The 226,227-nt window shown below is 66.0% G+C and carries 212 protein-coding genes, 5 tRNA genes and 2 other RNA genes (2 of these 219 running past the window's edge); 84 read left to right on the top strand and 135 right to left on the bottom strand.

Annotated elements, in window-relative coordinates:
* From NYR58_RS01405 to NYR58_RS01385, 5 genes are all read left to right on the top strand, one after another.
* Positions 1-3, top strand: partial view of an acyl carrier protein gene (locus NYR58_RS01405; RefSeq protein WP_261518608.1) — the end only. It extends 279 nt beyond the left edge of the window; only the last 3 of its 282 coding nucleotides appear in the window; its start codon lies off the left edge, out of view; it ends in the stop codon at positions 1-3.
* 33 nt (positions 4-36) lie between these two features.
* The gene (locus NYR58_RS01400; protein WP_261518607.1) at positions 37-1,221 is read left to right on the top strand and encodes a beta-ketoacyl-ACP synthase; all 1,185 of its coding nucleotides are present in this window, start codon (positions 37-39) and stop codon (positions 1,219-1,221) included.
* Between the two features lie 11 nt (positions 1,222-1,232).
* Positions 1,233-2,513 carry a beta-ketoacyl-ACP synthase gene (locus tag NYR58_RS01395; RefSeq protein WP_261518606.1) on the top strand — a complete coding sequence of 427 codons (1,281 nt, stop codon included), beginning with the start codon at positions 1,233-1,235 and terminating at the stop codon, positions 2,511-2,513.
* Between the two features lie 113 nt (positions 2,514-2,626).
* Positions 2,627-3,655: a zinc-binding dehydrogenase gene (locus tag NYR58_RS01390; protein ID WP_261518605.1), complete on the top strand. Its 1,029-nt coding sequence runs from the start codon at positions 2,627-2,629 to the stop codon at positions 3,653-3,655.
* Between the two features lie 6 nt (positions 3,656-3,661).
* Positions 3,662-4,594, top strand: a complete 933-nt coding sequence (locus tag NYR58_RS01385) for a lipid A biosynthesis lauroyl acyltransferase (protein ID WP_261518604.1) — start codon at positions 3,662-3,664, stop codon at positions 4,592-4,594.
* A 6-nt stretch (positions 4,595-4,600) separates the two neighbouring features.
* Here the strand turns inward: NYR58_RS01385 and NYR58_RS01380 are convergent, their stop codons facing one another.
* A complete protein-coding gene (locus NYR58_RS01380) occupies positions 4,601-5,032 on the bottom strand; it encodes a L,D-transpeptidase (RefSeq protein WP_261518603.1) in 432 nt (143 codons plus the stop codon).
* Between the two features lie 146 nt (positions 5,033-5,178).
* Here NYR58_RS01380 and NYR58_RS01375 point away from each other — a divergent pair, with 146 nt between their 5' ends.
* The 5 genes from NYR58_RS01375 to NYR58_RS01355 all read left to right on the top strand — a co-directional run bounded on the left by NYR58_RS01375 (position 5,179) and on the right by NYR58_RS01355 (position 11,578).
* The gene (locus tag NYR58_RS01375) at positions 5,179-6,453 is read left to right on the top strand and encodes an acetylornithine deacetylase/succinyl-diaminopimelate desuccinylase family protein (RefSeq protein ID WP_261518602.1); all 1,275 of its coding nucleotides are present in this window, start codon (positions 5,179-5,181) and stop codon (positions 6,451-6,453) included.
* Between the two features lie 61 nt (positions 6,454-6,514).
* Positions 6,515-7,996, top strand: a complete 1,482-nt coding sequence (locus NYR58_RS01370) for an ABC transporter substrate-binding protein (RefSeq protein ID WP_261518601.1) — start codon at positions 6,515-6,517, stop codon at positions 7,994-7,996.
* A 134-nt stretch (positions 7,997-8,130) separates the two neighbouring features.
* A complete protein-coding gene (locus NYR58_RS01365; RefSeq protein ID WP_261518600.1) occupies positions 8,131-9,087 on the top strand; it encodes an ABC transporter permease in 957 nt (318 codons plus the stop codon).
* Entirely contained in the window at positions 9,084-9,953 is an 870-nt protein-coding gene (locus tag NYR58_RS01360) for an ABC transporter permease (RefSeq protein ID WP_261518598.1), read from the top strand. The genes NYR58_RS01365 and NYR58_RS01360 overlap by 4 nt, the downstream gene beginning before the upstream one ends.
* Complete coding sequence (locus NYR58_RS01355; RefSeq protein ID WP_261518597.1) at positions 9,950-11,578, top strand: ABC transporter ATP-binding protein; 1,629 nt, start codon at positions 9,950-9,952, stop codon at positions 11,576-11,578. The genes NYR58_RS01360 and NYR58_RS01355 overlap by 4 nt, the downstream gene beginning before the upstream one ends.
* Before the next feature lie 216 nt (positions 11,579-11,794).
* Here the strand turns inward: NYR58_RS01355 and NYR58_RS01350 are convergent, their stop codons facing one another.
* Positions 11,795-12,187: a hypothetical protein gene (locus tag NYR58_RS01350; RefSeq protein ID WP_261518596.1), complete on the bottom strand. Its 393-nt coding sequence runs from the start codon at positions 12,185-12,187 to the stop codon at positions 11,795-11,797.
* A 212-nt stretch (positions 12,188-12,399) separates the two neighbouring features.
* Here NYR58_RS01350 and NYR58_RS01345 point away from each other — a divergent pair, with 212 nt between their 5' ends.
* From NYR58_RS01345 to NYR58_RS01330, 4 genes are all read left to right on the top strand, one after another.
* Positions 12,400-13,563 carry an isobutyryl-CoA dehydrogenase gene (locus tag NYR58_RS01345; RefSeq protein WP_261518595.1) on the top strand — a complete coding sequence of 388 codons (1,164 nt, stop codon included), beginning with the start codon at positions 12,400-12,402 and terminating at the stop codon, positions 13,561-13,563.
* A 21-nt stretch (positions 13,564-13,584) separates the two neighbouring features.
* Positions 13,585-14,472 carry a 3-hydroxyisobutyrate dehydrogenase gene (gene mmsB / locus NYR58_RS01340; RefSeq protein WP_261518594.1) on the top strand — a complete coding sequence of 296 codons (888 nt, stop codon included), beginning with the start codon at positions 13,585-13,587 and terminating at the stop codon, positions 14,470-14,472.
* 336 nt (positions 14,473-14,808) lie between these two features.
* The gene (locus NYR58_RS01335; protein WP_261518593.1) at positions 14,809-16,392 is read left to right on the top strand and encodes a trimethylamine methyltransferase family protein; all 1,584 of its coding nucleotides are present in this window, start codon (positions 14,809-14,811) and stop codon (positions 16,390-16,392) included.
* 82 nt (positions 16,393-16,474) lie between these two features.
* On the top strand, positions 16,475-19,030 hold the full coding sequence (locus NYR58_RS01330; protein ID WP_261518592.1) for a GcvT family protein: 2,556 nt from the start codon (positions 16,475-16,477) through the stop codon (positions 19,028-19,030).
* Positions 19,031-19,036: 6 nt separating this feature from the next.
* On the opposite strand, the gene NYR58_RS01325 is transcribed toward NYR58_RS01330, so the two are convergent.
* Both NYR58_RS01325 and NYR58_RS01320 read right to left on the bottom strand, forming a co-directional pair.
* Positions 19,037-19,843 (bottom strand): phosphate/phosphite/phosphonate ABC transporter substrate-binding protein, encoded by an 807-nt coding sequence (locus NYR58_RS01325; protein WP_261518591.1) that lies wholly within the window; start codon positions 19,841-19,843, stop codon positions 19,037-19,039.
* 38 nt (positions 19,844-19,881) lie between these two features.
* A complete protein-coding gene (locus NYR58_RS01320; RefSeq protein WP_261518590.1) occupies positions 19,882-20,892 on the bottom strand; it encodes a fatty acid desaturase in 1,011 nt (336 codons plus the stop codon).
* Positions 20,893-21,067: 175 nt separating this feature from the next.
* On the opposite strand from NYR58_RS01320, the gene NYR58_RS01315 reads away from it, so the two are divergent.
* Together NYR58_RS01315 and bmt are read left to right on the top strand one after the other, a co-directional pair.
* Positions 21,068-21,916, top strand: a complete 849-nt coding sequence (locus tag NYR58_RS01315) for a helix-turn-helix domain-containing protein (RefSeq protein ID WP_261518589.1) — start codon at positions 21,068-21,070, stop codon at positions 21,914-21,916.
* Positions 21,917-22,030: 114 nt separating this feature from the next.
* Positions 22,031-23,050, top strand: coding sequence for a betaine--homocysteine S-methyltransferase (gene bmt, locus NYR58_RS01310; RefSeq protein ID WP_261518588.1), 1,020 nt, complete (start codon positions 22,031-22,033; stop codon positions 23,048-23,050).
* Here bmt and NYR58_RS01305 read toward each other — a convergent pair.
* Positions 23,047-24,636: a trimethylamine methyltransferase family protein gene (locus tag NYR58_RS01305; protein WP_261518587.1), complete on the bottom strand. Its 1,590-nt coding sequence runs from the start codon at positions 24,634-24,636 to the stop codon at positions 23,047-23,049. The two genes, bmt and NYR58_RS01305, sit on opposite strands and share 4 nt — an antisense overlap.
* A 298-nt stretch (positions 24,637-24,934) precedes the next feature.
* Here NYR58_RS01305 and NYR58_RS01300 point away from each other — a divergent pair, with 298 nt between their 5' ends.
* A complete protein-coding gene (locus NYR58_RS01300; protein ID WP_261518586.1) occupies positions 24,935-25,633 on the top strand; it encodes a corrinoid protein in 699 nt (232 codons plus the stop codon).
* Positions 25,634-25,641: 8 nt separating this feature from the next.
* On the opposite strand, the gene NYR58_RS01295 is transcribed toward NYR58_RS01300, so the two are convergent.
* Positions 25,642-25,767, bottom strand: coding sequence for an entericidin domain-containing protein (locus tag NYR58_RS01295; protein WP_446681809.1), 126 nt, complete (start codon positions 25,765-25,767; stop codon positions 25,642-25,644).
* 90 nt (positions 25,768-25,857) lie between these two features.
* On the opposite strand from NYR58_RS01295, the gene NYR58_RS01290 reads away from it, so the two are divergent.
* The 7 genes from NYR58_RS01290 to NYR58_RS01260 all read left to right on the top strand — a co-directional run bounded on the left by NYR58_RS01290 (position 25,858) and on the right by NYR58_RS01260 (position 32,673).
* Positions 25,858-26,493, top strand: a complete 636-nt coding sequence (locus NYR58_RS01290) for a DUF1638 domain-containing protein (protein WP_261518585.1) — start codon at positions 25,858-25,860, stop codon at positions 26,491-26,493.
* A 128-nt stretch (positions 26,494-26,621) separates the two neighbouring features.
* Positions 26,622-27,272 (top strand): exopolysaccharide biosynthesis protein, encoded by a 651-nt coding sequence (locus NYR58_RS01285; RefSeq protein ID WP_261518584.1) that lies wholly within the window; start codon positions 26,622-26,624, stop codon positions 27,270-27,272.
* 108 nt (positions 27,273-27,380) lie between these two features.
* Positions 27,381-27,683: a virulence factor gene (locus NYR58_RS01280; RefSeq protein ID WP_261518582.1), complete on the top strand. Its 303-nt coding sequence runs from the start codon at positions 27,381-27,383 to the stop codon at positions 27,681-27,683.
* Positions 27,670-28,269, top strand: a complete 600-nt coding sequence (locus tag NYR58_RS01275; protein ID WP_261518581.1) for a methylenetetrahydrofolate reductase C-terminal domain-containing protein — start codon at positions 27,670-27,672, stop codon at positions 28,267-28,269. The genes NYR58_RS01280 and NYR58_RS01275 overlap by 14 nt, the downstream gene beginning before the upstream one ends.
* A complete protein-coding gene (locus tag NYR58_RS01270; protein WP_261518580.1) occupies positions 28,266-29,360 on the top strand; it encodes a methylenetetrahydrofolate reductase in 1,095 nt (364 codons plus the stop codon). The genes NYR58_RS01275 and NYR58_RS01270 overlap by 4 nt, the downstream gene beginning before the upstream one ends.
* Positions 29,361-29,565: 205 nt before the next feature.
* Entirely contained in the window at positions 29,566-30,546 is a 981-nt protein-coding gene (locus NYR58_RS01265) for a methyltetrahydrofolate cobalamin methyltransferase (RefSeq protein ID WP_261518579.1), read from the top strand.
* 63 nt (positions 30,547-30,609) lie between these two features.
* Entirely contained in the window at positions 30,610-32,673 is a 2,064-nt protein-coding gene (locus NYR58_RS01260) for an ASKHA domain-containing protein (protein ID WP_261518578.1), read from the top strand.
* 18 nt (positions 32,674-32,691) lie between these two features.
* Here the strand turns inward: NYR58_RS01260 and NYR58_RS01255 are convergent, their stop codons facing one another.
* Positions 32,692-33,597, bottom strand: a complete 906-nt coding sequence (locus NYR58_RS01255) for a LysR substrate-binding domain-containing protein (RefSeq protein ID WP_261518577.1) — start codon at positions 33,595-33,597, stop codon at positions 32,692-32,694.
* 117 nt (positions 33,598-33,714) lie between these two features.
* Here NYR58_RS01255 and NYR58_RS01250 point away from each other — a divergent pair, with 117 nt between their 5' ends.
* From NYR58_RS01250 to NYR58_RS01240, 3 genes are all read left to right on the top strand, one after another.
* The gene (locus NYR58_RS01250) at positions 33,715-33,888 is read left to right on the top strand and encodes a hypothetical protein (protein WP_261518576.1); all 174 of its coding nucleotides are present in this window, start codon (positions 33,715-33,717) and stop codon (positions 33,886-33,888) included.
* A gap of 319 nt (positions 33,889-34,207) precedes the next feature.
* The gene (locus NYR58_RS01245; RefSeq protein WP_261518575.1) at positions 34,208-34,339 is read left to right on the top strand and encodes a hypothetical protein; all 132 of its coding nucleotides are present in this window, start codon (positions 34,208-34,210) and stop codon (positions 34,337-34,339) included.
* 142 nt (positions 34,340-34,481) lie between these two features.
* Positions 34,482-35,480, top strand: a complete 999-nt coding sequence (locus tag NYR58_RS01240; RefSeq protein WP_261518574.1) for a GlxA family transcriptional regulator — start codon at positions 34,482-34,484, stop codon at positions 35,478-35,480.
* Between the two features lie 6 nt (positions 35,481-35,486).
* Here NYR58_RS01240 and NYR58_RS01235 read toward each other — a convergent pair whose 3' ends face one another.
* The 8 genes from NYR58_RS01235 to NYR58_RS01200 all read right to left on the bottom strand — a co-directional run bounded on the left by NYR58_RS01235 (position 35,487) and on the right by NYR58_RS01200 (position 46,126).
* On the bottom strand, positions 35,487-36,317 hold the full coding sequence (locus NYR58_RS01235; protein WP_261518573.1) for a DUF1194 domain-containing protein: 831 nt from the start codon (positions 36,315-36,317) through the stop codon (positions 35,487-35,489).
* Positions 36,318-36,439: 122 nt separating this feature from the next.
* Positions 36,440-39,001, bottom strand: coding sequence for a GcvT family protein (locus NYR58_RS01230; protein ID WP_261518572.1), 2,562 nt, complete (start codon positions 38,999-39,001; stop codon positions 36,440-36,442).
* 127 nt (positions 39,002-39,128) lie between these two features.
* Positions 39,129-40,316: a hypothetical protein gene (locus NYR58_RS01225; RefSeq protein ID WP_261518571.1), complete on the bottom strand. Its 1,188-nt coding sequence runs from the start codon at positions 40,314-40,316 to the stop codon at positions 39,129-39,131.
* A gap of 25 nt (positions 40,317-40,341) precedes the next feature.
* A complete protein-coding gene (locus tag NYR58_RS01220; RefSeq protein WP_261518570.1) occupies positions 40,342-41,778 on the bottom strand; it encodes an aspartate aminotransferase family protein in 1,437 nt (478 codons plus the stop codon).
* Positions 41,779-41,787: 9 nt separating this feature from the next.
* The gene (locus NYR58_RS01215) at positions 41,788-42,795 is read right to left on the bottom strand and encodes an NAD-dependent epimerase/dehydratase family protein (RefSeq protein ID WP_261518568.1); all 1,008 of its coding nucleotides are present in this window, start codon (positions 42,793-42,795) and stop codon (positions 41,788-41,790) included.
* Entirely contained in the window at positions 42,792-43,223 is a 432-nt protein-coding gene (locus NYR58_RS01210; protein WP_261518567.1) for an EamA family transporter, read from the bottom strand. The genes NYR58_RS01215 and NYR58_RS01210 overlap by 4 nt, the downstream gene beginning before the upstream one ends.
* A 120-nt stretch (positions 43,224-43,343) precedes the next feature.
* Complete coding sequence (locus NYR58_RS01205; protein ID WP_261518566.1) at positions 43,344-44,690, bottom strand: FAD-binding oxidoreductase; 1,347 nt, start codon at positions 44,688-44,690, stop codon at positions 43,344-43,346.
* Between the two features lie 2 nt (positions 44,691-44,692).
* Positions 44,693-46,126, bottom strand: a complete 1,434-nt coding sequence (locus NYR58_RS01200) for a UbiA family prenyltransferase (protein WP_261518565.1) — start codon at positions 46,124-46,126, stop codon at positions 44,693-44,695.
* Positions 46,127-46,425: 299 nt separating this feature from the next.
* Here NYR58_RS01200 and NYR58_RS01195 point away from each other — a divergent pair, with 299 nt between their 5' ends.
* The 4 genes from NYR58_RS01195 to NYR58_RS01180 are packed head-to-tail and all read left to right on the top strand — an operon-like array spanning position 46,426 to position 51,542.
* Positions 46,426-47,685 (top strand): sarcosine oxidase subunit beta family protein, encoded by a 1,260-nt coding sequence (locus tag NYR58_RS01195; protein ID WP_261518564.1) that lies wholly within the window; start codon positions 46,426-46,428, stop codon positions 47,683-47,685.
* An 8-nt stretch (positions 47,686-47,693) separates the two neighbouring features.
* Positions 47,694-47,975, top strand: a complete 282-nt coding sequence (locus NYR58_RS01190; protein ID WP_261518563.1) for a sarcosine oxidase subunit delta — start codon at positions 47,694-47,696, stop codon at positions 47,973-47,975.
* A complete protein-coding gene (locus NYR58_RS01185; RefSeq protein WP_261518562.1) occupies positions 47,972-50,962 on the top strand; it encodes a sarcosine oxidase subunit alpha family protein in 2,991 nt (996 codons plus the stop codon). The genes NYR58_RS01190 and NYR58_RS01185 overlap by 4 nt, the downstream gene beginning before the upstream one ends.
* Positions 50,955-51,542, top strand: coding sequence for a sarcosine oxidase subunit gamma family protein (locus NYR58_RS01180; protein ID WP_261518561.1), 588 nt, complete (start codon positions 50,955-50,957; stop codon positions 51,540-51,542). Before NYR58_RS01185 ends, NYR58_RS01180 begins: the two co-directional genes overlap by 8 nt.
* Positions 51,543-51,603: 61 nt before the next feature.
* Here the strand turns inward: NYR58_RS01180 and NYR58_RS01175 are convergent, their stop codons facing one another.
* The 3 genes from NYR58_RS01175 to NYR58_RS01165 form a co-directional block, all read right to left on the bottom strand.
* Complete coding sequence (locus NYR58_RS01175; RefSeq protein WP_261518560.1) at positions 51,604-52,173, bottom strand: EF-hand domain-containing protein; 570 nt, start codon at positions 52,171-52,173, stop codon at positions 51,604-51,606.
* Between the two features lie 110 nt (positions 52,174-52,283).
* A complete protein-coding gene (locus NYR58_RS01170) occupies positions 52,284-53,000 on the bottom strand; it encodes a nitroreductase (protein WP_261518559.1) in 717 nt (238 codons plus the stop codon).
* A gap of 139 nt (positions 53,001-53,139) precedes the next feature.
* The gene (locus NYR58_RS01165; protein WP_261518558.1) at positions 53,140-53,472 is read right to left on the bottom strand and encodes a hypothetical protein; all 333 of its coding nucleotides are present in this window, start codon (positions 53,470-53,472) and stop codon (positions 53,140-53,142) included.
* A gap of 137 nt (positions 53,473-53,609) precedes the next feature.
* Between NYR58_RS01165 and otsB the strand changes: the two genes are divergently transcribed.
* The 3 genes from otsB to otsA are packed head-to-tail and all read left to right on the top strand — an operon-like array spanning position 53,610 to position 57,624.
* The gene (gene otsB / locus NYR58_RS01160) at positions 53,610-54,446 is read left to right on the top strand and encodes a trehalose-phosphatase (protein ID WP_261518557.1); all 837 of its coding nucleotides are present in this window, start codon (positions 53,610-53,612) and stop codon (positions 54,444-54,446) included.
* A gap of 11 nt (positions 54,447-54,457) precedes the next feature.
* Entirely contained in the window at positions 54,458-56,239 is a 1,782-nt protein-coding gene (locus tag NYR58_RS01155; protein ID WP_261518555.1) for a glycoside hydrolase family 15 protein, read from the top strand.
* A complete protein-coding gene (gene otsA / locus NYR58_RS01150; RefSeq protein WP_261518554.1) occupies positions 56,236-57,624 on the top strand; it encodes an alpha,alpha-trehalose-phosphate synthase (UDP-forming) in 1,389 nt (462 codons plus the stop codon). Before NYR58_RS01155 ends, otsA begins: the two co-directional genes overlap by 4 nt.
* Before the next feature lie 5 nt (positions 57,625-57,629).
* On the opposite strand, the gene NYR58_RS01145 is transcribed toward otsA, so the two are convergent.
* Together NYR58_RS01145 and NYR58_RS01140 are read right to left on the bottom strand one after the other, a co-directional pair.
* Entirely contained in the window at positions 57,630-59,747 is a 2,118-nt protein-coding gene (locus NYR58_RS01145) for a 3-hydroxyacyl-CoA dehydrogenase NAD-binding domain-containing protein (RefSeq protein WP_261518553.1), read from the bottom strand.
* A complete protein-coding gene (locus tag NYR58_RS01140) occupies positions 59,747-61,141 on the bottom strand; it encodes an acetyl-CoA C-acetyltransferase (protein WP_261518552.1) in 1,395 nt (464 codons plus the stop codon). Before NYR58_RS01140 ends, NYR58_RS01145 begins: the two co-directional genes overlap by 1 nt.
* A gap of 234 nt (positions 61,142-61,375) precedes the next feature.
* On the opposite strand from NYR58_RS01140, the gene NYR58_RS01135 reads away from it, so the two are divergent.
* From NYR58_RS01135 to NYR58_RS01120, 4 genes are all read left to right on the top strand, one after another.
* Positions 61,376-63,307 (top strand): autotransporter assembly complex protein TamA, encoded by a 1,932-nt coding sequence (locus NYR58_RS01135; protein WP_315903312.1) that lies wholly within the window; start codon positions 61,376-61,378, stop codon positions 63,305-63,307.
* Positions 63,304-67,911 carry a translocation/assembly module TamB domain-containing protein gene (locus NYR58_RS01130; protein ID WP_261518551.1) on the top strand — a complete coding sequence of 1,536 codons (4,608 nt, stop codon included), beginning with the start codon at positions 63,304-63,306 and terminating at the stop codon, positions 67,909-67,911. The genes NYR58_RS01135 and NYR58_RS01130 overlap by 4 nt, the downstream gene beginning before the upstream one ends.
* Positions 67,912-68,116: 205 nt before the next feature.
* Positions 68,117-68,467 carry a hypothetical protein gene (locus NYR58_RS01125; protein WP_261518550.1) on the top strand — a complete coding sequence of 117 codons (351 nt, stop codon included), beginning with the start codon at positions 68,117-68,119 and terminating at the stop codon, positions 68,465-68,467.
* Positions 68,468-68,703: 236 nt separating this feature from the next.
* Positions 68,704-68,913 (top strand): cold-shock protein, encoded by a 210-nt coding sequence (locus NYR58_RS01120; RefSeq protein ID WP_261518549.1) that lies wholly within the window; start codon positions 68,704-68,706, stop codon positions 68,911-68,913.
* Between the two features lie 396 nt (positions 68,914-69,309).
* Here NYR58_RS01120 and NYR58_RS01115 read toward each other — a convergent pair.
* From NYR58_RS01115 to NYR58_RS01105, 3 genes are all read right to left on the bottom strand, one after another.
* Positions 69,310-69,385: transfer RNA gene (locus NYR58_RS01115), tRNA-Lys, on the bottom strand.
* 167 nt (positions 69,386-69,552) lie between these two features.
* Positions 69,553-70,464, bottom strand: coding sequence for a PhzF family phenazine biosynthesis protein (locus NYR58_RS01110; RefSeq protein WP_261518830.1), 912 nt, complete (start codon positions 70,462-70,464; stop codon positions 69,553-69,555).
* Positions 70,465-70,556: 92 nt separating this feature from the next.
* The gene (locus NYR58_RS01105; protein WP_261518548.1) at positions 70,557-71,669 is read right to left on the bottom strand and encodes an endonuclease/exonuclease/phosphatase family protein; all 1,113 of its coding nucleotides are present in this window, start codon (positions 71,667-71,669) and stop codon (positions 70,557-70,559) included.
* A 155-nt stretch (positions 71,670-71,824) separates the two neighbouring features.
* Between NYR58_RS01105 and NYR58_RS01100 the strand changes: the two genes are divergently transcribed.
* On the top strand, positions 71,825-72,283 hold the full coding sequence (locus NYR58_RS01100; protein ID WP_261518547.1) for a BA14K family protein: 459 nt from the start codon (positions 71,825-71,827) through the stop codon (positions 72,281-72,283).
* A gap of 81 nt (positions 72,284-72,364) precedes the next feature.
* Here the strand turns inward: NYR58_RS01100 and ilvC are convergent, their stop codons facing one another.
* From ilvC to NYR58_RS01085, 3 genes are all read right to left on the bottom strand, one after another.
* Positions 72,365-73,384 (bottom strand): ketol-acid reductoisomerase, encoded by a 1,020-nt coding sequence (gene ilvC / locus NYR58_RS01095; protein ID WP_261518546.1) that lies wholly within the window; start codon positions 73,382-73,384, stop codon positions 72,365-72,367.
* Between the two features lie 135 nt (positions 73,385-73,519).
* A complete protein-coding gene (locus tag NYR58_RS01090) occupies positions 73,520-74,164 on the bottom strand; it encodes a TetR/AcrR family transcriptional regulator (RefSeq protein ID WP_261518545.1) in 645 nt (214 codons plus the stop codon).
* Between the two features lie 127 nt (positions 74,165-74,291).
* Complete coding sequence (locus NYR58_RS01085; RefSeq protein ID WP_261518544.1) at positions 74,292-76,589, bottom strand: ComEC/Rec2 family competence protein; 2,298 nt, start codon at positions 76,587-76,589, stop codon at positions 74,292-74,294.
* A 121-nt stretch (positions 76,590-76,710) separates the two neighbouring features.
* Here NYR58_RS01085 and gltX point away from each other — a divergent pair, with 121 nt between their 5' ends.
* Together gltX and gltA are read left to right on the top strand one after the other, a co-directional pair.
* The gene (gene gltX, locus NYR58_RS01080) at positions 76,711-78,144 is read left to right on the top strand and encodes a glutamate--tRNA ligase (RefSeq protein ID WP_261518543.1); all 1,434 of its coding nucleotides are present in this window, start codon (positions 76,711-76,713) and stop codon (positions 78,142-78,144) included.
* A gap of 154 nt (positions 78,145-78,298) precedes the next feature.
* Positions 78,299-79,588: a citrate synthase gene (gene gltA, locus NYR58_RS01075; protein ID WP_261518541.1), complete on the top strand. Its 1,290-nt coding sequence runs from the start codon at positions 78,299-78,301 to the stop codon at positions 79,586-79,588.
* A 26-nt stretch (positions 79,589-79,614) separates the two neighbouring features.
* Here the strand turns inward: gltA and NYR58_RS01070 are convergent, their stop codons facing one another.
* Entirely contained in the window at positions 79,615-80,346 is a 732-nt protein-coding gene (locus tag NYR58_RS01070; protein WP_261518540.1) for a hypothetical protein, read from the bottom strand.
* Positions 80,347-80,473: 127 nt separating this feature from the next.
* Between NYR58_RS01070 and NYR58_RS01065 the strand changes: the two genes are divergently transcribed.
* From NYR58_RS01065 to NYR58_RS01055, 3 genes are all read left to right on the top strand, one after another.
* Complete coding sequence (locus NYR58_RS01065) at positions 80,474-80,740, top strand: DUF4212 domain-containing protein (protein WP_261518539.1); 267 nt, start codon at positions 80,474-80,476, stop codon at positions 80,738-80,740.
* 12 nt (positions 80,741-80,752) lie between these two features.
* Positions 80,753-82,564 carry a sodium:solute symporter family protein gene (locus NYR58_RS01060; RefSeq protein ID WP_261518538.1) on the top strand — a complete coding sequence of 604 codons (1,812 nt, stop codon included), beginning with the start codon at positions 80,753-80,755 and terminating at the stop codon, positions 82,562-82,564.
* A gap of 73 nt (positions 82,565-82,637) precedes the next feature.
* Positions 82,638-82,994 carry a hypothetical protein gene (locus NYR58_RS01055; protein ID WP_261518537.1) on the top strand — a complete coding sequence of 119 codons (357 nt, stop codon included), beginning with the start codon at positions 82,638-82,640 and terminating at the stop codon, positions 82,992-82,994.
* Between the two features lie 168 nt (positions 82,995-83,162).
* On the opposite strand, the gene NYR58_RS01050 is transcribed toward NYR58_RS01055, so the two are convergent.
* The 38 genes from NYR58_RS01050 to rpsL all read right to left on the bottom strand — a co-directional run bounded on the left by NYR58_RS01050 (position 83,163) and on the right by rpsL (position 108,048).
* Positions 83,163-83,981 (bottom strand): ATP12 family chaperone protein, encoded by an 819-nt coding sequence (locus tag NYR58_RS01050; RefSeq protein WP_261518536.1) that lies wholly within the window; start codon positions 83,979-83,981, stop codon positions 83,163-83,165.
* A gap of 58 nt (positions 83,982-84,039) precedes the next feature.
* A complete protein-coding gene (locus NYR58_RS01045) occupies positions 84,040-85,023 on the bottom strand; it encodes an RluA family pseudouridine synthase (protein WP_261518535.1) in 984 nt (327 codons plus the stop codon).
* Positions 85,024-85,080: 57 nt separating this feature from the next.
* Entirely contained in the window at positions 85,081-85,419 is a 339-nt protein-coding gene (locus NYR58_RS01040) for a DUF190 domain-containing protein (protein WP_261518534.1), read from the bottom strand.
* 3 nt (positions 85,420-85,422) lie between these two features.
* Positions 85,423-85,905, bottom strand: a complete 483-nt coding sequence (crcB, locus tag NYR58_RS01035) for a fluoride efflux transporter CrcB (RefSeq protein WP_261518533.1) — start codon at positions 85,903-85,905, stop codon at positions 85,423-85,425.
* On the bottom strand, positions 85,902-86,297 hold the full coding sequence (gene crcB / locus NYR58_RS01030) for a fluoride efflux transporter CrcB (RefSeq protein WP_261518532.1): 396 nt from the start codon (positions 86,295-86,297) through the stop codon (positions 85,902-85,904). The genes crcB (NYR58_RS01035) and crcB (NYR58_RS01030) overlap by 4 nt, the downstream gene beginning before the upstream one ends.
* Before the next feature lie 98 nt (positions 86,298-86,395).
* The gene (locus tag NYR58_RS01025; protein WP_261518531.1) at positions 86,396-87,712 is read right to left on the bottom strand and encodes a replication-associated recombination protein A; all 1,317 of its coding nucleotides are present in this window, start codon (positions 87,710-87,712) and stop codon (positions 86,396-86,398) included.
* Positions 87,713-87,714: 2 nt separating this feature from the next.
* A complete protein-coding gene (locus NYR58_RS01020) occupies positions 87,715-89,181 on the bottom strand; it encodes a DegQ family serine endoprotease (protein ID WP_261518530.1) in 1,467 nt (488 codons plus the stop codon).
* Between the two features lie 147 nt (positions 89,182-89,328).
* On the bottom strand, positions 89,329-89,760 hold the full coding sequence (gene rplQ / locus NYR58_RS01015) for a 50S ribosomal protein L17 (protein WP_261518529.1): 432 nt from the start codon (positions 89,758-89,760) through the stop codon (positions 89,329-89,331).
* A gap of 38 nt (positions 89,761-89,798) precedes the next feature.
* Positions 89,799-90,809 carry a DNA-directed RNA polymerase subunit alpha gene (locus tag NYR58_RS01010; RefSeq protein ID WP_261518528.1) on the bottom strand — a complete coding sequence of 337 codons (1,011 nt, stop codon included), beginning with the start codon at positions 90,807-90,809 and terminating at the stop codon, positions 89,799-89,801.
* 107 nt (positions 90,810-90,916) lie between these two features.
* Positions 90,917-91,306 (bottom strand): 30S ribosomal protein S11, encoded by a 390-nt coding sequence (gene rpsK, locus NYR58_RS01005; RefSeq protein WP_011580993.1) that lies wholly within the window; start codon positions 91,304-91,306, stop codon positions 90,917-90,919.
* Positions 91,307-91,433: 127 nt separating this feature from the next.
* The gene (gene rpsM / locus NYR58_RS01000; RefSeq protein WP_261518527.1) at positions 91,434-91,802 is read right to left on the bottom strand and encodes a 30S ribosomal protein S13; all 369 of its coding nucleotides are present in this window, start codon (positions 91,800-91,802) and stop codon (positions 91,434-91,436) included.
* Positions 91,803-92,046: 244 nt separating this feature from the next.
* On the bottom strand, positions 92,047-92,646 hold the full coding sequence (locus NYR58_RS00995; RefSeq protein WP_261518526.1) for an adenylate kinase: 600 nt from the start codon (positions 92,644-92,646) through the stop codon (positions 92,047-92,049).
* Positions 92,643-93,983, bottom strand: a complete 1,341-nt coding sequence (gene secY / locus NYR58_RS00990) for a preprotein translocase subunit SecY (protein ID WP_261518525.1) — start codon at positions 93,981-93,983, stop codon at positions 92,643-92,645. Before secY ends, NYR58_RS00995 begins: the two co-directional genes overlap by 4 nt.
* 203 nt (positions 93,984-94,186) lie before the next feature.
* Positions 94,187-94,657 (bottom strand): 50S ribosomal protein L15, encoded by a 471-nt coding sequence (gene rplO / locus NYR58_RS00985; RefSeq protein WP_261518524.1) that lies wholly within the window; start codon positions 94,655-94,657, stop codon positions 94,187-94,189.
* Between the two features lie 19 nt (positions 94,658-94,676).
* A complete protein-coding gene (gene rpmD / locus NYR58_RS00980; RefSeq protein WP_261518523.1) occupies positions 94,677-94,877 on the bottom strand; it encodes a 50S ribosomal protein L30 in 201 nt (66 codons plus the stop codon).
* Between the two features lie 33 nt (positions 94,878-94,910).
* Complete coding sequence (gene rpsE / locus NYR58_RS00975) at positions 94,911-95,471, bottom strand: 30S ribosomal protein S5 (RefSeq protein WP_261518522.1); 561 nt, start codon at positions 95,469-95,471, stop codon at positions 94,911-94,913.
* Between the two features lie 86 nt (positions 95,472-95,557).
* Positions 95,558-95,917 carry a 50S ribosomal protein L18 gene (gene rplR, locus NYR58_RS00970; protein WP_261518520.1) on the bottom strand — a complete coding sequence of 120 codons (360 nt, stop codon included), beginning with the start codon at positions 95,915-95,917 and terminating at the stop codon, positions 95,558-95,560.
* A 12-nt stretch (positions 95,918-95,929) separates the two neighbouring features.
* Positions 95,930-96,463 carry a 50S ribosomal protein L6 gene (gene rplF, locus NYR58_RS00965; protein ID WP_261518519.1) on the bottom strand — a complete coding sequence of 178 codons (534 nt, stop codon included), beginning with the start codon at positions 96,461-96,463 and terminating at the stop codon, positions 95,930-95,932.
* 38 nt (positions 96,464-96,501) lie between these two features.
* Positions 96,502-96,900 carry a 30S ribosomal protein S8 gene (rpsH, locus tag NYR58_RS00960; RefSeq protein WP_261518518.1) on the bottom strand — a complete coding sequence of 133 codons (399 nt, stop codon included), beginning with the start codon at positions 96,898-96,900 and terminating at the stop codon, positions 96,502-96,504.
* Between the two features lie 13 nt (positions 96,901-96,913).
* Positions 96,914-97,219, bottom strand: coding sequence for a 30S ribosomal protein S14 (rpsN, locus tag NYR58_RS00955; RefSeq protein WP_261518517.1), 306 nt, complete (start codon positions 97,217-97,219; stop codon positions 96,914-96,916).
* A 27-nt stretch (positions 97,220-97,246) separates the two neighbouring features.
* Positions 97,247-97,807 carry a 50S ribosomal protein L5 gene (gene rplE, locus NYR58_RS00950; RefSeq protein ID WP_261518516.1) on the bottom strand — a complete coding sequence of 187 codons (561 nt, stop codon included), beginning with the start codon at positions 97,805-97,807 and terminating at the stop codon, positions 97,247-97,249.
* The gene (gene rplX, locus NYR58_RS00945) at positions 97,800-98,114 is read right to left on the bottom strand and encodes a 50S ribosomal protein L24 (RefSeq protein ID WP_261518515.1); all 315 of its coding nucleotides are present in this window, start codon (positions 98,112-98,114) and stop codon (positions 97,800-97,802) included. Before rplX ends, rplE begins: the two co-directional genes overlap by 8 nt.
* A gap of 12 nt (positions 98,115-98,126) precedes the next feature.
* Positions 98,127-98,495, bottom strand: a complete 369-nt coding sequence (gene rplN / locus NYR58_RS00940) for a 50S ribosomal protein L14 (RefSeq protein WP_261518514.1) — start codon at positions 98,493-98,495, stop codon at positions 98,127-98,129.
* Positions 98,496-98,552: 57 nt separating this feature from the next.
* A complete protein-coding gene (gene rpsQ, locus NYR58_RS00935) occupies positions 98,553-98,795 on the bottom strand; it encodes a 30S ribosomal protein S17 (protein WP_261518513.1) in 243 nt (80 codons plus the stop codon).
* Between the two features lie 11 nt (positions 98,796-98,806).
* Positions 98,807-99,007, bottom strand: coding sequence for a 50S ribosomal protein L29 (gene rpmC, locus NYR58_RS00930; RefSeq protein ID WP_261518512.1), 201 nt, complete (start codon positions 99,005-99,007; stop codon positions 98,807-98,809).
* 11 nt (positions 99,008-99,018) lie between these two features.
* A complete protein-coding gene (gene rplP / locus NYR58_RS00925; RefSeq protein ID WP_261518511.1) occupies positions 99,019-99,432 on the bottom strand; it encodes a 50S ribosomal protein L16 in 414 nt (137 codons plus the stop codon).
* 24 nt (positions 99,433-99,456) lie between these two features.
* Positions 99,457-100,158 carry a 30S ribosomal protein S3 gene (gene rpsC, locus NYR58_RS00920; RefSeq protein WP_261518509.1) on the bottom strand — a complete coding sequence of 234 codons (702 nt, stop codon included), beginning with the start codon at positions 100,156-100,158 and terminating at the stop codon, positions 99,457-99,459.
* Positions 100,158-100,547: a 50S ribosomal protein L22 gene (gene rplV, locus NYR58_RS00915; RefSeq protein WP_261518508.1), complete on the bottom strand. Its 390-nt coding sequence runs from the start codon at positions 100,545-100,547 to the stop codon at positions 100,158-100,160. The genes rpsC and rplV overlap by 1 nt, the downstream gene beginning before the upstream one ends.
* Positions 100,548-100,549: 2 nt before the next feature.
* Positions 100,550-100,828, bottom strand: a complete 279-nt coding sequence (gene rpsS / locus NYR58_RS00910; RefSeq protein ID WP_261518507.1) for a 30S ribosomal protein S19 — start codon at positions 100,826-100,828, stop codon at positions 100,550-100,552.
* A 17-nt stretch (positions 100,829-100,845) separates the two neighbouring features.
* On the bottom strand, positions 100,846-101,682 hold the full coding sequence (rplB, locus tag NYR58_RS00905) for a 50S ribosomal protein L2 (RefSeq protein WP_261518506.1): 837 nt from the start codon (positions 101,680-101,682) through the stop codon (positions 100,846-100,848).
* Positions 101,683-101,702: 20 nt separating this feature from the next.
* The gene (locus NYR58_RS00900) at positions 101,703-101,996 is read right to left on the bottom strand and encodes a 50S ribosomal protein L23 (protein ID WP_261518505.1); all 294 of its coding nucleotides are present in this window, start codon (positions 101,994-101,996) and stop codon (positions 101,703-101,705) included.
* The gene (gene rplD, locus NYR58_RS00895; RefSeq protein WP_261518504.1) at positions 101,993-102,613 is read right to left on the bottom strand and encodes a 50S ribosomal protein L4; all 621 of its coding nucleotides are present in this window, start codon (positions 102,611-102,613) and stop codon (positions 101,993-101,995) included. Before rplD ends, NYR58_RS00900 begins: the two co-directional genes overlap by 4 nt.
* Positions 102,613-103,341, bottom strand: coding sequence for a 50S ribosomal protein L3 (gene rplC, locus NYR58_RS00890; RefSeq protein ID WP_261518503.1), 729 nt, complete (start codon positions 103,339-103,341; stop codon positions 102,613-102,615). The genes rplD and rplC overlap by 1 nt, the downstream gene beginning before the upstream one ends.
* Before the next feature lie 76 nt (positions 103,342-103,417).
* The gene (gene rpsJ, locus NYR58_RS00885) at positions 103,418-103,726 is read right to left on the bottom strand and encodes a 30S ribosomal protein S10 (protein WP_007066362.1); all 309 of its coding nucleotides are present in this window, start codon (positions 103,724-103,726) and stop codon (positions 103,418-103,420) included.
* Positions 103,727-103,787: 61 nt separating this feature from the next.
* The gene (gene tuf, locus NYR58_RS00880) at positions 103,788-104,963 is read right to left on the bottom strand and encodes an elongation factor Tu (protein ID WP_261518490.1); all 1,176 of its coding nucleotides are present in this window, start codon (positions 104,961-104,963) and stop codon (positions 103,788-103,790) included.
* 60 nt (positions 104,964-105,023) lie between these two features.
* On the bottom strand, positions 105,024-107,114 hold the full coding sequence (gene fusA / locus NYR58_RS00875; RefSeq protein WP_261518502.1) for an elongation factor G: 2,091 nt from the start codon (positions 107,112-107,114) through the stop codon (positions 105,024-105,026).
* A 27-nt stretch (positions 107,115-107,141) separates the two neighbouring features.
* Positions 107,142-107,612, bottom strand: a complete 471-nt coding sequence (gene rpsG / locus NYR58_RS00870; RefSeq protein WP_261518501.1) for a 30S ribosomal protein S7 — start codon at positions 107,610-107,612, stop codon at positions 107,142-107,144.
* 64 nt (positions 107,613-107,676) lie between these two features.
* Positions 107,677-108,048 carry a 30S ribosomal protein S12 gene (rpsL, locus tag NYR58_RS00865; protein WP_159593254.1) on the bottom strand — a complete coding sequence of 124 codons (372 nt, stop codon included), beginning with the start codon at positions 108,046-108,048 and terminating at the stop codon, positions 107,677-107,679.
* A 458-nt stretch (positions 108,049-108,506) separates the two neighbouring features.
* Here rpsL and NYR58_RS00860 point away from each other — a divergent pair, with 458 nt between their 5' ends.
* Entirely contained in the window at positions 108,507-108,788 is a 282-nt protein-coding gene (locus NYR58_RS00860; protein ID WP_261518500.1) for a transcriptional regulator, read from the top strand.
* Between the two features lie 89 nt (positions 108,789-108,877).
* Here the strand turns inward: NYR58_RS00860 and rpoC are convergent, their stop codons facing one another.
* The 12 genes from rpoC to NYR58_RS00800 all read right to left on the bottom strand — a co-directional run bounded on the left by rpoC (position 108,878) and on the right by NYR58_RS00800 (position 122,951).
* A complete protein-coding gene (gene rpoC / locus NYR58_RS00855) occupies positions 108,878-113,077 on the bottom strand; it encodes a DNA-directed RNA polymerase subunit beta' (protein ID WP_261518499.1) in 4,200 nt (1,399 codons plus the stop codon).
* A 151-nt stretch (positions 113,078-113,228) separates the two neighbouring features.
* Positions 113,229-117,368 carry a DNA-directed RNA polymerase subunit beta gene (gene rpoB, locus NYR58_RS00850; protein WP_261518498.1) on the bottom strand — a complete coding sequence of 1,380 codons (4,140 nt, stop codon included), beginning with the start codon at positions 117,366-117,368 and terminating at the stop codon, positions 113,229-113,231.
* Between the two features lie 169 nt (positions 117,369-117,537).
* Positions 117,538-117,915, bottom strand: a complete 378-nt coding sequence (gene rplL, locus NYR58_RS00845) for a 50S ribosomal protein L7/L12 (protein ID WP_261518497.1) — start codon at positions 117,913-117,915, stop codon at positions 117,538-117,540.
* A gap of 45 nt (positions 117,916-117,960) precedes the next feature.
* A complete protein-coding gene (rplJ, locus tag NYR58_RS00840; protein WP_261518496.1) occupies positions 117,961-118,479 on the bottom strand; it encodes a 50S ribosomal protein L10 in 519 nt (172 codons plus the stop codon).
* Positions 118,480-118,824: 345 nt separating this feature from the next.
* A complete protein-coding gene (gene rplA / locus NYR58_RS00835; RefSeq protein ID WP_261518495.1) occupies positions 118,825-119,526 on the bottom strand; it encodes a 50S ribosomal protein L1 in 702 nt (233 codons plus the stop codon).
* Between the two features lie 4 nt (positions 119,527-119,530).
* Entirely contained in the window at positions 119,531-119,959 is a 429-nt protein-coding gene (gene rplK, locus NYR58_RS00830) for a 50S ribosomal protein L11 (RefSeq protein ID WP_261518494.1), read from the bottom strand.
* 123 nt (positions 119,960-120,082) lie between these two features.
* Entirely contained in the window at positions 120,083-120,610 is a 528-nt protein-coding gene (gene nusG / locus NYR58_RS00825) for a transcription termination/antitermination protein NusG (RefSeq protein ID WP_261518493.1), read from the bottom strand.
* Positions 120,611-120,640: 30 nt separating this feature from the next.
* On the bottom strand, positions 120,641-120,844 hold the full coding sequence (gene secE / locus NYR58_RS00820; protein ID WP_261518491.1) for a preprotein translocase subunit SecE: 204 nt from the start codon (positions 120,842-120,844) through the stop codon (positions 120,641-120,643).
* A 229-nt stretch (positions 120,845-121,073) separates the two neighbouring features.
* Positions 121,074-121,149 (bottom strand) — tRNA-Trp (locus NYR58_RS00815).
* 208 nt (positions 121,150-121,357) lie between these two features.
* Complete coding sequence (tuf, locus tag NYR58_RS00810) at positions 121,358-122,533, bottom strand: elongation factor Tu (protein WP_261518490.1); 1,176 nt, start codon at positions 122,531-122,533, stop codon at positions 121,358-121,360.
* 150 nt (positions 122,534-122,683) lie between these two features.
* A tRNA-Gly gene (locus NYR58_RS00805) sits at positions 122,684-122,757 on the bottom strand.
* A 109-nt stretch (positions 122,758-122,866) separates the two neighbouring features.
* Positions 122,867-122,951, bottom strand: a tRNA-Tyr gene (locus NYR58_RS00800).
* A 198-nt stretch (positions 122,952-123,149) separates the two neighbouring features.
* Between NYR58_RS00800 and NYR58_RS00795 the strand changes: the two genes are divergently transcribed.
* The 4 genes from NYR58_RS00795 (at position 123,150) to NYR58_RS00780 (ending at position 127,276) form a co-directional block, all read left to right on the top strand.
* Entirely contained in the window at positions 123,150-124,049 is a 900-nt protein-coding gene (locus NYR58_RS00795) for a TrmH family RNA methyltransferase (protein WP_261518489.1), read from the top strand.
* Positions 124,050-124,210: 161 nt separating this feature from the next.
* The gene (locus tag NYR58_RS00790; protein ID WP_261518488.1) at positions 124,211-125,389 is read left to right on the top strand and encodes a COG1470 family protein; all 1,179 of its coding nucleotides are present in this window, start codon (positions 124,211-124,213) and stop codon (positions 125,387-125,389) included.
* Positions 125,386-126,333, top strand: coding sequence for an ABC transporter ATP-binding protein (locus NYR58_RS00785; protein ID WP_261518487.1), 948 nt, complete (start codon positions 125,386-125,388; stop codon positions 126,331-126,333). The genes NYR58_RS00790 and NYR58_RS00785 overlap by 4 nt, the downstream gene beginning before the upstream one ends.
* Positions 126,320-127,276, top strand: coding sequence for an ABC transporter permease (locus NYR58_RS00780; protein ID WP_261518485.1), 957 nt, complete (start codon positions 126,320-126,322; stop codon positions 127,274-127,276). Before NYR58_RS00785 ends, NYR58_RS00780 begins: the two co-directional genes overlap by 14 nt.
* A gap of 64 nt (positions 127,277-127,340) precedes the next feature.
* Here NYR58_RS00780 and NYR58_RS00775 read toward each other — a convergent pair.
* Positions 127,341-127,416, bottom strand: a tRNA-Thr gene (locus NYR58_RS00775).
* A 163-nt stretch (positions 127,417-127,579) separates the two neighbouring features.
* Between NYR58_RS00775 and NYR58_RS00770 the strand changes: the two genes are divergently transcribed.
* Together NYR58_RS00770 and NYR58_RS00765 are read left to right on the top strand one after the other, a co-directional pair.
* Positions 127,580-128,353, top strand: a complete 774-nt coding sequence (locus tag NYR58_RS00770; protein ID WP_261518484.1) for an NAD kinase — start codon at positions 127,580-127,582, stop codon at positions 128,351-128,353.
* Positions 128,354-128,506: 153 nt separating this feature from the next.
* Entirely contained in the window at positions 128,507-129,901 is a 1,395-nt protein-coding gene (locus NYR58_RS00765; RefSeq protein WP_261518483.1) for a DEAD/DEAH box helicase, read from the top strand.
* 15 nt (positions 129,902-129,916) lie between these two features.
* Here NYR58_RS00765 and NYR58_RS00760 read toward each other — a convergent pair whose 3' ends face one another.
* Positions 129,917-130,240 (bottom strand): TfoX/Sxy family protein, encoded by a 324-nt coding sequence (locus NYR58_RS00760; RefSeq protein WP_261518482.1) that lies wholly within the window; start codon positions 130,238-130,240, stop codon positions 129,917-129,919.
* On the opposite strand from NYR58_RS00760, the gene NYR58_RS00755 reads away from it, so the two are divergent.
* Positions 130,239-130,916 carry a cytochrome P460 family protein gene (locus NYR58_RS00755; RefSeq protein WP_261518481.1) on the top strand — a complete coding sequence of 226 codons (678 nt, stop codon included), beginning with the start codon at positions 130,239-130,241 and terminating at the stop codon, positions 130,914-130,916. The genes NYR58_RS00760 and NYR58_RS00755 overlap by 2 nt on opposite strands.
* Positions 130,917-130,949: 33 nt before the next feature.
* On the opposite strand, the gene sufA is transcribed toward NYR58_RS00755, so the two are convergent.
* The 7 genes from sufA to NYR58_RS00720 all read right to left on the bottom strand — a co-directional run bounded on the left by sufA (position 130,950) and on the right by NYR58_RS00720 (position 138,064).
* A complete protein-coding gene (gene sufA, locus NYR58_RS00750; RefSeq protein WP_261518480.1) occupies positions 130,950-131,336 on the bottom strand; it encodes a Fe-S cluster assembly scaffold SufA in 387 nt (128 codons plus the stop codon).
* Between the two features lie 140 nt (positions 131,337-131,476).
* Complete coding sequence (locus NYR58_RS00745; protein ID WP_378074551.1) at positions 131,477-131,872, bottom strand: SUF system Fe-S cluster assembly protein; 396 nt, start codon at positions 131,870-131,872, stop codon at positions 131,477-131,479.
* A gap of 4 nt (positions 131,873-131,876) precedes the next feature.
* A complete protein-coding gene (locus NYR58_RS00740; protein ID WP_378074550.1) occupies positions 131,877-133,151 on the bottom strand; it encodes a cysteine desulfurase in 1,275 nt (424 codons plus the stop codon).
* Positions 133,148-134,413, bottom strand: a complete 1,266-nt coding sequence (gene sufD / locus NYR58_RS00735) for a Fe-S cluster assembly protein SufD (protein WP_261518478.1) — start codon at positions 134,411-134,413, stop codon at positions 133,148-133,150. Before sufD ends, NYR58_RS00740 begins: the two co-directional genes overlap by 4 nt.
* Before the next feature lie 10 nt (positions 134,414-134,423).
* Positions 134,424-135,179, bottom strand: coding sequence for a Fe-S cluster assembly ATPase SufC (sufC, locus tag NYR58_RS00730; protein WP_261518477.1), 756 nt, complete (start codon positions 135,177-135,179; stop codon positions 134,424-134,426).
* A 29-nt stretch (positions 135,180-135,208) separates the two neighbouring features.
* Positions 135,209-136,735, bottom strand: coding sequence for a Fe-S cluster assembly protein SufB (gene sufB, locus NYR58_RS00725; RefSeq protein WP_261518476.1), 1,527 nt, complete (start codon positions 136,733-136,735; stop codon positions 135,209-135,211).
* Positions 136,736-136,903: 168 nt separating this feature from the next.
* Positions 136,904-138,064, bottom strand: coding sequence for a cysteine desulfurase family protein (locus NYR58_RS00720; protein WP_261518475.1), 1,161 nt, complete (start codon positions 138,062-138,064; stop codon positions 136,904-136,906).
* 220 nt (positions 138,065-138,284) lie between these two features.
* Between NYR58_RS00720 and NYR58_RS00715 the strand changes: the two genes are divergently transcribed.
* Entirely contained in the window at positions 138,285-138,959 is a 675-nt protein-coding gene (locus NYR58_RS00715) for an alpha/beta hydrolase (protein ID WP_261518474.1), read from the top strand.
* Between the two features lie 101 nt (positions 138,960-139,060).
* Positions 139,061-140,314, top strand: coding sequence for a tyrosine--tRNA ligase (tyrS, locus tag NYR58_RS00710; RefSeq protein ID WP_261518473.1), 1,254 nt, complete (start codon positions 139,061-139,063; stop codon positions 140,312-140,314).
* 15 nt (positions 140,315-140,329) lie between these two features.
* Here the strand turns inward: tyrS and NYR58_RS00705 are convergent, their stop codons facing one another.
* Together NYR58_RS00705 and miaA are read right to left on the bottom strand one after the other, a co-directional pair.
* Positions 140,330-141,115 carry a GGDEF domain-containing protein gene (locus NYR58_RS00705; protein ID WP_261518472.1) on the bottom strand — a complete coding sequence of 262 codons (786 nt, stop codon included), beginning with the start codon at positions 141,113-141,115 and terminating at the stop codon, positions 140,330-140,332.
* 109 nt (positions 141,116-141,224) lie between these two features.
* The gene (gene miaA, locus NYR58_RS00700; protein ID WP_261518471.1) at positions 141,225-142,157 is read right to left on the bottom strand and encodes a tRNA (adenosine(37)-N6)-dimethylallyltransferase MiaA; all 933 of its coding nucleotides are present in this window, start codon (positions 142,155-142,157) and stop codon (positions 141,225-141,227) included.
* Between miaA and serB the strand changes: the two genes are divergently transcribed.
* Complete coding sequence (gene serB, locus NYR58_RS00695; RefSeq protein ID WP_261518470.1) at positions 142,135-143,055, top strand: phosphoserine phosphatase SerB; 921 nt, start codon at positions 142,135-142,137, stop codon at positions 143,053-143,055. The two genes, miaA and serB, sit on opposite strands and share 23 nt — an antisense overlap.
* A gap of 22 nt (positions 143,056-143,077) precedes the next feature.
* Here the strand turns inward: serB and NYR58_RS00690 are convergent, their stop codons facing one another.
* The 6 genes from NYR58_RS00690 to NYR58_RS00665 all read right to left on the bottom strand — a co-directional run bounded on the left by NYR58_RS00690 (position 143,078) and on the right by NYR58_RS00665 (position 148,559).
* Positions 143,078-144,637 carry a Do family serine endopeptidase gene (locus NYR58_RS00690; protein ID WP_378074549.1) on the bottom strand — a complete coding sequence of 520 codons (1,560 nt, stop codon included), beginning with the start codon at positions 144,635-144,637 and terminating at the stop codon, positions 143,078-143,080.
* A 130-nt stretch (positions 144,638-144,767) separates the two neighbouring features.
* Positions 144,768-144,953, bottom strand: coding sequence for a DUF2065 domain-containing protein (locus NYR58_RS00685; RefSeq protein WP_261518469.1), 186 nt, complete (start codon positions 144,951-144,953; stop codon positions 144,768-144,770).
* 50 nt (positions 144,954-145,003) lie between these two features.
* Positions 145,004-145,978 (bottom strand): protease modulator HflC, encoded by a 975-nt coding sequence (gene hflC / locus NYR58_RS00680; protein WP_261518468.1) that lies wholly within the window; start codon positions 145,976-145,978, stop codon positions 145,004-145,006.
* Positions 145,978-147,105, bottom strand: coding sequence for an FtsH protease activity modulator HflK (gene hflK / locus NYR58_RS00675; protein ID WP_261518467.1), 1,128 nt, complete (start codon positions 147,103-147,105; stop codon positions 145,978-145,980). The genes hflC and hflK overlap by 1 nt, the downstream gene beginning before the upstream one ends.
* A gap of 81 nt (positions 147,106-147,186) precedes the next feature.
* Positions 147,187-147,726: a dihydrofolate reductase gene (locus NYR58_RS00670; RefSeq protein ID WP_261518466.1), complete on the bottom strand. Its 540-nt coding sequence runs from the start codon at positions 147,724-147,726 to the stop codon at positions 147,187-147,189.
* Positions 147,727-147,764: 38 nt separating this feature from the next.
* The gene (locus tag NYR58_RS00665; RefSeq protein ID WP_261518465.1) at positions 147,765-148,559 is read right to left on the bottom strand and encodes a thymidylate synthase; all 795 of its coding nucleotides are present in this window, start codon (positions 148,557-148,559) and stop codon (positions 147,765-147,767) included.
* Positions 148,560-148,710: 151 nt separating this feature from the next.
* On the opposite strand from NYR58_RS00665, the gene ssrA reads away from it, so the two are divergent.
* Positions 148,711-149,078: a transfer-messenger RNA gene (ssrA, locus tag NYR58_RS00660) on the top strand.
* Positions 149,079-149,166: 88 nt separating this feature from the next.
* Here ssrA and NYR58_RS00655 read toward each other — a convergent pair.
* A complete protein-coding gene (locus tag NYR58_RS00655; RefSeq protein WP_261518464.1) occupies positions 149,167-150,372 on the bottom strand; it encodes a multidrug effflux MFS transporter in 1,206 nt (401 codons plus the stop codon).
* 149 nt (positions 150,373-150,521) lie between these two features.
* Here NYR58_RS00655 and NYR58_RS00650 point away from each other — a divergent pair, with 149 nt between their 5' ends.
* The 3 genes from NYR58_RS00650 to NYR58_RS00640 all read left to right on the top strand — a co-directional run bounded on the left by NYR58_RS00650 (position 150,522) and on the right by NYR58_RS00640 (position 152,095).
* Entirely contained in the window at positions 150,522-151,208 is a 687-nt protein-coding gene (locus tag NYR58_RS00650; RefSeq protein WP_261518463.1) for a TetR/AcrR family transcriptional regulator, read from the top strand.
* 113 nt (positions 151,209-151,321) lie between these two features.
* Entirely contained in the window at positions 151,322-151,858 is a 537-nt protein-coding gene (locus NYR58_RS00645; RefSeq protein WP_261518462.1) for an SspB family protein, read from the top strand.
* Positions 151,859-151,864: 6 nt separating this feature from the next.
* A complete protein-coding gene (locus NYR58_RS00640) occupies positions 151,865-152,095 on the top strand; it encodes a ribbon-helix-helix domain-containing protein (RefSeq protein WP_261518461.1) in 231 nt (76 codons plus the stop codon).
* Between the two features lie 116 nt (positions 152,096-152,211).
* Here the strand turns inward: NYR58_RS00640 and NYR58_RS00635 are convergent, their stop codons facing one another.
* Positions 152,212-155,940, bottom strand: coding sequence for an AsmA family protein (locus tag NYR58_RS00635; protein ID WP_261518460.1), 3,729 nt, complete (start codon positions 155,938-155,940; stop codon positions 152,212-152,214).
* A gap of 128 nt (positions 155,941-156,068) precedes the next feature.
* Positions 156,069-157,490 carry an FAD-binding oxidoreductase gene (locus tag NYR58_RS00630; protein WP_261518459.1) on the bottom strand — a complete coding sequence of 474 codons (1,422 nt, stop codon included), beginning with the start codon at positions 157,488-157,490 and terminating at the stop codon, positions 156,069-156,071.
* A gap of 128 nt (positions 157,491-157,618) precedes the next feature.
* On the opposite strand from NYR58_RS00630, the gene NYR58_RS00625 reads away from it, so the two are divergent.
* The 3 genes from NYR58_RS00625 (at position 157,619) to NYR58_RS00615 (ending at position 160,052) form a co-directional block, all read left to right on the top strand.
* The gene (locus NYR58_RS00625) at positions 157,619-158,095 is read left to right on the top strand and encodes a thioesterase family protein (RefSeq protein WP_261518458.1); all 477 of its coding nucleotides are present in this window, start codon (positions 157,619-157,621) and stop codon (positions 158,093-158,095) included.
* A 6-nt stretch (positions 158,096-158,101) separates the two neighbouring features.
* On the top strand, positions 158,102-159,736 hold the full coding sequence (locus tag NYR58_RS00620; RefSeq protein ID WP_261518457.1) for a chloride channel protein: 1,635 nt from the start codon (positions 158,102-158,104) through the stop codon (positions 159,734-159,736).
* Between the two features lie 118 nt (positions 159,737-159,854).
* The gene (locus NYR58_RS00615; RefSeq protein ID WP_261518456.1) at positions 159,855-160,052 is read left to right on the top strand and encodes a hypothetical protein; all 198 of its coding nucleotides are present in this window, start codon (positions 159,855-159,857) and stop codon (positions 160,050-160,052) included.
* Between the two features lie 6 nt (positions 160,053-160,058).
* Here the strand turns inward: NYR58_RS00615 and NYR58_RS00610 are convergent, their stop codons facing one another.
* Positions 160,059-160,934 (bottom strand): dienelactone hydrolase family protein, encoded by an 876-nt coding sequence (locus NYR58_RS00610; RefSeq protein ID WP_261518455.1) that lies wholly within the window; start codon positions 160,932-160,934, stop codon positions 160,059-160,061.
* A gap of 179 nt (positions 160,935-161,113) precedes the next feature.
* Between NYR58_RS00610 and NYR58_RS00605 the strand changes: the two genes are divergently transcribed.
* Positions 161,114-163,600: an ATP-dependent helicase gene (locus NYR58_RS00605; RefSeq protein ID WP_261518454.1), complete on the top strand. Its 2,487-nt coding sequence runs from the start codon at positions 161,114-161,116 to the stop codon at positions 163,598-163,600.
* 209 nt (positions 163,601-163,809) lie between these two features.
* On the opposite strand, the gene NYR58_RS00600 is transcribed toward NYR58_RS00605, so the two are convergent.
* Positions 163,810-164,244 (bottom strand): hypothetical protein, encoded by a 435-nt coding sequence (locus tag NYR58_RS00600; protein WP_261518453.1) that lies wholly within the window; start codon positions 164,242-164,244, stop codon positions 163,810-163,812.
* A 387-nt stretch (positions 164,245-164,631) separates the two neighbouring features.
* Between NYR58_RS00600 and NYR58_RS00595 the strand changes: the two genes are divergently transcribed.
* From NYR58_RS00595 to NYR58_RS00585, 3 genes are read left to right on the top strand one after another with little or no spacing between them, the layout of a single operon-like run.
* Positions 164,632-164,790 carry a hypothetical protein gene (locus tag NYR58_RS00595; protein ID WP_261518452.1) on the top strand — a complete coding sequence of 53 codons (159 nt, stop codon included), beginning with the start codon at positions 164,632-164,634 and terminating at the stop codon, positions 164,788-164,790.
* A gap of 21 nt (positions 164,791-164,811) precedes the next feature.
* The gene (locus NYR58_RS00590; RefSeq protein WP_315903311.1) at positions 164,812-165,390 is read left to right on the top strand and encodes an SCO family protein; all 579 of its coding nucleotides are present in this window, start codon (positions 164,812-164,814) and stop codon (positions 165,388-165,390) included.
* 25 nt (positions 165,391-165,415) lie between these two features.
* Positions 165,416-166,288, top strand: a complete 873-nt coding sequence (locus NYR58_RS00585) for a 50S ribosomal protein L11 methyltransferase (protein WP_261518451.1) — start codon at positions 165,416-165,418, stop codon at positions 166,286-166,288.
* Positions 166,289-166,351: 63 nt separating this feature from the next.
* Here NYR58_RS00585 and NYR58_RS00580 read toward each other — a convergent pair whose 3' ends face one another.
* A complete protein-coding gene (locus NYR58_RS00580; protein WP_261518450.1) occupies positions 166,352-166,531 on the bottom strand; it encodes a hypothetical protein in 180 nt (59 codons plus the stop codon).
* Positions 166,532-166,762: 231 nt separating this feature from the next.
* Between NYR58_RS00580 and NYR58_RS00575 the strand changes: the two genes are divergently transcribed.
* Positions 166,763-168,589: an aminopeptidase P family protein gene (locus NYR58_RS00575; RefSeq protein ID WP_261518449.1), complete on the top strand. Its 1,827-nt coding sequence runs from the start codon at positions 166,763-166,765 to the stop codon at positions 168,587-168,589.
* A gap of 1 nt (position 168,590) precedes the next feature.
* Here NYR58_RS00575 and NYR58_RS00570 read toward each other — a convergent pair whose 3' ends face one another.
* The 28 genes from NYR58_RS00570 to NYR58_RS00435 all read right to left on the bottom strand — a co-directional run bounded on the left by NYR58_RS00570 (position 168,591) and on the right by NYR58_RS00435 (position 199,205).
* Positions 168,591-168,890: an AzlD family protein gene (locus tag NYR58_RS00570; protein ID WP_261518448.1), complete on the bottom strand. Its 300-nt coding sequence runs from the start codon at positions 168,888-168,890 to the stop codon at positions 168,591-168,593.
* Positions 168,890-169,603: an AzlC family ABC transporter permease gene (locus NYR58_RS00565; RefSeq protein WP_261518446.1), complete on the bottom strand. Its 714-nt coding sequence runs from the start codon at positions 169,601-169,603 to the stop codon at positions 168,890-168,892. The genes NYR58_RS00570 and NYR58_RS00565 overlap by 1 nt, the downstream gene beginning before the upstream one ends.
* A gap of 128 nt (positions 169,604-169,731) precedes the next feature.
* Positions 169,732-171,843, bottom strand: a complete 2,112-nt coding sequence (gene ligA / locus NYR58_RS00560) for an NAD-dependent DNA ligase LigA (RefSeq protein WP_261518445.1) — start codon at positions 171,841-171,843, stop codon at positions 169,732-169,734.
* Positions 171,844-172,381: 538 nt separating this feature from the next.
* Positions 172,382-174,058, bottom strand: coding sequence for a DNA repair protein RecN (gene recN / locus NYR58_RS00555; RefSeq protein ID WP_261518444.1), 1,677 nt, complete (start codon positions 174,056-174,058; stop codon positions 172,382-172,384).
* Positions 174,059-174,071: 13 nt separating this feature from the next.
* Entirely contained in the window at positions 174,072-174,938 is an 867-nt protein-coding gene (locus NYR58_RS00550) for an outer membrane protein assembly factor BamD (RefSeq protein ID WP_261518443.1), read from the bottom strand.
* A 137-nt stretch (positions 174,939-175,075) separates the two neighbouring features.
* Positions 175,076-176,026 (bottom strand): UDP-3-O-acyl-N-acetylglucosamine deacetylase, encoded by a 951-nt coding sequence (gene lpxC / locus NYR58_RS00545; protein ID WP_261518441.1) that lies wholly within the window; start codon positions 176,024-176,026, stop codon positions 175,076-175,078.
* A gap of 290 nt (positions 176,027-176,316) precedes the next feature.
* A complete protein-coding gene (ftsZ, locus tag NYR58_RS00540) occupies positions 176,317-177,963 on the bottom strand; it encodes a cell division protein FtsZ (protein ID WP_261518440.1) in 1,647 nt (548 codons plus the stop codon).
* A 64-nt stretch (positions 177,964-178,027) separates the two neighbouring features.
* Positions 178,028-179,335, bottom strand: a complete 1,308-nt coding sequence (ftsA, locus tag NYR58_RS00535; protein ID WP_261518438.1) for a cell division protein FtsA — start codon at positions 179,333-179,335, stop codon at positions 178,028-178,030.
* Positions 179,332-180,231, bottom strand: coding sequence for a cell division protein FtsQ/DivIB (locus NYR58_RS00530; RefSeq protein WP_261518437.1), 900 nt, complete (start codon positions 180,229-180,231; stop codon positions 179,332-179,334). The genes ftsA and NYR58_RS00530 overlap by 4 nt, the downstream gene beginning before the upstream one ends.
* Positions 180,219-181,145, bottom strand: a complete 927-nt coding sequence (locus NYR58_RS00525; RefSeq protein ID WP_261518436.1) for a D-alanine--D-alanine ligase — start codon at positions 181,143-181,145, stop codon at positions 180,219-180,221. Before NYR58_RS00525 ends, NYR58_RS00530 begins: the two co-directional genes overlap by 13 nt.
* 217 nt (positions 181,146-181,362) lie before the next feature.
* Entirely contained in the window at positions 181,363-182,325 is a 963-nt protein-coding gene (gene murB, locus NYR58_RS00520; protein ID WP_261518435.1) for a UDP-N-acetylmuramate dehydrogenase, read from the bottom strand.
* Positions 182,322-183,719, bottom strand: a complete 1,398-nt coding sequence (gene murC, locus NYR58_RS00515) for a UDP-N-acetylmuramate--L-alanine ligase (RefSeq protein WP_261518434.1) — start codon at positions 183,717-183,719, stop codon at positions 182,322-182,324. Before murC ends, murB begins: the two co-directional genes overlap by 4 nt.
* The gene (gene murG, locus NYR58_RS00510; protein WP_261518433.1) at positions 183,716-184,846 is read right to left on the bottom strand and encodes an undecaprenyldiphospho-muramoylpentapeptide beta-N-acetylglucosaminyltransferase; all 1,131 of its coding nucleotides are present in this window, start codon (positions 184,844-184,846) and stop codon (positions 183,716-183,718) included. The genes murC and murG overlap by 4 nt, the downstream gene beginning before the upstream one ends.
* Before the next feature lies 1 nt (position 184,847).
* A complete protein-coding gene (ftsW, locus tag NYR58_RS00505; RefSeq protein WP_261518432.1) occupies positions 184,848-186,002 on the bottom strand; it encodes a putative lipid II flippase FtsW in 1,155 nt (384 codons plus the stop codon).
* A complete protein-coding gene (gene murD, locus NYR58_RS00500; protein WP_261518825.1) occupies positions 185,999-187,402 on the bottom strand; it encodes a UDP-N-acetylmuramoyl-L-alanine--D-glutamate ligase in 1,404 nt (467 codons plus the stop codon). Before murD ends, ftsW begins: the two co-directional genes overlap by 4 nt.
* A gap of 29 nt (positions 187,403-187,431) precedes the next feature.
* Positions 187,432-188,514, bottom strand: coding sequence for a phospho-N-acetylmuramoyl-pentapeptide-transferase (gene mraY, locus NYR58_RS00495; RefSeq protein WP_261518431.1), 1,083 nt, complete (start codon positions 188,512-188,514; stop codon positions 187,432-187,434).
* Positions 188,515-188,548: 34 nt separating this feature from the next.
* Positions 188,549-189,976, bottom strand: a complete 1,428-nt coding sequence (locus NYR58_RS00490) for a UDP-N-acetylmuramoyl-tripeptide--D-alanyl-D-alanine ligase (protein WP_261518430.1) — start codon at positions 189,974-189,976, stop codon at positions 188,549-188,551.
* A complete protein-coding gene (locus tag NYR58_RS00485; RefSeq protein WP_261518428.1) occupies positions 189,973-191,427 on the bottom strand; it encodes a UDP-N-acetylmuramoyl-L-alanyl-D-glutamate--2,6-diaminopimelate ligase in 1,455 nt (484 codons plus the stop codon). Before NYR58_RS00485 ends, NYR58_RS00490 begins: the two co-directional genes overlap by 4 nt.
* 54 nt (positions 191,428-191,481) lie before the next feature.
* On the bottom strand, positions 191,482-193,188 hold the full coding sequence (locus tag NYR58_RS00480) for a peptidoglycan D,D-transpeptidase FtsI family protein (RefSeq protein ID WP_261518427.1): 1,707 nt from the start codon (positions 193,186-193,188) through the stop codon (positions 191,482-191,484).
* Positions 193,185-193,547: a cell division protein FtsL gene (gene ftsL, locus NYR58_RS00475; RefSeq protein WP_261518426.1), complete on the bottom strand. Its 363-nt coding sequence runs from the start codon at positions 193,545-193,547 to the stop codon at positions 193,185-193,187. The genes NYR58_RS00480 and ftsL overlap by 4 nt, the downstream gene beginning before the upstream one ends.
* 10 nt (positions 193,548-193,557) lie before the next feature.
* Complete coding sequence (gene rsmH / locus NYR58_RS00470; RefSeq protein WP_261518425.1) at positions 193,558-194,580, bottom strand: 16S rRNA (cytosine(1402)-N(4))-methyltransferase RsmH; 1,023 nt, start codon at positions 194,578-194,580, stop codon at positions 193,558-193,560.
* The gene (gene mraZ / locus NYR58_RS00465; protein WP_261518424.1) at positions 194,580-195,044 is read right to left on the bottom strand and encodes a division/cell wall cluster transcriptional repressor MraZ; all 465 of its coding nucleotides are present in this window, start codon (positions 195,042-195,044) and stop codon (positions 194,580-194,582) included. The genes rsmH and mraZ overlap by 1 nt, the downstream gene beginning before the upstream one ends.
* Positions 195,045-195,424: 380 nt before the next feature.
* An RNA gene (rnpB, locus tag NYR58_RS00460) (RNase P RNA component class A) lies at positions 195,425-195,821 on the bottom strand.
* A gap of 47 nt (positions 195,822-195,868) precedes the next feature.
* Positions 195,869-196,504: a lytic transglycosylase domain-containing protein gene (locus tag NYR58_RS00455; protein ID WP_261518423.1), complete on the bottom strand. Its 636-nt coding sequence runs from the start codon at positions 196,502-196,504 to the stop codon at positions 195,869-195,871.
* Positions 196,505-196,664: 160 nt separating this feature from the next.
* Positions 196,665-197,435 (bottom strand): N-acetylmuramoyl-L-alanine amidase, encoded by a 771-nt coding sequence (locus NYR58_RS00450; protein WP_261518422.1) that lies wholly within the window; start codon positions 197,433-197,435, stop codon positions 196,665-196,667.
* Positions 197,432-198,139: a J domain-containing protein gene (locus NYR58_RS00445; protein WP_261518421.1), complete on the bottom strand. Its 708-nt coding sequence runs from the start codon at positions 198,137-198,139 to the stop codon at positions 197,432-197,434. The genes NYR58_RS00450 and NYR58_RS00445 overlap by 4 nt, the downstream gene beginning before the upstream one ends.
* A 192-nt stretch (positions 198,140-198,331) precedes the next feature.
* On the bottom strand, positions 198,332-198,553 hold the full coding sequence (locus tag NYR58_RS00440; RefSeq protein WP_261518420.1) for a hypothetical protein: 222 nt from the start codon (positions 198,551-198,553) through the stop codon (positions 198,332-198,334).
* Positions 198,554-198,683: 130 nt separating this feature from the next.
* Positions 198,684-199,205 carry a winged helix DNA-binding protein gene (locus tag NYR58_RS00435; protein WP_261518419.1) on the bottom strand — a complete coding sequence of 174 codons (522 nt, stop codon included), beginning with the start codon at positions 199,203-199,205 and terminating at the stop codon, positions 198,684-198,686.
* Positions 199,206-199,342: 137 nt separating this feature from the next.
* Here NYR58_RS00435 and NYR58_RS00430 point away from each other — a divergent pair, with 137 nt between their 5' ends.
* The 4 genes from NYR58_RS00430 to NYR58_RS00415 all read left to right on the top strand — a co-directional run bounded on the left by NYR58_RS00430 (position 199,343) and on the right by NYR58_RS00415 (position 205,221).
* Complete coding sequence (locus NYR58_RS00430; protein WP_261518418.1) at positions 199,343-202,975, top strand: hydantoinase B/oxoprolinase family protein; 3,633 nt, start codon at positions 199,343-199,345, stop codon at positions 202,973-202,975.
* 68 nt (positions 202,976-203,043) lie between these two features.
* The gene (locus NYR58_RS00425) at positions 203,044-203,181 is read left to right on the top strand and encodes a BrnA antitoxin family protein (protein ID WP_261518417.1); all 138 of its coding nucleotides are present in this window, start codon (positions 203,044-203,046) and stop codon (positions 203,179-203,181) included.
* 124 nt (positions 203,182-203,305) lie between these two features.
* Positions 203,306-204,550, top strand: coding sequence for a DUF3419 family protein (locus NYR58_RS00420; RefSeq protein ID WP_261518416.1), 1,245 nt, complete (start codon positions 203,306-203,308; stop codon positions 204,548-204,550).
* Entirely contained in the window at positions 204,550-205,221 is a 672-nt protein-coding gene (locus NYR58_RS00415; RefSeq protein WP_261518415.1) for a class I SAM-dependent methyltransferase, read from the top strand. The genes NYR58_RS00420 and NYR58_RS00415 overlap by 1 nt, the downstream gene beginning before the upstream one ends.
* 9 nt (positions 205,222-205,230) lie before the next feature.
* Here the strand turns inward: NYR58_RS00415 and NYR58_RS00410 are convergent, their stop codons facing one another.
* Positions 205,231-206,628, bottom strand: coding sequence for a serine hydrolase domain-containing protein (locus NYR58_RS00410; protein ID WP_261518414.1), 1,398 nt, complete (start codon positions 206,626-206,628; stop codon positions 205,231-205,233).
* Positions 206,629-206,689: 61 nt separating this feature from the next.
* On the opposite strand from NYR58_RS00410, the gene NYR58_RS00405 reads away from it, so the two are divergent.
* Complete coding sequence (locus NYR58_RS00405; RefSeq protein ID WP_261518413.1) at positions 206,690-207,478, top strand: glycoside hydrolase family 25 protein; 789 nt, start codon at positions 206,690-206,692, stop codon at positions 207,476-207,478.
* Between the two features lie 40 nt (positions 207,479-207,518).
* Complete coding sequence (locus NYR58_RS00400; protein WP_261518412.1) at positions 207,519-208,706, top strand: lytic murein transglycosylase; 1,188 nt, start codon at positions 207,519-207,521, stop codon at positions 208,704-208,706.
* Between the two features lie 364 nt (positions 208,707-209,070).
* On the opposite strand, the gene metF is transcribed toward NYR58_RS00400, so the two are convergent.
* Both metF and NYR58_RS00390 read right to left on the bottom strand, forming a co-directional pair.
* A complete protein-coding gene (gene metF, locus NYR58_RS00395) occupies positions 209,071-209,991 on the bottom strand; it encodes a methylenetetrahydrofolate reductase [NAD(P)H] (protein ID WP_261518411.1) in 921 nt (306 codons plus the stop codon).
* A complete protein-coding gene (locus tag NYR58_RS00390; RefSeq protein ID WP_261518410.1) occupies positions 209,991-211,010 on the bottom strand; it encodes an ArsR/SmtB family transcription factor in 1,020 nt (339 codons plus the stop codon). The genes metF and NYR58_RS00390 overlap by 1 nt, the downstream gene beginning before the upstream one ends.
* A 126-nt stretch (positions 211,011-211,136) precedes the next feature.
* On the opposite strand from NYR58_RS00390, the gene NYR58_RS00385 reads away from it, so the two are divergent.
* Positions 211,137-211,448 (top strand): DUF2293 domain-containing protein, encoded by a 312-nt coding sequence (locus NYR58_RS00385; RefSeq protein WP_261518409.1) that lies wholly within the window; start codon positions 211,137-211,139, stop codon positions 211,446-211,448.
* 4 nt (positions 211,449-211,452) lie between these two features.
* On the opposite strand, the gene NYR58_RS00380 is transcribed toward NYR58_RS00385, so the two are convergent.
* Positions 211,453-212,028 carry an MOSC domain-containing protein gene (locus NYR58_RS00380; RefSeq protein ID WP_261518408.1) on the bottom strand — a complete coding sequence of 192 codons (576 nt, stop codon included), beginning with the start codon at positions 212,026-212,028 and terminating at the stop codon, positions 211,453-211,455.
* A 71-nt stretch (positions 212,029-212,099) separates the two neighbouring features.
* Positions 212,100-213,239 carry a beta-ketoacyl-ACP synthase III gene (locus tag NYR58_RS00375; protein WP_261518824.1) on the bottom strand — a complete coding sequence of 380 codons (1,140 nt, stop codon included), beginning with the start codon at positions 213,237-213,239 and terminating at the stop codon, positions 212,100-212,102.
* A 137-nt stretch (positions 213,240-213,376) separates the two neighbouring features.
* Here NYR58_RS00375 and NYR58_RS20550 point away from each other — a divergent pair, with 137 nt between their 5' ends.
* On the top strand, positions 213,377-213,577 hold the full coding sequence (locus tag NYR58_RS20550) for a hypothetical protein (RefSeq protein ID WP_378074652.1): 201 nt from the start codon (positions 213,377-213,379) through the stop codon (positions 213,575-213,577).
* Positions 213,578-213,579: 2 nt separating this feature from the next.
* Here NYR58_RS20550 and ettA read toward each other — a convergent pair whose 3' ends face one another.
* On the bottom strand, positions 213,580-215,229 hold the full coding sequence (gene ettA, locus NYR58_RS00370) for an energy-dependent translational throttle protein EttA (protein WP_261518407.1): 1,650 nt from the start codon (positions 215,227-215,229) through the stop codon (positions 213,580-213,582).
* Positions 215,230-215,394: 165 nt separating this feature from the next.
* Between ettA and NYR58_RS00365 the strand changes: the two genes are divergently transcribed.
* The 3 genes from NYR58_RS00365 (at position 215,395) to NYR58_RS00355 (ending at position 219,225) form a co-directional block, all read left to right on the top strand.
* Positions 215,395-216,324 carry an alpha/beta fold hydrolase gene (locus NYR58_RS00365; protein WP_261518406.1) on the top strand — a complete coding sequence of 310 codons (930 nt, stop codon included), beginning with the start codon at positions 215,395-215,397 and terminating at the stop codon, positions 216,322-216,324.
* A gap of 79 nt (positions 216,325-216,403) precedes the next feature.
* Entirely contained in the window at positions 216,404-217,579 is a 1,176-nt protein-coding gene (locus tag NYR58_RS00360) for a CaiB/BaiF CoA transferase family protein (RefSeq protein ID WP_261518405.1), read from the top strand.
* Positions 217,576-219,225, top strand: coding sequence for a thiamine pyrophosphate-binding protein (locus NYR58_RS00355; protein ID WP_261518404.1), 1,650 nt, complete (start codon positions 217,576-217,578; stop codon positions 219,223-219,225). The genes NYR58_RS00360 and NYR58_RS00355 overlap by 4 nt, the downstream gene beginning before the upstream one ends.
* A 50-nt stretch (positions 219,226-219,275) precedes the next feature.
* On the opposite strand, the gene NYR58_RS00350 is transcribed toward NYR58_RS00355, so the two are convergent.
* Entirely contained in the window at positions 219,276-219,890 is a 615-nt protein-coding gene (locus NYR58_RS00350) for a TetR family transcriptional regulator C-terminal domain-containing protein (protein WP_261518403.1), read from the bottom strand.
* A 218-nt stretch (positions 219,891-220,108) separates the two neighbouring features.
* Here NYR58_RS00350 and NYR58_RS00345 point away from each other — a divergent pair, with 218 nt between their 5' ends.
* Positions 220,109-221,437 (top strand): aspartate aminotransferase family protein, encoded by a 1,329-nt coding sequence (locus NYR58_RS00345; protein ID WP_261518402.1) that lies wholly within the window; start codon positions 220,109-220,111, stop codon positions 221,435-221,437.
* Between the two features lie 10 nt (positions 221,438-221,447).
* Positions 221,448-222,698, top strand: coding sequence for a Zn-dependent hydrolase (locus NYR58_RS00340; protein WP_261518401.1), 1,251 nt, complete (start codon positions 221,448-221,450; stop codon positions 222,696-222,698).
* A gap of 48 nt (positions 222,699-222,746) precedes the next feature.
* Positions 222,747-224,198, top strand: coding sequence for a dihydropyrimidinase (hydA, locus tag NYR58_RS00335; RefSeq protein ID WP_261518400.1), 1,452 nt, complete (start codon positions 222,747-222,749; stop codon positions 224,196-224,198).
* A gap of 280 nt (positions 224,199-224,478) precedes the next feature.
* Positions 224,479-225,261, top strand: a complete 783-nt coding sequence (locus tag NYR58_RS00330) for an ABC transporter ATP-binding protein (protein WP_261518823.1) — start codon at positions 224,479-224,481, stop codon at positions 225,259-225,261.
* Between the two features lie 33 nt (positions 225,262-225,294).
* Positions 225,295-226,227: an ABC transporter permease gene (locus NYR58_RS00325; RefSeq protein WP_261518399.1), complete on the top strand. Its 933-nt coding sequence runs from the start codon at positions 225,295-225,297 to the stop codon at positions 226,225-226,227.
* Positions 226,224-226,227, top strand: the 5' portion of a protein-coding gene (locus NYR58_RS00320; protein ID WP_261518398.1) for an ABC transporter permease. The gene runs 857 nt beyond the window's last position; only the first 4 of its 861 coding nucleotides appear in the window; its start codon is at positions 226,224-226,226; the stop codon falls past the right edge of the window. Before NYR58_RS00325 ends, NYR58_RS00320 begins: the two co-directional genes overlap by 4 nt.

Genomic DNA, 226,227 nt, shown 5'->3' with positions numbered 1-226,227 from the left:
TGAGCAGGCCGCCACTCGAATCAGCAGCGAGGCGACATGAACCCGAAGGACGTTGTCATCACCGGGATCGGCGTTGTTTCCTCGCTGGGCCTTGGTGCCGAGGCGCATTGGCAGGCGCTGACGGCGAAGGCGCCGCAGCCGGTGGTCGATGACGCACGCTTCGCTCCCTATACCGTGCATCCCTTGCCGGACATCGACTGGAGCACCCAGATCCCCCGGCGCGGAGACCAGCGCCAGATGGAGACCTGGCAGCGGCTGGGCACCTTTACGGCGGGGCTGGCGCTGGACGATGCCGGACTGAAGGAAGACGAGGCGCTGTGCGCCGCCACCGACATGGTGGTGGCCGCCGGCGGCGGCGAGCGCGACATCGAGGTGGATCAGGGCATCCTCGACGCTTCGCTCGCCCGCAACGATCATGACGTGCTCCTCAACGAGAAGCTGACCACAGAGCTGCGGCCCACCCTCTTCCTGGCCCAGCTTTCCAACCTGCTGGCCGGCAACATCTCCATCGTTCACAAGGTCACGGGCTCCTCGCGCACCTTCATGGGCGAGGAAGGTGCCGGCGTGGCCGCCGTGGAGACGGCCGCCGCGCGCATCCGCGCCGGCCAGTCGAGCCTGGTTCTTGTGGGAGGCGCCTTCCAGACCGAGCACCCCGACATGCTGCTGGCCTACGAGCTCGGCCGCTATCTGCAGCGGGGTGGCTGGTCGCCCGTCTGGCAGCGCCGGCCCGAGGATGGCGGCGGGGTGATCACCGGCTCGGGCGCGGCCTTTCTGGTGCTGGAATCGCGCGAACACGCGGAGAAGCGCGGGCGCCCCCCCTATGCGGCCCTGGGGCCGGTCGTCTCTGGCCGGGCAAGGCGGAGCGGCAACGGCCTGCAGGACGCCCTGGGAGAGATGGTGGACCAGCTTGCCCGCAGCGACGCGCCGCTGCTCGCCCTTTCCGGCGCCTCCGGCGCGCATGAGGCGACGCGGGCCGAGAAGGCGGCGCTCGGTGCGCGCAGGACCATCGCCCTGCGCGGCTTCTCCTCCCTCACCGGGCACATGAAGGAGGCGCAGTTTCCCTTCGCGGTTGCGCTCGCGGCACTCGCCATACACCATGGAGCGGCCTATCCGCCATTCGCGGAAGGCGAGCCACCTGTCGAAGCCGCCCCTTCGGCCGCGCTGGCGACGGCCGTTGGCTACAACTGCTTCGAAGGCATCGGGCTCGTGGTGCAGGCCTGAGGAAGAGAGCCATGAAGACAACTGACAGCTTCGGAAGGCCCCTCGTCGCCGTCACCGGCATGGGCGTGATCACCTCGCTCGGCCAGGGCAAGGCGGAGAACTGGATGGCGCTGACCAGCGGGCGCTCGGGCATCCATCCCATCACGCGTTTTCCCACCGACCATCTGGCCACAAGGATTGCCGGAACGGTCGACTTCCTGCCCGAAAGCCGGCGCGGCGCCAGCGCCCTCACCTTCGCACTGGCCGATCTCGCGGCCAGCGAGGCGGTGGGCGAGGCCGGCCTGCCGAAGACCGACTTTCGCGGCCCGCTGTTCCTGGCCGCCCCGCCCGTCGAGCTTGATTGGCATCACCGCCTGCGCCTTTATGCGCAATCGCGACGCGGCGGCGACTGGCGCAGCCTCATCGAGGCGGCGCGCGAGGCCGGCGACCGGGAGCTCTTCGACGAGAGCCAGTTTGCCACCATCGCCGACCGGCTGGCGGAAAAATATGGCACGCGCGGCCTGCCCATCACATTGTCCACGGCCTGCGCCTCCGGCGCCACGGCCATCCAGCTCGGCATGGAGGCGATCCGTCGCGGCGAATGCGAGCGAGCGCTGGCCATCGGCGCCGACGGTTCGGCCACGGCCGAGGCGCTGATCCGCTTCTCCTTGCTTTCGGCACTGACCACGCAGAACGACATCCCGGAAAAGGCCTCAAAGCCCTTCTCCAAGGACCGCAGCGGCTTTGTGCTGGCCGAAGGCGCGGGCGCGATGGTGCTCGAATCGCTGGAAAGCGCGCTGTCGCGCGGTGCCGAGGTCCTGGGCATCATGCTGGGATGCGGCGAGCGGGCGGACGACTTTCACCGCACCCGCTCCAAGCCCGACGGCTCGCCCGCCATCGCCGCCGTGCGCGCGGCCCTTGCCGACGCCGGCCTGGCGGAGGACGAGATCGACTACATCAATGCCCACGGCACCTCGACGCCGGAAAACGACAAGATGGAGCACCTGTCGCTGTCAACCGTCTTCGGCGAGCGCATGCCGACCATTCCCATATCCTCCAACAAATCCATGATCGGGCACACGCTCTCGGCCGCCGGCGCGGTGGAGGCGGTGTTCTCCATCCTCACCATGCGCGAGGGGGTCATTCCCCCCACCATCAACTACGAGATTCCCGATCCCGCCATCGAACTCGACGTCGTGCCGAATGTGAAGCGCGAGGCGGAGGTGGCAACGGTCCTTTCCAACTCCTTCGGCTTCGGCGGACAGAACACCTGCCTGGTGATGGCGAGGGAGGCCGGACAAAGAAGCCAATAGCGAATAAGAGGTGGCGAATGGTGGATTCGACGCCTGCAGGTTTGCCGATCGCAGAGCTTTCTCCTATTCGCTATTCGCTACTCCCTATTCGCTACTTGCCGAGAACCTGATCCATGCGCGCATTGCAGCTCATCGCCGACCGCAAGCTCGAAATCGCCGACATTCCGCCGCCGCCGCCGCCCGGCCATGGCGAGGTGACGGTGCGCATTGCGGCGGTGGCGCTGAACCACATCGATGTGTGGGGCTGGCGCGGCATGGCCTTTGCCAAGCGCCAACTGCCGCTGGTGGTGGGGGCCGAGGCATCGGGCGAGGTTGACGCGGTAGGACCCGGCGTGGCGGGGCTCGCGCCCGGCCAGCTTGTCTCCATCTATGGCGCGCGCACCTGCGGCCTGTGCCGCCCCTGCCGGGAGGGGCGCGACAATCTGTGCGAGCATGTGGGCGGCGTGCACGGCTTTCATCTGGACGGCTTCGCGCAGGAGAGGATCAACATGCCGGCGCGGCTTCTGGTGCCCGCACCGCCCGGTGTGGACGCGATCGGCGCGGCGGTCGCCCCTGTCACCTTCGGCACGGTGGAGCACATGCTCTTCGACAATGCGCGGCTGGAGCCGGGCGAGACGATCCTTGTCCATGCCGGCGGTTCCGGCATCGGATCGGCCGCAATCCAGCTTGCAAAACGCATCGGCTGCACCGTCATCACCACCGTCGGCTCGCCGGACAAGGCGGAAAAGGCCCGCGCGCTGGGCGCCGACCACGTCATCAACTACCGCGAGGAGCGCTTCGAGGGCGCGGTGCGCAAGATCACCAGGAAGCGCGGCGTGGACGTGGTCTTCGAGCATGTGGGCGCGGATACCTGGGCGGGCTCGATGCTGTCGCTGCGGCGCGGCGGCCGGCTCGTGACCTGCGGCTCCACCTCCGGCGTATCGACGAACATGAACCTGATGCAGCTCTTCCAGCAGCAGTTGAAGATCTTCGGCTCCTTCGGCTGCCGGATGCAGAACATGGCCGACGCCATGCAGAAAATGGCTGCCGGACTGGTCACCCCGGTCATCGACACGGAAGTGGGTTTTGAGGAGATCGGCACGGCGCTCAGCCGCATGGAAGGCCGCGACGTCTTCGGCAAGATCATCCTGCGCGTTCGGTAACGCGGCATGAAAAGGCTTCTCGCGACATTCGGCCGCCGGCTGAAGACTGTCGAGCACTGGCTGACGGCGCAGGTTTCGCTCGCCCTCCTGGCGCTTCTGCGCCGCCTGCCGCCCGACCGCGCGCTGAACTTCGCTGAGCGCGTTGCCCGCCGCATCGGCCCGCTGGTCGGCCGCCACCGCGTGGCGCTCGACAATCTGCGCCGGGCCTATCCCGAAAAATCGGAAGAAGAGATCGAGGCCATCGCCTCCGACATGTGGGCCAACATGGCGCGGCTTTCGGTCGAATACGTCTTTCTCGACAGGCTGTTCGACTTCGATCCCGAGGCGCCGGAGCCCGGCCGCGTCGAGGTCTGCGGCATCGAGATCTTCAAGCGCGTGCGCGCGGAGGACAAGCCGCACATCTTCTTCACTGCCCATATCGGCAATTTCGAGTTCCTGCCGATCGCGGCGGCGACCTTCGGGCTCGATGTGACCGCCCTCTTCCGCCCGCCAAACAATCCCTATATCGCCGACTACATCCATCGCACGCGCAGCGCCACCATGGGCGGGCTTCTGCCCTCACGCGCCGGCGCCGCACTGCAGCTTGCCCGCGTGCTGGAGGAAGGCGGCAACATCGGCGCGCTGGTCGACCAAAAATTCCGGCGCGGTGTGCGCACCCGCTTCTTCGACCGGCTCTGCGAAACGAGCCCGCTGGTGCCGAAGCTTGCCCGCCAGTATGACTGCGATGTCTACCCTGCCCATTGCATCCGCCTGCCCGGAGGCCGCTTTCGCCTCGAAGTGGGCGAGAAGCTCGACCTGCCGCGCGACGGGACCGGCGCGGTGGACGTGGAGAAAATGGCCCAGCAGCTCAACGACGTGGTGGAGGAATGGGTGCGCGCCAATCCCGGCCAGTGGATGTGGTTCCACCGCCGCTGGGAGCTCAGCAATCCCAGGCGCTGAAGCGCCTCAATCCACCACGACGATGCGCGTGGCGGCGGGCCCCACCTGCCTGACGAGCGAGAACAGCCTGGCCGCGTTGTCGGGATGCAGCCTCACGCAGCCATGCGAGGCGGGCCGGCCAAGCTTGCCGACCGCATCGGTGCCGTGGATGGCGTAGCCGCGGTAGTAGAAGATGGAATGGGGCATCGGCGCCATGTCGTATTTGCGCGAGTGCCACATGCGGTGCATGCGCGTCGGCCGCCAGCGCCCGCGCGGCGTGACGTAGCCCTTGCGCGCGGTGGAAACGGGCCAGCGGTGGAGCACGCGGCCGCGATGTGTCACCGTCATCTCCTGCCGCGATATGCTGACCCTGGCTTCAAGCGTCGCCGCCCGGCCTTCGCCGGCAAGCGCCCACGTGATCACGGCCATCGCCGCGACGGCCAGAAACACCCGTTTCATGATATTCCCCCCTGTCTTCGAGCCTCCTCCCCAGAGCACCCAGGGGAAAGTACACGCGAAAACGGCGGGATTTGCAAACCTCAGCGGGAAAAGACGGGAATGCGGGCATCTTGCCAAGCCAGGCATTTCCCGGCTCAATGGCCGCCATGGATGAAAGACTGCTGCGCGCCGTGGACGAGCGCATCGAGGAACTCGCAGCCCTCACCGTCGATCTGATCCGCTTTCCGACGGTGAACCCGCCGGGCGAAGCCTATACGCCATGCGCGGAATATATTGCCAGGCGGCTTGCCGCCCGCGGCTTCGAGACCCGGCTCATTCGCGGCGAGGGCGCGCCCGGAGACTGCGACCGCTATCCGCGCACCAATGTGGTGGCACGCCGCGAGGGCGGACGACCCGGCCCCACCGTGCATTTCAACTCGCATATCGACGTGGTGGAGGCCGGAGACGGCTGGACGCTCGATCCCTTTGCCGGCGTCGTCCGCGACGGCAAGGTGTTCGGCCGCGGCGCCTGCGACATGAAGGGCGGCCTGGCCGCCTCCATCATCGCGGTGGAGGCGTTTCTGGCCGTCCACCCCACCTTCCCCGGCGCCGTCGAGATCTCCGGCACGGCCGACGAGGAATCGGGCGGCTATGGGGGCGTTGCGCATCTGGCCAGGCAGGGCTTCTTCTCCCGGCCGCGCGTCGACCATGTCATCATTCCCGAGCCGCTCAACAAGGACCGCATATGCCTCGGCCATCGCGGCGTGTGGTGGGCGCAGATCGAGACGCGGGGAACGATCGCCCATGGTTCCATGCCGTTCCTGGGCGACTCGGCGATCCGCCACATGGGTGCGGTCCTCGCCGCCTTCGAGGAAGAGCTTTTTCCCGCCCTCGACAGGAAGCAGACGCGCATGCCGGTGGTGCCGGAGGAGGCGCGCCGCTCCACCCTGAACATCAACTCCATCCATGGCGGCCAGACGGAGGATTTCTTCCCCGGGCTGCCCTCCCCCAATGTCGCCCATTCCTGCCGGCTCGTGATCGACCGCCGCTTCCTCATCGAGGAAGACATTGCCGAGGTGAAGAGCGAGGTGATCGCCATCCTGGAGCGGCTGAAGCGCAGGCGCCCGCGCTTCGACTACGAAATCCGTGACCTGATGGAGGTGCTGCCCCTGATGACCGAGCGCGACGCACCGGTGCCGACCGCGCTTGCCGGCGCCATCCGCGCCGTCTTCGGCAGGGAGCCGGAATATGTGATCTCGCCGGGCACCTACGATCAGAAGCACGTCGTCCGCTTCGGCCATCTCCATGATTGCGTGGCCTATGGCCCCGGCATCCTGGACCTCGCCCACCGGCCGGACGAGTGGGTGGGGATCGAGGACATGGCAGAATCGGCGAAGGTGATGGCCGCCAGCCTCGACGCGCTCCTGCATGCGGCAGCATGAAGGCAATTTACTCGCTTCTCGATTCGCGCTTCAATCGCGACCCAACAATGGGAGGTACGGCATGAAGACACTGGCCACGATGCTCGGCGCGGCGGCGCTTTTCCTGACATCCGGTAGCGCGGCCATCGGCGCGCGAAGCGACCTGGTTCTCGGCGTCGTGCTGGAGCCGCCGCATCTCGACCCCACGGCGGGGGCGGCCGCGGCCATCGACGAAATCGTCTATGCCAACGTGTTCGAGGGGCTGACCCGCATCGGCCCCAACGGCGAGGTGCAGCCCGCGCTTGCCGAACGCTGGGAGGTCTCGCAGGATGGGCTGACCTATACCTTCCACCTGCGCGAGGGCGTGACCTTTCACGACGGAACCGCCTTCGACGCACAGGACGTGAAGTTCTCCCTCGACCGGGCCCGCGCCGAGGATTCGACCAATGCGCAGAAGGGGCTGTTCTCCGCCATCGAGACGGTGGAGGTTGTCGACCCCGCGACGGTGAAGGTGACGCTCGGACATCCGCAGGGTTCCTTCCTCTACAACATGGGATGGGGCGATGCGGTGATCGTGGCGCCCGAATCGGCCCCGACAAACAAGGAAAAGCCGGTGGGCACCGGCCCCTTCCGGTTCGACAACTGGGCCAGGGGCTCCTCGGTCACCATCTCCAGATACGAGAATTACTGGGGAGAGCCGGTGACGCTGGAGACGGCCGAATTCCGCTTCATCCCTGATGCCGCCGCCTCCGTGGCCGCGCTTCTTTCGGGCGACGTGCACGCCTTCCCCAACCTGCAGGCCGGCGACGCGCTGCCGCAGATCGAGGCCGATCCGCGCTTCACCGTGATGATCGGTGCCACCGAGGGGGAAACGATCCTGGCCATCAACAACGGCAAGGCGCCGTTCGACAACTTGAAGGTGCGCCAGGCCATCGCCCATGCGCTCGACCGCGAGGAGATCATCCTCGGCGCTTCCGCCGGCAATGGCGTGCCCATCGGCTCGCACTTCTCGCCGGCAAACGAGGCCTATATCGACCTGACGGACACCTATGCCCATGACCCGGAGAAGGCAAAGGCGCTTCTGGCCGAGGCCGGCCTTGCGAACGGCTTTTCCGCCACCTTGAAGCTGCCGCCGCCCGCCTATGCGCGCCAGGGCGGGGAGATCGTCGCCTCCCAGCTTCGCCAGGTCGGCATCGAGCTGGAGATCATCCCGGTGGAATGGGCCCAATGGCTGGAGCAGGTCTTCACCAACAAGGATTATGACCTGACCATCGTCTCCCACACCGAGCCCAACGACATCAACATCTATGCCCGCGACGACTATTACTTCAACTACGACAACCCGGCCTTCGACGCGGTGATGGACGAGCTGGAGACGACCTCCGACCCCGAAAAGCGCAAGACGCTGTATCAGACCGCGCAGCGCATCATCGCCGAGGATGCCGTGAACGGCTTCCTGTTCCAGCTTCCCAAGACCGGGGTCTGGGACGCGCGGCTCGAAGGACTTTGGGAGAACGCGCCCATTCAGGCCAACGACCTGACCAAGGTGCGGTGGACGGAATAGAAGATCGTCGGCGCTCCCATGCGGTCCAAAGCCCCATTACGGCCAGCCCGCTCGCGCCGGCGCGAAAGAACCGGGGCATGCGGCGGGACGGCGAACGGCCGTGACGGCGACAATCGGACCGCAAGACGCCTCCCATGACTGCCTTTGTCCTCAAGCGGCTCGCGGTCGGCCTGCTCACCCTTCTGGCGGCCTCTCTCGTCGTCTTCTTCGTGCTGGAAGTGCTGCCGGGCGATCCGGCGCGCATCATGCTCGGCATGAACGCAAGCCCGGAAGCGCTTCACGCGCTGCGCACCGAGATGGGTCTCGACCGGCCGGTGGCGCTGCGCTATCTCGACTGGCTGTTCGGCATGGCAAGGGGCGACTTCGGCCGCTCCTACACCTACTCCTCTCCGGTGCTCGCGCTGGTGGCGGAACGCCTGGCCGTCTCGCTGCCGCTCGCCCTCATGGCGCTGGCCCTCTCCACGGCAATCGCCATTCCCGTCGGCATCTATGCCGCCGCCCGGCATGGACGGCCTTCCGACACGCTGGCCATGGGGCTTGCCCAGGTGGGGGTGGCGATCCCCAATTTCTGGTTCGCCATGCTGCTGGTCTATGTCTTCGCGGTGGGCCTGCGCCTGCTGCCGGCGGGCGGCTTCTCCGGCTGGGGCGTGGGCCTGGACGGGCTGTGGCAGGGCGTGAAGGCGCTTCTGCTGCCCGCCGTCTCGCTGGCCCTGCCGCAGGCGGCCATCCTCGCCCGCGTCACCCGCTCGGCGATGCTGGAGGTCCTGGGGGAGGACTACATCCGCACCGCCCGTGCCAAGGGCCTGCCACGCCGCAAGGTGCTGTGGCGGCACGGGCTGCGCAATGCCATGATCCCGGTGCTCACCATCCTCGGCCTGCAATTCGCCTTTCTTCTGGCCGGCACCATCATCATCGAGAATGTCTTTTATCTGCCGGGGCTCGGCCGGCTCGTCTTCCAGGCCATCAGCCAGCGGGACCTGATCGTGGTCGAGGGGGTGGTGATGCTGCTGGTCGCCGCCATCGTGCTCATCAATCTCCTGGTCGACATCTGCTATGCCGTCGTCGATCCGCGGCTGAGGAGCAGCCGATGAGCCTCGATTCGACCTTCACGCCGGTGCCGGAACGCCATGTGCTGGCCAAGGCGCTTGCCAATCGTTCCTTTCTGGTGGGGCTCGTTATCACCGGACTTGTAGCGGCGATGGCGCTCGTCTCTTTTTTCTGGACCCCCTACGACATCACGCGCCTTGCGGTGGCCGAGCGCATGCAGGGCCTTTCCCTCGCCCATCCCTTCGGCACCGACCATATGGGCCGCGACATCCTTTCCATGATCATGATCGGCGCGCGCAACTCCATCGCCGTGGCCATCGTGGCGGTGGGAATCGGCATGGGGCTCGGCGTTCCGCTGGGCGCGCTGGCGGCCGCGCGTGGCGGCTGGGCGGACGAGGCGCTGATGCGCGTCAACGATGTGGTCTTCGCCTTCCCCGCCCTTTTGACGGCGGTGATGATCACCGCGATTTTCGGCCCCGGCGCCGTCAATGCCATCATCGCCATCGGCATCTTCAACGTGCCCGTCTTTGCGCGTGTGGCGCGCGCCGGCGCGCTGTCGCTGTGGCCGCGCGAGTTCGTTCTGGCGGCCCGCGCAGCCGGCAAGGGCGCGGTCCTCATCACCGTCGAGCACATCCTGCCCAACATTGCCAGCCTGCTTCTGGTGCAGGGCACCATCCAGTTTGCCCTCGGCATCCTGGCCGAGGCAGGGCTTTCCTATCTCGGCCTCGGCGCCCAGCCGCCCATGCCCTCCTGGGGGAGGATGCTCTTCGATGCGCAGACCCGCATGGCGGTCGCCCCGCATCTCGCCCTCTTCCCCGGTCTTGCCATCGTCATCACCGTCTTGGGCCTGAACCTTCTGGGCGACGGGCTGCGCGACGTGCTCGACCCGCGGATAAGGCGCGAACGATGAGCCTTCTGGAGATCGAGAAGCTGTCGCTTTCGATCGGCCGGACGCCGATCCTGCAGGACATCGACCTTGCCATCGAAGAGGGTCAGGTGATGGGGCTGGTAGGCGAATCCGGTTCCGGCAAGTCGATGACGGCGCTTGCTGTGATGAAGCTTCTGCCGCACGCTGCCCGCGCCTCCGGGCGCATCCGCTTCGGCGGCATCGACATCCTCTCCGCGCCGGAGGCCGCTATGTGCCGGCTGCGCGGAGATGACATCGGCATGGTGTTTCAGGAGCCGATGACCGCACTCAACCCGGTCAAGACCATCGGCGAGCAGGTGGCGGAGGGTATTCGCTGGCACACCGGCGCCAACCGGGCAGACGCCGAGGCGCGCGCCCGCGCCATGCTGGAGCGCGTCGGCCTGCCGGAAAGGCAGTTTCCGCTGTCCCGCTATCCACACCAGCTTTCCGGCGGCCAGCGCCAGCGCGTGGTCATCGCCATCGCCTGCGCCCTCAAGCCGAAGCTGCTCATCGCCGACGAGCCGACGACGGCGCTCGACGTGGTGCTGCAGGCGCAGATCCTCGATCTGCTGCGCAGCCTGGTCGAGGAGGATCGCATGAGCCTGCTTCTCATCTCGCACGATCTGGCGGTGGTGGCCGAGATGGCCGACAGGATCACCGTTCTGCGCCATGGCAGGGTGATGGAAGCGGGAGAGACGGCGGCCGCGCTCACTCAACGCAGGCATCCCTACACCCGCCAGCTTGCCGAAGCCTCCACCCATGTGCCGGCCCGCGCGGCGGCGCTGCGCGAGAGCGACGGCGAAGCGCTGCTGCAGGTGGAAGGGGTGACACGCGACTATCCCCTCCCCCGCCGCTCGCTCCTTTCGCGAAGACAGAGCATTCGCGCCGTCGATAACGTCACCTTCGCGCTGCAGCCCGGTCAGACGGTGGCGCTGGTTGGCCGGTCGGGCTGCGGAAAATCCACGCTCGCCCGCATGATCCTGGCGCTCGACCGGCCGACCGGCGGCACCATCCGCTTTCAGGGAATGACGCTTCAGGACAAGGGTGAGGAGGCGCTGCGCCCCGTGCGCCGCCACATGCAGGTGGTGTTCCAGGATCCCTATGGCTCCTTCGACCCCCGCCACCGGGTGGAGCGGCTGGTGGCCGAGCCGCTGCATCTTCTGGACGAAAGGCCCGACAGGCGGCGCCGGCGCGCCCTCGTGGCCGAGGCGCTGGAGCAGGTGGGACTCGCCGCCGCCGACATGGAGAAATACCCGCACGAGTTCTCCGGCGGCCAGCGCCAGCGCATCTCCATCGCCCGCGCCATCATCACCAGGCCGAAGCTGATCGTCGCCGACGAGCCGGTTTCGGCGCTGGACGTGTCGATCCGCGCCCAGATCCTCGACCTGTTCGCCGATCTCAATCGCAGGCTGGGGCTCGCCTATCTGTTCATCACCCATGACCTGACGGTTGCGCGCGCCGTCGCCGACCATGTGATGGTGATGCATGAGGGAAGGATCGTGGAGGCCGGCCCTGCCCGGGCCGTGCTCGACCAGCCGCGCACGCAGCCCGCCCGGGCGCTGGTGGCTGCCGCACCGGACCTCGAACGCGCCCTGCAAAGACGCCTGGCGCGCGCGTCCGCCGGCTAGACCGGTTCATCGTTTCAACGCTGATCCGGTCCATCTCTTTGTTTTTGCCGCATTTGTGCGACACCAGATGATTCCATCTGGCTGTAAAATGCTGTAGGCCGACGCGGGGGACGCCGAACACGCCCTCGCAATCCGTCCGTGGCTGCCGGGCCTTGTTCCCTACAAGCGTCCACACCGGGAAACCGGGCGCGTGCTCCACCTTGCGGCCAGGCCGCCTCAGCCCGTCTCGTCTTCTCCCAGGTCGAGAATGGCCGCCGTGCGTGCGCGCAACCGCTCCTCCCGCAGCACCAGCGCATCATCCTTCAGCGCCGCTGCCGCCAGCGCCGCGGCAAGCAGCCGGCGCTCGCCCTTCGGCCGGGCGCGCAGGGCGGCGCGCAGCCGGTCTGCCCCCTTCTCGCCATGAAGACGGAAGGCCGGCAGAAACGTCTCGAAGGCAGCCGCGTCGATGGCGAACGCCCGCCAGGCCACGCGGCGCAGAACGCCCTCGGCGGCCGCGTTCATTTCGCCATCCTTCAGCACCAGACGCAGAAGCAGAAGAACGTCGCCGGCCAGTTCGGTCGGTTGCGGCGGGCGGGCCCCTGCGGGGCTTTCGGAATTCGTCGGCATCATCACGGCCATTATCCCGCATCCCGAGCCGGCGCAAGGTGGCGAGCACAGGGCATCATGACCAAAATCCCCGACCGCCAAAAGAGTTCCCTCCCGCTGGAATATTTATGTCCATTCAGCCCCTTCTTCGACAGCCGCACCTCGATCGGCCCGTTGCGCGCGCCCTCCAATGCGCTACTCTTCCCCAGACAAGGAGAAAGTGCCGGGAGCAGAGCATGGAGCTCACCGAGGAAGGTGCGGGGCCGTTCAGCCTCAGCGCGGAGCAGCGCGCGATAAGAGAGATGACGCGCAGCTTTGCCGCGGAGAATGTGGCTCCCTTCGCGCTGGGCTGGGACCGGGAGCAGCATTTTCCGCTCGACGTGATCCGCCGCACGGCGCCGCTCGGCTTCGGCGGCATCTGCTGCACGGAGGAGGCCGGCGGTTCGGGGCTGGGCAGGCTGGAGGCCGTTCTGATCTTCGAGGCGCTGGCCGCCGCCTGCCCCGGCTTCTCCTCCTTCATCTCCATCCACAACATGGCTGCCTGGATGGTCGATACCTTCGGCAACGAAGCATGCCGCGAGCGCTTCCTGCCCAGGCTCACATCCATGGAGTGGCTCGCCAGCTATTGCCTGACCGAGCCTGGCTCCGGCTCCGATGCGGCTGCCCTGCGCACCAGGGCGGTGAAATCGGGCGGCGACTACGTGCTCACCGGCGTCAAGCAGTTCATCTCGGGTGCTGGCGCCTCCGACATCTATGTGGTCATGGCCCGCACCGGCGAGGAGGGAGCGAAGGGCATTTCCGCCTTTCTGGTGCCCGCAGATACGCCGGGCCTTTCCTTCGGCCCCCTGGAGAAGAAGATGGGCTGGCGCATGCAGCCCACACGGCAGGTGATTCTCGAGGACTGCCGCGTGCCGGCCGAAAACCTGCTGGGCGGGGAAGGCGAAGGCTTCCGCATCGCCATGGCGGGCCTTGACGGGGGCAGGCTCAACATCGCTGCCTGCTCGCTCGGCGGCGCGCAGGCAGCGCATGAGAAGGCGCTGGCCTATGCGGGCGAGCGGGCAGCCTTCGGCCAGCCGCTCAACCGCTTTCAGGCGCTGCAGTTCAAACTGGCCGACATGGAGACGAACCTGGCGGCCGCACGCACCCTTCTCTACACCGCGGCGGCCAGGCTCGATGCCGGCGCGCCCGACGCCACGAAATGGTCGGCCATGGCAAAGCGGTTCGTGACCGATGCCTGTTTCGAGGTCGCCAACCAGGCGCTGCAGCTTCACGGCGGTTATGGCTATCTGCACGACTACGGCCTGGAGAAGCTGGTGCGGGACCTGCGTGTGCACCAGATCCTGGAGGGCACCAACGAGATCATGCGCGTCATCATCGCGCGACATCTGGTAGGGCGCTGAGCCCGCCGGAAGGAGGAGGACATGGCGAGGATCGCATTCATCGGCCTCGGCAACATGGGCAACCCCATGGCGGCCAATCTGGTCAGGGCCGGCCACACGGTGCGCGGTTTCGACCTGGTGGCGGACAATCTGAAAAAGGCGGCCGACCGTGGCGTGCTGGCAGCAGAAAGCGCTGCCGAGACGCTGGACGGCGCGGAGGCCGTGATCACCATGCTGCCCGCCGGTAGCCACGTGCTCTCGGTCTATGCCGACATCGCGCCGCGCGCCGCCAGAGGCACGCTTTTCATCGATTCCTCCACCATCGACGTGGCCTCAGCCCGCAAGGCGCACGCCATCGCCGCCGAGCACGGGCACCTCAGCGTCGATGCACCGGTTTCCGGCGGTGTGAGCGGCGCCGAGGCCGGCACGCTCACCTTCATGGCAGGCGGTAATCAGGAGGCGTTCGGCAGGGCGCAGCCCATCCTCGACCCGATGGCCGGCCGTATCGTGCACTGCGGCGATGGCGGCGCCGGCCAGGCGGCCAAGATCTGCAACAACATGATCCTCGGCATTTCCATGATCGGCGTCGGCGAGGCCTTCGTGCTGGCCGAAAAGCTGGGCCTGTCGCACCAGGCGCTGTTCGATGTCGCCTCCACCTCCTCGGGCCAGTGCTGGTCGCTGACCAGCTATTGCCCGGTGCCGGGGCCTGTGCCCGCCTCGCCCGCCAATCGCGGCTATCAGCCGGGCTTTGCCGCAAGCCTGATGCTCAAGGATCTGCGCCTTGCGCAGGAAGCCGCCCAGGCCGTCGGGGCCGCCACGCCGCTCGGCGCCGAGGCCGCGCAGCTCTATGCCCTGTTCGAGGCCATGGGCAATGGCGGCAGGGACTTCTCCGGCATCATCGAGTTCCTGCGCGGAAAGACCGGCGGGTGAACAACCTGAGCCGGGTAAAAAATCGCCCGATTAAGAATTGCGCAAGCACTTAATAACCTCCCGGTAACAATGTCCGCCTAAAACGAAACGCGGCGGACATGAGGGTCCTCCCCGGCTCCGGAAAAGGTCTCGCGTACCGGAGCGGACCGCCGCCCCGCCTGCGGGCGGCACTGCGAATGTCTTTCAAAACCGCGTTTCTCCGACCGGAGGGCGCGGTTTCGCATATCCGACCTGCCGGAATGTCGCTTCTCTTGCGCTTTCAGTCGCCGCATCGTTGTTGGCACGGCCCGCAAGACGCCATGATGCCTGCGGTTGCAACGCACAGCGAGGCATCTCATGACCATCCCCGGGACCGCCGCCGAGGCGAAACAGGAGCTAGGCCGCACACGCCGCGGCGGACGTGCCGCCAACGCGGCGAAGCGAGGCGGTGACGGCCCCTTCAGCCAGCCTCCCTTCCGCCGGCTGCGCGTGCCCTTCCCGCCGACGCGGCTCATCTCCGACGACGAGCTGGAAGCGATTCACCTCGCCTCCCTCAGGGTGCTGGAGGAAATCGGCATCGAGGTGCTGCACGACGAGGCACGCGCCATCATGCGCCGCCACGGCGCGGATGTGCGCGATGACACCCAGCGGGTGCATTTCGACGCCGCGCTGGTGATGGAGTTCATCGCCCATTGCCCGTCGGAGTATACGGTTTTCGCACGCAATCCCGCGCACAACCTCTCCATGGGCGGCGACAGCATCATTTTCGCGCAGATCGCCTCCGCACCCAACTGTTCCGACGCCGACAACGGCCGGCGGCCGGGAAACCAGGCGGATTTCCGCAATTTCGTGAAGCTTGCCCAGATGCACAACATCATCCATTGCCTGGGCGGCTATCCCGTCGAGCCGGTGGACATTCACCCCGGCATCCGGCACCTGGAATGCCTGCGCGACATCGTCACGCTCACCGACAAGTGCTTTCACATCTACTCCCTGGGCAGGGAGCGCAACCAGGACGGCATCGAGATCGCCCGCATCGTGCGCGGTGTCAGCCCCGAGCAGTTCCGCGACGAGCCTTCCTGCTTCACCGTCATCAACACCAACTCGCCGCTGAAGCTCGACGTGCCGATGATGGAAGGCATCATCCAGATGGCGACCCACGGGCAGGCGATCATCGTCACCCCCTTCACGCTGGCGGGCGCCATGGCGCCCGTCACCGTGGCCGGCGCTCTGGTGGAGCAGAACGCCGAGGCGCTGGCCGCCATCGCCTTCTCGCAGATGGTCAGAAAAGGCGCCCCGGTGGGCTATGGCGGCTTCACGTCCAATGTGGACATGCGCTCCGGCGCTCCGGCCTTCGGCACGCCGGAATACATGAAGGCGCAGATCGTCGGCGGCCAGCTTGCCCGGCGCTACGGGATTCCCTATCGCAGCTCCAATGTGTGCGCGGCCAACACGGTGGATGCCCAAGCGGCCTATGAAAGCGTGTTCTCGCTGTGGGGCTGCATCCACGGCGGCGCGAATTTCGTCAAGCATGCGGCCGGCTGGCTGGAAGGAGGGCTCGTCTGCTCCTACGAGAAGATGATGCTCGACATCGATCTTCTCCAGATGGTGGCGGAGTTTCTGGCCCCTCTCGACCTGAGCGAGGACGCGCTGGCGGTGGAGGCGATTCGCGAGGTGGGCCCCGGCGGCCATTTCTTCGGCTCCCCCCACACCCAGGCACGCTACAGGGACGCCTTCTACGCCCCCCTCATCTCCGACTGGCGCAACTACGAGACCTGGACTCAGGCGGGCAGCCCCACCGCCATGGAGCACGCCAATCGGCTGTGGAAGGCGCGGCTCGCCGCCTACGAGCCGCCGCCCATGGACGCCGCCATCCGCGAGGAACTGGACGACTTCGTCGAACGCCGCATCCGCGAGGGTGGCGCACCGACGGATTATTGAGAGGGCGCGCCGCGCCAGCCGGCGAACTTGAATCAATGTCTCAGATCTATGAATCAATTTCTGCACGAGGGGGCATAACCCGATGAAATCTCATGCAAAAGTTGTTGTGATTGGTGGTGGCGTGGTGGGCTGTTCGGTGCTCTATCATCTGGCGCGCGCCGGCTGGAACGACGTTCTGCTGATCGAGCGTTCCGAGCTCACCTCCGGCTCCTCCTGGCATGCGGCAGGTGGCTTTCACACGCTCAACGGCGACCCCAACGTTGCCAAGCTGCAGGCCTATACGGTGCAGCTTTACAAGGAGATCGAGGCGCTTTCCGGCCAGCCCTGCGGGCTGCACCTGACGGGCGGCGTGATGATGGCCGACACGCCGGAGCGCATGGACTTTCTGCGTCTCGTCCATGCCAAGGGCCGCTATCTCGGCATGCAGACGGAGCTGATCACCCCTTCAGAAGCCAAGGCCATGTTCCCGCTGATGGACGAGACGAATTTCGTCGGCGCGCTGTGGGACCCTGTGGAGGGCCATCTCGACCCCTCCGGCACCACCCATGCCTATGCCCGGGCGGCGCGCAAGCTGGGTGCCGAGATCGTGCTCAGAAACCGGGTGGTGGAGCTTTCCCAGGAACCGGACGGCACCTGGAACGTGGTGACCGAGAAAGGCACGGTGAAGGCCGAGCACGTGGTCAATTGCGGCGGCCTGTGGGCGCGCGAGGTGGGCCGCATGGTGGGGCTGGAGCTGCCCTTGCTCGCCATGGAGCACATGTATCTGCTCACCGAACCGATGCCGGAGGTGGCGGCGTTCAACCGCGAGACCGGGCGCGAGCTCGTTGGTGTCATCGACTTCAAGGGCGAGATCTACACCCGGCAGGAGCGCGACGGAATCCTGCTCGGCACCTATGAAAAGGCCTGCCGGCCATGGTCGCCCCGGGAAACCCCCTGGGACTTTGGCCACGAGCTGCTGCCCCCCGATATAGACCGCATAGCCCCTTCGCTGGAGACGGGCTTCCGCCATTTCCCGGCGCTTCAGAATGCCGGCATCAAGCAGATCATCAACGGCCCCTTCACCTTTGCGCCTGACGGCAACCCGCTGGTGGGGCCGGTGCGCGGGCTTACCAACTTCTGGGTGGCCTGCGCGGTAATGGCCGGCTTCTCCCAGGGCGGCGGCGTGGGGCTGGCGCTGTCCAACTGGATGGTGGACGGCGATCCGGGCTTCGATGTCTGGGGCATGGATGTCGCCCGCTTCGGCGAATGGGCGACGCTGCGCTACACCAACGCCAAGGTGCGTGAGAACTACGCGCGGCGCTTTTCCATCCGCTTTCCCAACGAGGAGCTGCCTGCCGCAAGGCCGGCGCAGACCACACCGCTCTACGACATCATGGTGCGCGACAACAACGCGGTGATGGGCGACTCCTGGGGCCTGGAGACGCCACTGTGGTTCGCGCCCGAGGGCGAAAAGGCCGAAGATATCGTCTCCTTCCGCCGCTCCAACGACTTTCGCCATGTCGGCGCGGAGGTGCGCGCGGTGCGCGAGCGCGTCGGCGTTACCGAAATCGCCAATTTCGCCAAATACGAGGTCTCAGGACCGGGTGCGAAGGATTTTCTCGACCGGCTTATGACCAATCGCCTGCCGCGGGCCGGCCGCATCGCACTGTCGCCCATGCTCAACGAGACGGGCAGGATCATCGGCGATTTCACCATCGCCTGTATCGAGGCCGGGCGCTTCATGCTGTGGGGATCATCGGCCGCGCAGATCTACCATATGCGCTGGTTCGAGCGACATCTGCCCGAGGATGGCTCTGTGCGCATCCACCGCTTCGACCAGACGCTGGTCGGCCTTTCGATTGCCGGACCGCACGCGCGGGCGGTGCTGGAGAGGCTGGTGGACGAGGACGTGTCCGGCGATGCCTTCCGCTTCATGGACTTCCGCGAGATGGCGGTTGCCGGCGCGCCGGCCATGGTGGGCCGCCTCACCTACACCGGCGACCTCGGCTATGAGATATGGATGCAGCCCGCCTATCAGCGGCGCATCTATCTGGCGATCAAGGAGGCAGGGGCCGAATTCGGCATTGCCGATTTCGGCATGCGGGCGCTGCTGTGCATGCGGCTGGAGAAGAACTTCCCCACCTGGTTCCGCGAGCTGCGGCCCATCTACGGTCCCTTCGAGGCGGGGATGGAGCGCTTCGTCAGGCTCGACAAGGGCGATTTCATCGGCCGGGAGGCAGCGGCCAGGGAACGGGCGGAGGGAGCGAAGCTTGCCCGCGTCTCCTTCGTCGTCGATGCGCTGGATGCCGATGTGATGGGCGACGAGCCGATCTGGGCGCGGGTCGGGGCAAAGGATTTCGGCACGGTGGAAAGGCCGCACGGCTTCGGCGCGCCACGCTTCACGCGCACCGGCGAGGCCGTGCCCGCCAGCGCCGGCGGCGGCATTGAAGACGGGGAGTGGCGCGTCGTCGGCTGGGTGACATCGGGCGGCTACGGCCACTTCGTGCAAGAATCGCTGGCCCAGGGCTATGTGCCGGCGGAACTTTCGACGGACGAGCGCGAAGGACTGTTCGCGATCGAAATCCTCGGCGAGCGCCGCCCGGCGCGCATCAACCGCCTGCCGCTGTTCGACCCGCAGGGAGAGCGAATGCGGGGTTGACGCGACCTATGGAGACGGAAAAGCGCCAAGCACCCGCCGCAGGACGGCCAGCTGCTCCGGCGGCGTAGCGCGTGCCGTGACAAGGGGCAGGCCCTTTCGCCGCGCCGTCCAGCCGGCCGCGACGAGGCCGTCCGCCTGCGGCAGAAAGCGCCGGACGAGCGCCCATGTGCGGCAATCGAGCGCGCAGACATCCGCCCGCCCCTCGGCCACCGCCAGCGCAGCGGCGCGGTGGGAGCCCGTCTCGATCCTTTGCGCAAAGAATGCCGGCCCTTCGCCCGCCGCCAGCAGGTCACGTTCAAGCGCCAGCAGGCCGGACATGGACAGCGCGTCGTTGTAGGCAAGGCGCCGGCCGCGCATCAGCGCCAGCGGAAGGCGGGCGCATCCCTCCGCCGGCGCGGCAACGATGGGTGCCTCGCCACGGCGCATCACGATCGCACTCGAATAGAGCGCCCCTTCCCCGCCCTCATGGGCCGAGTAGTCGGGCTGGCCGACGACCTGCACATGGTCCCGCAGCCCCGCCTCCATCGGACCCCAGCAGGTCTGTCCCACAAGAAGGCGCGGATGGCGCCACAGCGCCGAAAGGTCGAATGCCTCCGGCGGCAGGGTTGCCGGGTCGGGCGCGACCGGGCGGCCCTGCGCGTCGCGGATGCCGCCGGGCACCGCCGGAAGGTCGGCATTGCGGCGCGCAAGACGCGCGGGCGCGTCGATGCCCGCCCGCCGCAGCGCCGCGCAGGCGCGCGCCCAGAAGGCATCCGTCTCGGCCCGCATCTCCGGCCAGTCATACATGGGAAGGGCGGCGACAAGGCAGCTCATGGCGCCTTATCCGCCACCCGCGTCGCGAAAGGCAAGGGCTACTCCCTGGCTGGCCGGGCGGGAACGGGAACACTTCCCGACCCGGTCAGCGAGCGGCCGCGCACACGCGGGCGAAAGGCACGCGGCGGATGCGGCTCGCGCCGCAGCACCGGATGAGGCACCGGCTCCTTGGCACGCAGCGCGAAATCGCGAAAAAGGGCGAAATAGTTGGGATAGGCATAGCCGCCATTCATGGCCAGCCACCCTTCCCGCCTTTCGCGATAAAGCGCCGGCAGACGATACCAGGGCACATGCGGCATCTTGTGATGCACCAGATGCAGGTTGTTGTTGAGAAACAGGAAGGCAAGCGGCGAACGCTCGACGATGATGGTGCGGCCATCCGGCCGCTCGGACCATTGGTGCTCGGCGAACGTGCGCACGGAGATGATGGACTGGCCGAGCCAGGCCGGCACCAGCATGTACAGCCACAGCGGCATGGCGAAGACATGGACAATGATCGGCAGCACGACCGCCAGACCCGCCGCATGCAGCGCCCAGGCGCGCCAAACCGTCCTGTCGCCGGCGATGAGAAGCCTCGCCTCCCCGACAAGGAAGGCGGCATTCATGATGGGCGGACCCAGCACGAACCGGCCGAGCATGGTGTTGTTGATCTGGAGTAGGCGCTTCACCACCGCCGGCAGCTTTTCATACTGCCACAGCGCCCGGTAGTAGCTTTCGGGGTCCTCGAAGGGGTCGGTCAACCGCTCGTCGGCATGATGGCGCAGATGCAGCGCCTTGAAGCGGCGATAGGGGTAGACGAGCCCGATCGGCAGGCCCACCAGCGCCTCGTTGACCCGCGCGCTGCGCGTCGGATGCCCGTGCAGGCACTCGTGCATGAGAGAAGAGTGAAGCGCGATGGCGAGAGAAAGAAGCAGGAGCGCCGCCAGTGGCCAGACAGGCCAGACGACAACGCCCGCAGCGGCCCAGACGGCATAGCAGGACACGATCAAAACAACAGTCGGCCACTCAACCGCCGGGCGGCCGCGCCGGCGCTCGTTCCTCTTTTCCATCCCTGTCCCGATCGACGGGCGCCGGGACGGATGCCCGACGCCATTGCGTGTTCCTGACAGGAAAATGTCAGGAGAGCGGGGACACGGCAATGCGAGAATGCGCACAAAACGTTGCGAATAGAAACAAAATATAGCATTTGTTGACTTTAATAAACAAACATGCGGAATCGCGTCAATGAGCCAGGCCATCGACAAGCGCGATCTCTCCGAGATCTTCCGCGAGCGGCTGAAAATCCTCCTTCAGCGCTCCGGGCTCAACCAGTCCGCCTTCGCTGCCGCCGTGGGCATCGACCGCTCTGCCCTCTCCCAGCTTCTGGCCGGCAGCTCGACGCGCCTGCCGCGCGCCGAGACGCTGATGAACATCGCCGCGCGCCATCAGGTCTCGCTGGACTGGCTTCTGGGCCTGAGCCAGGACGAGGGCATCACCGGCGAACTGCGCGAGAACATGGAAATCGCGGAGGCGGAAGGCGGTTTTGGCAGCACGCTGCTGGCCAGATGGCACGCCGAGGCGGTGGGCACCAAGATCCGCTATGTGCCGTCGGGCATTCCAGACCTCCTGAGGAGCGACGAGGTGATCGACTTCGAGGCCGATGCCGCCAAGACGAGCCGCCAAGCCCAGCGCGACGAGGCGCAGTACCGCGTGGACTACAACCGCCGCCCCGAGACCGACATGGAGGTGTGCATGCCGCGCCAGACGCTGGAGCTGTTCGCCCGCGGGCTTGGCCGCTGGAGCGGCCTGCCGCGCGCGGTGCGCGCCCGGCAGCTTGCGCATATGGCCGATCTCATCGACGATCTCTATCCGACCTTCCGCCTGTTCCTCTTCGACTGGCGGGCCCGCTTCTCCGCCCCCTACACGATCTTCGGCCCCTATCGCGCGGCGATCTATCTCGGCGGCATGTATCTGGTGCTGAACGCCCGCCAGACCATCACCACGCTGACCCGCCATTTCGACGGCCTCATCCGCATTGCCGAGGTGAACGCACACGAGACGGCGGACTTCGTGCGCCGCCTTGACCTGGACTGAAACGCGCGATCGCCGAGGGCAGCCCGCTGCGCGGAAATCCCTCCATTGACCCTATATAAAGACTTCTTTATATCCTTATCCAATCTCTCTAAGCACGGATCGGAAGGCGTTTTCATGCACAATCCCATTGATGCGCTGCTGGCGGAAAAGGGCGTGCTCCTCGCCGACGGCGCGACAGGCACCAATCTCTTTGCCATGGGGCTGGAGTCGGGCGAAGCGCCGGAGCTGTGGAACGAGACGGCACCCGAAAAGATCGAGGCGCTGCACCAGGGTTTCATCGACGCCGGTGCCGACATCATCCTCACCAATTCCTTCGGCGGCACGCGCCATCGCCTCAAGCTGCACAACGCGCAGGACCGCGTGTTCGAGCTGAACAGGAAAGCGGCGGAGATCGCCTGCCGGGTGGCGGCAAAGGCGGGCAGCCGCGTCATCGTGGCCGGCTCGGTCGGCCCCACGGGCGAGCTTCTGCAGCCGCTCGGCGCGCTGACATACGAGGCGGCCGTGGAGGCGTTCCTGGAGCAGATCGAGGGGCTCAAGGCCGGCGGCGCCGAGGTTGCCTGGATCGAGACCATGTCGGCGCCCGACGAAATCCGCGCCGCTGCGGAAGCGGCCATCCGCGCCGGCCTGCCCTATACCTACACCGGCTCTTTCGACACCGCCGGGCGCACGATGATGGGCCTGGCGCCGAAGGACATTCACGCGGTGGCCGACGATCTTCCCGAAAAGCCGGTTGCCGTCGGCGCCAATTGCGGCGTCGGCGCGCCCGACATCCTGGCCGCCCTGCTCGACATGGTGGAGGCACGCCCGCAGGCCACGGTGGTGGTGAAGGGCAATTGCGGCGTGCCGGAGTTCCGTGGCGCGGAGGTCCATTATTCCGGCACCCCGGAGCTGATGGCCGACTATGTGCGCCTTGCCGTCGATGGCGGCGCCAGGATCATCGGCGGCTGCTGCGGCACCACGTTCGAACATCTGGCCGCCATGCGCAGGGCCCTCGACGAGCACAAGAAGACACAGCCGCCCACCATTGCCGAGATCGAGGCGCGCGTGGGCCCCATGCGCAACAAGGGGGCGGCCCAGAGCGGTGCTGCCAGCGCCCCCGCCGGCCGGCGGGAGCGGCGGCGCGGACGCGGTTAGGCAAAGGCGTCCGGCATCGACTCCTTGCGACGGGCGATGTAGTCCTGCAGCGCCTCGTCGATCGCCTCGTCGAGCGCCGGAGGCTGGTAGGATTCCAGCCAGTTCCTGGCGAGCTGGTTGGCGCGGGCCTGCGCGGTCTTCTCGCCTTCCGCCTGCCACTGCTCGTAGGAATTGTTGTCGGCGATCGTCGAGCGGTAGAAGGCGGTCTGGAAGTTCGCCTGAGTGTGTGCGCAGCCCAGATAGTGGCTGCCCGGCCCCACCTCGCGGATGGCATCCATCGCCTGGCCGTTCTCCGACAGGTCAAGGGGCTCGCACAGGCGCTGCTGCATGCCGAGCTGGTCGATGTCCATCATGAACTTCTCGTAGGAGGAGACGAGCCCGCCCTCCAGCCAGCCGGCGGCGTGAAGCACGAAGTTCGTGCCCGCCATCACGGTGGAGTTGAGCGTGTTGGCGCTCTCATAGGCCGATTGCGCATCGGGCACCTTGGATGCCGTCAGCGAGCCGCCGGTGCGGAAGGGCAGCCCCAGCCGGCGGGCGAGCTGTGCCGCGCCATAGGAGACGAGCGAGGGCTCCGGCGTGCCGAAGGTGGGCGCGCCCGACTGCATGGAGATCGACGAGGCGAAGGTGCCGAACACCACCGGCGCTCCCGGCCGCACGAGCTGCGTGAAGGCAGCGCCCGCCAGCACCTCTGCCAGCACCTGGGTCAGCGTGCCGGCCACCGTGACCGGGCTCATGGCGCCGGAGAGAATGAAGGGCGTGACGATGCACGCCTGGTTGTTACGCGCATAGACCTTGGCCGCCCCCAGCATGGTCTCGTCGAAGACCATGGGCGAGTTGGCGTTGATCAGGTTGATGACGACGGTGTTGTTGTCGACGAACTCCTCGCCGAACAGGATCTTCGCCATCTCCACCGTGTCCTCGGCGCGCTCTGGCGCGGTGACCGAGCCCATGAAGGGCTTGTCGGAAAAGCGCATATGCGCATAGACCATGTCGAGGTGGCGCTTGTTGACCGGCACGTCCACCGGCTCGCACACGGTGCCGCCCGAATGGTGGATGGCAGGCGCCATATAGGACAGCTTCACGAAGTTGCGGAAATCCTCGATGGTGGCATAGCGGCGCACACCGTCGAGGTCGCGCACGAAGGGCGGGCCGTAGACCGGGGCGAAGACGGTGGCATTGCCGCCAATCTGGACCGAGCGCTCGGGATTGCGCGCGTGCTGGGTGAAGACCGAAGGCGCCGTCTTGAGCAGCTCCCGGCAAAGACCCTTGGGAAAGTGCACCCGGTCGCCCCGCACATCGGCGCCAGCCTCCTTCCACAACGCCAGCGCCTCCGCGTCGTCGCGGAACTCGATGCCGATCTCCTCCAGCACCGTGTCTGCATTGGCTTCGATGAGGGCAAGGCCCTCCTCATCCAGGATCTCGTGGGCAGGCCGCACGCGACGGATATAGCCGAGCTGCTGAACGGGACCGCCACCGCTGCGCGCCGCGCGCCGGGCTGCCGCGCCGCCGCGCTCCCCGCGGCCGCGCCGGCCCCCGCCGGCTCCACTCACCTGCATGTTCTCGTCGATCGACACCTTCTGGTTCATCGCCTTCATCCCTGGATGCACCGGCGCTGCGCCTGCAAGAGCGCGAAGCACCTCTCTCCAGCCCATCGTATCCACACGCGCGGCGGCAAACGTTCCGCAAGCGCCAGACCGTGTCGCATTGAGAGCGACGGAGCCCGCAACCGCCCCGCCGCCCAGCGAAGAAGGCGATTTTTCAGTCGCTTTCCTTTTGCATCGCGTCGCAATTCGGCTATGGAAACGGGCGAGAGGCAGATTATGTAGACGCGGTCATGCATTTTGGCCGAATTGCGCACGGCAGGATACGGCAGGAGCCAGGCGAATGTCCGACGACGAAATCATTCTTTCCGAGTTGCCCGACGACGAACTCGTCCAGCAGATGCAAGACGATCTTTATGATGGGCTGAAGGAGGAGATCGAGGAAGGCACGCGCATCCTGCTGGATCGCGGCTGGGCGCCCTACCGCGTATTGACCGAGGCACTGGTGGAGGGCATGCGCATCGTGGGCGAGGACTTCCGCGACGGCATTCTCTTCGTGCCGGAGGTGCTTCTGTCCGCCAACGCGATGAAGGCCGGCATGTCCATTCTGCGTCCGCTGCTCGTCGAAACCGGCGCGCCGAAGCAGGGCAAGATGGTGATCGGCACCGTGAAGGGCGACATCCACGACATCGGCAAGAACCTCGTCGGCATGATGATGGAGGGTGCGGGCTTCGAGGTGATCGACCTGGGCATCAACAACCCGGTGGAGAATTACCTGGAAGCCATCGAGAAGCACAAGCCGGACATCGTCGGCATGTCGGCGCTGCTGACCACCACGATGCCCTACATGAAGGTGGTCATCGACGCACTCAAGGAGAAGGGCATCCGTGACGACCTGATCGTGCTCGTGGGCGGCGCGCCGCTCAACGAGGAGTTCGGGCAGGCCGTCGGCGCCGATGCCTACTGCCGGGATGCCGCGGTGGCGGTGGAGACCGCCAAGGAGCTGATGCGGCGCAAGCACAACGTGAACGCCGCCGTCTAGAAGCGCCGTCAGTACGACCCGCTGGCCGCCGAATTGCCGATGGCCCGTCCCGCCTGCTGGGTGGCGTCCACCATATTGGCGGTGTCCTGACCGACGCCGCGGATGGTGTTGGCACAGCCGCCGGCTGTCCCCATAATGGCGATCAGGACGACGATGCGCGTGACGATGCCGCTCATGGTGCGTCTCCTCGTTTCGAAGCGCCCATTATGGCGCGGGAAGGACAAATGGCAACGACATCACCGCAACGCACGAGCGGCGAGAAGGTTCTGGTCATCGCCTGCGGGATGATCGCCCGCGAGGTGCTGGCCGTGCGCGAACGGATGGGCCTCGACCATCTGGAACTGACATGCCTGCCGGCGGAGTTTCACTATCGGCCGGCGCGCATCCCCCCCGCCCTCGACACGGCCATCATCCGCGCCAGGGAGGAAGGCTACAGACACATCTTCGTCGGCTACGCCGATTGCGGAACCGGCGGCCGGATCGACCGCATATGCGAGAAGCATGGGGTGGAGCGCATCGCCGGGCCTCACTGCTTCGCCTTCTATCAGGGGCTCGATGCCTTTGCCGCAATCGGCGAGGGCGACATGCTGTCGTTCTACATGACGGATTTCCTTTGCCGCCATTTCGAGGCTTTCTTCCTGAAGCCGCTGCGTCTCGACCGCCACCCGGAGCTGGTGAAGGACTATTTCGGCAACTACGAAAAGCTCGTCTATCTGGCGCAGACGGACGATCCGGCGCTGGAAAAGGTGGCCCGCGAGGCTGCCGCCTTTCTGGGCCTTGCCTATGAACGCCGCTTCACCGGATATGGCGATCTGGCGACGGCGCTGGCCGGCGTGGCGGCGCGTGCGCCGGCGACTTGAAAGGCCACCACAAAAAGGCTTCATTCGACCGCTTGTCTGGCACGGCAGCGTTTCCCGCAAACCTGTCATGAAAGCTTAACCGCGGCGCGGGAAGATGCTGTGCGCGCAAGGGAAAAGGAAACGGGCACGTGAAGGCGGAGGGAACGGATCTGGGCATGGCGTCTGGACAGCCTGCCGCCGGCCATCCGCCGCGTCGCCTGTCCACGATCTTCGAGGAGATGGCCAGAGAGGCCGAGGGCGTTGTGACGGTCGAGGCGTTGCGCCAGGCCCTCGGCGACCGCAGCTTCGCCACGCTGCTGATCTTCTTTTCCTGCCTCAACATGCTGCCCCTGCCGCCCGGCAGCACGCTGGTGCTCGGCCTTCCGCTCATCCTGCTTTCGCTGCAGATGCTGCTTGGCCGACGCACCGTCTGGTTGCCGCGCTTCGTCCTCAGGAAGTCGGTGAGCGCGGAGCAGTTCCGCCGCTTAAGCGAGCGCCTGATCCCGCGGCTCAAATGGGCCGAGCAGCTCATCCGCCCGCGCGTATGGCCCTTCGCGCGCGACCATGCCGACCGCCTTATCGGCCTGATCGCCTTCGTGCTCGCGGTCGCCGTCACCCTGCCGATTCCACTCGGCAACTGGTTTCCCGCCTTCTCCTGCGCGCTTGTTGGCCTGGCCCTGTCGGAGCGCGACGGCGTGTTGCTGGGAATAGCCGTGACCTGCGGGGTGCTCTCCCTGGCGGTCATCGCCGTGGTCATCGGCGCAGCCAGCGTTCTTGCCAGCGTTCTCATCGCGTCTTGACCCCCGCCGGCCCGCGTCGTTTTTGAAAGCAAGCGCGTCGTCTCGCAGCAAGCGAGGCCCGGGCGCTTGCGGCAATGCTCCAACACAGGACAAGGGAACGGAAACGAGATGGCCGATCTGATCGTGGTTTACTGGCGCGACATCCCCGCACAGGTGATCGTGAAGAAGGGGCGGAAGACGGCCAAGCGCGAGCTGCCGCCGCGCTTCATCGAGGCCGTGGACATGTGCGCCATGCGCGTGGGCGCGCGCGACACCGATGCCTATCTGGCCGAATGGCGGCGTGGCGAGCCCGTCGCCGTAGGCGACGATCTGGAAGCGGAGGCCGACAAGGCGCTGGCGGCCATCGAGCGCGACTTTCCCGACGAGCGGCTGAAGGCGCTCGTCAAGGCAGGCGGACATGCCAAGCAGTGACAGCGAGCCCGAACGCAAGCCCCGCGTCACCCAGGCGACTCTGGTGAGAAAGGCGCGCGCGCTGCTCGCCTACCGGCCGGCCGGTGTCTCGCCGCAGCGCCGCGTGCAACGGCGCTACACGATGCGTCTTTGGTCGGTGCGCCATGCGCGCTTTCTGGAAGGGCTGTATGCCCGCTTCGCCCATGTCTTCCTGATGCTGCACCCGGTTTGGAACGCCATCGGCTATGCGCGCGCGGAAAGGCCGGTGAAATTCGTGGAGCGGCACGTCAAGGGCTTCATGTTCGACTGCCGCATGTGCGGCCAGTGCATTCTCTCCTCCACCGGCATGTCCTGCCCCATGAACTGCCCCAAGCAGCTTCGCAACGGCCCCTGCGGCGGCGTGCGGGCCAACGGCAATTGCGAGGTGGAGCCCGACATGCCCTGCGTGTGGGTGAAGGCGTGGGAAGGCGCGCAGGCAATGCGCAATCGCGACTCCATCCTTGCCGTGCAAAAGCCGGTCGACCAGTCGCTGCGCGAGAGCTCGGCCTGGCTGCGCGTCACCGCGCAGGCCGCCGCCGAGCGCAAAAAGGCACGGGAGACCGCATGAGCCGCCTGCCCCAACCCGACGAGAACCCGGAAGGCGCGCATCTGCCGCTCGAACCGTTGCCCGGCCACTCCTCGCGCGGGCGTCTGGAGCGGATCTTGAGGCGCGGCGAGTTCGCCGTCACCGCCGAGTTGAACCCGCCCGACAGCGCCAACGCGCAGGACGTCTATGAGCGCGCTGCCGTCTTCGACGGCTGGGTCGACGGCATCAACGCCGTCGATGCCTCCGGTGCCAACTGCCACATGTCCTCCATGGGCATCTGCGCGCTGCTCACCCGCATGGGCTATGCGCCGATCATGCAGATCGCCTGCCGCGACAGGAACCGCATCGCCATCCAGGGCGACGTGCTGGGGGCGGCGGCCATGGGCGTCTCCAACATCCTGTGCCTGACAGGCGATGGCGTGCAGGCGGGAGACCAGCCGGGCGCCAAGCCCGTTTTCGACCTCGACTGCATGTCGCTTCTCGAAACCATCCGCACCATGCGCGACGAGGAGCGTTTCCTCTCCGGGCGCAAGCTCACCACGCCGCCGGCGGTCTTTCTGGGAGCAGCCATCAACCCCTTCGCCCCGCCCTACGACTTCCGTCCCCTGAGGCTGGCCAAGAAGATCGCCGCTGGCGCACAGTTCGTTCAGAGCCAGTATTGTTTCGACGTGCCGATGCTCAAGGAGTACATGAAGCGCGTGCGTGACATGGGTCTGCACGAGAAGTGCTTCATCCTGATCGGCGTCGGGCCGCTGGCCTCGGCGCGCACGGCACGCTGGATCCGCTCCAACGTGCCGGGCGTTCACATTCCCGACTCCATCATCGCGCGGCTGGAGGGAGCCGAGAAGCAGAAGGAAGAAGGCAAGCGCCTGTGCATCGACATCATCAACGAGGTGAAGGAGATCGAGGGCGTGTCCGGCATCCATGTGATGGCATACCGGCAGGAGGAGTATGTCGCCGAGATTGTTCATGAATCTGGCGTGCTCAAAGGCCGCCGCCCGTGGAAGCGCGAGCCCGGCCCTGACGACGCCATGGTGGCCGAGCGCCTCGACCACATTCTCGATGCACCACGGGAAAAGCCTGGAGAGATGGTGAAGGATGCGGCGAGGTGAAAGAGCGAATGGCGAATAGGGAATAGGGAAGCTGCGTGTGGAAGGCGTTCGCCATTGCCGCATTTTTCCAAAGCGCGCTTGCCGTTCGCCCGGCCCCCGGAAAGCCGTACTCCCTATTCGCCACTCGCTACCCTCATTCGCTCACATGCTTGAAACCCACGAGATAACGATATAAAGAAGTCTTTATATCCTTGGAGGACTGTGAATGACCCGCACCATCGTCGCCTCTGCGACCAAGGAAGTCGTCATCGGCTTCGACCAGCCTTTCTGCGTTATCGGCGAACGCATCAACCCGACAGGCCGCAAGAAGCTCGCCGCCGAGATGGTGGCCGGCAATTTCGAGACGGTCAAAAAGGACGCGCTCGATCAGGTCGCCGCCGGCGCCACCATGCTGGATGTCAATGCCGGCGTCACTGCGGTGGACCCCAACGCGACCGAGCCGGAGCTTCTCGTTCAGACGCTCCAGATCGTGCAGGATCTGGTGGATGTTCCATTGTCCATCGATTCCTCGGTCTCGGCCGCCATCGAGGCGGCGCTGAAGGTGGCCAAGGGCCGCCCGCTGGTCAACTCCGTCACCGGCGAGGAGGAAAAGCTGGAGGCCATCCTGCCGCTGGTGAAGAAGTATGACGTGCCGGTGGTGGCCATCTCCAACGACGAGACCGGCATCTCCGAAGACCCGGATGTGCGTTTCGAGGTGGCCCGGAAGATCGTCCAGCGCGCCGCCGATTACGGCATTCCGGCGCACGACATCGTGGTCGATCCCCTCGTCATGCCGATCGGCGCCATGGGGACGGCGGGCAAGCAGGTGTTCGCCCTTCTGCGCCGCCTGCGCGAGGAATTGAAGGTGAACACCACCTGCGGGCTTTCCAACATCTCCTTCGGCCTGCCGCACCGCCACGGCATCAACGCCGCCTTCATTCCCATGGTGATCGGCGCGGGCATGACAAGCGCCATCATGAACCCGTGCCGCCCGCAGGAGATGGAGATGGTGCGCGCCGCCAATGTGCTGAACGGCACCGATCCCAACTGCACCACCTGGATCATGACCTATCGCGACCACCAGCCGGCAGCCGGCAACTCCGCAGCAGGCGCGCGGGACGCCAATGGCGGCGGCCAGCCGGCCGCCCCGGCCGGACGCCGGCGCGGCGGACGCGAGGCACGCATGGCGCGCATGGGGCGCGGCTAGAAGCCGGCAAGTGAACGAGCCCCTCCCTTTGCCCCGGCAGTGAGAACCCGAGCCCTTGTTGCGATGAACGCGCCACCGACCATCACCGACCACCTGGTGCTTTTCATGCCCTCGGGCAAGCGCGGGCGCTTTCCCAAGGGCACCACGGTGCTCGATGCCGCGCGCCAGCTCGGCGTCTATGTGGAAAGCGTGTGCGGTGGGCGGGCAACCTGCGGGCGCTGCCAGATCGAGGTGCAGGAAGGCCACTTCGCCAAGCACAAGATCTCCTCGCGGGCCGACCACATCTCCCCGGTCGGCGCCAAGGAGGCGCGCTATGCGGAAAAGCGCAGTCTTCCAGCCGGCCGGCGGCTCTCCTGCTCCGCCACCATACAGGGCGACCTGGTCATTGATGTGCCGCAGGACGCCGTGGTCAACGCCCAGGTGGTGCGCAAGGATGCCGGCGAGCGGCTGATCGAGCGCTATCCTGCGGTGCAGCTTTGCTATGTCGAGGTGGACGAGCCCGACATGCACAAGCCGCTGGGCGATCTCGACCGGCTGAAGGCCGCGCTCTCCAGGGAATGGGGCTTTGCGCATCTTGAGGTGGACACACACCTGCTCGCGCTTGTCCAGCCCATCCTGCGCGAGGGCAGATGGGCCGTCACCGCGGCCATTCACCATGACGACGACGCGGGAGATGCTGCCCGCATCATCGCGCTGTGGCCCGGCCTCAAGAACGAAGCCTACGGCATTGCCTGCGACATCGGTTCGACGACCATCGCCATGCATCTGGTCTCGCTGCTGTCGGGCCGTGTGGTGGCCTCGGCGGGCGCCTCAAACCCGCAGATCCGATTCGGCGAGGATCTGATGAGCCGGGTCTCGTATGTGATGATGAACCCCGACGGCCGCCAGGCGATGACGCGGGCCGTGCGCCAGGAGGTGACCAGGCTCATCGACAAGGTGGCGGCCGAAGGCGGCATCGACCGCGCCGACATCCTCGACTCGGTCTTTGTCGGCAACCCGATCATGCACCATCTGTTCCTGGGGATCGACCCGACGGAGCTGGGCGGTGCGCCCTTTGCGCTCGCCGTTTCCGGGGCGGTGAAGGCGCGCGCCAGCGACATGCGGCTGAACCTCAATCCGGGTGCGCGCCTCTACATGCTGCCCTGCATCGCAGGCCATGTCGGCGCCGACGCCGCGGCCGTCACCCTGTCGGAAGGGCCGCACCGGCAGGACGAGATGATGCTGATCGTCGATGTGGGCACAAATGCCGAGATCGTGCTCGGCAACCGTTCCCGCCTTGTCGCCGCCTCCTCGCCCACCGGGCCGGCCTTCGAGGGCGCGGAAATTTCCTGCGGCCAGCGCGCAGCCCCCGGCGCCATCGAGCGGGTGCGCATCGACCGCGAAACGCTGGAGCCGCGCTTTCGCGTCATCGGCAGCACGCTGTGGTCCGACGAACCGGGCTTCGCGGAGGCTGTCGGGACCACGGGCGTCACCGGCATCTGCGGCTCCGGCATCATCGAGGTCATCGCCGAGATGTATCTTTCCGGCATCATCTCCGAGGACGGCGTCATCGACGGGACGCTGGCGCAGAAGAGCCCGCGCATCCTTGCCGAAGGCCGCACCTATTCATACCTGCTGCGCGACGGGGAACCGCGCATCACCATCACGCAGAACGACGTGCGCGCCATCCAGCTCGCCAAGGCGGCGCTTTATGCCGGCATCAGGCTGCTCATGGAAAAACAGGGCGTGGAGACGGTGGACGCCATCCGCTTCGCCGGCGCCTTCGGCTCCTTCATCGACCCGACCTACGCAATGGTGCTGGGACTGATCCCGGACTGCGAACTGGAAAAGGTTTCCGCCGTCGGCAATGCCGCCGGCACCGGCGCCCGCATGGCGCTTCTCAACCGCAACCACCGCCGCGAGATCGAGGAGACGGTGCGCCGTATCGAGAAGGTGGAGACAGCCCTGGAGCCGCGATTCCAGGAGCATTTCGTCCACGCCATGGCGCTGCCCAACAAGCTGGACCCCTTCCCAAGGCTTGCCCGCCAGATAACCCTGCCGCCGCGCAAGGTGCTGGGGGGCGACGCCGGAGCGGAAGGCCCGCGCCGTCGCTCACGCGAAGAACGCGCCGCGCGGCGGCGGCGGTGATGCCGCCATTCGGCCAGGTCAGAACCGCCCGGTCTCGTTGAAAAGCTCGAAGGCGGCGCGGATATGGTCGGCCGCCGCGCGCACCGGGGCTGGCGCGTCCGGCGTGACCGCCATGCCGATCTGATAGTTGCCCATCCTGGGCAGACCGTCCTCCGGGCCGAGCTCCACCAGATCACCGCCGATGAAGGACTTGGGCAGCGGCGCCACCGCCAGATCGGCCAGGATCGCCGCACGCTGGCCCGCCGTGTGCGCGCTCATATAGGCAACGCGGTAGCTGCGCCCCTGCTGGCCCAACGCCTCCAGCGCGGCCGAGCGCCAGGCGCATCCCTCCTCCCAGATGGAGACGGGCAGCGGCTCGCGCATATGGGCACAACCGCCCTTCACACCGGCCCAGACGATCGGTTCCGTGAGAAGCACCTCGAACTCCTGCCCGTTCTCCGCCGACCTGTCCGGGCAGGTGACGATGACTATGTCGAGCTGGCGACTGGCCATGCGCTTCCTGAGGTTGACGCTCTGGTCGATGGTCACGTCCACGGCGACGGCGGGGTGGGTCTGGGCGAAACGCTTCAGAACGCTGGGCAAAACCCGCTCGCCGAAGTCGTCCGGCGAACCGAGCCGCACGATGCCCCTGATGTCCGGCATCACGAACTTCGACACGGCCTCCCGGTTGAGCGCCAGAAGGCGGCGCGCATAGCCAAGAAGCAGCTCTCCGTCCGCCGTCAGCGACACCGAGCGCGCATCGCGCGTGAACACCGGGCGCCCCAGCACCTCCTCCAGCTTCTTGATCTGCATGGAAACGGCCGAAGGCGTGCGGAAGACGGCATTGGCGGCCGCGGTGAAGCTGCCCGTCTCGGCAATCGCCACGAAGGTGCGCAGGACATCGAGCTCGAGCAGCGGCAGCGGATGGTTGACCGGGGCGTTCATCGTTCGCTCTTCAATTTGACTGAACCAAAAGATCATTTCATTGCGTTTGATTGAACAAAAGAAAGGCGAGATAGTCAAGACCGAAACCGGAGGTCCGGTGGAGGAAAGGAGAGAGCGATGTCTGTTCAAACCGCAATTCGTGACTATCTATCTCGGCGGATCGCGCGCTGGGAGCGCCGGCGCACGGAACGCTTCATCCGCAATCTGCCGCTTGAGATCCGCAAGGATATCGGCTGGCCTGACGGCGCAACCCGCCGCGCAGAGGATGCGTTGTGGGAACGGCGCTGGTAGCCGGCGCGCAGGACGATGTGCTGCAGCCCATGGAAGGAGGTTGTGCGATGAGGTTCATGAAGAGACTTCTGGCGTTCGCCCGCGAGTTCAGCGACATCTCCGAGCATGCGCGCACCGGCCGGCGGCCCGCGACGCGCCGGCCGGCGGCGGCAAAACGGTGACGCCCGTGCCTGATGTCGCAATTTCAACCGGCCGCTTCGCTTTTTTCGCGGCCACCGGCCCTGGCCGGGCGTAATGGATGCCTCGAATGGAACCCTGCCCATCCAATCGCAGGCCATGGCGCCCGGCCGGGAAGCCGGCATTACCGATGGAGACGAGCATGAAACTCTTTCGTGCCCTGCGTGCCCGCAGCCGCGTGCAAGGCCGCACACCGCGCCAGAAACTGGAAAACACCATGCCTGGCGAAACAGGCGCCCTGGCCGCGCTGCGCCTGGGTTTTCTCATCAACTAGGCTGCTCCTGCGGGCAGCCGCACGCGGCTGAGGAATATTCACGACGCGCCTTCCCATTGCATTGACAGACAATGCTTTTTCAGCGCAGGGTTGTCCATTGACGACATTGGTTTCGATGGGCGGCGGTGCGCGGGAGGCGTGCATGCGGGACGAGAGGCCCCTGAAAAGGTCGCTGGTATTCTTTCTTGTTCCCAACTTTACGATGATCGCCTTTGCGACGGCGCTTGAGCCGCTGCGGGCGGCCAACCGCATGGTCGGCTACGAGGCCTATGGCTGGCGGCTGGCCAGCGCCGACGGGCAGCCGGTGCGCGCCTCCAACGGCGTGGAGGTGGCCGTCGATACCTGTCTTGCCGACGAACGCCAGAAGATGACGGGCCCCGACAAGCCCACCATGGTGGTGGTGTGCAGCGGCCTGGGCGTGGAGGACTATACCAACAAATCGGTCTTTGCCTGGCTGCGCGAGGAGTACAATCGCGGGGTCGCACTGGGCGGCCTGTGCACCGGGGCGCACATCCTGGCGGCTGCCGGCCTGCTCGCCAACAAGCGCTGCGCCATCCACTGGGAGAACCTGCCGGGCTTTGCCGAGCGCTTTCCCAAGGTCAACGTCTTTGCCGACCTCTTTGAGGTCGATACCAACATCTACACCTGCGCCGGCGGCACCGCCGCAATGGACATGATGTTCCATCTCATCGGCGAGGATTTCGACGAGAACGTCGTCAACCGCGTCTGCGAGCAGATGCTGACGGATCGCGTGCGCAATCCCTCCGACCGCCAGCGCCTGCCGCTGCGGGCACGCCTCGGCGTGCAGAATTCCAAGGTGCTGGCCATCATCGAGCTGATGGAGGCCAACCTGTCGGAACCGCTTTCGCTGGTGGAGATCGCCGAGGCCGTGGGACTTTCGCGACGCCAGATCGAGCGGCTGTTCCGCCAGGAGATGGGCCGCTCCCCTGCCCGCTACTATCTGGAAATCCGCCTCGACCGGGCACGCCACCTGCTCCTGCAGTCCTCCATGCCGGTGGTGGAGGTGGCCGTGGCCTGCGGCTTTGTCTCCGCCTCCCACTTCTCCAAGTGCTATCGCGAGCTCTACGCCCGTTCGCCGCAGCAGGAGCGCGCAAACCGCAAGCAGCTCGCCGCGGCTTAGGTGGCCTCACGGTTCCTGCCGGCGCCATATCCAGGTGCGGTCCTGCCACATCTTTTCGCCGATCAGGCAGTCATAGGGTGCCGCAGCCTGGACACGGATCACGGACGGGTGCCGCAAGACATCGCCATCGGCAAGTTCAATCACCAGCTTGCGGCGCACCGCCTCGGGAAACTGCGACCAATCATTGACCGGGATCATGAACGCACCCGGCCCGCCGATCACGCATTCCGCATAGTAGGTGTCGAGGTCGTCGACGTCATAGGTGGTGGTCAGTCCGTCGCGCGTCATCAGCGGCAGGCCGTTGATGACGACGCCGCCGGCCACAAGCGCGTCGCGCGCCTCGGTCACCGGCCGGCCCTGGTTGTTGGGTCCGTCGCCGGAAATGTCGAGCACGCGGCGCTGCCCCTGAAAGCCGCTTTCTGCGAACAGATCAGCGGCAAAGTCGATGGCACCGGAGATGGAGGTGCGCCGCGCGCTGGTCGGCGGATCGACATTGAGCCTCTCCGCCACGCGGGCGGCATCTTCTGCCGTGGCTATCAGCGTCCAGGGCACCACGACACGATGGGAAAAATTGCCGGCCCATTCGAAATAGGCGAGCGCGATACGCCCGTGCAGGCCGGACTGGATGGCCTGGATCACGGTTTCGTGGGTAAGGGCCGCTGCATACCCGTCGCGCTGGATCTCCATCTCCGCCGGCGACATCGACAGGGATACGTCGACGGCCAGGATCAGCTCGACATCCACCGCTTCCTGAGCGCGCAGGGGCCGCACATCGCCATGAACGAGGCCGAGGAACACACCCAGCGCAACCAGCGCGCCGCTCTCAGGCCAGCGCATGCGTCCGAGTGACCGAAACATGCACCCAGTCTAGCGCGGAAATGATTTCCGGCAATCTCGACGAGCCAGGAGTTCGGTCGTAACCCATCACATTTGTGCGAACCCCGCCACAATGCGCGGAATCAGCTCCGTGGCTTCAGGTTCTCGGGGTCGTAGAGCGGCCTGTAGCCGACCGCCGCCACCTCGACCGGATATGTCTCGCCGAAATACTCGACCATGAGCTTGCGTCCCTCCTGACAATAGGACCAGGGCAGATAGGCAAGCGCGATGTTCTTTCCGATGCTTGGCCCGTAGGCGATGGACGTGGTGTAGGAGCGCCGTCCAAGCGCGTCGACAAGCGTCTCTCCGGTTTCGGGATCCATGACCGGCAATGTGCCGACCGGATAGCGGGCCACCCCGTTTGAATCGGTGTTTTGCGTCATCACCAGCGTGCACAGCATGGCCAGCTGATGCGCGCGGGCGCGATACTCCAGATGCTTTGCCTTGCCGCGGAAATCGGCCTCCTTCACCTTCGGGCGCGCCAGGTCGGCTTCATAGAGGTTGTATTCCGTCAGCAGGTCGGCGTTCTGCAGCCGCAGGCTTTTCTCCATGCGCCGGGAATTGGCATAGGTCTCGATGCCGACGGCGATGGCGCCCGTCTCCCGCAGCGCGTCCCACACGGCAAGGCCATCCTCGTAGCGCATGTGCAGCTCCCAACCCTGCTCGCCGACATAGGAAATGCGGAAGGCCGTGACATCCTTGCCGGCAATGCGCACCGGCCTGATAGCGGCAAAGGGAAAATTCTCCGGCGAAAGCGCGTCGGGGTCTTCGACCACCTTCCTCAGGTTTGCGCGGGCATTCGGCCCCCAGATGCCGATGGTCACGAACTGCTCCGTCACATCCGTGATCGTGACGTTAAAGCCCTTGTCCTCGGCCACCCGGCGCATGTAGTGAAAGTCGCGCGGACCGGCATCCGCGCCGTCCACGACACGGCAGCGGTCAGCCATGCGGATCACGGTCAGATCGGCGCGCACCATTCCCTCGTCGTCCAGGAAATGGGTGTAGATGCCCTTGCCCACCATGTTGTCGCCGCCGATCCTGGCCGCGCACAGCCATTCCATGAGCGCCACATGGTCCGGGCCTGCCACGTCGTAGATTGCAAAGTGCGACAGGTTCACGATGCCGCAATCCTCGCTCATGGCCAGATGTTCGGCATTCGAGACGCGCCAGAAGTGGCGATTGTCCCACTCGTTCTCGCGCACCGGCACCCGGTCGCCATATTTTTCGAGGAGATGTTCGTTGGCGGCGTAGCCATGGGCGCGCTCCCAGCCGCCAAGCTCCATGAAATAGCCGCCCAGTTCCTTCTCGCGCTCGTAGAAGGGCGAGCGGCGCACATTGCGCCCGCCTGCAAAGGGCTCGCGCGGGTGGACGGCCGGATTGTAGATCTTGCAGGCCGTCTCCGTGCAGCGCTCCTCGATGAAGCGCTCCTTCAGCTGGTGCGGATAGAAGCGTGCAAAATCAATGGCATGATGGTCGATGGCGGTGCGTCCATCCGTCATCCAGTCGGCCACCAGCTTGCCCATGCCGGGGCCGTCCTTGACCCAGATGGCCACCGCATACCACAGCCCGCGCACCTTCTGGCTCTCGCCCACCGAGGGGCCGCCATCGGTGGTGACCTGCAGAAGGCCATTGAAGGAGCGCCGTTCGTCATAGCCCAGCTCGGCCAGAATCGGCGTCAGCTCCATGGCCCGCTCCAGCGGCTCCATCACCTGTTCCAGGTCGAGGTCGCGCTGCGATGGCGAAAGCCGGGCCTGGTCCTTTTCCAGAAGGTCGCGCGGATGGACGAGGCGCGGCTCCTTCTCCTCGTAATAGCCCCATTCGATCATCCCGCCTTCGGAGGTGTTCGGATCGCCGGTATCGCGCATGTAGGCGGAGTTGCCCTGATCGCGCAGGAGCGGCCAGCCGATCTCCTTGCCCGTGCCGGCAAATTGCGTGTAGGGGCCGAAGAAGGTGAGCGGATGGTCGACCGGCATGACGGGCAGATCCTCGCCCGCCATCTCCGCGACAAGCCGCCCCCACAGGCCGGCGCAGACCACCACGTGATCGGCGCGAATGGTGCCGCGATTGGTCACCACCCCCTTGATACGGCCGTTCTCGATGAGAAGAGACTGCGCCTCGGTATTGGCGAAGGCCTGCAGCTTTCCAGCGGCAACCCCGTGATCGACGAGCTTGCCGGCGACCGTCTGGGAGCGCGGGATCACAAGGCCGGCATCGGGATCCCACAGGCCGCCCTGCACCATCCCCTCCTCGATCAGGGGAAACTTCTCCTTGATCTCTGCCGGACCGACGAGGCGGGCGCGCGTGCCGAAAGCCTTGGCCGAGGCGACCTTGCGCTTGATCTCGTCCATGCGGGCATCGTCGCCGACACGCGCGACCTCAAGACCGCCGACGCGGGCGTAGTGCCCCATCTTGTCGTAAAAGTCGATCGAGTAGAGCGTCGTCCAGCAGGACAGAAAGTCGTGGCTGGTGGTGTAGCAGAAATCGGAGGCATGGGCGGTGGAGCCGATGTCGGTGGGAATGCCCGACTTGTCGATGCCGACGATGTCGTCCCAGCCGCGCTCGATCAGATGATGGGCCACCGATGCGCCGACGATGCCCCCCAGCCCGATGACGACCACCTTCGCCTTTTCCGGGAACCTTGCCATTCCTTGCCACTCCAATGCCTGCCGCTTCTGGCACCTTCTTCCGGCAGATCATAGGATGCCGCCGCGCGACGATTGCAGCCTGATTGCGACATCGCGCTGGCGGCGCGCGACTTTCCGCGCAGCCAGGTCAGGTGGCCGCAGTGCCGCTCAGACGCGGCTGCCATGCCGAGACCAGGACGAGCCCCATGCCCGCAATGAAGACGAAGTAGAACCGGTCGTCCGGCAGCGGGAAGCTGGCAAACTTGCCGAGCGTGCCGATGGCCAACGCGAAGACGAGCGCGTTGGCTCCCGCGTTGCCCATGCGGCCCTGCCTTGCAAGCAGGGCCCAGCCTGCCACCAGCACCGCCAGGAGGGCCGGCCAGTCGTTGAACTGGAGCGAGACCACGGCGCCGCGCACATAGCCCTTGAGCATGGTCAGCAGCGAGAACTCGGGGTTGAACCCGGCCATGGAGTTCTGGATCTCCACGCAGGAGAAATAGAAATGCGCCCACCAGCCGGGATGTCCGCCGAGCCGGGAGATCGCCACACAGGCGATGAAGGCGGCCAGGAAGGTGACGAAAACCGGCAGCGTGCGCCTGTTGAACAGCACGGCAGCGATGAGAATGGCAAAGATCAGAACGATGTTGTCCGGCCGCACGAAGACCGAGGCGAAAAGCAGGCCGCACCCCAGCCACTCCCGACCCCGCCAGAGCGCGTAGAGCGCGGCAAGTGAGACCAAAGCCAGAAGCATGTCCGGCACGACGGCCGACGTCATGCGCGAATAGTCGGTCAGAAGCAGAAGCGGCAGAAGGAAGAATGCCCCCTGCAGCGCCTGCGCCCGCCACAGCCAGCACAGGCAAAGCAGGCCCACCCCGATGGCGGGCACGACGCTGAGCAGGATCGCGGCCGCGGCAAGCCCGGTGAACGGTTCGAGCAGCCGCAGCAGCCAGATATAGGCGACCTTCACCCGGTACATGGAGAGCTGGGACTGGAAGTCCTCGGGATTCTCCCATTGGTTGAGGTTGTATGGGTTGGAGAACTTGAGGTGGTATTCCTGCGCCTCGTCGGCCCCTTCCTCGATCACCGCCCACGCCTGTGCATGCAGCGTTTCGGCGTCCTCAGCGCGGTTTTCGAGCGCCGTGGCGACATAGGCCACCATGTCCCAGTTATAGTCCGGCCTGAGCCAGCCGTAAGCAGCGACCGCGAGAACGCCGAGGAGCAGGAAAAGCCCGCCCAGGCGGTCGAGCGCCGCCCGCCGGGTGAGCCGGCGGATGACGCCTTCCGCCGCTGCCGTGGCAAGCGCACGCCCGATGACGGTGTGGCTCGAACCTTCCATCCCCCTCTCCCTGCGTCCTTTGCCCCTAGCCCATCTGGCTCTTGACGAAATCCTTCACGATCGCCGCCACACCGCGCGCCAGAACGGCGTCGAGCGCGGCAATGAAGGCGTCGACATGCTCGCGGCGTGCAATGAGCGGCGGCTCCAGCCGAATGACGTTCCGGTTGTATTCGGTGAAGGCGACCAGCACGTCATGGTCGCGCAGCAGAAGAGCACCGACAAAGCCCGAGAGCGAGCCTTTCAGTTTCTCGTCGAGCACCGCCACCATGGGCCGGAGCACGGCCGGCAGCGTCTGCGAGAAATCATGGAACTCCAGGCCCACCATGCAGCCCCTGCCCCGCACTTCCTTGATGATGCGCGGATATTTCTCCCTGAGCGCTTCAAGCCGCTCGATGAGATAGGCGCCGGTCGTCTCGGCATTCTCCATCAGCCCTTCCTCATAGAGCACGTTGAGCCCTTCGATGGCCGTGATGCAGGCCTCGCCGATGCCGCCGAAGGTGGCCATCGCATGGATCATCGCCGTCTTGGGCGTGCCATACGCCTTCATGTACACATCGCGCCTTGCGATCATCGCGCCGATGGCCGCCTTGCCCGCACCCAGCGACTTGGCAAGCGCCGTAATGTCCGGCACCACGCCATAGTGCTCGAAGGCATAGAAGCGCCCCGTGCGGCCATAGCCGCACTGCACCTCATCGGCCACCCACAACACGCCGTAGCGGTCGCAAAGCGCCCTGAGCTTCCGCCAGAATTCAGGGGCCGCTTCGACGATGCCGCCGCCGCCCTGGATCGTCTCCAGCACGATGGCGCCGATCCCGGGATCGCTGCGGAAAGCGTTCTCCACCGCTTCGATGTCGCCGAAGGGCACGCGGACGGTGTTGTCGGTCAACTGAAACTCGCCGCGATAGAGCTTGCCGTCGGTAACGGCGAGAACGCCCTTGGTCTTCCCGTGGAAGGAGTTCTCGGCATAGACGATCCTCGACCGCTTCGGGCCGGCGGCACGCTCGGCGAGCTTCACCGCCGCTTCCATCGCCTCGGAGCCCGAGGAGCCGAGAAAGACCATGTCGAGACCACCCGGCGAACAGGCGGCCAGATTGTGCGCCAGCGCGGTGGCGTATTGCGACATGAAGGCGATGGCGATCTCGTGGCGCTTTTCTTCCTGAAACCGCTTGCGTGCCGCAAGGATGCGCGGATGGTTGTGCCCGAAGGCCAGAGAGCCGAAACCGCCGAAGAAGTCGAGAATCTTGCGGCCGTTCTGGTCGATGTAATACATGCCCTCGGCGCGCTCGACCTTTATCTTGTGGAAGCCGAGCAGCTTCATGAAATGAAACTGTCCGGGGTTGAGATGGGCCTTGAAGAGCTCGGCCATGCGGGCAGTGTCGAGCGCCTTCGCGTCCTCCACGCTCATCAGTTCCGGCTTCTTGCGCAGCGTAACTGCGGCTTCGGTCTTCGTCATGGCGGTCATTGGCGTCTCCTATTCGGCCGGCACTTCTCGGGCACCGGGCACAACGCCCGCCTTCTTCGCCCGGTACTCGTCATAGGCCGCAATCAGCATGTCCTCGTCGCGATACTGCGGCACCCATCCCAGTTCCCGCTCCCCCTTCGAGACATCGAGCACGCACATCTCGTCGGCGATCAGATACTGCTCGGGGTCCATGAGCGGCATGTTGAGAAGATCGAGCAGGTCGAGCGTGCGCTTCACCGCCCAGCCGGGCGTGGGAAGCAGGAAGGAACGCGAACCGGCATGGCGGATGAGACGGCCCAGCAGCTTTCTTACCGGCGGCGGGTTGAGTGAGCCCAGATTGTACGCCTCGTTGGGCACGCCGGCTTTCCAGGCGAGGCGGGCCGCCTGCGCGCAGTCGAAGACGGAGATGAACTGGTAGGGATTTCTTCCCGATCCGATCATCGGCACCGGCAGGTTCAGGTCGATGAGCTTGAAGAGCTTCTCCAGGATGCCGAGCCGGCCCGGCCCGATGATGAGGCGGGGCCGGAACAGCGAGATGTTCATGCCTCGCTTGCGCCACTCGGCAGCCAGCACCTCCGTATCGGCCTTCGAACGCCCGTACTCGCCGAGCGGGGCCACGGGGTGGTCCTCGGTCATCGGGTGGAAGACCGTGTGCCCGTAGATCATGTCGGTGGTGAAGTGGACGAGCTTGTTCGCCCCCGCCCGATCCATCGCCTCGATGATGTGGACGGTGCCGTGATAGTTCACCGGATAGAAGAAGTCGTGCCGCCTGGCCCGCACCTGGATGGGCGAGAGCATCTTGGCCGACAGGTTGTAGACCATGTCGTCGGCCGCAATCCCCACGGCGGTGACCGCTGCCGGATCGGTGACGTCGCACCGCACGAAACGCACGTCGCGGTAGTGCGGCAGCGCGCTCTTCGTGATGTCGGCGACAACGACCTCCTGGCCGTCGGACAGAAGCTTGGGAGCGAGATGGCGGCCGACAAAACCGTCACCGCCGAAGATGATGTGTCTCATTGGATTGTCGACCTCTCGGAAGAAACCATCTTGCCTGCCACCGCCGCATCGGCGCTGGCGCGCCCGCTATGGGCGATCAGCACCGTGCCCAGGCAGATGAGCGCAATGCCGGCGATGCGGTAGGCGTTGAGATCCTCGCGCCACAGCAGATACGCGAAGACGGCCACCGCCACATAAGCGAGGCTCAGAAAGGGATAGGCAAAGGAAAGCTCCACCTTCGACAGCACGAACAGATGCGAAGCCATGGAGATGACGAAGGTGCAAAGCCCCGCGAAGACCCAGGGACTGAAGACGATCTGAAGAACCTTCACCGCCGGGTTCACCCCCGCGAAGGTGAGCGGCCCCAGGTTCATCATGCCGTACTTGAGCATGAGCTGCGCGGCCGCGTTGGTGAGCACGGTAAAGAGAATGAAGGGAATGTATTTCATCGCTGTCCGCCCCGCTTGTCCCGCCTCGATCCATAGGCGAAGGATGGAAAGATCGCGTGAAGCCGGCCGCTAAAAACGCGCCCATCCCGCTTACGCTTTGGCAATGTCCTCTCCATCGCCCTACTCGGCCGCTCGAACGGTTGTTGGCGCGGCCCTGGCCAGCCGCAGAGCCGTGCGCCGCCAGAAATCGGACATGAAGGCCGGATCGCGCAGCCGCTCCACCTCCCGCCATGCCGGAAAGGAGGCGGCGAAAGTCTCCGCCGCCATGCGGGCGTCCTTGTAGGGATTGACTGCACCGCCCGCCTCCATCGTGATTTCATCAAGAACTTCCATGAGTTGCAGCGTCTTCCTGCCACGGTTGGGAAAGTCGAGCGTGAGGGTGTAGCCCGGTCGGGGAAAAGACAGGATTCCAGGCGACGGCACCGCCCCGAAGCGCTTCAGGACGGTAAGGAAGGACGCCTGCCCTGCCGCACGCGCCGCCTCCAGAAGGGCCGGGATCGCCCTGCGCGCCGCCCCCGCCGGCACCACGCTCTGATGTTGGAAAAGCCCGCGCGGACCATAGAGCCTGTTCCAGTGGCGCACGCCGTCGAGCGGAAAGAAATAGTCCGCATATCCGGTTCGGCGCGGCCCCGGCGCCCGCTCCTTCGCCCGCCGGTAGGCGGCATTGAAGAGGCGCAGCGACAGGCCGTTCAAGATGCCGAACGGCGGCTGGAAAGGAACGGCGAGCCGCGCCCGCCCGGCCGGCCGGAACACGCCATCCCGCGCGTGATTGGCCGTCAGAAGAAGCCCCCTGCCAGCCCTCGTTCCTCTCGCAAGCTGGTCGATCCAGGCGACGGCATACTCGTTTTCCGAATCCGCCTCCTCGGCCAGATCGAAATATGCATCGAGCGAGGAAAAGGGCACCACCTTCTCCTCCACATCCGCCGCGCCCACCCTCATCAGCCGGATCGTGGCGTCGAGAATGAGGCCCGTCAGCCCCATGCCGCCGATGGTGGCGCAAAACAGCGCCGCCTCGCGGTCGCGGCGGCATTCGTGGACCGTCCCGTCGGAGCGCATGAGCGTCAGCGCTTCGACATGGCAGCCGAAGGTGCCACGTCGGTGATGGTTCTTGCCGTGCACATCATTGGCGACCGCCCCGCCCAGCGTGACGAAGCGGGTGCCCGGCACCACCGCCGGAAACCAGCCATGGGGCGCGGCAAGCGCGATAATGTCGGACAGCATGGCACCGGCCTGCGCCCTCAAAAGCCCGCTTCGCGGATCGAAGGACAGGATGCGGTTCCACCCGTGCGTCACGATGAGGCTGCCCGAGACGTTCTGGCAGCTGTCGCCGTAGGAGCGACCGTTGCCATAAGCCAGGAACGCGCAAGGCGCGGCCCTTCCCGCCTGCATCAAGGCCATCGCTTCCTCGACGCCGAGAGCACGCGTGGAAGCTGGCGTGGCGCGCCCGAAGCTGTGCCAACGTGCCATCGCTAGAGTCCCGCCGCAAGCAGGAGGACCGCGCCGAAGCCGGCGAAAAGCTGGCTGCGCCAGTCGCGGATGATGAAGACGATTGGGTCGTCGTGCATCTCGTCGCGGCGCGCCAAGATCCAGATGCGCATGGCGATGTAGAGCACGATGGGGCCGAGCGGCCAGATGAGCCAGGGCCGTTCGTAAAGCCCCACCGAGGCGCCGCTCTGGATATAGAGCGCCAGCACGAGCGCGGAGGAAAAGGCCGAGGCCATGCCCGCCTGGGCGATGATCTCCTGATCTTCCGCGCGATAGCCACGGCCCGCGATGCGCTCGCCCGCCGGCAATTCGGTCGATCGCAGTTCCACATAGCGTTTCACGAGCGCCAGCGACAGGAAGAAGAAGATCGAGAAGGCAAGCAGCCAGAACGAGACCTCGATCCCGGTCGCCGCACAGCCGGCAAGGATGCGCAGCGTATAAAGGCCGGCAAGCGTCAGCACGTCCAGCAGCAGCATGCGCTTGACGGCCATCGAATAGGCCGTGGTGACGACAAGATAGAGCGCCAGCACGCCGGTGAAGACGAGCGGCAGGAAGAACGCCGCCGCCGCGCCGATTGCCAGAAGCACCGCCATGGCGAGAAGGCCGGCGGGGATCGGAACCAGGCCGCTGGCGAACGGCCGGTGGCGCTTGGTGGCGTGTCGCCGGTCGAGGGGCAGGTCGAACAGGTCGTTGAGGATGTAGATGGCCGAGGCGGCAGCGCTGAAGGCGATGAAGGCAAGCAGGCTGTCGCGCAGCACGCCGGGGTTGAGGTACTGGTGCGCCAGAACCGCCGGCACGAAGATGAGCATGTTCTTCAACCACTGGTGCACGCGCAACATGCGTGCCAGGGTGCGCATCGTCACCCTGCGGGCCTCGATCAGCTCTGCGCCATGCGCGGCCTGCCAGCGCGCCGCCCACCTGTCGGGTGCCACCACGATGGCACGGCGCGCCGCATCGAACAGTGGAAGATCGGCCCGCCCGTTGCCCGCATAGTCGAAGCCGCCGTCACCGAACAGCTCCGTCAACGCCTGCCGCTTGGCGCAGGCCGCCATGTTGCGGTGGGGGTCGGTGCAGACCACGAGGTCGAAGAGGCCCAGATGCTCCGCCACCTTCTCGGCCAGCCGGCGCGGCGCGGCGGTAGCAAGCACAAGGCGCCGGCCGGCCGCCCTGTCCCGGCGCAGCCGCTCCAGCAGTGCGGCGCGATAGGGAAGCGTCGCCACGTCGAGTTCGATGCGCGCGGCGATCTCGCATTTGAGACGCGCCTTGCCATGCCACAGCCAGAGGGGAAGCAGGAAGAGGCAGAGCGGGTTCCTGCGCAGGAGCAGGAACAGGCTTTCCCACAGAAGATCCGTGGCGATCAGCGTGCCGTCGAGATCGACGGCCAGCGGAACGGCGTTTCGTTCGGAACGCGCATCCAAGGCGAAGCTCCCATTTCCCCACCGGGGCGAGGCCCCTTTGAAAGTTCGCCTTTAGCGGGAAAGCGCTTCCGAACTCCTAAACGTCGCCCTTCTTGCCTGGAATCCGGCCGACTTTCGCGCGCCAGGGTAAATGCCGGCCCAAGAAAAAGGATAAAATGCGCGCCAGAAAGCCCGCATCGACGGCACTGCAAAGCCGGCAGCAGGTCGCCCATGTGAAAACCCATGGCGCTTTATTTGCCTTGCCATCTGCCGCTGCTCTATAGCTTCTTGGCACGCATGGGGAACGGATGACGGCCGAGATGGCGGAGTATTCTGCGCTTTCGCTTCTGAAAAATGCCCTGAGCGGCAATCGGGACTGGCGGCCGGCCTGGCGCAAGGCCGAGCCGAAACCCGCCTATGATGTCGTCATCGTCGGCGGCGGCGGGCACGGGCTGGCAACAGCCTATTATCTGGCACGCGAGCATGGAATTGCCCGCGTGGCGGTGCTGGAAAAGGGCTGGCTGGGTTCGGGCAATATCGGCCGCAACACCACCATCGTGCGCTCCAACTATCTGCTGCCCGAATCCATCCGCTTCTACGATTTCTCGGTAAAGCTGTGGGAAAACCTGTCCCACGCGCTGAACTACAATGTGATGTTCTCCCAGCGCGGCATCCTCAATCTCGCCCATTCACCCGCCCAGGCCGACGAATATATCCGCCGGGGCAACGCCATGCGCCATGGCGGCGGCGACGCGGTGTGGCTGACGCGCCATGAAATCGCCCGCAGGGTGCCGGGTATCGACTTTTCGCCGCGGGCACGCTTTCCCGTTGTGGGCGGCCTTCTGCAGCCGCGCGCCGGCACGGCCCGCCACGATGCCGTGGCCTGGGGCTATGCGCGCGCCGCCGACCGGCTGGGCGTCGACATCGTGGAAAACTGCGAGGTGACGGGCTTCCTGCGCGAGGGCGACAGGATCACGGGCGTGGCCACGACGCGCGGCGACATTCGCGCCGGGAAGGTCGCCCTTGCCGTGGCCGGCAGCACCAGCCGGTTGATGCGGATGGCCGGCATCGAGCGCTTCCCCATCGAAAGCCACGTCCTGCAGGCTTTCGTCACGGAGGCCGTGAAGCCCTATGTCGATTGCGTCGTCACCTTCGGCGGCGGCCACCTTTACATGTCCCAGTCCGACAAGGGCGGGCTGGTCTTCGGTGGCGATCTCGACGGCTACAACTCCTATGCCCAGCGTGGCAACCTGCCTCTCGTGAAGGAGGTGATGAGCGAGATGGTGGCGATGTTCCCCGCAACCGCGCGGTTGCGCCTGTTGCGCTCCTGGGGCGGTGTCATGGACATGTCCATGGATGGCTCGCCCATCATCACCAGGGGGCCGCTTCCCGGCATGTATCTGAATTGCGGCTGGTGCTATGGCGGCTTCAAGGCCACGCCCGCCTCCGGCTTCTCCTTTGCCTGGACCATCGCCAAGGACGAGCCGCATCCCATCAACGCCCCCTTCACCCTGTCGCGTTTCGAGCGCGGCGCCGTGATCGACGAGAAGGGCCAGGGCCCCACGCCCAAGCTGCACTGAGGCGAAGAATGCTGATCCCCTGTCCCCACTGCGGCCCGCGCGACGTCCAGGAATTCTCCTATCAGGGCGACGCCACGCGAAAACGGCCCGACCCTGCCTCCACGGATGTGCATGCCTGGCATGCCTATGTCTACGACCGGCCGAACCCGGCCGGCCCGCATCGCGAATACTGGCAGCACATCGGCGGCTGCCGGGCCCACATTGTGGTCGAGCGCGACACGCTGAGCCATGAGGTGCTGGGCGCGGCATTCGCAAGCGACCTGTCGAACCAGGGCGGCACAAGACCATGAGCCCACGCCGCGCCGCCAGCACTGGCCTCGTCGACCGCAGCCAGGCCCTGCGTTTCACCTTCGACGGCCGTACCTACAGCGGTCACCCCGGCGACACCTTGGCTTCCGCGCTTCTTGCGAACGGCATCACGCTTGTCGGCCGATCCTTCAAGTATCACCGTCCGCGCGGCATTTTCACCGCCGGTGTGGACGAGCCGAACGCGCTCGTGACCGTCTTGAGCGGCGATGGACGCGAGCCCAACATCCCCGCCACCCAGATCGAGCTCTACGAGGGGCTGGAGGTGGAAAGCCAGAACCGCTTTCCCTCGCTCGAATACGATCTCGGTGCGCTCGGCCAGCTTGCGGGACCGCTGCTCTCCGCCGGCTTTTACTACAAGACCTTCATGGGCCCCGTTTTCGGCCCGCTGAAGGGCACCCGCTTCTGGATGATCTGCGAGCACGCCATCCGCCGCGCGGCGGGTCTCGGGCGGGCCGGCTACGAGAAGGATCCCGCCCGCTACGAGGAGATGAACGCCTTTTGCGACGTTCTGGTGGTGGGGGCGGGGCCCGCCGGGCTGATGGCGGCCGAGGCAGCGGCAAAGGCCGGCAGGCGCGTCATCCTGGCCGAGCAGGAACCGAAAGCCGGCGGCAGCGCGCTGTGGTCCGGCGAGATGATCGGGACAAGACCGGCCCACCAATGGGCGCAGGCCATGGCGGAGAAGCTCGCCGCCACGGAGAACGTTCGTTTCCTGCCGCGTACGACGGTATGGGGCTATTATGACGGCAACACGCTGGCCGCCCTTGAGCGTGTGGCGGATCGCCCCTCCGGCACTGCGAAGGGCTTGCCGCGCCTGCGCCTGTGGAACATCCGCGCCGGGAAGGTGGTGCTCGCCACGGGCAGCCTGGAGCGCCCCGTCGTCTTTCCCGGCAATGATCGGCCGGGCGTGATGCTGGCAGGCGCGGCCGAACGCTATGCACGTCAGTATGGCGTTCTGCCGGGCGAGAGGATCGCCGTCTTCACCAACAATGACGGCGCCTATCGCGCCGCCGCCGCGCTCAGAAAGGCCGGCGCCGGGGTGGTGGCCATCGTCGACGTGCGGCCGGAAATTTCGGACGCCGCGCGGGCGCTCGCGCAGGAAGCGGGCGTCGAGCCTCTCCTGGGCCATGCCGTGACCGGCACGGCGGGCAAGCGGCTGACGAGGATCACGATCCAGCGCTTCGATGCTGCCACGGGGCGGGTGTCGGGTGATGGCCGCCCCGTGGATGTGGATTGCCTGGCGGTCTCGGGCGGCTGGTCGCCCACCATCCATCTGGCAAGCCAGGCTGGTGGCAAGCCCGTGTGGGACGAGGCGCTCCACGCCTTCCTGCCCCCTTCCCCCATGCAGCCATGGGTGGGCGCGGGCGCCTTCGCCGGCGCCAAGACGACGGTGGAAGCGCTGTCCACCGGCCGCGATGCCGGCCTTGCGGCAGCGGGAAAGAAACCGTCACGCGCAAGGCTGCCCGCCGTCACCGCTCCAGCGCTCGACCCCGCGCCCGCGCCCGTCCTCGAGATCAAGGCCGCGGGCAAGGCGTTCGTCGATCTCCAGAATGACGTGACGGCGGAAGATGTGCGCCTTGCCCATCGCGAAGGCTTCATCTCGGTGGAGCACCTGAAGCGCTACACCACCCTGGGCATGGCAACCGACCAGGGCAAGACATCGAACCTGCCGGGCCTTGCCATCATGGCGGATGCGCGCGGGCTGCCCATTCCCGAGGTCGGCACCACCCGTTTCCGCCCGCCCTTCTCGCCCGTGTCGATCGGCGCGCTGGCCGCGGACAGGCACCGCCATTTCAAGCCCGACCGGCTCACCCCGATGCATGATTGGCATGTCGGGCACGGCGCGCGCATGATGGAAGCCGGTCTCTGGCACCGGCCCATGATCTATGGCCAGCCGGGCGAGACGGTAGAGCAGGCCTATATCCGCGAGGCGGCTGCCGTGCGCCGCTCTGTGGGTATCTGCGACGTCTCGACCCTCGGCAAGATCGCGGTGAAGGGACCCGACGCGGCCGAGTTTCTCGACCGTGTGTACACCAACACCTTTTCCACCCTGCCGATCGGCAAGGCCCGCTACGGCCTCATGCTGCGCGAGGACGGCATCGTGCTCGACGACGGCACGACATGGCGCCTCGGCGCGCATGACTTCCTCATGACCACCACCACGGCCAATGCCGGCAAGGTGATGCAGCATCTGGAATACTTTCTGGATGCGGTGTGGCCGCACCTCAAGGTGCACGTCACCTCCGTAACCGACCAGTGGGCGGGCGCGGCGGTGGCAGGCCCCGACGCGCGGCGCGTTCTGGAAGCCTGTGTGACCGGAACAGGCGTGGACAACGTCGCCCTGCCCTTCATGGGCATCGTGCATGGCAGGATCGCCGGCGCGCCGGTGATGATCTGCCGCCTCTCCTTTTCCGGCGAGCTTGCCTATGAGGTCTATTGTGGCGCCGGCCATGGTGCCCATGTCTGGGAGGCGCTGATGGACGCGGGAGAGCCCTTTGCCATCACGCCCTACGGCATGGAGGCGCTTGGCGCCCTGCGCATCGAGAAGGGGCATGTGACGGGCGCTGAGATCGACGGGCGCACCACGGCGCGCGACCTCTACCTTGACGGCATGCTGTCGAAGAAGAAACCGTTCATCGGCTCGGCCCTCATGGACCGCGAAAGCCTGATCGACAAGAACCGCCTGCGGCTGGTCGGCATCGTTTCGCTCGACGGCCAGCCGCTGGGCGGCGGCGCGCATGTCGTGGAAAAGGGCAGCCTCGACGAGCTGGGCGCAAGCATCGGCCACATCACCGCCGCCTGCTACTCGCCCGCACTGGAAAGGCACATCGGCCTGGCGCTGGTGAAGGGCGGCAAATCCCGCCACGGCACGCGCGCCTTCGTCTCCGATCCGCTGCGCAAGCGGTTCGGCCCGGTGGAGATCGTCAGCCATCACTTCTATGACCCGGAAGGAAGGCGAATGCATGGTTGAGCGCATCTCTCCCCTCGGAGCGGCCTTCAGGCCCGGACGCCATGGCAATTTGACCGCCGGGCCGGGCGTGCAACTTGCCGAGGTCACACCGCCCGCCATCGTGGAAGCGGCCGCCTGGCCCGGCCAGAAGGAGGCGCTTGCAAGGGCCGTGGCCGGCGCGACCGGCCTTGCGCTCTCCGCCCTGCCCAATGCCGGAGCGGTGGGCGAGCAGGCGACCGCATTCTCCATCGGTCCCCACCGTTTTCTGGTGACGGGCGGGGACGATCTGACGGCGCGGCTCACCGAGGCGGTGCCGCTCGAAACAGGCACCCTGACCGACCTTTCGCATGGCCGCATCGCGCTGCGGGTGGCGGGCCCTCGCGCGGAGTGGGTGCTGTCCAAGCTGTTTGCGATCGACTTCGCGGCCGCGGCCTTTCCGGTGGCGGAAGGCCGTGCCACCGCCCACCATGACGTTCTCGCCCAGATCCAGCGCACCGGGCCCGACCGTTTCGATCTCTTCGTCTTCCGCTCCCTGGCCCGCGCTTTCTGGGAGAGCCTGTGCGCGGCGTCCGAGGAGGCGGGCTACGAGGTCGTCCGGTGAGGAAGACGGACCCCGCGCCACCGTCGGGCCCGTCGATCATCCTCTTTTCGCACGGCGCCGGCTATTCCTCGCCCGGCGACTCTTCCATGGGCATTGCCGGCATGTCGCGCTCCATGCCGTGCATGCGGCGCATCAGCTTGTGGCGCGGGCCATGCTCCTCGCCGCGCATCGCAAAGCGCGGGCCGTCCCCGCCCCTGCCGCGCATGAGCATCATGGCGCCGCGCTGCAGCTCATCGCGGCTCAGCGTGCCATCGTTGTTGCCGTCGAGAAGAGCGAAGCGCTTGCCCCGATGGTCTTCGATCTCGACAAGCGTCACCGTGCCATCGCCATCAATGTCGAGCAGGCGTGCCGCCGCCTCGGCACGGCGCATGAACGCGCGGTTCATGACATAGGTCTGCAGCTCGTCCCGGGTCAGCGCGCCGTCACCATCCGCATCCGCCTCACGCAGCATGCCGAGGCGCACACCGCCGAACTCCTCGACGGAGATGGTGCCGTCGCCATCGGCATCGAGCCGGTCGAACATCGCGCTCGGGCCGCGCCTTTCCGGCGCATCCTCGGCATCCTGGGCAAGGACGGCGGTGACCGTGGTCAGCGACACCACGACTGTGGAAACGAAAATCCTGTAGAACATGCTGTATCTCCGGGGTTGCGCCGCCTGGGCGGCGGGGGAACGCAACCTTTTTGCCATGCCCAACATTACGAGGGCCTGTCCGGCAGATTACATTGTCGTAAGCCGGCGGTTCAGCGCACGAAAGAGACGAATTCCTCGAGCGCCGCCCGTTCGCTGCGCAGGCGGTTCTCGGGTTTGGTCGGGTCTTCGTGGCCAAGCGCCATGCCGCACACCACGATCTCCTCGTCGGGAATGCCCAGGATGGGGCGGATGATGCGATGATAGGGCGCGAAGGCGGCCTGCGGGCAGGTGTGCAGGCCCCGCCCGCGCGCCGCGATCATGATCGACTGCAGGAACATGCCGTGGTCGATCCACGATCCCTTGTTGAGCCGACGGTCGATGGTGAAGATCATGCCCACCGGCGCATCGAAGAAGACGAAATTGCGGTCGTGCTGGGCGCGCATCTTCTCCACCTCGCGCCGGCCGATGCCCAGAAGGCTGTAGAGAGCGAAACCGACAGCCCGCCGACGCGACAGATAAGGCTCGAAGAACTTGTCGGGATAATACTTATACTCGTCCCACTCCGCCTTTTCGGGGCGGATGCCCGAAGAGAGGATGGCCTGCGACAGACGCGTCTTGGCCTCGCCCGTCACCACATAGACCTTCCAGGGCTGCATGTTGGTGCCTGAAGGGGCACGCGAGGCGACCGCCAGGATGTCCCGGATCGTCTGTTCGTCCACCGGATCGGGAAGAAAGGCGCGCACCGACCGGCGCGAGGTGATCGCCGCGTCGACGATCGCCGCGTCGTCCCCTCGTGCCGTCTCGTTCTTCGGTGCCAGCAAATTCATGGGCCCTTGCCTTTCCTTCCCGCCCGCGCGTTCCGCGGCTATAGCGGGCCTGACGGGGGTGCGGCAACCCGTAGCGGCACGATTCCTCCGTGCGCGGGCGGCATTTCCTTACCGCGCGCTGCAACGAGACAAAGTCCCATCAGCGCCACCGCCGGCGCAGGAACTCGTCGGGCACGCAAGTATAGCCGATGCGGCAGTCGCGCTGGTCGCTGGTGTCGACCCAGGCCGGCTTGGTGGCAAATCCGATGGGGCAATAGCGCTGGTCGCTTACGTAGCGGTCGTAGGTATAGCGCCCGGTGGTCAGAACGATGGCGCGGTTCTGATCGACGAGCGCCCGCACTTCCCCACAGGTCATGGTGCGCACGTCCGGGCGCCCTTGCGCCTGCGCCGCAACGGCTAGCCCGAAGAAGGCGATGGCACCGAACGCCAAGGAGAACCCCCACTTTCCACCGACATGCAATCTCATGCTCATTTTCCTTTTCCTCAATTTGCCCGGGCCCTTGCCGAAAACAAGAAACCGGCTTATGTGCCCCCGCAAATCGGCGCTGTGGCGGACCCCGCAGGGAGTTCGCCGCAGCCTCCTTCACAACCGCCCGGCCATCGCCTAGCATGGCCGGCGGCCACGCCCAAGGCTTCGTGATTCCATGTCATTTTCGTGACACTATGGCCTTACAACCAGTACCGTTGACAACACTCGACCAGGCAAGCCTGAAACCGGAGGATACCGCGATCTTTCTGGATTTCGATGGCACGCTGGCGGATTTCGCGGAACATCCCGATGCGGTGTCGGTTCCCTTGCCGACGCGCGAGGCCTTGGCGCGCCTTGAGAGAAGCACGGGCGGCGCGCTCGCCATCGTGACCGGCCGACCCATTGCCGACATCGACCGCTTCCTGGCGCCGCTCAACCTGCCGGTCGCCGGGGTGCACGGGCTGGAGCGCCGCGGCGCGGGCGGACGGCGCGTGTCCACGGCGGTCGACGAGGCTGCCTTTGACGCGCTGGAGAAAGAGCTGCGCCGCTTTGCCGACGCGCACCCGGGGACGGTAATCGAAACCAAGCCGGGGTCGCTCGCTCTTCACTATCGCCAGCGCCCGGAGCTTGCCGAGGCATGCGCCGCCGCCGTGCGTGCCGCGACGGAGGGCATCGAGGGGCTGCACATCCTGCGCGGCAAGATGGTGATCGAGATCAAGGGCGGCAAGGCGACGAAGGCGGATGCTGTGGCCGCCTTCATGGACGAGCCTCCCTTTTGCGGCCGTATGCCCCTCTTTGCCGGCGACGACGTTACCGACGAGGATGCTTTCCGCGAGGTCGCGCGCGCTCACGGCATTACGATCAAGATCGGCGAAGGCGCTACGGATGCCGCCTTCCGTATCGAAGGTACGGATGCATTCCGCAACTGGCTGAACGATCTCGCAGACAGTTTCGACTCCCACCAATTGACAACATAAGGTCTTTCATCGTGACGACACTCAATCTCGGCGTTGTCGGCAATTGCAGCTTTTCCGCCCTCATTGACCCCAAGGGGCGCGTGGTATGGTGTTGCCTGCCCCGCTTCGACGGCGATCCAGTCTTCAATTCGCTGTTGCGCGGCGAAGACGATCCGGGCGATGGCTTCTTCTCGATCGAGCTCGAGGACCTGGCGGAAACCGAACAGAGCTATGATCCCAACACGGCGGTGCTTACCACGCGGCTGCACGGCGCCGGCGGCTCCCTCGAAATCATCGACTTTGCGCCCCGCTTCTTCTGGCGCGACCGCATCTTCCGCCCGCAGACGCTGGTGCGCCGCGTCCGCCCGATCTCCGGCACGCCGCGGATTTCGATCCGCATGCGCCCCTCCTTCGCCTATGGCACGGTGCCGCCGCAGAAGACCCGCGGCTCCAACCATGTGCGCTATGTGGGCCCGGAGATGACCCTGCGGCTTACCACCGATGCCCCCATCGACTATGTGCTCGACGAAACCTGCTTCAACCTGTCGGCCCCCATCGACATCGTGGTGGGCCCCGACGAGACGCTGGATGCCAGCGTCTCGCAGATCGCGCGCGACTTCCAGGAGCGCACCGCCGGCTACTGGCGCAACTGGGTCAGCAATCTCGCCCTGCCTTTCGAGTGGCAGGACGCCGTGATCCGCGCCGCCATCACGTTGAAGCTGTGCACCTACGAGCCGACGGGCGCCATCATCGCCGCCATGACGACCTCGATCCCCGAAGCGCCCAACAGCGGCCGCAACTGGGACTACCGCTTCTGCTGGGTGCGCGATGCCTTCTTTGTCGTGCGGGCGCTCAACAGCCTTGGCACCGTGCAGACCATGGAGAACTACTTCCGTTATCTCATGGATCTGGTGGCAGACGCCAATGGCGGCCATCTGCAGCCGGTTTTCGGCATCGGGCGGGAACGGCAGCTCACGGAGAGCATCCTCGACAATTTCTCCGGCTATCGCGGCATGGGGCCGGTGCGCCGCGGCAACCAAGCCTATGAGCATTACCAGCACGATGCCTATGGCAATGTCATTCTGGGCGCGGCGCAGATCTTTTTCGACCGGCGCATCCAGATGAAGCCGTCCATCACCGATTTCCGCCTTCTGGAGACGGCTGGCGAGCAGGCTTACAAGGTGTACAACACGCCGGATGCGGGCATGTGGGAACTGCGCTCCCGCTCGCGCGTTCATACTTCCTCCGCCCTGATGTGCTGGGCCGCCTGCGACCGGCTGGCCCACATCGCGGCGCAACTGGGAGAGAAGGCGCGCGTGACCTACTGGAGAAACAGGGCCGATGAAATCCGCGAACGCATCCTAGCCGAGGCATGGTCGGAAAAGCGCAAGGCCTTTGTCGAAAGCTTCGGCGGCGAGACGCTGGACGCCAGCGTGCTCCTGATGGCCGAGGTGGGTTTCATCGACCCGCGCGACCCGCGCTTCGTCAGCACCGTCGACCAGCTCGAAAAGGTGCTGGCCACCGGCCCCCACATGCTGCGCTACGAGGCGGCGGACGATTTCGGAAAGCCCGAGGTCTCGTTCAACATCTGCGCCTTCTGGCGCCTCGACGCGCTGGCGCGCATCGGCCGGCGCGAGGAAGCGCGCGAAATCTTCGAGTCCCTCTTGAAGGCGCGCAACCCCCTTGGCATGCTGTCGGAGGATACCCATCCCGTGACCGGAGAGATGTGGGGCAATTACCCGCAGACCTACTCCATGGTCGGCATCATCAATGGCGCCAGACGGCTTTCGGCGCCGTGGGAGACCGTCGTGTGAAAAGACTCGTCGTCGTCTCGAACCGTGTTGCGGACCTCAGCAGGTCCGCCCAGGCCGGCGGCCTTGCCGTCGGTCTTGCCGACTCCCTGCGCCAGCGTGGCGGCGTTTGGATGGGCTGGGACGGCCAGACACTGAAGTACGACGACCAGCCCGAGCCGCGCATCCGCAAGATCGGCACTGTCACCCAGGCAACGATCCCGCTCACCGAGCAGGACTACGCGGAGTATTATCTGGGCTTTTCCAACAGCGTGCTGTGGCCGCTGTTTCACTACCGGCTCGATCTGGTGGAATATAAATCCGTTTTCCTGGATGGGTATCGGCGCGTCAATGCCAAGTTCGCCGACGCCCTGACCTCCGTCCTGCAGCCGGACGACATCATCTGGGTGCATGATTATCATCTGATCCCGCTGGCGGCGGAGCTGCGCCAGCGCGGCTGCAACCAGCGCATCGGTTTTTTCCTGCACATCCCCTTCCCGCCGCCGGAAATCATCGCCGCGGTGCCGCGCCATCGATGGCTGGTGGAAAGCCTGCTGGAATTCGACGTGATCGGCTTCCAGACGAACACCGATCTGGGCAATTTGCAGCACTATGTGGAGGATCACCTGGGCTGCCGGATGGAGCAGGACGGCCGCATCAGGATCGGCAAGCGCGAGGTGATCGCCGGCTGCTTCCCCATCGGCATCGACGTCGATGCCTTCGTGGAGATGGCCGAGAAACCCAACGAGGAGGTGGCCATCGAGACCCAGCGGCGCGATATTCTCGGCCGCAAGCAGATCATCGGTGTCGACCGGCTCGACTACACCAAGGGCCTGCCCGACCGGCTGCGCGCCTTTGCCCGCCTCCTCGAGCTCTACCCCGAAATGCGCAAGACGGTGGCGCTGATGCAGATTGCCACTCCCACGCGCGAGGAGGTGGAAGCCTATGTGGAGATCCGCAAGGAGCTGGAGGCGCTGTCTGGCGCCATCAACGGCCGCTTTGCGGATTTCAACTGGACGCCGGTGCGCTACATCCACGGCACCGTGCCGCGTGAAGCGCTGGCCGCGCTCTTCCGCGCGAGCCAGGTGGGCTTCGTCACCCCGCTACGCGACGGCATGAACCTCGTCGCCAAGGAATACATCGCCGCCCAGTCGATGGAAGACCCGGGTGTGCTGGTGCTTTCCAAGTTCGCGGGCGCGGCTGAGGAGTTGCGCGAGGCGTTGATTGTCAACCCCTACGATGTCGATGACATGGCGCGCAATCTCTGCCGTGCGCTCACCATGCCGCTGGAGGAACGGCGGGAGCGGCAGGCCGCGCTCATGAAGCGCATCCGCAAGCATGATGCCAGGCACTGGCTGGAAAGCTTCATGGCCGCGCTCGAAAGGGGAGAGACGCAGCACGCCGCGTGAGGCGCTCAGCCCTTCAGCGCCTCCCATCCCGCATCCGGCGCAAAGCGCTCGCCATGGCGCTCCTGAAGCGCGCGTAGATCATTAACGATCGCGTCCACCCCGCGCGTTCGCGCATAGTGCAGCGGCCCGCCCCGGAACGGCGCAAAGCCGGTGGCGAAAACCATGGCCGCATCGGCAATCTCGGCATCCGCCACCACGCCCTCGCGCAGGCAGCGCACCAGCATGTTGAGCATGGGAAGCACCAGCCTGTCGGCAATCTCGGCTTCGCTGCGCGCCGCCGCGCCGCCCTCGGCCACCTTCACTTCCTCGCTCCTGGGCTTGCCGCGCTCGTCATAGATATACAGCCCCCGGCCCGCCTTGCGGCCGGTTTCCCCGGCTTCGACCTTCTTCACCAGCCAATCCGGCACCTCAGGCATGGTATTGCCCAGGCGCTCCCTGAGCATGAGCGCTACTTCCAGGCAGATATCGAGGCCGACGCGATCGGCAAGCTCGATCGGCCCCATGGGCATGCCGAACGCGCGGGCCGCCCGGTCGATCACCTCCTTGGGCACGCCCTCGTCGAACAGGGTGAAAGCCTCCACCAGATAGGGCGTCAGAGCGCGGTTGACGAGGAAGCCCGGAGCGCTGACCACCGGCGCGGGAAGACGGCCGATCGCGCCGCAGAAAGCGCGGGCCTGCTCCAGCGTCTCGTCGCTGGCCCCGTCATGGGCCACGATCTCCACCAGTTCCATACGCGTGACGGGATTGAAGAAATGCAGACCCACGAAACGCTCGGGAAATGGCACGGCCTGCCGCAAGATCTCCAGCGGAATGCTGGAGGTGTTGGTGGCAAGGATCGCCCCCGGCTTCATGCGGGGCGCCACGCTCTCGAAGACCTTGCGCTTGACCTCCGCCTTCTCGGCCACCGCCTCGATCACGAGATCGGCGCTGCCCACCCCATCGCCGGAGAAATCCGGCATCAGCCGGTCGAGCGCGTCGCGCCGCTCCAGGCTGCCGTGCAGCCTCTTGTCGAAAAAGGCCGAAGCGCGGCCGACGGCGCGGGCGACGGCCTTGGGATCGAGATCGGTAAGGCTCACACTGAGACCGCGCGCGGCACACCAGGCGGCGATGTCACCGCCCATCGTGCCGGCGCCGATGACATGCACCCGCTCGATGCCGCTTTCGCCCCTGCCGAGCCGCTTCAGCCCTTCGCGCAGGAAGAAGACGCGCATCAGGTTCTGCGCCGTCTCGCCGCAGAGAAGCGTCGAGAAGGAGCGGATCTCTGCCCGCTGCATCGCGCGGGCATCCCCACCGTGTTTCTCCCAAAGGTCGATCAGGCGGTGCGGTGCCGGATAATGCTGTTGAGGGGCCTTCTCCTGCGCTTGGGCACGCATGCGTTTTGCCGCCATGCGCCGCGCCGGCGCAAGGTTGAACACCGCCACCCCGAGGCGGGGGCGCGATCGCTTGATCTTGCCCTCGACGGCGGCGCGTACGGCTGCTTCCACATGCCGCTCCTCCACCACGGCATCGACCAGACCGAGCTTCCTGGCCTTCCTGGCATGCACGCTGCGCCCCGTCAGCATCATCCCCATCGCCTCCAGCGGGCCAATGAGCGCGGGAAGGCGGAACGTGCCGCCCAGCCCCGGATGAAGACCGAGGAGAACCTCGGGCAGGCCGAAGCTTGCCCCCTCCAATGCGATGCGATGGCGGCAGGCAAGGGCAAGCTCCAGCCCGCCCCCCAGGCAATGGCCATGGACGACGGCAATGGTGGGGATGGGCAGCGCCGAGAGCTTGTCGACGATGTCGTGTGCCCGCCGCATGCGCGCCTCCACCTCGCCGGCCTCGTCGACGCCGCGGAAATCGCGGATATCGGCGCCGGCGATGAAGCCGCCCGCTTTGGCGGAGCGGATTACCAGCCCGCGTGCCTGCAGACCGTGCACGTCATCCAGCACCGCGTCCAGCTCGGTCAGCACGGCCTCCGACAGCGTATTGGTGCTCTCTCCTTCCCGGTCGAGCAGCAGCCAGACGACGCCGCTCTCGTCCCTGCTGTAGCGCCAGTGGGTGAATTTCCTGCCACCCTCCTGCGGCCCCAGTACCATGCCACGGGCCTCAAGCAGCTTCTTCGCGGTTCCCGGCGCGACCATCACAAGACCTCCAAAAGCATGGCGCCGCCCTGCCCGCCGCCAATGCACTCCGTGGCGATGCCGCGCCTGAGTCCCAGGCGACGCATGGCATTGACCAGATGCAGGACGATGCGGTTGCCGCTGGTGCCAACGGGATGGCCGAGGCTGATCGCCCCGCCGTCGACGTTCAGGCGTTGCCGGTCGATGGCGCCGAAGGGCGCTTCGAGAGCCAGCACCTCCCGGCAATATGCCTCGTCCTGCCAGGCTGCCAGGCAGGCCAGCACCTGCGCGGCAAACGCCTCGTTGATCTCCCACAGGTCGATGTCTTCGCGGGCGAGCCCGCGCCTTTGCATAAGGGCCGTGCAGCACAATGTCGGCCCCAGCCCCATGATCGAGGGGTCGAGAGCAGACCATTCGCTATCGACGATGCGGGCAAGCGGCTGGAGCCCGTGCTGCCTGACCGCCTCCTCTGAGGCGAGAACCACCCAGCTTGCTCCATCGGTGATCTGCGAGGCATTGCCCGGCGTCACCCTGCCATAGGGCTTCTCGAAGACCGGCTTCAGCTTGGCAAGCTTTTCCAGGGACGTGTCGGGCCGCACGCCGTCATCCCGCTCGTATAGCGCGCCGTCGCGCGCCACCGCGGGAACCACCTCGCCGTCGAGAAACCCTTCTTCCTGTGCACGCGCCAGCCGGCGGTGGCTTTCCAGCGCATGGGCGTCGGCATCCTGCCGCGAAATGCCGAAGGCATGGCCGATCACCTCCGCCGTCTGCCCCATGCTGAGATCGGTGAGCGGATCGGTAAGCCCGCGCTCGAGGCCGATAACGGGTTTCGCCATGCGCGGGCGGAAACCGCCGAGGGCAGCCAGCCGCTGCCAAACCGTCCTGGCCGTGGCAAAGCGGCCGAACCAGCCCGCAGCCTCGTTGGAAAGCACCAGCGGCGCATGCGACAGCGCCTCCGCGCCGCCGGCGAGCACGAGATCCGCCTTGCCGGCTTCGATCAGGCGGAAGCCATTGTCGATCGACAGCATTCCCGAGCCGCAATTGATCTGCACGCTGAAGGCCGGCATGGCCTCGCCCATGCCGAGCCGCAGGGCCGCCACCCTGGCGGGGTTCATCTCGTCTGCGATGACGTTGACGCACCCGAGGATCACCAGATCGAAGGCCTGCGGCGAAAAAGGCTGCCGCGCCAGGAGCGGCCGGCCGCACTGCACCGCAAGGTCCACCGGCGTGAAGGGACCTGGCTGCCCCCGCGCCCGCAGGAAGGGCGTGCGCGCGCCGTCCACCAGATAGACCGGCCGTGCCTGCGCGTGTGCGGTGCTGGCGGCGCGGCCGCGCGCGACAGGCTTCGCCGCGGCGGCTCTGCGCGGCGTCCTGCGCCGGCCGGCCGGCCTGGTGGTGTTCGATGTTTTCGCCATATGCTTTCATCCGTTGTGCGGTCAGCGGCCCAAGGATAAGAGGCTTTGCGTCCTTTGCCCACCATCGTGGCCCCTTTCCCACACTCGCCGTCAAAATGTCCCATTGGTGCATCAGCGGGGATATGATTAGCTTGCACCAGCAGTTGCAAAGGCTGTTTCTTTAAGGCATTCCGCCCATGCTGGGCAAAGATCGTTTCAAAGGGGCGGTGTGATCCGCGCCGAAGGAGAGGGAGCGTGAGCAAGAGTATTGCGGATGCTCGACGCCTTCTGCGTTCGTGCGCGGCGGCTCTCACCTTTGCCGCGCTGGCCGGCGCGCCGGCGACCGCCTCGGCGCTCGAAATCTTCGGCCTGCGCCTTTTCGAGCGCCAGGACAAGACCGAACAGGAAGAGGTCATCGGCACGCCGCAACCCTATGCGGTGGAATTCGAGGTTGCCGGCAAAGACAGCGCCATCGAGGAAGCATTGAAGAATGCTTCCAACCTCTGGAACGATCGGGAAAAACCGGCATCGGGCGCCGCCGGCCTTCTCGTCAAGGCGCGAGGCGACTATCGCCGGATTCTCGACGCGCTCTATGCCGAGGGGCGCTATGGCGGCACCATCTCCATCACCATCGACGGTCAGGAAGCCGATGACCTGCTGCCCGACGTGGAGTTTGCAAGCCCCGCGGCCGTGCGCGTCAGGGTTGATCCCGGCCCGCTCTTCCGCTTTGCCGAAGCCCGCATCGTCAATCAGGCGCCGCCGGCAACCGACGACAAGGACAAGGTGCCCTCGCCCTCGGACGACGGCTTCCGCGTCGGCGAGCCGGCACGCAGCGGTGCCATCCTGCGCGCCGGCCGCCTCGCGGTGGAAGCCTGGCGGCAACAGGGCCACCCCAAGGCAAGGATCATCGAGCAGCGCATCATCGCCGCACACGACACCGACAGCATCGACGCCACGCTGGCGGTCGAACCGGGTGCGCGCGCCGTCTTCGGGCCGGTTTCCATCACCGGCACGCAGCGCATGGATGCGGCTTTCGTCGCCCGGCAGACGGGACTCATCCCCGGCGCGGAGTACGATCCGGACGATCTAAAGAGGGCGAGCGAGCGCCTGGCCCGCCTTGAGGTCTTTCGCGCAGCGCGCATCGAGGAAGCCGAGGAGATCGCGCCGGATGGGAGCCTGCCTATCGATGTGATCGTGCAGGAGCGGCTGCCGCGCCGCTTCGGCGTCGGCGGCTCCTACTCCACCCTGGACGGGTTGGGCCTCGAAGCCTTCTGGCTGCACCGCAACCTGTTCGGCCAGGCCGAGCGGCTTCGGGTAGAAGGCCGGGTCTCCGGCATCGGGGAGACGATCGACCCGTCGAAATACACCTATCATGTCGGCACGACCTTCACGAAGCCCGGCATCTATACGCCAGAGACGGATTTCATCGTCTCCGTACACGGCGACCGCGAGGTGCTCGACGCTTACACGCGCACCGGCGTTTCCGGCAGGATCGGCTTCGCACACCGCTTCTCCGAGCAGCTTTCGGCCCGCCTCTTCGCGACAGGCGGCTATGCCCGTTTCGACGACGTCTTTGGCCAGCGCGATTTCGTGACCACCGGCCTTCTCGGCGGCCTTACCTACGACACGCGCGACAGCGCGGCCGATGCGACACGGGGCTTCTTCACCGACTTCACGCTGGAGCCCTTCTACGAGTTCGAATATGGTAACGCGGCTCTGCGCATGGAAGCCGAGGCACGCGGCTATTACAGCCTCGACACCGAAAGCCGCTTCGTGATCGCCGGCCGGATCAAGCTTGGCGCGTTGCTCGACCCGCCGGTGGCAGAGACGCCGCCCGACAAGCTGTTCTTTGCCGGCGGCGGCGGTTCGGTGCGCGGCTATGGCTATCGCAACATCGGCGTGGAGACCGGAGACGGTGTCGCCGGCGGGCGCTCCCTCATCGAAGGCTCGCTGGAATTGCGCACGCGGGTGACCGACAGTATCGGCCTCGTCGGCTTCGTGGACGCTGGCTATGTCGGAGCGGAAGCCTTCCCCGACTTTGCCGAAGACCTGCGCATCGGTGTCGGCGCGGGGTTGCGCTACCAGACCGGTTTCGGCCCCATCCGGCTCGACCTTGCCGTGCCCCTCGATCCACGCCCCGACGACCCGTCGGTGGCGCTTTACGTTGGAATAGGACAAGCGTTTTGACCCGTCTTCTGCTCGCCCTTCTCCTTCTGCTTTCGGCGCTTCCGGCCGCCGCCCAGGACGATGGCGCACAGGCCGAGGAGGACCACTCCTTTTTCCTGTCCTTCATTGAAAACCAGCTTTCCACGCCCAACCGGCGCATCCGCATTCGCGGCATCCAGGGCGTGCTCTCCTCCTCGGCCAGCATCGCGGAGATCACGGTGTCCGACCGGGAAGGCATGTGGCTGCGCATCGAGAATGCCACGATAGAATGGAGCCGCCTGGCGCTCATCGTGCGCCAGCGCCTTCAGATCGGCCGGCTTGCCGCCGATTCCATCGAGATCTTTCGCCGCCCGGTCGAGGACAGCAACCTGCCCGCGCCCGAGGCGCGCGGCTTTGCCGTGCCGGAGCTGCCCATCGCCGTGAACCTTGACCAGATCGAGGTTCCGAACATCGCCTTCGGCGAGGAGGTCTTCGGCCTCCAGTCCGCCATATCCTTGGAGGGCCGCCTGCGGCTCGAGGCCGGCTCCGTGGACACAGCGCTCCAGGTCGAACGGCTGGACGGTCCGGGAGGGCGTCTCTCCCTGACGGCAGTCTATACCGGCGGCACGAAAGAACTGACCCTCGACCTGGCGCTTGCAGAACCGCAGGACGGCGTGGTGGCCAATCTGCTCAACATAGAAGGCCGGCCACCCCTTTCCCTCACGCTTGCCGGCGCCGGCCCGGTGGGCAGCCTGGACCTTTCGCTGTCACTCGCTGCCGCCGGTCAACCGGCGCTTTCCGGCACGGCACAGCTTCGCGAGCGCCCGCAGGGCCTAGCCTTTACGGTGGATGCCGGCGGACCCATCGCACGACTCGTCCCCGCCCGGTTCCGCGACTTCTTCGGCGCAGAGACCGCGCTCAAGGCTTCCGGGATCGCCAAAAGCGACGGCGGCATGAGCCTGGAAGCGCTTGAGCTTTCGAGCGCAGCGCTGCAGCTTCGGGCCTCGGCTGATACGGCGAGCGACGGTTTCCTCACCAGGCTCACGCTCGACGCGGGGATTTCCGATCCGCGGGGCGAGCCGGTTCTCCTGCCGGTCAGCGGCGGCGAGACCTACCTGCGCACGGCCCGCCTTGCCGCCAGCTATGGCGAAACCGGAGCGGACTGGCAGGCGACCCTGGCCATCGAGGATCTGCGCACCGGCACCTTCGCCGCCGAAAGGGCAAACATCAGCGCCGGCGGTGTGGCGGAAAATCTCTCTACGCCTGCGGCCCGCCGCATCACCTTCGACGTGGAAGGCGCGCTCGAGGAACTCGTCGCCGAACGGGCGGACCTTGCCGAGGCGCTGGGCAACGCGCTGCGCCTTTCCGCCAGCGGCGCATGGCGCGCCGGAGCGCCGGTTGCCCTCGACGAGCTGCGCATGGCGGGCCACAGCTTCGCCGCCGTGCTTTCCGGTCAAATCTCCGACTTCGCCTATCGCGGCGACATCGGCCTGCAAGCAGCGGATCTGACTCCCTTTTCCGGCCTTGCCGGACGCGATCTGGGCGGCAGCATGGATCTTGCCGCCAATGGCGAGGTGCGGCCCATCAGCGGCGCCTTCGACCTGACCTTCGACAGCCGTGCGGAGGAACTGCGCATCGGCACGCCGAGCGCGGACGCGCTGCTTGCCGGTGCGACCCGCATCACGGGCCGACTGGCGCGCGGGCCGGAGGGGCTCACGGCGGATGCCTTCCGCATCGCCAACGAGCAGGTGGAGTTTCTGGCGCAAGGCACCTTCGCCTCGCAGGCTGCCGACTTCCGCTTCGATGCCGCCCTCGCCGACCTTGCCCTTCTTTCCCGAAGCGCGGAAGGCCGCCTCACGGCGGTCGGCCGCGCCACCGGCAGCGACGGGACGCTCGCCCTCTCCCTGCGGACCATGGTTCCCGAGGGTCGCCTGTTGGAAAAGCCGCTGCGGCAGGCCACGATCGACTTTCAAGGACGGCTGGAGAACGAGGTGCTCGACGGGAGGCTTCAGGGCGAAGCGTTCCTGGCGGGCGAGCGCGTCGATCTTGCGTCCGACGTGACGCTCGCTTCCGACGGGCGCAGGCTGCGCAACATCCGTTTTACAGCCGGCGGGACGCGGCTCGTCGGCGATCTTGACCAGAATGCCGGGGGGCTTTTGACGGGCGCGCTGACCCTGGATGCCGCCAACCTCAGCACCGCCGCAGCGCTCTTTCTGATCGAAGCGGCAGGTGCGGCGCAGGCGACGATTTCGCTGGAACCGCAGGAGGATGAGCAGCACGCCACCCTCAGCGCAAGCCTGCAGGACGTCACCCTCGACCGGCTTTCGCTGCAGAGCGCAAGGGTGGAGGCGAACGCCGCCGACCTCTTTGGCGTTCCGGCGATCCGGGGCACGCTGGAGGCCGCAGGACTGGCGGCAGGTGGCGTGGATGTCACCAGGCTCGACGCCAGCGCCAGCACCAGCGGCGATGCCACCAGCTTTTCCGTCACTGCAGCGCTCGCCAATGGCACCGACATTTCCACCCGTGGCGGCTTTGCGCCTCATGACGGCGGCTATCGGGTTTCGCTCGAAGAGGCGGCGCTCGACCAGGGCACTGTTTCCGCCCGTCTGCTGCGCCCGACGACGCTGACGGTACAGGGCGAGGAGATCGCCTTCGAGCCGTTGGAGATGGACATCGCCGGCGGGCGGCTGCGCGCCGAGGGCAAGATCGGGCGGGCACTCGACGTGGCCCTGCTGATCGACGCAGTGCCGCTTTCCATAGCCAATACCGTCAATCCCGATCTGGCACTGGACGGCACGCTCGACGGCGAGGCCACCATCGCCGGCACGCGTGACGAGCCCGAAGCGTCTTTCAGGCTCAACGGCAACACGATTGCGGCAGCCGCGCTGCGCCAGGCCGGCATCGCCTCGCTCGACATCGCCGCCACGGGCGCGACACGGGCAGAGACCCTTGCCCTGGACGCACGGGCCACGAGCCCCGGCGGCTTGCGCGCCACCCTCGTCGGTGACGTGCCGCTCGGCGACGGCGCGTTGGCGCTCGACGCAGAACTTCAAGCCTTCCCCCTCTCGCTGCTCAACGCACGTGTGCCGGACCAACAGCTTGGAGGCACGCTGACGGGCAGCGCGCGGGTGACGGGCAGCCTCGACAATCCGCAGGCCGAATTCAGGGTGGAGGCGGGAGCCGTGACCGCGCGCGCGCTTGCCGAATTCGGCGCGGCGCCGCTGGCCCTTTCCGCCTCCGGCCGCTTTGCGGAAGGGGCCGTGACCCTCGGCAATGCCAGCGCGGCCGGCCCGGCGGGCCTTGCCGTCTCCGCCAGCGGCCGCGTGCCGCTTGCAGGCAGCGGGCTTGCGGTGGATGCCCAGGGCAGCCTGCCCCTTGCCCTGGCGAACCGATTGCTGGCCGAGCGGGGAACGCAGGTGACAGGCACGGCCGCCGTCGATGCGCAGATCGGCGGCAGCCTCGACAATCCGCTCATCCGCGGCACGCTTTCGGTGCAGGGGGCCAGCGCCGTCGACCCGACCACCAACCTGCGGCTCAACGACATCCAGGTCGACCTCGGCATGGAAGGCGAAACCGTCTCCATCCGCTCGGTCTCGGCCACCTTTGCCCGTGGGGGCACGGTCTCGCTGTCGGGTACGGTCTCCACCAATGCCGCGGCGGGCTTTCCCGCCGATCTCGCGGTGCGCCTCGACGAGGCACGCTATACGGATGGCGAGCTGGTGACGGCCACGATGAGCGGCGCGCTGGCGCTCGCCGGGCCGCTGACCCGCGATCCCCTGCTTTCCGGCAACGTCACCCTGCAGCGGGTGGAGATCGCCGTGCCGGAGCATTTCGGCGGCGGTGCCGACGCCGTCGATGTGCGCCACCTCGGCGCCCCGGCACCCGTGCGCCAGACTCTGCGTCGGGCACGCGCCGAAGACGGCACGCCCATGCCCAGCGAACGGCCGAGCGTGCTGCGCCTCGACGTGACGGTCGATGCACCGGCGCGCATCTTCGTGCGCGGGCGCGGCCTGGATGCCGAGCTTGGCGGCTCGGTGCGGCTGACCGGCCCCATCACCTCCGTCAATCCGGTGGGCGGTTTCCAGCTCATCCGCGGTCGGCTGTCCATCCTTGCCCAGCGCATCACCTTCGACGAGGGCACGGTGAGCCTTGTGGGCGATCTTGATCCGCGTCTCGATTTCGTTGCCCGGGCCGAGCGCAGCGACATCACCATCTTCATCACCGTCGCGGGCCGCGTGTCCGACCTCGCCATCAACTTCTCTTCGCAGCCGGAATTGCCGGAAGACGAGGTGCTGGCGCGTCTCATCTTCAACCGCAGCGTCAATGAGCTGTCGCCCTTGCAGCTTGCCCAGCTTGCCGCCGCCGCGGCGGAGCTCGCCGGCGGGCGGCAGACCTCGCTTCTCGGCTCGCTGCGCGGCGCGGCCGGCCTCGACGAGCTCGATGTCATTACCGACGAACGAGGCAATGTCGGCGTGCGCGCCGGCCGCTACATTCAGGAGAATGTCTATCTGGGCGTCGAAGCCACCTCGGACGGCACGACGCGCGGCACCATCAATCTCGACATGACCGAGAATCTGAAGGCGCGCGGCGCCATCGGCTCCGATGGCAATTCAAGCATCGGCGTGTTCTTCGAAAGGGACTACTGAGCCAAAAAAAGCCGGCCTTGGGGCCGGCACACGACACGCAAGCGCGTGGGGTTGGTGGCGGGGAATGCGCGTGCCGTCCACCCCACAACGCGAAGGCCGCCCGAAGGTTCCCGCAGAACGGAAAGATTTCGCCCCGATGCAGACAAGGGAACCATCCCGCCGTGGTGGGTGTTGTGATCGCGAGCAAGAGAGCGGAGACGTTTCCATGACGAAGGAGGAGCTGAAGATCTATCGCCTGGTGCCCGATGCCGCCAGGGGCGACCCGAACTGGGATCTCGCCGCGCCGGCTGGCGAGGTGGTGGTGCGGGCGCGCTCGGTCGCCGACGCGCGCATCGTCGCTGCCGAGGCGGAACTCGATTTCCTCGACATCCCGGCCAAGCCGGCAGACGGCGTTTCGACCCGCTTTGCCAGCGCGTTTCGCGATGAAAGGCTGTACCGTGTGGCGGAGGAGCATGAGAGCCCGTACCCCAGGGAGGGGCCACGCGCGGTTCTCACCGCGCCGGAGCGCCGCGATCCCCTCTCCCGTGCCAAGGCACCGCGGAAGGGAATCAAATGAAGGTCGGCCCCCAGCGCGGCGGGCAGCGACCCTCCCCGACGATCTTTATTTTTCTTCGAGCCTTGCTTTGAACACACATAGCCTCTATGTGTGTGACCGTATCGATCTTGCTTGCCGAGTTTGTTGCAGCGCCAGGGGCGCACCGACGATTCTCTCTTTCAAAATCGATCTGAACCGTTCACCGGCCTCTTGGTGCGGTGGGCATAACTCCTGTGACCGATTGGAAAGAAATCGTCATGAATACCGGAACCGTTAAGTTCTTCAATGCAACCCGTGGCTTCGGCTTCATTCAGCCCGACAGTGGCGGTGCGGACGTGTTCGTCCACATTTCCGCCGTGGAGCGGGCAGGCCTGCGCACGATCGTGGAAGGCCAGAAGCTGAGCTTCGACATCGTGCAGGACCGTCGCTCGGGCAAGAGCGCCGCGGACAATCTGCAGGCTGCCTAACGAAAAAGCTTCGTTCCCTTCGTGACCACGGATGTACTGGCACGGAACGAGGGACGACGGTGAGGCCGGGCTCAGCCCGGCCTTTTTATTTGTCGAACGATTCCCGCCGATTGCAGCCTGATGGCACGCGCCGTCGGGCAGAATGTTGACTGAATTTGAGTGGCCCGTGTTCGATCACCGCGACGGAAACGGTCTCAACAACCGCCGAGACAACTCGATCAGATTCGAGACCAACGCAGAGAATATCGTGCACGGCGGCGATAGGCGTCGGGGCATGCCGAAGGAAGATTGGGAACTGGAAAAACGGCTCGACAAAATGAGCGATACGCCCTGCAAATCAGAACGGAATTGCCACAAACTTCAAAATTTTGGCAGGCTGTAAAATGAAGACTTTGTTGGTGGGTGATACAGGGCTCGAACCTGTGACCCGCTGATTAAGAGTCAGCTGCTCTACCAACTGAGCTAATCACCCGCCCCTGCCGTCTTCCTGCCTGCCGTTACGGCAGGCCGCAAGCGGCAGCCGCTTCGCGAATGCCGGGCTCATTAGCGTGTTTGACGTGGGCTTGCAAGGCCCAATACACGCTTCAGGATCGCCTTACGGCCTTCGCGCTTGGCATATCGGACGCTTCCCCTTTCCTGTCAAAGAAGAAGTGTGCCCTCGGCCACTTTCACCGCCGCCCCGCCGATGCGGGCGGCGGTGATCGCCATGCTCTCGACCTCGATCTCCAGGCGGATGCGCGAGGGCCGGCCCATTTCGATTCCCTGTTCGATCCAGTAGCGATGCTCGCCGTCCATCGGCTCGTCATGCGTGAGAATCGCGCCCGCGAAGGCGGCCACGGCCGAGCCTGTGGCCGGATCTTCGGGAATGCCGGCAGCCGGCGCGAACATGCGGGCATGGAACGCGCAATCGTGGTTCACCGTCTCGCGGCAGTAGATGTAGGGATCTCCCACGACGGCGCCCTCGCCCGGCGCGATCTCTTCCCACAAGCCCGCATCGAGCCGTGCCTTGCCTGCCGCCTCCAGATTCGCAACCGGGATGCACACATAGGGAACGCCGGCCGACCAGGCGCTGATGGTGTGATTCTCGAAGCCGATCTCGTGATGCGACAGGCCGAGTGCCGCCGCCACCACCTCCGAAGGCGCATCGAAGGCAAAGCGCTGCGGCAGTCGCGGCAGGTCGAACTCGGCAAAGCAGGTGCCGTTCGCGGTCGAGACGGCACAGCGCACCGAACCGACATTCTCCTCCAGAACGACGAGCGAGGTGTGGCCTCCGGCCTTGCCTGCCTCCTGCGAAAGGGCGATGGCGGTGCCGACCGTCGGATGCCCGGCGAACGGCAGTTCCTGCCGCGGGGTGAAAATGCGCACCCGCGCTGTATGAACCGGGTTCTCCGGTGGCAGCACGAAGACGGTCTCAGAAAGGTTGAACTCGCCTGCAATCCGCTGCATCTGCGCGTCCGTGAGCCCTTCGGCATCGAGGACAATGGCAAGCGGATTGCCCGACAGCCCGGTGCTTGCAAACACGTCGTAGACCAGATAGCGCCGCCTGCTCACATCCATCCCTTTCGCTCAAAGATTTTCGCTTTCCACCGCGCCGTCGCGCCCTTCTCCAGCCGCAGGCCCCTATAAAGCCCTTTTGGGCGGCTTCACACAAGGTCGATCGTGACGGCGACGGGGCAGTGATCGGATGCCTTTGGCCGGTCCCAGCCGGTGCGCGGAAAGCGCTCCACCTCCTGGCCGGGCGGAAAGACGGTGCGCCATGGCTGTCCGGCGCGAACGATGTCGGGCACCGCTCGCGCGTTGCTGCGCGCCAGCGCCGGCGAAAGAAACAGATAGTCGAGCTGGCAGAGATGTCGCTCCTGCGGCCCGCGCGTGTGGTAGAGCGTCCAACGGTCCATCTCCGGGCGTCTTTCGACCACGTTCTCGCAGAAGCCGCCCTGCGTCAGCACGTCGATGCTCGATCCTGCTTCGCGGACCGGCTCGAAAGTGAAGCCCGCATGGGCATCGCCCCCGACGACCACGCGCTCGCGATAGTCGTTCAGGTCGCCGCAGATCATCCAGCGCTTGTCTGCCGCCTTCGCAGGGCCGAAACGCCGCTCGATGATGCGGCGCACGGCGGCCGCTTCCGCGATGCGGATGGGCATGGAAGCCGTCCGGCCGTCCATGCCGTTGCGCGGCGGGCTCATGGCCTTGAAGTGAACGATATAGAGCGTGAGCGGCTTGCCGGCCACCCGCAGGTCAACCTCCAGGCAGTCGCGGCGGAACACCCGATCGTGCGGATTGAGGCCCAGTGCTTCCAGTTCGGGCGTAAAAAGGCCGAAGTCCTCGTAAGCGAGATGGGCGTGGCTCGTCATGTCCTCGAATTCGATGGGCTCGCCATGGGCCGTCTCCCGGCGCATCATCACCGCCACGTCGATGCCGCGCGTATCGTTGCCGGAAGAGGTGTACTTGTCGCGGTAGCCGCTGCCGATCATCTTGAAGAGATAGCCATACTCGAAGGCTTTCAGCGCCGCGAGATTGTCGACCTCCTGCAAGCACAGGATGTCGGCGCGCGTGGCGGCTATGGCCAATGCCGTAAGCTGGCGCGTGTCATCGGTGAGCGCAACGGTGCGGGCGCTCTCCAGCGCACGGTACTCCGCCTCGCCCTCGATTTCGAAAAGCGCCAGAGCCCGGTCCTGCTGCAACTCGTTGCGAAAGCCGGAGAAGTCGAACCGGCTCATCAGGTTCTCGATATTGAAGGTGGCGATCCGGACCGACATAGGCTGCACTTTTGCCTGCCGCACACGCAATGGCAAGGGGTGGAGGGAATGCAACCTGTGCATTCATCCGGCATTCATGGTGGGAATGGGATAATGGCTTTCATCGGAAAATGGCCGCCAGGCACGGCGGCATCGCAGCAGATTGGAGTACCCCAATGAGACGCGTCCTTCCCAGCCTTGCCCTATCCGGCCTGGTCGCGCTCGGCTTCGCCCTGGCAGCGCCCTCGGCCGAGGCCGCCGCCCTTTCGGCAGGCGGCGCCGCCGCAAATCTCGTCAAGACCGTCGCCGCCGCGCAAGAGACACCCGCAATCAAGGTGCACGACCGTCGCCACTATCATCACCGGCATCATTACCACCGGCACCATTACCACCGCAGGCCGCACGGTGGCTTCTACTTCCAGTTCGGCAGCGGCGGCTACTACTACGGTCCGCCCCGCGTCTATGTGCAGCCGCACGTCTATATCGGGCCGCGCTATCGGCGCCCCGACTACAGGTTGAGCGCCGCCCATGTGCGCTGGTGCTACGACCGCTATCGTTCCTATCGGGCCTATGACAACACGTTCCAGCCCTATCACGGCCCGCGCCGCCCCTGCATCTCGCCCTATATGCGCTGAGGCGGCCTCTGACAGGCGAAGCGGCGGCGCCCAGGCAGGCGCCGCCGCTTTTCATCGCAGTGTCCGCACAGAGGCGAAGGATCAGTTCTTCGCCTTGTCCACCAGCTTGTTCTTGGCGATCCAGGGCATCATTCCGCGCAGCTTCTCGCCCACCTCTTCGATCTGATGGGAGTCGTTGAGCCGGCGCGTGGCCTTGAACCGGGCCGCGCCGGAATGCCACTCCTGCATCCACTCGGAGGTGAACCTGCCGGTCTGGATATCCTTCAGAACGCGCTTCATCTCCGCCTTGGTCTCGTTCGTGATGATGCGCGGGCCGGTGACATACTCGCCCCACTCGGCCGTGTTCGAGATGGAGTAATTCATGTTGGCAATGCCGCCCTCGTAGATGAGGTCGACGATCAGCTTCACTTCGTGGAGGCACTCGAAATAGGCCATCTCGGGCGCATAGCCGGCCTCGACCAGGGTTTCGAAGCCGGCGCGGATGAGCTCGACCAGGCCACCGCACAGCACCACCTGCTCGCCGAAGAGGTCGGTCTCGCATTCCTCGCGGAAGGTCGTCTCGATGATGCCGGAACGTCCCCCACCAACGCCGCAGGCATAGGACAGCGCAAGGTCGAGCGCATTGCCCGAGGCATCGTGGTGAACGGCCACGAGGCACGGAACGCCGCCGCCCTTCTCATACTCGCCGCGCACCGTATGCCCCGGTCCCTTGGGCGCGACCATGAGCACGTCGACCGTCTTCTTCGGCTCGATAAGGCCGAAATGCACGTTGAGGCCATGGGCGAAGGCAATGGCCGCGCCGTCGCGGATGTTCGGCGCGATCTCGGAATTGTAGATGCCGGCCTGCAACTCGTCGGGTGTGGCCATCATCATCAGGTCGGCCCAGGCGGCGGCTTCCGCCACGGTCATCACCTTGAAGCCGTCGGCCTCGGCCTTCACGGCGGTTGACGAGCCGGCGCGCAGCGCCACCGCCACCTCCTTGACACCCGAGTCCTTCAGGTTCAGCGCATGAGCCCGTCCCTGGCTGCCATAGCCGATGATGGCAACCTTCTTCGACTTGATAAGACCCAGATCTGCATCACGATCGTAATAGACACGCATTCCCTTGTCCTTTCCTCGATGTTGTTGGTGGTGAATGGTGAATGGTGAAATATGCGGCTTGTATAAAATATAACAACAGAAATTTACTGATTATATTTCTTTATTATCTATTCCCTATTCACTATTCACTATTCTCTATTCTCCAGCCATCTCCCGAACCCCGAAGAGCACGAAAAACTGTTCCACCGCCTGTTCTGCCTGGCGGGCGAAGGCCTCCGGTCTGCGCAGCCCCCCTTCGCCCAGCAGCATGCGCACATGCAGATCGCGCACGATGAGCCCGTAAAGAGTGCGATAGGCGTCGTCGAGATCGGAAAAATTGATGAGACCGGCTTTCCGCCCGGCCTCCAGAAGCGCCTTGGCGCTGCGGTCGATGCGCCGCCGGCCCTGGGCGACGAGGAGCCGGCCCAGAGGGCTTTCCTCCCGGCTTGCCTGGCCGATCGCCAGCCGATTGAGCGCCAGCGATACGTCGCCGGCAAGCACTTCCAGAAGGTCGCGGGCAAAGCCGAGAAGATGAGCGCGGAAGCGCTCGCGATCCATCGTCTCGCCCATGTCGGAGAAACCGCGCACCTTGCTCGCCTGGTGCGCGATCATGGCCGCGAGGAGACCATCCCGGTCGCCGAACCATTTGTAGAGGCTCTCCTTCGAGCAACTGGCCGCCCGCGCCAGGCCGGCGGTCGTCAGCGCCCGTTCGCCGCCTGCCACCAGCAGCTCCAGCGCGCATTCCAGAACGGCGCGCTGGCGCGGCGTCAGGCGGTCTCTCTCAGCCTCGGTCAAGGGCATCTCCATCAGTACCGTACGGTACGGTTCTGTCACAGGTCGCCACGCTTTTCAATAGAAAGCTTGCCGGATCGACGGGTCGTCCCCTGCAGGTCTCTCGCCATGGTCGCGATGTGCCGGCACCAGACATCTAGTCACCCCGTTCGCGACGCGAAGGCAGGCCACGCGCGGCGCGCGACCAGGCCCTGTGGGCATGCCAGGGACGCCACGGCTCTTCGAAGGAGAAGCTTACACGTCCCGGCCTGCCCTCCGCGTCGAAAATGACGGCGGCCGCGCCGCGGCGGGCCAGATCGCGCCGCGTGATGGTTGCCACATCGGGTCCGCAGGGATTCTCGGCTGCCGCGTCCTCCAGCACCAGAAGCATGGCAACCCCGCAGGCGTCGCGGGCGGAATCCGCGTCCCGCGCATGCGCGACCACAGCGCCGGTCCGGTGCCGGGCGATGCACAATCCCTCCGCGCAGGAAAATCCCGCGCCGCCGGCCGCCGGTTTGACGACCTCTTCCGTGGCAAGGGCCCGTGTCCAACCTTCCATGGTGAAGCCGCTGGGCCGCGCGCGGTTGACGGCCAGCCGTCCGTCCCCCAGATTCAACCCGACAAGCCGCCCGTCCTCCGCCACCAGAACATCGGGAAGCTGCCGCATCATGGTAAGGGCAAACCCGAGGATGATGAGGGGCACCGCCAGCAGCCGCAGCCGGGTGGTTGCCACCACGAGAATGATGAGCGCCGCCGTGAAGGCGATGAACGCGGAAAGCGGCAGGACCCCCACCGCATCGAGCGGAGAGTGGCGAGAAAACCACTCGGCAATGGCGATGACCGCGCCGATCGCCTGTCCCATCACCTTCAGGAAGATGCCGTCCAGCCCGAAGGGCATGGCCAGCATCGCCATCACCGCTGCCGGCATGGCGACGAGCGAGACCAGGGGCATGGCGGCCAGGTTGGCCGGCAGCGCCAGCGGCGTGGCGCGCTGGAAGTGCCAGATGCCGTAGAGTGCTGTCGCTGTGCCCGCAATGAGCGATGTGGCAGCCAGTCCGGCGATGAAGACGAAGGCATATCTTGCGATACTTTGCAGAACGCCCCCTAAAGGCGGATTGTCATGGAAGCGGCGTTGGCGCCGCCACTCCGTCCAGGCGGCATAGCCTGCCACCAGCGCCGCGGTGGCGGCGAATGACATCTGGAAGCTTGGGCCCACCACTTCATGGGGAGAGACGAGCAGGATGAGGAGAGCAGCAATCGCCACGTTGCGCATGGTGATGGCTGCCCGGTCGAACAGAAGGGCTGCCAGCATGATCGCCAGCATGATGTAGCTGCGCTGTGCGGCCACCGCGGCACCGGAGATGAACAGATACAGCGTGCACATGACAAGGGCGGCGGCAGCGGCGTATTTCTTGACCGGCACCCGCGAAGCAAAGGCCGGGAAAAGCGCCGCACCGGCGCGCAGCATCGCCATGACCGTGACGGCGACAAGCGCCATGTGCAGGCCGGATATGGCGAGGATGTGCGCAAGACCGGCACGGCGCAGCCACTCGTTGATCTCCTCGGGGATGCCGGCCCGAAAACCGGCGATCATGGCGACGGCCACCTCGCCTTCTGGCCCGCCGATGGCGGTGCGAATGCGCGCCGCAAGTGCCCCGCGCGCCGTCTCCAGCCAACGGGCGGCACGCGCAAGGAGGGGTTGCCTCCCCTCCAGCTCGACACGTTGCGGCCCCGAAAGGAAGAAGCCGACGGCGCCGATACGGTCGAAATAGCTGACGAAGGAGAAATCATAGGCACCGGGCCGCACGGGGCCGGGCGGCGACATGAGGCGCGCAAGCCCGGCAACACCATCGCCGGGGCGCAGGTTCTCAGGCGCCGCGCGCGCCGTGAGCCGCACCCGCGCCGGCGGGTAGTTGAGGCGCGGGCGCTGCGTGGAAACAAGCGCAATGGTGAGCCGAACGCGCCCGCTCGCCATGTGTTCCAGCCGCACAAGGCGGCCGGTAATGCGGGTGGTCACGTCCGATCCCACCACGGTGGCGGAGGCGCGGGCGGTTTCAAGCTTCGCGGCAACGAGGCCGAGGCTGAAGACCAGAAGCCCGCCGAGCAGGAAGGAGAGCACGGGGCGCGACCGCCCCAGCCAGGCCGCCGCCGAGACGAGCGCCAGGCAGAAGCCCAGCGTGACCCAGCCCGGCTCCCTGGCAAGGGAAAAATAGAAGGCAGCACCGGTACCCAGCAGGACCGGCAGACAGACGAACGGTGTCCCCCGCGCCACCTCGCGGGCCAGCGCGCGCGACAGGGCGGCACGGGAAAAATACCGCACGGGGCCCGCGAACGGTCCCCTCTTCGAGACCGGCCGGCCGGCGGATTCCGGCAAGGCGGCATCGCCCGGCGTGGCATCGGCCGGTATGAACTGCGCCCGCTCGCCCTCGGCAATGGCCGCCCTCTCGCCCCCCATGCCTGTTCTTCTCCGCGGGCTTGCGCCCTCACCCGCCTATGCTACATGACGGGCAGCCGATTTCCACCCGCGCGGGACGCACCTTCGTGCTCGACCGCCGTGTCAACTTTCCGGAAGAGAGATGTCGAAACCTGTCGTCACCCGCTTCGCGCCTTCGCCTACCGGCTTTCTGCACATCGGCGGTGCACGCACCGCATTGTTCAACTGGCTCTATGCCCGACACACCGGCGGCAAGATGCTCCTGCGCATCGAGGATACCGACCGCCAGCGCTCCACCGAGGAGGCGACGGCAGCGATCCTGGATGGGCTGACATGGCTGGGCCTGCAGTGGGATGGCGAGCCGGTTTCGCAGTTTTCCCGCGCCGAGCGCCACCGGCAGGTGGCGGAGGAAATGGTGGCCAAGGGCGAAGCCTATTACTGCTATTGCACGGTCGAGGAAATCGAGGCCATGCGCGAGAAGGCGCGCGCGGAGGGACGGCCGCCGCGCTATGACGGCACCTGGCGCGATCGCGACCCGGGCGAGGCGCCCGCCGGCGTGAAGCCGGCGATCCGCATCAAGGCCCCGCGCGAGGGCGAAACCATCGTCCACGACCGCGTGCAGGGCGAAGTGCGCTTCCCCAACAAGGACCTCGACGACTTCATCATCCTGCGTTCCGATGGAACGCCCACCTACATGCTTGCCGTGGTGGTGGACGACCACGACATGGGTGTCACCCACATCATCCGCGGCGACGACCATCTGACGAATGCGGCCCGCCAGACGCTCATCTATCGCGCCATGGGGTGGGAGGTGCCGGTGATGGCGCATGTCCCGCTCATCCACGGGCCGGACGGTGCCAAGCTTTCCAAGCGCCATGGCGCGCTGGGCGTCGAGGCGTACCGGGCCATGGGCTATCTGCCCTGGGCCTTGTGCAACTATCTCGTGCGCCTTGGCTGGAGCCATGGCGACGATGAGGTGATGTCCATCGAACAGATGGTCGAATGGTTCGAGATCGAGGACATCAACAAGGCGGCCGCACGCTTCGACTTCCAGAAGCTCGAGGCGCTGAACGGCATACACATGCGCCAGACGGACGACGACACGCTGCTCGACGTGCTGGTTTCCACCCTGCCGCATCTGGAGGGCGGGCCGGCCTTACTGGAACGCCTTGACGAGAAACGCAGGGCGCAGCTCCGTATGGCCCTGCCCGGCCTCAAGGAAAGGGCCAGAACCCTGGTCGAGCTCGTCGACGGCGCAGGCTTTCTGTTTGCGCAGCGCCCGCTTGTGCCGGACGAGAAGGCGGCCGCCTTGCTGGACGGGGATGCGCGTGCCATGCTGGGCGCATTGGCCGAGGAGCTTGCCGCGGCGAGCGACTGGACGGTCGAGACGACCGAGAAGGTTGTTCGCGCCTTTGCCGAAAGGACAGGGCGCAAGCTCGGAAAGGTGGCTCAGCCGTTGCGCGCGGCCCTGACAGGCCACACCACCTCGCCCGGCATTTTCGACGTGCTGGTGGTCTTGGGGCGGGAGGAAGCGCTGGCCCGCATTCGAGACCAGGCGGCCCTGCCCGCGGCATGACCTTGGATTGTGCAGCGCACCATCGACCTTTGTCAAGCTTGGCACGGCTGGGCAAATGCGCTAGCTAGGTGCCACTTTGGCGGCGGCTGCGCGCCCTTTTCCCGGCGCCGGATTGTTCCTGCCCGACAGTTTCAAGAACAGAGAGGTGACTGCAATGGCCAATTCGACTGCGAAACTGGAAGTTGGCGGCGGGAGCCGGGAATTTGAAGTTCTCAAGGGCACCATCGGCCCGGACGTCATCAACATCAGTTCGCTCTACGGGGAAACCGGGATGTTTACCTACGATCCCGGCTTCACCTCCACCGCAAGCTGCGAATCGAAGATCACCTATATCGACGGCGAGGAAGGCATCCTGCTGCACCGCGGCTATCCCATCGAGCAGCTGGCCGAGCACGGGGACTTTCTGGAGGTGTGTTACCTGCTCCTCTATGGCGAGCTGCCGACCAAGTCCCAGAAAGAGGATTTCGACTACCGCGTTACGCACCACACCATGCTGCATGAGCAGATGTCGCGCTTCTTCACCGGTTTCCGGCGCGACGCCCATCCCATGGCGGTGATGTGTGGCGTGGTGGGGGCGCTGTCGGCCTTCTATCACGACTCCACCGACATCTCCGATCCGCACCAGCGCATGGTCGCCTCCATCCGCATGATCGCCAAGATGCCGACCATCGCGGCCATGGCCTACAAGTATCACGTCGGCCAGCCCTTCGTGTATCCGCGCAACGAGCTTTCCTACGCCGCCAACTTCCTGCACATGTGCTTTGCGGTGCCGTGCGAGGAATACAAGGTCAATCCGGTGCTGGCGCGCGCCATGGACCGCATCTTCATCCTGCATGCCGATCACGAGCAGAACGCTTCCACCTCCACGGTGCGTCTTGCCGGTTCCTCCGGTGCAAATCCCTTTGCGTGCATTGCCGCCGGCATCGCCTGCCTGTGGGGCCCTGCGCATGGCGGCGCCAACGAGGCGGCTCTCAACATGCTCTCGGAAATCGGCACGGTGGACCGCATTCCCGAATATATCGAGCGCGCCAAGGACAAGAACGATCCGTTCCGCCTCATGGGCTTCGGCCACCGGGTCTACAAGAACTACGATCCGCGCGCCAAGATCATGCAGAAGACCTGCCATGAGGTGCTGAGCGAGCTTGGCATCAAGGACGATCCGCAGCTTGAGGTGGCCATGGAGCTTGAGCGTATCGCGCTCACGGATGACTATTTCATCGAGAAGAAGCTCTATCCCAACATCGACTTCTATTCCGGCATCACGCTCAAGGCGCTGGGCTTCCCCACCACCATGTTCACCGTGCTCTTCGCGCTGGCGCGCACGGTCGGCTGGATTGCCCAGTGGAAGGAGATGATCGAGGATCCGAACCAGAAGATCGGTCGTCCCCGCCAGCTCTACACCGGCGCCACCCGGCGCGATTACGTGCCCATCGCCAAGCGCTGAGATTTCTCCCCGCCTGCCCCGTCACGTCATTCCGGCATGGGGTGCCCATGCCCGGTCTGGCGGGAGGGGGAAGGCTCTTTGCCTTGCTGGCGCGCCACGAAATCCTCTGCGACGGCGTTGAAAGCGGCGCGGCTGCGTAGATCCCTTGCGATCTCCACCCAGGCAAAGCGGATCGAGTTTTCCACGATCTCGCGATCATGGCGCTTCAGCTCGTCGGCGATGGGCGCCCAGCGGTAGAGCGCACGCGGGCTTTCGGTAAAGCTGTCGCCGCCTGCCGCCAGGTTTTCCCAATGGATCGCCTGCAGCCTTTCCAGAAAGGCCGAGCGCCAGACGGCCGGCATTGCCGGATCCTCGACCGCCTCCCGGTTGGCCGCCAGCCCCGCATCATAGCAGCGCAGCGCCAGGCGCCGCGCCGCCTCCCCCTCCATCGCCCCGGCGGCCGCTACATGCGCGGCGGCATGCACGCAGATGTCCGACAGGCACGCGGCAAAGACGTGCCATTTGGCGATATTGATGGACTGCACGAACACATCGTCCTCGAACATGCTGGGATAGCGCGTGCCCATGCGCGCCTTGAGATAGCCATAGAGCTTCTTCTGCGCCACGAAGGCAGCACGTGTGTGCGCAAAGCGGGCCAGCGCCTCCACCGTGTCGATGGGCCCCCGTTCGCGCCGCAGGCCGAGATGCACGATCGCCTGGCGGATGATTGCTCCCGCGCGGTGCCACAGGGCGGAAGCGGCGTTTTCATGTACGACCAACGTTGAATTCCATTTGCGCTTCGGATGGCCAACACTTGGCTGTGCCATTGTGGCCACGATTCGTGGCGCAGGCAATGGCGTGAAGCCGCGACTTTGGTCGTGGCATTTCGCGGAGGAGGAGGACACCATGTCCGCTGAAAGCACAGACGTGCGGGACCGCTACTGGCAGAAGACCCGGAATCTCACCATTCTGGTTCTTATCCTGTGGGCGTTCTTCGCGCTGATCATTCCGACACTGATCACCGTACTCAACACCGTGACATTTCTCGGCTTTCCACTGGGCTATTACATGATCGCCCAGGGCTCGCTGATCGCATTCGTCCTTTTGATCTGGTTCCAGAACTGGCGGCAGGACGCGATCGACGACGAGTTCGGCTTCGGCGACGAGGGATAGGGGGAAACCGAGATGGCTCTTATCCAGGGACGGTTCATAGACAATATCGGCCGCGTCTATGGACTTTATACGGGCGGCTTCATCGCCTTCATCATTCTCATGGCGATTCTCGAACAGCTGGGCGTGAGCGCCGATGCCATCGGCATCATGTTCGTTGCTTTCACCATCGCCATCTATGCGCTGATCGGCTGGCTGTCGCGCACCATGGAGGTGGATGCCTACTATGTAGCGGGCCGGCAGGTGCCGGCACTCTACAACGGCATGGCCACGGCGGCTGACTGGATGTCGGGCGCTTCCTTCGTGGCGCTCGCCGGCGGTGTCTATTTCGGCGGCTACGGCTACATGGCTTTCATCATCGGCTGGACGGGCGGCTACGTGCTCGTCAATTCGCTGATGGCGCCCTATCTGCGCAAGTTTGGCTGCTACACGGTGCCGGACTTCATCGGCACCCGCTATGGCGGAAATCTGGCGCGGCTGTGCGCGGTGATCGTTCTGGTCGTTGCTTCCTTCACCTATGTGACGGCGCAGATCAACGCCACCGGAACGATTGCGGCACGCGCCCTGCATATCCCCTTCTCCTGGGGTGTATGGTTCGGCCTGGCCGGCATCCTCGTCTGCTCGATGCTCGGCGGCATGCGCGCCGTTACCTGGACGCAGGTCGCCCAGTATATCGTGCTCATCATCGCCTATCTGGTGCCGGTGATCTGGATGTCCAACGTACAGGGCTTCGGCATCATCCCGCACTTCACCTATGGTGAGGCGGCCGCCAACATGGCGCAGTTCGAGGCGCAATACGGTCTCAACCCGCCGGCCGAGGCCATTCCTGGCCTGTCCGTGCTGACGACACCGCATACAGGGCCCGTCGGCGACTATGCGCAGTGGAAGTTCGTCACGCTGGCACTGTGCATGATGGCGGGTACCGCATCGCTACCGCACATCCTGATGCGCTACTTCACCACGCCATCGGTGCGCTCGGCACGCAAGTCCGTGGGCTGGTCGCTGCTCTTCATCTTCCTGCTCTATTTCACGGCGCCGGCCCTTGCCACGCTGACGAAGCTGCAGCTTCTCGACCCCAGCCTGCCGACGGCCATCATCGGCAAGCCCTTCGAGGAGGTGGCCTCGCTCGCCTGGATCCAGAACTGGTCGAGCGTCGGCTTCCTGGCGATCGCCGACCAGAATGGCGACGGCATTCTCCAGCTCAACGAGTTCTTCATGCGGCCGGACATCGTCGTTCTGGCCACGCCTGAAATCGCCGGTCTTCCCTATGTGATTTCCGGCCTCGTTGCAGCCGGCGGCATGGCGGCCGCCATGTCGACCGCCGATGGCCTGCTGCTTGCGATTGCCAACGCGCTCAGCCACGATCTCTACTACAAGATGATCGACCCCAAGGCCGACACCTCGGTCCGGCTGATCGTCGCGCGTGTGCTGCTGCTCGGGATCGGTGCCCTTGGCGCCCTGATCGCCTCGCTGCAGCTCACCGGCATTCTGGGAGCGGTGGCCTGGGCCTTCTGCTTCGCGGCATCCGGCCTCTTCTTCCCGCTCGTTCTGGGAGTCTGGTGGAAGCGGGCGAACCGCGAAGGGGCCATCGCCGGCATGGTTGCAGGCTTCGTGGCCGGTTCCGCCTATCTCTACTATGTCTACACCGGCGGCACACCGTGGCTTGGGCTCGATCACCTGCGCTTCGGCATCATCGGTATGGCAACGAGCCTCGTCGCCATGGTGGTGGTCACGCTCATGACGCCGGCGCCGGACGAGGAAATCCAGCGCATGGTCGACGAAACGCGCGTGCCGGTCGGCCCGCCGATCCTTGCGCCCAAACACTGAACGTCTTGCAAGAACGGCAGGGGCGGGACATTCTCCCGCCCCTCACCATGTGCCGAGGGGGAATGTCAGATCCATGCAGCAAACGCTGGCCGCCTTTCCGATCTGGGTGATCGTCATCGACTATGTGCTGGGCGTCATCATGTGGACGCTCATCGGGCGGGCGGCGATGAACATCTTCCTGCCGGAAGATTCCAGCTTCTTCTTCATGCGATTCTTCGTACGGGCGACAAACCCCATCCTGCGCCTTTTCGCGCCGGTCACGCCCGGCTTTCTGATCGAGTTTCTCGTGCCGATCTATGTCGCCTGGTTCTTCTTCATGATCCGCTTCTACCTCATGCCCTGGCTGCTCGGCTACTCGGTCATGGGCATGCTGTCCTTCCCGCTGGAAAGCGAGATCGCCGGGATGCTCTATCAAGCGTTCGGGAGGTGAAAGGGGTTGGCGAATAGGGGGTAGCGAATACAGCATTTTGCAGCCAGATGGAATCATCTGGCGTCGCACAAATGCCGCAAAAACAAAGAGATGGACCGGATCAGCGTTTCATTGAAAACCGGTCTAGAGGGGTCCCGACGCCCGCGTGCGGCGCGCGATCCCTACCCGCTATTCGCGAGTTCCCCGCTCGCCATTCGCTTCGTCCATTGCCTTCAACAGAGCCACAGCGCCCATCATGTCGCGCCTGCGTGCCGCCCGCCTTGCCGCGGCTTCGGCATCCTCGCCCCATTGCGCGATGTTCCAGTCTTCATCGACATGGGCGGCGCGCCAGGCCTCCTCGGCCTCGATGGCGCCTGCCTCAACTGCCAGGGCGAGAAGGGCCGAGCCCGTCAGCGTGGTCATCACATGCAGGGCGGCCAGCCGCAGCGGCGCCCGGCGCGGGCGCAGATAGGCCGCCACGGCGGCGATGGTCTGGCGCGGCTGCTCCACATGCATCACGCCCTCGGCCAGCACGAAACGCGCGCCGAGTTCCGCCTCCACCCAGTCGAGCACCGGGTCCCAGGCTTGCGCCTGCTGTTCGACCAGGCGCTCGGGCCCTTCCGCGCGATAGCAGAGAAGATCGCTGGAGGCGAAGCGTAGTATGTCTTCGGCAACCGCCTGCGTGTCGCTTGCCACGCCGTCGATGGCGGTGTTGACGAGCCGGGTGACAGGCATCGTCATCGGGTCGATTTCCTCGCCCTGCGCGTCGTACTCCTGTGCCACGAGCTGCGCCGCCTGCGCGTTGGGCAGGGCCAGCGTATTGCCGGCCGGCGTGCGCACCGCCCGCCCGTCGAGCAGCACGCTGTAGCTCTCCCCCTCCCCGGCCACGCTCACATTCTTATAAAAGCGCCTGGGAAGCGGCTTGCGCATCTGCTTTTGCGCCCGCCGCACCGGATCGGGATCGGACAGGCGCAGGTCGTTCTCAAGATCGTTCAGAATATCGCGCATGGCATTCTCATACAGGCTGTGACGCGCGCCGTCACCCTCGGATGGGGCAGGCTTTGCCTCAAATGGCTGCTTCGTCGGTCGCCTCGTCGAAACCCAGAAGGTTCCAGCTCTGCTGCATGTGCGGCGGCAGTTCCGCCGTTATGTCGAGCGTTCCGCCATCGGGATGCGGGATCACGATGCGACGGGCATGCAGGTGCAGGCGATTCTGGATACCCCCGGGCATCTGCCAGTTCGAATCCGCCTCGAAATATTTCGGGTCGCCGATGATCGGGCAGCCCAAGGTGGCGGCATGCACGCGAAGCTGATGGGTGCGGCCCGTGAAAGGCTCCATGTGCAGCCAGGAAAGCCGCGTTCCCGCCTGCTCCACCACACGATAGGTGGAAACCGCATGATCGGCATCCGGCTCGCCATGCTGCGCCACCCGCACGCGGTCGCCGTCCGGCGTCTGCTCCTTCACGAGCCAGGTGGAGATGCGCCCTTCGGTCTTCTTGGGCACGCCCTTGACCAGCGCCCAGTAGATCTTCTTCGTCTCGCGCGCCCGGAATGCCTTGCCGAGGCTGACAGCGGCAAGCCGCGTGCGCGCGACCACCAGAACACCGGAAGTATCCCTGTCCAGCCGATGCACCAGCCGCGGCTTTTCGCCCTTCCGGTTGCGCCAGGCTTCCAGCATGCCGTCGACATGGCGGTTGACCCCCGAACCGCCCTGCACGGCCAGCCCCGCCGGCTTGTTGAACACGAAGACCTTGTCATCCTCGTGGATGAGCATCTGGGAGAGAACCTCGCCGTCGCCGCGGTCGCGTATGGTGCGCGCGGTGGTCGGCGTACCCTTGCGATCCGCCGCCAATGGCGGCACGCGGATCGTCTGGCCAGGCTGCACGCGCATATCCGCCTTCGCGCGCCCGCCATCCACCCGCACCTGCCCGGTGCGCAGAAGCTTCTGCAACTGCCCGAAACCGAGGCCCGGATAGTGTACCTTGAACCAGCGGTCGAGGCGCATGCCCGCCTCACTGCCTTCCACCCGAACCTGCTCTACGCCCGCCATGCCGCCAATCGTCCGTTGTGCTGTGGGATGGTGTTCCAGCGCCATTCGCCGCCCGGATCACCTGCCATTCGTTCCATATTGCAGGACCTGGACTTTCTCCAGTGTTATAAGCCCGCTTGTCATCATCCTGTCGAGCTCGGGCAGAAAGGCGGCGATCTTCGCCTCGCTGTCCACGATTTCAATGACGAGCGGCAGATCCTCCGAAAGACGCAGGATCTTGGCCGTATGCAGACGGCTGGAATGGCCGTAGCCCATGGCGCCGCGCAAGACCGTGGCCCCGGCGATTTCCATCTCCCGGGCCTTGAGCACGATCGCCTCGTAGAGCGGCTTGCCGTTGGCGCGATCGTCCTCGCCGATGTAGATGCGCAGAAGCTGCGCCTGTTCGGGTATCGTCATTGCTCAGGATCCTCTCAATCGGTTGAGGCGCGCGGCCAGCACATGCCCCAGCCACACCGCGGCCAGCCAGGAGACGATGGAAATGGCGACATTGAGCGCCGCCACGGGCCAGGCGCCGCGTTGCGTAAGCACCAGCGTTTCCAGGCTGAACATGGAGAAGGTCGTAAGCCCCCCGCAAAATCCCGCCATGAAGAATTGCCGCTGGCGCGGACCGGCGAAGACGCGGCCGTCCGGCCCCGTCAACGTGGCGTAGAACCCGATCAGGAAGGAGCCGACGATGTTGACGAGCAGCGTGCCGACAGGAAAGCCCTGCCCCCACACGGCCACGCTGGCCAACGAAGCAAGGGCGCGCAGCGCACCGCCGATCATGCTGCCGGTCGCCACTGCCACATAGAGCAGAAGTGCCTCCCGCCGGTGCGCATGTCTTCCGCCGCGCCGGCGCGGTGAAACGGGCTTTTGCGGGGCGGGAGCGCTCTGCCGGTTCATGACGCGCCGCTGCCCCACAGGCCACCCAGCGCCAGCCCCACGGCCGCAGCCGCCAGGGTGAGCACCAGAGACAGGAGGATGTTGCCGCCGGCGCGCAGCCACTCGCCATCGCGCGCAAGCGCCAGAGTCTGCAGGCTGAAGGAGGAAACGGTGGTGTAACTGCCCAGCCCTCCGGTAACGGCGAAGGCCCAGAGGCCCGGCAGATCGTGGCGCGCCGCCGTCCCGGCAACGATGCCGATGGCCAGGGCACCGCTGACATTGACCGCCATGGTTCCCCACGGAAAGGTCTCGCCGAAGCGGCGCCCGACGAGACCGGAAAGGAAGAAGCGGGCAGCGCCGCCGAGCGCGGCGCCAAGGCAGACGAGCAGCATGTGGTAGAGGCTTGTCCCCATTTCTTCCTTCGATTCCTGCTCGCAGATCGCGCCCGCCCATGCCCCCTGCCGGCAAATATTCGCCCCGGCGGTCACGGAATGGCCGGCATTGGGAGGCGTCAACCCTGCCTGCCAGCCCTTTCGCGCCGCAGGCGCGACCAATAGTCCAGCCTCCTGCGAATCTCTCGCTCGAAGCCGCGTTCGGGCGGATCGTAGAAGGTTCTGCGCCCCATCGCTTCGGGAAAATAATCCTGGCCGGAAAAGGCTTCCGGCAGGTCGTGGTCGTACTGATAGCCCTCGCCGTAGCCCGTCTCCTTCATCAGCCGGGTCGGCGCGTTGAGAATGTGCTTGGGCGGCAGGAGAGAGCCGTGCTCCCTGGCCGCGGCCATGGCGGACTTGAAGGCCGTGTAGGCGGCATTCGACTTTGGCGCCGTTGCCAGATAGATGCAGGCTTGGGCAAAGGCCAGTTCGCCCTCCGGCGAGCCGAGATAGTCATAGGCGTCCTTGGCGGCGTTGGCGATCACCAGCGCCTGCGGATCGGCAAGCCCGATATCCTCCACCGCCATGCGCACCAGCCGCCTCCCGATATAGAGCGGATCCTCGCCCGCATCGAACATCCGGGCAAGATAATAGAGGGCCGCGTCCGGGTCTGAACCGCGCACGGACTTGTGCAGCGCGGAGATCAGGTTGTAGTGCCCATCCTGGCTCTTGTCATAGACGGGCGCGCGCCGCTGCACGATCTTCTGCAGCATCTCCGCGTCGAAAACCTCGCCCTCCCCTGCTGCCCGCCACACCTCCTCCGCCAGGCTGAGTGCCGCCCGCCCGTCGCCATCGGCCATGCGCAGCAGAACCGCGCGTGCCTGCCCGTCGAGCGGCAGGGCGCGTCCTTCCGCCGCCTCCGCACGCGCCAGAAGACGCTCCAGACTTTCGCTTTCCAGCGGGTGGAAGACGAGCACCCGCGCCCGCGAAAGAAGCGCGGCATTGAGCTCGAAGGAGGGATTTTCCGTCGTCGCCCCCACCAGCACCACCGTGCCGTCCTCCATCACCGGCAGGAAGGAATCCTGCTGGGCGCGGTTGAAACGATGGATCTCATCGACGAAGAGCAATGTCTGGCGGCCTTGGGCGCGGCGCAGGCGCGCCGCCTCGAACACCTTCTTCAGATCGCCCACGCCGGAAAAGATCGCGGAGATCTGCTCGAAGGCCATCGACGTCTCGCCGGCAAGCAGCCGCGCCACCGTCGTCTTGCCCGTTCCCGGCGGACCCCAGAAGATGAGCGAACCCAGCGAGCCGGAGCGTATCATGCGCGTCAGCGCACCTTCCGGGCCGGTCAGGTGTTCCTGCCCCACCACATCCTCAAGGCGTTTCGGCCGCAGACGGTCGGCCAGCGGCTGGACCACCTTGCCGGCGGGTTCGGTGTTTTCAAAGAGGTCGGCCATCGTCAGTACCGCAACATTTGCCGGATCAGGCGCCCCCCGCGCTCGATGGACAGGCGCCACCAGCGCCCGCCGCTTTCCGCAATCGCCTTGAGGCGTTCCGGCGTGTCGATCTCCTCGCCGTTGACCTCGCGCACGATGTCGCCGGGCCTCAGCCCCAGCCCGGCGGCGGGGGAGCCCGGCGCCGTCTCCACCACGACGACACCCTGCATGTTGATCGGCAGGCGAAGGCGCTGCGCCAGCACCGGCGACAAGGCGGCCACCCGCGCCCCGGCGAAAGGTCCGCGCCCGCCGATTTCGACCTGGCGACCCGTGTCCTCTGGAACGCGTTCGATGGGCATGGCGAGCCGCTGCTTGCGGCCGCCGCGCAGAATCTCGATCTGCGCGCTCGTGCCCACCGGCAGGGTGGCCAGGCGGTAGTTCAGCGCCTCGGGACTGTCGACATCCTTGCCGTTGACCGCCTGAACCACATCGCCGCTTCTCAGCCCGGCGCGAGCCGCCGGACTGTCGGGCGCCACATTGGTGACCAGCGCGCCCATGGGCCGCTCCATGCCGAGCGCTTCGGCAATCTCCGGCGTGACCGGATCGAAGCTCGCGCCCACATAGGGGCGCTCGAAGCGTTCGGCCCCGCTCGACGCGGCCTCCACCACGGCGCGCACGATGTTGGCCGGTATGGCAAAGCCGATGCCATTGGAACCGCCGGACCGGCTGTAGATGGCGGTGTTGATGCCCACCACCTCGCCGCTCATATTGATGAGCGCGCCGCCCGAATTGCCCGGGTTGATGGCCGCATCGGTCTGGATGAAATAGCCGAAGTCGGAAATGCCCCTTGGGCTGCGCGCCAGCGCGGAGACGATGCCGCTCGTCGTGGTCTGGCCGACGCCGAAGGGATTGCCGATGGCAAGCACCAGATCGCCCACCTCCAGTGCCTCCGAATCGCCCAGCCGGGCGGCGGGAAAGGCGTCCCGCCCCTCGATCTTGAGCACCGCGAGATCCAGTTCCTCGTCCGTGAGCAGGATGTCGCTGGCAAACTCCCTCCCGTCGGCCAGCGCGACCTTCACCTCGTCGGCAGCGCGAATGACGTGATGATTCGTGACCACGATGCCGGAGGGATCGACCAGCACGCCCGACCCCAGCGAAGACTGGACGCGCGGCGGCATCTGCGGAAAATCGAAGAACCGCTCGAAAAAGGGATCGCCCATGAAGGGCGAGCGCACCTCGACCCGTGCGGAGGCATAGACATTCACCACAGCCGGCGCCGTCTTGCGCACGAGCGGCGCGAAGGAAAGCTGGATTTCATCCTGCGAGAACGGCACGCGCCGGGTGGCCTCCTGCCGGTCCCGGGAGCCGGGCAGCAGCCTTTGTAGCAGCCCCCCGCCCTCCTGCGCCTGGGCGGCAGGAACGCCCGAAGGCTGTGCGAGAAACAGCGTGGCCGCGCAAAGAACCGCAAAGGCAAGGCGCCCCATCATCATCTGCTACTCCCGCTACCGTGTCCCTGGTGCCAGCACCTCTTGTTCCAGATCATTGTGCAATTTGAAAGGCCGGCAGAACCTAGAAAAAACAAGAATGGGGCCTGGAAGGCCCCATCCCCGATCTGCTTGACGGCGTCGCTCAGGCGATCATGCCGCCTCGGCCTCTTCGTTCGCAGCCTCCGCCTCAACACGGGCACGGTCGGCGGCGCCCTTGGCCTCGACGTCGCGATCGACGAACTCGATCACCGCCATGGGGGCGCTGTCGCCGTGGCGGAAGCCGGCCTTGAGCACGCGGGTGTAGCCGCCATTGCGCGCGGCATAGCGCGGGGCAATGGTGTCGAACAGCCGCTTGACCAGCTTCTCGTCGCGGATGGCGGCGATCGCCTGGCGGCGGGCGTGCAGGTCGCCGCGCTTGCCCAGCGTCACCAGCTTCTCGACGATGGGCCGAAGCTCCTTGGCCTTGGGCAGCGTCGTGACGATCTGCTCATGCTCGATGAGCGAGGCCGCCATATTGGCGAACATCGCCTTGCGGTGGCTTGATGTCCGGTTCAGCTTGCGGCCGGATTTTCCGTGACGCATGGCTTGTCTCCTTCAAATCCCGTGGACGGGCCGACGGGTCAGTACTGGTCTTCGTAACGCTTGGCGAGCTCTTCGATGTTGTCCGGCGGCCAGTCGGGCACTTCCATGCCCAGATGCAGCCCCATCGACGCCAGCACTTCCTTGATCTCGTTCAGCGACTTGCGACCGAAATTCGGCGTGCGCAGCATCTCGGCTTCCGTCTTCTGGATCAGGTCGCCGATATAGACGATGTTGTCGTTCTTCAGGCAGTTTGCCGAGCGGACGGAAAGCTCCAGCTCGTCCACCTTCTTCAGCAGCGCAGGATTGAACGCAAGCTCCGTGACCTCCTCGGCCGGGGCTTCCTTCTGCGGCTCCTCGAAGTTGACGAAGAGGCCGAGCTGGTCCTGCAGAATGCGCGCCGCAAAGGCCACGGCATCCTCACCGCTGACCGAGCCGTCGGTCTCGATGGTCATGGTCAGCTTGTCATAATCGAGAACCTGGCCCTCGCGGGTGTTCTCGACCTTGTAGGAGACCTTCTTGACCGGCGAGTACAGGCTGTCGACCGGGATGAGACCGATGGGCGCATCCTCGGCACGGTTGCGCTCTGCCGGCACATAGCCCTTGCCGGTGTTGACCGTGAACTCCATGCGGATCTCGGCATCCTGGTCGAGCGTGCAGATCACGTGATCGGGATTGAGGATCTCGACATCGCCAACCGTCTGGATGTCGCCGGCGGTGACGACGCCCGGGCCCTGCTTGCGCACCACCATGCGCTTCGGCCCGTCGCCCTCCATCTTGATGGCGATTTCCTTGATGTTCAGCACGATATCGGTGACATCCTCGCGCACGCCGGGAATGGAGGAGAACTCGTGCAGCACGCCGTCGATCTGGACGGCGGTCACCGCGGCGCCGCGCAGCGAGGAAAGCAGGACGCGGCGCAGGGCGTTGCCCAACGTCAGGCCGAAGCCGCGCTCAAGTGGCTCGGCAACAAGCGTGGTCTGCGTCCTGCCCTTTGACGTGAACTCGATCTTGTTGGGCTTGATGAGTTCCTGCCAGTTTTTCTGGATCATGTGGATTGTCCTTCCGTTACCCCGCCACCATCCAATCGTGACGGGCGCTCTGGAAACCGCAGAGGAACGCACCATGCGTTCGTACGGTATATGGCCTGTCGGCGGTCCTAGACCCGGCGCTTCTTGCGCGGACGGCACCCATTGTGCGGAATGGGCGTCACGTCACGGATCGAGGTAATGGTGAAACCGGCGGCCTGCAAGGCACGCAGCGCCGACTCGCGTCCCGAGCCCGGCCCGGAAACCTCCACCTCCAGCGTGCGCATGCCGTGTTCCTGCGCCTTGCGCGCGCAATCCTCCGCCGCCACCTGAGCGGCGAACGGGGTGGACTTGCGCGAGCCCTTGAACCCCTGGGCGCCGGCCGACGACCAGGCAATGGCATTGCCCTGCGCATCGGTGATGGTGATCATCGTGTTGTTGAAGGTCGAGTTGACGTGCGCCACACCCGACGAAATGTTCTTGCGCTCACGACGGCGAACGCGTGCGGCTTCCTTGGCCATGTCTTTCCTTTCAGTCGATCTCTACACCGCCGTAGTTCCAGCGGCTCCACCAATGAGGCGATCAGGCGGCAGCGGATGGTGAGCAGGAAAACCTCTTCGCCATCCGCTGTTTCGCCAATCGCTCAAATCACTTCTTCTTGCCGGCGATCGGCTTGGCAGGCCCCTTGCGCGTGCGCGCATTGGTGTGCGTGCGCTGGCCGCGAACGGGAAGCGAGCGACGATGACGCAGGCCGCGATAGCACCCCAGATCCATGAGGCGCTTGATGTTCATCGACACCTCGCGGCGCAGATCGCCCTCGACCTGATAATCGCGGTCGATGGTTTCGCGAATGGCCAGAAGCTCGGCATCGGTGAGCTCGCTCACCCGGCGCTCCGCCGGAATGTTCACCTTCGCGGTGATGTCGCGGGCAAGCTTCGGCCCGATACCGTGAATATACTGAAGCGCAATCACGACGCGCTTGTTGGTCGGAATGTTGACGCCAGCGATACGGGCCACGTCGGCTCTCCTTAAGTTTCCTGCCGCCTTGCCGGCGGCCTGTTGTCCTCAGGCCGGACAAGACGAAAGCGCCCGGACCGGCCATCGACTTCTCCGACCGGCGCCGACCGCTTAGACATGCAAGCGAATTGGCGCCGTCTTTGACGGAATCGCGGGGAAAAGTCAACTCCCCGGCGCTCCTGAATTGCAGCGGCGGCCTCAGCCCCCCTTCCCTGCGGAATGGGGTGCCCGTCCGCCACCGGATCTATCTCCCGGCCACGCCCACCGACCGAAGCACGGCTTCGATCTTGGCCGTCACCTCCTCGATGCTGGCCATGCCGTCCACGGTGTGCAGCTTGCCCTTGGCATAGAAATAGCCAACCAGCGGAGCGGTCTTCTTGTAATACTCACGCAGCCGTTCCTCGAAGACGCTTGCATTGTCGTCCTTGCGCACCGGCTGGCCCGCCGCCCTGGCCTCCTGCGCCCGCTTCTCGATGCGACCAACCAGCGCTTTGTCGTCGACCACGAGTTCGATCACCGCGTCGAGCGTCAGGCCGCGCTCGGCCAGCATCGCCTCGACGGCGTCGGCCTGGACGAGCGTGCGCGGATAGCCATCGAGGATGAAACCCCGCGCGCAATCGGGCTGGTCGATACGCTCCGCAACGATGGCGTTGACGATGGCATCGGAGACCAGCTCGCCGGCATCCATCACCGCCTTGGCGCGCCGCCCGATCTCCGTTTCCGCCTTCACCGCGGCGCGCAGCATGTCGCCGGTGGAAAGCTGCGGAATGCCGTATCGCTCGACCAGGATCTGCGCCTGCGTCCCCTTCCCTGCGCCCGGGGGTCCCAGAAGAATAAGCCTCATCGTCCCTTCCTGCCTCCCCGAAGCTTCGATTTCTTGATCAGTCCCTCATACTGATGCGCAATCAGATGCCCCTGCACCTGCGCCACCGTGTCGAGCGTCACGCTGACGACGATGAGCAGCGAGGTGCCACCAAGATAGAAGGGCACGCCCGTGGCCGAGATCAGAAACTCGGGAAGCAGACACACCAGAACGAGATAGATGGCGCCGACCACCGTGATGCGGGTCAGCACGTAGTCGATATACTCGGCCGTGCGCTCGCCCGGCCTGTAGCCGGGGATGAAGCCGGAATGCTTCTTGAGCTGCTCGGCCGTGTCCTTGGGATTGAAGACGATGGCCGTATAGAAGAAGGCAAAGAAGGCGATCAGCGCCGCATAGAGCAGCATGTAGAGCGGCTGGCCGTGGCCCAGGGTGGCAAGCACGGTGCTTGCCCAGCCGGGAAGCTGCGTCGTGTCGGAGAATCCGGCAACGGTGGCCGGCAGAAGGAGCAGCGAAGAGGCGAAGATCGGCGGGATGACGCCGGCCGTATTGAGCTTCAGCGGCAGGTGCGAGGTGTCGCCCTGGAACATGCGATTGCCCACCTGCCGCTTCGGATACTGGATCAGAAGCCGCCTCTGCGCCCGCTCGAAGAAGACGATGACGCCGATCACCACAACGGCCAGCACGATGATGGCCAGAATCAGACCCGTCGACATGGCGCCTGTGCGGCCGAGTTCCAGCGTACCGCCGATGGCCGACGGCAGGCCCGCCACGATGCCGGAAAAGATGATGAGAGAGATGCCGTTACCAATGCCGCGGGCGGTGATCTGCTCGCCGAGCCACATCAGGAACATGGTGCCGCCGACCAGGGTGATCACGGCCGAGATGCGGAAGAACCAGCCAGGATCGGTGACGATGTTCGCCCCGCTTTCGAGCCCGACGGCAATGCCATAGGCCTGCACAGTCGCCAGAAGCACCGTGCCGTAGCGGGTGTACTGGTTGATGACCTTGCGCCCCTGCTCGCCTTCCTTCTTGAGCTGTTCGAGCGTCGGCACGACGCTCGTCATGAGCTGCATGATGATGGAAGCCGAAATATAGGGCATGATGCCGAGGGCGAAGATCGCCATGCGCTCCACCGCGCCGCCGGCAAACATGTTGAACATGCCGAGCACGCCGCCCGACTGCTGCTGGAAAGCCTGGGCAAAGGCTTCCGGATTGATGCCGGGCATCGGAATGTAGGTGCCGAGCCGGTAGACAAGCAGTGCGCCGAGCGTGAACCAGATTCGCTTTTTCAAGTCCTCGGCCTTGGCGAAGGCCGCGAAATTGAGATTGGATGCAAGTTGCTCGGCTGCCGATGCCATTAGGAATTCTCCGCTCCGTCACGCGCCCCTTGCGCGACAAGGAAATTTGGCCGCAGGCTTACCCGCCGGCCACGGTCAAGTCCAGAAGGCCCCTGCGCGACCAAAGAACCCGGTTCCCGGCCACGACACAAAGGCGCACCGTGCGCAGATAGGCCGGAGAGCACGGGCTTGCAAGCAGCATGCGCCCGTGCTCTCACGGCTTTCTACTCCGCGGCCTTCTCGGGCAACTTGACCGAACCGCCGGCCTTCTCGATCTTCTCGAGCGCCGACTTGGAGGCGCCGGCGACATCAAGCGCCACCTTGGCCTTGATCTCGCCATTGCCCAGCACCTTCACGCCGTCCCTGACGCGGCGGATGACGCCGGCCTTGACAAGCGCAGAAGCGTCGATCGTCGCCGAAGCGTCAAGCTTGCCCGCGTCGATCGCCGCCTGGATGCGGCCGACGGAAACCTCGTTGAGGTCCTTGGCGAAGATATTCTTGAAGCCGCGCTTGGGCAGACGCCGGTAGAGCGGCATCTGGCCGCCCTCGAACCCCTTGATGGCAACGCCCGAGCGGGACTTCTGGCCCTTCACGCCGCGTCCGCCCGTCTTGCCAAGGCCCGAACCGATGCCGCGGCCCACGCGCTTGCGCGCGTGCGTGGCGCCTTCCTTGTCCCTGAGTTCGTTGAGCTTCATGTTTCCGTTCCTCGATTCCTCAGGCCTCGTCGACGACGCGCACGAGGTGCCCGACCTTGGCGATCATGCCGCGCACGGCCGGCGTGTCCTCGAGCGTCGAGCGGCGGTGCATCTTGTTGAGCCCCAGGCCGACCAGCGTCGCACGCTGATCCTTGGGACGGCGGATGGGGCTGCCGATCTGCTCGACCGTGATCGTCTTGCCCTTCTTCTTCTCAGCCATCGTCGTGATCCCTCGTCAGAGGCCGTAAGCGGCCTATTCTTCCGCCCCGGCCGTCACCGCGCCGCGGCGGGCCTGCAAGGTCGAGTACTTGATGCCGCGCTGGGCAGCGATGTCCTTGGGATGCATCTGCCGCTTCAGCGCATCGAAGGTGGCCCGCACCATGTTGTAGGGGTTGGTCGACCCCAGCGACTTGGCCACCACGTCCTGCACGCCGAGCGTCTCGAAAACGGCGCGCATCGGACCGCCGGCAATGATCCCGCTGCCGGGCTTGGCCGCCCGCAGGTGAACGCGTCCGGCGCCATGGCGGCCGTGCACATCGTGGTGCAGCGTGCGTCCGTCCCGCAGCGGCACGAAGATCATGTCGCGCTTGGCCGCCTCGGTGGCCTTGCGAATCGCCTCGGGCACCTCACGGGCCTTGCCATGACCGAAGCCGACGCGCCCCTTCTGGTCGCCGACGACCACGAGTGCGGCGAAGCCGAAACGGCGGCCGCCCTTGACCACCTTGGCAACGCGGTTGATGTGAACGAGCTTGTCGACGAACTCGCTGTCGCGCTCTTCGCGCTCGCGGCGGTCGTCCCTGCGGGGCTGTGCCATTGTCCTTGTCCTTGTTCTTTTCCGGTAGCACGGGGTTAAAACAAAGGCCTGCGGGCAGCGCGAACGGCGCTCCCGCCTGCCGGCTGCTAGAACTCCAGGCCACCCTCACGGGCAGCGTCGGCCAACGCCTTCACGCGGCCGTGATACAGATAGGCGCCTCGGTCGAAGAACACCTTTTCCACACCGGCCTTCTTCGCGCGCTCGGCGATCAGCTTGCCGACCTCCGTGGCCGCGGCCACATCGGCACCGGTCTTGAGCTTGCCCTTCAGGTCCTTCTCGAGCGTGGAGGCGGCAGCAAGCGTGTGCCCATTCACGTCGTCGATGACCTGGGCATAGATGTTCTTCGACGAACGATAGACGGAAAGCCGCGGCCGCCCATTGGCGACCGCCTTCAACTTCCGGCGAACGCGCCCGGCGCGCCGCGTAACGGATACCTTCGACACCATGGCTTCGCGTTCCTACTTCTTCTTGCCTTCCTTGCGGATGATCGTCTCGTTCGCATATTTCACGCCCTTGCCCTTGTAGGGCTCGGGACCGCGGAACTTGCGGATCTCCGCTGCGACCTGGCCGACCACCTGCTTGTCGACACCCGAGACGACGATCTCGGTGGGCTTGGGCACGGTGATCGTCACCCCTTCCGGCGCCTGATATTGCACATCGTGGCTGAAGCCCAGCGAAAGCTGAAGGGTCTTGCCCTGCATGGCCGCACGATAGCCGACGCCGTTGATCTCGAGACGCTTCTCGAAACCGTTCTTCACGCCATTGACGATGTTGGCGATCTGCGTGCGCGACATGCCCCACTTGGAGCGCGCCAACTTGGACTGGTCGCGCGGATCCACCGCGATCGCCCCGTCCTCCATCTTCACCAGAACCTCGTCGTTGACGACAAAGGTCAACTCGCCCTTCGGCCCCTTGGCCGTCACGGTCTGGCCTTCGACCGTGGCCGTCACACCTTCCGGCACGGGAACCGGTTTCTTGCCTATACGAGACATTGTCTTGTCCTCGTTGTTCCTGCTTCGGTTCCGCCCGATCAGAAGATCTGGCAGAGAACCTCTCCGCCGACGTTCTTCTCGCGGGCCTCGTGATCGGCCATCACGCCCTTCGGCGTGGAAAGAATGGCCACGCCGAGACCGTTGGCGACGCTGGGGATCGACTTCACGGAGACATAGACGCGCCGGCCGGGCTTGGAAACCCGGGCGATCTCGCGAATCACGGGCGCACCCTCGAAGTACTTGAGCTCGATCTCGAGCTCCGACTTGCCGTTGCCGTAGTCGATCTGGCTGTAGTCGCGGATATAGCCTTCCGCCTTCATGACATCGAGGACGCGGCTGCGCAGGCGCGAGGCCGGCGTGGAGACCTTGGTCTTCTTGCGCCCGATGGCATTGCGGATGCGTGTCAGCATATCGCCGAGAGGGTCGTTCATGGACATGGGTTTGCCCTCCTTACCAGCTCGACTTGACCAGGCCCGGGATCAGGCCGTTGTTGCCCAGCTCGCGAAGCGCCACACGCGACATCTTCAGCTTGCGGTAATAGGCGCGCGGGCGGCCGGTCACGTCGCAGCGATTGCGGATGCGCGTCTTGGACGAGTTGCGCGGAAGCGCGGCAAGCTGGAGCTGCGCCTTGAAGCGCTCGTCCATGGGCTTCGACTGGTCCTTGATGATGGCCTTCAACGCCGCGCGCTTCGCGGCATAGCGGTCCACCATCTTGCGGCGCCTCTTGTTCTTTTCGATTGCGCTAACTTTAGCCATGTAGTGCTTCCTTGTGCTCGCCTGCCGTTACTGCTGGCGGAACGGGAAATTGAACGCCTTGAGCAGCGCCCTCGCCTCGTCATCCGTCTTGGCAGTCGTACAGACGATGATGTCCATTCCCCAGATCTGATCGACCTTGTCGTAATTGATCTCGGGGAACACGATGTGCTCCTTGATGCCCATGGCGAAGTTGCCACGGCCATCGAAGCTCTTGGGGCTCAGGCCCCGGAAGTCGCGCACGCGCGGCAGCGCCACATTCACGAGCCGGTCCAGGAACTCGTACATGCGATCCTTGCGCAGCGTCACCTTGGCGCCCAGGGGCATGCCCTCACGCACCTTGAAGCCGGCGATCGACTTGCGCGCCTTGGTGATAACGGGCTTCTGGCCCGTGATCAGCGCCAGGTCCTCCGCCGCCACCGACGGCTTCTTGGAGTCGCCCGTGGCCTCGCCGACACCCATGTTGATGACGACCTTTTCGATGCGCGGCACCTGCATCTCGTTCTTGTAGCCGAAGCTGTCGAGGAGCTGCTTGCGGATCACCTCCTCATACTGCTTCTTCAAGCGCGGCTGGTATTCTGCCTTAGCCATCGATCAATTCTCCCGAGCGCTTCGCCACGCGCACCTTCTTGCCATCCTTCTGGATCTGGAACCCCACGCGCGTGGGCTTCCCGTCCTTGGGGTCGGCCAGCGCCAGATTCGACACATGGATTGGCGCTTCCTTGGTAATGATGCCGCCTTCGCTCTGCGCCGTCTGCTTCTGGTGGCGACGCACCAGATTGACGCCGCGCACCAGCGCCTTGTTTTCCTTGGGCATCATCTTCAACACTTCGCCGGAGCGGCCCTTGTCGCGGCCGGCCAGCACGACGACCTTGTCGCCTTTCCTGATCTTCTGCATCCTTCCGGCTCCTTAAAGCACTTCCGGCGCCAGCGAGATGATCTTCATGTGGTTCTTGGCGCGCAACTCGCGCGGAACCGGGCCGAAGATACGCGTGCCCACGGGCTCTCTCTTGTTGTCCACGAGAACGGCGGCGTTGTTGTCGAAGCGGATGACGCTGCCGTCGGGCCGGCGGATGTCCTTGGCGGTGCGCACGACCACCGCCTTCATCACGTCACCCTTCTTGACGCGGCCGCGCGGGATCGCCTCCTTGACCGAGACGACGATGACGTCGCCCACGGAAGCGTATTTCCGCTTCGAGCCGCCGAGCACCTTGATGCACATGACACGACGGGCGCCGGAATTGTCCGCCACGTCGAGGTTGGTCTGCATCTGAATCATGACTGGCCGCCTTCTTGTTCTCTTGGGGGAAGCGCCGCTTCCCGGCTTTTTCCGATGTTATCGTGCCTGGGCTTCGCTCACGACGATCCAGCACTTGTCCTTCGAGATCGGGCGCGATTCCTGGATCAGCACCACGTCCCCGACCTTGAACTGGTTGTTCTCGTCATGTGCCTTGTACCGCTTGGAGCGCCGGACCGTCTTCTTCAGAAGCGGATGCGCAAACCGGCGCTCGACGCGAACGACCACCGTCTTGTCGTTCTTGTCGCTTACCACGGTGCCCTGCAAAACGCGCTTTGGCATTCTCGCTGTCCTTAGGCCTTGCTGCCGGCCGATTTCTCGGCGGCGATTGTCTTGATGCGCGCAATGTCGCGGCGAATCTGCTTCACTCGCGCGGTTTTCTCCAATTGCCCCGTCGCCTTCTGGAAACGGAGGTTGAACTGCTCTTTCTTCAGCTTCGCCAGCTCGTCCTTGAGCTGATCGGGCGTCATCGCCCGGACATCGGCAGCTTTCATGGCGCCCTCTCCTACTCTGCGATACGCTGGATGAAGCGCGTCTTGATCGGAAGCTTGGCCGCCCCGAGGCGCAGCGCCTCGCGCGCCACGTCCTGGCCCACGCCGTCGATCTCGAACATGATGCGGCCGGGCTTCACGCGGCAGGCCCAGTAATCGACCGAGCCCTTGCCCTTGCCCATGCGAACCTCGGTCGGCTTGGACGTGACCGGCACATCGGGGAAGACGCGGATCCACACGCGGCCCTGGCGCTTCATGTAGCGCGTGATGGCGCGGCGCGCGGCCTCGATCTGCCGGGCGGTCACCCGCTCCGGCTCCAGCGCCTTGAGCCCGTAGGAACCGAAGTTCAGCTCCGTGCCGCCCTTGGCCGTGCCGTGAATGCGGCCCTTGAACTGCTTGCGGAATTTCGTGCGCTTTGGTTGCAGCATCTCATCCTACTCCAAAATTCCGGCTCAGGCGTTCTCGCGGCGACGCTGGCCACCCTTGTCGCCCTCGAGCGCGCGGCGCTCGGAGGCCATCGGGTCGTGCTCCAGGATCTCGCCCTTGAAAACCCACACCTTCACCCCGCACACGCCGTAGGCGGTCTTGGCCTCGGCCGTGCCGTAGTCGATGTCGGCACGCAGCGTGTGCAGCGGCACACGGCCCTCGCGGTACCACTCGATGCGCGCGATCTCCGCACCGCCGAGACGCCCGGTGCAGTTGATCCGGATGCCCTCGGCGCCCAGCCGCATGGCCGACTGAACGGCCCGCTTCATGGCGCGGCGGAATGCCACGCGCCGCTCCAACTGCTGGGCGATCGACTGGGCGATGAGCCGCGCGTCGATCTCCGGCTTGCGCACCTCGACGATGTTGAGATGCGTCTCGGCATTGGTCATCTGCGAGACCTTGCGGCGCAGCTTCTCGATGTCCGCACCCTTCTTGCCGATGATGAGGCCGGGACGGGCAGAATGGATCGTCACGCGGCACTTCTTGTGCGGACGCTCGATGACCACCTTGGAGATTGCCGCCTGCTTCAGCTCCTTTTCGATATAGTCGCGGATCTTCAGATCCTCATGCAGGAGCTGGCCATACTCGCCCGTATTGGCAAACCAGCGGGAATCCCACGTGCGGTTGATGCCCAGACGGAGACCGATCGGATTGACTTTCTGGCCCATTATGCGGCCTCCACTTGCTCTTCGACTTCACGCACGACGATCGTCAGGTTGGAGAACGGCTTCTCCACGCGGTTGGCGCGTCCACGGCCGCGGGCGTGAAAGCGCTTCATGACAATCGACTTGCCGACATAGGCCTCGGCCACCACCAGCGCATCCACGTCCAGTCCGTGGTTGTTCTCGGCATTGGCGACCGCCGATTCCAGCGTCTTCTTCACCGTGCCTGCGATGCGCTTGCGCGAGAACTCCAGATCCGCGAGCGCATCCGCAACCTTCTTGCCGCGAATCATGGCAGCGACGAGGTTCAGCTTCTGCGGGCTAACACGAACCGTGCGCAGGACCGCACGCGCCTCGTTGTCTGCAAGCCTGCGTGGCGCTTTGGCCTTGCCCATTTCTACTTCCTCTTTGCCTTCTTGTCCGCCCCGTGGCCATAATAGGTGCGGGTGGGAGCGAACTCACCGAATTTGTGGCCCACCATCTCTTCCGAGACGAGCACCGGGATGTGCTTCTGGCCGTTGTAGACGCCGAAGGTCAGCCCCACGAACTGGGGCAGGATGGTGGAGCGGCGGCTCCAGATCTTGATGACCTCCTTGCGGCCGCTTTCGCGCGCCTTGTCGGCCTTCTTCAGAAGGTAGCCGTCGACGAACGGGCCTTTCCAGACTGAACGGGACACGGATCCGTTACCTTTCTTTACTTCTTGCGCTGATGGCGCGAGCGCATGATGAATTTATCGGTCGCCTTGTTGGACCGCGTCTTCATGCCCTTGGTGGGCTTGCCCCAGGGCGAAACCGGATGACGGCCGCCGGAGGTGCGCCCCTCGCCGCCGCCATGCGGGTGGTCGACCGGGTTCATGGTGACGCCGCGATTGTGCGGACGCTTGCCCAGCCAGCGCTTGCGCCCGGCCTTGCCGAGGCTGATATTGGCGTGATCCGGGTTGGAGACCGCGCCGACAGTTGCCAGGCAACCGCCCGAGACGAGGCGCTGCTCGCCGGAATTGAGCTTGAGCAATGCCATGCCCCGGTCACGGCCGACAAGCTGCGCATAGGCGCCGGCCGAGCGCGCAAGCTGGCCGCCCTTGCCGGGCTTCATCTCCACATTGTGGATGATGGTGCCGACGGGCATCGCCGAAAGCGGCATTGCGTTGCCGGGCTTCACGTCCACCGCCTTCTGCGAGGAGATGACGCGGTCGCCGACGCCCAGGCGCTGCGGCGCCAGGATGTAGCTGAGCTCCCCGTCATCATAGCGCACGAGCGCGATGAAACCGCTGCGGTTGGGATCGTACTCCAGCCGCTCCACGACGCCGGACACGTCGAATTTGCGGCGCTTGAAGTCGATCAGGCGGTAGGCGCGCTTGTGCCCGCCACCCTGGAAGCGGGCGGTGATGCGGCCGGTGTTGTTGCGCCCGCCCTTGCCCGTCAGACCTTGGGTAAGGCCCTTGACGGGCTTGCCCTTGTAGAGGCCCGAGCGGTCGACGATGACCAGCTGGCGCGTGCCCGGCGTAACCGGTTTGAAGTTCTTGAGTGCCATGTGTCTGTCCTCGCGGCCTCTCAAAGACCCGTCGCAATGTCGATCGAATGGCCCTCGGCCAGCGTGACGACCGCCTTCTTGACGTCGCTCTGCTGCCCGACGGTGCCGCGGAAGCGCCTAACCTTGCCCTTGCGCACAAGCGTGTTGACGCCCTTGACCTTGACGTTGAACAGCGCTTCGACCGCCGCCTTGATCTCGGGCTTCGTGGCCTTGCGCGCCACGTTGAAGACAACCTGGTTGTTCTCCGAGGCCATGGTCGACTTCTCGGTGATAACAGGGCTCACGATCACGTCATAGTGGCGAAGATCCGTCATTTGAACCGCTCCTCGAGAGCCTCGACCGCCGCCTTGGAAAGCACCAGCGTGCCGCGGCGCAGAATGTCGTACACGTTGATGCCCTGAACGGGCAGCACGTCGATGTTGGGAATGTTCGCTGCCGCACGCTTGAAAGCGGCGTCGATCTCGCTGCCGCCGATCATCAACGCGTTGGTCAGCCCCAGCTTGGCGAAGCTTTCGGCCAGGACCTTCGTCTTGGCCTCCTTGAGCGCCAGCTCGTCGACGACGATGATGCGCTCCGCCCTCGCCTTTGCCGAAAGGGCATGTTTCAGGCCGAGCGCGCGAACCTTCTTCGGCAGGTCGTGGGCGTGGCTGCGCACCACTGGCCCATGCGCCTTGCCGCCGCCACGGAACTGCGGCACGCGCGCCGAGGAGTGACGGGCGCGGCCCGTGCCCTTCTGGCGGTACATCTTGGCGCCGGTGCGCGAAATCTCCGAGCGCCCCTTGGCCTTGTGCGTGCCCTGCTGGCGCTTGGCAAGCTGCCAGCGGACAACCCGATGCAAAATGTCCTCGCGCGGCTCGAGTCCGAAGATCTCCTCGGAGAGCTTCAGCTTGCCGGCATCCTTACCCGCAAGGGTGGTCACCTTCAGTTCCATCACTCAGCCCCCTCGCTGGCGGCAGCCTTCTCGGCCTTCGCGGCCTCGTTCTTGGCGGCGCGAACGGCACCAGGCAGCGGCGCATTCTCGGGCAGCGGCGCCTTGACGGCATCGCGCACCATGATCCACGATCCCTTGGAACCGGGAACCGCACCGCGCACCAGTATGAGGCCGCGCTCGGTATCGGTGGACACCACCTCGAGGTTCTGCGTCGTCACGCGGCGCGCACCCATGTGGCCGGCCATCTTCTTGCCCTTGAACACCTTGCCGGGGTCCTGGCGCTGGCCGGTCGAACCGTGCGAGCGGTGCGAGATGGAGTTGCCGTGGGTGGCACGTCCGCCGCCGAAATTGTGGCGCTTCATGACACCCTGGAAGCCCTTGCCGATGGACGTGCCGGTGATGTCCACCTTCTGGCCGACGACAAAATGATCGGCCGTGATCTCCGCGCCCACCTCAAGGAGATTGTCGGGAGACACGCGAAACTCGGCAAGCTTCGCCTTCGGCTCGACACTGGCAGCGGCGAAATGGCCGCGCAGAGCCTTCGACGTATTCTTGACCTTGGCAAGCCCAACGCCGAGCTGCACGGCGGTGTAGCCGTTCTTCTCCTCGGTGCGCTGGGCCACCACCTGGCAATTCTCCATGCGCAGCACCGTGACGGGAATATGCTCGCCCGCCTCGTTGTAGACGCGCGTCATCCCGATCTTCTGTGCGATAACACCTGAACGCATCGGTTCGATTTCCTTTCAGGCTTCCCGCCGCCGGTCGTACCGCCCGCGCGGGGTCCTATTCTCTGTTCTTCCGCCCCTAGAGCTTGATCTCGACATCCACGCCGGCCGCCAGATCGAGCTTCATCAGCGCGTCCACCGTCTGCGGCGTCGGGTCCACGATGTCGAGAAGGCGCTTGTGGGTGCGCATCTCAAACTGCTCGCGGCTCTTCTTGTCGATGTGCGGCGAGCGGTTCACCGTGAACTTCTCGATCCGCGTGGGCAGCGGGATGGGACCACGGACATTAGCGCCGGTGCGCTTGGCCGTGGACACGATCTCGCGCGTGGAGGCGTCGAGCACGCGATGGTCGAACGCCTTGAGGCGGATACGGATATTTTGTCCGTTCATGTGTCAGTTCCCTGTTCCGCGCGCGGCGCGGGCACTCCCGCGCCGCGCCGGAGACTGCCCTTTACTCGGTGATGGCTGCGACGATGCCGGCGCCGACGGTGCGGCCGCCCTCGCGGATGGCGAAGCGCAGGCGCTCCTCCATGGCGATCGGCACGATCAGCTCCACATCCATCGTCACATTGTCGCCCGGCATCACCATCTCCGTCCCCTCCGGGAGCGTCACCACGCCCGTCACGTCGGTCGTCCGGAAATAAAACTGCGGCCGGTAGTTCGAGAAGAACGGCGTGTGGCGCCCGCCCTCCTCCTTCGTCAGAATGTAGGCTTCTGCCTTGAACTTCGTGTGCGGCGTCACAGAGCCGGGCTTCGCAAGAACCTGCCCGCGCTCCACACCCTCGCGCTCCACACCGCGCAGAAGCGCGCCGATGTTGTCGCCCGCCTGCCCCTGGTCCAGAAGCTTGCGGAACATCTCCACACCCGTCACCGTCGTCTTCGACGTCGGGCGGATGCCAACGATCTCGATCTCGTCGCCGACCTTCACAACGCCCCGCTCAATGCGCCCCGTCACCACCGTGCCGCGGCCCGAAATCGAGAAAACGTCCTCGATCGGCATCAGGAACGGCTGGTCGATCGGGCGCTCCGGCGTCGGAATGTACTTGTCAACCTCCGCCATCAGCTGACGGATCGCATCCTCGCCGATCTCCTTGTTCGTCTCCTCAAGCGCCGCAAGCGCCGAGCCCTTCACGATCGGTATCTCGTCGCCCGGAAACTCGTACTGCGACAGAAGCTCCCGAACCTCAAGCTCCACAAGCTCCAGAAGCTCCGCATCGTCAACCTGGTCAACCTTGTTCAGGAAAACAACAATCGCCGGAACGCCAACCTGGCGCGCCAGAAGAATGTGCTCCCGCGTCTGCGGCATCGGCCCGTCCGCCGCAGAAACAACCAGAATCGCACCGTCCATCTGCGCCGCGCCCGTGATCATGTTCTTCACGTAGTCCGCATGCCCAGGGCAGTCCACATGCGCGTAGTGCCGCGCATCCGTCTCGTACTCAACATGCGCCGTCGAAATCGTGATCCCGCGCGCCTTCTCCTCAGGCGCCGCATCAATCTGATCGTACGCCTTGAACTCACCAAAAAACTTCGTGATCGCTGCCGTCAGCGTCGTCTTCCCATGGTCAACGTGACCAATCGTGCCGATGTTCACATGCGGCTTCGTGCGCTCAAACTTTCCTTTGGCCATTTGAGGTCTCCGTTATTTCCTGCCTTGTCGGCCTTCTCGTTGTGTGCGCCTCAAGGGCGATCACGCGAACTTCTTCTGGATCTCCTGCGCCACCGCGCTGGGAACCGGCTCATAGTGGTCGAACTGCATCGTGTAGTTGGCACGGCCCTGCGACATGGAGCGCAGGTTGTCGACGTACTTGAACATGTTGGCGAGCGGCACCATGGCGTTGACCACCGTGGCGATACCGCGCGACTCGGTGCCCTGAATCTGCCCGCGACGGGAGTTCAGATCGCCGATGACATCGCCCACATACTCCTCGGGCGTCACCACCTCGACCTTCATGATCGGCTCGAGAAGCTGAGCGCCCGCCTTCTGCGCGCCCTCGCGGAACGCCGCGCGCGCGGCAATCTCGAAGGCCAGCACCGAGGAGTCCACGTCGTGATAGGCGCCATCGACGAGCGTCGCCTTCACGCCGAGCATCGGGAAGCCCGCCACCGGACCGGAGGAAAGGACGCTCTCGATGCCCTTCTGCACGCCGGGGATGTACTCCTTCGGCACGGAGCCGCCGACGATCTGCGATTCGAAGACGAAATCCTCGCCATCGGGATTGGGCTCGAAAATGATCTTCACGCGGGCGAACTGGCCGGAACCGCCGGTCTGCTTCTTGTGGGTGTAGTCCACCTCGGCGCGCTGGGTGATGGTCTCGCGATAGGCCACCTGCGGCGCGCCGACATTGGCCTCCACCTTGAACTCGCGCTTCATGCGGTCGACGATGATGTCGAGATGAAGCTCGCCCATGCCGGCGATGATGGTCTGGCCCGACTCCTCATCGGAGCGCACCCGGAAGGAGGGATCCTCGGCCGCCAGGCGGTTGAGCGCCAGCCCCATCTTCTCCTGGTCGCCCTTGGTCTTGGGCTCGATGGCAATCTGGATCACCGGGTCGGGGAACTCCATGCGCTCCAGGATCACCGGCTTCAGCGGGTCGCACAGCGTATCGCCGGTGGTCGTCTCCTTGAGGCCGGCAAGAGCCACGATGTCGCCGGCATAGGCCACCTCGATATCGGAGCGCGAATTGGAATGCATCTGCAGCATGCGCCCGATGCGCTCGCGCTTGTCCTTCACGGTGTTGGCGAGCGAGACGCCCTTGTTGAGCACGCCCGAATAGATGCGGCAGAAGGTGAGCGAGCCGACATAGGGGTCGTTCATGATCTTGAAGGCGAGCATGGACAGCGGCTCGTCGTCGGACGACTTGCGCATGATCTCGCTCTCGGTCTTCGGGTCGATGCCCTTGATCGGCGGCACGTCCACGGGCGAAGGCAGGAAATCCACCACGCCATCGAGCAGCGGCTGCACACCCTTGTTCTTGAAGGCCGAACCGCAGAACATCGGGAAGAACTTCACCTCGATGGTGCCCTTGCGGATCAGGCGGCGGATCTCGTCATTCGACGGCATCTCGCCCTCGAGGTACCGCTCCATGGCGGCCTCGTCCATCTCGACGGCAGTCTCGATGAGCTTCTCGCGATACTCTTCGGCCTTTGCCTGCATGTCGGCGGGAATGTCGACAACGTCCCAGGCCGCGCCCAGCGTGTCGTCCCGCCACACGAGCGCCTTCATCTCCACGAGATCGACCACGCCAACGAAATCGCTCTCCGCACCGATCGGAAGCTGCATGATGACCGGCGTCGCGCCGAGGCGCGTCTTCACCATCTCTGCGGAGCGGTAGAAGTCGGCACCGATCTTGTCCATCTTGTTGCAGAAGATCATGCGCGGCACGCCGTACTTGTCGGCCTGGCGCCACACCGTCTCCGTCTGCGGCTCCACGCCGGCATTGGCGTCGAGCAGCGCGATGGCGCCGTCGAGCACGCGCAGGCTGCGCTCCACCTCGATGGTGAAGTCCACGTGGCCCGGCGTGTCGATGATGTTGAAGCGGCGCTTCCTGCCATCCCGGCCCTGCCAGAAGGTGGTTGTGGCAGCGGAGGTGATGGTGATGCCGCGCTCCTGCTCCTGCTCCATCCAGTCCATGGTCGCAGCGCCGTCATGGACCTCGCCAATCTTGTGCGACTTGCCGGTGTAGAAGAGGATGCGCTCGGTCGTCGTCGTCTTGCCGGCGTCGATATGCGCCATGATACCGAAGTTTCGGTAGTCCTCGATCTTATATTCGCGGGCCATCGTGGGTACCTCTTTCCTTGCCTCGCCTTACCAGCGGTAATGCGAGAACGCGCGGTTGGCCTCGGCCATCTTGTGCGTGTCTTCGCGCTTCTTGACGGCAGTGCCGCGATTGTTCGACGCATCGAGAAGCTCGCCGGACAGGCGCTCCACCATGGTGGTCTCGTTGCGGTTGCGCGCCGCCGCGATCAGCCAGCGGATGGCCAGCGCCTGGCGCCGCTCCGGGCGCACGTCCACCGGCACCTGATAGGTGGCGCCGCCGACGCGGCGGGAGCGCACCTCCACATGCGGAGCGACATTCTCGAGTGCCTGGTGGAACACCGCCACCGGCTCCTGCTTGGTCTTCTCCTGCACCTGGTCGAGCGCGCCATAGACGATCCGCTCGGCAACGGACTTCTTCCCGTCCAGCATGACGGCATTCATGAACTTGGATACAACCACGTCCCCGTATTTGGGGTCCGGGTTGATCTCGCGCTTCTCTGCACGGTGACGTCGGGACATCTTTCTCGTCTCTCACCTTCAAGGCCCGGCGCCACAACGAAAAAGCGCCGAAGCCGGGAAACCCTTACTTCGGACGCTTGGCGCCGTATTTGGAGCGGCGCTGCTTGCGGCTCTTCACACCCTGCGTGTCGAGCACGCCGCGGATGATATGATAGCGCACACCGGGAAGGTCCTTGACGCGACCGCCGCGGATCATCACCACCGAGTGCTCCTGCAGGTTGTGACCCTCGCCCGGAATGTAGCCGATCACCTCGAAACCGTTGGCAAGCCGGATCTTCGCCACCTTGCGCATGGCCGAGTTCGGCTTCTTCGGCGACGTCGTATAGACGCGCGTACACACACCCCGCTTCTGCGGGTTGGCCTGCATGGCGGGCACCTTGTTGCGCTTCACCGGCGCCTTGCGCGGCTTGTTGATCAACTGGTTAACGGTAGGCATCAAACCTTCCCTTGATTCTCGATCTCGTGTCTCAAGCCCGGGTTCGTCTGCACGGGAACAGTGCTCCATATGCAAATTCGGGCACAAAACCGCCTAAAAGCGGTCCTGCCCGAACAAAAGCAGAGGAAGCGGAAAACCGCTTCATGCGCCCGGATTTCTGTCGCTCGTTTAAACGAACCCTGTTTGAGGCTGTGTTTCAGGGCGCGTCGCCCCGAAAAATCGGGCCTCACATCGGCTCGGACGCGGCGGGTAATACGCGCAAGACGGGCCTCCGTCAACCCCGCCCCGGCAATTATCTTGCGTCGCCGAACGGGTGAGACGGCAGTGGAACCGCGCACGCCATTTCCGCGGCCAATATGGGCGCGTAAGGAGAAAATTTCCAGCCCTGCCCTGTCCTCCGCGCACCGGAAATGTCACAGTGCAGCCGAGCCAGGCGCAACGAGGCGGGAATCGTCCCCATGAACGACAACGAAGAAAAGCCGGTCACCATCATCACCGGCCGGGTATGGCGCGAATCGGGTGCCGGCAGCGAGGGCGTGCACATCATGCTTCTGGCGCCCGACGACGATACGGCGGTGCGCATGGCCCTGGAGGCGCTGGCCCAGGAGGGTTATGCCGAGGCCGAGCTCGACCAGATCGGCGAGATGGAGGGTGCGCCCGACGAGGAGCCGCACCTGTCCGCCTGGCAGAGCGCGACGGAGGGCGAGATCGCGATCGTCACCTTTGACGAACCCGTATAGAGCGCGACGGCGGACGCGGGAAGGCGATCGAAAAAGGCCGCCGGCTCGAGCCGGCGGCCTCGTTTGCGTCAGGCCCGGCAAGACCGGGCTTATCCGTTAGGCTGCCCCGTCATGTCGGCCAGCATCGGCTCAGCCTTCTCGGCGCCGGAGCTCTTGCGCCGCTCGTCGAGGATCAGCTCGTCGCGCGAGCGCGCGATGCGCCGGATCTGCGCCATGGCACCGCCCGTGCCGGCCGGGATGAGGCGGCCGACGATGACGTTCTCCTTGAGACCCTGCAGCGTGTCGATCTTTCCGGCCACGGCCGCCTCGGTGAGCACGCGCGTCGTCTCCTGGAAGGAGGCGGCGGAGATGAAGGACGGCGTCTGCAGCGAGGCCTTGGTGATGCCGAGCAGCACCGGCTGCGCCTCGGCGGGCTTCTTGCCCTCCTCGATCAGCCTTTCGTTCACCTCCTCGAATTCCACCGCATCCACGTGGTCGCCGGGGATGTAGGTGGAATCGCCCTGGGCCGTGATCTCGACCTTCTGCAGCATCTGCCGGACGATGACCTCGATGTGCTTGTCGTTGATGACCACGCCCTGCAGCCGGTAGACCTCCTGGATCTCGTTGACGAGGTAGGAGGCCAGCGCCTCCACGCCCTTGATGGCCAGGATGTCGTGCGGCGCCGGGTTGCCGTCGAGGATGTAGTCTCCCTTCTCGATGACGTCGCCGTCCTGAAGGTGGAACGGCTTGCCCTTCGGGATGAGGTACTCGACGGGTTCGAGGGTCGAATCATGCGGCTCGATGATGATGCGCCGCTTGTTCTTGTAGTCGCGACCGAAGCGCACCGTGCCGTCGATCTCCGCGATGATGGCATGGTCTTTCGGACGCCTGGCCTCGAACAGCTCGGCCACCCGCGGCAGACCGCCGGTGATGTCCTTCGTCTTGGCGCTTTCCATGGGAATGCGCGCCAGAACGTCGCCCGGCTTCACCTTCGCGCCGGGCTCGGTGGACAGCACCGCCTCCACGGAGAGCAGGAAGCGGGCATCGCCGCCGCGGGCGAGCTTGGCCACCTTGCCCTTGTCGTCGAGGATGGTGATTGCCGGCTTCAGATCGGCTCCGCGCGGCGTGGAACGCCAGTCGATGACCTCGCGCTTGGTGATGCCCGTGGACTCGTCCGTCGTCTCCTGCACCGACACGCCTTCCACCAGGTCCTCGAAGGTCACCGTGCCTTCCACCTCGGTCAGCATCGGGCGCGTGTACGGGTCCCACTCGGCGATGCGCTGGCCGCGCTTGACCTTGTCGCCGTCGTCGACGAACAGGCGCGAGCCGTAGGCGACGCGGTGCGAAGCGCGCTCCGCCCCGCCCTCGTCGAGGATCAGCACCGCCATGTTGCGGCCCATCACGACCAGATGGCCGTCGGAGTTGCGCACGACATTGCGGTTGCGGGTCTTCACCGTGCCCTCGAAGGAGGCTTCGAGGAAGGATTGGTCCACAACCTGCGCCGTGCCGCCCATGTGGAAGGTGCGCATGGTGAGCTGCGTGCCCGGCTCGCCGATCGACTGCGCAGCGATGACGCCGACGGCCTCGCCGATGTTGACCGGCGTGCCGCGCGCCAGATCGCGGCCATAGCAGACGGCGCACACGCCATTTCTCACCTCGCAGGTGAGCGCAGAGCGGATGCGCACGGTCTGGATGCCCGCGGCTTCGATGGCCTCCACGTCGCGCTCGTCGATGAGCTTGCCGGCCGGCACGATCACCTCGTCGGTGACCGGGTGCACCACGTCCTCCAGTGCCGTGCGGCCCAGCACGCGCTGGCCGATGGAGGCCACCACCTGGCCGGCATCGACGATGGGCTGCATGGTCAGCCCCTTGTCGGTGCCGCAATCGGTCACCGTCACGATGCAGTCCTGCGCCACATCCACCAGGCGGCGCGTCAGATAGCCGGAGTTGGCCGTCTTGAGCGCCGTGTCGGCAAGGCCCTTGCGCGCGCCGTGGGTGGAGTTGAAGTACTCCATCACGGTCAGACCTTCCTTGAAGTTCGAGATGATGGGCGTCTCGATGATGGAGCCGTCGGGACGCGCCATCAGGCCGCGCATGCCGGCGAGCTGGCGCATCTGGGCCGGCGAGCCGCGCGCGCCCGAGTGCGACATCATGTAAATCGAGTTCATCGGCTTCTGGCGGCCGTTCTCGTCGAACTCGATGGCCTTGATGCGCTTCATCATCTCCTCGGCCACGCGCTCGGAGCACTTGGCCCAGGCATCGACCACCTTGTTGTACTTCTCACCCTGGGTGATCAGGCCGTCATTGTACTGCTGCTCGTATTCCTTGGCGAGCGCCTCGGTCTCCGCAACCAGCTTCTCCTTGGTCTCGGGGATCAGCATGTCGTCCTTGCCGAAGGAGATGCCGGCCATGCAGGCGCGGGTGAAGCCGAGCTGCATGATGCGGTCGCAGAAGATGACCGTCTCCTTCTGCCCGCAATGGCGGTACACCGTGTCGATCATCTTGGAGATGTTCTTCTTGGTCATCTCCTGGTTGCAGATGTCGAAGGGCACGTTGGGGTGCTTCGGCAGAAGCTCGCCGATCATCATGCGGCCCGGCGTCGTCTCGTAGATCTTGGAAACCGGGTTGCCGTTTTCATCGACAGTCTTGTAGCGCCCCCTGATCTTGGTGTGCAGCGTGACGACCTTGTTCTCCAGCGCGTGATGAAGCTCGCCCATGTCTGCGAACGCCATCCCCTCGCCCGGCTCGTTCTGGTTCATGATGGAGAGGTAGTAGAGCCCCAGAACCATATCCTGCGACGGCACGATGATCGGTGCGCCGGAAGCCGGGTGCAGGATGTTGTTGGTGGACATCATCAGCACGCGCGCCTCGAGCTGGGCTTCCAGCGAGAGAGGCACGTGGACGGCCATCTGGTCGCCGTCGAAGTCGGCGTTGAAGGCCGTGCACACCAGCGGGTGAAGCTGGATCGCCTTGCCCTCGATCAGCACCGGCTCGAAGGCCTGGATGCCGAGGCGGTGCAGCGTCGGCGCGCGGTTGAGCAGCACGGGGTGCTCGCGGATCACCTCATCGAGAATGTCCCAGACCTCCGGGCGCTCCTTCTCCACCAGCTTCTTGGCCTGCTTGACGGTGGAGGAGTAGCCCTTGGCATCGAGCCGCGCATAGATGAAGGGCTTGAACAGCTCCAGCGCCATCTTCTTGGGCAGGCCGCACTGGTGCAGCTTCAGCTCCGGCCCGGTCACGATCACCGAGCGGCCGGAATAGTCGACGCGCTTGCCGAGCAGGTTCTGCCGGAAGCGGCCCTGCTTGCCCTTCAGCATGTCCGAAAGCGACTTCAGCGGCCGCTTGTTGGCGCCGGTGATGACGCGACCGCGCCGGCCGTTGTCGAACAGCGCGTCAACGGCCTCCTGCAGCATCCGCTTCTCGTTGCGGATGATGATGCCCGGCGCCTTGAGCTCGATCAGCCGCTTCAGCCGGTTGTTGCGGTTGATGACACGGCGGTAGAGATCGTTCAGGTCGGACGTGGCGAAACGGCCGCCGTCGAGCGGCACGAGCGGCCGCAGGTCCGGCGGGATCACCGGGATGATCTTCATCACCATCCACTCGGGCCGGTTGCCCGAATCGATGAAGTTCTCGACCACCTTGAGCCGCTTCAGAAGCTTCTTCTGCTTCAATTCGGAAGTGGTGGAGGCCAGCTCGGAGCGCAGGTCGCCGGCAATCTTTTCCAGGTCCATGCTGGCGAGCAGGTGGTGAATCGCCTCCGCGCCGATCATGGCGGTGAAGGAGTCCTCGCCATACTCGTCGACGGCCATCATGTACTCCTCTTCCGAGAGGAGCTGGTTCTCCTTGAGCGCCGTCAGGCCCGGTTCGGTCACAATGTAGTTCTCGAAATAGAGAACGCGCTCGATGTCCTTCAGCGTCATGTCGAGCAGCGTGCCGATGCGCGAGGGCAGCGACTTCAGGAACCAGATATGGGCAACCGGCGCGGCCAGCTCGATGTGGCCCATGCGCTCGCGGCGCACGCGCGACAGCGTGACCTCCACGCCGCACTTCTCACAGATGACGCCCTTGTACTTCATGCGCTTGTACTTGCCGCACAGGCACTCGTAGTCCTTGATGGGACCGAAGATGCGCGCGCAGAAGAGGCCGTCACGCTCCGGCTTGAAGGTGCGGTAGTTGATCGTCTCCGGCTTCTTGATCTCGCCATAGGACCAGGACAGGATCTTCTCCGGGCTCGCGAGCGAAATCCGGATGGAATCGAAGGTCTGTGCCGGCGCCTGCGGGTTGAACAGGTTCATGACCTCTTGGTTCATGCCGATCTCCTTTGCGGGGCCTTAAACCCCTTGGTCGTTCTGCGGTCGCGGCGGGCGCTGAGCGGCGTTCTGGCCTCGTTGCTTTCACCGCCGCATCGCCGTCGATACGGGCAGCGCACCGCGGCGGATGGGGGCCGCGGTGCGCCCTTGTTCATTCTGCAGCGTCCGGAAGCTGCGCAGGCGGCTCGTCGTAGCGGACCGAATTCTCAAGCTCCACATTGAGGCCGAGCGAGCGCATCTCCTTGACCAGCACGTTGAAGCTTTCCGGAATGCCAGCCTCGAATGTGTCGTCGCCACGCACGATGGCCTCGTAGACCTTGGTGCGGCCGGCAACGTCGTCCGACTTGACGGTGAGCATTTCCTGAAGCGTGTAGGCGGCGCCGTAAGCTTCCAGCGCCCACACCTCCATCTCGCCGAAGCGCTGGCCGCCGAACTGCGCCTTGCCGCCCAGCGGCTGCTGGGTGACGAGCGAGTATGGGCCGATGGAGCGGGCGTGGATCTTGTCGTCCACCAGGTGGTGCAGCTTCAGCATGTAGATATAGCCCACCGTCACCTTGCGGTCGAACGGCTCGCCCGTGCGCCCGTCATAGAGCGTCACCTGGCCGCTGGTGTCGAGGCCGGCTTCCTTCAGCATCTCGTTGATGTCGGACTCGTGGGCGCCGTCGAAGACGGGCGTGGCAATCGAAACACCGCGACGCATCTGCTCGCCGAGCCTGACGATGCTCTCATCGTCATACTGGCGCACAGGCTCGTTGCGTTCGTTGTCCGGGATCAGCTTCTCGATCTTCTCCCTCAGCGGCTTGATGTCGCCGCCCTGCTTGTAGCTGTCGATCAGCTCGCCGATCTGCCGGCCCATGCCTGCGCAGGCCCAACCCAGATGCGTCTCCAGAATCTGGCCGACATTCATGCGGCTGGGCACGCCGAGCGGGTTCAGGACGATGTCCACATGGGTGCCATCCTCAAGGAACGGCATGTCCTCGATCGGCACGATCTTGGAGACCACACCCTTGTTGCCGTGGCGGCCTGCCATCTTGTCGCCGGGCTGCATCTTGCGCTTCACGGCGACGAAGACCTTGACCATCTTCATCACGCCGGGCGGCATCTCGTCGCCGCGCTGCACCTTCTCGACCTTGTCCATGAAGCGCTGCTCGAGCGCGCTCTTGGACTCGTCATACTGCGCGCGCAGCGCCTCAAGAGCAGCCTGCTGCTTCTCGTCCTCGACGGCGAACTGCCACCACTGCGAACGCGGATACTCCTCGAGCAGCTCGCGGGTCAGCGCGGTGCCCTTCTTGAAGCCCTTCGGCCCGGCAATTGCCGTCTTGCCGATGAGCATCTCGGCAAGGCGCGCATAGACGTTGCGGTCGAGGATCGACTGCTCGTCGTCCCGGTCCTTGGCGAGCCGCTCGATCTCCTCGCGCTCGATCGCCATCGCGCGCTCGTCCTTCTCCACGCCGTGGCGGTTGAAGACGCGCACCTCGACCACCGTGCCGTAGGTGCCGGGCGGCATGCGCATGGAGGTGTCGCGCACGTCGGAGGCCTTCTCGCCGAAGATGGCGCGCAGCAGCTTCTCCTCCGGCGTCATCGGGCTCTCGCCCTTCGGCGTGATCTTGCCGACCAGGATGTCGCCCGGCTGCACCTCGGCGCCGATATAGACGATGCCGGCTTCGTCGAGGTTCTTCAGCGATTCTTCCGACACGTTCGGAATGTCACGCGTGATCTCCTCCGGGCCGAGCTTCGTGTCGCGCGCCATCACCTCGAACTCCTCGATATGGATCGAGGTGAAGACGTCGTCGCGCACGATGCGCTCGGACAGCAGGATGGAGTCCTCGTAGTTGTAGCCGTTCCAGGGCATGAAGGCGACGAGCACGTTGCGCCCGAGCGCCAGATCGCCCAGGTCCGTGGACGGACCATCGGCGATGATGTCGCCCTTGTTCACATGATCGCCCACCCGCACCAGCGGACGCTGGTTGATGCAGGTGTTCTGGTTGGAGCGCTGGAACTTCTGCAGCCGGTAGATATCGACGCCGGACTGCGAGGCGTCCACCTCTTCCGTAGCGCGGATGACGATACGGGTCGCATCCACCTGATCGACCACGCCGGTGCGCCGAGCGGCGATGGCGGCACCGGAATCGCGCGCCACCACCGGCTCCATGCCGGTGCCGACGAACGGCGCCTCGGCGCGCACCAGCGGCACGGCCTGGCGCTGCATGTTGGAGCCCATGAGCGCGCGGTTGGCGTCGTCGTTCTCGAGGAACGGAATGAGCGCCGCGGCCACCGAGACGAGCTGCTTGGGCGAAACGTCCATCAGGTCGACATTCTCGCGCGGCGCCATCATCACTTCGCCGGCGTGACGGCAGACCACGAACTCGTCGGCAAAGCGGCCTTCCTCGTCGATCTGGGCGTTGGCCTGCGCCACATAGTGCTTGGCCTCCTCCATCGCCGAGAGATAGACCACCTCGTCGGTCACCTTGCCGTCGACGATCTTGCGATACGGCGTCTCGATGAAGCCGTACTTGTTGACGCGGGCGAAGGTGGCCAGCGAGTTGATGAGGCCGATGTTCGGACCTTCCGGCGTTTCGATCGGGCAGATGCGGCCGTAATGCGTCGGGTGCACGTCGCGCACCTCGAAGCCGGCGCGCTCGCGCGTCAGGCCGCCGGGGCCCAGCGCCGAGAGGCGCCGCTTGTGGGTGATCTCCGACAGCGGGTTCGTCTGGTCCATGAACTGCGAGAGCTGCGAGGAGCCGAAAAACTCGCGCACGGCCGCCGCCGCCGGCTTCGCGTTGATGAGATCCTGCGGCATCACCGTGTCGATCTCGATCGACGACATGCGCTCCTTGATCGCCCGTTCCATGCGCAGCAGGCCGACGCGATACTGGTTCTCCATCAGCTCGCCCACCGAGCGCACGCGGCGATTGCCGAGATTGTCGATGTCGTCGATCTCGCCCTTGCCGTCACGCAGCTCGACAAGCGTCTTGACCACCGCCACGATGTCTTCCTTGCGCAGGACGCGCACCGTATCGGGGCAGTCGAGCTCCAGGCGCATGTTCATCTTCACCCGGCCCACCGCCGAAAGGTCGTAGCGCTCGGGATCGAAGAACAGCGAATGGAACATTGCCTCCGCCGTCTCCAGCGTCGGCGGCTCGCCCGGGCGCATGACCCGGTAGATGTCGAAGAGTGCGTCCTGGCGGGTCTCGTTCTTGTCCGCCACCAGCGTGTTGCGGATGTAGCCGCCGACATTGACGTGGTCGATGTCGAGGAAATGCACCTCCTCGACGCCCGTGTCGAGCAGCACCTTCAGGGTCTTCTCGTCAATCTCGTCACCGGCCTCGAGATAGATCTCGCCGGTCTCCATGTTGACGATGTCCTCGGCGAGATAATTGCCGAGCAGGTCTTCCTCGGTGGCGCGGATCGCCTTCAGCCCCTTCTCCGCGAGCTGGCGGGCCTGGCGGGCCGTCATCTTCTTGCCCGCTTCCAGAACCACCTCGCCGCTGTCGGCGTCGATGATGTCGTTCGCAGCCTTCACGCCACGGAAGCGCTCCGCCGAGAACGGCACGCGCCAGTTCTCGCCGTCGCGGATGTAGGTCAGGCGGTTGTAGAAGGTGGACAGGATCTCCTCGCCGTCCATGCCGAGCGCCATGAGAAGCGAGGTGACCGGAATCTTGCGCCGCCGGTCGATACGCGCATAGACGATATCCTTGGCATCGAACTCGATGTCGAGCCAGGAGCCGCGATAGGGGATGACGCGCGCGGCGAACAGCAGCTTGCCGGAGGAATGCGACTTGCCCTTGTCATGGTCGAAGAAGACACCGGGCGAGCGGTGCATCTGGCTGACGATCACACGCTCGGTGCCATTGACGATGAAGGTGCCATTGTCCGTCATGAGCGGCATGTCGCCCATGTAGACATCCTGCTCCTTGATGTCCTTGATGGACTTCGCACCCGTATCCTCGTCCACGTCGAAGACGATCAGGCGCAGAGTCACCTTCAGCGGCGCCGCGTAGGTCAGATCGCGCTGGCGGCACTCCTCGACGTCGAACTTGGGGAGCTCGAACTCGTATTTCACGAATTCCAGCATCGCCGTGCCGGCGAAGTCCTGGATCGGGAACACCGACTTGAAGACCGCCTGCAGCCCCTCGTCGGGACGCCCGCCTTGCGGTTCCTCGACCATGAGGAACTGGTCGTAGGATGCTTTCTGAACCTCGATGAGGTTCGGCATCTCCGCAACCTCCGGAATCTTACCGAAGAACTTGCGTACCCGCCTGCGACCGTTGAAAGTCTGGGTCTGGGCCATCGTCGCTCCTTGCCTGCCGCTTTGCCTGCCAAATGGGCCGCCCGTCGTGACGGCCAATCCAAACGGATGAAAACCCGTTTCCTGAAAGCCGGTTCGCGGCCTTCAGGAAATAGGTTCTCGCAGTCGCCCGTGGCTCCGGCCCGCGCAGGCGCGCGGGCCGGAAGCGCAATTATTTCAGCTCGACCTTGGCGCCTGCGCCCTCGAGCTGGGCCTTGATCTTCTCGGCCTCGTCCTTGGCCACGCCTTCCTTGATCGGCTTCGGCGCGGACTCGACCAGGTCCTTCGCCTCCTTCAGGCCAAGCCCCGTGATGGCGCGCACTTCCTTGATCACATTGATCTTCTGCGCACCGGCATCGGCGAGAACGACGTCGAACTCGGTCTTCTCTTCCGCGGCCTCGGCGGGAGCGGCAGCGGCACCGGCCGCAGCCACGGCCACCGGCGCGGCGGCCGAAACGCCCCACTTCTCTTCCAGCATCTTCGAAAGCTCGGCCGCCTCCAGGACGGTGAGGTTCGAAAGGTCTTCAACGATCTTCGCAAGATCAGCCATGTCTCATTTCCTTAAAAGTTCGAACAGTGTTGTTGAGGAACGGCCTCACGCCGCCTCGTCCTTCCGGGCATAGGCGCCAATGACCCGGGCCACCTGGCCGGCGGGTGCGTTGACGACCTGGGCGATCCGGGTTGCCGGCGTGGAGATCATGCCGACAAGCTTTGCCCTGAGCTCGTCCAGCGACGGCAGCGAGGCAAGCGCCTTCACGCCGTCCGCGTCGAGCGCGGTTGCGCCCATCGCGCCGCCAAGGATGACAAGATTGCCATTGGCCTTGGCGAATTCGCTGGCGACCTTCGGAGCGGCCACCGGATCGTCCGAATAGGCAATCAGCGTCTGTCCCTGGAACAGAGACTGGATGCTTTCGGACTTGGTACCCTGAAGAGCGATCTTGGCGAGGCGGTTCTTCGCGACCTTGACGGTCCCACCGGCTTGCCGCATCTTCGAGCGCAGCTCGTTCATCTGCGAGACGGTGAGGCCGGCATAGTGCGCCACCACGACACAGCCGGTGCTCTCGAACACCTGGCTGAGGTTGGCGACGAACTCGCGTTTTTCCGCTCTGTCCATGCCTTTCTCCAGTTGGCGGGGCCCTGTTCGGGCTTGCCGCCGGGTTGCCTTTTGCCGGCCGGGCTTTCCAAGAGAGGATCGCCCGAACGACGCTCGAGGATCCTGCCCCCTTTCGCCACTCCGGCCGAAACCGGAACGCGGGCAAAAGGCCAACACGGTTCGAACCTTCCATCGGCCCGCTGCGCGGGCGTCTATCCGGTCCTACCCCGTCTCATGCAGGCTCTTGTTCAAGAATTAAGGCGAGCCGCCTGCAATCTCGGACAGGATTGCCGGGGTTTCCCCGGCATTCGGGCCGTTGCCGGCCCGAAGCATTGGCCGGGGAGGCGCCTCCCCGGCAATCGGACGTTACGACGCGGCCAGCGTCGAAAGATCGACCTTCACCCCCGGCCCCATGGTCGAGGTCAGCGCCACGCGCTTGAGATAGTTGCCCTTGGCACCGGAAGGCTTCGCCTTGATCACCGCATCGGCGAAAGCGCGCACATTCTCGGCGATGGCCTGCTCGTCGAAGGAGACCTTGCCGACGCCCGCATGCACGATGCCGGCCTTCTCGACGCGGAACTCCACCGCACCGCCCTTCGATGCCTTCACGGCACCGGCCACATCGGCGGTCACCGTGCCCACCTTGGGGTTGGGCATCAGTCCGCGCGGACCCAGCACCTTGCCGAGCCGGCCAACCAGCGGCATCATGTCGGGCGTGGCAATGCAGCGATCGAAATTGATCTCGCCATTCTGGATGGCTTCGACGAGATCCTCCGCGCCCACGATGTCGGCGCCGGCCTGCTTGGCCTCCTCGGCCTTATCGCCGCGCGCGAACACGGCAACGCGCACCGTGCGGCCCGTGCCGTTGGGCAGGTTGACGACGCCGCGCACCATCTGGTCGGCGTGACGCGGATCGACACCCAGATTCATCGCCACCTCGACGGTCTCGTCGAACTTCGCGCTCGCCCTCTCCTTCAGAAGCTTCACGGCCTCCTCCAGCGGATAGAGCTTGTTGCGCTCGATTCCCTCGCGGCTCTTGGCCACGCGCTTGGAAATTTTCCTCGCCATAGCCTCACCCCACCACTTCGAGGCCCATGGAGCGGGCCGAGCCTTCGACCATGCGCATGGCCGCTTCCAGATCATTGGCGTTCAGATCCGCCATCTTCTTCTCGGCGATCTCGCGCACCTTGTCGCGCGAGATCTTGCCGACCGTCTGCTTGCCCGGCTCCTTGGCGCCGGACTTGAGCTTCGCCTCCTTCTTGAGGAAGTAGCTTACCGGCGGCGTCTTCATGGCGAAGGTGAAGGACTTGTCCTGATAGTAGGTGATCACCACCGGGATGGGCGAGCCCTTCTCCATCTCCTGCGTCTGGGCGTTGAACGCCTTGCAGAACTCCATGATGTTGATGCCACGCTGACCAAGCGCAGGACCGATCGGGGGCGACGGCGTGGCCGACCCGGCGGGAACCTGAAGCTTGAGCTGGCCTGCAACTTTCTTAGCCATCTCTCATCTGCCTCGTCTCATGCCGGCTGGCGCCGGCGGTTGCAGTTCGGTGGTGCGGGCCGCACGGCCGGCTACGCCGCCTTCCCTTCCACCATGACCGTTCCGGAAGACCGGAACCGCCGGTCAGGTCTTCTCGACCTGACCGAACTCGAGATCCACGGGTACCGCGCGCCCGAAGATCGAAACTTCCACCTTGAGCCGCGACCGCTCCTCGTCGACCTCCTGAACGGAACCGTTGAAGGAGGCGAAGGGACCATCGGAAACGCGCACCTGCTCGCCAATCTCGAAGGTCACGGAAGGTTTTGGCCGCTCCACGCCCTCCTGCACCTGCGTGAGAATGCGCGCGGCCTCCGCCTCGGTGATCGGCACCGGCCGCGAATCGCCCAGAAAGCCTGTCACCTTCGGCGTATTCTTGATGAGGCTGAAGACGGCGTCCGTGAGATTGGCCTTGACCAGCACATAGCCGGGGAAGAACTTGCGTTCCGCATCGACCTTGCGGCCGCGGCGCACCTCGACCACCTTCTCGGTCGGCACAACCACCTGCTCGATCTGCTCGGAAAGCCCCTTCTGGCGCGCCTGTTCCTCGATCGATTCGGCAACCTTCTTCTCGAAATTCGAATAGGCGTGGACGATGTACCACCGCGCAGTCATCTCAAAAAACTCTCCCTGTGCCGCTGCCGTTCAAACGCCAATCTGAAGGATCAGCTCGATCACCCACGACATCACCTGGTCAGCGGCAAAAAAGAAGAGCGCGGCCAACGCAGCGAATGCGAGCACCATCGCCGTGGAAATCAGAGTCTCCCTGCGCGACGGCCAGGTCACCTTCGCCGTTTCGGCCCTTACCTGCTGCAGAAACGTGAAAGGGTTCGTGGTCTTGGACGCCATCTATCGCTCTATATCTTGAAGCACCGGGAACCCCGGTCTTTTCTCGCACGCGGGCGTGAAAGCCCGGTACGATACGGAGCCGACCGCGCGAATCACCGCCTGGCTCCAGACACGCAACAAAGGCGCGTAAAGCCATACCCGGCCCCACGCACCGTGTTCATGAGTCTACACATAATCCCAAATTCCCCCATACGCAAGGGGCCTCTTGCATCCGAGGATTTGCTGGAAATGGCAGGGGCAGAGGGGCTCGAACCCCCGACCTGCGGTTTTGGAGACCGCCGCTCTACCAACTGAGCTATACCCCTTCGCGCCGCGCGGCAGGCAGGCGCTTCCTAAGGATTTCCGTCGCGTCTGTAAAGATGCTTTGCGCCGGATACCGCAGGCAAGCGCCACTTTTGCGGCCACGGGCGGCAAACCCGGGGGCGCCCGCCGCCAGATCTGGGCCTCCGCCTGTGCGCCATCAAGCAGAAGGGCGGCCGAAGCCGCCCTCCCCGTCGTTCCGATGTCCGCCCTTTACTCGGTGATGGCTGCGACGATGCCGGCGCCGACGGTGCGGCCGCCCTCGCGGATGGCGAAGCGCAGGCGCTCCTCCATGGCGATCGGCACGATCAGCTCCACATCCATCGTCACATTGTCGCCCGGCATCACCATCTCCGTCCCCTCCGGGAGCGTCACCACGCCCGTCACGTCGGTCGTCCGGAAATAAAACTGCGGCCGGTAGTTCGAGAAGAACGGCGTGTGGCGCCCGCCCTCCTCCTTCGTCAGAATGTAGGCTTCTGCCTTGAACTTCGTGTGCGGCGTCACAGAGCCGGGCTTCGCAAGAACCTGCCCGCGCTCCACACCCTCGCGCTCCACACCGCGCAGAAGCGCGCCGATGTTGTCGCCCGCCTGCCCCTGGTCCAGAAGCTTGCGGAACATCTCCACACCCGTCACCGTCGTCTTCGACGTCGGGCGGATGCCAACGATCTCGATCTCGTCGCCGACCTTCACAACGCCCCGCTCAATGCGCCCCGTCACCACCGTGCCGCGGCCCGAAATCGAGAAAACGTCCTCGATCGGCATCAGGAACGGCTGGTCGATCGGGCGCTCCGGCGTCGGAATGTACTTGTCAACCTCCGCCATCAGCTGACGGATCGCATCCTCGCCGATCTCCTTGTTCGTCTCCTCAAGCGCCGCAAGCGCCGAGCCCTTCACGATCGGTATCTCGTCGCCCGGAAACTCGTACTGCGACAGAAGCTCCCGAACCTCAAGCTCCACAAGCTCCAGAAGCTCCGCATCGTCAACCTGGTCAACCTTGTTCAGGAAAACAACAATCGCCGGAACGCCAACCTGGCGCGCCAGAAGAATGTGCTCCCGCGTCTGCGGCATCGGCCCGTCCGCCGCAGAAACAACCAGAATCGCACCGTCCATCTGCGCCGCGCCCGTGATCATGTTCTTCACGTAGTCCGCATGCCCAGGGCAGTCCACATGCGCGTAGTGCCGCGCATCCGTCTCATACTCAACATGCGCCGTCGAAATCGTGATCCCGCGCGCCTTCTCCTCAGGCGCCGCATCAATCTGATCGTACGCCTTGAACTCACCAAAAAACTTCGTGATCGCTGCCGTCAGCGTCGTCTTCCCATGGTCAACGTGACCAATCGTGCCGATGTTCACATGCGGCTTCGTGCGCTCAAACTTTCCTTTGGCCATCTCAACTTTCCTTGGGCGGCGTGGTTTTCCGTTTCGATTGCGGGCGATTAGCGGCAAAGCCCGTAAAAAACAAGCCCCTGTGGGCCGCGAAAAAGCGCGCGCTTAAGCCATGGATGGTGCGACGCTCGGATATTGCGAAGGAAAGCGCGCTGGAGCGGGTAGCGGGAATCGAACCCGCATATTCAGCTTGGAAGGCTGCTGCTCTACCATTGAGCTATACCCGCAGTCCGAAACGCAACGCTCCCTGCCGAAGCTCTGCGGGGCGTCCGTTGCCTGCTCGGCCTCCGCGACATCGTGCCTCGGCGAGCCTCGATCCGCCGCCTGGGCAGAAGGTGGTGGAGGGGGCTGGATTCGAACCAGCGTAGGCGTAGCCAACGGATTTACAGTCCGTCTCCTTTAACCACTCGGACACCCCTCCGAACCGCTGCCGGGACCGCTCAGCGGATTATGTGGGAAAGCGGCCATCGCCCTTCAACGGCACGTCCGATTTCCGCGACGCCTTATGGCGACGACGCCCGGCACTGTCAACAGCCCGATGCGCATTCGGTTGGGTAAATTCGCATGCCCCGCCCTTTCGGCCATAGGCGCGCGCCCTCGCCTCGGTTATAGGAGCCGGATGAACGACAGGACCGGAACGCCAAAGGACAGCCACCACGCCCGCCTGCGCCGCGCCCACCGCCAGCGCAAGGGCGGCGGCGCGCGGGCGGAGCACGCCTCAAACGCCCCCCTGCCTGAGGGGATCGTAAGGCTTTACGGCCTGCACACGGTGCGCGCCGCGCTCGACAATCCAGCCCGCACCATCCACCGCATGTCGATCACACGCAATGCCGCGCGGCGGCTGGAGCTCGACGACCTTTCCGCCCTGCCCTTCCCCGCGGAACTGGTGGAGCCGAGGGCGATCGACGCCCTCACCGGCCCCGAAGCCGTGCACCAGGGCGTGATGGTCGAGGCTCAGGCCCTGTCCCCGCGGCCGCTTTCCGCCCTCGGCGACGCCGCCCTCGTGCTGGTGCTCGACCAGGTGACGGACCCGCACAACGTGGGTGCCATCATGCGTTCGGCGGTCGCCTTCGGCGTCGAGGCCCTCATCACCACTGCCCGTCACAGCCCGGCCGAATCGGGCGTGCTCGCAAAGGCGGCCTCCGGCGCGCTGGAGCACATCGAGTTGATCACCGTGCGCAATCTGGCAGACGCCCTGGAGGAGCTCCACGCGCTCGACTTTGCGACCGTGGGGCTCGATTCGGAAGGTGCGCACAGGCTTGAGGATGCCGTTGCCCAGATCGCCGGCCGCAGGCTGGCCCTTGTCCTGGGCGCGGAGGGCAAGGGGCTGCGGCAGAAGACGCGCCAGACCGTCAGGGCGCTCGCCCGGCTCGACATGCCGGGCGCCATCCGCTCCTTGAACGTCTCCAATGCCACCGCCATCGCTCTCTATATCGCGCGCAGCCATGCGGAAGCGGCCGCCAGACCCCCCTCCCGCGAGGCGGCGAATCCGGCAATCGGCGTCGATCAAAAATATTAATGAGCTGTAATGTTTTTGCCGAAAAACTGCCATAATGGCGGTAATTCTTCCCTCTCCCATCAGATAGTTCGCCCGTTCGGGCGCATTCGCATGAACCGTGAAGCGGGGAGAGAACGATGCCTGCGCACGCTGTTTTTGCGCGCACACCCTTCAAAAGCACATTGACTGGAACCTTGCTTGCCGTCGGGCTTTGCCTGGCACCTCCGGCAGCCCACGCGCAGCTTGCATCCGATGCGGCGGGTACCACCGCGCAGTCGCCGAGCGGCTTGTGGTTGACGACACCCTATCCCGCCTTTTCGGCACCCATTGGCGAGGACGTGACCATCGACCTGTCGCTCGCCAACAGGGGGCTGCCGCCGCAGCGCGTGGCGCTGTCTGTCGAGGGCCTGCCGGAGGGCTGGCAGTGGCAGATCAAGGGAAGCGGCAAGCCCGTTGCCGCCGCCATTGCAGCGCTCGACGAGACGGTTGACCTGTCGCTGCAGCTTACCCCGCCCGAAAATGCCGTCGGGCAGACCGTCAACTTCACGGTAGCCGCCCGTTCGGAGGACGGGGCCATGGAGCTGCCCCTGACGCTGACCCTTACGGAGACCATGCCGGCACAGCTCACCCTGGAGCCGGAACTGCCGGCGCTGCGGGGCACCGCGCGCTCCACCTTCGACTTTCAGGTCGAGGTCGCCAATGATGGCCAGGAAGACACGGTCGTGAACCTCTTGGCCGAGGCACCGCCGGGCTTCCAGGTCAGCTTCAAGGAGCGCTACGGCTCGCAGGAACTGACAAGCCTGCCGCTTTCCGCCGGCGGAACGAAAAATCTCGAGGTCTCCGTCGATCCGCCGGAAAATGCGGAAGCCGGCCAGTACCCCGTGATGGTGCAGGCAACCGGTGGCGACGCCAGCGCCCGGACGCAGCTCGTTCTGGACATCACCGGCCGGCCGGATCTTTCCCTTTCGGGGCCGGGCGGGCGGCTCTCGGGCGAAGCGACTGCCGGCGAAGCACGCAGCTTCGAATTTACGCTTGAGAACAGGGGAACGGCACCCGCCCGCTCCATCTCCTTTTCTTCAAGCCCGCCCTCGGGCTGGGAGGTGACGTTCAGCCCCGAGCGCATCGAGGAGATCGCGTCCGGCGAAAGCAGCAGTGTGAACGTCAGCATCACACCCTCCGACCAGGCCATCGCCGGCGACTATGTGGTCTCCGTGCGTGCCAATGGCGACGGCGCCTCCGACAGCGAGAGTTTCCGCGTCACGGTGCGCACCTCGACCGTCTGGGGCGTCGTCGGCCTCGGCATCATTGCCGCGGCGGTCGCCGTTCTCGGTGTGGCGGTAACACGGTATGGCCGGCGATGAGCACCGTCATCGAGACTAAGGGCCTGGTCAAGCGCTACGGCCGCCACGTGGCGGTCGATGGCATCGATCTGAGCATCGGGAAGGGCGAGGTCTTCGGCCTTCTCGGCCCCAACGGCTCCGGCAAGACGACGACGATCCTTCTGCTTCTGGGCTTGACAGAGCCAACGGCCGGCTCGGTCAGCGTGCTCGGCCTCGATCCGCTGCGCCAGCCGCTCGCCGTCAAGCGCCGCGTCGGCTATCTGCCGGACCAGATCGGCTTCTACGACGCGCTGACGGCGCGCGAGAACCTGAACTACACTGCGCGTCTTGCCGGGCTTTCGGGCGCCGAGGCAGGACCCCGCATCGAGGAGGCGCTCCAACGGGTAAGGCTCGGCCACGCCGCCGACCGGCGGGTCGCGACGTTCTCGCGCGGCATGCGCCAGCGCCTGGGCCTGGCCGAGGTCCTGTTGAAGAAGGCCGACATCGCCATTCTCGACGAGCCGACCTCGGGCCTCGACCCGCAATCCACCCAGGAGCTTCTCGAACTGATCGGCGCGCTGTCGCGCGAGGGCATGACCATCGTCCTGTCCTCGCACCTGCTGGCGATGGTGCAGACCGTGTGCACCCGCGTGGCGCTTTTCAGCCGCGGCCGCATCGGCCTTTGCGGCACGGTGGCGGAGCTGACGAGCGAAGTGCTGGGCGGCACGCATGTGGTGGAAGTGGAGGCGAATGGCGTCGACCTTCCAGCGGTGCTGGCCGACGCGCCGCATGTGGTGGGGGTCGCGCAACTGGCGCCGGGCCGCTGGCGCGTCGATACCGATGCCGACGCCCGCCCGGAGATCGCCCGCCGCGTGGTCTCGGCCGGCGGCGCGCTCGCCTCCATGTCCATTCGCCAGACCACCCTCGACGAGGTCTATGTCCGGTTCTTCGAGGCAGAGGAGGGCAAGCAGAATGAGGCAGCGTGAGGGTTCCCCCTTCACCGGGCTTTCCACAGTCGCCCTGAAGGAGGCGGCCGACCACATGACGAGCGCGCGCATCCATCTGGTGATGCTTCTGGTGCTCCTGACGGCGATCGGCGCCGTCTATGCGGCGATCGGGCAGATTCGCGATACCGTGAGCGAGGATGCGTTCCTCTTCCTGCGTCTTTTCAGCACGGCGCGCGAGCCGCTGCCCTCTTTCGTCGCCTTTCTCGGCTTCCTTCTGCCGTTGGTGGCCATCGCGCTCGGCTTCGACGCCATCAACGGCGAGTACAACCGCCGCACCATGTCGCGCATCCTCTCGCAGCCGATCTATCGCGACGGGCTGCTGACGGGAAAGTTCCTGGGCGGGCTTCTGGTCATCGCCATTTGCCTGCTGACGCTGTGGCTGCTGGTCACCGGCCTCGGCATCCTTCTGCTCGGCCTTCCGCCGAGTGGCGAGGAGGTTGTGCGCGGGCTCGCCTTCCTTCTGGCCTCCTTCGTCTATGCCGGCGTGTGGCTGGCCGTGGCGCTGGTTTTCTCCACGCTCTTCCGCTCGCCGGCCACCTCCGCGTTGGCCACGCTGACGGTGTGGCTGCTCTTCACCGTCTTCTGGCCGATTCTCGCACCGCTGATTGCCGGTGCCCTGGCGCCCGTCGACATTTTCGATCCCACCACGGCCATTGCCCGCGTCGAGGTCGAGCAGGTGATCTCGCGTCTGTCTCCCAACACGCTCTATGGGGAAATGACCCTCGCCCTGCTCAACCCGGAGACGCGTTCCCTGGGCCTCGTCTTCGCCCATCAGCTCAGCCAGGCGCTGATCGGCGCGCCACTGCCGGTCTCGGAGAGCCTGATGCTGGTCTGGCCGCAGCTTGCCTGCATGATTGCCGCGTTGGTGGTTCTGTTCACCATCGCCTATGTCGCCTTCCAGCGCCAGGAGATCCGGGCCTGATGGCCTCCACGGGCGGCCGGCGTGCCGCCCGTCACGCGGTGGGCGCGGCTCTTTCCCGTGACAATGGTGCCGGCAGCAGGACTCGAACCCGCAACCTACCGCTTACAAGGCGGTTGCTCTACCAGTTGAGCTATGCCGGCCCTGCCCGCCTGCCCGGTCGGGCTCCGGCGGAAGCTGGCCCGTGCGCATAGCACAAACGCGGCGCGAGTAAAACGCATTCCGTCGGTGCCGGCGCGCCTTTGCAGAGTGCCGTACCCATGCTACCTCTGGCCCCTCGCCCAGCAACGGAAACAGCCGCCACCCATGACACAGCCGCAGCTTGCCCTCGCCTTCGTCGCGGCGGATACGGACGACGCCCGGGAAGCCGCCGCCAGGCTTTCCGTTCTCTACGGCCAGGAGAGACCGGAGAACGCCGACGTCATCGTGGCGCTCGGCGGCGACGGCTTCATGCTGCAGACGATGCGCGAGACCATGAGCTCGGGCAAGAAGATCTACGGCATGAACCGCGGCACCGTGGGCTTTCTCATGAACGAGTATCGCGAGGAGGGCCTGCGCGAGCGCATCCGCGAGGCCATCGCGGAGACCGTCCGTCCGCTGGAGATGACGGCGACCGACATGGATGGCAAGGTTTCCACCGCGCTCGCCATCAACGAGGTCTCGCTCCTTCGCCAGTCCTATCAGGCGGCCAAGCTGCGCATCGCCATCGACGGCAAGGTAAGGCTCGATGAACTTATCTGCGACGGCGTCATGGTGGCCACGCCGGCAGGCTCCACCGCCTACAACCTGTCGGCCCACGGGCCGATCCTGCCGCTCGATGCGCCGCTTCTGGCCCTCACGCCGGTCAGCCCGTTCCGGCCGCGCCGCTGGCGCGGAGCGCTTCTGTCCAATCAGGCAACGGTCGACCTGATGGTGCTGGAGCCGGAAAAGCGCCCCGTCAACGCGGTGGCCGACCATACGGAGGTGAAATCGGTGGTGGAGGTGCGCATTCGCGAATCCCACGAGCTGACGGCCACCATCCTCTTCGATGCCAGCCACTCCTGGAACGAGCGGATTCTTGCGGAACAGTTCCGCTACTAGCCACACCCTGTTGACATTGCGCGCACCACGCCTTAGGCCCGTTGCAAGGTCGAGAGCCGAGGCCCGGCCATGGCGCGCGGCAGCCGCTGCAACGCATCAGACAGCAAAGACAACCGATACGTGTCAACAGACGAAAAAACTGCACAGGACGCTGTGACATTCGCAGACCTCGGCCTGTCGCCGAAGGTGCTTTCCGCCGTCATCGACGCCGGCTACACGCAACCCACGCCCATCCAGGCCGGCGCCATTCCGCATGCGCTGGCCGGCAAGGATGTTCTGGGCATCGCCCAGACCGGAACCGGCAAGACCGCCTCCTTCGTGCTGCCCATGCTGACCAGGCTGGAGCGGGGGCGGGCGCGGGCGCGCATGCCGCGCACGCTGATTCTGGAGCCCACGCGTGAGCTTGCCGCCCAGGTGGAGGAGAACTTCATCAAGTACGGCAAGAACCATCGCCTCAACATCGCGCTCCTGATTGGCGGCGTTTCCTTCGACGACCAGGAAAGAAAGCTTGAGCGCGGGGCCGATGTGCTGATTGCCACGCCCGGCCGCATGCTCGATCATTTCGAGCGCGGCAAGCTGTTGCTCACGGGCGTGGAAATCCTCGTCATCGACGAGGCCGACCGTATGCTCGACATGGGCTTCATTCCAGACATCGAACGCATCTGCAAGCTCATTCCCTTCACGCGGCAGACGCTGTTCTTCTCCGCCACCATGCCGCCGGAGATCACCAGGCTCACCCAGCAGTTTCTGCAGGCGCCCGTGCGCGTCGAGGTGTCGAAGCCTGCCACTACGGCGGCCAACATCACCCAGCGTCTCGTCAAGTCCGGCTCCAAGCCGTGGGCCAAGCGCGAGCGCCTGAGAAATCTCATCCGCAGCGAGGGCGATGGCCTGAAGAACGCGATCATCTTCTGCAATCGCAAGAGCGAGGTGGCCACCCTCTTCCGCTCTCTCGTGCGTCACGAGTTCGATGCCGGCGCACTGCATGGCGACATGGACCAGCGCGCGCGCATGACCATGCTTGAGAATTTCCGCAAGGGGAATCTGAAGCTGCTGGTCGCATCCGACGTCGCCGCCCGCGGTCTCGACATTCCCGATGTCAGCCATGTGTTCAATTTCGACGTTCCCACCCATGCGGAAGACTATGTGCACCGCATTGGCCGCACCGGACGCGCCGGCCGCTCGGGCAAGGCGTTCACGCTCGTCACCCGCGCCGACGAGAAATATGTGACGGGCATCGAAAAGCTGATCGGACAGGAGATCGAGTGGTTCGACGGCGACCTCTCGACGCTCACGGTCGAAGACGAAGCGAACGAACGGCCCAGCAGGCGCGGACGCGCCCCGAAACAGCGCGAGGAGGACAGCCGCAGGCGCGAGCGCAGGGAACAGGCGCGGCAACAGCCGCCGCAGAAGGAAGAAAGCGCCCATTCCGAGCGGACAAGGGAACAGAAACCCTCATCCCGGCGCCACTCCGAGGAAAAGGACGCCCACCCGCCCGTCGGCTTCGGCGACGATATTCCCGATTTCATGAAGGTGCCCGGAAAGGTCTGAGCCCGCGGGCGCGTTCTATCCGCGCGCCCGCAGCGCAGCCTCGTAGGCTCTTCTTGCCCAAAGTGCCATGACGTCCGGGTCGTCGACCGCCTCGTCGGGGATCGACCAGTACGGCATGGCCGTGGGCTTGCGCCCGGTATGGCCCGTATAGACCCACTGCCGGCTTCCCGCTGCCGCAAAGTCCGGCGCGCTCAGGGCATCCGCCTTCAGCAGGATTTCCCCGTCCACCTCAAGCGCAAAGATGCGTCCCTCGCAATAGATGCCCTTGCCGCCGAACATGCGCCGGATGGTGATGGACCCCAGGCTGGCGAACAGCTCGCGAATGTGATCGTCGTCCATGCACGCGATCATGCCCGTGGCGCGCCACCCTGTCAGCGGCAGGTTCGGGGTGAGGATTGTTCAAATTCGCGTGATCCGTTTGATCTGTGCCCGTGGGGCGCTAGCTGCCCGGACATGCATCAGGGAGGAAAGAACCATGCAGACGGGCAGGATTGCTGCGGCGCTCGGCCTAGGCGCCATGCTGGCGGCGGGCTTCGCGTTCGCCCAGGACGATCAGCCGGCCTTTGGCGGTGAAGCCGACACCGCCTATGCCGAGGCGCTGTGGAACGCGCTTCGGGATGCCGGCTATGCGGGGGATGGCGCCATCCAGATGAAGCCCTATGAGGGCACAGAACCCCACGGCGCGATTCTCCAGACATTCTGGGCCGAAATCGAGGTCGAGGGCGCGCGCGGAATGCTCATCGTCAAGCGCAATTTCGGCCCGGCCGGCATAAGCGTGGAGGATGTGTCCAACGACCCCGACGGAAACCTCGATTCGGTGACGGTGATGTTCCAGCGCGAGGAAGGATACGCGCCCGACAGCGCAAACTGGTTCTGGGCTAAATACCTGCCCGACGGCTCGCTCGATCAGACGCCGGACGGTATGGCGCTCGCCGGCCGCACCGCCGGCTGCATCGCGTGTCATGCGTCGGCGGCTGGGGACGATTTCGTGTTCAGCATGGACATGCAGCCTTGAGCGCCTTCGGGCGCCGCCGCGGCGGGCCTGCCTTCAGGCCGCGCCGTGCGCCCGCGCCTCGGCCAATGCCTTCAGGTCGGCCGGCTTCAGTTCGACGGACTCGCCGCAGCCGCAGGCCGAGCTCTGGTTCGGGTTGTTGAAGGTGAAGCCGGTCCGCAGCTTGGTCACCTCGAAGTCCATCTGCGTTCCGAGCAGGAAGAGGCTCGCCTCCGGCGCCACATAGACATGGGCGCCCTCGTGCTCCACGTGGTCGTCCTTCGGGTCGGGCTCCGTCACCAGATCGACCGTGTATTCCATGCCGGCGCATCCGCCTTTCCTGATGCCCACGCGAATGCCCTTTGCCCCCTCTCGCGCGGCAACGATCTCGCGCACGCGAGCGGCGGCGGCATCGGTCAGGGTTATGACTTGAAAGCGGCCCATCGGTTGCTCCGTTGGAGAATGGTCGGTGAATCCTACATAGGAAACGACATGCAGGAGTTAAACGGTCCGCTTGCTCGGGCGCCTGCCTGGCTCGGGGGGATGGCCGTCCGCTGCCTGTCGTCAGTCATTCGCGTTCCCGTTCAATACCACCCCAGCGCCACCTGCGCTTCCTCCGACATGCGGTCGGGTGTCCAGGGCGGATCGAAGACCATGTTGACCTCGACATTGCTCACCCCTTCCACGGCGCTCACCGCGTCCTGCACCCAGCCCGGCATCTCGCCGGCCACCGGGCAGCCGGGCGCCGTCAGGGTCATGTCGATCTTCACCGAGCGGTCGTCCTCGATGTCGATCTTGTAGATCAGGCCGAGCTCGTAGATGTCGGCGGGGATCTCCGGGTCATAGACGGTCTTCAGCGCACTGATGATGTCGTCCGTCAGGCGCGCCAGCTCCTCCTGCGGGATGGCGGAGGCGGAAAAGGGCTGCGCCTCGCCTGCCGCGGCCTCGTTCGTCTCTGGGTTCTGGCTCATATCCGTCATCGCTTCATCCGAAGAATTTGCGCGCCGCATCCAGCGCTTCGGCCAGCGCATCCACCTCCGCGCGCGTATTATACATGGCGAAGGAGGCGCGGCATGTCGAGGTCACCCCGAAGCGCGACAGCAGCGGCTGTGCGCAGTGGGTTCCCGCGCGCACCGCCACGCCCGAGCGGTCGATGATCATCGACACGTCGTGGGCGTGGATGCCGGCCAGCTCGAAAGAGAGGATCGCTCCCTTGCCGGGTGCTGCGCCGAAAATGCGCAATGCGTTGATCTGGCCGAGCCGCTCATGCGCGTATCGCGAGATCTCGGCTTCGTGCGCGGCGATCCTGTCGCGCCCCACGCTCTCGATATATTCCAGCGCCGCGCCCAGGCCGATGGCCTGCACGATGGGCGGCGTGCCGGCCTCGAAGCGATGCGGCGGCTCGTTATAGGTGACGTGATCGAGCGTTACATCCTCGATCATCTCGCCGCCCCCCTGGAAGGGCCGCATCTCCTCCAGCCGCTCACGCTTGCCATAGAGCACGCCGATGCCCGAGGGCCCGTAGAGCTTGTGCCCGGTGCAGACATAGAAGTCGCACCCCAGCGCGCGCACGTCCACCGGCATGTGGACGGCGGCCTGGCTGCCGTCAACCAGCACGGGAATGCCCCGCTCATGAGCGATGCGGACGATGTCGGCGATCGGCGTCACGGTGCCCAGCACGTTCGACATGTGGGTGATGGCCACCAGCTTCGTGCGCTCGGAAAGGCATGCCTCGAACGCCTCCATGTTGAAGGCGCCGTCATCCTCCACCGGCACCCAGACCAGCTTCGCCCCCTGGCGCTCACGCAGGAAATGCCAGGGCACGATGTTGGAATGGTGTTCCATGATCGACAGGACGATTTCGTCGCCTTCCGCGAAACGTGGCATGGCATAGCCATGTGCCACGGTGTTGATCGCCTCCGTCGCCGACTTGGTGAAGACGATCTCCTCGGCACTGCCGGCGTTCAGAAACCGCCGCACCGTTTCGCGTGCCTTTTCATAGGCTTCCGTCGCCGCATTCGAGAGGAAGTGCAGGCCACGATGAACGTTGGCATATTCCTGCGTGTAGGCGTGCGTCACCGCGTCGATGACAGCCTGCGGCTTCTGCGCCGAGGCGGCGTTGTCGAGATAGACGAGCGGCTTTCCATGCACCTCTCGCGAGAGGATGGGAAAGTCGCGGCGGATGGCCTCGACGTCGTAGACGGCCCGTTCGATCTTCTGGTCCACTCTCTCAACCTTCCCGTCTTGGCGGGTTGTCATCCATGCTCGGCAAACCAGGCATCCAGCCTGGCTTCCAGCGCCTCGATGGCCGGCTCGTGTTCCAGCTCCTCGATCACCTCTGCCACGAAGGCTTTCACCAACAGGCCGCGCGCCGTCTTCTCGGGGATGCCCCGCGCCATCAGGTAGAACAGGTGATCCCCCTCGATCTCCGTCACGGTCGCGCCGTGGCCGCAGGCCACGTCATCGGCAAAGATCTCCAGCTCCGGCTTGGCGGAGAAGCTGCCCTCGTCCGAAAGGAGAAGCGTGTTGCACGCCATCTTGGCATCGGTCTTCTGCGCATCGCGCGCCACGCGGATCTGGCCTTGGAACGCGCCCTCGGCGCGGCCCGTCACCACGTTGCGGATGATCTCCGTGGAGACCGTCGCCGGCGCGGCATGATCGAGAACCATCGTGACATCGCAATGGGTCTCCCCGGAAAGCAGGTTGACGCCGCGCAGCCGAAACTTGCTGCCCTCGCCCTCCGCCACCAGCCGCAATTCCTGGCGCACCAGCTTGCCGCCGGTGTTCATCACGAACAGGGTCAGCTTCGCATCCTTGCCGATCCTGACATTGATCTGGCCGAGATGGGTCGTCTCGGCGGGCTGTTCCTGCACGATGAGCCACGCCACATCCGCCCCCTCGCCCACCTCCAGATGGCTGACCGAGGAGACCAGCGCCTGACCCTCGCCCGTCTGGCGCTCGACGATGGTCGCCCTGGCGCCAGCACCGGCACGCACGGCAAACCGCGTATGCGCTTGTCCGCCCGCGTGCACGTTCTGCAGCTCGATCGGCTGCTCCACAACCGCGCCCGCGGCAATGTCGAGCGCCAGGCCATCGCCGGCGAGGGCCGCATTGACGGCGGCCACCGTGTCGTGGGCATCGGCCGGTTCAAGCAGCGCCGCCTCGCTGCCATCGGCCAGCCTCTCCGCAAGGCTCGTGGCAGTCACACCCGCCGGCACCGGCGCCTTGCCGGCCACGCCATTGAGCACGGGCAGCACCGCGGCGCCCGCCAGAAGCGGTTCGCGTGGGGTTGCATGGGCCGTCGGATCGAAGGCCGGCACGGCAGAAAGCAGCCGGCGCAGATCCGTGTAGTGCCAGATCTCGACCTTGCGGTTGGGCAGGCCGCGCTTCAGCAGCTCGACAGCCCGCGCCCGCTTCTCCCTGACGCGGGCATCGCCCGGCAGGCCGTCCGCACGCACGGCACAGGCTTCGAGAAGCGCTTCCTCGGCGGCAGTGCGCCTGATTTGCGTCTGGATGTTCATTCCTGCCCCCCTAAGCCGCCTCGCCGACAAGCCCGGCGTAACCGTTCTTCTCCAGCTCCAGGGCCAGATCCTTTTCGCCCGACTTCGCCACCCGGCCCTTGTAGAGGACGTGCACGGAGTCCGGCACAATATAATTGAGCAGGCGCTGATAGTGGGTGATGACGACGATCGCCCGGTCCGGCGAGCGCAGCGCGTTCACGCCATCGGCAACCACCTTCAGCGCGTCGATGTCGAGGCCGGAATCGGTCTCGTCCAGCACACAGAGCCTGGGCTCCAGCAGCTTCATCTGGAGAATCTCGGCGCGCTTCTTCTCGCCGCCCGAAAAGCCGACATTGAGCGGCCGCTTGAGCATGCCCATGTCCATCTCGAGCGATTGCGCCGCCTCGCGCACGCGCTTCATGAGCTCAGGTATCTTGAGCTCCTCCTGGCCGCGCGCCTTGCGCTGTGCGTTGATCGCCACCTTCAGGAATTCCATGGTGGCGACGCCCGGAATCTCCATGGGGTACTGGAAGGCGAGGAAGAGGCCGGCGGCGGCCCGCTCGGCCGGGTCCATCTCGAGAATCGACCCCCCATTGAAGAGAATGTCCCCCTCCGTCACCTCATAGTCCTCGCGGCCGGCGAGCACATAGGACAGCGTCGACTTGCCGGAGCCGTTCGGCCCCATGATGGCGGCCACCTCGCCCGCCTTCACCGTCAGGTTGACGCCGCGCAGGATCTCCGTGCCATCCTCGGCAATGCGCGCGTGCAGATTCTTGATTTCAAGCATTCTCGTTCTTCCCAAATCTCCGGGCCGGCTCAGCCGACCGAACCTTCAAGCGAAATACCGATGAGCTTCTGCGCCTCGACGGCGAACTCCATCGGCAGCTCCTGGATGACGTCCTTGACGAAGCCGTTGACGATCAGCGCGATCGCCTCCTCCTCCGGGATGCCGCGCTGCATCACGTAGAAGAGCTGGTCCTCGGAGATCTTGGAGGTCGTGGCCTCGTGCTCGAATTTGGCCGTGGCGTTCTTGGCCTCGATATAGGGCACGGTGTGCGCGCCGCATTCGTTGCCGATGAGCAGCGAATCGCACTGCGTGAAGTTGCGCGCATTGGTGGCCTTCCTGTGGGCGGAAACCTGGCCCCGATAGGTGTTGTTCGACTTGCCCGCCGAGATGCCCTTGGAGATGATGCGGCTCGACGTGTTCTTGCCGAGGTGGATCATCTTGGTTCCCGAGTCGATCTGCTGGTGCCCGTTGGACACCGCAATCGAGTAGAACTCGCCGCGCGAATTGTCGCCGCGCAGCAGGCAGGAGGGATATTTCCAGGTGATCGCAGAGCCGGTTTCGACCTGCGTCCAGGAGATCTTGGAATTCCTGCCACGGCAGTCGCCCCGCTTGGTCACGAAGTTGTAGATGCCACCCCTGCCTTCCGTATCGCCCGGATACCAGTTCTGAACCGTGGAATACTTGATCTCCGCATCGTCGAGCGCGATCAGCTCGACAACGGCGGCATGAAGCTGGTTCTCGTCGCGCTGCGGCGCGGTGCAGCCCTCCAGATAGGAGACGTAGGCGCCCTCCTCGGCGATGATGAGCGTGCGCTCGAACTGGCCGGTGTTCTTCTCGTTGATGCGGAAATAGGTGGATAGCTCCATCGGGCAGCGCACGCCCCTGGGCACGAAGACGAAGGAACCGTCGGTAAAGACCGCCGAGTTGAGCGTGGCATAGAAATTGTCCGTGGGAGGCACCACCGAGCCCAGATACTTGCGCACCAGCTCGGGATGCTCGCGAATCGCCTCCGAGATCGAGCAGAAGATGACGCCCGCCTTGGCCAGCTCCTTCTTGAATGTGGTCACCACGGAGACGGAATCGAACACCGCATCGACCGCCACCCGGCCCGACTGGTAGATATTGTCGCCTTCCCCAGCCCCGTCCACGGTGCTCGGCTCGCCGGCCGTGCGCACGCCGGCCAGAATTTCCTGTTCCTTCAGCGGAATGCCGAGCTTCTCGTAAGTGCGAAGCAGCTCCGGGTCCACCTCGTCGAGCGACTTCGGCCCGCTCTGGCTCTTGGGCGCGGCATAGTAGTGGATGTCCTGAAAGTCGATCTTGGGATAGGAGACGCGCGCCCAGGTGGGCTCATCCATGGTCAGCCAGCGCCGATAGGCGTTCAGCCGCCACTCCAGCATCCATTCCGGCTCGCCCTTCTTGGCTGAAATCAGGCGGATGATGTCCTCGTTCAGCCCCTTGGGCGCCTTGTCGCTTTCGATGAGCGTCTCGAAACCGTATTTGTACTGGTCCACGTCGATCTTGCGGACCTGCTCGATGGTCTCCTGCACAGCAGGCATCAGCGTTCTCCATCCTCGCCGGGTTCAAGGTCCGGCAGTTTTCCAACTCTGTTCGGCCTGCGCCTTATCTAATGTGCGAGCGCGCCGGTTTCACTGTGTTGTCCTGAAATATGTGTCTTTTACTCCATTTTTTCCAACCGCCAGCACAGGCCGGCCGCGCAAGCCGGCTCACGCGGCGGCACTCGTTGCCTTTCGTCTTGCCACCACCGCCTCCAGCGCTATGCCGAAGGCGGCAATCTCCTCGTCGCCGGTCGCCGGCCCGATCGACACGCGCAGCGCCCCCGCCGCGCTGCCGAAGCCCATCGCTTCCAGCACGTGGCTGGGTCCCACCTTGCCCGAGGAGCAGGCAGAACCTGCCGACAACGCAATCCCCGCAAGGTCGAAGGCGATCTGCGCCGTCTCCGCCTTCATGCCGGGGATCGAAAAGAACACGGTGTTGGGCAGGCGCGGTGCCTTGCCGCCGTGGATGACGGCATCGGGCACCTTGTCGCGGATAATGGCCTCCAGCCTTTCGCGCCGGGCGCGCACCGCCTCCATGTGCCCCAGGCCAGCCACAGCCTCGCGCGCGGCCGCGCCAAAACCCGCAATTGCCGCCACATTCTCGGTGCCGGCGCGGTGTCCCTTCTCCTGTCCGCCTCCCCTCACAAGGGCCGCAGGCATCATCAGATCGGTGGCGCCGACCAGCGCCCCCGCCCCCTTGGGACCGCCCATCTTGTGCGAGGAGAGAATGAGAAAATCCGCGGAGCACGCCGAAAGATCGAGCGAAATGCGCCCCGCTGCCTGCACGGCATCGAAAATCGCCACGCCGCCGGCCTGCTTTGCGAGACGGCCGATCTCCGCCATGGGCTGGATGACGCCGGTCTCGTTGTTGGCTGCGTGCATTGCGACAAGGGGCAGGCCCTGCACCCTGTCATGCGCCTCCAGGGCGCGCTTCAGGTCTGCGAGGTGCACCAGGCCGTTTTCGTCCACGCCGATCTTGATGACCCGCTCGGCGGGAAAGCGGCCGCCCGCCAGCAGGCAGGGGTGGTCCGCGGCGCAGACATAGGCGTGGGAGAAGACCAGCGGCGCCCGCCCCATGGTCCATTCCGGCGTCAGCAGCATCGAAGCCGCCTCGGTGGCGCCGGAGGTGAAGACCACATGCTCGGCCCGCCCGCCGACCAGAGCGGCAACATCGCGGCGCGCCTCCTCCACGATGCGGCGGGCAGCACGGCCTTCCGCGTGCACGGAGGACGGGTTGGCCGCCGAAAGCGCCTGCAGCATCGCCTCCCGCGCCGCCGGCAGCAGCGGCGCCGTGGCGTTATGGTCGAGATAGATGCGCTTGGCCGCCATGTCCGTCCATCATGCCATTCGCCGCATTTCCGGCCGAGATGGCGTTATTTCCTTGAATTCGCAAGGCCAGCCGTCCTATCTACCCGGCTTGCCGGGGCGGCAGCGCCGCCCAGTTTTGAACAATTCTAAACTTGCTTGTATGGAGGCGTGGGCGCCGCGTCAAGACCTGCCTGCGATTCGATTGTGTAGAGAAACGGGGCTGCGCCAAGGTGGAGTGAAAATGCCCGAGGTAATCTTTTCCGGTCCTGCCGGCCGTCTGGAAGGCCGCTATCAGCCATCGAAGGAAAAAAACGCGCCGATTGCGCTGTTCCTGCACCCGCATCCGCAATTCGGCGGCACGATGAACAACAAGATCATCTATGATCTGTTCTACATGTTCCTGAGCCGCGGGTTCACCACACTGCGCTTCAACTTCCGCGGCATCGGCCGCAGCCAGGGCGCCTTCGACCACGGCACGGGCGAGCTTTCGGACGCCGCCTCGGCGCTCGACTGGGTGCAGTCGCTTCACCCCGATTCCAAGAGCTGCTGGGTGGTGGGCTACTCGTTCGGCGCCTGGATCGGCATGCAGCTTCTCATGCGCCGCCCGGAGATCGAGGGTTTCATCTCCATCTCCCCGCAACCCAACATTTACGATTTTTCCTTCCTCGCGCCCTGCCCCTCCTCCGGCCTCATCATCCATGGCGGCGCCGACCGCGTCGCCCCTCCGGCCGATGTGCAGACGCTGGTGGACAAGCTGCAGGCGCAGAAGGGCATCACGATCACCCAGAAGACGATCCCCGAGGCCAATCACTTCTATACCAACCTCACGGATGTCCTGATCGAGGAATGCGCCGACTATCTCGACCGGCGGCTGCGGGGCGAGCTGGCCGAGGCGCGGCCGAAGCGCATCCGCTGATTCCCTGCCCGGCCCCGCGCTTGTGTGGGCCGGGACAGTGGTGCTAAACGCCGCATCGACGTCCATCCTCGAAAAGTCCCACCGACGGGATTGCTGAAGCAATGGCCAAGTTCAAGTCCGACTTCCTGCGCGTGCTCGACGAGCGCGGCTTCATCCAGCAGACCTCCGACGACCAGGCTCTGGACGAGCTGTTCTCGCAAGAGACGGTGACGGCCTATATCGGCTACGATCCGACGGCGGCGAGCCTGCATGTGGGTCACCTCACGCAGACCATGATGCTCCACTGGCTGCAGAAGACCGGACATCGGCCGATTGTCCTCATGGGCGGCGGCACGGGCATGATCGGCGATCCCTCCTTCAAGGACGAGGCACGCAAGCTGCTCACACCCGAGAGCATCGAGGAAAACCTCGCCGGACTGAAGAGATCCTTCGACCGCTATCTGAAGTTCGGGGATGGCGCGACCGACGCCGTCATGGTCAACAATGCCGACTGGCTTCTCGACCTCAACTATATCTCCTTCCTGCGCGATGTTGGCCGACATTTCTCCGTCAACCGGATGCTGTCATTCGACTCGGTAAGGCTCAGGCTTGAGCGGGAGCAATCGCTCTCTTTCCTTGAATTCAACTACATGATCCTGCAGGCCTATGATTTCGTGGAGCTCAACCGGCGCTATGGCTGCCGCCTGCAAATGGGCGGCTCCGATCAGTGGGGCAACATCGTCAACGGCATTGATCTCGGCCACCGCATGGGCACGTCCCGGCTTTTCGGACTCACCTCCAGGTTGCTGACGACCGCCTCCGGCGCCAAGATGGGCAAGACAGCCGCAGGGGCCGTCTGGCTCAATGCGGAGATGCTGAGCCCCTACGACTTCTGGCAGTTCTGGCGCAACACCGAGGATGCGGATGTCGGCCGCTTCCTCAAGCTCTACACCACCTTGCCGCTGGACGAGATCGCGCGGCTGGAGGCGCTCGGCGGCGCCGAGATCAACGAGGCAAAGAAGGTGCTTGCCACCGAAGTCACCGCCATGCTGCATGGCCGCGAAGCGGCGGAGGAGGCTGCGGAGACCGCGCGCAAGACTTTCGAGGAAGGGGCGCTTGCCGACAGCCTGCCGACCACCCTTGTGGAGAAGGCCGAGCTTGACGAGGGAATCGGTCTTCTCGCGCTGTTCGTCAAAGCGGGCCTTGCAGGCTCCAACGGCGAGGCACGTCGGCACGTGCAGGGCGGCGCCGTGCGCATAAACGACCGGCCGGTGGACGATGCCCGCCGCATGGTCTCCACCGCTGACCTGACCGCCGAAGGTGTCGTCAAGCTGTCTCTCGGCAAGAAGAAGCACGTTCTCGTCCGCCCGCAATAGGGCGGCGGGCGGGCCTTACGCGCAGACGCGATTGCGCCCCAGGCGCTTGGCCTCGTAAAGCATCCTGTCGGCGCGGCGGTAGAACTCGTCCACCGTCTCCTTGCCGTCCCACACCGCCAGTCCGAGGCTGGTGGTGACCTTCAGCCGCGCGGGGCCGGCATCCACCGTCAGGGCCGAAACCGCCCGGCGGATGCGTTCGGCCAGCTTCACCAGCGCATCCTGATTCATGTTCGGCGCGACGATGGCAAACTCCTCGCCGCCCAGCCGCGCCACCACATCGTGATAGCGGGTCAGGTCCTTCAGACAATCGGCCACCCGGCGCAGCACCTCATCGCCCACATCATGGCCATAGGTGTCGTTCACCTGCTTGAAGTGATCGAGATCGAGCACCATCAGCCCGACAGGTTTTTCGATACGGCCGAACTCCAGCAGATATTCGCGCAGCGCATCGTCGAAGAAGCGGCGGTTCTGCGTGCCCGTCAGGGGATCGGTCAGCGCGGCGTGCTGCAGCGATTTCGAGCGGGCCGACAGCGATTCCGTCATCGCCCTGAGCTTGCCCTCCTCCCGCACTTGGGTGCGGATGAGCGGATAGATGAAGAACAGCCCGAAGATGATCGCGACCGAAAGAAGCGCGCCGCTGGTCAGCAAGAGCCGTGCAAAGTCGATCGTGTGGGCCGCATCCTGGGCAACACGCGGAACAGCCCGGGTCTGCATGCCGTAGGCGAAGAACAGCAGCACGCCGGCGCTCAAAACCAGAGCGATGAAAACGAAAAAGGCCGACTCCGCTTTGTGAAGACGCATACCCACCCCGTTGCGCGCACTCGGCGGCATTCTGGCAGGCCGCGCCTTACGTGAGGTTAACCGGCAGGTGCGAATTCGCTGAAAATGGCGTTTTTGCGAGCCGGTCGCCTTATGCGGGCACGCGCTTCCAGTCCGCGCCGAGCTGGTGGCGAAACCACGTCATCTGCCGCTTGGCATATTGGCGGGTTGCCGCCTTGGCGCGTCGCGCGGCCTCCTCCAGGCTGATGTCTCCGCCCAGTGCCGCCGCCAGCTCGCGCACGCCGATAGCCTTCATGGCAGGCATGGAACGCGGCAGGTCGAGACTGAGAAGCGCTTTCACCTCCTCCAACGCGCCCTGCGCCACCATCTGCTCGAACCGCTGGTCGATGCGTTTGGCAAGCGCGCCGCGGTCGGGCTCGAGCACCAGCTTCTCGGCGGACGCGCTGTCCACAAGCGGCCGGGAGCGCATCGCCTGCCAGTGTCCGATGGGTTTTCCCGAGGCTTCCAGCACCTCCAGCGCCCGCACGATGCGCTGGCCATCGCCAGGCCGGATGCGCGCCGCCGCCTGTGTGTCGAGCTCCTGAAGCACCGCATGCAGGGCTGCGGCCCCTTCCGCCTCCAGCCGCTGGCGCCAGCGCCTGCGCACCGCCGGCGGTATGTCGGGCATGGGCGAAAGCCCCTCGACAAGCGCGCGGAAGTAGAGCCCCGTGCCGCCCACGAAGATGGCCTGCCGGTTCCTCAGCGCCCCGCTGTCGATCAAAGCCTCGACGTCGCGCAGCCACGCGCCGGTGGAATAGGCCGCGCCCGGAGGCACATGGCCGTAGAGCCGATGCGGCGCGGCGGCCAGCTCCCGCGGTCCGGGCCTGGCCGTCAGCAGTGACAGGACGGAATAGACCTGCATGGAATCGGCGTTCACGATCACCCCGTCCATGCTTCGCGCAAGGTCGAGCGCACGTGCCGACTTGCCGCTCGCCGTGGGGCCGGCTATCAGAACTGCACCTTTCAGCACATTTCCAAGGCCGGCTGCAACGGACCCTCCCATGACGCTTGTCGCAACGCTCATCTCCCATCCCGAGGCCAGCGCACTGGACTTCTCCACGGCGAATAGGACAAGCCAGGCCCTCGGCGCAAGCGCCATCGAATGGCTTGCCCCCGGCATCGCCTGCGACCTGTTTCTGCCGGCCGGACGCGATGCGCGGGCGGCAGAACAGGCCGCCCGCTCGGCGCTTCAGGGGCTGCCGGTGGACGTTGCCGTGCAGCCCGTGGCGGGCCGCAGGAAAAAGCTGCTGATCGCCGACATGGACTCCACCATGATCGAGCAGGAATGCATCGACGAGCTGGCCGACGAGCTGGGCATCGGCCAGGCCGTCGCGGACATCACCGCGCGCGCCATGAACGGCGAGATCGCCTTCGAGCCCGCCCTGCGCGAGCGCGTGGCGCTTCTGGAGGGGTTGGAACTGGCGGTCGTCGAGAGGGTGATCGAGGGCCGCATCACGCTGGCCCCCGGCGGGCGCACCTTGCTTGCCACCATGAATGCCGCCGGCGCCTACAGCGCACTCGTCTCCGGCGGCTTCGACGTCTTTACCGCCCGCGTCGCCGCCGAGCTCGGCTTCCACGAGCACCAGGCCAACCGCCTGGAGACCCGCGAAGGCCGACTTACCGGGCGGGTGGCGGAGCCCATTCTCGGTCGCCAGGCCAAGGTCGACGCCCTGCGCGGCATCGCCGCGCGGCTGCGGCTCGGCCTCGACCAGACGATGGCCGTGGGCGACGGCGCCAACGATCTCGGCATGCTCGGTCTCGCCGGCGCCGGCGTGGCGCTTCACGCCAAGCCCTCCGTCGCCGCCCAGGCCGGCATCCGCATCGACCATGGCGACCTGACGGCCCTGCTCTATCTGCAGGGCTACCGGCGCGAGGAGTTCGTGGGCACGGAACGGGAAGGCGAGAGACGGTTGCAGCGATAGTTGCGCGCCGCAGGTTTCGCCCTCAGTTCATCCGCAACGTCACGAATCGCAATTCGCCCGACGGCGATGCAAGCATGAGAAGCGCATTCTTGCGCCCCTGCGCCTGCAGATCCTCGATCTGATCGAGCACGTCCTGAGGGCTGGAGACCGATTGCAGGGCGATCTCGACGATGACGTCGCCCGCCTCCACGCCCTGCTCGGCAGCGACTGAGCCCTCCTCCACCTCCGAGACCAGGACACCGCTCACATCCTCGCCGATGTCGAAGCGTTCCCGCCCCTCCTCGTCGAGTTCCGTCACCGTCATGCCCAGCACCCTGGCGGAGGAAACGGGCGCCACTTCCTCCTCGTCCTCCCCCTCGCCCGTGGCCACCGCCTCCGCCTCTTCCAGGCGCCCGAGCGTGACCTGAACGGTCATCCGTTCGCCCTTGCGCAGAATCTCCACATCCGCCGGCTCGCCCACTGGGCTTTCGGCAACGATGCGCCTCAGCTCCCGCACGTCTTCGATCTTCCTGCCGTTGAATCCGACGATGATGTCGCCCGCCTGCAGCGCCCCGTTGTCGGCCGGTCCGTCCTTCTCGATGCCACTGATGAGCACGCCCGAGGCTTCCGCCAGCCCCAGGCTTTCGGCAATCTCCTCCGTCACCGGCTGGATGCGCACGCCGAGCCAGCCACGCCGCGTCTCTCCAAACTCGCGAAGCTGCTGGACGACATTCACCGCCAGATTCGACGGGATGGCGAAGCCGATGCCGATGGAGCCTCCCGTCGGCGAAATGATGGCGGTGTTGATGCCGATCACCTCGCCATCCATGTTGAACAGCGGCCCGCCGGAATTGCCGCGGTTGATGGCGGCGTCGGTCTGGATGTAGTCGTCATAGGGGCCGGAGCCGATCTGCCGGTTGCGCGCCGAGACGATTCCGATGGTCACCGAACCGCCGAAGCCGAAGGGGTTTCCGATGGCCATCACCCAGTCGCCGATGCGCATCGCCTCCGAATCGCCGAAGCGCACTTCGGCCAGCGTCTCGCCTTCCGTGTCCACCTGAAGCACGGCAATGTCCGTCTTGGTGTCCACGCCTATGAGCTGCGCCGTGCGCATCTGCCCGTCGGCGAAATTGGCGATGATCTCGTCTGCGCCGGCAATCACGTGGTTGTTGGTGACGATGATTCCCTCTTCGCCGTCGATCACGAAGCCGGAGCCGAGCGAGGCGCCGGGATTGGGGATCTGAGGCTGGCTTTCCTGGTCGCGGAAGAACTCCTCGAAATACTCCTCGAAGGGCGAGCCCTCGGGAATCTGCGGCATCGGCACGCGGCCGCGGCGGGCGGAGTTCTGCGTGGTGGAAATGTTGACCACGGCTTCCAGCAGCCGCTCGGCCATGTCGGCCACCGAAGCCGGACCGCGCATGCGCGGCGTGGCCGGCGCCTCCTGCGCATCCGGGGTGAGCGGGCTCTCCGTGCTTGGCGGCAGCGGCACGTCCGGCCCCGGGGTCTGCGCCGTGCCGGCCGCTGGCATCAGCACGATGACGGCGGCAAGGGCCACCGCCAGGGGCAAGCGGCGCGAAGCGCGGAGCGGTATCGGTGAAGGCATCAGGCAATCTCCCGCTGGATGGCCGAAGCCATACGATCAGGCGCGAATGAGGCGTGTTTGCGACGAGATATACCCTTAAAGGAGGGCCCTGCCAGCCCGTGTTGCCTCACGCCGCACGCAAAAAAACGTGTCACCCGCGCACCAGCCAGACGATCAGGACGCCGGCTGCCATCACGGCAAGACCGATGCCGCGCATCGTGCTTTCCGGCATGTGGATGATATCCGCCGCCATGCGCTTGGCAACGCCGGGCAACCCGCCATAAAGCAGGCCCTCGAACACCAGAAGAAGGCCGAAGGCGGCGAGGAAGTCGCTCATCGCGCCTGCCCACATTGCGCCGCCGCCTTCATGCGTTCCATGGAGCGTGCCTATTCTGCCGTTTCACGCAACGGGCCGCCCTCGGCTCCGCCGTTCACGGAGCCGGTCAGCGGACCACCATTCTCCTCGATAAGCGGCCCCGGTCTCTGGCCATCGGAATTGCCGAAGAAGCGGAAGAACTCGGTATCCGGGCTCAGGAGCATGGTGGTTCCCGAGGGATCGAGCGCCTGCCGGTAGGCTGCCATCGAGCGGTAGAACTCGAAGAACTCCTCGTCGCGCTGGAAGGCGTTGGCGAACACGGCGTTGCGTTCGGCCTCGCCTTCACCACGCAGGATCTCCGCCTCGCGCTGCGCAGCAGCCAGGATCTCCACCACCTCGCGGTCGGCGCGGGCACGGATGCGGGCAGCCGCCTCGCGGCCACGGGCACGCAGCCTTTCGGCTTCGGCCAGGCGCTCAGCCTTCATGCGATCATAGGTCTGCTGCGAGACCTCCGCCGTCAGATCGGTGCGGCGAATGCGCACATCCTGGATCGAAAGGCCGAGCGAAGCAGCCGCCGGGCGCAACTCCTCGGCCACCTCGCGCATCATCGAGGTGCGTTCCTCCGAGAGTGCAGCCTCAAAGCCGCGCAAGCCGTAGACGCGCCGCAACGCCGCATCGAGGCGGGTCCGCAGCCGCTGCTCGGCCAGCGACAGACTGCCCGAGACCGTCTGGCGGAACAGGCGCGGATCGTTGATCGCATAGGCGACGAAAGCGTCCACTTCGTAGAACTTGCCGCCAGAGACCTGCACACGGATGTCGTCTAGGTCGAAGCGCAGAACGCGATCCTCGATGAGCTGCACATTGTCGGCGCCGGCGAAGGCGAAGGGCAGCTTGAAGTAGAGGCCCGGCTCGGTCTCGACCTTCACGATCTCGCCGAAGCGCAAAACGATGGCCTGTTGGCGCTCGTTGACCACGAAGATCGACGAATAGACCAGGAACAGCGCAAGGATGACGAGAACGACGATAAAGGGAAGACGGTTCGACATCAGTTATTTCCCCCTTGCGCCTGGCCGCTCTGCAGGGCGCTGCCCGGCGCCGAGCTGCGCTGCGGGCTGCCGCGCAGCTCGGGCAACGGCAGATAGGGAATAACACCCTGGCCGCCGCCCTGCCCGACGATCACCTTGTTGGAACCGCGCAGCACCTCTTCCATGGTTTCCAGGAACAGGCGCTTGCGCGTCACGTCAGGCGCCTTGGCATATTCTTCGTAGACGGAGATGAAGCGCTGCGCCTCACCTTCCGCCTCCTGCACGATACGGTTCTTATAGGCGGCGGCCGCCTCGCGGATCTGCGCCGCCTCGCCGCGTGCCTGACCGAGCTGCTGGTTGGCGTACTGGTTTGCTTCCTCGACGAAGCGGTCCTCGTCCTGTTCGGCGCGCTGCACCTCGTCGAAGGCGTCGGCCACCTCCCGCGGCGGCGCGGCATCCTCGATCGACAGCGCGTTGATGGCCAAACCAGCCCCATATTCCTCCAAGGTGCTCTGGATGATGGCGCGCACATCCTCGGCGATGCCTTGGCGGTCGTCGCGGAAGACATCCTGCGCCGGGCGCCGGCCCACCACCTCGCGCATGGCGCTTTCGGAAACCTGCCGCAGCGTGCCGTCGGGATCGTCCACGTTGAAGAGATAGGCGATCGGGTCGGCCACCTGATAGGCGACGGAGAATTTCACGTCGACGATGTTCTGGTCACCCGAAAGCATGAGCCCAGAGGAACCGCCGCTGCGCACCTCGCCGATGTCCATCAGCCGCTCGGCGACCGAAGTCTTCTCCACCGTCTCGACCGGCCACCAGTGGAAATGCAGGCCCGGCTCGGAAAGCTCGGGCTTGGGCTTGCCGAAGCGCAGCTCCACGGCCAGTTCGTCCGGCTGCACCGTGTAGACGGCCTTGAAGAGCCAAAGTCCCAGAAGCGCCAGCACGACAAGGCCGAGAATGGCCGGGCTCGGGCCGCCACCGCCCGGCAGCGCCCGCCTCAGCCTGTCCTGTCCGCGCCGGATGATTTCTTCAAGATCGGGCGGTGTGCCCTGGGGGCCGCTCGGGCCGCGAGGCCCCTGGTCCCAAGGTCCACCGCTGTTGCCGCTGCCCCAAGGGCCGCCGCCGCTTTGATTGTTCCAGGGCATTCCTGTTCCTTTTCCTTGAGCGCGCCAGCCTTGCTGCCGGCGTTCCCCTGCGACCTGTTATAGGGAGCGCGACGCGCCCTTTCAACGCGATGCCGCCGCGCCGGAGGGCGCCGGGGCACTCCCATCCTGTCCGCGCCGTTGGTAGACGACATAGCGCGTCGGGTAAATGTCCTTTTCGCCGGTGCCGACAGCTTCGCTTGAGACAACACGCCACGTGCCGGGGTCAATCTCGGGAAACACCGTTTCCCCCTCCACATCCGCATCGACATGGGTGACATGGAGCACTTCGGCCTGCGGCAACGCCTGGCGATAGATCTCCCCGCCGCCGATGACGCAGGTTTCGGCAGCGTCCTGCCGCCCTGCCGCCTCCAGCGCCTCTTCGAGCGACCGTGTGACCACCGCGCCTTCGGCGCGATAGGCCGGGTCGCGGGTGACGACGATGTTGAGACGCCCCGGCAGCGGGCGACCGATGCTCTCCCAAGTCTTTCGGCCCATCACCACCGGCTTTCCCATGGTCAGCGCCTTGAATCGCTTCAGGTCGGTGGAAAGCCGCCAGGGCAGGCCGCCCTTGGCTCCGATCACGCCATTTCTTGCAATCGCAACGACGAAAACGATCTTCATGATGCACAACACCCTTCCCGGTCCGCGAAAGGCGGACCTCACACCGCGATCGGCGCCCGGATCGTCGGGTCTGCCACATAGCCCTCCAGCCGGAAATCCTCATAGCGGAAGGCAAAGAGATCGCGCACCGCGGGGTTGATCCACATCGTCGGCAAGGGTTTGGGCGTGCGCGAAAGCTGCTCGCGCGCCTGCTCGAAATGATTGTGATAGAGATGCGCGTCACCCAGCGTGTGGACGAAATCGCCGGCCTTGAGACCCGTCACCTGCGCGATCATCATCGTCAGAAGGGCGTAGGAGGCGATGTTGAAGGGCACGCCCAGAAAGATGTCGGCTGAGCGCTGGTAAAGCTGGCAGGAAAGCCGCCCCTCCGCCACATGGAACTGGAACAGGCAGTGACAGGGCGGCAGCGCCATCCTGTCCACCTCGGCCGGGTTCCAGGCCGTCACCACATGACGCCGCGAATGAGGATTGTTCCGCAGCCCGTTGAGAAGATTCGCGATCTGGTCGATCTGTCTGCCGTCGGGCGCCGGCCAGGAGCGCCACTGCGCGCCGTAGACCGGGCCGAGGTCGCCATTCTCGTCCGCCCACTCGTCCCAGATGGTCACGCCGTTCTCGTTGAGATAGCGGATGTTGGTATCGCCCTTCAGGAACCAGAGGAGCTCATGGATGATGGACTTGAGATGCAGCTTCTTGGTGGTCAGCACGGGAAAGCCGGCCGCCAGGTCGAAGCGCATCTGGTAGCCGAAGACGCTCCGCGTGCCGGTGCCCGTGCGGTCGTCCCGGTCGACGCCGTTTTCCAGCACATGGGCGAGCAGATCCAGATATTGACGCATCGAGGGCAGCACCGATTCGACGTTTTTGACACGCCCATATTAGGGCGAAGCGCGGGCTTGCGGAACGGCTGCTTCCTTTCTCCCAAAGGCATTTCGCTTCGGCGTTGCCGCACCGATGCCGGTGAAAAATGATGCCTCCAGCCGGCCGCCGGCCCTTCCAATGCCGCATTTGCCCCTTTATATAGGGGGCGTCAGCCTTGAGCTGACTATGGCGATAAACGGCCGATGCAATAAGCCCATCGGACCCGGGGGCAGTGCCCGGCGCCTCCACCAGAAACCGCCGGCCGGCGATACCAAGGGCGGCTTCTGATGGGGGCGAAACAGGATCGACGAGGGTGTAAAGATCGGACTTTCGCCCGGCATGGTACCACCGTTATCGGACCGAACCTAATAGTTGCCAACGACAACTATGCGGAAGCCCGTCTCGCTGCGTAAGCGGCGCGACAGCTTCAATTCAAGCCTCAGGCCGTCGCAGGCCTGAGCGGGGTTCGGAGGCACCTGGCAACAGAAGCCTCCACTTTCCCCCCTGCTCCATTTCCCTTCCTGAAATGGCCGGCGCGCCCGGCCAAGGGTTCCGGGCTGCGGCGGATGTGCCGCGCAGCAGGGCCTATTCCGCGGCCTGCGGTGCGGCCCTGCCGGCGCGCCCCAGCGTCATCTGCGTAAGCGCCAGGGCTATCACGGCGCAGGCGGCGATGGCGGTCACCATCGGCAGCGGCGAACCGTCGAAGAACAGCCCGGAAACCGCCATGGAGCCCGCACCGGTGGCGAAATGCAGCGTGCCCATCAGTGCGGAGGCCGAGCCGGCGATCTCGCCGTGGTCGTCCATCGCCAGCACGGACGTGGTGGGGATGACGAGGCCGAGAAACCCGTAGCCCACGAACAGCAGTGCAGCCAGAACCGCAAGGGACTGGAAGCCCGCCGCCATCACCGCCAGCAGCGTCACCATCGCCGTGGCGAAGCCGGCAACGGCGACGCGCACCACGCGCCGCAGGCCGAAACGCTGCGACAGCGGTCCCGTGAGCTGCGACATGGTGAAGAAGGCCACCGCATTGATCGAAAAGAAAACGCTGTAGAGCGACGGCGACAGGCCATAGTGGCCGATCAGCACGAAGGAGGAGGATGCCAGATAGACGAAGAAGCTGGCAACGCCGAAGCCGCCGATCAGGGAAAGACCCAGGAATCTGGCATTGCCCATGAGCAAACGATAGGCAAGCAGCGCGCTGCCGAGAGAGCTTGCGGCGCGCAGATGGCGCGGGCGCGTCTCCTCAAGCGCCGTGGCCAACAGCACGGCCGCAACCGCTGCCGCGCCCGTGACCGCCCAGAACACGGCACGCCAGCCGAAAGCCTCGATGATGAGGCTGCCGGTCAGCGGCGCCAGAATGGGCGAGATCGAGAAGACGAGCATGAGAAGCGACATCAGCCGCGCCGCCTCCACACCCGTGTGCAGGTCGCGCACCACGGCGCGCGGAACCACCATGCCCGCCGAGGCACCCAGCCCTTGGATGAACCGGAAGGCGATCAGCCACTCGACACTGGCGGCGAGCGCCGATCCCACGCTGCCGGCCACGAACAGCACAAGGCCCAGATAGAGCGGCGCCTTGCGGCCGATCATGTCGGATATGGGGCCGACCACGATCTGCCCGAGGCCCATCGAAAGAAAGAACACCAGCAGGCTCATCTGCACCGCCGCGGTGCCGGCGCCCAGATCGGCACCGATCGACGGCAGGGCGGGAAGATACATGTCGATGGCGAAGGGGCCGACGGCGGTCAGCAATCCCAGCACGACGGCTGTGCGGAAAAGGGCAGGATTCATGGCGTCGTCTTTCCAGAAAGGTGTCCGTATGAGGGCGTATTGCTACGACGCTGCGCACGGGAAAAATCCGACGCCGGCGCCCCTCCGAGTTTTGCCCAATTTTTTAGACATCCTTGTCTAATTCGTCAATCGCGATTATATCCTGTGTCATGGAATCCAACATGTCTCCTGACAGGTTCCCGTTAAGGGGCCACACGGCAAAGCGGCAGTCGATCCTCGACGCCGCGGCGGCCGTGTTTTGCCGCGAAGGCTTTGCCGGCGCCAATATCGACTTGGTGGCGGCGGAGGCCGGGGTGGCCCGTCAGACCGTCTACAACCACCATGGCGACAAGGAGAAGCTCTTCGCCGCCGTCGTAAACGACATCACCGAGCGCTGCAATGCGCGCGCCTTCTCCGTGCTGAGCACCTTTCCCGACAATCCAAAGGATCTGGAGGCGGAGCTAACCGTCTTCGCCATGCGGCTCAACAAGGGTTTCATCATGGGGCGCGAAGGCCGCTTTCTGGCCAAGCTGATCCATGCCGAAGGCGAGCGTCATCCCGAGCTTTTCGAGGCCTGGCGCCGGGACGGTCCCGGGCGCGTCTGGTCGGCATTGGCCGCCCGCTTTGCGCGGCTGGCCTTTGCGGGCCATCTCGACATCGACGATCCCGACCTCGCGGCGCGCCAGTTCATGGCGCTCGTCAATGTCGATCTGCACATCCCCTGGCTGTTCGGCGAGACGCCGAACGACGAAGAGCTGTCGGCGAGTGCCGCGCGCGCCGTGCGCACCTTCCTGCGCGCCTATGGCCGCAAGCGGGAGGACGCCAATGCGACCCTGGAAGAAGCCCAATCCGCCTGACGGCCATTTTCCGTCTTGAACCAGCGCCCTTTATCCGGTTTACGAACCGTGCCAAGCTTGGCTGCCGCCAGGCGATACGATCGCTGTAGGATTTGAGGACATCTGCCACACCCATGCCCGACGACCGCATCCGCTACGACATTCTTGTCCAGGAGGCCGCCCGCGGCGTCATGCGCAAGGTTCTGCAGGAGACGGCAAGCGCCGGCCTGCCCGGCAACCATCACTTTTTCATCACCTTCAGGACCGATGCGCCGGGCGTTCGCATCTCCAGCCGCCTGAAGGAACGCTATCCCGAACAGATGACCATCGTCATTCAGTACCAGTACTGGGATCTGAGGGTGAGCGAGAAGGGTTTCGAGGTGGTTCTCTCCTTCGCGGATGTGCCAGAGAAGCTGGAGATCCCCTTCTCCGCCGTACGCGGCTTTTATGACCCCTCGGCCAATTTCGAGATGGAGTTCGACGACCTGAAACCGGAATCCGAGACCGGTGAGACCCCTCCCCAGGAAGAGGAGATCCCGCAACCCTCTGCTGCCGGGGAGAAGAACGCCGCCGAGGCGGACAACGCCGGCAAGGACGATGAAAAGCAGGCGGACAAGGCGGAGACGAAGGGTGCCGACGTCGTTTCCCTCGACGCCTTCCGCAAGAAATAGTCGGCCATGCCGGGCCCCCGGAAGCGCTCGGTGACCATCCGCGGCCATCGCACCAGCTTCTCGCTGGAAGCCCCGTTCCACGACGAGCTCGAGCGGCTGGCGCGGCTGCGCGGTCTGACTGCCGCCGCGCTGATTGCCGAGATTGACGCGGCGCGCCCGCGCGACACCAACCTCTCCTCCGCCCTCCGGGTCTATGTGCTCGAAGCCCTGAAGCAGGAAGCCTCCCGCCAATCCTAGGTCATTTTGCAGCCAGATGGAATCATCTGGAGTCGCACAAATGCAGCAAAAACAGATAGATGGACCGGATCAGCGTTTCAATGAAACGATGAACCGGTCCAGGCCCGGAGCGCGCCCTATCGGGGCCCCAGGAGCTCCATGAGCTTCTCGACGGTCAACCCCTCGATGTCGAGCGCCGGCTCTTCGCCCGTGCGGTCTTCCTCGGGCGCGGGGGCGGGCGGCGGCAGCGGCCGCTGCTCGATCGTGTCGTCCGCGCCGCCCTCCTGCGGCGCGGCTTCCTCTTCCGCTGCCTGCCGCACAGCCTCTTCCCGGCGCCTCTGCGCCTCGGCTTCCAGCGCCCGGCGCAGGCGCTCCGCCTCGCGCTCCAGGCGCACCCGTTCGAACTCCCGGGCGGCCCGCTCTGCCTGAATGGCTTCGAAATGGCGTACCTCCCGGCGCAGGCGCTGGGCTTCGAGCAGCAATGCCTGCATGTGCTCCACCCGTGCCTGCTCTCGCTCCAGCGCCCTCTGGGTGAGAAACTGCACAAGCGGCTCCAGGTCGAGATCGAGCGCCGCCTCGCCGGGCCGGCCCTGCACGGCGAAGCGCACGGTCGGCTCGGAACCCGCCATCGCCTCGCGCCCGGCTTCGTAGGTCAGGCTTCCCGAGGCGGAGACGGTACGCGCGCCGAGATCGGCGGCCAGCTCCACGCTCACCTGCGCGCCTTCGGTCTCAAGCCGCACGGGCGGCGTTCGCGCCACCCCGCTGGCGACGGTAAAGGCAAGCTCCGCATCTTCCGCCCGGAAGCGGCCGGCGCGCACGAGCGCCGGGGCGAAGGCGGCGACCTGCTCGGCCGAAATGTCGACGCCCAGCGCGTCGGCCCGCGCCAGGATCGGCGGCAGCGCATGAGGGTCGAAGGCGTCGATTTCGAGCCCACGCAACGCCGCCGAACCGGAGCCGGCAAGGGTGGCCGCCATGGCGTTCACCGTCTTGCCATTGGAGGTCACGCTGGCGCTGAGGTCGGCGCGCCCGGCAATTCCCGCGCTCGGCAGCAGCTCGGCAAGCTGCACATCGCGCAGCGAGAACTGGGCGTTGAGAAGACCGCTGCCTTGGTTGTTGGCGAGGCTGGCAATACCCTCGATCCTGCCTCCGAAGATCTGCGCCTGAAGGCCGGAGACGGAAAGCCCCTCCGGGTCGAGCGACAGCCGCAGCGAGGCTTGTTCCGCCGTCGCCACCTCGCCGAGCCAGAGCGTTTGCGCCGACAGATCGACATCGGCGAAGAACGGCGCGCGCATCGCCTGCTCGAAGGGCGTGTCCGGCCACGGCTCGCCTCCCTCGAAGGCCGTGCTGCCCACCACCATCTCCGCCGCCGGGCGCAGGTCCAGCGCCTCCAGATCGAGCGATCCGGTGAGGCGCGGCACGCCATCCACCAGACTCGCGTTGAGATCGCCGCTGATGGCGCTGTCGGCAATGCTGCCGGCAAGGCCGTTGAGCACGGTCAGCCCCCCGCCGTAGTCGATTTCGGCGGACAGGCTGGCAGGCAGCCCATAGCCGAAACCGGGCAGCGAGATGCCGGCGGCGGCCAGCCACGGCTCCAAGTCCTGCGCCTCGATGCTGGCATTGCCGTGCAGCGCGATGCCGTCGTCCCGTTGCGCCACATCGCCGCGGAAGCGGACCGAAAGCCCCTCGCCCCAGAAGCCGAAGGCCGTCTGCAACCCCTGGTCGGTCCGGCCCGTGGCCGAAAGCTCCACTTCCGCTCCGCCCGCCAGGCCGAGGGGAAGCGCCGGCAGGCCGAATAACGCATAGAGCGCTGCCGCCTCGTCGTTGCGCGCCGAGAAGTTGGTGGTCAGCCGCGCGCTCGTCGCGGCCTCGGGCGTCCCTTCGGCGGAGAGGGAGAGGCTGAATGCGGTGCCTCCCGCCTCGCCCTCCGCGCTCACGGCAAGCCCGGTGGTCCCGTCACCGGCGACCGCGCTCGCCACGAGGTCCACCTCCGCCTCCTCCAGAAGGCCGGGATATTGCGCGGCCCGTCGGTCGAGCGCCGCAAGCAGCCGGTTCTCCGGCAGATGCTCCGCCAGAAGCCGCACCAGGGGTGCGAGGTCAACCGCCACCACGGTTGCGTCCACACGCCCCACCGGCGCTGCCTCCTCCAGGCCGTCTACGCGCCCGGTGGCGCTGATGTTCGCCTGTGCAAGGCCGCTGATGGTCAGCCGGTCGATTTCCAGCGCGTCGCCGCGCAGGCGCAACGCCGCGTCGAGCCTTTCCGCCTCCAGCCCTTCCGCCAGCACCGGCCCGGCCCGTATTTCCAGATCGACGTCGTGGTTCTGCAGCCGGGTGCGGCCCGCATCGTCGACGAAGATCGAGGCAAAGGCGCGCATTCCCTCCAGGTCGAGGCGGCCGCCGTCCAGCGCGACCTCCAGCGAAGGGCGCGCCTCCGCAGGGCTTTTCCGGTCGACGGAGCCGTAAAAGCGGGCTTCCCCCAGGATGAGCTCCAGATTGTCGAAGCGCTGGCGCTCGGCCGTCAGCTCCACGTCGGCGCTGAAACCGGCGGCCGGCAGCCGCCGGATCGCCTCGTCGACATCGCGGGCCAGCCAGGCGGCGAATCCCGAAGGCTGCCCCACCGCCAACAGCATGTTGCCGGTAAAGGCGGCCTGCCCTGCGGTAGACAGGAGCCCCTCCCCCTCGAAGCGCGTACGCCCCGGCAGGGTGGCAGCCAGCGAGCCGATGTTCCACCCCTCTTCCACCGGCTCGGCACGGATGCTGATGTCGCGGACCGTCGTGTCCCCGACCACGATCGCCGGCAGATTGACGGCGATGGTGCCGGGAATGGCCGGCTTCGGCAGACCGGCAACGAAGGCGGTGAGCGCGGCCAGCCGCTCGTCCGCCGAAAGGCCTGCGGCACCACCCTCCTCCGCCGCCTCGCCAAGGCGTATCTGCGCGCCATCGGCGGTGATCGAGAAGGAAGGTTCGCTGCCGAGTTCGACCATCGCCTGTCCCTCGGCGCGGTAGGGGTCGTCCACCGGCCCGGTCTCGAAGCGGAATTCATCGACGGCCAGGCGCTGATGATCGAGGCTGAAGCTGCCGGAGATGCGGTTTCCCGGATCGGCCGTCTTGTCCTCCCCTTCCGCCGTTTCGGCCACCGTGCGCAGGCGGAAGGTGCCGGCGTACCGTCCCGCGCCGTCGATCACACGCGCCTCGCCGTCGGTTTCCAGCGCGAGGGGGTAGGCGTGCGGCTCGGCACGGAGGCGAACCCGCATGGCACCGTCCCCTCCCCTCGTTCCGGTCGAGGCGGAAAGGTTTAGCAGAATGCCCTCCACGGCAAGCGAGCCGTTCACCCGCCACGGGCCGGCCAGCGTGCGGGCCGAAAGCTCCACGTCGATGTTGTCGAGCGTGACGATGCGTCCGCTCGCCCTCTGGTGAACGGTGACGCGGCCATCGGTGATTGTCACCTTCTCCAGCGTCACCTGGCGCGGGTCGAAGGGCGAGGAAGGCCGCACCGCCCAGTCGATGCGGCCCGTGGGGCCGATTTCGAGATTGGCGCGCGGACGCACCAGCCGCATGTCGAAGATCAGCAGCTCGCCGGAGAGGAAGGGCGCCAGCTCGGCGTCCATGGAAAACTCCTCCACCGTCATGGCAATCTCGCCCGGCTCCTCGCCGGCCACCACGACATCGGTGAAGGTGACGGAGGGAAAGGGCAGAAGGCGCGCCCGCGCGGTGCCCTGCACCTGCACGTCGCGACCGAGGACGCGGCCGGCCTCACGCTCGAAATCGCCGCGATAGTTCGTCCAATCGATGAAATAGGGTGCCACCAGCGCCGCCGTCAGCAGCAGCACCACGAGCCCGCCGACAATAACGAACAGCCGCGCCAGCATTCACCTCCACCCCTTGCAGGGCCTTGTTGCGATTTCACCCGCCCCGGCAGGCCAGTGGCCCGGCAGGCCGCGCGCCATGCCGATGGGCAGATAGCACCTTTGCCATGCTCAGAGCCACATACCGACCGTCAGCCGCTGGCCGGGTCGATGATTTTCCCCGGATTCATGATGTTGAGCGGGTCAAGCGCCTTTTTGATGGCACGCATCATGTCCACCCCCGCCGTGCCGTGTTCCTCCTCCAGATACCGCATCTTGCCCTGCCCGATGCCGTGCTCGCCGGTACATGTGCCTTCCATGGCGAGAGCACGCCGGTTGAGCCGCCCCACGAATCGCTCCGCGCGCGCCACCTCCTCGCTATCGTCCATGTCCATGAGCACGGTGACGTGGAAGTTCCCGTCTCCCACATGGCCGACGATCGGGGCGACAAGCCCCGTTTCGGCGATGTCGGCCTCCGTCTCCACGATGCACTCGGCAAGCCGGGAAATGGGCACGCACACATCCGTCGCCAGCCCTTTGGTGCCCGGCCGCAGCGTAAAGCCGGCCCAGTAGAAATCGTGCCGTGCCTTCCACAGTCTCTGCCGCGCCTCCGCCTCGCGCGCCCAGTTGAAGGGGCCGCCGGAAAACTCCTCGGCAATCTCGCCGAACATCTCGGCCTGTTCGGCCACGCTGGCCTCGGTGCCGTGAAACTCCAGGAAAAGGCAGGGACTGTCGGGATAGCCGAGGCCCGAATAGCGGTTGATGGCCTGCATCCCGAGCGCATTGACGAGCTCCATGCGCGCCACCGGAATGCCCATCTGGATGGTGGCGATGACCGCCTGGCAAGCCGCCTCGACGCTCGGGAACGGGCATATCCCGCCGGAGATCGCCTGCGGGATGCCGTGAAGCCTGAGCGTCAGTTCGCAGATCACGCCGAGCGTCCCTTCCGAGCCGACGAGAAGCCGGGTAAGGTCGTAGCCGGCCGAGGATTTGCGCGCCCGCCGCGCTGTCCTGACCACCCGCCCGTCCGCCATCACCGCCGTCAGCGACAGCACGTTTTCGCGCATCGTGCCGTAGCGCACCGCATTGGTGCCCGAGGCACGGGTGGCCGCCATGCCGCCGAGACTGGCATTGGCGCCGGGGTCGATGGGGAAGAAGAGGCCCGTGTCGCGCAGATGATGGTTGAGCTCCTCGCGCGTAATCCCCGGCTCGACCGTGCAGTCGAGGTCCTCCTGTCGGACGGCGAGCACACGGTTCATGCGCCCCATGTCGAGGCAAAGCCCCCCTGCCGGCGCGTTGACGTGGCCTTCCAGCGACGATCCTGCCCCGAAGGGAATGACCGGCACGCGATGCTCCGCGCAGAGGCGCACCGCCTCCTGCACCTCCGCGATGCTTTCGGGGAAGAACACGCCATCCGGTGCCTGGGTCGGAATGTAGGTGGTGGTGTGGCCGTGCTGCTCGCGCACGGCATGTCCCGTCTGCAGGCGCTCGCCGAAGCGTGCCCGCAGATGTTCCAGAACGCGCGCCACCGCGTCCCTGTCGCGTTCCTGACCGGCTTTCGCCCCCACGGCCATGTGTTTTCTCCCTGAATTCGCCTGCCGCTCTTGTGGAGCAAAACGCTTTTCGTTTCTATCCCTTCAGTCTCCAGCTAATTGTCGCATTGTCCAGTGTCGACAGCGGCGACGACGAAGGAGGAGGGCCCATGGGCGAACCGCATGTGTCGCATGTCTTCGAGATCGAGCAGGGCTGGATCGACTACAACGGCCACATGAACATGGCTTACTATCCGCTGCTCTTCGACCGCGCGCTGGACGAGGTGTCCGGGTATCTCGGCATGGGGCCGGACTATGCCGCCACGCGCCGGCTGACCACCTACACCGCCGAGATCCACCTGTGCTATGTGCGCGAACTCCGCCCGGGCGACCGGGTGACCGTCGCGACCAGGCTTCTCGACCACGACGAGAAGCGGCTGCATTCCTATCAGGAGATCCATCATCTGGACGGCTGGCTTTCAGCCACCTGCGAAACCCTCACCCTGCATGTGGACATGAGCGGGCCGAAGGTCGCCCCCTTCCCGCCCGACGTGATGGAGCGTGTCGAGCGGATGGCCGCCGCACATGCCGGCCTGCCGGCGCCTCAGCGGGCGGGGCGCGCTATCGCCATCCGCCGCCGGACCTGACGGACGATGACGCCGCGAAATCTCGCCCGGCTTCCACGCATCGTGGCTTCCTGGGTGAAGCCCAATTTGCATGCCTTTCTGGAAACGCGCCAGCCTCTCGCCTGGTTGCTCGCCCTGGTGCTCGGCGTCGCGGTGGCGGCTGCCGCAATCCTCTTCCGCGAGCTGATCGGGATCTTCCAGCTTCCCTGGCTCGGCACGCGCTCTGAGCGCGTCTATTCCACCGCCGCCACGCTACCCTGGTACTGGGTCATGGCCGGCCCGGTGGTAGGCGGTCTTCTGGTGGGTCTGCTTCTCACGCGGCTCAAGGCGCGGCGCACCGGCGCAGTGGCCGACGTCATCGAGGCGCGTGCGCTGGCGGGGCGCAGCCTTCCGCTGCGCGACGGCCTGCTTTCGGCCTTCACCACCGCGCTCTCGCTGGGCGCTGGCGGCAGCGCCGGGCGCGAGGGGCCGGTGGTGCATCTGGGCGCGGTTCTGGCTGCGGCGGTCACCCGTTACGCCAACCTTCCCGAGTGGTGCAACCGCACCCTGCTGGGCGCCGGGGTGGCAAGCGCCATTGCCGCCTCCTTCAACGCGCCCATCGCCGGCGTGCTCTTCGCCCATGAGGTGATCCTCGGCCACTATGCGATGCGCTCCTTCGTGCCCATCGTCATCGCCTCGACGGCCGGTGGCGTGGCTTCGCGGTTGTGGTTCGGCGATGCCGCTGCCTTTCTCGTGCCGCACTATGCCATTACCTCGTTTTGGGAGTTTCCCGCCTTCGCGCTGCTGGGCGTCACGGCGGCCGTCGTCGCCATTCTGTTCCAGTTCGCGCTGTTCGCCGCCGAGTTCGTGGCGCGCGGCATCGCCATTCCGCTGTGGCTGCAGCCGGTGGCGGGCGGCGTTCTCGTCGGTGCCATTGCGCTTGCCTTCCCGCAGGTTCTGGGCGTGGGCTACGAGGTCACGGACATGGCGCTGTGGCAGCGGCTGCCGCTTCTTACCATGCTGGCCCTTCTGGTGGTGAAGACGGCGGCCACGGCGATCACGCTCGCCGCCCGTTTCGGCGGCGGCATCTTCTCGCCGGCGCTCTATCTGGGCGCACTCACCGGCGGCTCCTTCGGCGTCATCGCCGCGTCGGTCTTCCCCGACATGGCATCGAGCGGCGGGCTCTACGCCATTCTCGGCATGGGGGCGGTGGCCGGTGCCGTGCTCGGCGCCCCGATCTCCACCACGGTCATCGTCTTCGAGCTGACAGGCGGTTACACGCTGTCCATCGCCCTGCTGCTCACCGTCGCCGTCGCCCACGGCATCACCCAGGCCCTTCACGGCCGCTCGTGGTTTCACTGGCAGCTTGAGATGCGCGGCCTCTTCATCCACGAGGGGCCGCACCGCGCCGCCGGTCACATCACCCGCGTGCGCGACTTCATGGAGCCGCTGGAAGACGGCGCGCAGCCCGAATCCCATGACCCGCAGGAAGGACCACCCGCCTTGCGACCCGGCGACACGCTGGAGGCTGCGCTGCGCGCCTTCGACAAGGGCGGCCACACGCGGCTGCCCGTCGTGGACCCGCAGGATTCGACGCGCATCGTCGCCTGGGCCTCCCATATCGGCGCCCTGCGCGCCTTCAACAGAGCGCTCGTGCAGCTCAGCGAAGAAGAACACCGCTGAACGTGCGCGCCCGCCGGGCGCTTTTGCACAGCTTGTCGCCCCGCGCGCCTTGCGGCCCGCCCGTAGGGTTTCACAATTCCCCCGTCTGCGCACTGATTCGCATCCTGGGGAGACGGTCTTGAAGGTCGACGTGAAGGGAATGTCGGAGAGGCTCGCCCGCGACCCGAGCGTCAGCGACTACGAGGTCTGGCGCGCGCTCAAGACTCTGGACAACGAGCTTTACCAGATCGAGACCCATCGCCGGCCGATCCCCATCGATCTCGTCTTTGCCCGCGCCATCCTGCGCCGGGCACAGGAGGCGCGGGGCTGGGCCTGACGGCCCCTACATCAGCCTTTCCCTGAAAAAGTCGATGGTGCGCTGCCAGGCCAGATCAGCGGCCTCCTTGTTGTAGCGCGCCTCGGAGGTGTCGTTGTTGAAGGCGTGGTTCACGCCCTCATACATGTACATCGTATAGTCCTTGCCGGCCGCGTCGAGGGCTGCCGCGAAGTCCTCGATACCGGCGTTGATGCGCTCGTCGAGCCCGGCATAGTGCAGCATCAGCGGCGCACTGATGCGCTCCACCTCCTGCGGATCGGGCTGGGCGCCGTAGTAGGCCACCGCTGCATCGAGCGAAGGCGCGTTGACGGCGAGACTGTTCACCATGCCCCCGCCCCAGCAAAAGCCGACGGCGCCGACATTGCCGTTCGTCGCCTCATGGTTTTCCAGAAAGGCGATGGCCGCCATGCCATTGGCCACCGTCTGCGCCCTGTCGAGCTCGCCGAACATGGCGCGCGCCGCGTCTTCGTCCTCCGGCGTGCCGCCCAGCGGCGACAGGAAGTCTGGCGCCAGCGCCACGAAACCCTCCAGCGCCACACGCCGTGCCACGTCGCGGATATGCGGGTTGAGCCCGCGATTCTCGTGAATGACGATGACGGCCGGCAGAGGTCCCGCCTGGTCTTTCGGGCGCACGAGATACGCCCTCATCTCGCCATCGCCGGCAGGAAAGGAAATTTCCTCGGCCGAAACGCGGGCGTCGTCCTCGGCAACCATCGCCGCGCGGGCCGAATTGGCCGCAAGCAGCGGCACGATCGCCGCAGCGGCGGCGCTCGATCCCGCCAGCTTCGTCAGCTTCTGCATGAAGCCGCGGCGGTCGAGGGTCAGGTGTGTGTATTCGTCATAGGCGTCTATCATCGCCTGGGTGATCTTCGGTGTGGACATCGCTTGCTCCCGGCCTCACGTTTGACACCCCGCACCCGCGGCGAGGATAGGAAGGGCCTTTCCGCCGGTCCATTCAAGGCTGCGTGAACAGGCGCCGAAACTTGGCCTCGCCGCATTCAGCCGGTACAAGGGAAGAAGCGGTTGGCCTTGCAGGCCCGAATCACCATATGCGGTGCCGAATGTCAGGTTCTCCAGACGATCTGCCCTTCTTCGGCGATGACGACGCCGCGCGCCCTGCTGCGCGCGCCGGCGGCATTGCCGCGCGTGCGATGGCGGCGCGTCAGGGTGCAGCGCCCACCTATCTGGAGGGGCTGAACCCCGAGCAGCGCCTTGCCGTGGAGACGACGGAAGGCCCGGTGCTGGTGCTTGCCGGCGCCGGCACGGGCAAGACGCGGGTGCTGACCACCCGCATCGCCCACATCCTGGCCACCGGCCGCGCCTACCCTTCACAGATTCTTGCCGTCACCTTCACCAACAAGGCGGCACGCGAGATGAAGGCGCGCATCGAGGTGCTGGTGGGCGAGGCCATAGAGGGCATGCCGTGGCTCGGCACCTTCCATTCCATCGGGGTGAAGATCCTGCGCCGCCACGCCGAGCTCGCCGGGCTCAAATCCTCCTTCACCATCCTCGACACGGACGACCAGATCCGCCTTCTCAAGCAGCTCATCCAGGCCGAGGGCCTGGACGACAAGCGCTGGCCGGCACGCCAGTTGGCACAGATGATCGATGGCTGGAAGAACAAGGGCCTAGCGCCCGGCGACATTCCCGAGGGCGACGCCCGCGCCTTCGCAAACGGCAAGGGCCGCGCGCTCTACCTCGCCTATCAGGAGCGGCTGAAGACGCTCAATGCCGTCGACTTCGGCGATCTGCTGCTCCATCCCATCCGCATCTTCCGCGAAAACCCGGATGTTCTGCGCGAGTATCACACCAGGTTCAGATATATCCTGGTGGACGAGTATCAGGATACCAACACCGCGCAATACATGTGGCTGCGCCTTCTGGCGCAGAATCCGGCGCGCGACAGCGCGGTCAACATCTGCTGTGTCGGCGACGACGACCAGTCGATCTATGGCTGGCGCGGCGCGGAGGTGGACAACATCCTGCGCTTCGAGAAGGATTTTCCGGGCGCCAGGGTTATCCGGCTGGAACGCAACTACCGCTCGACCGCCCATATTCTGGGCGCCGCTTCCCATCTCATCGCCCACAATGAGGGCCGGCTCGGCAAGACGCTGTTTACCGATGCCGTCGACCCCGACGATCCCAAGGTCAAGGTCCACGCCGCATGGGACTCGGAGGAGGAGGCGCGCGCCGTGGGCGAAGAGATCGAGGCGCTGCAGGCCAGGGGAAAAGCGCTCAACGACATGGCGATCCTGGTGCGCGCGTCCTTCCAGATGCGCGAGTTCGAGGATCGCTTCGTCACGCTTGGCCTCAACTACCGCGTCATCGGTGGCCCGCGCTTCTATGAGCGTATGGAGATCCGCGACGCGCTGGCCTATCTCCGCATCGTCGCGCAGGGTGCGGATGATCTTGCCTTCGAGCGCATCGTGAACGTGCCCAAGCGGGGGTTGGGCGAAGCCTCGGTGCGCCAGATCCACGATGTCGCGCGGATGCGCGGCACCTCGCTGCTCCAGGCCGCGCGCGATCTGGTGGGCACGGAGGAAATGAAGCCCAAGCCGCGCGCTGCCCTGCGCAACCTGGTGGAAAGCATCGAGCGCTGGCAGGGGTTGCTGGAGCGCACGCCCCACACGGAGCTGGCCGAGATCATCCTCGAGGAATCCGGCTATACCGAGATGTGGAAGAACGACCGTTCGGCGGAGGCGCCGGGGCGGCTGGAAAACCTCAAGGAGCTCATCCGCTCCATGGAGGAATATGAAAGCCTGCGCGGCTTTCTGGAACATGTGGCGCTGGTCATGGATGCCGAGCGTGACGAGGAGGTGGACGCCGTCAGCCTGATGACGCTTCACTCCGCCAAGGGCCTGGAGTTCGACACGGTGTTCCTGCCCGGTTGGGAGGAGGGCCTCTTCCCCCACCAGCGCGCGCTCGACGAGGGCGGGCGCGCCGGCCTCGAGGAAGAGCGCCGCCTGGCCTATGTCGGGCTTACCCGGGCGAAGAAGAACCTGCATATCTGGTTTACCTCCAATCGCCGCATTCATGGCCTGTGGCAGTCCACCATTCCGTCGCGCTTTCTGGACGAGCTGCCGGAGGCGCATGTGGAGGTGGCCGAGGAAAGCGGCGCCTTTGGCGGCTACGCAAGGTCGCCGGGCCGCCCGAACCCCTATGGACCTTCACGCTTCGATGAAGCCGGGCAGGCGTTCTCCAGCCCCTATGCCACGCCTGGTTGGCAGCGGGCCCGCCGCAACCGCAACGAGGCGACCGAGCGCAACTGGGGAACACGCTCCGGCCATCAGGTGGAAAGGATCGGTTACGGAGAAGCCGATTCGGGCTATGGCGCAGGCCGCGGTTCGGTAAAGGGCCGCACCATCGAGGGCGAGCTGGTCGCCAGATCGGTTTCCGACACCCCCTCGGCCTTCAAGGTGGGCGACCGCGTGTTTCACATCAAGTTCGGAAACGGCAACGTGACAGCCATAGACGGCAACAAGCTGACAATAGACTTCGACAAGGCCGGTCAGAAACGGGTTCTGGACGGGTTCGTCGAAAGGGTCTGACGCCCGCCCGATATAGCTGTTTGCGCACCGGGAAGGCGCGCGCCGTATACGCAAATGACCATTCACCCTTCGCCGGCGGGACAGGGCCGACGAAGCATCCGCGACGGCGGAGAAGACAGCCGCAGGCGCATTCGTTCACGGCAACGCAAGGCAATGGGAAGGCATCCTTCCCGGCCGCTCGGCACCTCGGTCCGACGGAGAAGCGTCGGCTACTTGAAGTACACGTACTTGCCTTCTTCGTTCTTCTCGCGCTTGAGAACGCCGCTCCTGGCATAGCGCGACAACGGCCCGGAGAAGGCGTTGGACTTGTAACGCGTGCCAATCTCCTCCTCGCATTTCTTCACGATATCGCCGATTGTGCGCTTCTCGCTGAAGAAATCGCCGTCGAGGAGCTTTGCCAGCGCGGCCACGGCGCCGCTGGCGCTGGGCGCCGTCTTGCGCCGGTCGGCCGTCTGGGGCCGCCTGCCGCCGCGCGCCGGCCCGGAGACGTAGGCGCTGGCAGGAGCCTCCGCAAGCCCTTCGCCACCGGCCTGGCTGAACAGAAGCTCGACGATGCGCAGCTGTACTGCCTCCGATTCGAACTTGTTGATCGTTGCTGACAGCTCCGTCAGCTGCTGTTTCAGTTCATGGAAGTTTCTGTTCATCCATCCGCCCCCAAACCTCGTTACCCCGGCGCACCATGCGCCGAGCCAAGCCCGCCTTATTTGGTTCATAAGCAGGCACAAAGTCAATACACTCTATACGCGAGTACATTTCTAAACGCGGTTGCACGCAAGACTTCTGCGTTGCGAGAAGGTAAATCGCGCGCTGGAATCGGCAAACAAGCCGCCACGCGATACCTCGCGACCGTTTCCGCGAAACGAGAGGTAGACAGCCTGGAAGGGGTCGCGGTTAACACAATATAGCCCGCATTTCCAGCGACCGCCGGAACGTCGCAGACTTGGCACCGCCACCCGGCGGCATCCGAATACGGCCCGGCGGCAGTTTGCTTCTTCCTTTCCATCGCGAACGCAAGCGATTATTCTTCGGTCATGAAACCGGCCCCGGACAGCCTTCAGCGCCTTCTTGCCGTCAGCGCTTTCGCCATGCTTCTGGCGGCGCTTGCCGGGCTCGGATTTGCGCTGTGGATGGAGAACGGGGTGGCGATGTTCATCTCGCTGGCCCAGGCCGGGCTTGCCTGGTGCCTGTGATTCCGGTGACGGTGATTCTTCATGATGCGCTCTCTTCTTGTCGGCATTCTTGCCCTGATGGTGGTCGCCGTCGGGCTGATGACCTTCCAGTGGTATCGCGACAGGAGCGTAGCCGGCGCTTTCGGCGCCCCGTTCGAGCTTGTCGATCACAATGGCGAGACGATCACCCAGGCGGCGTTTAGGGGGGCGCCGACAGCCGTCTTCTTCGGCTTTACCCACTGTCCCGAGGTTTGCCCCACCACGCTGTACGAGCTGGATGGCTGGATCGAGGCACTCGGCGAGAGCGGCGAAGCACTGCGCGCCTATTTTGTCACCGTCGATCCGGAACGCGACACGCCGCAGGTGATGAAGACCTATCTCGGCAACGTCTCGAAGCGCATCACGGGCATTACAGGAGAGCCGGAAAAAGTGATGGAGATGGTCCGGTCCTACCGCATCTATGCCCGCAAGGTGGAGCTGGAGGGCGGCGACTACACCATGGACCACACCGCCTCTGTCATGCTGCTCGACAGGAACGGCGCTTTTTTCGGCACGATTGCCTATCAGGAGAACCCGGATACGGCTATCGCGAAGTTGCGGCGGCTGTTAAAGGAAGGCTGATCCAACCACCCTTTCCGGCAATCCGATGGTCCAGACCCGTCTCTTCCTTCAGGCGCCGCGGGCGCCTGCCTCCCGCATATACGATCTTTTCGACCGCGCTTTCGAGGATGACGGGCTGGCGCTGTCCATCGTCGAGATCGACGAAGCACGCGAGCTTCACGAGGTTTCCGTTTACGCGAGCGAGAACGGCGAATCCGTCAGGGCGCGTATGCAGGCGGTGCTCGACACCCTGCCGCAGGCCCCGGAGATCCACGAGGAGCAGCTGCCGGACATCGACTGGGTGACGCACGCACTGCAGGGCCTTCACGCCGTGCGCGCCGGACGCTTCTTCGTTCACGGCGCCCATGATCGCGGCCGCGCCCGCCCCGGAGAAATCGCCATCGAGATCGAGGCGGGGCTTGCCTTCGGAACCGGCCATCACGGCACGACGGCAGGTTGTCTGGAGATGATCGGCCGGCTCGCCCATCGCGAGCACCCGGCAAACGCGCTCGATCTGGGCACCGGCAGCGCCGTGCTCGCCATTGCCCTGGCCAGGCTGCGGCGCATTCCCATTCTGGCAACGGACATCGACGCCACGGCCACCAGGGTGGCGCGGGCCAATGTGCGGCTGAACGCGGTCTCACGCTGGGTAGAGGTGCTCACGGCCACCGGCTTCCGGCACAGGGCGTTCGCCGAACGGGGACCCTTCGACCTGATCGTCGCCAACATCCTCGCCCGCCCCTTGATGCAGCTGGCGCCGGGCATGGCCCATCATCTGGCGCCCGGCGGCTCGCTCATCCTGTCCGGCATTCTGGAGCGCCAGCGACGCGCCGTCATCGCCGCCTATGCCGGCCAGCGTTTCCGCCAGGTGGCAACGATCCACCGCGAGGGATGGGTGACGCTGCACCTCAAGCGCTGAAAACAAGAAAAGCGGCCGCCACCGCGACCGCCTCTGTCTGTCTCTAGCCGCGCGGCCGATGCCTCAGTACATGTAGGCAGTGCCCTTCCGGCGCAGTTCCTCGCGGGTGTAGCCGTGCGCCTTCAGCGTCTCGTCGTCGAGCATCAGAAGCGCGCCGTTGACATAGCGGCTCACCTGCCGCTCGCGCGCGGCCATCAGCGCGTCCATCGCGTTGCGGAAAAATCCTCTCTTCGCCCGTGCCATGTGAAGTCTCCTTTTCACAACCGAAAATCCGTCCTCCACGCCACAACAGGTAAGCATCCCTGCCCTTTCCGACCAGCGCTGATTGCGCATGCCAGCCATTCGCTTTTTGCATGTGCGAATGCCATGCCGCACTGCAGCATATGAAGCACCCGCCAAGCCGACACCACCGCATTGCCTGCACCGGCAGAGCGGTCTAGGGTCGCGGCCCCGCCAGACGAGCCGGAGTGTTCCATGTTCCAGTCCTTTGAAAGCACCGCCGATCCTGCACAGGCTGCACCGCGCATGGCGCGGCTGCGCGCCCTTATGGCCGAGGCCGGTCTCGACGGTGTGCTGGTGCCGCGCAGCGATGAACATCAGGGCGAATATGTGCCGCCGTGCGCGGAGCGGCTTGCCTGGCTCACCGGCTTCACCGGCTCCGCCGGGATGGCGCTCGTCCTGCGGGACAAGGCCCTCCTGTTCGTCGATGGGCGCTATACCCTTCAGGCACGCGTGCAGACGGACCCCGCCCTCTTCGAGATCGAGAGCCTGATCGACAACCCGCCGCGCGCCTGGATGAAGGCGAACCTTTCCAGGGGCGCGCGCATCGGCTTCGACCCGTGGCTGCACACGGTGGGCGAGATCCGTGCCCTGCGCGAGGCATTGGAGAAGCCGGGGGCGCAGGCGGTGCCGCTTGAGCGCAATCCGGTGGATGCCATATGGGAAGACCGCCCCGCCCCGCCCATGAAGCCGGTGCGCGTTCATCCGCTTGTCTATGCGGGGGAGACGGCGGGCGACAAGCTCTCCCGCCTCGCGGAGCGGCTGCGGGAGCGCGACATCGACCACACCGTGCTCACCGACCCCTCCTCGCTTGCCTGGGCGTTCAACATCCGCGGCAACGACGTGCCGCACACGCCGCTGGCGCTGGGCTTTGCCATTCTCTCGGCGGCGGAGCGCCCGCGCGTCTTCATGGCTGCCGAAAAGCTGTCCGGGGAGACGGAAGACCATCTGCGCGCGCTGGCAGCGCTTCACGCGCCCGAGGAGCTGGAGCCCGTGCTGGCAAACCTGGCCCGCAGCGGTGCCAGGGTGGGCCTCGACGAGGCGCATGCCGCGGAGAAGCTGCGCCTCGTGGTGGAGGAAGCCGGCGGCGCGGTGGTCCCGTTCGCCGATCCTGCCGCCCTGCCCCGCGCCATGAAAAACGAGGCGGAACTCAAGGGCGCCCGCGCCGCCCATCTGCGCGACGGTGCCGCCCTCGCCCGCTTCCTTGCCTGGCTTGACGGGCAGACCCCCGAGAACCTCGACGAGATCGCCGTCGTCAGGCATCTGGAGGAATGCCGGCGGCGCGCCGGGCAGGAGGCGCAGATGCCGCTGCGCGACATCTCCTTCGACACCATCTCGGGCGCCGGGCCCAACGGGGCGATCATCCACTACCGGGTGACGGAGAAGACCAACCGAAAGCTTGCCCGTGGCGAGCTGCTGTTGGTCGATTCCGGCGCCCAGTTCGAGGACGGCACGACGGATGTGACGCGCACCGTTGCGCTGGGCGAACCGTCCCTGGAGATGAAGGACCGTTTCACCCGCGTGCTCAAGGGCATGATCGCCATTTCCATGCTGCGCTTCCCCGAGGGCACGCGTGGCGTGGACATCGACGCCTTCGCCCGCCATGCCCTGTGGCAGGCCGGCCTCGACTATGGCCACGGCACGGGCCACGGCGTGGGCTCCTATCTCTCCGTGCACGAGGGGCCGCAGCGTATCGCCAGAACGGGCATGGAGACGCTGCGCACCGGCATGATCCTGTCCAACGAGCCGGGCTACTACCGGGCCGGGCACTATGGAATCCGCATCGAAAATCTGATCGTCGTCACGCCGCCCGAGCCCGTGCCCGGCGGCGACGTGGCCATGCACGGCTTCGAGACGCTCACCCTCGCGCCGATCGACCGGCGGCTGGTCGTGCCGGGCCTGCTGACGGATGCAGAGAGAGACTGGCTGAACGCCTATCACGCCCGCGTTCTGGAAGAGATCACGCCCCTGGTGGAAGGGGACACGGCGGCCTGGCTGCGCGCCGCGACGGCGCCGCTGTAGCCTATGCGAGAAGGTGGCGCAGAAGGATCAGCACCGCCGCGGCGGTGAGAAACATGGGCATCATGCCGCCGCCCCACAGCACGATCACAGCCGCCGTGGCGAGCGCGGCGAGCTCGGCCGGCCCGCCTTCCATGGCGGCCGGGGCCACCAGCGTCGTCAGCACCGCCGCCGGAACGGCATTGAGCCCGGCTTCCACCCGCGGATGAATGCGCTCGAAGCGGGAAAGGACCAGATGCCCGCCGGCGCGCGTCAGATAGGTGAGCACGGCACCGGCGACGATGATCCAGAAGGTGGTGCTCATCACTCCGCCTCCCGCGGCGGCAGCAAGGCGCCGAGGGCAACGCCCGCGAGCGCGCCGATTGAGACGTGCCAGGGAGAGCCCACCGTCTTGTAGGCCAGGATGGAGGCCAGCGCACTGACACCCACGACGGGCAGCCACAGGGGGCGCTTGCGGAAGCTCATGACAAGGCCGAGGAAATAGATGGGCAGCAGGAAGTCGAGCCCCAGCGCGTGCGGATCGGGGATGAGGCGGCCGAAGAGCGCGCCCAGCCACGCTTCCGCGACCCAGCAGACATAGATCGGCAGGCCGAGGCCCATATACCAGGCAAAGCCGATGCGCTGCCCGCGCTCCACCCTCTTCTCGGCCTCGGCGAATTGCGGGTCCACAAGGAAGAAGAACCCGACGAAACGCTGCAGCGGCGTCCAGTGTGCAATGTGACGGCCGATGGTGGCCGAGTAGAGCACGTGACGGAAATTGACCGCGAAGATGGACAGCACGACCATCCACGGCGCAATCCGGGCGCCGAACAGGTCGATGCCCACCATCTGGCTGGCGCCGGCATAAATGGTGGCGCTCATGAAGACCGCTTCGAAGATGGTAAAGCCGTTCTCCATCGCCAGCGTGCCGAACAGAAGACCGAAGGGCGCGGCGGCCACCACGACGGGAAAGCTGGCTCGTGCACCCTGCAGAAATTCATCCCCCGGGCGCTGCGCGGCGTAGGAATGGGCGGACATGGGAAACCTCCTGCCACCAGCATAGGTCAGCAAGGCTGACCAGTCACATGAATTTCGTTGAGCCAAAGGTGAAGCAAAGGCGATGGCTGAACCGCCAGCGGCCATTTTCCGGCCCGGCCCGGCGCGCTTCAGCCGCCCACGCGCTGGAACCACGCCTCCTCGTCGATCACCTCGATTCCGAGTTCGGCCGCCTTCTTCAGCTTCGAGCCGGCACCGGGACCGGCGACCACCAGATCGGTCTTCTTCGACACCGAGCCCGCCACCTTGGCGCCCAGCCGTTCGGCCATGGCCTTGGCCTCGTCGCGCGACATGCGCTCCAGCGCGCCGGTGAAGACCACCGTCTTGCCGGCCACCGGCGAATCGGCGGCGGGCCGTTCCGCCTCCTGCACGTTCACCTGGGCGGCAAGCGCCTCTACGAGCCTGCGGTTGTGCTCCTCGCCGAAATAGGTGGCCACCGCATCGATCACCGCATCGCCGATGTCCTCCAGCGCATCCATCTCCTCGCGCGCCACCTGGTCGCCGCCGGCTATGGCGAGCGCGGCATCGTGGAAGTCCTGCCACGTGCCATAGGCGCGGGCCAGCGTCGCGGCGGTGCGCTCGCCCACATGACGGATGCCAAGACCATAGATCATGCGATCGAGGGGAATCGTCCGGCGCGCCTCGATGGCTGCGAACAGGTTCCTTGCCGAGACCTCGCCCCAACCCTCCTTGTCCTTCAGCTTCCTGAGGTTTTTTGCGTCCCGCTCGGCCAGGGTGAAGATGTCGGCCGGGCTCTTCACGGGCAGGTCGGGATCGTTGAAGAAGAAGGCGATCTGCTTCTCCCCCAGCCCCTCGATGTCGAAGGCGCGCCGCGAAACGAAGTGGCGCAGATGCTCGATGCGCTGGAACGGGCAGGCAAACTCGCCCGAGCAGCGGCGCACCACGCCCTCTCCGCCGCCGGCGGTGGAATCGCGCACCACCGGCGTCTTCAACTCGCAGGGGCAGACGTTGGGAAAGGCGAACGCCTGCGCATCGTCCGGCCGCAGCTCCGGCACGTAGCCGAGGATCTGCGGGATCACGTCGCCGGCGCGCTGCACCGTCACCGTGTCGCCGATCTTGATGCCCAGCCGCTCGATCTCCTCCGCATTGTGAAGCGTCGCGTTCGTCACCACCACGCCGCCCACCGTCACCGGCTCCAGCCGCGCCACCGGGGTGAGAGCGCCGGTGCGCCCCACCTGGATGTCGATGCCGCGCAGGATGGTGGACGCCTTCTCGGCTGGAAACTTGTGCGCAATCGCCCAGCGCGGGCTGCGCGAGACGAAGCCCAGCCGCTCCTGCAGCGCCAGATCGTTGACCTTGTAGACCACGCCGTCGATGTCGTAGCTGAGCGTGGCCCGCCGCTCCTCGATGAAGCGATAGTGGGCCAGAAGCTGCTCTGCCGTCTCGCATAGACGCATGAGCGCGTTGGTGCGGAAGCCATAGCCCGCCAGCGCCTCGACCATGCCCATCTGGGTGCTGGCGGGCATCTCGCTCACCTCGCCCCAGGCATAGGCGAAGAACTTCAGCGGCCGTGCGGCCGTGACGGCAGGATCGAGCTGGCGCAGCGAGCCGGCAGCGGTGTTGCGCGGGTTCACATAGGTCTGCTTGCCCTCCGCCTTCTGGCGCTCGTTGAGCGCCAGGAAATCGCGATGGGTCATATAGACCTCGCCACGCACCTCCAGCACCGCAGGCGGATCGCCGGACAGCACGTTGGGAATGTCGGCCACCGCACGGGCGTTGGCCGTGACGTTCTCGCCCACCTGCCCGTCGCCGCGCGTCGCAGCAGAAACGAGCCGCCCGCCCTCATAGCGCAGCGACAGCGACAGCCCGTCGATCTTCGGCTCCGCCGTCATGACGACGGGCGCATCCTCGCCGAGCCGCAGATAGCGGCGGATGCGGGCGACGAACTCCACCACGTCGGAATCCGAAAAGGCGTTGTCGAGGGAAAGCATCGGCACCTTGTGCCGCACTTTCTCGAACTTCTCCGAAACCGGAGCGCCCACCCGGCGCGAGGGCGAATCCTCGCGAATCAGGTGCGGGAACGCCTGCTCGATGGCAAGATTGCGCCGCCTCAGCGCATCATACTCGGCATCCGAGATCACCGGGCGGTCCTCGGCATGGTAGTGCCGGTCATGCTCGGCAATCTCGCGGGCAAGCCGCGCGAGCTCTTCCCTGGCTTGCTCCTCCGTCATTTCCTCGACGGGGATCGTGGCTGTGGTCATGAGTGGCAATCCGGATTCGACTGGGCCGCCAACATATGGCTTTTCAGGCCGTTGTCTCAAGACGCGCAATGCCGCCACCTGCCGCTTCCTGACGCCCGCGCGCCATCCTCGCCACGCCCGGCTCTCGCCGTCTGGCCTTTGGTGAGGAACGCGGGAAACGGGCGCGTCCAACGGCCCTGCGCAATGGCTCCAGGCGTTCGTCACGGCTTCTCCGCACCCTGCCGGCCGGCCTTGCCCGCATATGCCTTCGAGAACCGACCGCGAAGAGGGCGGCGGCCGCCGCTCTCCCGAACACCCGATGCGCATCCGGTTCCCGCGAGAGCGATAGGGACAGGCTGCAGCATTTTGCAGCCAGATGGAATCATCTGGCGTCGCACAAATGCGGCAAAAACAAATAGATGAACCGGTCCAAGGGTGGCGGCGCGGGCGGGGGGTGAAAAAGGGGGAAGAAGCGAATGGCGAATAGGGAGTAGCGAGCGGAAGAAATGGGTTGGCGGGGAGGAAGATCCCGCGCGGGGGCGTTTTTCTTCGCGTCTTGCTACTCCGCCGCGGCCGTATTCTCCCGCAGCAGGCGTTCGGCGGCGGCGCGGGCTTCTTCGGTGACGGTGGCACCGGCCAGCATGCGGGCGATCTCTTCCTGGCGGGCGGCGCTGTCCATGACGGCCACGCCGGTGGTGACGCGATCATGGCCACCCGACTTTGCGATGAGATAATGCGTGTGGGCGCGCGCGGCGACCTGGGGCGCATGGGTGACGGAGAGCACCTGGATGCGGCTTGCCAGGCGGGCGAGCCGCTGGCCGATCGCATCGGCCACCGCACCGCCCACACCGGTGTCGATCTCGTCGAAGACCAGGGTCGGCGCGGAGCCGCGATCGGCCAGCGCCACCTTGAGCGCGAGGAGAAAGCGCGACAGCTCGCCGCCCGAGGCGACCTTCATCATCGGCCCGGCACGCGTGCCCGGATTGGTCTGCACCCAGAACTCCACACGGTCGATGCCGTCCTCCATGCGCTCGCCGGGCGCGCTGTCGATGTTGACGATGAAGCGCGCACGCTCCAGCCTCAGCGCCGGCAGCTCCGCCATCACCGTTTCCGCCAGCGCCCCGGCGGCCTGGCGGCGCGCTTCGGATAGCCGTGCGGCGGCCTCGTCATAGGCCGCGCAGCGCGCCGCAGCCTCCTTTTCCAGATGGCCCAGCCGCTCCTCCCCGGCATCGAGATCGGCAAGATCGGCATCCATACGGTCACGCAGCGCGGCAAGATCGTCCACCGCCACATTGTGCTTGCGCGCGGCGGCACGCAGCGCAAAGAGCCGTTCTTCCGCCTTCTCCAGACGCGCGGGATCGTATTCCGTGGCGCGCAGTGCCTCCTCCACCGCCTCCTGCGCGGCATCAAGGGAAAGAAGCGCCTCGTCGAGCGAGCGCACGATGCCCTCCAGAAGCCCCGGCGCTTCCTGCGCCTTGCGCTCCAGCCGCCGCAACAGCCCCGCAAGCTGGCGCACCGGCGAGGCGTCGCCGGAAAGCACCTCCTGCGCATCCGCAATGTCGGAGGCGATCTTCTCGGCGCGCATCATGGCCGCTCGCTCCTCTGCCAGTGCCGTCTCCTCGCCCGGCTGCGGATCGAGCTTCGACAGCTCCTCGACGCTGGCACGCAGGAAATCGGCCTCGCGGGCAGCCGCGTCCACCCGCGCCCGGTGGCGGGAGAGCGCCTCCTCGGCCTCGCGCCAGGCCCGCCAGGCGGCGCGCACCGCGCCCGCCTGCCCGCCCAGGCCGCCAAAGGCATCGAGCAGGTCGCGATGAGCGGCGGTGTCCACCAGCGCGCGCTCGTCGTGCTGGCCGTGGATTTCGACCAGCGCGCGACCGAGCTGGCGCATGAGCGTGACGCTCGCCGGCTGGTCGTTGATGAAGACGCGGGTGCGCCCGTCCGCCGCCTGCACGCGGCGCAGGATGATGTCTCCATCGTCGGGGAGGGCGTTGTCGCGCAGAATCTCGCGCGCCGGATGCGCCGCCGGCACGTCGAAGACCGCCGTCACCTGGCCCTGGGGAGCGCCGTGGCGCACCAGCGCGGCATCGCCCCTGGCGCCCAGCGCCAGCGACAGCGCATCGAGCAGGATGGACTTGCCGGCCCCCGTCTCACCCGTCAGCACGGAAAGGCCAGCCGAAAAGTCGATGTCGAGCCGTTCGATCAGGACGATATCGCGGATCGAAAGGTGCGACAGCATCTGCGGCCTGTCGTCAGCTTCCGGTGATCACGGATGCCGCCTTGGAAATCCATGAGCCGGTGTCCTCGCGCGGTTCCAGCCCGCCCGACTGCAGAAGCGCATAGGCATCCTTGTACCAGTCGCTCTCCGGGAAATTGTGCCCCAGCACGGCGGCGGCCGTCTGTGCCTCGGAGACGACGCCCATGGCATAGTAAGCCTCGGTGAGTCGGGCCAGCGCCTCCTCGACGTGGCGGGTATCGGGATAGTTCTCCACCACGCCGCGGAAGCGGCGGATGGCGGCGATGTACTCGCGCCGCTCCAGATAGTAGCGGCCGATCTGCATCTCCTTGCCGGCGATCTGGTCGCGCGCGAAGCGGATCTTCGCCTGCGCGTCGGGCGCGTATTCCGATTCGGGCCAGCGCTGAACCACCTGCTCCATCGCCTCTATGGTGCGGCGCGCCTCGCGCTGATCCTGCGTCACCTCGCGAATCTGGCGGAAATGGCTGAGGCCCACCAGATACTGCGCATAGGCGGCGTCGTCGCTGGTGGGATAAAGGGTGAGGTAGCGCTCGCCATTGTTGATGGCTTCGGTGTAGCTGCCCTGCCGGTAGTTGGCGAAGGTGTTCATCAAGAGCGCCTTGCGGGCGAACTCCGAATAGGGATGCTGCCGGTCGATCGCCTCGAACTTGGCGATGGCCTCCTTCATCCGGCCCGCTTCCAGATTGGCGAGCGCCTGATTGTAGAGCACATCGGCGGGATCGGTCTGCTCGACATAGGCCGACAGGTCGAGGTCCTTCTCCGCGTTGCAGCCGGCCAGGAGAAGCGGCGCGGCCATGACGGCCACCGCCAACGTGACGAAGCCGGGCCGGCGACTGGTTCTGGCAGCGCGTCTATTGGTCATTCGCGGATCGCCCCTCCGGCGTTTGCAAGACAAGTGAAAGCGCACGGCACTCATAAAGCAAAAAGGCCGCGCGCAGCAACGCTATCGGCGCGCAATGGCACATTTTTGTGGCAGTGCGGTGGCGGGGCGGCCGATCCCTACAGCACCCAGGGCGCGTAGACCGGCGCGTTGACCGCCACCATCTCCGCCCCGCGCCCGCGCTCACGCCGCGTCGTCTCGACGATCTCGAAGGCCGAACGGTCCGTGAGCAGGTGCCGCAGCGCGGCGGCATTCAGCCGGTGGCCGCCACGATAGGAGCGGAAGCAGCCGATGAAGCGGGCGCCCGCAAGCGCCAGGTCGCCCACCGCATCCAGCATCTTGTGGCGGACGAACTCGTCCGGGTAGCGCAGCCCCTCCATGTTGATGACACGGTGGTCCTCGCCGATGACGACGGAGTTCTCCAGCGAGGAGCCGAGCGCGAAGCCCGCCGCCCACAGCCGCTCCACATCCTTGATGAAGCCGAAGGTGCGCGCGCGCGCCACCTCGCGCGCAAAGACATCGGCACTCATGTCGATGGAGAGCGCCTGGCGGCCGATGGCCGGCGTGTCGAAGTCGATCTCGATCTCGAAGCGGGTGCCCTCGTAGGGCTGGAACTCGGCCCACGAGCCGCCCATGTCGATCCGCACCGGCTTGACGATGCGGATGTAGCGGCGTTTCTCGGCAAGCTGCTCGATACCCGCCTGGCGGAACGCCTCGACGAAGGCGGCGGCACTGCCGTCCATGATGGGCACTTCGCTGCCGTCGATCTCGATGGCGACATTGTCGACACCCATGCCCGACAGCGCGGCCATCAGATGCTCGACAGTGGCGACATGGTCGCCCGACGGATCGCCCAGCCCGGTGCAAAGGTCGGTCTCGCCCACCTCCGCGGCCAAGGCGCGGATCTCCCTGCCCGAGGCCTCCTCGTCGATGCGCTGGAAGACGACACCCGTATCGGCCTCCGCGGGGGAGAAGTGAATGGAAACGGGTTTTCCGCTGTGAACGCCGATGCCGGAAAGACTAAAACGCGATTTAAGTGTGGTCTGGTACTCGAGCAATTCAATCCCCATTATCCCGCCCCCTGGAGCCGCTCACATGTCAATCTGGCAAACATCAACGGTATGAACGGCTCACGCTGCGCGGCAGGACCAGCCCCTCTAACGCCCTTCGCCCCGCAGTCGTTTGCGGCGCAAGATAATGTCACGGAACGGCGGCGCCAAATCACGCTTTCTTACTCCGTGTTACGCTTAAACTGTTTCGCAAAGCAACTTTAAGACATTGTTTTCCATATACATCTCCAGAAGCACGAACGGGCGCCTAAGCGCCCGTTCGTTACCGGCTGTTATCATGCGTGAGCATGTCAGTTTGCCTGCCTTCTCAGGAAGGCAGGAATCTCGAGCTGATCTTCCTCCTGCATCGGACGCTGCGGGGCCACCCGGCCGTGCTCGTCAAGCTGCCCGCGCTGCGGCGCATAGAGCTGGCTATCGCCGGCTGCCGCGCGGCGCGGCTCGGGCTGGCGCAGGCGCGGCTCCGGCGGGCGGGCGGCGTGCTCGTCACCCTCCTCGCGGCGCGAGAGGCCATGGGTGAGCCGCTTGAGCAGGCCCACGGGGCCGCGGTCCTCCTGTTCGGGCGCCGGCGCGGAGCGGCGGCCGGCCTCGATCTCGGCCTGCGCGACCGGCGGGAAGTCCTCCACTCGCGGCATACGCGGCTGCACGGGGGCCGGCTGCGGCTGCGGCGCCGGCTGCGGACGGACGGCCTCGACAGGCCGCGGCTGCGGCTCGGGCTGCGCCGGCTTGAACAGCCGGCTCTGCGGGCGGAAGTCATCCTGCGGCTGAGGCTGGACGGGCCGCTGCTCGGCAGCGCGGATGGCCTCCGCCACCGGATCCTCGCCGGCCGTGGCAGACGGCGCCTCGCGCATGGGCTGCGGGCGCGGCTGAACCGGCTCGGCGCGCTGCACCTCCTGCATGGCCGGCCGCGGCTGCGGCTGGCCGGGGCGCGGCGGCTGGCGCAGAGTGCTGGGCGACGCGGAGATCTCGGCGGCCGACTTGTCGATGCCGGTGGCCACCACAGAGACGCGAATGACGCCCTCCAGCTCCTCGTCGAAGGTGGCGCCGAGAATGATGTTGGCCTCCGGGTCCACCTCCTCGCGGATGCGCGTTGCCGCCTCGTCCACCTCGAACAGGGTGAGGTCGCGCCCGCCGGTGATCGAGATGAGAAGGCCCTTGGCGCCCTTCATGGAGGTCTCGTCGAGCAGCGGGTTGGCGATGGCCGCCTCGGCCGCCGCCATGGCGCGGCCTTCGCCGGAAGCCTCGCCCGTGCCCATCATGGCCTTGCCCATCTCGCGCATCACCGAGCGCACGTCGGCGAAGTCGAGGTTGATGAGACCTTCCTTGACCATCAGGTCGGTGATGCAGGCCACGCCGGAATAGAGCACCTGATCGGCCATGGCAAAGGCATCGGCGAAGGTGGTCTTGTCGTTGGCGATGCGGAAGAGGTTCTGGTTCGGAATGACGATGAGGGTATCGACGCATTTCTGCAGTTCCTCGATGCCCGCATCGGCAATCTTCATGCGCCGCTGCCCCTCGAAGTGGAACGGCTTGGTGACCACGCCGACGGTGAGGATGCCCTTCTCGCGCGCCGCATGCGCCACCACGGGCGCAGCGCCGGTGCCGGTGCCGCCGCCCATGCCGGCGGTCACGAAGCACATATGGGTGTTCGACAGATGATCCAGGATCTCGTCGATGCACTCCTCGGCCGCCGCGCGGCCCACCTCGGGCTGCGAGCCTGCGCCGAGCCCCTCCGTCACCGAGGCGCCAAGCTGGATCAGCCGCTCGGCCTTGGAAGTGGTCAGCGCCTGGGCATCGGTGTTCGCAACCACGAACTCGACGCCGTTGAGGCCCGCCGTGATCATGTTGTTGACGGCATTGCCGCCGCCGCCGCCGACACCGAACACGGTGATCCTTGGCTTCAGCTCGGTAATGTCCGGCTTCTTAAGGTTTATGGTCATTTCCTCGTCCTTTCCGCCTTGTCCGCCGCCTCGCCGCCGCGGCCGTTATGGGGCACGTCCCCTGTCAAAAACTCTCACGCAACCACTGACCGACGCGCTGCAACCGTCCCCCCGTCCCCGTCGCGCGCGCAAAGAAGCCGCCCCTGGAAGGGCGGTTTTCGAAATCCGCCACCTGCGGATAGATGAGAAGGCCGACGGGCGCGGCGAAGGCCGGCCCCTTGGCCGCTTCCGGCAGCCCCTTCACGCCCAGCGGGCGGCCGAGCCGCACCTGACGGCCCAGGAGCCGCCGCGCCGCCTCCGGCAGACCGGAGAGCTGACTGGCGCCGCCCGTCAGCACCACGCGGCGCCCGACCAGATGGCCGTAGCCCGAGCGGTTGAGCCGCTCGCGCACCATCTCCAGCGTCTCCTCGATGCGCGCACGCACGATGCGCGTCATGACCGAACGCGGCACCTGCAAGGGCTGCTCGCCCTCGTCGCCGCCCATGGGCTGAATGGTGACGACATCGCGGTCGTCGTTGCTTGCCGGCAGCGCCGAGCCATGCATCACCTTCAGCCGCTCCGCATCCTCCAGCCGCACCGACAGCCCGCGCGCCAGATCCATGGTCACGTGATGGCCGCCCACCGGCAGGGCATCGGCATGAACGAACTTGCCTTCCACGAAGACGGAGATGGTGGTGCAGCCGCCGCCCATGTCGATGCAGGCCGCGCCCATTTCGGCCTCGTCGTCGACCAGCGCCGCAAGGCCGCTGGCATAAGGCGTGGCCACCATACGCTCGACGGAAAGGTGCGCCCGGTTGATGCACAGCTCAAGATTGCGCAGCGGCACGCTGTCGGCGGTGAGCACGTGCATATCCACGCCCAGCGTGTCGCCCATCATGCCGCGCGGATCGCGGATGCCGCGCTCGGTATCCAGCGAGAAGCCGACGGCCAGCGAGTGCACCACCTCGCGCTCGGCCTTCAGCGCCTGGCGCGCACCGGCCGCAAGCACCCGGTTCACATCCGATTTGGCAACCTCGTGGCCGCCCAGATTGACGGTGGCGGAGGCGACCTCGCTCTTGAGCCGCCCAGCCGAGACGTTGACGATGAGCGAATCGACGGTGAGCCCCGCCATGCGCTCCGCCGCGTCGACCGCCAGGCGCACCGCCTGCTCGGCCCTGTCGAGATCGACGATCACGCCCGACTTCACGCCCTCGGACTTCTGATGGCCGATGCCGATCACGCGGATGCGGTGCGTGCGGTGGGAAAGCGCCCTGCCGCCTTCGCTCGGCAGAAGCTTGGCGATGATGCAACAGACCTTGCTCGAACCCACATCCAGCACGGTGAGGATGCCCGAACGCGGCGCGGCGGAACGTTCGCCCAGAAGCCAATTCATATGCTGGCCCCTCCCCGGCGCTGCGAAAGCATGTCCTCGAAGGCCGCCGCGCGCTTCTCCGCCGACTCCGGCGTGAGCGCGACGACGAGCCGGTCGGCAAGCCTGAGATCGACGGACTCGATGTCGCGCGACAGAAGCGCATACTGGCCATCGAGCCTCGACACCTCCGCCAGCGCTGCCTCGACGTTCCTTTCAGGCAGCCTGATGGTGATCCCGTTGTCGAGCCGCAGGTCCCAGCGCCGGTCGGCCACGCGGATATAGGCGCGCACGCGCCCAGAAAGCCCGCGCACGCGCGCCACCTGCTCCACGAAGGCGGGCCCCGCTTCCCTGGCGCCTTCGCCGATGAGTAGCGGCAGGGACGCCAGATGCCCGCCATAGAACGGCGCGATCACGTCGCCGTCGCGCTCGATCACGGAAAGGCGGCTGTCGCGCTGCCACAGGGCAAAGGGCTCGCGCTCCACGATCTTCACCACGAGGGTGGCCGGATAGACCTTGCGCACCTCGGCGCGCTCCACCCAGGCAAGCTCCGCAATGCGCAGGCGTGCCGCCTGCACGTCGAACCCCACCATGGAGGTCCAGCCGTCGAGGCCGATGCGCTGCAGGATATCGATTTCCGAGGTCTCGCGGTTGCCTGTCACCTCGATATTCTCGATGGCAAAGCCGACGCGCGAGGTGGCCTGGCGGATCACCTCGTCCATGTGGCCGCCCGCCAGCCCGCCATAGAGACCGGTGAGCGCAAACAGCAGACCGGTGGCAATGGTGGCGCCGAAACGCGGCGACTCCATACGCTCGACGTCAATGCGACGGAGCATGCGCACGGGCCGCCGCAGCCAGCGCGGCAGCACCAGGCCAACCTCGGCCGGGCGCCTGCCCCTTTCCGACTTCAGCGCGAACACGACGCGTCCTCCACCATCCAACTCAACAGTTCACCAAAGCCGATACCCGCCTCGGCGGCGATGTCCGGCACCAGGGACGTCGGCGTCATGCCCGGCTGCGTGTTGAGCTCCAGCCAGACCAACTCCCCCTCTTGCGAAAACCGATCGTCATAGCGGAAGTCGGAGCGGCTCACGCCCCGGCAGCCGAGCGCCTTGTGCGCGGCGAGGGACAGTGTCTGAATCTTTTGGTAAATATTCGGTGAAATTTTTGCTGGGCATTCGTGTTTTGATCCGCCCGGAACGTATTTCGAGTCATAATCATAGAAAGCGTGCCCCACCGGCACGATCTCGCACACACCCAGAACCCTTTCGCCCATCACCGCGCAGGTGAGCTCGCGCCCATGCACGTAGCGCTCCACCATCACGCGCTCGCCATAGCGCCACTCCGAGGAGCCCAGAATCTGCGGCGGATGCGACTGATCCTCGCGCACGATCACGACACCGAAACTGGAGCCCTCCGCCACCGGCTTGACCACATAGGGCGGCGGCATGGGATGCTGAGCGCCGATGTCGAACCGATTGACGACAAGCGACGGCGCCACGGGCACACCGGCGGCGCGCGCCACCGTCTTGGCGCGCTCCTTGTCCATGGCGAGGGCCGATGCGAGCACGCCGGAATGGGTGTAGGGAATGCCAAGAAATTCGAGAACCCCCTGGATCGTGCCGTCCTCGCCATAGGGGCCATGCAGCGCATTGAAGGCGACATCAGGCTTCAATTCGCCGAGCACGCGACCGATGTCGCGATCGACATCCACCCGCGTGACGCGATAGCCCTCCGCCTCCAGGGCGTCGGCGCAGGCGGCACCGGAGGACAGGCTGACCGGCCGCTCCGAGGAAAATCCGCCCATCAGCACGGCGACGTGCTTCTTCTTCATGCGCCATCGCCCCCGTCTGGCAGCGCCTGCCTTGCCATCGCTGCGAAATCCTTCCCCTCTCTCCAGAGCAGCCCCCTGGCGCACACCGCCGACTCAAATCAGGGAAGCTTGCAACCACAGAATCAGAGAGTTGATTCTGTGGCAACCCCTTGAGATTCCGCGGATTCAAATTTTTAAGAGAATGTGAACGATCTGCAGTGCGCTGCCTCTCGGGAGGCTACAGGAGCCGCCCCAGGAAGGGGTCTATCGCATGGCCCGACCGGAAGGCGCCGATGCGCCTGATCTCCCATTCCAGGCGGATGCCGGAGGTCTCCAGCACGCGGGCGCGCACGGTCTCGCCCAGATATTCCAGGTCGTAGCCCGAGGCCGTGCCCGTGTTGATCATGAAATTGCAGTGCATGGGCGACATCTGCGCACCGCCGATGAGGAGCCCGCGGCAGCCCGCCTTGTCGATCTCCTTCCAGGCCGACGTGCCCGGCGGGTTCTTGAAGGTGGAGCCGCCGGTCTTCTCGCGGATCGGCTGCACCGTCTCGCGGTGCTGCTGGACGGCATCCATGGCGGCGCGGATCGCCTCGGCGTCCTGCGCATAGCCTTCCATCACCGCCGAGGTGAAGATGAGATCGGGCGGGGCGGAGGACTTGCGATAGGCATAGCCCATCGCTGCGTTGGACAGCGTATGCAGCTCGCCCTTCCTGTCGAGGGCGCGCACCTCGACCACGCGCTCGCGCGTTTCCACGCCGTTGGCGCCGGCATTCATGCGCAGCGCGCCGCCCAGCCCGCCGGGGATGCCGTGATAGAAGTGGAAGCCGCCGATGCCCATTTCCAGCGCGAAGGCAGCCAGGCGCTTGTCGGGGATGGCCGCACCGGCCCGGATGCGCGTCGGCGAGACCGCCTCCACCTGGCCGAAGCCCTTGGCCGACAGGCGCACGACGAAGCCGGCGATGCCCCCATCGCGCACGAGGAGGTTGGAGCCGATGCCGACCACGGTGACGGGGATCTCCTCCGGCACGGCGCGCAGGAAGTGCGCGAGGTCCTCCTCGTCCTGCGGCTGGAAGAGCACCTCGGCCTGGCCGCCGGCGCGGAACCAGGTGATCTTGTCCATGCCGGCATCGGGCGTGAGCCTGCCGCGCAGGCCGGCAAGCCGGGAGCCCAGCTTCTGGAGAAGCGCCGCGCCGCTCATGTGGCGAGCTCTCCCGGCAGGGCATAGGCCCACTGGGTGATGCTGCCCGCGCCCAGGAAGATGACGAAATCGCCCGGCGCGGCGAGCTCGCGCACCAGTGGAGCGACGGCCTCCGGCCCTTCGATGAGACGCGCGTCGCGGTGGCCGGCAGCGCGCAGGCTGGCCACCAGCGCCTGCGAGGAGATGCCCTCGATGGGCGCCTCGCCGGCCGCATAGACCGGCGCCACCAGCACCGTGTCGGCATCGTTGAAGCAGGCGGTAAAATCGTCGAACAGGGTGCTTAAGCGCGTGTAGCGGTGTGGCTGGGCGACGGCGATGATGCGCCCGTCCGTCGCCTCGCGCGCGGCCCTGAGCACCGCGCGGATTTCCACCGGATGGTGGCCGTAATCGTCGAAGATCTGCACGCCGTTCCAGGTGCCGGTCAGCGTGAAACGCCGCTTCACGCCGCCAAAGGCGGCAAGCCCCTTGCGGATGTCCTCGGCGCGGATGCCCAGCTCATGGGCGACCGCAATGGCGGCCACCGCGTTGGAAACGTTGTGCCGGCCGGGCATGGGCAGGCGCAGGCCCTCGATGGTTTCCACCTCACGGGACTTCAGCCCGCGTATGCTGACGTCGAAGACGGAGACCGCCCCCTCCATGCGATGATTGGCAAAGCGCACGTCGGCCTGGCGGTTCTCGCCATAGGTGATGATGCGGCGGTCCTCGATGCGCCGCACCAGCGCCTGCACCTCCGGGTGGTCGATGCACATGACACCGAAGCCGTAGAAGGGTACGTTCTCGACGAACTGGCGGAACGCCTCGCGCACCTTCTCGAAGGAGCCGTAGTGGTCGAGATGCTCCGGGTCGATGTTGGTGACGACGGCGATCTCGGCGGGCAGCTTCAGGAAGGTGCCGTCGCTCTCGTCGGCCTCCACCACCATCCAGTCGCCCTTGCCCATGCGCGCATTGGTGCCGTAGGCATTTATGATGCCGCCATTGATGACCGTCGGGTCGAGCCCGCCGGCATCCAGCAGCGCGCCCACCATGGAAGTGGTCGTCGTCTTGCCGTGGGTGCCGCCGATGGCGACGGCCTGCCGGAAGCGCATCAGCTCGGCCAGCATTTCGGCACGGCGCACGATGGGCAACAGCCGCTCGCGCGCTGCCCGGTATTCGGGGTTGTCGCGCTTGATGGCGCTGGAGACCACCACCACCTCCGCCTCGCCCAGATTTTCCGCCTTCTGGCCGACATGGACCGGAATGCCCTTTTCGCGCAGGCGCGCCACGTTGGCGTTTTCCACCTGGTCGGAGCCCTGCACCCTGTAGCCCAGCGTGAAGAGGGCCTCGGCGATGCCGCTCATGCCGATGCCGCCGATGCCGATGAAATGCACGACCCCGATTGTCTGCGGCATCTTCATGCGTGGGCTCCTTTCACGATGCTGTCCACGGGCTTTCCCGAGGCAATAGCCTCTGTGAGGTCGGCAAGCAACGCAGCCGCGTCGGGCCGGCCCACCCCGCGTGCCGCCTGCGCCATGGCGGCAAGCTTTTCCGGGGCGCCCATCGCGACTTCGATGATGCCGGCAAGCCGCTGCGGCGAAAGCTTGTCCTGGGTGACGATCTCCGCCCCGCCGGCGCGCGCAAGCGCCGCCGCATTGGCCGCCTGATCGTGGTCGAGGGCGTGGGGATAGGGCACCAGAAGGGCCGGACGGCCGACCACCGCGACCTCCGAGACGGTGGAGGCGCCGGAACGCGAGATGACGAAATGCGCCCGCGCCAGCCGGGCGGCCATGTCGGTGAAGAAGGGGGAAACCTCTGCGGCAACGCCCAGTGCGTCATAGGCGGCGCGCACCGCCGCCTCGTCCTCGGGCCGCGCCTGCTGGACGACCTTCAGCCGCGCGCGCACGCCCGCCGGCAGCAGGCGCACCGCCGCGGGCACCACCTCGCCGAAGAAGCGGGCGCCCTGGCTGCCACCGAAGACGAGGAGGTGGAAATGGCCGCGCGGCGCCGGCGGGCGGTACGCCGTCTTCGCCGCCTCGATGATGGCCGGGCGCACGGGATTTCCCGTCTTCACGATCTTGGCGGCGAAGGCCCCCTCCGCTTCCAGGAAGCCGCCGGCAATGGCCGTCACCCGGCGCGCCAGCGCCCGGTTGGCGCGGCCCATCACGGCGTTCTGCTCGTGAACGAGCGTGGGCACGCGCCGCCGCGTGGCGGCGAAAAGCGGTGGCAGGGTGGGGTAGCCGCCAAATCCCACGACGGCGGCAGGCTTCAGCCGGCCGATCAGGGCCGATGCCTGGCGCACGCCACGCCAGATGGCAAGCAGGCTACGCAGGAGCGCCACGGGATTGCGCCCCGCGACCGTGGCCGATTCGATGGGATGCACGGCCTCCGCCGGAAAGGCATCCGCGAAGCGCCGCGCGCGGGCATCCGTGGCCAGATGGACGCTCCAGCCGCGGGCGATGAGCTCGTGCGCCAGCGCCTCCGCCGGGAAGAGATGGCCGCCCGTGCCGCCGGCGCTCAGGAGAATGGTCTTCGCCTTGCCCGTCATGTCAGCCGGCCGCCGTCGCCCTTCCCGACATGCTGGTGAAGCCGACGGGCCGGCGCTTCTCCGGCCGCCGCCGGGCGAGGGCCAGTACGAAGCCCATGGAAATCGCCATGGCGATCAGCGACGAGCCGCCATAGGAGATGAAGGGCAGCGTCATGCCCTTGGCCGGCATGAGGTTCACATTGACCGCCATGTTGATGATCGACTGGAAGCCGAAGAGGATGACGAGCCCGGACAGCGCGTAGCGGGTGAAATCGTCGCTCTCGCGCTGCGCCAGCATGAGCCCGCGCAGCACGATGAAGGCGAAAATGGCGAGGATGAGCAGACACATGACGATGCCGAACTCCTCGCCGGCGACAGCGAAGACGAAGTCGGTATGGCTGTCCGGCAGGATGCGCTTGACCGAGCCCTCTCCCGGCCCCTGGCCCAGCCAGCCGCCGCGCGTCAGCGCCTCCAGGCTCATGTCCACCTGGTAGGTGTCGCCCTCGCCGGTCAGGAAGCGGTCGATGCGCTCGGCCGCGTGGGGGAAGCTGGTATAGGCGGCCACCGCGCCGGCCGCGCCCAGCACGCCCAGAACAGCAATCCACAGCCACGGCAGGCCGGCGATGAAGAACATGGCCCCCCAGGTGCCCATCACCAGGATGGTCTGGCCGAGATCGGGCTGAGCGACGAGCAGCGCGAGGACGAGGCCGAGCAGGATCATGGCGAAGAGATTGCCCGGAATCTCCGGCTGGCGCGCGTGTTCGGCAAACAGCCAGGCGCAGATGATCACGAAGGCGGGCTTGAGATATTCGGAGGGCTGAATGGACAGGCCGAAGAGATGGATCCAGCGCCGCGAGCCTTTCACCTCAATCCCGACGAACAGGGTGAGGACCATCAGCACCAGCGAACCGACGAGCATGAGAAGGGCGAGCCGGCGGATGTGGCGCGGCTCGAGGAAGGAGACGCCGATAAGAGCGACGAGCGCCGGCACCATGAAGACGATTTGCCGCGTGACGAAGTGAAAGCTGTCGAGGCCGATCCGCTCGGCCACCGCCGGGCTGGCGGCGAAGGAGAGCACCACCCCGATCCCCATCAGCAGCAGGAAGGCGGCGAGAAACCAGCGATCGACGGTCCACCACCAATTGGCAACCAGGCTGCGGTCTGTGCGGCTGATCATGTCCTGCTCTCCCCGAGTGGCGTGACACCGGGCAGCGAAAGCACCGCCGCGCGGAACGCCTCTCCCCTCACCTCGAAATTACGGAACTGGTCGAAACTCGCACAGGCCGGCGACAGCAGTACTACCGCTTCGCCCGCGGGATCGCCGGCCGCATCCCGCGCGGCGTGTTCCACGGCCGCCGCGATGGTACCCGAAATCTCGTATTCCGTCGCCTCCCCCAAGGTGGCGGCGAAAGCGGGCGCGGCCTCGCCAACCAGATATGCCTTGGCGATGCGCCCGAAGAAGGGGCTGAGGCTGCCGATGCCCCCCTCCTTGGGCAGGCCGCCCGCAATCCAGTAGATGCGCGAGAAGCTGGCAAGGGCGCGCGCTGCCGCATCGGCATTGGTGGCCTTGGAATCGTTGACGAAGAGAACGTTGCCCCGCCGCGCCACCTGCTCCATGCGGTGGGCAAGGCCGGGGAAGCTCTGCAGCCCGGCGCGCACCTCCTCCACCGACAGGCCGCAGCCGAGGCAGGCGGCAAGGGCGGCGAGCGCGTTCTGCGCGTTGTGCTGGCCGCGCAGCGCGCCCATGCCGTCCAGCGAGAACAGCCTTTCGACCTCGCCGGCGGCGGCGCGCATCAGCGCGTTCTCGCGCGCGAAATACCCATCTTCCAGCGTCTGGCCGGCGGAGATGGGCACGACCCGCCGCCCCGCCTCGCGCAGTCGCGCGGCGATGGCGCGGCTATGGGCGTCATCCATGCCGACGATGGCCGTGCCGCTGCCGGCCACCAGCCGCTCCTTGACCGCCGCATAGGCCTCCATCGTGCCGTGACGGTCCAGATGATCGGGCGAAAGGTTGAGCAGGACGCCGACGGACGGATCGAGGCTTGGCGCCAAGTCGATCTGATAGGAAGAGCACTCGATCACATGGTGGCGCTGCGCGGCCGGCGGCTCCAGCGTCATGACGGCGCGGCCGATATTGCCGCCCATCTGCACATCGCGGCCGCTGGCGCGCAGCACATGGGCGATGAGCGCCGTGGTGGTGGACTTGCCGTTGGTGCCGGTGATGGCGATGAACGGCGCCTGCGGCGCCCGCGCCCGCCGCTCGCGGGCAAACAGCTCGATGTCGCCGATGACCTCCACCCCCGCAGCGCGCGCCAGCTCCACGCTCCAGTGCGGGCGCGGATGGGTGAGCGGCACGCCGGGCGCCAGCAGCAGCGTCGAGAAACGGCGCCAGTCGGCCTCGCGCAGGTCGCCCGTCTCGACACCCGCCATCCGCGCCTCCTCAACGCGCTGCGGGTTGTCGTCCCAGGCAAGCACATGCGCCCCGCCCTCTGCCAGCGCGCGCGCCGAGGCAAGGCCCGAGCCGCCGAGGCCGAAGACGGCAACGTGCTTTCCTGCGAAGGTGGAGGCGGCGATCATGGGATGGTGATCCATGGTGCCCGACAGCCCTAGCGCAGCTTGAGCGTGGAAAGGCCGATCAGCGCCAGAATGACGGCGATGATCCAGAAGCGGATGACGACCTGGCTTTCCGTCCAGCCCAGCTTTTCGAAGTGATGATGGATCGGCGCCATGAGGAAGACGCGCCTGCCTGTCAACTTGAAGACCGCGACCTGAACGATGACGGACAGGATCTCGACCACGAACAGCCCGCCGATGATGGCAAGCACGATCTCGTGCTTGGTGGCCACGGCGACGGTGCCGATGAGGCCGCCCAGGGCCAGCGAGCCGGTGTCGCCCATGAAGATGGCCGCCGGCGGCGCGTTGAACCACAGGAAGCCGAGGCCGGCACCGATGACCGCCCCGAGAATGACCGCGAGCTCGCCGGTGCCCGGCACGAAGTGAATCTGCAGGTAATCGGCAAAGATGGCGTTGCCCGACAGATAGGCGATCACCCCGAAGGAGGCGGCGGCCACCATGACCGGCACGATGGCCAGCCCGTCGAGGCCGTCGGTGAGGTTTACCGCATTGCCGGCGCCGACGATGACGAAGGCTGCGAAGGGAATGAAGAAGAGACCGAGATTGAGCAGCAGCTCCTTGAAGAAGGGGAAGGTGAGCGAGGAGGAGAACGGCGCCTGGCCGGCCCGCATGATGAGCCAGGCGGCAAGGCCGGCGATGAGAAACTCAAGCGCCAGGCGCACCTTGCCGGAAAAGCCCAGATGCGACTGCTTCGTGACCTTCAGATAGTCGTCGTAGAAGCCGATGGCGCCGAAACCCACCGTCACCATCAAGACGATCCACACATAGATGCTGCCGAGATTCGCCCACAGGAGGACGGAACCCAGAATGCCAGTCAGGATCATCAGCCCGCCCATGGTGGGCGTGCCCGCCTTCTTGAAATGCGTCTGCGGCCCGTCGGCGCGGATGGGCTGTCCGCGCCCCTGGCGCACGCGCAGCGAGTTGATGATGGCCGGCCCGAAGAGGAAGACGATGAAGGCGGCGGTGATCAACGCCCCGCCGGTTCGGAAGGTGATGTAGCGAAAGACGTTGAAGGCCGTAAATTCATCGGCAAATTCTACGAGGAGCATCAGCATGGCGAATATCCTTCGGGCGATGCGCGCCGGGTTGTCAGTTGTGCTCCGTGGCCGCGGCGGGGAACCGCTCCAGAAGGGCCTCCACGAGCGTGGAAAAGCCGATCCCCTTGGATGACTTTATCATCACGGCATCCCCCGGCCCGACCATCCTGAGAAGCAGCGGCTTGAGGCCCTCGGCATCCTCCCGATATTCGACCTGCGGGCCGGCTGGCGGGTTGTCGGCCAGCACCTTCATCTCGGAACCGCCGAGGAGAAGGATGTCGATGCTGGAGGCGGCGACCAGATCGGCCAGCGCGGCATGCAGCTTTGCCGAGTGCTGGCCGAGTTCCAGCATGTCGCCCAGAACGGCGATGCGCCGCCCCTCGCCCGACACTGGCGTGGCGGCCAGAAGCTGCATGGCCGCGCGCATGGAGGCGGGGTTGGCGTTGTAGCTCTCGTCGATCAGGGTGAAGGTGGCGTCTCCATGGCGCAGGACGTGGCGCAGGCCGCGCCCCGCCCCGGCCGAAAACTCGCCAAGCGCCAGAAGCAGCCTGGCCGGGTCGGCGCCGGCCAGATATCCCGCCCCGACCGCCGCCAGGGCATTCTGCACCATGTGACGGCCCGGAGCGCCGATGCGGCCCACCAGCTCCTGCCCGGCGATCTTGAAGGTGACGGTGGAGCCCGTCTCCTGCGGTTCCCATTTCACGAGGCGGAACTGGGAACGCGCATTCTCGCCGAAGCTCCAGACATTCTCGATGCCCGCATCGGCGGCGATCTTCGACAGCAGCTTCCAGCGCTGATCGTCGCGATTGAGCAGCACATTGCCATCGCGCACCACGCCGGCGAAGATCTCCGCCTTGGCGTGGGCGATGTCGTCGAGGCTCTTGAAGGCGCCGAGATGGGCGGCGGCGATCATGGTGATCATCGCCACATGAGGCCGGACCAGCTTCGACAGGGGCTCGATCTCGCCGGCGTGGTTCATGCCGATCTCGAAGACGGCATAGTCGCAGTCGGCCGGCATGCGGGCCAGCGTCAGCGGCACGCCCCAATGGTTGTTGAAGGAACGGTCGGCGGCGTGCACGCTGCCCACGCTGGCGAGCATATGGCGGAGCATGTCCTTGGTGGTGGTCTTGCCGGCCGAGCCCGTGACCGCGATCACCCTGGCGCGGGTGCGGTTACGCGCTGCCGTCGCCAGCCCCTCCAGAGCCTGCCGCACATCGGGCACCACCACCTTCGGGATGGCCAGCCGGCCGAGCGCCGGCAGCTTGGCCTCCGAGACCACGACGAGCCCGGCACCGGCCGCCATGGCGGCGGTGGTGAAGTTGTGCCCGTCGAACCGCTCGCCCTTGACGGCGAAGAAAGCCTCGCCGGGCTTCATCGTCCGGGTGTCGATCGAAATGCCTGTCACCCCGTCGGGCAGGTTGCCGATGGGGCGGCCGCCGGTGGCCTCCACCAGGGCCATGCTGTCCCAAAGAAGCGTCACGCGCCCTTCTCCCCGAGTGCCTGCCGCACCTCCTCGTGATCGGAAAAATGATGCTTCCTGCCGGCGATTTCCTGACCGATCTCGTGCCCCTTCCCGGCCACCACCAGCGTGTCGCCTGTCTCGAGCATGGCGACGGCGGCGCGGATTGCCGCCCGCCGGTCGCCGATTTCCGTGGCAGACGGCACCGCCTCCATGATGGCCGCTCGGATGGCGGCGGGGTCCTCGGAGCGCGGGTTGTCGTCGGTCACGATGACGACATCGGCCAGCCGGCCGGCAATCTCTCCCATGATCGGCCGCTTGAGCCGGTCCCGGTCTCCGCCGCAGCCGAAGACGACGATGACGCGCCCCGTGGTGAACGGCCTGACGGCCTGGAGAACGTTCTCCAGCGCCTCTGGCTTGTGGGCATAGTCGACATAGCATTGCGCGCCGTTGCCCGCCACGCCCACAAGCTCCAGACGGCCGGAAGCGCCCTGCAGATGCTCGAGGGCGGAAAGGGCTGCCTGTGGCGCGATGCCGCTGGCAATGGCAAGGCCGGCGGCCACAAGCGCGTTGGCGACCTGAAAGTCCCCGGCCAGCGGCAGGACGATCTCGTGGATCGTGCCTCCATGCGCAATCTCCGCGCGCTGGCGGTGGCGCTCGTGCTCGACGCGCTTGAGCGCGAGGAAGGTGCCCTTGCGCCCGACGGTGAGAAGTTCAAGCCCCGCCGCGCGCACCGCCTTAGCCGTGGCATCCGACCAGGCGTCGTCGGCGAAGACGACGGCCGGCGCGCCCCTAGGCAGGAGCGTGTCGAACAGGCGCATCTTGGTGCGGTGATAGTGCTCGACCGTGGGATGGTAGTCCATGTGGTCGCGGCCGAGATTGGTGAAGCCGCCAGCCGACAGGCGCACGCCGTCGAGGCGGCGCTGGTCGAGCCCGTGGCTGGAAGCTTCCATCGCCGCGTGGGTGACGCCGCTTTCCGCAAGCTCCTTCAGAAGCCGGTGCAACGACACCGGATCGGGCGTCGTCAGCTCGCCATACTCCTCGCGCCCCGGCGCCACGACGCCGGTGGTGCCGATGGAGGCCGCGGCAAGCCCCGTGCGCGCCCATATCTGGCGGGTGAATGCGGCGACGGACGTCTTGCCGCTGGTGCCCGTGACCGCCACCATGGTGGCCGGCTGGCCAGCGTGCAGGCGCGCGGCGGCAAGGGCTAAGGCGCGGCGCGGGTCCGCCACCTCGATGACGGGAACGCCGAGGTCGTCAGCCACCGCGCGCGGCGCGGCCACCACCGCCACCGCCCCGCGGCGCACCGCATCGGCGGCAAAGGCCGCTCCGTCGGCGCGGCTGCCGGCCAGGGCGAAGAACACATCGCCAGCCGCCACCCGCCGTGAATCGGAAGACAGGCCGGCGATCCGCAGATCTTGGCCCGCTGTCCCCTCCAGCGGCAGGATGTCGGCAAATTCACCCAGCTTCATCACGTCCCAGAATTCTTCCTGCGGCTGCCCGCGTGGTTTTTTGGCTTGCGGGAATCACTGATAGGAAACCAGCAAAGCCTCACTTTCATGGCCGAAATCCGGCTGGACGCCAAGTATCGGTGCGGCACGGCGGATAATGTTGGCGACGGTTGGAGCGGCGTTGAGGCCCGCCGTGGCCCCGATGCCGGGACGTTCGGGCTTCGGTTCGTCGATGACGACCAGCACCACATAGTCGGGATCATCGGCCGGGAAGCCGGCAATGAAGGCGTTGAAGCGCGCGTCGCTGGAATAGCGGCCGTTCACCACCTTCTCGGCCGTTCCGGTCTTGCCGCCCACGCTGTAACCCTCCACCCGGGCGCGCCGGCCCGAGCCCTTCTCTGCGTTGAGGCGGAAGAGATAGCGCATCTGGGCGCTCGTCTCCGGCGAGATCACCTGCCTGGCGACGGCCTGCGCCTCCTCCTGCGAGCGCGGCAGGAAGGTGGGGGGCATCAGCTTCCCGCCATTCAGCATGGCCGCCGCGGCCACCGCCGTCTGCAGCGGCGTGGTGGCCATGCCATGGCCGTAGGAGATGGTGATCGAGTTGAGCTTCTTCCATTCCCTCGGTTCGGTGGGGTGCGCAACCTCCGGCAGCTCGGTTTCCAGGCGGTTAAGCAGGCCGATGCGCTTGAGAAATTCGCGATGCCCCTCGATGCCCACCACGTCGGCCATCTTGGCCGTGCCGATGTTGGAGGAATAGATGAAGATCTCCGGCACCGACAGCACGCGGTGCTTGCCGTGGAAGTCGTTGATCGTGAAACGGCCGAAACGCAAGGGGCGCGTAGCGTCGAAACGGTCGTCGATGCTGACGAGTCCTGAGTCGAGCGCCATGGCGGTGGTGAACAGCTTGAAGGTCGAACCCATCTCGAAGACGCCGGCCGACATGCGGTTGAGCCGATCCTTTTCGAGCGCGTTGTGCGGGTTGTTCGGATCGTAGTCGGGCAGCGAGGCCATGGCCATGACCTCGCCGGTGCGCGCGTTCAGGATCACGCCGCCAGCCGCGATGGCCTGATAGCGCTCCATGGCTCTGGCAAGCTCGTCGCGCAAGACGTGCTGCACCCCGAGGTCGATGGAAAGGCGCACCGGCTTCAGTGTCTCCGGGCTGGCAAGGCCCAAGGCCTGAAGATCGGCGAGGCCCTGGTCGTCGATATATTTCTCCAGGCCGGCGATGCCCTTGTTGTCGATGTTGACGAGGCCCAGAATGTGTGAGGCGGTGGGGCCGCCGGGATAGAAGCGACGCTTCTCCGTGCGGAAGCCGAGGCCCGGAATGCCGAGCGCCAGGATTTCCGCCTGCTGGCGCGGCGAGAGCTGGCGACGCAGCCACACGAAGCCGGCATCCGAATCCAGCCTGCGATAGGTCTGCTCGTAGTCGAGATCGGGCAGCACCGTCTGCAGCTTCTCGATGGTTTCGTCGATGAAGGCGATGCGTCGCGGCTCGGCATAGAGCGAGGCGGTCTTGATGTCGGTCGCCAGCACCTCGCCATTGCGGTCCACGATATCGGGGCGCGAGGCGGTGGGCCGGCTTTCCGGCAGCCTGGCAACGTCCTCCTCGGCCATGCCGAGATGGACAAGCCGCGCGCCGATGGCCGCATAGATGGCAAACAGCACGGCCATGGCCATGAACACGCGGCTGCGCGAGCGCCCGCCGCCGGCCTTGCGCGCCCCTTCCACCACGATGGCTCCGGCCTGCGCGGGCCCGCCCCCCTTTCGCCTCCACAGCCTCATGGGTGCACACCTCCGGTGACCACGGGGTCGCTCGCCGCCTGCCCGTCCTCGGCCACCAGCAGGTCGTCGCGCAGCGGGATGGCGCCCAGCGCCTGGGGCTGGGCGATCTGGCGGGGGTCGAGCACGGCCAGGCCCAGCTCGTCCTTGTAGATCTCTGTCAGCGTCTCCAGCCGTCCCGGCTGCGTGAGCAGGCTCCAGTCGGCCTTCAGCACGTTGATCGCATCCTTTTCGAGCTGGATCCCGGTCTCAAGCTCGCTCACCCGGCGCATCATGGCCTCCGCGTCATGCTTGGTCTTGTAGGTGAAGGCCGCCGCCGAGAGCATGACCGCAATAAGGACGACATCTGTGGTGCGGAACACGAACACGGGCCTACCTCGCCTTGCCGCCGAGCTGTGCCGTGACGAAAAGCGCCGGCACGCCCAGGCTGTCGAAATCCTCTGACCCCGCCGGGGCCGCGGTGCGCCGCGCTGCGCGCAGGCGGGCCGAACGGGCGCGCGGATTCGCCTCCGTCTCCGCGCTGCCCGGCGAGACCGGCTTTGCCGGCTTCTCGAAGGTGGGACGCGGCACGGCGGCCTCCGGCAGGTGGCGCGAGCCGCCACCGCTTCCCGAGCGGGCAGCCAGGAAGCGCTTGACGATGCGGTCCTCCAGCGAATGGAAGCTGACGACGGCCAGCACGCCGCCGGGCTTCAGGAGGCGCTCGGCCGCAAACAGCGCGCGCGCCAGCTCCCCCAGCTCGTCGTTGACGAAGATGCGCAGCCCCTGGAAGACGCGCGTGGCGGGATGGATCCTGTCGCTCGGGTGGCGGCCCAGCGTGCGCTCGATCAGGGCTGCCAGATCGTCCGTGGTCTCGAAGGGCCTTTCCGCCCGCCGCCGCTCGATGGCGCGGGCGATGCGGCCGGCGTGGCGCTCCTCGCCAAGCAGGCTGAAGATGCGCGCCAGGTCGTTCGCCCTGAAGGTGTTGACGACATCCGCCGCGCTCGGGCCCTGCCGCTCCATGCGCATGTCGAGGGGGCCCCGCCTGCGGAAGGAGAAACCGCGCTCGGCCTCGTCGAGCTGCATGGAGGAGACGCCGACATCGAGAACCACCCCATCGACGGGCCTGCCGGCGACGGCCTCCATCCGCGAGAAGCGGCCCTGCACGAGCCTCAGCCGCCCGGCAAAACGCTCGACCAGCGCCTGCCCGCCGGCCACCGCCTCGGGGTCGCGGTCGATCGCCACCACCTGCGCGCCGCGTTCCAGAAGCGCCTGCGCGTAGCCGCCGGCGCCGAACGTGCCGTCGAGGACGGTCTTGCCCGGCGCGGGATCGAGCGCAGCGACCACCGCATCGAGAAGGACCGGAATGTGGCGGGCCGGTCCGCCACCGGCCTGGCTTTCGCCGCCGGGGCCCGCCATCATTCCGTATGCGCGGCGCGGGCCTCGGAGGCCCGTTGCCGCAACTTCAACAGCCGGGCGCGCACCTGCTCGCCATGGGCGCGCAGGCGCTCCGGCTCCCACATCTGAAAGAACAGCCCCCGCCCCACGAACGCCACCTGCGTGGTGATCCCCGTATGCTCGCGCACGAAGTCCGTGACCGTGATGCGGCCATCCTGGTCCAGCTTCAGGAAGCTGCCATCGCCATGCACGAAAAAGGACATGTCGTCCGCCGTCTGCAGGAAGGGGTCCTCCAGCGCGATGCGCTGCTCGTATCGGTCGAGAAGGTCCGGGCCGCCCACATCCATCGCCGGCACGTCCAGCGCCCTCAGGGCGTAAAGGTCGGCAAATCCGCGCCTCTGCACCACCGCGCGGAAGTGTGCCGGGACGGAAACCCGCCCCTTGGAGTCGATCCTGTTGATCGCGCTGGATAAGAACCGATCCATGCTCCGCCACGGCCGCTACGGCGTCTCGCCCCTCTGAATTGCTCCGCCCGCGCCATGGCGCGGCCTTCCGATCGTCTCCCGTCACCAGGCACGACACTTCCCGGCGTCCGCACATGCGGCCGCGCAGCCTTCCAACTCCGTTTGAGACAACAACCTGGCTGGATTTATGGGATATCATGGGCATAGATGGGCGTCAATGGGAATAGCTCTCACCAAGCCGGATTGCGCCGGGATTCCAGCAATTTGCCGGAAGTCACCATTTATCGCGCGTTAAGCCTAACGAAGCGTTGAGAAGGCACGGGAAAACGGAGCAGACGGGCGCCGGAGAATGAATCGTCTTCCGAGGGAAACGGCACAAGCCATTGAAGAACAGAAAGAAAAATACCAGCCGGTCTGTAAGCCGGGTTCTGTACGTCCGCGCCGGACAAGCCGGCCCGGACGTGACGGCCATTCATCTGGGACCGGCGTTGCCGCCGGCCTCAAGCAACCTACCCGAACGGCAGGGCCGGAAACCGCCCCTGAAGGTTGCCCTTCGTGCCGTTCCTATTCGGTCTTGCTCCCGGTGGGGTTTGCCGTGCCGCGCCTGTTGCCAGGCGCGCGGTGGGCTCTTGCCCCACCCTTTCACCCTTACCCCCTGCCAAGCCGGCGGGGGGCGGTCTGCTTTCTGTGGCACTTTCCCTGGGGTCGCCCCCGCCGGGCATTACCCGGCACCGTGTTTCCGCGGAGCCCGGACTTTCCTCACGCACCACGGGCGCGTGCGGCCGTCCGACCGGCTGGTGTCCCGTATAAAGGGATTTTGGTGCCGCGAGGCAATGGCCTCTGACCTATTTGCCCGCCAAAATCCGCTTCACCTTCGCGCAATAGGCGGAGGAGACGGGGTTCATGCGCTTGGCGCCGTGGCCGGCATTGTAGCGCAGGATCGTGCCGCAGGTATCGCCGCCGCCCAGCTCGTAGGCACCGGCCAGATACTTCATGCCGTACTTGATGTTCGTCTCCGGTTCGTAGAGCGCCTTCACAGAGCCGCGATAGCCGAGGCCACGGGCCGTCGCGGGCTTGATCTGCATGAGCCCCACCTCGCCGGCACGGCCCCGTGCGTTGGGCCGGTAGTTGCTTTCCACCGAGATGACGGCGTGCGCCAGATCCTCGGGAACCCCGTATTTCGAGGCATAGCGCGAGACGATGTCGTGGAAGGGCGGCCTCTCGGCGGCCTTTTTCTTCCCCGCATCGGCGCCACGGGCGGCACCTATCGAGGCGGTCTTGATGTCGTCCACCTCCTCGTCTTCGGCGGGAGACTTTCCGCCGCGAATGATCTTCTTGAGCAGAGGGGCAAGCGAGGCGTTCTCGGCGCTTGCCGTCTCGGCGTCCCCCGACGGCCCCCTCTCCACCCGGTTTGCGGCCTCGGCGCCGCACGCGGACATCACGACGGCAAAGGCCGCCGCAGCAAATATTTTCGTGCTCATATGTATCTACCGTTCATTTGTCGCCGCGGACGCGGCGCGATTACAGACAGGAACGGCGGGAAAAAGAATTGCCGCCGTCGATCGGCGGCGGCTCTCGCAGGCAAAGTTGTGCCAAAAAGGGCTTGTCTTCTCAAAAAGAGTAACGATTCGGAAACATTTGTTAACGGCTCGCTGCGCCCCGGGGCAGCGCGGCCAGCAACCGTGCCAGCGTGTCACGCGTCGAAACATCGGCAATGCCGTCGACGCGCGCCGGCCGGAAATGGCGCTGGAAGGCACGCACTACGGTTGTGGTGAAGGAATCGAAGAAACCAGTAGTTTCAACTCCATAACCGTAGCGTGCGAGCATCTCCTGAAGCGTGCGGACAGCCTCGCCTTCATCCCCTTCCGCAAGCGACGGCCCGGCGCGAAGCGGGGTCGGGGCGACATAATGGCCCACCCCTTCGCGGGCCAGGCGGTGCCAGGGAAACTTCTCGCCCGGATCCACCTTGCGACCAGGTGCCACATCCGAGTGGGCGAGAACCCGGTGCGCGGCGATGCCATGGCGGCGGCAGATGTCGCGGCAAAGAGCGATCACGGCGGCGATCTGCGATTCGGGAAAATCGGGATAGCCGCCGGCATGGCCGGGATTGACGATCTCGATTCCGATGGAGAAGGAGTTGACGTCGCTCAGGCCCTGCCAGGAGGCGCGCCCCGCGTGCCAGGCGCGCGCCGCCTCCGCCACCATCTGGACCACGCGGCCGTCCTCGTGGACCAGATAGTGGGCCGACACCTCGGCTGCCGGGTCGCACAGGCGGCATTCCGCCGCTTCCGCGCTGTCCATGCCCGTGTAGTGCAGGATCACGGCATCCGGCCTCATGCCGCTGCGCCGCACACCGAAATTGGGCGAGGGATGAACCGTTGCGGACGCGTAGTCGGCGACAAAGCCGCTCATGCCGGGCGCCGGGTCTTCTCGAGTTGCTCATAGGCCGCGTTGAGCGCGGCGAGACGGGCATTGGCAATGGCGATGAACTCTTCGGGCACACCGCGGGCGACCAGGCGGTCGGGATGGTTTTCCGCCGCAAGCTGTCGGTAGCGACGGCGGATCTCCTCGAATGGCGCATCGCGCGCCACCCCCAGAAGCAGGTAGGGATCGGCGTCTCCCATCGCCACGTGCCGGGCGCGAATCCGCGCATAGTGCGCAGCGTCGATGCCGAAAATCTCCGCAACGCGCGAAAGGAACGCCTGCTCGCGCTCGTGAAGCACACCATCGGCCTTGGCGATGTGAAACAGCCCGTCGAGAATGTCCTCAAGCATGGGGCAGTTGCGCTCGCCCGAGCCGCACAGGCCCGCCATCTGCCGCGCGTAGATCTCGAATCCTGCCACATCCTGCTTGGCGAGATTGTACAGGCGCTCGACGTTGCGCAGCTCCTCGCGCGGCACGGAAAAGATCTCGTGGAAGGCACGCACCTCGTCGGTGGTGACGACGCCATCCGCCTTGGCCATCTTGGCCGACAGCGCAATGAGCGCGATGGAGAACGCCACCCGCCGGCGAAGCTGCGGGTCGCCGGCGAACGCCGTGCGCACCGCCTCCACCAACGCCGAAATCCCGCCGGAGGCACGCGAGAAAAGCTCTGAAATACGAACCAGAATACCCATTGCCGGGTTTTCTAAAACGATTTTACCCAGAAGACGAGAACGGATTTTCGCCCTGTTCCACCGCCTCGGGAAAGCCTGCCTCTCGGCGCTGGATCGAGGCGAAAGAAAGGCCGGTTGCCCGGCCTTTCCATGGCGGCTGCGCCGGTCTGCCGCCACAGGACCGCAGACCGGCGCCGCTTGGGACCGTGCCGCCTATTGCTGCATCTGCGTGCCGCCCTCACCGCCTTCCGGCACGATGCCTTGTGTCGTCGTGTCGTCACCCTGTGTCGCCGGGGCTTCGAGCGGCGCCGTCGATTGCGTACCACCGTTGCCACCCGCGTCGCCGGCCGGCGCCGCGTTGTCGCCGCCCTCACCGCAGGCGGCAAGGCCAATGAGAGCCATCGCGGACACGACTGCGATGAAAAGCCTGTTCATTGCAAACCTCCTTTTCGGGCACCCACCATCGGGCGGCCCGGGAAGAAATGCGCCGCGGGGGCGGGAGTTGCGTCACATTCGGTGACAGGCGGTCACATGGCATGAACAGGCGGCGGCCCGCCAGCGCAATCTAGAGGATCGCGGCGCTCCGGGCGGCCTGATCGTACTGGCCGGAGATGGTGCGCATGGTGGCGGCAATGCCCGACAACGCCTCTTCGTCGAGGTTCAGCCGCCTCATGCTGTCGACGAGCAGCGCCTCGCGCACCTCGTGATAGCGCCGGCATGCCTCGATGCCCTTGGGCGTCGCCTTGACCGTCTTCTCCTTGCCGCGCCGGCTGGACTTCACCAGGTCGAGGGCGGCAAGCTTCTTGATGGCGTAGGTGACGACATGCGTGTCCTCGATGTTGAACATCATGCACAGCTCGGCCAGCGTCTTCTCGCGCCCGCGATGGGCGACGGCATGCAGCAGATGCACGGCAATGGGCTGCAGCCCCGGCTGGCCGGCCGCCGCCATGCAGCGCACCATCCAGCGCTGGAAGGAATGATGCATCAACGTCATGGCGAACTCGATCTCCGACAGGGCCGGCATGGCGCCGGCCGCCAGATGGGCCGCGGCCACCACGGGGCCGACGGTCTGCCTCTCCTCGCGCATTGTCACCTCCCGGCGTGGGTTCGCGGGCTGGGATCATCCGCATACGATTGCAATATGTCAATAAATTATTGACGTTTTGTTTTAGTCATGCTTGGCTTGCCTGCATTTCCAGCTCGGGGAACGAAAGGGAGGCGCGCATGACCACGGCCGGCAAGTGGGATTTCTGGATCGACCGCGGCGGCACCTTTACCGACGTGATCGGCCGCGACCCCGAAGGCCGGCTGCACCAGCGCAAGGTGCTTTCGGAAAACCCCGAAGCCTATCGCGACGCCGGCATCCAGGGCATTCGCGAGCTCCTGGGCGTGGCGCCGGGCGCGCCCATCCCCACGGCGCTCATCGGCGAGGTGAAGATGGGCACTACGGTGGCCACCAACGCGCTGCTGGAGCGCAAGGGGGACCGCGTTCTCCTGCTGATCACCCGGGGCTTTCGCGATGCGCTGAAGATCGCCTACCAGGCCCGTCCCGACATCTTCGCCAAGCAGATCGTGCTGCCGGAACAGCTCTACGAGCGGGTGATCGAGGTGCCCGAGCGCATGCGCGTCGACGGCACGGTGGAAACGCCGCTCGATCTCGACGCCGTGCGCGCACCGATGGAGGCGGCGCGCCGCGACGGCATCGAGGCGGTGGCCATCGTCTTCATGCATGCATGGAAGTTTCCCGAGCATGAGCGCCGGGCGGCCGCGCTTGCCCGGCAGCTCGGCTTCACCCAGATTTCGGCGAGCCATGAGACCTCGCCGCTCATCAAGCTGGTGGGGCGTGGCGACACCGCGGTGGTGGACGCCTATCTCTCGCCCATTCTCGCCCGCTATGTGCGTCTGGTGGCGGACGAGCTGGGCCTGGCGGAGGCCGGCGACGGCCCGCGGCTGAAGTTCATGATGTCTTCCGGCGGCCTCACCGCGGCGGAGAAATTCCAGGGCAAGGACGCCATCCTTTCCGGCCCCGCGGGCGGCGTGGTGGGCATGGTGGAGACCGCGAGGACCGCCGGCTTCGACCGCGTGATCGGCTTCGACATGGGAGGCACGTCCACCGATGTGGCCCACTATGACGGCGAGTATGAGCGCGCCTTTGACACGGAGGTGGCGGGCGTGCGCATCCGCGCCCCGATGATGCGCATTCACACGGTGGCCGCCGGCGGCGGCTCCATCCTGCATTACGAGGACAGGCGGCTGAAGGTGGGGCCCGACTCGGCCGGCGCCAATCCCGGCCCCGCCTGCTATCGGCGCGGCGGGCCGCTTGCCGTGACGGATGCCAATGTGATGCTGGGCAAGCTGCAGCCCGACTTCTTTCCCGCCATCTTCGGCCCCGGTGGTGACCAGCCGCTGGATGCTGAGACGGTGCGCCGGCGCTTTCAGGAGCTTGCCCGGCGCATCGGTGACGGGCGCAGCCCGGAGGCGGTGGCCGAGGGGTTCATCACCGTTGCGGTGGAGAACATGGCCAATGCGATCAAGAAGATTTCGGTGCAGCGCGGCTATGACGTCACCCGCTACCTGCTCAACTGCTTCGGCGGCGCGGGCGGCCAGCACGCCTGCCTCGTGGCCGATGCGCTGGGCATGGAGTCTGTGCTCATCCACCCGCTTTCGGGCCTCCTGTCGGCCTATGGCATCGGCCTTGCCACCGTCTCCGCCTCGCGCCAGAAGGCGCTCATCGAACCCTTGAGCGATGCCGCACTGCCGGAGATCGACGCGCTGGTGGAAGAATTGCGCGCCGAGGTGCTCCAGGAGCTGGGCGAACAGGGCATCGCGGCCACACAGACGGCCTGGCGGCTGCGCCTGGAGCTGCGCTACGAGGGCACCGACACGACCCTTTCCATCCCCTTCGACGCACGTTCCGTCGAAACGGCCAGGGAGGCATTCGAGGCCGCCCACAAGGCGCAGTTCGGCTTCATCTACGACGACAAGCCCATTGTCGTGGAGGCGGTCAATGTGGAAGGAGTGGACGACCGCCCGGCCGGCCCCGAAGAGCCCCGTTTCGACGTGAAGGAGGCAACCCCCGCCCCCCATGCCGTCCGCCGCATCTTCTGCGCCGGGGCGTGGCGGGAGGCCGGCATCTTCCGCCGCGCCGACCTCGCACCCGGCAGCCGGATGAAGGGCCCGGCGCTGATTGTCGAGGCCAACCAGACCATCGTGGTGGAGCCCGGCTGGCAGGCCGAAATCACGGCGCATGACCATGTGCTGATGCGCCGCGTGGAAAAGAAGCCGCGCCAGGCCGCCATCGGCACCGAGGCCGACCCGGTGATGCTGGAGGTCTTCAACAACCTCTTCATGTCGATCGCCGAGCAGATGGGGGTGACGCTGCAGAACACCGCCTATTCGGTGAACATCAAGGAGCGGCTGGACTTCTCCTGCGCCGTCTTCGACCGGGAGGGTCGGCTCGTCGCCAACGCTCCGCACATGCCGGTACATCTGGGCTCCATGGACCGCTCGGTGGAGACGATCATCCGCCTGAATGCGGGCGACATCCACCCCGGCGACGTCTTCGCGCTCAACGCACCCTACAATGGCGGCACCCATCTGCCCGACATCACCGTGGTGACGCCGGTGTTCGACGAGGAGGGGCGCGACATCCTCTTCTGGGTGGCCTCGCGCGGCCACCACGCCGATGTCGGCGGTACCGCCCCCGGCTCCATGACGCCGCTGGCCACCACGGTGGACGAGGAAGGCGTGCTGTTCGACAACTTCCGTCTGGTCGAGCGCGGGCGCTTCCGCGAGCGAGAGCTCCACGATCTTTTGACGAACCACCCCTACCCGGCGCGCAACCCGCACCAGAACATCGCCGACCTCAAGGCGCAGATCGCCGCCAACGAAAAGGGCGTGGCCGAGCTCAGAAAGATGGTGGCGAACTTCGGCCTCGACGTGGTGGAAGCCTACATGGGCCACGTGCAGGACAACGCCGCGGAGGCGGTGCGCCGCGTGCTGGAGCGCCTGCCCGACGTCAGCACGTGCGACTATCCCACCGACACCGGCCAGACGATCCGCGTGAAGATCACCGTGGACCGCGACAAGCGCGAGGCCACGGTGGACTTCACCGGCACCTCGAAGGTGGCGAAGAACAACTTCAATGCCCCCGAGCCCGTAACCCGCGCGGCCGTGCTCTATGCCTTCCGCGTCATGGTGGAGGGCGCCATTCCCATGAACGCCGGCTGCCTGAGGCCGATCCGCATCGTCATTCCCGAGGGATGCATGCTGCGCCCTGCCTACCCGGCGGCCGTGGTGGCGGGCAATGTCGAGACCTCCCAGCACGTCACCAACGCGCTGTTCGCCGCCATGGGCGCGCTGGCCAACGCGCAGGGCACGATGAACAACCTGACCTTCGGCAACGAGACCTACCAGTATTACGAGACCATCTGCTCGGGCTCGCCGGCCGGCCGCATGAACGACGGGCGCGGATTCGACGGCACGTCCGGCGTGCACACCCACATGACCAATTCGCGCCTCACCGACCCGGAGGTGCTGGAACTGCGCTTTCCCGTGCTCCTGGAGGATTTTCACATCCGCGCCGGCTCCGGCGGCAAGGGCCGCTGGAAGGCCGGCGACGGGACGCAGCGCACGCTGCGCTTTCTGGAGACCATGGAATGCGCCATCCTCTCCTCCCATCGCACGGTGCCGCCGCGCGGCATCGAGGGCGGCGGAGACGGCGAGGTGGGCCGCACCGAGGTGCGCCGCATGGACGGCCGCATCGAGCGGCTGAAAGCCTGCGACCAGACAGTGGTGGAGGCCGGCGAGGCGGTGATCGTCACCACCCCGACGGCGGGCGGCTTCGGCACGGCATAGGCCGGGGAGGAAGTTGGCCATTCGATGGCGGCAAACCGGGGGCAAGACGGGAGAACACCCGGCTCGTCATGCCCGGCAAGCGGAAGAAGCAACTGACCGTGCGCTTCGATTCCAACGTCATCGACTGGCTCGAGCCGCAGAGTGGTAAGGGCTATCAAAGCCGGATGAACGCTGTTCTGCGCGCCTATATGAAGGCCAGTCGATAGGCTGCGGCGCAGACATCGCGGGGTCTCCCCTTCTCCACAACCCCGTCACACAGTGTCACACAGCTTACAACGGCCTGTCATCGATCGCTGCTAGCTCCCTCGCAAGGCTTCAGGAGAGCTTTCAATGGCAGACCTTTCCGCCGATATTGCCCTTTCCTCCCGCCGCCGCATCGGCAGGGCCGTCTATCAGAACCGGCTGTTTTCGAGGGAGGGCCTGTCCGAGCGGCTGTTTGCGCTTCTCTTTTCCGGGCTCGTCTATCCGCAGATCTGGGAGGACCCGGAGGTGGACGTGGAGGCCATGGCTCTCGGGCCGGGGCACCGCGTCGTCACCATCGCCTCCGGGGGCTGCAATGTGCTGGCCTATCTGACGCGCACGCCGCAGCACATCGACGCGGTGGATCTCAACGCCGCGCATGTGGCGCTGAACCGGCTGAAGCTGGCGGCTGCCGTCGCGCTTCCAGGCTACAGCGACTTCCTGCGCTTCTTCGGCGGGCCGGGCGAGACGGCGAACGAAGCCGCCTATGACCGTTTCATCGCGCCCCGGCTCGACGCTGCGAGCCGCCGCTATTGGGAAGCGCGCACACTCTCGGGCCGCCGCCGCATTGCAGCCTTCGACCGCGATTTCTATCGCACCGGCCTCCTGGGTTTCTGCATTGCCATGGGCCACCGTCTGGCACGTCTTCACGGTGTCGACCCCGCGCAGATCATGCAGGCACAAAGCATGCGCGAGCAGCGCCGCTTCTTCGAGGAGCGGCTGAAGCCCCTGTTCGACAAGCCGCTTGTCCGCTGGGCCACGGCACGCAAGAGTTCACTCTTCGGCCTGGGCATTCCGCCGGCGCAGTACGACGCGCTCCTGGGCAACAGCCAGTCCATGGCCGAAGTACTGTCGGCACGGCTGGAGAAGCTCGCCTGCCATTTCCCGCTGAGGGACAACTATTTCGCCTGGGCGGCCTTTGCCCGCCGCTATCCGAAACCCGGCGAAGCGGCCCTGCCCGCCTATCTCCAGCGCGAGAACTTCGACACCATCCGCAGCCATGCGGACCGCGTGCGCGTTCACCACGCCAACTTTGTCGAACTGCTCGGTGCCAAACCCGCGGCCAGCGTCGACCGTTTCGTGCTGCTCGATGCACAGGACTGGATGAACGACCGGCAGCTCAACCATCTCTGGAGCGAGATAACCCGCACCGCAGCACCCGGCGCGCGCGTCATCTTCCGCACCGCCGCCCAGCCCACATTGCTGCCGGGGCGGCTTTCGCCGGCGCTTCTCGACCAGTGGCGCTACGAATTCGCCCGTTCGCGCGACCTTTCCGCCCGCGACCGCTCGGCCATCTATGGCGGCTTCCACCTCTATGTGAAGAAGGAGGGGTAATGGCCGTCACCGACAGCCCCGCCCATGCGCGGCTGATGGACGGCATCTACCGCCATCAGCGCCACATCTACGACATCACGCGGAAATTCTACCTGCTCGGCCGCGACAGGCTCATCGACGGGCTGGCGGTGCCGGAAGGCGGCACCGTGCTGGAGCTTGGCTGCGGCACGGGCCGCAACCTGGCGCTTGCCGCCCGCCGCTATCCCGATGCCGGCTTTTTCGGGCTCGACATCTCGCGCGCCATGCTGGAGACGGCGCACAAGCGCATGCACCGCGAGCGGCTGGGGGGCCGGGTGCGGCTGGCGGAGGCCGACGCCGCCGCCTTTGACGCCACGACGATTTTCGGCCGGCGGGATTTCGACCGTGTCTTCCTGTCCTATGCGCTGTCGATGATCCCGCCGTGGCAGGCCGCCATTGCCTCCGCACTCGACCATACGGCCCCCGGCGGCGCGCTGCACATCGTGGATTTCGGGCGCCAGGAGCGGCTGCCCGGCTGGTTTCGTGCGGCGCTCCGGCGCTGGCTTGCCGCCTTTCACGTCGCGCCACGTGATTCTCTGCGTGAAGTTCTTGAATCGGAATGCGAGAAGCGCGGCGCAAGACTCTCGTTCGACTCGCCTTTTCGCGGCTATGCCATCCACGCCGTCATCACACTGCCGGACAGTCCCCGGTAGGGTCCTGCCCTATTCCTCCTGTCGATCCAGCGCCCCGACAACCGCTTCCACCAGAGCCTGCGGCTTGTAACCCAGCCGCGTCGGGGTGAGCCCCATACGCAGCACCACAAGCCGGCGCGAAGGGATGACGGTGATCGTCTGCCCGTCATGTCCGATCATCCAATAGGCATCCGCCGGCAATGTGAAGCCCGCGTCCTGATGCTGCCAGGGCGGCGTGGTGACACGCGGGCCATGGAACCACAGGCTGCGGCCATACTCGCCGCCGGAAGCCCGTGTGGGGGTGCGCATCCACTCCACCCAGCCCGGCGGCAGGATGCGCTGGCCCTCCCAGACGCCATCCTGCAGCAGAAGCAGGCCGAAGCGTGCCCAATCACGCGCCGAGGCATAGAGATAGGACGAGCCGACGAACGTGCCGCGCGCATCGGTTTCCAGAACGGCCGTGTCCATCCCCAGCGGGCCGAACAGCGCCCGGCGGGGCCAGGCAAGCGCCTGTCGCTCGTCGGCAAAGGCGTTCTGCCATACCCGCGAGAGGATCACGCTCGTGCCGCTGGAATAGGCGAAATGCTCGCCCGGAGGGTGGATCAGCGGTCTGCCGGCGGCGAAGGCGGCCATGTCCGGTTCGAGATAGAGCATGCGGGTCACATCGCTGACACCGCCGTAGCTTTCGTTGAAGGCGAGCCCGCTTTCCATGCCGAGAAGATGGGCAACGGTGATGCGCGCCCGCTCGTCGCCGGCCCACTCGGCGAGCAGATCGGCATCGTCCACCGAAAGCCGGTCCGCTCCGACCAGCGTGCCGACGATGGCGGCGGTGACAGTCTTCGTCATGGACCAGCCGAGGAGCGGCCGGTCATGGGCCATCACGCCCGCGCCGAAGCGTTCGCCCACGATGCGCCCGTCCTGGACGACGATGACGGCGCGCATTCCGGGACCGGTGAGCGCGGCATCGTCGAGCACCGCGGCAAGCCGCTGGTGGTCGGAGACGTCGATGCGCGTGCCTTCGGGCCACAGATCGGTGCTGCCGTGTGCCGTCGGCATGCCGATCGCCGGTCCGCGCGCCGCGGCGACATCGCCATCGGGCACGGCGGCACAGCCGGTGCCGCCGCGAAAGACGGCAAGCCCGTCGCCGAACACGCCCAGCAGCCCCGTGCGCACGAGTGCGGCCTGCGGCTCCACCTTCACGCGCATCAGCCGCAAAAGCGGATGCCCCGGCGCCTGCACATCCTCGCTCAGCACGGCCGCCGGATCGCGATCGGCCAGATAGACATTGGAGCAGACGATCTTCGCCGCATAGTTGGCGCCGACGCGGATGAGCCCCGGCGGCAGCAGCCACAGCCACAAGGCCGCCGCCGCCGCAAGCAGCACGAGAAGACCGGCCGGCCATTTGAGGATGGAAAGAGCGCTTCGCATGGCTTATCCCCGAGACTGCGACCCAAGATAGCGATTCGCCGCCGGGGAGACCTCCTTAAAGATGCGCCTGTTGACGATTCTGCTGCTCATCGTCCTGACGGCCTGTGCGCGGGTAAGCTACGATCATTTTGCAGACATGGCTTCCCCGGTGCCAGCATCCGGCGGATTGCGCTTCGCCGACAACGACCCCCACGAATGGACGGACCGTCCGCCCTGGGCCTATCCGGTCCACGGCACCGACGTCTCCAAATATCAGGGCGAGGTGGACTGGCGGCGCGTGGCGGGTAGCGGCATTTCCTTCGCCTTCATCAAGGCCACGGAGGGCGGAGACCTCGTGGACGAGACCTTCGCGCGCAACTGGCGCGAGGCTCGTGCCGCCGGCATTCCGCGGGGAGCCTATCACTTCTTCTACTTCTGTCGTCCAGCCATCGAGCAGGCGCGCTGGTTCATCCGCCATGTGCCGCGCGAGAAGGACGCCCTGCCGCCGGTGCTGGACATGGAGTGGAACTCGCACTCGCCCACCTGCAGGCGGCGCCCGCCGCCGCAGGAGGTGCGGCGCGAAATGCAAATCTTCCTCGACGCCGTGGAACGGCACTACGGCAGGCGGCCGATCATCTATACCTCCGTCGACTTCTTCGACGACAACGGGCTGGAACGCTTTGCCGATTATCCCTTCTGGCTGCGCTCCGTGGCCGGCCATCCCGATGACACATATGCCGATCATCCTTGGGTGTTCTGGCAGTACACGGGAACGGGGGTTGTGCCGGGGATCGAGGGCGACGCGGACATCAACGCCTTTCACGGAAGCATCCGCGCCTGGCGCGCCTGGCTTGCCGCCAATGCCGCGTGAACGGGCATCCCGCAACCCGCGAACGGAGAGAAGGAAAGACATGCGACCGCGACTGAAGGCTGCGCCGCTTCTGGCGATTCTCGCCGCCATCACCCTGCCCACCGCCGCAAGCGCCCAGCAATGCGGCGGAGACTTCGCCGCCTGGCGCGCCGGGGTGGAGGCACAGGCCGTCGCCGAGGGCGTGGGGCCCGCAGGGCGCGCCGCCCTTGCCCGCGCAAGGGTGGACGAACGGGTGCTCAGGCGCGACCGCGCGCAGGCGGTCTTCACCCAGACCTTCCGCGAGTTCGCCGGGCGCATGATCAATGAATATCGTCTGGTGAACGGGCGGAGGAACCTGGAGAAATATGCGCGCACCTTTGCCGAGGCGCAAAGCCGGTTCGGCGTGCCTGGGCCGGTGATTGCCTCCTTCTGGGCGCTGGAGACGGATTTCGGCGCAGTGCAGGGCGATTTCTCGACGCTCGATGCGCTCACCACCCTGGCCCACGACTGCCGCCGGCCCGAGATCTTCCGCCCCGAGCTCATCGCGCTGCTGAAGCTTATCGACCGCGGCGCCGTGCCGGCCGACGTGACCGGCGCGTGGGCCGGCGAGATCGGCCAGCTTCAGATGCTGCCGAGCGACTATCTGGAAAAGGGCGTGGATGGCGACGGCGATGGCCGTGTGGACCTGAAGGGAAGCGCGCCCGATGCCATCCTGACCGCCGCACATGCCATCGCAGCCCTGGGCTGGAAGGCCGGCCAGCCCTGGCTTGATGAGGTGCGCGTGCCGGCAGCCATGCCCTGGGAGCTGGCAGGGCTGGAGAACCGCCTGCCGCGCAGCGAGTGGGCGCGCCTCGGCGTGACGGCCCGCGACGGCAGCCCCCTGCCCGCCGACGCGCTGCCGGCCCGTCTGGTCCTGCCCATGGGGCACAAGGGCCCCGCATTCCTGGCCTATGACAATTTCGACATCTATCTGGAATGGAACCAGTCGCTGGTCTACACGCTGACTGCGGCCCATCTGGCGGCCCGCTTCGCCGGCGCGCCGCCCTTCGATCCGCGCAGCCCGGAACCGGGTCTTGCCCCGGAGGTGATGAAGCAGCTTCAAGGGAAACTGGCCGCGCGGGGCCACGATGTCGGCGGCATAGACGGCATCCTTGGCGCCATGACCCGCGAGGCGGTGCGCAAGGAGCAGATGCGCCTCGGCCTGCCGGCGGATGGCTGGCCCACGGCAAGCCTGTTCTCCAGGCTGTGAAGGCTGTCAGGCACGCCCCGGACGGCAGGTGTTAATACAACGTGAACGGGACCGTTTGCACTGAAAATTCAACCGCGAAGCAATGCCGGCAGCAGGATTTTGCACAGCGCTGCTGCGCCGCAGCATAGAAAGCGCTTGGCAAGATGGCGTGAAATCGTAGAATCCGGCCATCAGTCTGCAGAGGAGGCTTTGCTTATGGGACTGACGCGACCACTCAGTGCGCTCGTGATTTGTGCGGCCTTTGCCTTTATTGCCGCGGCCATCATGGGGGTCCTTCCCTAAGCAGCGAAACAACAAAAGACGGGAAAAAGCTGAAAAGATTACGGAAAGGCCGGGCGCAAGCCCGGCCTTTCCCTATGCAGGGTCAGGCCGCTGCCGGTTGCCGGCCGGCCTGCTCCACAGCCGGGCGGATGCCGATCAGATGGCAGATGGCGAAGGCCAGGTCGGCGCGGTTCATCGTGTAGAAGTGGAAGTCCTCCACCCCGCGCTCGATCAGGTCGAGCACCTGCTCGGCCGCCACGGCCGCTGCCACGAGCTGGTGCGTTGCGGCATCGTGTTCGAGCCCCTGGAAGCGCTCGGCGAGCCAGGCCGGCACATGCGCCCCGCACTGGCCGGCGAAGCGCTGCATCTGCGTGAAGTTGTGCACCGGCAGAATGCCCGGCACGATGGGGATGTAGATGCCGGCGCGGCGCGCCCGTTCCACATAACGCTCATAAACGTCGTTGTCGAAGAAGAACTGGGTGATGGCGCGGGTGGCGCCATTGTCCACCTTGCGCTTCAGCATCTCGATGTCGGTGGCGAAATCCGGGCTTTCGGGGTGCTTTTCGGGATAGGCGGAGACCGAGATGTCGAAATCGCCCTGGCGGGCGAGCGCCGCCACCAGCTCCGCCCCGTTGGCATAGCCGCGCGGATGCGGGCGATAGGCCGCGCCCACGCCTTCGGCGGGGTCGCCCCTCAATGCCACGAAGCGGCGCACGCCCATGGCGGCGAAGTCGCGGATGACGGCATCGACCGATTCGCGGTCGGCATCCACGCAGGTCAGATGCGCAGCCGGCGTCAGCGCCGTCTCCTCCAGGATGCGACGCACGGTGCGCGCCGTGCGCTCGCGCGTCGAACCGCCCGCCCCATAGGTGACGGAAACGAAATCCGGTCTGAGTGGCGCAAGCCGCTCCACCGTCTCCCAAAGGCGGCGCTCCATCTCCTCCGTCTTGGGCGGGAAGAACTCGAAGGAGACGCGGATCTTTCCGCCCTGCTCCGGGCGCCGCGAAAACCGGTATCTGGACATCAAGCAATCTCCTCGCCTGCCGGGGTTGCATCGGACTCTTCGGCCATCAGGATGCGCCCGTCGCGCGCCAGCCACAGCTTTACGGTCAGCCCATCGGCCGCCTCGCCGCGCGGGGCGAAGGCGCGCGCCTCCTCCAGCGCCAGCCCGGCCTCGCCCAGCCATTCGGCGATCTGCCGGTCGGCGAAGCCCAGACGCAGATGCGCATGCTCCTCGCGCAGGAACTCGTGACCATGCGGTGCGAAATCGACGATCACCAGCCGCCCGCCAGGGCGAAGCAGGCGCGCCGCCTCGCGGATGGCGAGCGCGGGATCCTCCAGATAATGCAGCACCTGATGAATGGTGACGAGATCGTGGGCGTCGCGCTCCACCGGCGGCGCATAGATGTCGCCGAGCCGCACCTGGGCATGGGCGATGCCGGCACGTTCCAGATTGGCGCGCGCCACCGCCAGCATCTCGCGCGAGCGGTCAATCCCCACGCCGCGCCGGTAGAGCGGCGCGAAAAGCTCCAGAAGCCGCCCGGTGCCGGTGCCCAGATCGACCATGGACTGAAAGGGCCGGTCGCCCACCAGCCCCGCAAGCCCCGCCTCGACGGCGGCGTCGGGCACGTGCAGCGAGCGAATCTGGTCCCAGCTTGCCGCGTTTCTGGCGAAATATTCGGCCGCCCGCTCCTGCCGGCGCCGCTTGATGGCCTCCAGCCGCTCCAGATCGCGGTCCGTCACCGGGCCGGTGCGGTCGATGCGCGCCACCACGCCATCGACGAACTCGCGCGCGGCATCTGCCTCCGACAGGCGGAAGAAGGCCCAGGAGCCCTCCTGATAGCGCACGATCAGCCCGGCATCGAGCAACAGCTTGAGATGCCGCGAGACACGCGGCTGCGACTGGCCGAGGATTTCCGTCAGGTCGGAGACGGTGAGGTCGGCATGGGACAGAAGCACCAGAATGCGCAGCCGGCTGGGCTCGGCCGCCGCCTTGAGGATGTCCACCATGACATCGAGCCGGATGGTCGGGCGTGTCAGCATGTGCGTCTCCAGAAAAAAGATATAAAGATATGTTTATGTGAAATTCGAGACCTTGGCAAGCCATCCCTCTTGTGAAACCCTGTGTCCCGTGGTGGAACGGGCGCAGGCCGATGCCCGGAGGGAACCATGAGGGTCTCGACTGCCCGCCAGCGTGCGGTGAACAAGGCGCTGAGGGCGCTGCTGCCGCACGCTCCCTATGCCGATACGGAGACGATCCGGGCGCTTGCGGACGACCGCAAGCTGCGCGGGCTGCCGGCCTCGGTGGCCGTTTGGCTGGCCACCGTCACCCATGTGCGCCACGAGCACAGCGACTATGACGCGCTGCTGGCCGAGGGCTACGACCGCGACGCGGCGCGTTTCTTCGTGGTCGACCAGATCAACGATGTGCTGACGCGCTGGCGCGCCACACGCCTGCTCGACCCCGAGGAGGACGATTGAAGCTTCAGGCCCGGTAGATCCACTGTTCGGGAATGCGCACGGACAGCGCTTCGCCCGCCGCGATCCGCCCCGGCTTCTCCACCCATGCCACCACGCCGCGCAACCTGCAGGCGACTTTCGGGAAAAGCAGCGCCCCAGCCTCGACATCCGCCATGCCGGCATTCTCTGCCACGGCGCGCCCGGCAATGCGGCATGGCCCGTTCTGGGCGTCCACCTTCAGCGTCACGCCGCCCGCGAAGAAGAGGAGCGTGCCCGCCGGCAGCATGGAAAGGCGTGGCACGCCCTCGACAAGAAGATTGGCGCCGATCCACTCCGGCCGGATTTCCCCGATCTCCATATGCCGGGCGATCTCGGCCAGCTCGTCCGGCGCGACGATGGAAAGCTGGCGCGCGTTGCGTATTTCGGTTCCGCGCGCATACCACGGCTCGCGCCCGCCCGAGCGCCGCGTCAAGCCGGCATGACGATCGCCTTCGATGCCCTCGAAACCGAGGGCAAGCGACGGAACGGCGCGTGTCTGGAAGTCCTCGCCCGTTGCGGTGAACGTGCCGGCAACGCGCCCGGAAAGCTTTGCCGCCGGCACGATCTCGGCTGCAATGTCTGCGGAATGGGACAGATCGTGAATGGCGCTTCCCTCCTGCCGCCCGCGGCGGCCTACATCATCCGAAGCAACGCGCCGCCGATGGAATATCCCGCGCCGAAGGCGCACAGGAGCCCGAAATCGCCGGCCTGCATGTCCTTGTGGTTTTCCGCGAGCGCCACGATGGCGCCGGCCGCAGCCGTGTTGCCGAGCCGCTCCAGCACGGTGGGGGCGCGGTCGTGCCCCACCTCCTTGCCGAAGGCGAGCTTCAGGATCATGGCGTTCATGCGGGCATTGGCCTGGTGCAGCCAGAAGCGGCGGATGGTGCGCGGCGTGTGGCCGTGCTCGGCCAGGAAATCGACGATGAACTGATGGCCGGCGACCGTCACCTCCTTGAAGACCTTGTTGCCCTGCTGCTTGATCATCTTGTCTTCCATGTCGAGCATGGAGGGGTCGTCCTGCGCGAGGCGGGCAAGAAAGCCGAAATTGGTGCGAATGTTGTTGGAAAAGCGGGTCCAGGTGCGCGTGTCGACCACTTCGAAGCGGCCCGGCCTTTCCTCGCCCTTGCCCATGCCCTCCAGGAGAACGGCCACCGAGGCATCGCCAAAGATGAAGTGGGTCTGCCGGTCGCGAAAGTTCAACAGCCCGGTGATGAGCTCCGGCGTCACCACCAGCACCCGCCGGTGAGCGCCAGCGCGGATCAGGTTTGCCGCCACATGCAGGCCCGCAAGCGCCGAGGAGCAGCCGAGCCCCATGTCGAAGGCGGCTCCGCTCGTGCCCAGCGCCTGCTGGATCTCGATGCCGAGCGCCGGATAGGGCCGCTGATGGTGGGCGGCCGAGCAGATGACCAGGTCGACGTCCTGCGCCTCGCACCCCGCATCGGCAAGCGCCTTCTGCGCCGCCTTGAGGCCGAACTCGGCCATCACCGACAGCTCGTCGTCGCCGCGGGCGGGAATGCGCGGCGCCATGCGGTCGGGGTCGAGAATGCCCTCGCGCTCATAGACGTGGCGGCGGCGGATGCCCGAAGCATGGACGATGAAATCCGCATCCGAGCGCGGCAGCGGCGCCTCGCCGCGCGCCGCGCGCGCCGCGTTCTCCTTTTCCACCCAGCTGTTGTAGGAAGCCACCAGCTCCTCGTTGGAGATGGAGTCTGCCGGGATCTCGACGCCGATCCCGCCAATCGCCACCCGGCTGAAGACCTCCGGTGCGGCCATGATGGAGAAATCGGTCGCCTCGCGCTCGCTTGTCCGCCTTAGCATGGGTGTCCGCCTGCCCTCTTGCGTTGTGCCATCCCGCGCGGAGCCGACGAACCGGCTGCCCCCGCTTCCTTTCCTCCCACCCCACCGATACTATGATTGCCCCTGCAAGGGAATGCGAATGCGGCATATTTCTGACACTCGGGCGCGACATCTGCCGCCTTGAAGAAGAGCTGGCACCCCTCTACCCACGAGATTGCTTCGTGAGGGGAAAAATTCGCCAGAAATTGCAGAAACTCCGCGAACTCGATCTTCTGGAGTCCGCGGAGCCCGGGCCTTATCGGCCTGCCGTTTGAGATTACCGCGTCAGCGGCTTGTACGTCACCCGCTTCGGATTGACGCTCTCGGGGCCGAGGCGGCGCATCTTGTCGGCTTCGTATTCCTCGAAATTGCCCTCGAACCATTCCACATGGCTGTCGCCCTCGAAGGCCAGGATGTGGGTGGCCAGCCGGTCGAGGAACATGCGGTCGTGGGAGATGATGACCGCGCAGCCGGCGAAATTCTCCAGCGCGTCCTCGAGCGCTGCCAGCGTCTCGGTGTCGAGGTCGTTGGTCGGCTCGTCGAGCAGGAGAACGTTGCCGCCCTCCTTGAGCAGCTTGGCCATGTGCACGCGGTTTCTCTGGCCGCCCGACAGCGTGCCCACCTTCTGCTGCTGGTCGCCGCCCTTGAAGTTGAAGGCCGCGCAATAGGCCCGCGAGTTCACCTCGTGCTTGCCCAGCCTGATGATGTCGTTGCCGCCGGAAATCTCCTCCCACACGGTCTTGTCGGGATCGAGCGCGTCGCGACTCTGGTCGACATAGCCGAGCCTGACCGTCTCGCCCACACGGATCTCGCCGCTGTCCGGCTTTTCCTGGCCGGTGATCATGCGGAACAGCGTGGTCTTGCCGGCGCCGTTGGGACCGATGACGCCGACGATGCCGCCCGGCGGCAGCTTGAAGGAGAGATTGTCGATGAGCAGCCGGTCGCCATAGCCCTTGGTGAGGCCCTCCACCTCGATGACCACATTGCCCAGCCGCTCGCCCGAGGGAATGATGATCTGCGCCTCGCCCGGCCGGCGCTGGGCGGCTGCCTGCACCAGCTCGTCATAGGCGCGGATGCGCGCCTTGGACTTCGCCTGGCGTGCCTTGGGGCTGGCGGCAATCCACTCGCGCTCGCGGGCCAGCGCCTTCTGCCGCGCCGCCTCCTCGCGCCCCTCCTGCTCCAGCCGCTTGGCCTTCTTCTCCAGATAGGCCGTGTAGTTGCCTTCGTAGGGGATGCCGCGGCCGCGGTCGAGCTCCAGAATCCAGCCCGTCACATTGTCGAGGAAATAGCGGTCGTGGGTGACGATGAGAACGGCGCCGGGATATTCGCGCAGATGCTTCTCCAGCCAGGCCGTGGTCTCGGCGTCGAGATGGTTGGTCGGTTCGTCGAGGAGCAGAAGATCCGGCTGGCGCAGCAGGAGCTGGCAGAGCGCGACCCGGCGTTTCTCGCCGCCCGAGAGCATGGTGACGTCGGCATCGCCCGGCGGGCAGCGCAGCGCCTCCATCGCCATTTCCACCTGGGAATCGAGATCCCACAGGTTCTGGCTGTCGATCTGATCCTGCAGCCTGGCCGCCTCCTCCGCCGTCTCGTCGGAGTAGTTCATCATCAGCTCGTTGTAGCGGTCGAGGATCGCCTTCTTCGCCGCCACGCCCTGCATGACGTTGCCCATCACGTCGAGTGCGGGATCGAGCTGCGGCTCCTGCGGCAGGTATCCGCAGGTGGCACCGTCGGCAAGCCACGCCTCACCCGTGAACTCCTTGTCGAGGCCGGCCATGATGCGCAGCACGGTGGACTTGCCGGCGCCGTTGGGCCCCAGAATGCCGATCTTGGCATCGGGGTAGAAGGACAGGTGAATGTTGTCGAGAACCTTCTTGGAACCGTAGGCCTTGCTGAGCCCGGCCATGTGGTAGATGAATTGGCGTGCCATGGGGCGGGTATGCTCCGTGGGTCAGGGTGATGGGAACGCGGCGAAAAGAAAGCGGTGAAGCGGGCCGACCCCGGTCCGACGACGAGATTTCACCACGCGCTGTTCGCCGCTCCCCGTTGGCTGATTTCGCCGCGTATGTAGGCCAAACGAGGTCAGGGAGCAACGGTGGGCTGGCAGACGGAAACCACGCTCGAGACGCCCACCGGGGCGGCGCTGCGGCTTTATGTCCATGCGCCGCAGGGCCGGCCGCGGGCCATCGTGCAGATCAACCACGGCCTCGCCGAACACGCCGGGCGCTATGGGCGCTTTGCGCGGCTGCTGGCCGACTGCGGCCTTGCCGCCTATGCGCATGACCACCGCGGCCACGGGCACACCAGGGCGCCGGGGGCGCCCATGGGCTCCTTCGGGCCCGAACCGGCAGCAGAGAACGTGCTGGCCGACGTGCTGGCCGTGCACGACCGCATCGCCGCGGACCATCCGGGCCTGCCCGTCATCCTGTTCGGCCACTCCCTGGGCGCCATCATCGCGCTTGCCTTCCTGCGGCGCCATGCGGGTCGGCTCCGCGCCGCCGCATTGTGGAACGCGCCCCTTGCAAGCCCGCTGGCGGCGCGCGCCGCCAGGGCCGTGCTCGGCTGGGAACGGTTGCGGCTCGGCTCCGACGTACCCTCGCGGCTGATGCCGCGCCTGACGTTCCGCGCCTGGGCGAGCGCCATTCCCGACGCCGCGACACCCTTCGACTGGCTGTCGCGCGATGCCGCGGAGGTCGCAGCCTATATCGCCGATCCGCTGTGCGGCCGGGATGCCACGGTGGCGATGTGGCGCGCCGTTTTCGATCTCAACCTGCTGGCTGTCGGAGGCAGCCTTGCAGCCACAGTGCGAAGGGACCTGCCGATCCAGCTTGTGGGCGGCGGAGGCGATCCCTCGACGAAAGGCGGCGCAACCATGCGGCGCCTGGCAGCCCGCCTTGCGCGCGAGGGCTTTTCGAATCTGCAAACAAGGATTTACGGCGAAACCCGCCACGAATCTCTCAACGAGTTGAATCGGAATCTCATCATGGAGGATTTCTGCGCCTGGGCCAAAGGCGCGGCCGGCTGAGGATCAAGGCGCGGCGCTGGCGGTGGGCCGGGGCATCTGCTAGTCACATCGCGAAGGAGACGCTGCGAGAAAGGCAGAAATGGCCGAACCCCCGCTCAAGGGCATTCGTGTGGTGGAGCTGGCGCGCATTCTGGCAGGCCCGTGGGCGGGCCAGGTGCTGGCCGATCTGGGCGCCGACGTCATCAAGGTGGAAAATCCGCAAGGCGGCGACGACACGCGCGGCTGGGGCCCGCCCTTCGTGACGGCCGGGGACGGCGAGAACCTTTCGGCCGCCTATTTCCACGCCTGCAACCGGGGCAAGCGCTCCATCGCGCTCGACTTCCGGCAGGAGCGCGATCGCGCGGCGCTTCTGAAGCTCATCGCCACGGCGGATGTGCTCATCGAGAACTTCAAGCTCGGGGGGCTGAGGAAATACGGCCTCGATTACGACAGCGTGAAGGCGCTCAACCCGCGCCTCGTCTATTGCTCCATCACCGGCTTCGGCCAGCACGGCCCCTATGCGGCGCGCGCCGGCTACGACTTCATCATTCAGGGCATGTCGGGCCTGATGTCCATCACCGGGCCGGCGGAGGGCGAGCCACAGAAGGTGGGCGTAGCCGTTTCCGACATCTTTACCGGGCTTTACGCCGTCATCGCCATCCAGGCCGCCCTGCGCCACGCGGAACGGACCGGCCAGGGCCAGCTCATCGACATGGCCCTCTACGACGCGCAGATCGCCGTGCTCGCCAACCAGAACATGAACTATCTCGTCTCCGGCCAGGCGCCGCGGCGCATGGGCAACGCCCATCCCAACATTGCGCCCTACGAGGTGTTCGAGGTGGCCGATGGCCACGTGATCCTTGCCGTGGGCAATGACGGGCAGTTTGCCCGGCTGTGCGCCGTGCTGGGGCACGAGGCGCTGGCGGGCGAGCCGCGCTTTGCCACCAACGCCGCGCGCGTTGCCAATCGCGAGGCGCTGCGCGCCGCCATCGCGCCCAGGCTGAAGGCGTTTGCGCGCGACGCGCTGCTTGAGAGGCTGGAGGCGGCGGGCGTGCCGGCAAGCCCCATCAACACCATTGCCGAGATGTTTGCCGACCCGCAGACCGAGGCTCGCGGGATGCGCCTCGACCTTGAGGACGGGCGCGGCAACCGGCTGCCCTCCGTGCGCTCGCCCATGCTGATGTCGCTGACGCCGCCTGCCTATGGGCGGCCAAGCCCGAGGCTCGGCGAGCACACCGAGGAGATCCTGCGCGAAGTGGAGGAGGAAAACCCATGAAGACCGGCGGCCAGCTCGTCGTCGAGGCGCTGGAGGCCAATGGCGTCGACCGCCTGTATTGCGTGCCGGGCGAAAGCTACCTGGCGGTGCTCGACGCACTCCACGATTCGCCAATCCGCACCATCGTCTGCCGCCAGGAAGGGGGCGCGGCCATGATGGCCGACTGCCACGGAAGGCTGACGGGCAGGCCCGGCATATGCTTCGTCACCCGCGGCCCCGGCGCCACCAACGCAGCAGCCGGCGTGCACATCGCCGCCCAGGACTCCAACCCCATGATCCTCTTCATCGGCCAGGTGGGACGCACGGCGCGCGCACGCGAAGCGTTTCAGGAGATGGATTACGGCGCCTTCTATGGCGGGCTGGCCAAGTGGGTGGTGGAGATCGACGATGCCGCACGCATTCCAGAGCTCGTCACCCGCGCCTTCGCGGTGGCCACCGCAGGCCGGCCGGGGCCGGTGGTCGTCTCGCTGCCGGAGGACATGCTCACCGGGATGGCGCAGGCCCCGGCCGCCCTGCCGGCGACGCCGGTGGAAACCCGACCCGGCGAGGAGGAGATGGAGCGCCTGTTGGCCCTTCTGGGCCGGGCGCGACACCCCTTCGTCATCCTAGGCGGCACGCAGTGGGACGCCGCCGCGGTGCACGCCTTCCAGGAGGCGGCGGCACGCTGGGCGCTGCCTGTCGGCTGTTCCTTCCGCCGCCAGATGCTGTTCGACCACCTGCACCCCTGCTATGCCGGCGACATCGGCATCGGCCCCAATCCGCGCCTGGCAGAGGCGATCCGGGCGGCCGATCTCGTCCTGCTGGTCGGCGGTCGCTTTGGAGAAATCCCTTCTTCCGACTACACACTTCTGAAAAGCCCCTATCCCGCGCAGGCGCTGGTGCATGTTCACCCCGACCCGCAGGAGCTCGGCCGCGTCTACCGCCCCATCCTCGCCATCAACGCCACGCCGCGCGCCTTCGCTGCCGCCTTTGCCCGGCGGGCCCCCGCCGGCACGCCGCCCTGGGCGGGCGAAACGGAGCGCCTGCACGCCGCCTATCTGGCGTGGTCCACGCCGCCCGACAGCGGGCCGGGCGCGGTGAAGATGGGGCCCATCATGGCGTGGCTGGACGAGAACCTGCCCGAAGACGCAATCCTGACCAATGGCGCCGGCAACTACGCCACCTGGGTGCACCGCTTCCGCCGCTTCCGCCGCTTCGCCACCCAGGGCGCGCCCACCTCCGGCTCCATGGGCTATGGCGTGCCCGCCGCGGTGGCCGCCAAGGATCTCTTCCCCGAGCGCGCGGTGATCGCCTTTGCCGGCGATGGCTGCTTCCTCATGAACGGCCAGGAATTCGCCACCGCCGTGCAATACGGCCTGCCCATCATCGTGGTGGTCGTCAACAACGGCACCTACGGCACCATCCGCATGCACCAGGAACGCGCCTATCCCGGCCGCGTGTCGGGCACCGATCTCGTGAATCCCGACTTCGCCGCGCTCGCGCGCGCCCATGGCGGGCATGGGGAGACGGTGGAGAAGACGGAGGATTTCGCGGGGGCCTTCGAGCGCGCAAGGCAGAGCGGCAGACCGGCGATCATCGAGGTGAAGCTGGACAAGGAAGCGATCACACCGGCGAAGACGCTGACGGAGATACGGCAGGGGCGGTAGGATTTGAATCACCAACTTCTGCCAACTCGATAGAGACGGGCTCACACCCCTCACCCCAAGAACAGCCCCTCCAGAAACCGCGCCGCGTCCTCGAACCTGCCCTCTCCCCCCTTGTCCGGCCCGAGCACGGCGCGCACCTGCACGTCGAAATCGGCATAGTGCTGGGTGGTCGCCCAGATGGCGAAGATGAAGTGGTGGGGGTCGGCCTTCTTCAGCTTTCCCTGGCGCATCCATTCGCGGATGATCCCGGCCTTCTCGTCCACCAGTTCCTTCAGCTCGCCTTCGAGCAGCGGCAGGATGCGCGGCGCGCCCTGCAGGATCTCGTTGGCGAACAGGCGGCTTTCGCGCGGGAAGTCGCGCGCCATCTCGATCTTGCGGCGGATGTAGCTGCGGATCTCGGTCTGCGGGTCGCCCGCCGCGTCCATCTCGCGCAGCGGCGCAAGCCACGCCTCCATCAGCCGGTCGATGAGAGTGACGAAGATCGCCTCCTTGCCCTTGAAGTAATAGAGCAGGTTGGGCTTCGACATGCCGGCAGCCTCGGCGATCTGGTCTATGGTCGAGCCGCGGAAGCCGTGCTGCGAGAAGACTTCCAGCGCCGCCTCCAGAATGAGCTCGCGCTTTTCGCGCTGGATGCGCGTGCGCTTGCGCCCCGCCGGCTTATCCATGGTTGGCTTCCCGCATCGCTGCCCTGGCTCCCTCGCCGCCGTCTGGCCCAGCTTCTCGGCGCCGCTGGCGCGCGCCCGGGCCGTTCAAAATCCCTACAATGGTCTTGACCGCCCGTGAGGCGGTGCTAACGTTTGTCCAAACGGTCAAAAATTTGCGTATCATACCTTCGCCCAGAATACCAAGCTTGACCGGGACAGGGGAACATAGCGGAGGCTTCATGTCGAACCGGCTCAACGTAAAGCCGAACGATCTCAGCGCGTTCTGGATGCCGTTTACGGCGAACCGACAGTTCAAGCAGGCGCCACGCATGCTGGTGGCGGCCAAGGACATGCACTATACGGCCGATGACGGGCGCCGCATTCTGGACGGCACCGCAGGGCTGTGGTGCGTGAATGCCGGCCATTGCCGGCCGAGGATCACCGAGGCGATCCAGAAGCAGGTGGCCGAGCTGGACTATGCGCCGGCCTTCCAGATGGGCCATCCCATCGTCTTCGAGTTTGCCAACCGGCTGGTGGACATGGCGCCCGCCGGCCTGGAGCATGTCTTCTTCACCAATTCCGGCTCCGAGTCCGTGGAGACGGCGCTCAAGATCGCGCTCGCCTACCACCGGGCCAGGGGCGATGGAGCGCGCTTCCGCCTGATCGGGCGCGAACGCGGCTATCACGGGGTGAACTTCGGCGGCATCTCGGTTGGCGGCATCGTCGCCAACCGCAAGATGTTCGGCACGCTTTTGACCGGCGTCGACCATCTGCCTCACACCCACTTGCCGGGCAGAAACGCCTTCACCCGCGGAGAACCCGAGCACGGGGCAGAGCTGGCCGACGAGCTGGAGCGCATCGTGGCGCTGCACGACGCCTCCACCGTCGCCGCGGTGATCGTGGAGCCCGTGGCCGGCTCCACGGGCGTTCTCATCCCGCCAAAGGGATATCTCAAGCGGCTGCGCGAGATCTGCGACAAGCACGGCATCCTGCTCATCTTCGACGAGGTCATCACCGGCTTCGGCCGGCTGGGCGCCCCCTTTGCCGCCGACTATTTCGACGTGGTGCCCGACATCATGACAACGGCCAAGGGCGTCACCAACGGCGTCATCCCGATGGGCGCCGTTCTGGTGAAGAAGGAGATCCACGACGCTTTCATGAACGGCCCGGAGCACCTGATCGAGTTCTTCCACGGCTACACCTATTCCGGCAATCCGATCGCCTCGGCCGCCGGCCTTGCGACGCTGGAGACCTACAAGGAGGAAGGGCTTCTGACTCGCGGCGCGGAACTCGCCCCCTATTGGGAGGAGGCGCTGCATTCGCTGAAGGACGCGCCCCACGTCATCGACATCCGCAACATCGGCCTTGTCGGCGCCATCGAGCTCGAACCGATTGCCGGCCAGCCGACCAGGCGCGCCTTCTCCGCCTTCCTCAAGGCCTTCGAGAAGGGCGTGCTCATCCGCACCACCGGCGACATCATTGCGCTTTCTCCGCCGCTCATCGTGGAGAAGAGCCACATCGACATGATCGTCGATTGCCTGAAGGGTGTGCTCGACGAAATCGAATAGGGGGACAAAGATGGCCGCACCGGGCGAGAATCTGAGGATCAACGCCGACCGGCTGTGGGAGGTGATCCACGAGATGGCGAAGATCGGCCCCGGCGTCGCCGGCGGCAACAACCGCCAGACCCTGACCGACGAGGACGGCGAGGGCCGGCATCTGTTCAAGCGCTGGTGCGAGGAGGCGGGCATGAGCGTGGCCGTCGACCAGATGGGCACCATGTTCGCGATGCGTCCAGGCACGGATCCCGATGCGCTTCCCGTCTATGTCGGCTCGCACCTCGACACACAGCCGACGGGCGGGCGCTATGACGGCGTGCTCGGCGTGCTGTCCGGGCTGGAGATCGTGAGAACGCTCAACGACCTGGGGATCAGGACGAAGCACCCCATCGTCGTGACCAACTGGACCAACGAGGAAGGCACCCGCTTTGCCCCGGCCATGCTGGCCTCCGGCGTGTTCGCCGGCGTGCACGAGCTCGAATGGGCCTATGACCGCCGCGACAAGGAGGGAAAGCGCTTCGGCGACGAGCTGCAGCGCATCGGCTGGAAGGGCGACGAGCCGGTGGGCGGCCGTAAGATGAAGGCCTTCTTCGAGCTGCACATCGAGCAGGGTCCGATCCTGGAGGACGAGGGCATCGACATCGGCGTCGTCACCCACGGCCAGGGCCTGAAGTGGCTGCAGGTGACAATCACCGGCAAGGAAAGCCACACCGGCTCCACCCCCATGCCCAAGCGCCGCAACGCCGGCCTCGGCATGGCGCGCGTGATGGAGCTGGTCCACGAGGTGGCGATGGACTACCAGCCCAATGCCGTGGGCGCCATCGGCCATGTGGAGATCCACCCCAACTCGCGCAACATCATTCCCGGCAAGGCGGTCTTCACCATCGACATCCGCTCGCCCGACAAGAAGACGCTGGACACGATGGACGCGCGCATCCGCGAGGGCATTGCGACCATCTGCGAGGCGATGGATATTTCCCACGAGGTGGAGCAGGTGGGCCATTTCGACCCCGTCACCTTTGATGAGGGCTGCGTGAACGCCATCCGGCGCGCTGCCGAGCGGCTGGGCTATTCCCACCGCGACATCGTCTCCGGCGCGGGCCACGATGCCTGCTGGATCAACCGCGTGGCGCCCACTGCCATGGTCATGTGTCCCTGCGTGGACGGCCTCTCGCACAACGAGGCGGAGGAAATCTCCAAGGAATGGGCGCAGGCCGGTGCCGATGTGCTCTTCCACGCGGTGGTCGAGACGGCGGAAATCGTTGAATGAAGTAACACGCTCGATTCGAACTGCGGACAAACAATAAGGGGAACCCAAATGTCCAAGGTCATCAAGAACGGAACAATCGTCACCGCCGACCGTACCTGGAAGGCGGATGTGCTGATCAAGCACGACAAGATCGTCGCCATCGGTCCCGACCTGCACGCCGACCATGAGATCGACGCCACCGGCTGCTATGTGATGCCGGGCGGCATCGACCCGCACACGCATCTCGAAATGCCCTTCATGGGCACCTATTCCTCCGACGACTTCGAGAGCGGCACACGCGCGGCGGTGGCCGGCGGCACCACCATGGTGGTGGATTTCTGCCTGCCCTCGCCCGGCCAGTCGCTTCTCGAAGCCATCTCCATGTGGGACAACAAGTCGACGCGCGCCACCTGCGATTTCTCCTTCCACATGGCCATCACCTGGTGGAGCGAGCAGGTCTTCAACGAGATGGCGGAGGTGGTGGACCGCGGCATCACCTCCTTCAAGCATTTCATGGCCTACAAGGGCGCGCTGATGGTGGACGACGACGAGATGTATGCGTCGTTCAAGCGCTGCGCGGAGCTGGGCGCCCTGCCGCTGGTGCATGCCGAGAACGGCGACGTGGTGGCCCAGCTGCAGGCCAAGCTTCTGGCCGAAGGCAACACCGGGCCGGAGGCGCACGCCTATTCCCGCCCGCCGGAAGTGGAGGGCGAGGCCACCAATCGCGCCATCATGATCGCCGACATGGTGGGCGCGCCGCTCTATGTGGTGCACACCTCCTGCGAGCAGGCGCACGAGGCGATCCGCCGTGCAAGGCAGAAGGGCATGCGCGTCTATGGCGAGCCGCTGATCCAGCACCTGGTGCTGGATGAAAGCGAATATGCCAATCCCGACTGGGACCATGCCGCGCGCCGTGTCATGAGCCCGCCCTTCCGCAACAAGCTGCATCAGGATTCGCTGTGGGCGGGCCTGCAGGCTGGTTCGCTGCAGGTGGTGGCGACCGACCATTGCGCCTTCACCACCGAGCAGAAGCGCTTCGGGGTGGGCGACTTCACCAAGATTCCCAATGGCACAGGCGGCCTGGAAGACCGCATGCCGCTGCTTTGGACCTTCGGCGTCAACACCGGCCGGCTGACGATGAACGAGTTTGTCGCCGTCACCTCCACCAACATCGCCAAGATCCTGAACATGTATCCCCGGAAGGGCGCCATCGTGGACGGCGCCGATGCCGACATCGTGGTGTGGGACCCGAACGCCGAAAAGACCATCAGCGCCGAGACCCAGCAATCGGCCATCGACTACAACGTCTTCGAGGGCTTCCATGTGAAGGGTCTGCCGCGCTGGGTGCTCTCGCGCGGGGAAATCGTGGTCGAGGACGGCACGGTCAAGCCGAGACCCGGCCATGGCGAGTTTGTCCCGCGCGAGCCGCACGCGCCGGTCAACCGCGCGCTGTCGAAGTGGAAGGAGGTCACCGCTCCGCGCAAGGTGGAGCGCAGCGGCATTCCCGCAAGCGGGGTATGATAAGCGCAGGCGTGTCTCCCTCCCCCTTGAGGGGAGGGGTTCGGGGTGGGGGTACTGTCGTGATGCCTACTGTCGTTAGAAAGGAAGCCATCGAGCGCTTGCGCCACCTCCGCCGGAATGCGCGAGCGGGCTATGGCGTTCTGCGCTTCCGAACGGGAGAGCGGGACGAGACCTTGGATGGCTGCATCGAAGAGAAACTTCGAAAGTTGGGGATGATGCATTGAACGTCGCGACCAATACCCCCACCCCGAACCCTTCCCCTCAAGGAAGAGGGGAACGCATCGCACAGGCGCCGGTCGTCGAGGCGCGGGGCCTGAGCCTGACCTTCGAGACCAATGACGGCCCCGTGCAGGCGCTGTCCAATGTGGACCTTACGGTCGGCAAGGGAGAGTTCGTCTCCTTCATCGGGCCATCGGGCTGCGGCAAGACGACCTTTCTGCGGGTCGTCGCCGATCTGGAGCAGCCGACCGCCGGGCACGTCAGCGTCAACGGCCTGTCGCCGGAGGCGGCGAGACGCGCGCGCGCCTATGGCTATGTCTTCCAGGCGGCGGGCCTGTTTCCATGGCGCACCATCGAGAAGAACGTCGCCCTTCCGCTGGAGATCATGGGCTTCTCGGCAGCCGAGCAGAAGGAGCGCGTCGCCCGCACGCTGGCACTCGTCAACCTGACGGGCTTCGAGCGCAAATATCCCTGGCAGCTTTCCGGCGGCATGCAGCAGCGCGCCTCCATTGCCCGGGCCCTGGCCTTCGACGCCGACCTTCTCCTGATGGACGAGCCTTTCGGCGCGCTGGACGAGATCGTGCGCGACCACCTGAACGAGCAGCTCCTGAAACTGTGGGCGCGCACCGACAAGACCATCTGCTTCGTTACGCATTCGATCCCGGAAGCCGTCTATCTCTCGACCAAGATCGTGGTCATGTCGCCGCGGCCCGGCCGCGTGACCGACATCATCGAATCGACCCTGCCGAAGGAGCGGCCGCTCGACATCCGCGAGACGCCGGAGTTTCTGGAAATCGCCCATCGCGTGCGCGAGGGCCTGAGGGCGGGGATGGGCGATGAGTGAGGGCGCGGCGAAGGGCAGCCGGGAGGCGCGGCCATGAGCGTCACCGCCTCTGCCGCCAATACGGGCGCCGCGCCCGCCGCCTCGCTTCTGCGCCGCCTTGGACAGGGCAAGGCACTGCCGGTGAGCCTCGTCGTGGCGGCCATCCTTCTCATCTGGTACGGCTTCACCGTCTATCTCAACACCCCCTGGCAGATCGGGGTCTATGAGCGCGCCGGCGCCGAATGGACGGCAGCCGACCTGGTGCGCGACACCATGGCCCAGGACCGCCCCGTGCTTCCCGCGCCGCATCAGGTGGTGGCCGAGATATGGAAAACCACGGTGGAGACCCGCCCGACCTCCAATCGCAGCCTGCTCAAGCACGCCTGGATCACCCTTTCCTCCACACTTCTGGGCTTTGCCATCGGCACGCTGCTGGGCGTTCTCCTTGCAGTGGGGATCGTCCATAACCGGGCCATGGACAGGTCTGTCATGCCCTGGGTGATCGCCAGTCAGACCATCCCCATTCTCGCCATCGCACCGATGATCATCGTGGTGCTGAACGCCGTCGGCCTGTCCGGCCTTCTGCCGAAGGCGCTGATTTCCACCTATCTTTCCTTCTTTCCCGTGGTGGTGGGCATGGTGAAGGGTTTCAGAAGCCCGGAGGCGATCCAGCTCGACCTGATGCGCACCTACAACGCAAGCCGCCCGCAGGTCTTCTTCAAGCTGCGCTGGCCGGCCGCCCTGCCCTATCTCTTCACCTCCATGAAGGTGGCCGTGGCCATCAGCCTGGTGGGCGCCATCGTCGGCGAACTGCCGACGGGCGCAGTGGCCGGCCTCGGCGCGCGGCTGCTCGCCGGCTCCTACTACGGCCAGACGATCCAGATATGGGCCGCCCTTTTCATGGCTGCCGCACTGGCGGCCATCCTCGTGGCGCTGGTGGGACTCGGCCAGCGCCTGGTGACCGCACGCATGGGAGGGCGCTCATGA

The organism is Chelativorans intermedius (assembly GCF_025398255.1).
In the GTDB taxonomy this organism is placed as follows: domain Bacteria; phylum Pseudomonadota; class Alphaproteobacteria; order Rhizobiales; family Rhizobiaceae; genus Chelativorans; species Chelativorans intermedius.
The sequence above is the reverse complement of the archived record's forward strand: the minus strand, read 5'-3'. Positions and strand labels throughout refer to the sequence as shown.

Coding starts and splice junctions, on each gene's coding strand:
- NYR58_RS01400 (WP_261518607.1), top strand. CDS start 37: ATGAACCCGAAGGACGTTGTCATCACCGGGATCGGCGTTGTTTCCTCG.
- NYR58_RS01395 (WP_261518606.1), top strand. CDS start 1,233: ATGAAGACAACTGACAGCTTCGGAAGGCCCCTCGTCGCCGTCACCGGC.
- NYR58_RS01390 (WP_261518605.1), top strand. CDS start 2,627: ATGCGCGCATTGCAGCTCATCGCCGACCGCAAGCTCGAAATCGCCGAC.
- NYR58_RS01385 (WP_261518604.1), top strand. CDS start 3,662: ATGAAAAGGCTTCTCGCGACATTCGGCCGCCGGCTGAAGACTGTCGAG.
- NYR58_RS01380 (WP_261518603.1), bottom strand. CDS start 5,032: ATGAAACGGGTGTTTCTGGCCGTCGCGGCGATGGCCGTGATCACGTGG.
- NYR58_RS01375 (WP_261518602.1), top strand. CDS start 5,179: ATGGATGAAAGACTGCTGCGCGCCGTGGACGAGCGCATCGAGGAACTC.
- NYR58_RS01370 (WP_261518601.1), top strand. CDS start 6,515: ATGAAGACACTGGCCACGATGCTCGGCGCGGCGGCGCTTTTCCTGACA.
- NYR58_RS01365 (WP_261518600.1), top strand. CDS start 8,131: ATGACTGCCTTTGTCCTCAAGCGGCTCGCGGTCGGCCTGCTCACCCTT.
- NYR58_RS01360 (WP_261518598.1), top strand. CDS start 9,084: ATGAGCCTCGATTCGACCTTCACGCCGGTGCCGGAACGCCATGTGCTG.
- NYR58_RS01355 (WP_261518597.1), top strand. CDS start 9,950: ATGAGCCTTCTGGAGATCGAGAAGCTGTCGCTTTCGATCGGCCGGACG.
- NYR58_RS01350 (WP_261518596.1), bottom strand. CDS start 12,187: ATGATGCCGACGAATTCCGAAAGCCCCGCAGGGGCCCGCCCGCCGCAA.
- NYR58_RS01345 (WP_261518595.1), top strand. CDS start 12,400: ATGGAGCTCACCGAGGAAGGTGCGGGGCCGTTCAGCCTCAGCGCGGAG.
- mmsB (WP_261518594.1), top strand. CDS start 13,585: ATGGCGAGGATCGCATTCATCGGCCTCGGCAACATGGGCAACCCCATG.
- NYR58_RS01335 (WP_261518593.1), top strand. CDS start 14,809: ATGACCATCCCCGGGACCGCCGCCGAGGCGAAACAGGAGCTAGGCCGC.
- NYR58_RS01330 (WP_261518592.1), top strand. CDS start 16,475: ATGAAATCTCATGCAAAAGTTGTTGTGATTGGTGGTGGCGTGGTGGGC.
- NYR58_RS01325 (WP_261518591.1), bottom strand. CDS start 19,843: ATGAGCTGCCTTGTCGCCGCCCTTCCCATGTATGACTGGCCGGAGATG.
- NYR58_RS01320 (WP_261518590.1), bottom strand. CDS start 20,892: ATGGAAAAGAGGAACGAGCGCCGGCGCGGCCGCCCGGCGGTTGAGTGG.
- NYR58_RS01315 (WP_261518589.1), top strand. CDS start 21,068: ATGAGCCAGGCCATCGACAAGCGCGATCTCTCCGAGATCTTCCGCGAG.
- bmt (WP_261518588.1), top strand. CDS start 22,031: ATGCACAATCCCATTGATGCGCTGCTGGCGGAAAAGGGCGTGCTCCTC.
- NYR58_RS01305 (WP_261518587.1), bottom strand. CDS start 24,636: ATGAACCAGAAGGTGTCGATCGACGAGAACATGCAGGTGAGTGGAGCC.
- NYR58_RS01300 (WP_261518586.1), top strand. CDS start 24,935: ATGTCCGACGACGAAATCATTCTTTCCGAGTTGCCCGACGACGAACTC.
- NYR58_RS01295 (WP_446681809.1), bottom strand. CDS start 25,767: ATGGGGACAGCCGGCGGCTGTGCCAACACCATCCGCGGCGTCGGTCAG.
- NYR58_RS01290 (WP_261518585.1), top strand. CDS start 25,858: ATGGCAACGACATCACCGCAACGCACGAGCGGCGAGAAGGTTCTGGTC.
- NYR58_RS01280 (WP_261518582.1), top strand. CDS start 27,381: ATGGCCGATCTGATCGTGGTTTACTGGCGCGACATCCCCGCACAGGTG.
- NYR58_RS01275 (WP_261518581.1), top strand. CDS start 27,670: ATGCCAAGCAGTGACAGCGAGCCCGAACGCAAGCCCCGCGTCACCCAG.
- NYR58_RS01270 (WP_261518580.1), top strand. CDS start 28,266: ATGAGCCGCCTGCCCCAACCCGACGAGAACCCGGAAGGCGCGCATCTG.
- NYR58_RS01265 (WP_261518579.1), top strand. CDS start 29,566: ATGACCCGCACCATCGTCGCCTCTGCGACCAAGGAAGTCGTCATCGGC.
- NYR58_RS01260 (WP_261518578.1), top strand. CDS start 30,610: ATGAACGCGCCACCGACCATCACCGACCACCTGGTGCTTTTCATGCCC.
- NYR58_RS01255 (WP_261518577.1), bottom strand. CDS start 33,597: ATGAACGCCCCGGTCAACCATCCGCTGCCGCTGCTCGAGCTCGATGTC.
- NYR58_RS01250 (WP_261518576.1), top strand. CDS start 33,715: ATGTCTGTTCAAACCGCAATTCGTGACTATCTATCTCGGCGGATCGCG.
- NYR58_RS01245 (WP_261518575.1), top strand. CDS start 34,208: ATGAAACTCTTTCGTGCCCTGCGTGCCCGCAGCCGCGTGCAAGGCCGC.
- NYR58_RS01240 (WP_261518574.1), top strand. CDS start 34,482: ATGCGGGACGAGAGGCCCCTGAAAAGGTCGCTGGTATTCTTTCTTGTT.
- NYR58_RS01235 (WP_261518573.1), bottom strand. CDS start 36,317: ATGCGCTGGCCTGAGAGCGGCGCGCTGGTTGCGCTGGGTGTGTTCCTC.
- NYR58_RS01230 (WP_261518572.1), bottom strand. CDS start 39,001: ATGGCAAGGTTCCCGGAAAAGGCGAAGGTGGTCGTCATCGGGCTGGGG.
- NYR58_RS01225 (WP_261518571.1), bottom strand. CDS start 40,316: ATGGAAGGTTCGAGCCACACCGTCATCGGGCGTGCGCTTGCCACGGCA.
- NYR58_RS01220 (WP_261518570.1), bottom strand. CDS start 41,778: ATGACCGCCATGACGAAGACCGAAGCCGCAGTTACGCTGCGCAAGAAG.
- NYR58_RS01215 (WP_261518568.1), bottom strand. CDS start 42,795: ATGAGACACATCATCTTCGGCGGTGACGGTTTTGTCGGCCGCCATCTC.
- NYR58_RS01210 (WP_261518567.1), bottom strand. CDS start 43,223: ATGAAATACATTCCCTTCATTCTCTTTACCGTGCTCACCAACGCGGCC.
- NYR58_RS01205 (WP_261518566.1), bottom strand. CDS start 44,690: ATGGCACGTTGGCACAGCTTCGGGCGCGCCACGCCAGCTTCCACGCGT.
- NYR58_RS01195 (WP_261518564.1), top strand. CDS start 46,426: ATGGCGGAGTATTCTGCGCTTTCGCTTCTGAAAAATGCCCTGAGCGGC.
- NYR58_RS01190 (WP_261518563.1), top strand. CDS start 47,694: ATGCTGATCCCCTGTCCCCACTGCGGCCCGCGCGACGTCCAGGAATTC.
- NYR58_RS01185 (WP_261518562.1), top strand. CDS start 47,972: ATGAGCCCACGCCGCGCCGCCAGCACTGGCCTCGTCGACCGCAGCCAG.
- NYR58_RS01180 (WP_261518561.1), top strand. CDS start 50,955: ATGGTTGAGCGCATCTCTCCCCTCGGAGCGGCCTTCAGGCCCGGACGC.
- NYR58_RS01175 (WP_261518560.1), bottom strand. CDS start 52,173: ATGTTCTACAGGATTTTCGTTTCCACAGTCGTGGTGTCGCTGACCACG.
- NYR58_RS01170 (WP_261518559.1), bottom strand. CDS start 53,000: ATGAATTTGCTGGCACCGAAGAACGAGACGGCACGAGGGGACGACGCG.
- NYR58_RS01165 (WP_261518558.1), bottom strand. CDS start 53,472: ATGAGCATGAGATTGCATGTCGGTGGAAAGTGGGGGTTCTCCTTGGCG.
- otsB (WP_261518557.1), top strand. CDS start 53,610: ATGGCCGGCGGCCACGCCCAAGGCTTCGTGATTCCATGTCATTTTCGT.
- NYR58_RS01145 (WP_261518553.1), bottom strand. CDS start 59,747: ATGGTCGCGCCGGGAACCGCGAAGAAGCTGCTTGAGGCCCGTGGCATG.
- NYR58_RS01140 (WP_261518552.1), bottom strand. CDS start 61,141: ATGGCGAAAACATCGAACACCACCAGGCCGGCCGGCCGGCGCAGGACG.
- NYR58_RS01125 (WP_261518550.1), top strand. CDS start 68,117: ATGACGAAGGAGGAGCTGAAGATCTATCGCCTGGTGCCCGATGCCGCC.
- NYR58_RS01120 (WP_261518549.1), top strand. CDS start 68,704: ATGAATACCGGAACCGTTAAGTTCTTCAATGCAACCCGTGGCTTCGGC.
- NYR58_RS01105 (WP_261518548.1), bottom strand. CDS start 71,669: ATGTCGGTCCGGATCGCCACCTTCAATATCGAGAACCTGATGAGCCGG.
- NYR58_RS01100 (WP_261518547.1), top strand. CDS start 71,825: ATGAGACGCGTCCTTCCCAGCCTTGCCCTATCCGGCCTGGTCGCGCTC.
- ilvC (WP_261518546.1), bottom strand. CDS start 73,384: ATGCGTGTCTATTACGATCGTGATGCAGATCTGGGTCTTATCAAGTCG.
- NYR58_RS01090 (WP_261518545.1), bottom strand. CDS start 74,164: ATGCCCTTGACCGAGGCTGAGAGAGACCGCCTGACGCCGCGCCAGCGC.
- NYR58_RS01085 (WP_261518544.1), bottom strand. CDS start 76,589: ATGGGGGGCGAGAGGGCGGCCATTGCCGAGGGCGAGCGGGCGCAGTTC.
- gltX (WP_261518543.1), top strand. CDS start 76,711: ATGTCGAAACCTGTCGTCACCCGCTTCGCGCCTTCGCCTACCGGCTTT.
- gltA (WP_261518541.1), top strand. CDS start 78,299: ATGGCCAATTCGACTGCGAAACTGGAAGTTGGCGGCGGGAGCCGGGAA.
- NYR58_RS01065 (WP_261518539.1), top strand. CDS start 80,474: ATGTCCGCTGAAAGCACAGACGTGCGGGACCGCTACTGGCAGAAGACC.
- NYR58_RS01060 (WP_261518538.1), top strand. CDS start 80,753: ATGGCTCTTATCCAGGGACGGTTCATAGACAATATCGGCCGCGTCTAT.
- NYR58_RS01055 (WP_261518537.1), top strand. CDS start 82,638: ATGCAGCAAACGCTGGCCGCCTTTCCGATCTGGGTGATCGTCATCGAC.
- NYR58_RS01050 (WP_261518536.1), bottom strand. CDS start 83,981: ATGCGCGATATTCTGAACGATCTTGAGAACGACCTGCGCCTGTCCGAT.
- NYR58_RS01045 (WP_261518535.1), bottom strand. CDS start 85,023: ATGGCGGGCGTAGAGCAGGTTCGGGTGGAAGGCAGTGAGGCGGGCATG.
- NYR58_RS01040 (WP_261518534.1), bottom strand. CDS start 85,419: ATGACGATACCCGAACAGGCGCAGCTTCTGCGCATCTACATCGGCGAG.
- crcB (WP_261518533.1), bottom strand. CDS start 85,905: ATGAACCGGCAGAGCGCTCCCGCCCCGCAAAAGCCCGTTTCACCGCGC.
- crcB (WP_261518532.1), bottom strand. CDS start 86,297: ATGGGGACAAGCCTCTACCACATGCTGCTCGTCTGCCTTGGCGCCGCG.
- NYR58_RS01025 (WP_261518531.1), bottom strand. CDS start 87,712: ATGGCCGACCTCTTTGAAAACACCGAACCCGCCGGCAAGGTGGTCCAG.
- NYR58_RS01020 (WP_261518530.1), bottom strand. CDS start 89,181: ATGATGATGGGGCGCCTTGCCTTTGCGGTTCTTTGCGCGGCCACGCTG.
- rplQ (WP_261518529.1), bottom strand. CDS start 89,760: ATGCGTCACGGAAAATCCGGCCGCAAGCTGAACCGGACATCAAGCCAC.
- NYR58_RS01010 (WP_261518528.1), bottom strand. CDS start 90,809: ATGATCCAGAAAAACTGGCAGGAACTCATCAAGCCCAACAAGATCGAG.
- rpsK (WP_011580993.1), bottom strand. CDS start 91,306: ATGGCCAAGGAAGCCGCACGCGTTCGCCGTCGTGAGCGCAAGAACATT.
- NYR58_RS00995 (WP_261518526.1), bottom strand. CDS start 92,646: ATGAGGCTTATTCTTCTGGGACCCCCGGGCGCAGGGAAGGGGACGCAG.
- secY (WP_261518525.1), bottom strand. CDS start 93,983: ATGGCATCGGCAGCCGAGCAACTTGCATCCAATCTCAATTTCGCGGCC.
- rplO (WP_261518524.1), bottom strand. CDS start 94,657: ATGAAGCTCAACGAACTCAGGGACAAGGAAGGCGCCACGCACGCGCGC.
- rpmD (WP_261518523.1), bottom strand. CDS start 94,877: ATGGCTGAGAAGAAGAAGGGCAAGACGATCACGGTCGAGCAGATCGGC.
- rpsE (WP_261518522.1), bottom strand. CDS start 95,471: ATGGCACAGCCCCGCAGGGACGACCGCCGCGAGCGCGAAGAGCGCGAC.
- rplR (WP_261518520.1), bottom strand. CDS start 95,917: ATGGTGTCGAAGGTATCCGTTACGCGGCGCGCCGGGCGCGTTCGCCGG.
- rplF (WP_261518519.1), bottom strand. CDS start 96,463: ATGTCTCGTATAGGCAAGAAACCGGTTCCCGTGCCGGAAGGTGTGACG.
- rpsH (WP_261518518.1), bottom strand. CDS start 96,900: ATGTCCATGAACGACCCTCTCGGCGATATGCTGACACGCATCCGCAAT.
- rpsN (WP_261518517.1), bottom strand. CDS start 97,219: ATGGCTAAAGTTAGCGCAATCGAAAAGAACAAGAGGCGCCGCAAGATG.
- rplE (WP_261518516.1), bottom strand. CDS start 97,807: ATGGCTAAGGCAGAATACCAGCCGCGCTTGAAGAAGCAGTATGAGGAG.
- rplX (WP_261518515.1), bottom strand. CDS start 98,114: ATGCAGAAGATCAGGAAAGGCGACAAGGTCGTCGTGCTGGCCGGCCGC.
- rplN (WP_261518514.1), bottom strand. CDS start 98,495: ATGATTCAGATGCAGACCAACCTCGACGTGGCGGACAATTCCGGCGCC.
- rpsQ (WP_261518513.1), bottom strand. CDS start 98,795: ATGCCAAAGCGCGTTTTGCAGGGCACCGTGGTAAGCGACAAGAACGAC.
- rpmC (WP_261518512.1), bottom strand. CDS start 99,007: ATGAAAGCTGCCGATGTCCGGGCGATGACGCCCGATCAGCTCAAGGAC.
- rplP (WP_261518511.1), bottom strand. CDS start 99,432: ATGCTGCAACCAAAGCGCACGAAATTCCGCAAGCAGTTCAAGGGCCGC.
- rpsC (WP_261518509.1), bottom strand. CDS start 100,158: ATGGGCCAGAAAGTCAATCCGATCGGTCTCCGTCTGGGCATCAACCGC.
- rplV (WP_261518508.1), bottom strand. CDS start 100,547: ATGGGCAAGGCCAAAGCGCCACGCAGGCTTGCAGACAACGAGGCGCGT.
- rplB (WP_261518506.1), bottom strand. CDS start 101,682: ATGGCACTCAAGAACTTCAAACCGGTTACGCCGGGCACGCGCCAGCTG.
- NYR58_RS00900 (WP_261518505.1), bottom strand. CDS start 101,996: ATGACGGATCTTCGCCACTATGACGTGATCGTGAGCCCTGTTATCACC.
- rplD (WP_261518504.1), bottom strand. CDS start 102,613: ATGGAACTGAAGGTGACCACCCTTGCGGGTAAGGATGCCGGCAAGCTG.
- rplC (WP_261518503.1), bottom strand. CDS start 103,341: ATGCGTTCAGGTGTTATCGCACAGAAGATCGGGATGACGCGCGTCTAC.
- rpsJ (WP_007066362.1), bottom strand. CDS start 103,726: ATGAACGGACAAAATATCCGTATCCGCCTCAAGGCGTTCGACCATCGC.
- tuf (WP_261518490.1), bottom strand. CDS start 104,963: ATGGCCAAAGGAAAGTTTGAGCGCACGAAGCCGCATGTGAACATCGGC.
- fusA (WP_261518502.1), bottom strand. CDS start 107,114: ATGGCCCGCGAATATAAGATCGAGGACTACCGAAACTTCGGTATCATG.
- rpsG (WP_261518501.1), bottom strand. CDS start 107,612: ATGTCCCGACGTCACCGTGCAGAGAAGCGCGAGATCAACCCGGACCCC.
- rpsL (WP_159593254.1), bottom strand. CDS start 108,048: ATGCCTACCGTTAACCAGTTGATCAACAAGCCGCGCAAGGCGCCGGTG.
- NYR58_RS00860 (WP_261518500.1), top strand. CDS start 108,507: ATGAACGACAACGAAGAAAAGCCGGTCACCATCATCACCGGCCGGGTA.
- rpoC (WP_261518499.1), bottom strand. CDS start 113,077: ATGAACCAAGAGGTCATGAACCTGTTCAACCCGCAGGCGCCGGCACAG.
- rpoB (WP_261518498.1), bottom strand. CDS start 117,368: ATGGCCCAGACCCAGACTTTCAACGGTCGCAGGCGGGTACGCAAGTTC.
- rplL (WP_261518497.1), bottom strand. CDS start 117,915: ATGGCTGATCTTGCGAAGATCGTTGAAGACCTTTCGAACCTCACCGTC.
- rplJ (WP_261518496.1), bottom strand. CDS start 118,479: ATGGACAGAGCGGAAAAACGCGAGTTCGTCGCCAACCTCAGCCAGGTG.
- rplA (WP_261518495.1), bottom strand. CDS start 119,526: ATGGCGAGGAAAATTTCCAAGCGCGTGGCCAAGAGCCGCGAGGGAATC.
- rplK (WP_261518494.1), bottom strand. CDS start 119,959: ATGGCTAAGAAAGTTGCAGGCCAGCTCAAGCTTCAGGTTCCCGCCGGG.
- nusG (WP_261518493.1), bottom strand. CDS start 120,610: ATGACTGCGCGGTGGTACATCGTCCACGCCTATTCGAATTTCGAGAAG.
- secE (WP_261518491.1), bottom strand. CDS start 120,844: ATGGCGTCCAAGACCACGAACCCTTTCACGTTTCTGCAGCAGGTAAGG.
- tuf (WP_261518490.1), bottom strand. CDS start 122,533: ATGGCCAAAGGAAAGTTTGAGCGCACGAAGCCGCATGTGAACATCGGC.
- NYR58_RS00795 (WP_261518489.1), top strand. CDS start 123,150: ATGAACGACAGGACCGGAACGCCAAAGGACAGCCACCACGCCCGCCTG.
- NYR58_RS00785 (WP_261518487.1), top strand. CDS start 125,386: ATGAGCACCGTCATCGAGACTAAGGGCCTGGTCAAGCGCTACGGCCGC.
- NYR58_RS00780 (WP_261518485.1), top strand. CDS start 126,320: ATGAGGCAGCGTGAGGGTTCCCCCTTCACCGGGCTTTCCACAGTCGCC.
- NYR58_RS00770 (WP_261518484.1), top strand. CDS start 127,580: ATGACACAGCCGCAGCTTGCCCTCGCCTTCGTCGCGGCGGATACGGAC.
- NYR58_RS00755 (WP_261518481.1), top strand. CDS start 130,239: ATGCACGCGATCATGCCCGTGGCGCGCCACCCTGTCAGCGGCAGGTTC.
- NYR58_RS00760 (WP_261518482.1), bottom strand. CDS start 130,240: ATGGACGACGATCACATTCGCGAGCTGTTCGCCAGCCTGGGGTCCATC.
- sufA (WP_261518480.1), bottom strand. CDS start 131,336: ATGGGCCGCTTTCAAGTCATAACCCTGACCGATGCCGCCGCCGCTCGC.
- NYR58_RS00745 (WP_378074551.1), bottom strand. CDS start 131,872: ATGACGGATATGAGCCAGAACCCAGAGACGAACGAGGCCGCGGCAGGC.
- NYR58_RS00740 (WP_378074550.1), bottom strand. CDS start 133,151: ATGACAACCCGCCAAGACGGGAAGGTTGAGAGAGTGGACCAGAAGATC.
- sufD (WP_261518478.1), bottom strand. CDS start 134,413: ATGAACATCCAGACGCAAATCAGGCGCACTGCCGCCGAGGAAGCGCTT.
- sufC (WP_261518477.1), bottom strand. CDS start 135,179: ATGCTTGAAATCAAGAATCTGCACGCGCGCATTGCCGAGGATGGCACG.
- sufB (WP_261518476.1), bottom strand. CDS start 136,735: ATGCCTGCTGTGCAGGAGACCATCGAGCAGGTCCGCAAGATCGACGTG.
- NYR58_RS00720 (WP_261518475.1), bottom strand. CDS start 138,064: ATGGCGGCCAAGCGCATCTATCTCGACCATAACGCCACGGCGCCGCTG.
- NYR58_RS00715 (WP_261518474.1), top strand. CDS start 138,285: ATGCCCGAGGTAATCTTTTCCGGTCCTGCCGGCCGTCTGGAAGGCCGC.
- tyrS (WP_261518473.1), top strand. CDS start 139,061: ATGGCCAAGTTCAAGTCCGACTTCCTGCGCGTGCTCGACGAGCGCGGC.
- NYR58_RS00705 (WP_261518472.1), bottom strand. CDS start 141,115: ATGCGTCTTCACAAAGCGGAGTCGGCCTTTTTCGTTTTCATCGCTCTG.
- serB (WP_261518470.1), top strand. CDS start 142,135: ATGACGCTTGTCGCAACGCTCATCTCCCATCCCGAGGCCAGCGCACTG.
- miaA (WP_261518471.1), bottom strand. CDS start 142,157: ATGAGCGTTGCGACAAGCGTCATGGGAGGGTCCGTTGCAGCCGGCCTT.
- NYR58_RS00690 (WP_378074549.1), bottom strand. CDS start 144,637: ATGCCTTCACCGATACCGCTCCGCGCTTCGCGCCGCTTGCCCCTGGCG.
- NYR58_RS00685 (WP_261518469.1), bottom strand. CDS start 144,953: ATGAGCGACTTCCTCGCCGCCTTCGGCCTTCTTCTGGTGTTCGAGGGC.
- hflC (WP_261518468.1), bottom strand. CDS start 145,978: ATGTCGAACCGTCTTCCCTTTATCGTCGTTCTCGTCATCCTTGCGCTG.
- hflK (WP_261518467.1), bottom strand. CDS start 147,105: ATGCCCTGGAACAATCAAAGCGGCGGCGGCCCTTGGGGCAGCGGCAAC.
- NYR58_RS00670 (WP_261518466.1), bottom strand. CDS start 147,726: ATGAAGATCGTTTTCGTCGTTGCGATTGCAAGAAATGGCGTGATCGGA.
- NYR58_RS00665 (WP_261518465.1), bottom strand. CDS start 148,559: ATGCGTCAATATCTGGATCTGCTCGCCCATGTGCTGGAAAACGGCGTC.
- NYR58_RS00655 (WP_261518464.1), bottom strand. CDS start 150,372: ATGAATCCTGCCCTTTTCCGCACAGCCGTCGTGCTGGGATTGCTGACC.
- NYR58_RS00650 (WP_261518463.1), top strand. CDS start 150,522: ATGGAATCCAACATGTCTCCTGACAGGTTCCCGTTAAGGGGCCACACG.
- NYR58_RS00645 (WP_261518462.1), top strand. CDS start 151,322: ATGCCCGACGACCGCATCCGCTACGACATTCTTGTCCAGGAGGCCGCC.
- NYR58_RS00640 (WP_261518461.1), top strand. CDS start 151,865: ATGCCGGGCCCCCGGAAGCGCTCGGTGACCATCCGCGGCCATCGCACC.
- NYR58_RS00635 (WP_261518460.1), bottom strand. CDS start 155,940: ATGCTGGCGCGGCTGTTCGTTATTGTCGGCGGGCTCGTGGTGCTGCTG.
- NYR58_RS00630 (WP_261518459.1), bottom strand. CDS start 157,490: ATGGCCGTGGGGGCGAAAGCCGGTCAGGAACGCGACAGGGACGCGGTG.
- NYR58_RS00625 (WP_261518458.1), top strand. CDS start 157,619: ATGGGCGAACCGCATGTGTCGCATGTCTTCGAGATCGAGCAGGGCTGG.
- NYR58_RS00620 (WP_261518457.1), top strand. CDS start 158,102: ATGACGCCGCGAAATCTCGCCCGGCTTCCACGCATCGTGGCTTCCTGG.
- NYR58_RS00610 (WP_261518455.1), bottom strand. CDS start 160,934: ATGTCCACACCGAAGATCACCCAGGCGATGATAGACGCCTATGACGAA.
- NYR58_RS00605 (WP_261518454.1), top strand. CDS start 161,114: ATGTCAGGTTCTCCAGACGATCTGCCCTTCTTCGGCGATGACGACGCC.
- NYR58_RS00600 (WP_261518453.1), bottom strand. CDS start 164,244: ATGAACAGAAACTTCCATGAACTGAAACAGCAGCTGACGGAGCTGTCA.
- NYR58_RS00595 (WP_261518452.1), top strand. CDS start 164,632: ATGAAACCGGCCCCGGACAGCCTTCAGCGCCTTCTTGCCGTCAGCGCT.
- NYR58_RS00590 (WP_315903311.1), top strand. CDS start 164,812: ATGATGCGCTCTCTTCTTGTCGGCATTCTTGCCCTGATGGTGGTCGCC.
- NYR58_RS00585 (WP_261518451.1), top strand. CDS start 165,416: ATGGTCCAGACCCGTCTCTTCCTTCAGGCGCCGCGGGCGCCTGCCTCC.
- NYR58_RS00580 (WP_261518450.1), bottom strand. CDS start 166,531: ATGGCACGGGCGAAGAGAGGATTTTTCCGCAACGCGATGGACGCGCTG.
- NYR58_RS00575 (WP_261518449.1), top strand. CDS start 166,763: ATGTTCCAGTCCTTTGAAAGCACCGCCGATCCTGCACAGGCTGCACCG.
- NYR58_RS00570 (WP_261518448.1), bottom strand. CDS start 168,890: ATGAGCACCACCTTCTGGATCATCGTCGCCGGTGCCGTGCTCACCTAT.
- NYR58_RS00565 (WP_261518446.1), bottom strand. CDS start 169,603: ATGTCCGCCCATTCCTACGCCGCGCAGCGCCCGGGGGATGAATTTCTG.
- ligA (WP_261518445.1), bottom strand. CDS start 171,843: ATGACCACAGCCACGATCCCCGTCGAGGAAATGACGGAGGAGCAAGCC.
- recN (WP_261518444.1), bottom strand. CDS start 174,058: ATGCTGTCGCACCTTTCGATCCGCGATATCGTCCTGATCGAACGGCTC.
- NYR58_RS00550 (WP_261518443.1), bottom strand. CDS start 174,938: ATGACCAATAGACGCGCTGCCAGAACCAGTCGCCGGCCCGGCTTCGTC.
- lpxC (WP_261518441.1), bottom strand. CDS start 176,026: ATGGGGATTGAATTGCTCGAGTACCAGACCACACTTAAATCGCGTTTT.
- ftsZ (WP_261518440.1), bottom strand. CDS start 177,963: ATGACCATAAACCTTAAGAAGCCGGACATTACCGAGCTGAAGCCAAGG.
- ftsA (WP_261518438.1), bottom strand. CDS start 179,335: ATGAATTGGCTTCTGGGCGAACGTTCCGCCGCGCCGCGTTCGGGCATC.
- NYR58_RS00525 (WP_261518436.1), bottom strand. CDS start 181,145: ATGAAGAAGAAGCACGTCGCCGTGCTGATGGGCGGATTTTCCTCGGAG.
- murB (WP_261518435.1), bottom strand. CDS start 182,325: ATGAGCGGCGCGGCGCTTCTCCAGAAGCTGGGCTCCCGGCTTGCCGGC.
- murC (WP_261518434.1), bottom strand. CDS start 183,719: ATGAAGATGCCGCAGACAATCGGGGTCGTGCATTTCATCGGCATCGGC.
- murG (WP_261518433.1), bottom strand. CDS start 184,846: ATGACGGGCAAGGCGAAGACCATTCTCCTGAGCGCCGGCGGCACGGGC.
- ftsW (WP_261518432.1), bottom strand. CDS start 186,002: ATGATCAGCCGCACAGACCGCAGCCTGGTTGCCAATTGGTGGTGGACC.
- murD (WP_261518825.1), bottom strand. CDS start 187,402: ATGATCGCCGCCTCCACCTTCGCAGGAAAGCACGTTGCCGTCTTCGGC.
- mraY (WP_261518431.1), bottom strand. CDS start 188,514: ATGCTGATGCTCCTCGTAGAATTTGCCGATGAATTTACGGCCTTCAAC.
- NYR58_RS00485 (WP_261518428.1), bottom strand. CDS start 191,427: ATGAAGCTGGGTGAATTTGCCGACATCCTGCCGCTGGAGGGGACAGCG.
- NYR58_RS00480 (WP_261518427.1), bottom strand. CDS start 193,188: ATGAGGCTGTGGAGGCGAAAGGGGGGCGGGCCCGCGCAGGCCGGAGCC.
- rsmH (WP_261518425.1), bottom strand. CDS start 194,580: ATGGCGGGCCCCGGCGGCGAAAGCCAGGCCGGTGGCGGACCGGCCCGC.
- mraZ (WP_261518424.1), bottom strand. CDS start 195,044: ATGGATCGGTTCTTATCCAGCGCGATCAACAGGATCGACTCCAAGGGG.
- NYR58_RS00455 (WP_261518423.1), bottom strand. CDS start 196,504: ATGAGCACGAAAATATTTGCTGCGGCGGCCTTTGCCGTCGTGATGTCC.
- NYR58_RS00450 (WP_261518422.1), bottom strand. CDS start 197,435: ATGAGCGGCTTTGTCGCCGACTACGCGTCCGCAACGGTTCATCCCTCG.
- NYR58_RS00445 (WP_261518421.1), bottom strand. CDS start 198,139: ATGGGTATTCTGGTTCGTATTTCAGAGCTTTTCTCGCGTGCCTCCGGC.
- NYR58_RS00440 (WP_261518420.1), bottom strand. CDS start 198,553: ATGAACAGGCTTTTCATCGCAGTCGTGTCCGCGATGGCTCTCATTGGC.
- NYR58_RS00435 (WP_261518419.1), bottom strand. CDS start 199,205: ATGCGCGAGGAGAGGCAGACCGTCGGCCCCGTGGTGGCCGCGGCCCAT.
- NYR58_RS00430 (WP_261518418.1), top strand. CDS start 199,343: ATGACCACGGCCGGCAAGTGGGATTTCTGGATCGACCGCGGCGGCACC.
- NYR58_RS00425 (WP_261518417.1), top strand. CDS start 203,044: ATGCCCGGCAAGCGGAAGAAGCAACTGACCGTGCGCTTCGATTCCAAC.
- NYR58_RS00420 (WP_261518416.1), top strand. CDS start 203,306: ATGGCAGACCTTTCCGCCGATATTGCCCTTTCCTCCCGCCGCCGCATC.
- NYR58_RS00415 (WP_261518415.1), top strand. CDS start 204,550: ATGGCCGTCACCGACAGCCCCGCCCATGCGCGGCTGATGGACGGCATC.
- NYR58_RS00410 (WP_261518414.1), bottom strand. CDS start 206,628: ATGCGAAGCGCTCTTTCCATCCTCAAATGGCCGGCCGGTCTTCTCGTG.
- NYR58_RS00405 (WP_261518413.1), top strand. CDS start 206,690: ATGCGCCTGTTGACGATTCTGCTGCTCATCGTCCTGACGGCCTGTGCG.
- NYR58_RS00400 (WP_261518412.1), top strand. CDS start 207,519: ATGCGACCGCGACTGAAGGCTGCGCCGCTTCTGGCGATTCTCGCCGCC.
- metF (WP_261518411.1), bottom strand. CDS start 209,991: ATGTCCAGATACCGGTTTTCGCGGCGCCCGGAGCAGGGCGGAAAGATC.
- NYR58_RS00390 (WP_261518410.1), bottom strand. CDS start 211,010: ATGCTGACACGCCCGACCATCCGGCTCGATGTCATGGTGGACATCCTC.
- NYR58_RS00385 (WP_261518409.1), top strand. CDS start 211,137: ATGAGGGTCTCGACTGCCCGCCAGCGTGCGGTGAACAAGGCGCTGAGG.
- NYR58_RS00375 (WP_261518824.1), bottom strand. CDS start 213,239: ATGGCCGCACCGGAGGTCTTCAGCCGGGTGGCGATTGGCGGGATCGGC.
- NYR58_RS20550 (WP_378074652.1), top strand. CDS start 213,377: ATGATTGCCCCTGCAAGGGAATGCGAATGCGGCATATTTCTGACACTC.
- ettA (WP_261518407.1), bottom strand. CDS start 215,229: ATGGCACGCCAATTCATCTACCACATGGCCGGGCTCAGCAAGGCCTAC.
- NYR58_RS00360 (WP_261518405.1), top strand. CDS start 216,404: ATGGCCGAACCCCCGCTCAAGGGCATTCGTGTGGTGGAGCTGGCGCGC.
- NYR58_RS00355 (WP_261518404.1), top strand. CDS start 217,576: ATGAAGACCGGCGGCCAGCTCGTCGTCGAGGCGCTGGAGGCCAATGGC.
- NYR58_RS00350 (WP_261518403.1), bottom strand. CDS start 219,890: ATGGATAAGCCGGCGGGGCGCAAGCGCACGCGCATCCAGCGCGAAAAG.
- NYR58_RS00345 (WP_261518402.1), top strand. CDS start 220,109: ATGTCGAACCGGCTCAACGTAAAGCCGAACGATCTCAGCGCGTTCTGG.
- NYR58_RS00340 (WP_261518401.1), top strand. CDS start 221,448: ATGGCCGCACCGGGCGAGAATCTGAGGATCAACGCCGACCGGCTGTGG.
- hydA (WP_261518400.1), top strand. CDS start 222,747: ATGTCCAAGGTCATCAAGAACGGAACAATCGTCACCGCCGACCGTACC.
- NYR58_RS00325 (WP_261518399.1), top strand. CDS start 225,295: ATGAGCGTCACCGCCTCTGCCGCCAATACGGGCGCCGCGCCCGCCGCC.